Source organism: Lipingzhangella rawalii (genome assembly GCF_031628175.1).
Lineage (GTDB): Bacteria > Actinomycetota > Actinomycetes > Streptosporangiales > Streptosporangiaceae > Lipingzhangella_A > Lipingzhangella_A rawalii.
This window is the reverse complement of sequence record NZ_JAVLVT010000004.1, coordinates 57672-288357: the sequence shown is the minus strand read 5'-3', so window position 1 is coordinate 288357 and position 230686 is coordinate 57672. Positions and strand designations below refer to the sequence as shown.

Here is a 230686-nt window from a genome sequence, read left to right as displayed (position 1 = left end):
GTCGCCCGGGTCGGGATACAGACTCAGCTGGGGAACACAGTCACCCAGGTGCAGGTTCCAGCGGCCCTTCCCGGACTCGCCCCAGCGGTGCCCCAGGGTTCCGTTCGGGGCGACGACGGCGCCGGTGGTCGCGTTCAGCACCACGGGTTTCCACTGCGCGTTCTCCGCACCCGCCGCGGCCTGCTCCTGGGGATCCAGATCGGCCGCAGTGAGGAACTTTCCCGGAACGTATCGTCCGTCCCGTTCCCGCAGGGTGACCAGGAACGGCAGGTCGGTGTAGCGCCGCGTGTAGTCGGTGAACGCCGCTGTGGGCTGCTCCACAAAGCGTTCCCGCAGGACCACGTGTCCCATGGCCATGGCCAACGCCCCGTCCGTGCCCGGGTGCGGGGCGAGCCACTCGTCGGCGAACTTGGTGGCGTCGTTGTAATCCGGGGCGACCACCACCACCTTCTGCCCCCGGTAGCGGGCCTCGGCCATCCAGTGCGCGTCCGGGGTGCGGGTCACGGGCACGTTGGAGCCCCACAGCATCAGGTAGGCCGCGTCCCACCAGTCACCCGACTCGGGAACGTCGGTCTGGTCACCGAACATGTGCGGTGAGGCTACGGGAAGGTCGGCGTACCAGTCGTAGAACGACAGCATGGAGCCGCCCAGCAGATTGACGAACCGGGCGCCCGCACCGTGCGACACCTGCGACATCGCCGGGATCGGGGAGAACCCGGCGATGCGGTCCGGCCCGTGGTCGCGGATTGTGTGCACGTGCGCGGCCGCCGCGATCTCCAGCGCCTCCTCCCAGGTGGTGCGCACCAGCCCGCCCTTGCCGCGGGCGCGCTGGTAGCGGCGCCGGCGCTCCGGATCAGTGGTGATCTCCGCCCACGCCGCCACCGGGTCACCGAGTCGCGCCCGCGCCTCCCGGTACATCTCGGCCAGCACCCCGCGGATATAGGGGTAGCGCACCCGGGTCGGGGAGTAGGTGTACCAGGAGAACGCCGCCCCCCGGGGACATCCGCGCGGTTCGTACTCGGGACGGTCCGGGCCCACCGAGGGGTAGTCGGTTGCCTGCGTCTCCCAGGTAATGATCCCGTCTTTGACGTACACATTCCAGGAACACGAGCCGGTGCAGTTCACGCCATGGGTGGAGCGCACGACTCGGTCATGATTCCACCGGTTTCGGTAAAAAACGTCTCCCTCGCGCCCGCCCGCACGGAAAACGGCGCGATGGTCGGCGGTGACGTCCGCATTCGTCAGGTGAATTCCTGTGCGAAGCAGCAGGTCAGCCGGATCAAATTCCGTTTCAGGTTTTTGCTGGCCATTGTGCACGGGTTACTCCCCGTTTCCCGAATCGAGGGAAGTGAGACTGTGAGTGCTCGGTCGCTCCAGCTCACCATCCGATATCCCATCGAAGGAATACCCCGAAGTCCCAACAATTTATGCCGAAGGTCCCGATCGGATTCCGGAGCGAACGGCTACCGTCCCGGGGAGTCGACATCGAAAGGACATCCGGATGAGCAGCAGCGCTCCCGAGGGTGACGCCACCGCCGAGGCGGCCATCCGGCGTGGCGCCGGGCGTAATCTCGCCCTGGCCACGGCCGCGTTCGCGCTGACGTTCTGGGCGTGGAACCTCATCGCCCCCCTGTCCCAGACCTACAGTGACCGGCTGGACCTGAGCCCCACCCAGACCTCGCTGCTGGTGGCTGTTCCGGTGCTGGTGGGTTCACTCGGCCGGATCCCGGTGGGCGCACTGACCGACCGCTACGGCGGTCGGGTCATGTTCACCGTGATCTGCCTGGTGAGCATCGTGCCGACACTGCTGGTGGGCCTGTCCGGAGATTCCTATGCCCTGCTGGTGCTGTGGGGCTTCTTCCTCGGTGTTGCCGGCACCTCCTTCGCCGTCGGGATTCCGTTTGTGAACGCCTGGCACGCGCCCAGTCGGCGCGGTATGGCCACCGGTGTGTTCGGTGCGGGCATGGGGGGCACGGCGCTGTCGGCGTTCCTGACCCCACGGCTGGTGGAGCAGTTCGGGCTGCTGGGCACGCATTTGGTGATGGCAGCCGTGCTCGCGGCCATGGGGGTGGTGATGTGGCTGGCCAGCCGGGACGCTCCCGCCTGGCGGCCCAGCAGGGAGCCGGCGCTGCCGCGGATGCGTTCGGCTCTCCGGCTTCCGGTGACCTGGCAGATGGTCGCACTGTACGCCCTGGTGTTCGGGGGGTTCGTGGCCTTCTCGACCTATCTGCCCACGCTGTTGCACACCGCCTACGAATTCGCACAGACCGAGGCGGGGCTGCGTACCGCCGGGTTCGCGGTGGCCGCCGTGGTGGCCCGTCCGCTCGGCGGCATCCTGTCCGACCGGATCGGCCCGGTGTGGGTGTGTCTGGTCTCGTTCGTGGGCACGTGCGTGCTGGCTCTGGTGCTGGCTTTCCAGCCGCCGGCGGAGTTGCCCGCGGGGGTGAGCTTCGTGCTGATGGCCCTGTTTCTGGGCTTGGGCACCGGCGGGGTGTTCGCACTGGTCGCGAAGCTTGTGGAGCCTTCCCGGGTGGGCACGGTCACCGGTCTGGTCGGCGCGGCCGGCGGCCTGGGGGGCTACTTCCCACCCCTGGTGATGGGGGTGATCTACCAGGCCACCGGCGCCTATACCTGGGGGTTTGTGCTGTTGGCCGCCACGGCGCTGCTGGTCGCGCTCTACACCGCCCGCGCGTTCCGCCACGTGGAGGCGCCACCCCGGCCCCGGTGACCGTACCCGCCTTCCTGCTCCCCCATCGGCCGGGTGTTGCATTGAGCGGCCGTCCCTGCCCCCGATGGCCTGGAGGGAGCCCCCGAGCCGCGATAGCGTCCCTTTCCCATCCCTCCGGCATGGGAAAGGGCCCGAGCTGGGGAGGGGAGACGCTCGGGCCCAGGGGGAGGAGACGTGGGGTCAGGTCAGAGTGCAGTCCAGGTCGCTGGGCTCGGAGCCGTCCCCGGCGCCGTCGGCGACAAAGCCGAACGTGGTGGACGCTCCGGGGGCGAGCTCTCCGTTGTGGCCGGCGTTGTGCACGGTGACCTGGGCGCCGGACTGCTCGTAGTCGCCGTTCCACAGCTGGCTGATGGTCTGGTCATCCGGGAAGGTCCAGGTGGCGGTCCATGCGGAGGTGGGGCTGTCCCCGGTGTTGGTGATCTCCACCTCGCCCTGGAATCCATGGCCCCAGCTGCCGGTCACGGAGTAGCTGCACTCCGTGGCTCCCGGGTCGTCGCCGTTACCGGGGTCGTCGCCGTTGCCGGGGTCGCCCGCGCCACCGAGGGCCTCGCGCAGGGCGAAGAACGCGGGCTTGCGCTCGTAGTCGTCGGTCTTGATCGTGGCCGCGCCCTCACCCTCGAAGGTGTTGGGGACCCAGGAGTACTGGTCGGTGATGCCCCAGATGGTGAAGGAGGTGCAGCCGGCCACGCCCAGGCAGGCGTCGAGGGCCTGCTCGTAGTAGTCGGCCTGCTGGGCTAGCTGGTCATCCGTGGGTTGGCCGTCGGCGGGCAGCTCCATCCGGACGTCGATCTCGGTGACGGCGGTGGCCAGCCCCAGGTCGTCGAAGCGTTGCAGGTTGTCCTGGAGGTCGCCGGGGAAGCCGTACTCGATGCTCAGATGGGTCTGGGCGCCGAAGCCGTGCACGGGGACACCGTCGGCGAGCAGGTCCTGGGCAAGGTCGTAGTAGGCGTCGCTCTTGGCGTTGATGCCCTCCACGTTGTAGTCGTTCAGGAACAGCTCGGCCGAGGGGTCGGCCTCGTGGGCCCAGTGGAAGGCGTCAGCGATGATGTCCGGACCGAGCTCGCGGATCCAGATGTTGTCCTCGGTGCGGAGCTGGCCATCCTCGTGGAAGATCTCGTTGGCGACGTCCCACTGGTCGATCTGTCCGGCGTAGCGGCCGACCACGGTGTCGATGTGGTCCTGGAGGATGGTGCGTAGTTCCTCGTCGGTGAAGTCGCCGTCCTCCAGCCAGTCCGGGTTCTGGCTGTGCCACAGGAGGGTGTGGCCCCGGAGGTCCTGACCGTTGTCCTCGGCGAAGTCCACGATGGCGTCGGCGTCGTCGAAGTCGTAGGTGTCCTGGCTGGGACGCAGGTGGTCCCACTTCATCTGGTTCTCGGCGGTGACCGAGTTGAACTGCTGGGCCAGGCTGGTGCGGTACTGCTGGTCGTGCGTGAACGGGTCCGGGTAGTCCTCGTCGGTGTGGTGCCCGCCGCCGGCGGCGACGTTTCCGATCACCATGCCGTCCGGGGCGAGTTCCCGGAGGCGTTCGTTGACGGCGTTGGAGTGCGGGGCGGCGCTCTGGCCCTCGGGTGGGTTGGCGGCTGCGGGGGCCGCGAGGGGCACGGTCACGGCCACGGCGGCCAGCGCCGCGGTGGCGAAGCGGAGTGCTTGCATCGGGGGACTCCAGTCTCTCTATGACCAACCAAAGTTTCCGAAATATTCCGGAAATCTTGAGGGACGAGGCTAGGGTGTGTCGCACCTCACGTCAAGACCTGGTAGGCGCTCTGCGGGAGAACGATGCCGTTAGCACCGCTATGAACTCGGCATTCCTGGCTTCTGAGGCCGGATGTCCCGGTCATCTTCTATCGAAAAATTTCGGAAAGATGATGATGGCTGCTGGGGTCATTGGATGACCTGAAGGTGCGGGTCCTAGCCCTAGGCAGCATCAGCGCGTCGTCCAAGCGTCGGGGTGTGGCCCCGGGCGTGCCTGATCAGTGTGCGCCTGCCGCACCCGAGGCCTCCCGGCCCGGCGCGTCCTCGGCGGGCGCGGAGCTGGCTGGCCGGCGGCGGGTGGTGAGGGCGGTCAGGACCGCGAGCACGCCCACCACGCCCGCCGCCATGAACGCCGCACGCAGCCCGGCATCATCGGGCGTGCCGGTATAGGTCACGCTGCCCAGCGCCGAGACACTGACGAACAGCGCGATCCCCAAGGCACCGGCAATCTGCTGGAGAGTGGTGAGGATCGCGCTGCCATGGGAGTAGAGCTGGTCGGGCAGGGCACTCAGCGAGTCCGTCATCAGCGGCGTCATCATGAATCCCAGTCCCGCCATGAGCACGAGGTGAATCGCGATGGCCGCGACCACCGACGAGTCGGACCCAAGGCTGGCGAACAGCCACATGGACGCCGCCAGGGCCACCGCACCGGGAATCACCAGGGGGCGAGCCCCGAACCGGTCATACAGTCGCCCTACCGGGCGTCCCATCAGTCCCAGCAGCAACCCACCGGGCAGCATCGCCAAACCGGCCACAAAGGCGTTGGTTCCCAGAACGATCTGCAAGAACAGCGGGAGGAGGACCGCCCCCGCCCCCAGCAGGCACATGAACAGCAACGCCATCAGGATCACACCCACGACGAAACGGCGCCGGGTAAACGGGCGGAGATCCAACAGTGCCCGATCATCCCGCTGGAGTCGCAGCTGGCGCCACACGAATACCGCGATCCCGGCGAGCCCAACCACCAGCGGCAACCACGGGGGAACCAGGTGCTCCCCGCCTTCGGACTCCCCGATCGTGGACAGGCCGTAGAGCAGCGCCCCGAAGCCGAGCGCCGAGAGCAGCACCGAGCCCACGTCCAGCGGCACTCGACGGGTCACGCGGTCCATGTGCAGCCACACCAGGCCGATCACCAGTGCCGCCAGGGCCAGCGGCAGTACGGTGACGAACATCCAGCGCCAACCCAGCACTGCCAGCAGCCCGCCACCGATCGTGGGGCCGATCGCGGGCGCCACGGCGATGACGATCGTGATCGTCCCCATCGTGGTCCCGCGCCGCTCGGCGGGAACCAGCCGCATCACCGAGGTCATCAGCAGCGGAATCATCACGGCCGTGCCACCCGCCTGGATCACCCGTCCCGCCAGCAGCACCGCGAAACCGGGTGCCAGGGCGCAGACCGTCGTGCCGAGCAGGAACAAGGTCAACGCCGCCAGGAAGAGCTGACGGGGAGTGTAGCGCTCCAGCAGGAACCCGGTGATCGGGATGACCACCGCCATTGTCAGCAGGAAACCACTGGTCAGCCACTGCACTGTCGTGGTGGTGACGTCCAGTTCGACACTGAGGTCGCGCAGGGCGACGCCCAGGATGGTCTCGTTCAGGATCATGACGAACGCCGACACCACCAGCACTCCGATCAGGAGACCGGATTTTGGTTGGGTGACTGGCTCGTCCGATGTCAGGGATCCAGACGCGCTCTCGGGCACGGGCAGTACCTCACACAGGGGACGGTTGGGGAGTCGGGCACAACAACAGTGGCCGTGCGGCCGTGGTCAACGTATCGGTATAAGCGGCGTGACTCATCCGAAATTTCCGGTCCTGGTGTGTCCGCACCGGGCGGCGCGGGGCCGTACCGGAATCCTCTGGTCGGCATGCCCTGCCGTGCTCCGTCCCACCTGGCCCGTGGTGATGCCCGGCGGTCTCGCGACTGCGCTGTAATGCTCGCCTGCGCACAGGCGGGGCGACTCCCACCGGCGGCCCGGATCCTGCCCATCCACCCGTAGCTTCTGCATGATGCTCCGGGCGGTCTGGGCCGTGCGAGGTGGCCGGCCCTACCGCGACACCAGCCATACAGCCGGCCGCGTTTTCAAACGTTTCGGTGCGCCTGTCCGGACACAGTGGAAAGCGACCATCACCGGTGTTGACCGCATGGACGCAACGGCGGAGGATGCGGTGACATGCCAAAACTCGGGAGCGGGGTCACTCGGGTAGAGTTTTGGCGGCCGGAGAGCGTCTGGAGTGCCGGTCACGAATATGGCGGTGGCCGTCCGGGCCGGAATCAGAAGGAGTTGACCAGGCTGCCATGATCCGAGTCATTCTAGCCGAGGATATGCACATGGTACGCGGCGCTCTGGTTTCCCTGCTCAACCTGGAGGAGGACATCGAGGTCGTTGCCGAACTCGTTTCCGGTGACGAGATCCTTCCCTCCGTACTCGAACACCGTCCCGACGTCGCCATCATCGATATCGATCTTCCGGGCAAAGACGGTCTGACCGCCGCTGCTGAGGTACACGATAAGGCGCCGAATACCCGCACTCTCATCCTGACCAGCCTGGGGAAACCAGGCACCCTGCGCAGAGCCTTCGCCGCGCAGGTCGGTGGTTTTCTGATGAAAGATGCTCCTCCCGGCGAGTTGGCTGAGGCGATTCGAGGTGTGCGTGCAGGCAGGCGCGTGGTTGACGGGGAACTTGCGCTTGCCGCGTTCGACAACGAGGAATGTCCGCTGACGGAACGAGAGCTCGATGTGCTGCGTCTGGCCGCGGACGGAGCCGATGTGACCGACATCGCCGCCCGTCTCTATCTCACCACAGGTACGGTACGGAACTACCTGACCGCGGTCACCACCAAACTGAATGCCCGAAACCGCGTGGATGCGGTCCGGATTGCTCAGGAGTCCGGATGGGTGTGAGTGCAGTCGTTCACCCCCCGGCACCGAATTCCCCGATGGCCGTCTCAGCGAGCCCGTCCAGACCGAGAGCCTGAGTCGTGATCTCGGTGTCCCCGCTGGTCAGTACCGATGCGGCCAACTCCAGCTCACGGGCGGCGTTGCGGAGTCGTTCCTGGAGTGCTCCGGTCATCAGCAGGGCTGTGGAATAGGGGCTGTCCTCGAACAGACGTGGCACGTCAGACATCCGGGCGGTAACCGTGAACAGAGCGGCGGGGCGGTGCCCGACCCCGGAAGCGAGCTTGGCGCAGTCCAGGATCTTCGCGATGTCAGATTCATGCGAATTGATCAGAATCAACTCGTTCCGATCCGCGGAGTACCGGTAGATGCCGCGTTCCACATCCAGACTGCGGTCCAGGGTGACGTAGAGGGTGACCCCTGCGCCCGACTCCGGGAAGGAGGAGGGCACCCCTGCTTCTCGTCCGGAACAGGCCAAGGCTCGGGAGAGCAGTTCGCTGAGCTCGGCCGCGGACAGCGGACGGAATCGTACCCGCCCCCGCCGTTCCCGGGACGTATCCAGACCTCCGGGGGGCGGCAGGGCGAGCTGACGGCCGTCCTGCGGCTGCGCCAGGTTGGACGGGGGGCCAAGCGCGGAGCCGTCCAGCAAGCGAGGTCGCCGGTGTGTATGGAAGAGGAGGTCGTGCGGGGACCATGGCTCGAGCCGGGGGTCGGTGTCCTCCGGCAGGAACTGCAACTGCGCCTGGGGATCGTATTCACCAACCACCGCGACTCCCGCTGCAACGAGGTAGGCCACCGTATCGACGACGAGTCGGGGTGGGAGGCTGGTGAGTGCGGCTGCCGTATCGGCCACGGTCGCCTCGCTGGTCAGCCCGTCCACAACCTGGAACACCTCGGGGCGGTGCAGTACGACCCGGTGCATCGCCAGCGGCGATTCCATCAACAAGCGTTCACCCGAAAGGCGGATGACGGTGAACTGGGACAGTCGGGCGGTCCGCTCCTGGAGCCGTTCGGGCAGAGCGAACCGTGCCCGGAAGGCCACCGGTTCCACGGAGAGAAACGGGCCCGTGGTGGAGCCGTCACTGAGTGAGTGGACGACACAGCATTCCAGTTCCCGGAGGACGGAGGAGACCTCCGCCCAGGCCCACTCCCGATGAAGCCCCTGGGCTGGGGAAACGGCATTGTCCGGAACGACCGGTCCCAAGGCCATGCGGGAGATCAGCTCCCGGACGTCGGCCCCCGGAGAGTCCAACCGAAAATCACCCCACCGGGAAGCCACGAGGAGGGAGCTCTCGGAAATGTGTTCGACGAGCGTGCCCTCCAGCAGGGAGAGCAGCCGTAGCGGCCGCAGGTCCCGCTGTCCGGAATCGCCGTTGTGCTGCCGCATCGCTATCGCCTTGGAGATCAGGTCACAGGAACATGGGGAAGGGGTTGAGTTCGTCGTAGGGGGTGGGCGCGGATCTGCGCCCGAGTTCGACCGGGACATCGAACAGCCTGCCGGGTGCGAATCTGGCCCACAAACCCCGCAGCCCCGGGACGACCACTTTGACCACCGGAAGCTCGATGTCCGGACGCGTCTGGTCGAGCACCAGCATCTCCAGGTCCTGTCGGGCGAAGAGGTCCCGCAGCGCGAGCACATCCGCCGTCACGTCGGTGCGTGGTGTGTAGGCGTAGTCGCCGGGCCCGAGCGGACGCTGCTCCGGGGCTGGACGCAGATAATCGGCGCCCACCGCTCCCGGACCTGCCCACCAGCGAGCCGCATCCGGATCCCCCCACCCGTGGACGCCGTCCACGATCACCGGCATGAGCTGGTTCATCTCCGCGACCGCGCGGCGCAGCGCAACCCGTGGGTCGAGATGGCACCCGAACCCGAACATCACGTCTTCGTTTCCCTCGGTGTTTCGGGTTACCGCGGCCATGGCGGGAACACCCAGATCCGAGGTGAGATCCAGTACCCAGAACTCCCGGCCAATTCCGGCATAGACCGTCCGCATGCGCTCCACCCAGGGATCCGCGAACGCGGCCAGATCTACTTCGGGTTGGCGGGTGCGGTTGTACCACCACAGGGCCACGGCGTCCCTCTCGATGAGTTCCAGGGAGCCCTGGAGGATCGCGTCCTCCAGGCTGGATCCGGCCGCGTTCCCGTTGGAGTCGGCCCGTAAGTCCACGCCCCCGGGGCCGCCCGGGGCTCCGAAGTACAGCATTCCCGTGGGCAACAGCCGGTGGCGTTGCTCGGTGAGCGACCACAGGGGTGACCAGTTCAGCTCCGTGTCCGGATCGAACGGGGCACAGAGGTACTGGAAGGCACCGTGCTCGATGTTCCATTGCTCCCGCTCGTTGTACTGGCGCTCGTCGATGAGTAGACAGGTGTCCGGATGTACCGCCTGCTCGGCAAGGGCGGTGTAGCTGCCGCGGATGCGCTCCTCATCGCCGTGGAAGGTGCCACTATGCCGTTCCACGGCTTCACACAGCGCACTCACGCGGGCGTGCAGTGGAGATGTTCCCTTCCCACTGTTTTCGGAACGCAGCGCGGCCCGGAGGCCGGAATAGCCAGTTCCGGTAGCCGCCATGTTGGGTCCGCTACGGAAACACTGGAACTCGGTGGGTCCTCGGAGGTCTTCCGTAAGTTCCTTGACAATCCCGGTTACCGGGCTGACCAGGTGCTCGTAGCGTTCCATCATCTCCTGGGGCGTGTGTGAGCGGTGGCCCGCACCGCCATCGGCGGCCTTGGGCCGGGAGTGGAGCTCCACCGGACGATGGGCTCGGGCACGCATGAACGCGGGATCGCCGCAAGAGGGACATTGGGGGCGGGCGGGAAATTCATGGTGATGGCTTTCCCGGGTACGGCTGTCCAGCGTCCATACGGCGCCCTGCTGCTCGTTGCGGTATCCGGCAATCCATTTGGCAGCTTCCAGCGCGATCATATTCATCGCGGTTCCCGTGAGTGGGGGAATGGTCACGGAGGGGCGTTCCACTGGTTCGGAGCGACCGAGAGCCTGCTGGGCGTGCAGGTCGCCTCTACGGTGGATCCGTAGCCGATGGGCCAGGCAGTGCCAGCACGGTGTCCCCGTGGCCTCGGGCTGGAAGATCGGCCCGAGCCACAGACGGGCGCCTGTGGGACGGGCAAGCAGCCATGGCCGTTCCGCGTCGCGGTGGGCCGCGTCGATCTCGGTGAGTCCCGCGGCGAGATAGTCCGTGCAGAGCACGACCGACAGCTCTGCGGATGTGGAGAGTGGGGGGTGGGTTCCGGGGTGGTGCTGAAGCGGCCGGCCGCTGTTCAGACCGGCGGCAGTCAGGGAGTCGCCCATGGCGGTGGCATCTACCTGGCCTACGGCGATCGGTTGGACCTCGGCGGTGGCGGTCGCCGAGATCGCGGTCTCGGGCGAAATCCCGGCAGCTTCCCAGTAGGCCGCGGCGGGGACCGACGCCGACACCGACACAGCGGGGTGGGGGCCGAGGAGGCCGGCCTCGGTGAGGCCGGCGACCACGGCGGTGACCGCATCGGGGGATAGCCCAGCGGGTGCGCAACGTTGCAGGGAGTCGAGGTTGCGCGTCCCGTTCAGGAAGGGGGCCAGGGCCTCGACATGGGAGCCGCGCAGTGCGGTAACTCCGTCTTCGGAGAACACGTACACGGCTTCACCTGGGACGGTCTCGATGCGTAGGCCGGGTTTGAAGCCGAGCGCAAGCTCGGAATCATGCCGAAGGCTGGTCGGCTCCATTCAGGCCACCGCCCCGACCAGTCCCTGGTTTCGGTGGCCCACGGAGTCTGTGTGTGCCGAGTCGACCGGTGTTGGTTCTGGGGGTGCGGCGCCGCAGATGGTGGTGGGGGCAACCATCGCCTCTGCCGGTGCGGACCAACTGTCGAGGACGTCGATGTGCAGGTCGATGGAGTGGCTGGGAACCTCGTTCGGGGGGATCATGTTGGCTCCTTTTTCGCTCTACTTTCCGAGTAAGCTGGAAGCCATTATTTGCAGAAAGGAGTGAACTTTGTAGTGTGCCCTTCATGGATCCATATGTGAACCTGTCACATTGGTTGCGTGATCGATCCATGTGTCGAGGTGGAACGGAAGGATCACATCAGATAGCCGGGACGATCGACGAGCAGAGTCTTGGTGCTCCGTCGCAATGTCCTGGTTTTCCTGGATTTTCGTTGAACGACTGCTCGTGCCCATGCGCCGAGGAGTTCCCGTGGAGCCTGGTGTCTGGAGTGCGTCCCCGGGCGTGGTGCGGAGATCATCCCGGGCTCTACCAGCGCATCAATGAACGATCTGGGGGTCGAACAGGTTCCCGATCACCACTTCGCAGGAACGTCCCACGATCCGCACGGTGTGCTTCCACATCCTCCAAACCTGGCCTGTGTGCCGCGGGGGCATCAGGGACGTCCCACTCGGCGCGCCGTTTTCCGCTCATGGTGCAATCTCCTCTCCCCACCTGCATTCGTCACGTGTCGAGGTAGAAGATTTCTAGGTTCCGGATGAATTCGAGCGTCCGGAGCTGGTCGGGGTGCGCGACCTGACACATCGATGCTCCTGGCCTCGTGTCGTACCGCGCCCGCTGCGATGCTCACTTTCGACATTCATTACAGCCATGCGGGGCGGGAGGGGAACATCTCCGTTCCTCGAAATCCGAAGGAGGACGGGTGTATTCCGTGGAGCGCAGGCCCGAAGGGGCCCGGTCGTCTACGCCTCTGCCCACCCAGATGGGAGGACACCGCACTATGGGAACGGACCGAAGGACGATCCGCCTCGGACTCCTCGGCTGTGCGGATGTGGCCGTCCGCCGTGTGCTACCGGCGGTTACGCGTCTGCCGGGGATGGAGCTGGCCGTCTCGGCCAGCCGAACTCTCGACAAGGCCGAGAAGGTAGCAGCGGATTTCGGTGGAGAGGCCGTCGAGGGTTACGAGAGGCTCCTGGAGAACCCCCACGTCGATGCGGTCTACATTCCCCTGCCGTCCGGGATGCATGCCCACTGGACGGAGCGGGCCCTCGCTGCGGGGAAGCACGTGCTGGCCGAGAAGCCGTTGACCACCGGAGCGGGTGACACGGAGTCGCTCCACGCACTGGCGGTCGAACGCGGCCTGGTACTGCGGGAGAACTTCATGTTCCTCGGGCACAGGCTGCACGATCGTGTTGCAGCCCTGCTGGAGTCACAGAGCCTGGGCAGGATCCACTCTTTCCACGCGGCCTTCACAATCCCCGCACGACCGGCCCGGGATATTCGCCACTGTCCGGAGTTGGGGGGTGGCGCGCTTCTCGACACCGCCGGCTATCCGGTGCGTGCAGCGATCCGGTTTTTCGGTACTGACATGGAGGTCTCCGGTGCCGTGCTGCGTCACGATCCCGCCCTGGGCGTTGACCTGTCCGGATCCGCTCTCCTGCGCACGTCCGACGGGGTCGCCATCCACTGCACCTTCGGGCTCGACCACCACTACACCTCCACCTACCAGTTCCTCGGTTCGGCGGGTCGCCTCAGTGTTGACCATGTCTTCACAACACCGGCGGACCACCGTCCCATTATTCGGATTGACGATGCGGCGGGCCGGAGTGAAGAGCACGTTCCGGCCGATGACCAGTTCGTCAACAGTCTTTCCTTCTTTGCCGACGACATCAGGAGATCGAACCCGGGAACAGATTCGGCCACTCGGGTACAGGCGAAAGTCATTGACCGGATACGCGAGCTGTCTCGGTAACGGTCCGGACCGCAGATCCGACCACACGTGAGGAGAGGAGGAAGGACGGTTCCGTGTTCCACCTGACCCGGCGGGGCCGCCCATCAACCTATGGGAATCACTAAGGAAAAACTACTCGACTTCGTACGGGAATACCATGCGGAGGACTCATCCCAGCCGTTCGTTTCGCACCAGGACAACGTCATGGCTTCCGGGGCGGTCCTGACCGCGGAAGATCGGGTGGCACTGGTCGAAGCGGCTCTGGAAATGCGCATCGCGGCCGGAACCGACTCCCGGAACTTCGAACGCAAGTTCGCCAAATACTATCGGCTGCGAAAAGCACATCTCACGAACTCCGGTTCCTCGGCAAACCTGCTGGCGCTGAGCGCGCTGACCTCGCCGCGACTGGAGGATCTGCGTCTGCGCCCGGGGGACGAAGTGATCACGGTGGCCGCGGGTTTTCCCACCACGGTGAATCCGATTATTCAGAACGGTATGGTCCCCGTGTTCGTGGACGTGGAGTTGGGTACCTACAACACCACTCCGGACCGGGTGGCCGCAGCGATCGGCCCCCGAACCCGGGCGATCATGATCGCGCACACCCTCGGTAACCCATATCAGGTTCGGGAGATCGCTGAGATCGCCGAGCACAACGGTCTCTATCTGATCGAGGACAACTGCGACGCGGTCGGATCGACCTATGAGGGGAAGTTGACTGGGACGTTCGGTGATCTCGCCACCGTCAGTTTCTACCCTGCCCACCATATCGCCATGGGCGAGGGAGGGTGCGTCCTCACCGACAACCTCATCCTCGCCCGGATCGTGGAATCCATGCGCGACTGGGGCCGGGACTGCTGGTGTGAGCCGGGGGAGGACAACCGCTGTCTCAAGCGCTTTCGACAACAGATGGGAACCCTACCCGAGGGATACGACCACAAGTACATCTTCTCGCACGTCGGATACAACCTGAAGGCCACCGACATGCAGGCCGCATTGGGCCTGTCTCAGTTGGACAAGATCGAGGACTTCATTGCTGCCCGGCGGCGCAACTGGACCCGGCTCCGGGAGGCGCTGGACACCACACCGGGGTTGGTGCTGCCGGAACCCACTCCGGGAAGCGAGCCGAGTTGGTTCGGCTTCGTCATTACCGTCACGCCCGACGCTCCCTTCTCCCGAAGCGCTCTGGTGGAGTTCCTGGAGGCGCACGGGGTACGGACCCGGCGGCTCTTTGCGGGAAACCTGACCCGCCACCCTGCCTATCTGGAACACCCACATCGGATCGTGGGGAGCCTGAAAAACAGTGACATCATCACCGAACACACCTTCTGGGTCGGAGTCTATCCCGGGCTGTCCGACGAGCTGATCGACCAGATCGCTGCGGTTATCCGCGAGTTCGTTGAAAAGTACGGGTAATCCGCCCGATGAGCCGGCGGATCTTCCGTTGGTCGGTTTCCAGTGAATGTGTTCACCTGAAAATATGAGGGGTTAGGATATGGCTGGATCAGAGAATCAGGAGTCCGGAGAAGGGAAGCGGTGCAGGATCTGCGGTGATGTCGTTGAAGAATTCATCGACTTCGGTCGCCAGCCGGTATCCGATTCCTTCGTCATGCCGTATGAGGCTGGACAGGAGTTCTTCTTTCGGCTTTCTGCCGGAATCTGCGTCGCATGCTCGATGGTGCAACTGACCGAGGAGGTCCCCCGGGAACAGATGTTCCACGAGGACTATCCCTACCGTTCTTCGGGATCGACCCGTATGCGTAGCCACTTCCACAGTGTGGCTCAGCGGCTCCTGGAGACTGAACTTACCGGACGGGACCCACTGATCGTGGAGATCGGAAGCAATGACGGGATCATGCTCCGAACCGTGCGGGACGCGGGTGTGCGGCATCTGGGGGTGGACCCCTCGGTGCGGGCCGCCGAGCTCGCGGCATCCGAGGGGATCCGTGTACAGACCGACTTCTTCGAGGAACAGTCGGCCCGGAAGATCGCCGCGTCCGAAGGGCCAGCGAACGTGATCTTCTCCGCCAACACGTTTAGTCACATCGCCTACATCGACTCGATATTTCGAGGAGTAGACACCCTGCTAGCCTCGGACGGTGTCTTCGTGTTCGAGGACCGCTACCTGGGCGACATCATAAGTCGAAACGCGTTTGACCAGATCTACGATGAACATTTCTACCTATTCTCAGTGAGCTCGGTTCAGTCGATCGCGCAAACTTTCGGATTCGTGTTGATCGACGCCGAACACCTGGATATTCACGGCGGATCGATGCGCTACACCGTCGCCCGCCCCGGAGTCCGAATACCCTCGGATTCGGTTGCCCAATTCCTCCGTCAGGAGCAGAAGATGGGGCTTGCTGATCCCGGAACTTACCGACGTTTCGCCGAGGAGACGCGAAATTCCTGTTCCGAGCTGATAAGCCTACTGCGAGATCTGCGGGCAGAAGGAAAGACTGTGGTGGGCTACGGTGCCACTGCGAAAAGTTCCACACTTCTCAATTATTGTAATATCGGCTCGGATCTGGTTTCTTGTATATTCGACAGTACTCCGGAAAAGCAGGGAAGGCTCAGTCCGGGAACGCACATACCGGTTCGCTCCTCGGATGAATTTTCCGCTCCGTATCCTGACTATGCCCTGCTCTTCGCGTGGAACCATTCCGACGAGATTCTTGCCAAGGAGCAGGAGTTCCGGGAGGCCGGAGGTAGGTGGATCCTCTATGTTCCCACGGTGCACCTGATCTGACTGTCGGCACGGGCGGTCTGGGTGTGCGGGCCCAGGGGCGCCCCTGTCCTGGTGTCCACCTCATCTCGTGGTCCGAGGGTCAGGATCTCATGCTCGTCATATGACGGATGCATGCCTGAATCAGGGAGCCGTGCACTATCCCGGGATGCCGGGCGGAACAGAGAATGGTGCACGATTTCGTTCCTGGCGAGCTGAGAAAGATTCACTCTGGACACATCCCTCCGTGTAATGAGCATCCGAAATACAAGGAGAAAACTATGCGCGTCCTGATCACTCTGCCTCCGGACACGTCACATCTGAACCCCGTCCTGCCGCTGGCCTGGGCGTTGCGAGGTGCCGGTCACGAGGTTCGTGTAGCCTCGCATTCTGCGTTGACTGACGAGATTGTGGCCGCTGGACTCAGCGCCGTCTCCCTACGTGGAGCCGAGGCCCTGCCCCCCATCGAGTCCGTGGCCGACTTCATCGCCGGTGACGAGGAGCGTGAAGAACTCACGAACGCGCTGGCGCTCGACCCCGCCGATCGTGCCCCCTGGGACTTCTTCAGCTACTACCTCATCGCGGCGCTGCGCATCTTCCACCCGCCCGACTTCGATCCCGACCATGCTCATCCCATGGCCGACGACCTCATGGAGTTTGTGCAGCACTGGCGTCCCGACGTGGTGGTCTGGGATCCTATCTGGCTCTCCGGTGGCATCGCTGCCCGGGCCTGCGGGGCCGCCAGCGTTCGGCTCATGTGGGGGCCGGACTACTGCGGCTGGACCTATGAGCGCTTCGATGAGCGTAGGGCGGTGCTGCCCCCGGGGGTGACCAACCCGATGGAGGCGTGTGCCCGCCCCCTGGCCGAGCGTTACGGCCTGGAGATGGACGAGACGATGCTGTTGGGCCATGTCACCATCGATCCGATCCCGGCTGAGGTGCGGCTTTCCACCCGGCAACGCACCGTTGCGATGCGCCAGCTACCCAGCACGGGCGGGGGCGGGGTGGTGCCCCCGTGGCTGCGTACGGAACCCGACCGGCCGCGTATCGCCTTCAGCCTCGGAGCTGCCCAGCGCAAGTACGAACAGGACGACGCGAGCATGATCGCCACCATGCTCGATGCGTTCGCGGGGATGGACGTCGAGGTGGTCGCCACGCTCAACGCGGATCAACTTGCTGGACAACAGGTCCCGAAGAACGTCCATACCGTCGACTACATTCCGCTCGATCACCTGCTCCCCACCTGCTCGATGATCATTCACCACGGTGGGGGCGGTACCTACACCGTTGGCGCGGCGCTACAGGTGCCGCAGGTGGTGCTGGCTGTGGATCCCGAGTCCGGACCGTACGCCAGGCGGATCACCGGGGTGGGTGCGGGATTGTACGTCGATCCTGCGGTGCTGTCCGTGGCCGAGATCCGTTCCCGCTTGCAGCAGGTCCTGACCGAGTCGTCGTTCCGGGAGGGTGCCGCGGCCCTCCATGCGGATTGGCAGGCCGAACCCAGCCCGAACGAGGTGGTACGGACTCTGGAGCAACTCGCCGCGAATATCCCCGAACCCAGCGGTGCCGGGCTGCTGGAAGGGGCGACGCGATGAGGATGCTGTTCATTACCGGTGGAAGCATGGGGACCGTATTTCCGCAGGCCCCACTCGCCCGCGCCGCCCGCGCAGCCGGACATGAGGTCCTCATGGCCGGTCCGGACACCGTGACTCGGGTCATCGCTGATGTCGGACTGCCCCCGGTATCCATCTCGCCACAGACGAAACAGAGTCTGTCCACCGATCTTCCGGACGACCCTCGCGAACAGATGCGCTACGTCGGTCGGTGGTATGCGCAGATGACCATGGAGACCCTCGAACCGTTGCGGCAGGTTGCCGAGGACTGGCGCCCCGATCTCGTGGTGGGCGGCGGGATGTTCTACCCGGCAGCCCTGCTGGGTCACCGCCTCGGTGTTCCTACCGTGCGCCAGCCCTGGGGTGTTCTGGACTCCAGTGAGTACGACGTCGGTGCGGGGGAGGAACTGCGACCGCTGCTACGTCAGTTCGAGCTGGAGTCCGTTCCGGTTCCGGACCTCTCGCTGGATGTGACCCCGCCCAGCCTGCGTCGCGGGAATACCCCTCGCGGAAGACCGGTGCGCTGGATTCCCGGGAACCTCTACCGGCCGCTCGAACCCTGGATGTACACCCGCGGTGACCGCCCACGGGTACTGCTCACCTCGGGAAGCCGCGTGACCAGTTCCGGATCGCTGCACACCATAGAGGTCGAGCGCCTGCGCGAGCTCGCCACCCACGTCACTGCCCTGGGGGTGGAGGCGGTGGTTGCGGTTCCCGACGACGCCGCCTCCGCGTTGTGCCCAGGCACCGGTGACGAGTGGCGCGCAGGATGGGTCCCCCTGGACATTGTCGCGCCCACCTGCGACCTGATCGTGCACCACGGTGGCGTCGGCTCCAATATGACGGCCATGAGCGCCGGGGTGCCGCAGCTGATTCTGCGCGAGATTCCCTCGCTGGGCGAGATGCAGGCACAGGTCGAGTTCGGTTCCGTGATCGACCTGCCCAAGGAGAGACACACGACCCCGGTCATCGCCGAAGCCTGCCAGCAGATTCTCGCCGACTCGTCCTATGCCGATCGGGCCAGGACCCTCGCGGCGGAGATCGCCGCGTTGCCTGCACCAGCCCAGGTGGTGGAGGAGCTGGAGAAGCTACCGGTTGGCTGACGGCGAACCTCCTGCGGGGTCGTTCCCCCGGGCCGTGGACGGGGCACGGCACGCGCGAATCATCACAGGAAGAGAAGAGGGAAGATGACATCCGTGCAATCTCAACCCCAGCCGGGGGCGACCTGGCGGGAATGGTTGGGACTCGCTGCGCTCATGCTGCCGGTTTTCATGATCGCCACAGACATGACCGTGCTGTTCCTGGCAATGCCGTCCATCGCAGCGGACTTGCAGCCCAGCGGAACCCAGTCACTGTGGATCCTGCACATCGGTGAGTTCCTGGCGGCGGGATGCGTGATCACCATGGGGCGGCTCACCGACCGGATCGGTCGCCGTCGTCTGCTGATGATCGGCGTGTCCGTCTACGGTGTGGCATCCGTCGCGGCAGCGCTGTCCACCTCTCCGGAGATGTTGATCGCCGCGCGTGCCCTGCTCGGGGTCGCCGCGGCGACGGTCATGCCTTCGGCGATCGGCCTGTTGCGCACCATGTTCGCGGACGCCAAACAGTTCTCCTTCGCCTTCGCGGTGCTGATCTCCGCCTTCTCCGGCGGGATGGCACTTGGGCCGCCCATGGGTGGGATCCTGCTGGAGTACTTCTGGTGGGGGGCCGTGTTCCTGGCCAACGTGCCCGCTGCCGTGCTGCTGATGCTGACGGCGATGTTCCTGCTGCCGGTCTACCGGGATCCCTCTGCCCAACGGTTGGATCTGCTCAGCATCCTGCTGTCGGTGTCGGCGCTGATGGCACTGATTTTCGGCCTTCAGGAGATCGCCGACGAAGGGCTTCGGCCGCTCTACGTGGCAGCGGTTCTGCTCGGGGTGGGACTGGGTGCCGTTTTCGTGTATCGACAGCGACGGCTGAGCGATCCCCTGTTGGACTTGCGTCTGTTCGCGAATCCGGCGGTGTCCGTTTCGATGGTGTCGGTGCTCCTCGTGCTGCTGGCCTTCGGCGGGACCGACATGCTCTTTGCCCAGCACCTCCAGGTGGGTCTGGGGCTCTCCCCCGCACAGTCGGGGGCGGTGCTGGTCGCCCCCGCCGTGGCCGCGATCACGGGAACCATGCTGGCCCCGGTGGCAGTGCGTTTCATGCGTCCGGCCTACGCCATCTCGTGTGGGCTTTCTGTCTCCGTGGTGGGTGCCCTGGGGATGGTTCTTCTCCTGCCCACGGAGCAGGTGCCGCTGCTCATGGCCGCACTGGTGCTGATCGGCTTGGGGATGGCACCAGCGACAACGTTGGGCGGGCAGCTGCTGGTGACCAGCGCCCCGATGGGGCGCACCGGATCGGCGACGGCTGTGCAGGATGTCAGCGGCGGGCTCGGCAACGCCATGGGCCTGGCTTTCCTCGGCAGTCTCGCGATGGTGATCTACCGCCGAGTTTTGGAGGGGTCTGCGCCGGGCGGGCTCTCGGATGCGGACCTGGCGGCGGCTCAGGAAAGCACCGGAGGCGCAATGTCCGTTGCCGAACGCCTCCCGGGTGAGCGGGGAGCCGAACTCATGGATGCGGCCGGATCCGCCTTCGCGGTGGGCACCCAGGTCGCCTATGGGGTGGCGGCGGTCATCGCGGTGACGGTGGTGCTGTTGGTACTCGGACGGCTCCGGCACGTGCGCCTTGAGTCGAGCCCGGACAACGAGCCGGAGGGAGGCCAGGAAGCCGGTCCCGAACCGCAGCCCTCGGGGGCGGGTAGCCGATGAACGGCCATGCCCATTGCCCATGAATGGCGGAACCACGCCGTAGCGAAAAGGAGCGAACCGATGGTGCAACGACGAGCGGAAGCGGTACTGCAACCGCCGCAGACTTTGGACGCCGCCCCGGCCGACGCCCAGTATGTGGAGGGGAGACGGTGGCGATGATCAACGTATTTCAACCAAGTCTCGGGGTCGACGAGGCCGAGGCAGTGGCCAGTGTCTTCACCAGCAACTGGCTGGGGCACGGACAACGAACTCAGGAGTTCGAGTCCGCTTTCGGGGAGCACCTGGGAGTGGGGGCCGAGCATCTGATGTTCATCTCCAGTGCCACCGCCGGACTGTTCCTGGCAGCGCGGTTGCTCGATCTGGGGCCTGGAGACGATGTCGTCATGCCCACGATCAGCTTCGTTTCCGCGGCCAACGCGGTGGCCGACTCGGGGGCCCGGCCGGTGTTCTGTGATGTGGATCCCCACAGCCTCAACCCCCGGGTTGCAGACGTCGAACAGGCGCTCACACCACGGACCAGGGCCGTGTTCCTGCTGCACTATGGCGGCCATCCGGGCGAGGTGGCCGCCATAGCGCAGTTGTGCCGGGATCGGGGGGTGTCGTTGGTGGAGGACGCCGCCTGTGCGGTGGCTTCCCGGTCGGGAGGGCAGGCCTGCGGCACATTCGGCGACATCGCGATGTGGAGCTTCGATTCGATGAAGACCCTGGTCACCGGGGACGGGGGAATGCTCTACGTGCGAGATGCCGCAATGGCGGAGCGGGCACGTTACGTCGCCTACCACGGGCTGCGCCGCGGAAGCGGATTCTCCAGCGCGCGGGTTTCTGGTCGGTGGTGGGAGCTGGACGTTACCGAGTTCGGTTGGCGAGTGCTCGGCAACGACGTCACGGCCGCCATCGGATGTGTGCAGCTGGCCAAGCTACCGAGCAACATTGCCCGGCGTCGGGAGGTGGCACAGGCGTACGACCGGCTGCTCGACGGCATGGCGGGAGTGCGGCTGCCCCCACCGCTGCCGGAGCGGGACGAGAACTCCCACTACTTCTACTGGGTGCAGCTCGACCCTGCCATCCGCGACCAGGTGGCCGCGGACCTGTTGGACAACGACATTTACACCACCTTCCGTTACCCACCCCTGCACAAGGTGCCCGCCTACCAGTCCGGAGGCGAGTTTCCCGACGCCGAGTGGGCGGCCGAAAGCACTCTCTTGCTGCCCATGCACCAGGCATTGACGGACTCCGACGTGCAGCAGGTCTGCACGACGCTCAGCACGTCGGTGACCGGGCGCCAGGCAGGCGATGAGGCTCGAATCTGACCGAACAGTGGGGTCCCTTCCCTGGGGTGCACACGACTCGGAGCTCCCCAAAAATGTGAATGTGATCCCGTGAACGAACGAAAGGAAACCATCATGGTGGAGACTGCCCCCGAACTACCGCCAACGTCCTATAGCCGTGTGCATGCAGAAATATACGACGCGATTCATACGTCCCGGGGACGGGACTGGGCCTACGAAGCTGACGAGATTGCCCGCACCGTTCGCACTATCACTCCGGATGCCGATTCACTCCTTGATGTGGCCTGCGGGACCGGGGCGCACATGGAACGGCTTTCGCAGCACTTCTCCGAAGTGGAAGGGCTGGAGATTTCTCCTGGAATGCGTCGTCTGGCCCAGGAGCGGATTCCGGGGATGCGGGTCCACTCCGGTGACATGAGAAGTTTCGACCTGGGGCGCCGGTACAGTGCTGTCATCTGCATGTGCTACTCGCTGGGATACATGGCCTCGCTGCATGAGCTTGAGTCGGCGGCGGTGTCAATAGGGCGGCATCTGGTTCCCGGTGGTGTTGCCATCCTGGAGCCATGGTGGTTTCCCGAACGCTTTTTGGACGGATACGTCACCGGAGCGACCGTCGAGGAAACCGGTCGTGTCATCAGTCGAACGTCACATTCGGTTCGCGATGGGGAGCACAGTCGAATGACTGTTCGATACACTGTGGCTGACGGGGCTGGGATATCAGAATTTACCGAGTACGAGGTCCACTCGCTGTTTCCTCGTCAGGTCTATGCGGATGCCTTTGCCAAGGCCGGGGTGCACCTGAGTTACAGGGAAGGGGGACCGAACGGGCGGGGCCTGTTCGTCGGAACTCTGGATTGAGATGATTCCGGGAGAATCGGGCCGGCCGGTTCGCGCCTGATCCGCTCTGCGGAGTGGGCGGGAGGACAGGTTCGATTCCCGCATCCGGGCGGGCGGCGAGCATCAGAGTAGGCACGGGAGCCGAGAGTGACGACGAGGGCCGGCCGTTGTCCCGGATTGTGCCGCCCCCGACGTTCCCGAACCGGAGTGCAGATCCCGATCATCCTGCTGGCCGGCGAGTGCGGGACACACCATTCCGACGCCGGCTGGCCGGGCCCCGGCCCGTGGCTATCCCACCGTTCCTGTCCTCCGGTTGGATTGTGTCGACACCGCATCTGCCGCGTCCGAACACCGTGCGGGAGCGGGGCCAAGCCACCGCTGCTGGGCGCGACGGCCCGTGCGCCGGGCCTCGACGTGGACACGGAATAGTAGCCCTGGGTCTACGTATCCGGGACCGCAGGGATCTCCCGGGCGTTCACACTGGCTGCGCGGGGCCGGTCCCAGCGTGCAGAACGACGCCCGCTGCCGCACGCATCGCGGGTTCCCCCGAGCCATAGCGTCTGGGAGGACGGTCCATACTGGCCGATCTGGAGGCACGCTGGCCTGGATCCGATCGTGGTCGTGGCGGGACAGCGGGCGGCCTGCAAACCGACACGGCGACAACGCCACGCCCGCGCTGGCGGGCTGAAGATCAGTGACGGCCAGCAGAGCTGGCTGTGTCGGGGGCGGGTGTCGAACATCGCATCACTGTGGTGTTGTCGGCCCCCAGTGCAGGGCCCGCTCCAGCTCCATCGACCTGTCGTAGTCCGGGAGGGTCCCCGCCGCACGGGCTTCGGCCAGTGTGGGTGCTGCTCGGTCGCGTTGGGAGAGCACGGGCATGATGTCTTCGGGGATTGGCAGTGCAAGGTCAGGGTCGGACGGGGAGATGGCTAGCTCGTTCTCCGCCACGTACTCGGTGGAGAGGATGTAGGACATGACGGTGTCCTCCTCCAGGGCCACGAACAGGTGACCGAGCCCGATCGGGAAGTACACGGCACGCGCTTCGTACTGGTCCAGGACGAGGCTTTCCCAGCGTCCGAATGTGGGGGAGTCAACCCGTAGGTCGACCACGAAGTCCAGGGCTCGGCCCTGCGGGCAGTACACGTACTTCGCGCCTCCAGGCGGGGTAGCGGTGTAGTGCACACCGCGGACCACACCCCGACGGGAGACGCTGTAGCTGGTCTGCGCGACGGCAAACAATCGATGGCCGGTGGCCTCAGTAAACACGCTCTCTTGGAACGGGGAGACGAACATGCCTCGCGTATCGGAAAAGACACGCGAGGTGAAAGCGTACGCCCCGTTAATTCCGAGTTGGTGTGCCTCCATGCCAGGGTTCACCCTTCTCCTGTGTGGATGTCCACGAACAGTCCGGCCTCGGCGGTGTTGACTTGGGCCGCCGCGGAACGACCAATGGCAGGCCCCTGTCCGTGCCGGACTCGTTGCCGGGTGGGGAGGCGGCCGGTGTCGCAGTGGTGCTTGGCGTGTCGGCGTACGGGGACTGCGACGGTTCGGGACTGGGGCCAGAGCGCCGCATTCCGTACCTGACGGCCCGGGGCGAGGAACCAAGTCTGGGCGTATCCACACGTGTGGCGTCGCGCCAGATCGGGTGGTGGCGTACTCGAGGGTCGGATCATCGTGGTCTCCTCCGGTCGGGGCAGCCCGCACCGGTTGGTGCGGGTGCACGGGCGTTGAGGGATGTGTCCGAGCATGTCCGCCACTGGAGCGGGGGGCAACGCCGGAATCGATGGCTTGTCAGGTCGTCTCGGGTGGTCGGTAGCCAACGCTGGCTCCCCGCGGGGCGTTCCTGCTGCGAACGCCCCGACCGGGGAGGGCGGTCACCTGTGCGGCGACCCGACCCAATTGGCGCTCGTCGCCGTGCCGCGGAGCAGGGGCCGGGTGCTTACCGCAGGGTCTCTGGTACGGGAGCGGCGGTGGTCCGGGCGGGCAGGAGTTCCAACAGCATGAAGCGCGCCGTGGTCTGCCCGTCATAGGTGGTGGTCCTGCTCTGAATTTCGCGCAGGTGTAGCCCGGATTCGGCCGCGAGCTCCTGGAGGCGCTCCACGTCGCCATTGGTGTTGAAACCGAGGAACAGGCGCCCGCGTTCGGTCAGATAGCGTGGCCCTTCCTGTAGGTAGCGTCGGTGCGATTCGTAGTCCCGGTCGAAGATGGACCATTCGATGTCCCGGGTGTAGGTGAAGGAGGCGGGGGCGGGGATCGCGCTGGAGTTCCAGAAGATGATGTCGAACCGCTCCTGGGGATCCAGGGCGTCGAACATGTCGCTCTGCCGGGCGTCGACACGGTCGGGGACACCGTGGCGAGCGGCGTTGACCTGGGTGTTTTCCACCGCGGCCGCGCTGACGTCCAGGGCGGTCGTGCGGTGACCATGCGCCAGTGCCGCGTAGACGGCTGTCACTCCCGCGCCGCAGCCCATCTCCAGGAACGAGTCCCCACTGTGGAGGGGGAGCCAGGAGGTGTAGGACTCGGTGGAGCGGGAGTGGAACGGAGCGAAGACCCCGGGAAGCAGTTCCCAGCGCAGCCCGAGTAGCTCGAACTCCTGTGGGCCAGCTGACTCCGTCTCTGCGGCATGGCACTGCGTTTCGCTCAGACCAAGCTCGTAACTGCCGGTGTCTGCCACGGTAGGCTCCTTGCTGTCGCAATCGATTCGAGGTTCTGCTGATCCGGTGTTGCCACCGCGGCGGGACCAGCGTTGCGGAACGGAGGGCTCAGCTCGGCTTCGCGTGCGAAGCCGGAGGCGGCTTCCTCGGCGGTGGCTGCGGCCACGTCCATGACGTACTGTCCGTAGGTGGACTTGGCCTGCTGTTCCCCTAGTCGGTAGCAGCTTTCCGCATCGATGAAGCCCATCCGCAGTGCGACCTCTTCGATGCAGGCAATGCTGACCCCCTGGCGCTGTTCGAGGATCTGCACGAACTCGCTGGCTTGCACCAGGGAATCGTGCGTTCCGGTGTCCAACCAGGCGAAGCCACGGCCGAAGTCCACGAGTCGAGCCTGTTGGCGTTCCAGGTACACGCGGTTCACGTCGGTGATCTCAAGCTCACCACGAGCCGAAGGCCGCAGCCCCTTGGCGATATCCACGACCTCGTTGTCGTAGAAGTAGAGCCCGGTCACGGCGCGATTGGAACGGGGGTTGCGTGGCTTCTCCTCCAGGGAGATCAGCCGGCCGGAGGCGTCGGCCTCACCAACGCCGTAGCGTTCGGGATCGGAGACGGGGTAGCCGAACAGAGTGCAGCCCTGGAGGGTGCGCGCGTGTTGGGTCAGCAGCGAGGACAGGCCCGGACCATGAAAGATGTTGTCCCCCAGAACCAGGGCCACCGAGTCCGCGCCGACGTGATCAGCGCCGATCCGGAAGGCGTCGGCAAGGCCGCGTGGCTCCTCCTGGGTGGCATAGTCGATCTTCAGCCCGATCTGGGATCCGTCTCCGAGGAGGCGCCGAAATCCTGGCAGGTCGTCTGGGGTGGAGATGAGGAGGATGTCCGTGATTCCGCTGAGCATGAGCACGGACAGCGGGTAGTAGATCATCGGTTTGTTGTAGACCGGCAGTAGCTGCTTGGAGACTCCCTTGGTAATCGGGTTGAGTCTCGTTCCGCTTCCACCGGCAAGAATTATTCCTTTCATGGAGTCACCTCCGAAATGTCGCCGGGGCATATTCTGTGTATGGTGCTCTTGTCCTGTAGTGCAGTAGGAGTTTCCGGTGTCCCGGTCGTGCGCGTGGTGACATCGGGCGGGTCTTCGGCCTCTGCGAGTTCGGACTTGACGGACCTGCGCTCCGCACGTGGACGAGGATAGATTCCGGCCTCATGTTCTGGAGCTGTTGGGTGATCAAGCGGAACTGGCTGGAAGTTTTGCATGGAGTTCGGTCGTCGTCAACAGGTGAATCTGAGTTATAGCGGACCTGACACAAAAGATCTCTGTATGTTTTCTGTGTTCGGATGTCGGGTGACAATGGATTTACGTTCTCGGTCGGGGATGCTCGTTGGGTTGGAGCGTTCTCTTCGGGGAAGTCCGATGTTGTCCGAGTTCCATGAGTGCCCCGGGAGAGTTGCCGCTTCCTCTCGGAGAAAGGTTTCGGATTCGGAAACTCGCGGGCGACTGGCCGGAAGAGAGTTTTCGGTTCGGGGGTCGATGGTGCCTGGGCCGCGAGGACGCGTATTCACTCTGGATTCCCGAAGTGCGGGAGTAGAGGAGGTTACACAATGAGGATCTTGGTCACCGGAGGAGCGGGTTTCATCGGATCGCACTATGTGCGGTCTCTCCTCGCCGATGAGTATGTGGGGGTGGAAGGGGCGTACGTCACGGTCCTGGACCGGCTCACCTATGCCGGAAATCGGGCCAACCTGCCGGCAGAAGACACCCGGTTGCAGTTCATCCAGGGTGATGTCTGCGATTCGGGGCTGCTGGCCGAGTTACTCCCCGGCCACGACGCCGTGGTGCATTTCGCTGCGGAGAGTCACGTGGACCGCTCCATCACCGGGGCGGCTGAATTCGTCCGAACCAACGTGCTGGGAACCCAGAACCTGATGGAGGAGGCCCTGCGCAGTGGGGTGGGACGTGTCGTCCACGTCTCCACCGACGAGGTCTATGGCTCGGTGGCGACCGGCGCGTGGGACGAGAACGAGCCCCTGGTGCCCAACTCGCCCTACGCCGCGTCCAAAGCCTCCGCCGATCTCCTCGCACGGGCCTACGCGCGCACGCACGGCCTCGACGTCGTGGTCACCCGCTGTTCCAACAACTATGGCCCCTACCAGCACCCCGAGAAGTTGATTCCCCGCTTCACCACCGATCTGCTCCAGGGGCAGAAGGTGACCCTGTACGGAGACGGCGGCAATGTTCGGGAATGGCTGCACGTCGCCGATCACTGCCGTGCGGTACACCTCGCCCTCACCAAGGGCGTGGCTGGGGAGGTGTACAACGTCGGCGGCGGAAACGAGTTGACCAACATCGAGATCACCGAGCGTCTCCTCGAGCTGTGCGGTGCGGACCGTTCCGCAATCGAGTGGGTAGCCGACCGTCCCGGACACGACCGGCGCTACGCGATCGATGAGAGCAAGATTCGGGCCGAGCTGGGCTACGAGCCGCTCGTCTCCTTCACGGACGGGCTAGCCCAGACCGTCACCTGGTACCGGGACAACCCCGACTGGTGGCGCCCCCTACGTCAGTCGGACCGGTCGTGTGACTGACCGGTAACGGTGGAAAGGAGTGGAGGCTCGATGAGCGTAGGGCACGCACCCGTATCCGGGCACATTCCGGCTACTCGGGAGGTCGTCCCGCGGTGGGAGCGAGAGGGGGCCACGGTAGCGCGACTACAGCGCTCCGTCGACGCGGTGCCCGACCCCGGTGCGGAGGCTGGCGACAGCATCCACACGTGGCTCGCGGAGCGAAGAGAGGCGGGTGGGTTCCGGGTGGAACGGGTACCGTTCCACCAGCTGGAGGGCTGGGGGTTCCATCCGGAGAGCGGGGACCTGGTCCACCGAAGTGGACGATTCTTCAGCGTGCAGGGGCTGCACGTCACCACGGACACGACAGTACCGCCGGAGTGGTCCCAGCCGATCATCAACCAGCCCGAAGTCGGCATCCTGGGGATCCTGGCCAAGGAGTTCGACGGGGTTCTGCACTTCCTCATGCAGGCGAAGATGGAGCCGGGAAACCCCAATCTGGTTCAGTTGTCCCCCACTGTCCAGGCAACGCGAAGCAACTTCACCGGAACGCACGGCGGCCGGGCGGTGCGCTATCTGGACTACTTCGTCGATCCGGGACGCTCCCGGGTCCTGGCCGACGTGTTGCAGTCGGAGCATGGCTCGTGGTTCTACCGCAAGAGCAACCGCAACATGATCGTTGAGGTCGACGCGGACGTCGACGTCCCCGTGTACGAGGATTTCCGCTGGGTCAGCCCGGGGCAACTCGGTGGGCTTCTGCGGCGGGACAATACCGTCAATATGGATGCCCGTACCGTCCTGGCCTGTGCCCCGGCAACCGACCCTGATCCGCGGGCCCTCCACTCTGACGTTGACCTGCTGTCCTGGTTTACCGGGGAACGTTCCCGGCATCAGGTCCACAGCGAGTTGGTCCCCCTCGCGTCCATCCCGGGATGGGTCCGGGAGGAAAATCGGATCCACCATGAGCATGACCGTTATTTCGATGTTGTCGCGGTATCCGTTCTGGCCGGGGCTCGCGAGATCGGCTCCTGGTCCCAGCCGCTGATCCAACCGCGGGGAACGGGTGTCACTGCCTTCCTTACCCGAAAGTTCGACGGGGTGGCCCACCTTCTGGTCCATGCCCGGGTCGAGGGCGGATTCCTCGCCACCGTGGAGCTCGGACCCACCGTGCAGTACACGCCGGACAATTATGCCCACCTGCCCGCGGAGGCTCGGCCTCCCTTCTTGGACCTGGTGCTGTCCGCCGATCCGGCACGCCTCCGCTACCAGGCCGTGCATTCCGAGGAGGGTGGTCGGTTCCTCAACGCCGAGAGTCGCTACCTGGTGATGGATGTGGACGGCACGCAGGTTCCCACCGAGCCGCCGCCGGGATACCGCTGGGTTACACCGGGTCAGCTCAATGCGCTGCTTCGGCACGGCCACTATGTGAATGTTCAGGCGCGGAGCCTCCTGGCGCTGATCAATATGGGGGCCGTGCGGCTGTGACGCGTTATTCCCGGGAGGGGCCGGCGCGGCGTCGACCGGTTGTGGCCGGCCCCGCGGCACGGCATGTGTCGTCCCCGATACCCGGGATCTGTGCCGGCGATGGGCCGCGGCGCTCCGGTTGGTCGATGGCCAGCGTCCCCGTTCCGAAGCTGGGCTGTTGCCCGGGGGATGGTCTGGATGAGTGCTGGGGCCCGGGCCGGCGGCGGTGACATGCCGGCGATGGTGCGGGCACTCTGATGGCACGAGTGGGCCGGTTCGGTCCCGATGCCACCGGTCCGGGAAGCGCCACCGGGCCGGAGATCGAGATTCGTCTGCCCACGCTTCGCCGGGATACGTGGATCGCTCTGTGCGGGGGTACACGACGTCGACAGCAGGCGTCCCACTCGGGATGGTTAGGCTCTGGACGCCACTGGTCTGATTCCCGTGGATGCGGGCGGCAATCGGACCGGCGCGGCCGCTCGACGGTCCGACGTGGATGAGGAGCGGGATCTCGGGGCGGATCGTGAACGTTGCAATGGGGCCTACGGACCGGGCCGATTGCGGGATCAGCGCGGCCAGCAATCCCAGGGACGGGCTGGACATGTCGACGGCGGCAGGAGACGAGCAGGTAAGCCTCCGGTGGTTGCCGGACTTCCCGGTCGAATACCCCTGTACCGGAGGCTTCCTGCGTCCCCGCGGCCTGTCAGAACAGCCCCGCAGTCGGAACTGCACCACCAGCGGGAGAATGGTTCAGCACATCCTTCATCGTGCGGGCGAGGATGGCCGGACCGTTGCAAGTGAGTACCGATTCGGGATGAAACTGAAGAGATGTGAATCTCGGGCCACGTAGCGCGTGCACCTCGCAGGTCTCGGTATCCCGGCTGACCTCGACAGGTCCGGCCTCCGGCCGGAATCCCTCAACTTTGTCCTCGGCGCAGCTGGCGGCGAAGGTGTTGTAGAAGCCGACCCGCTCCGAATGCCCGAACAAGTCGATCTGGTGTTGGACGCCTTGGTTGGGGAGATCTCTGCGGATGAGCTGGAGCGCCAGTTCCCGGCTGAGGATCTGGTGGCTGAGACAGACAGCGAGGAACGGGCGGTCCTCGGCTACCAGGGTCCGTACCGCGGACCGCAGCTTGGCGATCTTGGGGTGGGTGCCGTCCCGGGGGTCACCCGGTCCGGGCCCGAGTAGCACCAGATCACGCCCGGTCAGCAAGCAGGGCTCGTCGAACCGGCGGACCTCCACGGACGGTCCCAGTGATCGGATCTGGTGGGCGAGCATGGCGGTGAAGGTGTCCTCGGCATCGATAACCAGAACGTCCAGACCCTGCAACTCGGGGTCGGCCGGTCCATGTGCGGAGTCCAGCCAGAACCCGGAGATTCGGGAGTTGCGTTCAGTCAGCGCTTCCTGGACCTGGCCGTGCTCGGCAAGACCACGAGGTTGATCGGCCTCCAGCGCGTTGATCAGTCCCGCGGCCTTGGCGTGGGTTTCCGCCACCTCACACTCGGGCTGGGAATGGCGTACCAGAGTGGCTCCGACGCTGATGCGGGTGTGACCCACGGGGTCGATGTCGGCGGTACGGATCAGGATCGCCGAGTCCAGGGTGGGCGTTCCGGAGGGATCCCGACCGATCAGTGTGAGGGCTCCGCTGTAGTGACCCCGCCCCTCGGGCTCATGCCGGGCGATGACCCGGGCGGCGTTTTCCAGGGGGCTTCCGGTCACGGTCGGGGCGAACATGGTCTCCCGCAGGATTTCGCGTGGATCCCGGGAGGTGTCGCCCTCGATGATGTACTCCGTGTGTGCGAGACGGGCCATCTCCTTTAGGCGTGGTCCCACCACGCGCGGCGCCGAATCGCATACCCGGGCCATCATCTTGAGCTCCTCGTCGACGACCATGTAGAGCTCGTCGGCCTCCTTGCCGTCCTGGAGGAAGTCCATGACCTCGTCGAGGTCGGGACCGGAGGGCGGGTAGCGGTAGGTTCCGCTGATGGGGTTCATCACCGCGACCCCATCCCGCAGGCTGACGTGCCGTTCCGGGGTTGCCCCGACGAAGGTGCGTTCGGGGGTGTGCACCACGAATGTCCAATAGGTTCCGGACTCCTGTTCCAGCAGCCGCCGGAACAGAGTGAGGGCGCTCTGCGGTCCGTAGCCATCAATCTGGGCACGGAACGAACGCTTCAACACGAAGTTGGCACCCTCACCCTGGCCGATCTCGGTGCTGATGATCCGGCTCGCGGTGTCGGCATAGGTGGCGTCATCAATGTCGAAACACCCCTGCGAGATCACGATCCCGGTGTCGGGGACCCGGTCCAGCAGGTCCGAACACGGAACCTCCTGCTGTTCCCTGACCTTCAGGGCATACAGCGGAGCTCCGTCGTCCACGTGGGCAAATCCACGCTCTCCGATCTGGCGGTAGGGGACGACCGCAAGGAGGTCGTGCCGTTCCGCTCCTTCGGGGGTATCGGTTTCCGGAAGCGGTAGGTCGGCCAGGCGTTCCGGGGTGCAGACCTCGCCGGAAACGACCTCCACAGCGGTACTGCCCGGCTTGGAGTCCGGCCGATACAGCAGGGCGAAGGAGGGGCTCTCTCCGGACAGCACCCGGTCCAGCAGGTCCGCGGGCCGCAGCGCATGCGTGGGGGTGGTCATACCGTCACCCCCTCGAAAGCGAACGTCGCGGCTTTCCTCCCCCTTTCGAGGGTGGATACCAGATCCTCGGTCAGGGCCACCATCCCGCAGCGCTGCGCCGTATAGTCGAGTGCCAGGCGGTGGTAGCCCGGTGTGAAGTCGGCAATCGCATCAGCGGCGAGAAAAACCTGAATATCGTTGGTGAAGGCTTCCACGGCGGTCATCAGCACCCCCACATGTGCATAGACGCCACAAATGATCATCTGGTCGCGGCCACTGGCGCGCATTCGTTCCAGCAAGTCGGAACGGTGAAAGGCGCTGTAACGCCACTTGGTGAGGATCCAGTCCTGGACGTCCATCCCCAGTTCGTCGATGATTTCTCGGTCTCGAGGATCCACCGTCATGCCCGGGCCCCAGAAGTCCTTCAGTAACCCGCGGTCCTCCGCGGTCATTCCTCCGGGCTGAGCCGTGTACGCGATGGGAACATCGAGCGAGACGCACTGTTCGCGCAGCTGGGCGCAGTGACCCACCAGCGCGTTGCGCAGTTCCGCTGCTTCGCCGAACGGTCGGAGGAAGAAGCGCTGCATGTCGTGGACGAGCAGAACCGCGCGGCCGGGGTCGGGTTGCCAGCCCGCGGTATTGGTGGGAAGGTCGGCCGCTTTCGGCATCGGGTAGGGGGTGATGGGGGGAATACCTGCCATGATGTGTCCTCTGTCGATCCTGATCGGGTGTCCTCTGCTGGCCGTGCGGTGGTATCCAGCGAGAGCCGGACTGCTCCCGGGCCGGTGTCGTTCAGACGCCGAGAGTGGCGCCACCGTCGACGGTGAGGGTGTGCATGGTGATGTGTGCGGCCTCGCTGGAGAGCAGGAAGAGCGCGGCGTCGGCCACATCCTCGGGGCTGCCGAGCCGCCGCAGCGGGATACCGACGCGGTAGGCGTCGGGGTCACCATCGAGGGTGGCCTGCGCCCCCGTGGCCTCGTCCCACATCGAGCGCAGCATCGGGGTGTCGGTGGACCCGGGGGCCACGATGTTGCAGCGAATGCCGTGCGCGGCGAGCTCCAACCCCATGCACTTGGTGAACATCACGGCGGCCGCTTTCGACGCCGAGTAGGCGGCCATGTCCGCACGTGCCGTTCCCGCAGCATTGGAGGCGACGGTGACGATGGATCCCTGGGCGCGGGGCACCATCCGCTGTGCGACTGCCCGGGACATGGTGAAGACCCCGGCCGCGTTGACCGCCATGCTTTCTTCCCACTGCTCGTCAGTGAGCTGCACGGCAGGTGCGAGTCGAAGAACCCCGGCCGCGTTCACCAGGTAGTCCAGCGGTCCCAACTGGTCCTCCGCGCTGGCTACCGCGGTCTGGGCTTCGTTGGCGGATCGAACGTCGGCCTCGATTGGGACAACACGGATCCCCTCGACTGCGAGTTTTGCCGTGGTTCGCTGGAGCGCGGCAGCATCGCGGTCCACGGCGGCCACCGAGGCTCCGCGTTCCCCCAGGGCTCGAGCCACAGCCGCTCCGATTCCACTTGCGGCCCCGGTGACCAGTGCGGTCTTGTCTTCCATGGTGACATCCTCCTTGGACGGTGATCGGCGACGGCGGCTGATAGCAGCCCCGTCAAGCCGTCCACGCGGAGGCCACGGCGGTGGCCTGGTCGGGATTGAGCCTGGGGTCGCAGAAACTCGTGTACTTTCCGGGAACCTCGGAAACGTGGAAGCGGTTCGGTACGCATTCCGTGACCTGGTCCGGTGTGGTCTCCAGATGCAGACCGCCCGCCGCGCCTCCCATTGCCTGAACCGCGGCCTGGAACTCCTGGACCTCGCGGATGATCGTTTCGACATAGCGGGTCTTGAGGCCGGACGGGGTGGACACGGTGTTGCCGTGCATGGGGTCGCTGAGCCACACAACCGGATGGCCTGCGGTGCGGACGCGATCCACCAGCAGGGGAAGGCGATCCTGTGTGGTTCCGGCGCCCATGCGGGCGATCAGAGTGAGCCGTCCCGGTACCCGGTCGGGGTCGAGTCGTTCGCACAGGGTGAGCAGTTCATCCGTGTCGATGGCCGGACCAATCTTGCAGGCCACGGGGTTGGCAATGTCGGCCAGGAGGGCGACATGCGCTCCAGCGGGGTCGCGGGTACGTTCTCCGAGCCAGGGCCAGTGGGTGGAGGCGAGGAATATTCTCCCGTCGGGAGCGTGCCGGAGCATCGGGGTCTCGTAGTCCAGCAGCAGCGCCTCATGGCTAGTCCAGATGGGTGCGCCGTCCCGCGGTCCGGTGGTCTCGTCGCACCATCCCAGATGGCGCATCACCTCTCGTGCCGCGGTGTAACCCGTGAGGATGCGCGCGGGGTCAGGGATGCGCAGCTCCGGGTCGGGCTCGGGACTGTTGACCATGTGACCGCGGTAGGAAGGAAGTTCGCGCCCCTCGACCAGTTCCACGGGACTGGACCGTGGCTTGGCGTACTGACCCGCGATCCGGGCTGCTCGGATTACGGGTTTGCGGGTGGTCATACGGACGCGTCCAGCGAGCATCTCCAGCAGTCCGGATTTCCGTGCCACATCCTCGGAGCCGCATTCGGCCGGATCCTCCGAGCAGTCGCCCGCCATCACGATCCGCGCCTCTCCGGTAGCAACTTGGGCGAGGAGGGCGTGTAACCGGTCGGTTCCGTTGGCCTGCACTAGCCCCGGCCGTCCGGCCAGTTCCCGGTGCACGGTGGGCAGGTACGGATGATCTCGCCATCCGGGTTGCTGTGGGATCGGTCTGGAAGGGGTTTCCAGTGTGTCGGTGTCCACGGGCTCCTCCACGTATCTTCAACCGCGAGAACAGAAAGCGGCGGTCTTCGTCTGCGGGCCCGTCCGGCACCGCGGACGGATGTTCATCGTGGACGTGTGTGTGGACACAGAGCTACGGGGTGTGGAGGACTTCGTCAGGTGCGGAGGTCGGGGGCGCCGGGGTGGCAGGGGGCTTCTCGATATTCTCGGAGAGTTCGGCAATGGCGTGTGCGGCGGATACGAGTGCGACGTGTCGATACCAGCCGTTGCAGGACCGCCCGGAGAAGTCACGGAGTCCCACCCGGTCCCCGATCTCGGACGCGGATCGGTCAACGCGCTCGGCGAGTCCGCTGTAGCGCGATATGCCCGTCACGGCCTGTTCTGGAGACAGGGTGGTCAGCCGGATTCGGTCCGGCCAGTGTCGTCCTTGGGATCCGGACCCCACGAGGACGAACCCCGAACCGCGGCCCGGGCCGGTCCGGAACGATTCTCCGGGTGGACTCACCCGCACCGGGGCCGCCAATTCCACGGTGCGGGAGGAGCGGCTTGGGAGCCTCCGGCCGGTCACCGGTCGCCGAAGGGCCTGTGCGGCTCGCATGATCTGCCTCGCCGGAAGCACCCTGTTCTGGTGCCCGACGAGGGACGTGTCCGCCACCGCCAGTTCCGTCTCGCCACCGATGCGTGCCAAGGAGGGGAGCCCCGCAGCACGTAGGCGGCGCAGCGCGGGTACCGGATCCCAGCCGTCGAGTTCGAGGAGGAGGGGAGCGGGAGGTAGGCCCCACGCCTCCAGCACCTCCAGCAGCGCGTCAGCGGCGCAGTCGGCTGGGGTCGGTCCGGTGGCTCTGTGTGGGCCGGTTTGCGGATCCACGGGCAGGTGCAGGCGCCAGCTCACCGGAAAACACCCACGTGCGGCGACCAGCCACACGCCCACAGCTAGTTGGGCGTTAACGACCCTGCCGTCGGTGCCGCAGAACTGTCCGACTCCCGCCGAGTACTGTCCGGTCTTGGGAATGAGTACGGGCCGTGCCACCCACGCCTGGGGTGGATGCTCCCGTACCAGATAGCCCGCGAGGGCCCGTTGGACAGCACGGGGCTCCCATGTGGAACTACAGATGAAGTGGTGCAGGCTCTGTCCGGTTCCGGTTCCGCCGATGAGGGCCGCCATGTTCCGGATCGACTTTCGTCCGGGAGTGGCAAGTAGTCCCCGGAGGTAGTTCATTCCTTTCCGTCGTTGATCGCTTCGCGGGAGCGATGCGAACAGGTCTCTGGTGACTTCCTGAAACACCTTCTCATTTCCTAGGGATCCAGGAGGTGACGGTGCGGAGTTCGGGAGGCGCACCGAGGATCGCGTCTTCGGCATTGCTCGACGCGGGAAGGGAGATCGGCTCTTCTTGTGCTTGGTGTCTATACTCATGGGGGAGCTCCGTTTCGATATCGCTCCGCAGTACATAATTGAATGGGGCTGGATCCGTTTTTCCAAGATCTCGATGAGAACAATAGGGGGTTTCGGTGGCCCTGATAAATGGCAATATGGGGACAATTCATTGCGAAGTGGGAGGTAGTCATCCTTCGGATGGGCTGTGTGTGGCAGGGACACGCCCAGTGGTTCCGCCCGTGGTGGTATGAAAACGCTGCGTGGTCAAGCTGGGGTGCGAGTAGCCTCAGCTCCCGGTTCGGAACCCCGGGTGGTCGTTTCGGCGCAATCCGGGCTGCGTTGTGGACCGCTGGCTAGCGTCGTTCGCGGAAGCGACTACTGGATGGCGGAGGTGGTGGCGCTGGCGGAGCCAATCTCTTCGTGCCCCTGGCCCTGGCGCACACGCGAAAACCATCCCGCCACGTGGACACGGGACGGGCAGTCGAGTTTGCGCATGACCTTGCGGAGGTGGTTGATGGCGGTCCACTCGGCCACGTTCAGCCGACGGGCGATCTCCCGATTGGTCAGCCCCTCCGCGACCAGCTCTGCCACTTGGAACTCGCGTTCGGTCAGTGGGTTGGGGGGAGCGTGTTCGCGTGGTGTGGCCACGGCCTGGATCGGGGCCAGCGCCTCCGTCACCGCCGCTTCCAGGTCCAGGGCTCGACCGACGGCCCACGACTTCTCGTACTCCTGCTCCCCGAGCCGGGATCGTGCCTGCGCCGAGGCGTCCTCGACGGCGGCAGCGAGCGGTGCCGGCGCCCTGCACCCCGTGTCGATCCGCATCGCCGCGGCTGCGCTCATTACCCGGACCGCGCGGCGCCAGTGCTCGTCCCCCTGTCCCGGGCACCGGGTCCACAGTACGGCGAGGCGTTCGATGGCAACGGCGCTGGCGGCTCGGTCACCGAGTTCGCGTAGGCGGCTGAGGGCACTGCGGTGATGGCTTTGAGCCGTCTCCGCCATGCCCTCCGCGAAGCGGGCATCCGCGAGTACACATTCTGCCAGCGCGGCGTTGCGGGTGTCGCGGAGCCGTTCGGCACTGTGCAGTGCCCTTTTGGCTGCGTCCGCCGCGGAGTGATGGTCCCCGCGTACCAGGCGGCACTCGGCCAGCTCTCGCAGTGTGATCGAGTGCTCTCGTGCTGACTCGGAAACGTCCAGGGCGTTGAGGGCTGATTCGAGGAGGGTTTCCGCTTCTGGGGTGTCGCCCCGGTGGAAGGCGAGGGCCCCCAGCCGTCTGGTGCCGGAGGCCTCCCCCGATGATCCGTCCCCGAGGGTGAGATTCTCCCGGCGTGCGCGGAGCAGCCGCTCTTCGGCCTGCTGATGCTCACCCATCCACATCAACAACTCTCCGAGCGCGGTCTCGCCCTCAACCCCGATCGAACGCGGCAGGTTTCCGACATCGAGAACCTCCGTCAGCAGGTCCACGGCCTTGCGCAGCCCGCCGTATCCCCGCCAGTACAGGCCGAATGCTGAGGCCATACGCACGGCCCCCGTGTGGTCGCCGCTGTCGAGGAGGAAGAACATCGCTGCCTCCACGTCCGAGAACCATCTGCGGAACGGGAATGCGCGGGAGTCCGAATGTGACCCGGATCCGGAGTTGCGCACCTCTTCGGCGCGGGTGAGGAAGTAGTCGGCGTGCGCGTGGAGGATCTGGGTGAGGAGTCCGCTCTGTCTCAGCCACTCCACGATGTACTGTCTCGTGAGCCCGGGAAGGACGAAGATGATCCCACTGTCCGTATCCCGCTCGGTCTGTAGCAGGCTCGTGTCCACGAGTCGTTCCAGCCGGCGCTGCGTCTCGTGTGTGGACATCCCCGTCACTGACTGTGCGGTCGGAGCGTCAACACCGCTGCGGAAGACCGCGATATGGCTGAGTAGTTCCTGTTCTTCGTGTCGCAGTCGAGTGAGCGACCAGGCGATTGCGGCCCGCATGCTGGTGTGCCGGGACAGGGTTTCGCCGCCGTTCCCGGAGAGGATGTCCAGGTCCCCCGCCAGCCCGTCGAGGACGTCCTGAGGAGAGCTGAGTTTCATCCGTGCTGCGGCCAGCTCGATTGCCAACGGTATTCCGTCGGTCCGTGCACACAATCGCGCCACCGCCTCCCTGTTGTCCGCGGTGAGGCCGAACCCGGGGCACACTGCCTGTGCGCGCCGGACAAAGAGCCGAACTGAGGGAAACTCGTGTAGCCGTGCAGTATCGGCCCCGTCCGCACGCTCGGGCACGGGCAGGGGTGCCAAGCGTACGACGTCCTCCCCGTAGATCCCCAGTGGCTCCGGCGCAGCCAGGAGAACGGTGAGCTCGGGGCGGTCCGCGAGGAGCCCGGTCAGTACGGAGGGCAGGACGTCCAGTGCGTCCCCACAACCGTCCAGGACCAAAAGAGATCTGTGCTGGGCACGTTCGGGTGTGGTCGCCGGGGGAAGCGCCCGTTCGAGCTCCGCCCGCAGTTCCGTATCGGTCCGCGGTCCATTCAGCTCGACGGAGCGGCAGTATCCGGTGAGTATGTCGGATACGTCTGGGAAGATCGCCGCCGCGACCCGGCTCTTGCCCACCCCCACCGGTCCGATGACGGTAAGCATGCGCACCGAGGGGTCGAGGATCATCTCCCGGATATGACGAACGTCCTCCTCGCGTCCGATCATGGACGTGGAGAAATGGCTCCACGGGGTCTTGTTATTTTCTGGGTCGGGGGATTCCTTGTCTATTTCTTCTTGAGCATCCAGCTTCATTGGTGTTCCTTTAGGTTGGTAATCGATTGTTGGCGTCCGAATGATTTCGGTCAAAGGAAGGGAGTGTTCGAGGTCTTTCGGGTGGTGAGTGTGGAATCCGAATAGCCTTCCTCTGTTTTGTTTAACAGTAGTAGGGGGCAAGTGTTGGGGCAATGTGACGAGATCATGAACTGGGAATGTGTCCATGAGGCTCTTCGTGTAGGGGATTTCATTCCGTCGTCTGGCACGTCACTGTGTGCGACCTGGGAATCCTGCCGCCTCGAGGGACGGTCCCAGCACGAAGGGGGGAGGTGACAAACCATTGCCATGTCCCTGCTGTCTGCCCGGAGCGGCAATCACAATCTGTTGCTATGCGATCTGCCTACATAGAAGAGCTTGGACCCAGCGACATCATCCGCCACGGCGAACTCCCCGAACCACGACCCGGCCCCACCGACGTCCTGGTCGACGTGGAGATCGCCGCCGTCAACCACGTCGACACCTTCGTGCGTTCCGGTGCCTGGCGCACCCCCGTCCCGTTCCCGTTTGTGGTGGGACGCGACCTGGTGGGAACCGTGGCCGCGACAGGGCCCGGCGTCCCTGATTTCGCCGACGGGGACCGGGTCTGGTGCCTGAGCATGGGCCATGCGGGACGCCAGGGTGTGGCGGCCGAACGCGCGGTCGTTCCCGCTGACCGCCTCTACCATCTGCCGGAGGGTGTGGACGCCGTCGACGCGGCGGCAATGGCTCACCCGGGAGCTACTGCGTATCTGGCGCTGTTCACCCACGGGCGAATGCGCCCGGGAGAGACAGTCGTCGTGATCGGAGCCGCCGGCAATGTGGGAAGTGCCGCGGTAACGCTCGCCGTCAACGCCGGGGCGCGCGTTATCGCCGTGGCAGCGGCCCGCGACACCGAGTACTGCCGGAGCCTCGGGGCGGACGTGGTCATCGACTACCGGACGCCCGACGTTCACCGCCGGATCCGGGACACTGTCCCCGCAGGCGCCGACCTCTATATCGACGCGGCCGGCCGTAACGACCTGGAGGACTCGTTGGAGGTGTTGACCTCCCGCGGCCGTCTCGTCCTTCTGGCCGGGATGAACACCCGAGCGGTCCTCCCGGTGGGGGCGCTCTACCTCGCCGATCGCTCCATCGTCGGGTTTGCGATCTCCAAGGCCACCATCACTGAGCTGGCGGAGGCGGCCGGGCATGTGGGACGTCTCGTTGCAGCCGGAAAACTGCGTCCGCGCCAGCGCGAGCTTCTACCGCTGAGTGCGGCGGCCACCGCACACCGCGACCTGGAGTCCGGAAACGGGGCCGGCCGGCGGTTCCTTCTCCAGGTGCGTCCCGATTGAGCGGTCGAAACCGCCGGGACTTGACCAACCCTTCCCCGAATCGTGGCGGCCATGTTCGCGCCGCTGCCAGGATCACCGCCATGACTACTTCCATCATTGACGAATCGCCCCTGTTCGAGCTCGAAGCCCGAACCCCGGTGGCGGCCTCCCCCACTGATGTCTACGCCGTCGTCAGCGACCTTCCCCGAAGCTCCGAGTGGAGCCCCGAGTGCCGCGGCGGAGTGTGGATTTCCGGAGAGCCGGCTGCCGTGGGCTCGGTGTTCCGCGGGGAGAACCTCCGCTCCGAGGACGTCGTCGGCTGGGCGCCGCTCGTTCGCGGTGTCTGGCACACCGAGGCCCGCGTCACCGTCGCCGATCCGGGACGCAGCTTCCGCTGGATGATGCTGTCGCATGCCGGCGAGGACCAGGAGAGCATCTGGGGCTTTGACATCGAACCCGCTGACCAGGGGTCCATCCTCGTCCACCACTTCCGGATGGGCCGGGCCACCGCAGGGATCCACAAGATCGTGGCGGAGCTGGACGAGACCGACCGCAAACGTTTTATCGCCGACTGGACCGCCAAGCTCGAACAGGATCTCGACGCCACCCTGGCTCGGATCAAGGGTGTGATCGAAGGAGGTTGACGCCTCCGCGGACCGCCGAAGCAGCAGACAAGCAGAGAGATGGTCAATGTTCCTACAGCGAATAGCTAACAAGGGCATCCGGCTGGGCACACTCTTCGATCGGGCCGCAGCCCGCCATCCGGCGAGCCCAGTGATCCTCGACCATGACCTGGACCTTGCTCCGGACCGGGGGCGTCGCCTGAGCCTGACCGAACTCGCCGACGTGGTGGCGGATATCGCCTCCCGGCTGTGGGCACTCCGGATCCGGCCCGGCGACCACGTCGTGGTCCACAAGTCCGACAGCTTCGATATCTCCCTCCTGGCCTGTGCAACGGCACGGATCGGCGCAATCCCGGTGCTGCTGTCGCCCAAACTGGACGGCGCTACCGTTGCCGCACTGCTGCGCCGGGTGAACCAGCCCTACCTGGTTACCGACCAAGCCAAGCTGGAACAGGAGCTGCCGGCCGAGGTGTTCGACCTCAGCGAACGTGTGGTGCTTGCTTCCGGGACGTATCCGGAGGCGACCTCGCTGGCCGCACTCGTCGACGTCCCCCGGGTTCGACCCGTGACCATGCCTCCGGAGCACCCCACCCTGATCACCCACACCTCCGGAACTACCGGCATCCCCAAGCTTGCGGTTCATACCGGGCATACGTTCCAGGCTCGCTATCGTCCCCAGGCGACCCTGGTTGGTGCGGCCGTGAAGCGCAGCGAGGCCGTTGCCATCCACGTCTCGTTCGTACATTCCCGCATGTACACGGCGATGCCGATCTCGATCATGCAGGGGCACCCCCTCATCATCCTGCGTGATGATGACCCGGACCGGGTTGCGGACATCTTCACCCAGGTTCCGCCGGGCTTCATCGAAGCTCACCCCAACACGTTCCTGCGATGGGAGGTGCTGGGCGAGGACCCGCGTGCCCCACTGGCCAACGTCCGGTACTTCAGCAGCACGTTCGACGCCATCCATCCCCGCACCGTGCAGCGCATGCTGGACGCGTCCCAACGCAGACTGCCGCTGTTCGCTCAGGCCTACGGGCAGAGTGAGGTCGGGCCGATCGCCGCGCGTACCTACACCCGCAGCCGCGGCACGGAGGCCGACGGACGGTGTGTGGGCCGCCCCATGCCCGGCATGACGGGTGTGCGGGTGGTGAGTCGGGACGGGAAACCGGTGACGAAGTCCTCCCCCGGCTACATCGAGGTCCGCAGCGACGGCAGAATCGTCACCTATCTGGGTGAGCACCACCGCTGGGAGCAGCAGGCTGACGGGGACTGGTGGCGGATGGGTGATCTCGGATATCTGACCAAGTGGGGATGCCTTCACTTGCTCGATCGGGAAGTGGACGAGATTCCCGGGGTCGAGAGCACCCTGGAGATCGAGGACAAGCTGTTCGCCCGCCTTCCGGAACTCGTCGAGGTCGTCCTTGTTCCCTCCGCCGATGGGGAGCCGGTGCCGGTGGTCTCTACCCGCGATGACAAGCCGCTGGACGAGGAGGCCTGGCGGCGCGCGGTGAGCGACCTACCGTCGCTCGGGGCTCCGGTCCAGTGGCGGTTGCAGGATCTGCCGCAGACAGCCACGACGAAGATCAAGCGGCTTGAGCTGGCGGAACGTCTCCACAACAGTGCCACAGCCGCTTGAGTGCCGCGGAGGCGGTGCGTTGTGAGCCCCTGCTCACCGCGACCGCCTCCCGGCCAGTCGAAAAATCCGTGGGTTCGCCGCGGCCTGAACTCGGGGCACCTCCGTGGCGGCGGCTGGTCACCACCCCCCTGCGTTCGGTCCGGTTCCGCACGGTCGCGGTGTGGTTTCCCCGACGACGAGAGGAGGAGCAATGCCCGGGCGTCCTGATGGACACTGGATCCACCACTGGGATCCGGAGGATCGCGTGTTCTGGGCCCGCTCCGGGCGCCGGATCGCGCGCCGTAACCTGTGGGCCTCAATCTTCGCCGAACACATCGGCTTTTCCGTGTGGAGCCTATGGGCCGTCCTCGTACTGTTCATGACCCCGGAGAACGGATTCCATTTCTCCACCGAGCAGAAGTTCCTGCTGGTGTCAACGGTCAGTTTCGTCGGTGCGGCCCTGCGCGTGCCCTACACCCTCGCGGTGCCGCGGTTCGGCGGGCGCACCTGGACCATCGCCTCGGTCGCGGTGCTCCTGATCCCCACGGTGATGGCCGCCTACCTGATCCAGGCTCCCGAAACCCCCTTCTGGTTGTTCCTGCTGCTGGGAGCAACGGCCGGCCTCGGGGGAGGCAATTTCGCCTCCTCCATGGCCAATATCAGCTTCTTCTTCCCCGAGCGGGAGAAGGGGTGGGCGCTCGGACTCAACGCCGGAGGTGGAAATATCGGGGTCGCCACCGTGCAGCTCGTCGGTCTCGCAGTGATCGCGCTGTTCACCCTGGATGGCGGGCCGCTCGTCCCCCTGGTGTACGTCCCGCTCCTGGTGTCGGCCATATGGGTGTCCTGGCGCTACATGGACAATCTGGGCACCGCCCGGACCGCGCCCACCGCCTACCTTGCCGCCACCCGAGACCGCCACTTCTGGATCATGTCCCTGCTGTACGTAGCGACATTCGGATCCTTTATCGGCTTCGGTTTCGCCTTCGGCCTGCTGTTGCAGAGCCAGTTCGACCGGACTCCGCTCGAAGCAGCCTCGATCACCTTCCTCGGGCCCGCACTCGGCTCACTCCTGCGCCCTGTGGGCGGCGGGCTGGCCGACCGCTTCGGCGGCGCCCGGATCACCGTGGGCACCTTCGGTGCCATGGCGGTAGCCGCCGCGGTGATCCTTGCGGCGATCGAAAACGTGTCCCTTCCCGTGTTCCTCGCGGCGTTCAGCGTGCTCTTCGTACTGACCGGAATCGGCAACGGTTCAACCTACAAGATGATCCCCGCGATCTACGCCGCCAAGGCCGAGAACCTGATGAACCAGGGGATTTCCCGAGAGGAGGCCGTGGCCCGGTGCAACCACCGCGCCGGTTCCGTGCTCGGCCTCATCGGGGCCGTGGGCGCCGTTGGCGGGGTGGGGATCAATCTCGTCTTCCGCGAATCCTTCGCTGCCTCTGGGACAGCCACCCCAGCGTTCGCTGTCTTCCTCGTGGGCTACCTGGTATGCGCGGTAGTGACCTGGGCCGTCTACGTGCGGGCACCCCGGCCACAGCCTTCCGCCCGCCCCGACGAGACACCGGCCCGCACCCCCGCGGAAACGGCGACGCCATGACCACCACCCACTGCCCCTACTGCGCACTCCAGTGCGCCATGCACGTCGACCCCACTCCCGACGGCAGGTGGGCGGTGCGGCCCGCCGAGTTCCCGACCAACAAGGGCGGGCTGTGCCGCAAGGGCTGGACCGCCGGCGAACTGCTTACCTCCCAGGAACGCCTCACGGCTCCGCTGGTTCGGCCCCGCCGCGGTGCACCCCTGGAACCCACCGACTGGGACACCGCCCTAGAAACGGTCGGCACACGCCTGGCCGACCTGCAAGCCCAGTACGGCCCGAATGCTGTCGCGGTCTTCGGTGGCGGTGGACTCACCAACGAGAAGTGCTACCTGCTGGGGAAATTCGCGCGACTTGCCCTCGGCACCTCCCGCATCGACTACAACGGCCGGTTCTGTATGTCCTCCGCGGCGGCGGCCGGGCTGCGCGCCTTCGGGCTGGACCGTGGCCTGCCCTTCCCGGTCACCGACCTGGCTGGGGCACAGACGGTGCTACTCGCCGGAGCTAATCCGGCCGAGACCATGCCGCCGCTGATGCAACACCTGAACCGGTCGCGGCTCATCGTCGTCGATCCGCGTCGTACTCCCACCGCCGAACGCGCCGTGGCCAGTGGAGGGCTTCACCTTGCGCCCCGGCCCGGAACCGACACCGCGCTGGCACTGGGGCTTTTGCACGCCGCACACGCCCAGCGCCTGGTGGACCGGACCTACATCGCCGCGCGCACCACCGGTTTCGAGCAGGCCTGGAGCCATGCCGCGGAGTGGTGGCCAGAGCAGGTCGAGCACGTCACCGGAGTTCCCGCGGACCTCGTCCGCGAAGCGGCCCAGGCGCTCGGCTCGGCTGCCGCCGAGGGCGGAGCCTATGTACTCACGGGTCGGGGTACCGAACAGCACGCCAGCGGCACCGACACCGCCACCGCGTGGATCAACCTAGCCCTGGCCCTGGGGCTACCCGGGCGGGAAGGCAGAGGGTACGGCTGCCTCACCGGTCAGGGCAACGGTCAGGGAGGACGCGAACACGGCCAGAAGGCCGACCAGCTGCCCGGTTACCGTCGCATCGACGACCCCGAATCCCGCCGGATCGTATCCGAGGTGTGGGGAACGGATCCGGATGCGCTGCCACCGGCCGGAGACAGTGCGTACGAGCTCCTTGCCTCGCTGGGGGAGGCCGACGGCCCACGCGCTCTGCTGCTGTTCGGTTCCAATCCGGCGGTCTCCGCCCCCCACGCCTCCCACGTACGAGAGCGGCTGTCGGCCACGGAGCTGCTGGTGGTTGCCGATTGCGTGCTCTCGGAGACCGCAGGGATGGCCGACGTCGTCTTCCCGGTGGCCCAGTGGGCGGAGGAAACAGGCACCATGACCAATCTGGAGGGTCGCGTGCTCCTCCGGAACCAGGTAGCCCCACCCCCGGATGGGGTGCGTACCGATCTGCATGTCCTCGCGGGTCTCGCCCACCACCTGGGCCAACCTACCGAACGGTTCCCCACAGATGCGGACGAGGTGTTGGCTGAGCTGAGGGCCGTAACCGCCGGGGCGCCGGCCGACTACTCGGGGGTGACTCGGGAGCGGCTGGAGGCTGGAGCGTCGTTGCACTGGCCCGCACCAGCGGAAGGAACCTCGCATCCGCGACTGTTCGTGGAGGAGTTCGCCCACCCCGACGGGCGAGCCCGGTTCGTTCCCGTGGCCCACCATCCGCCCTCCGAAACCCCGGATGCGCAGTTCCCCTTGGTCCTGACGACGGGACGTGCCATGGGCCACTACCAGTCCGGTGCCCAAACTCGACGTATCGAGGAACTGTCCCGCGCCGAACCGGACGCCTACGTGGAGGTGCATCCCGACACCGCGGCGACATACGGACTGCTCCAGGATGACTGGGCGCGTCTGGTCTCCCGCCGCGGAGCCATGCTCGCGCGGGTTCGGACACGTACCGCCATCCGCCGGGACACCGTGTTCGTTCCCTTCCACTTCGGCGGTGCCCAGACCGCGAACGACCTCACCAATCCGGCGCTGGACCCCACCAGCCGGATGCCGGAGTTCAAAACCGCAGCCGTGCGACTAGGGCCCGCCTCACCGCCGAACGGTGACAACCCGCGTCCGCGGCAACTGGACTCCGTGGCTGACCCCTCGATCTGTGAGCAGGGACGAAACCACTCGGGTGCTCGAGACGACAGGAGATGACCGCAATGTCAGACGATTGTCGACACGTCGAGTCGCAGGACGGCCACCCCGCCCCCGGCATCCTCCCCCGGCAGGGGGCGGGGCCAGAGCGAACACACGCTCGCCGGATCGTGGTGGTGGGCAACGGCATGACCGGGAACCGCTTCGCGCAGGAAGTGGTCCGACGTGATCCACGGGGGGAACGCGTGCGCGTCGTCTTGGTGGGGGCCGAGCCGGGGCCCGCCTACAATCGCGTGCTGCTCCCCGGACTCCTGGACGGCACCTACACGCCTGGGGACCTAGTCCTACCCGAGCCTGCCGGTGCGGTGGTGGTCCGGCGTGGCGAAACCGCCGTCTCCCTGAATCCGGATGCACGGTTCGTGACCCTCGACACTGGGGAACGGCTGGGCTACGACGAGTTGGTGCTGGCGACCGGAGCCCGAGCCGAGCTGCCCCCGCTGGCGGGGTTGCGCGCCCCCAGTGGTGGCCCTGGGGAGGGGGTGAGCACCCTGCGCGACATGGCTGACTGTCAGCGGTTGCGGACCTGGGTGCACCCCGGGGTCCCCATGGTGGTGCTCGGCGGGGGAGTCCTGGGCTTGGAGACCGCCCGGGCCCTGGCCACGGCGGGAGCGCGGGTTTCGGTCGTGGAGGCCGCCCCCTGGATCATGTGCCGGCAGATCGACTCCCCGGCCGCGGACATCCTCACCCGCCGGTACCTCGACTTGGGGGTGCGAGTGTATGCCGACAGCCCGGCCGCACGCTGGCTCCCCGGGACCGGGTTAGAGCTGGGCGACGGCCGGGTGCTGCCCGGCGACGCCGTGGTGGTCACCGCCGGAGTCCGGCCCGACACGGAACTGGCCCAGAACGCGGGGGTGGCCACCGACGGTGGCGTCCTCGTTGACGACCGGCTGGCCACCTCCAAGGCACGTGTGCACGCTATCGGTGACTGTTCCTGGCCTCCCGGTGGGGGAACCGGCCTGGTCCAGCCCGGATATCGCCAGGCCGAGGTACTGGCCGACCTACTCACCGGCGCTGATCCCGCCGCTCGCTACACCGGAACGCGTCCGGTGACCCGGCTGAAAGCCGCGGGTATCGAGCTCACCGCGATGGGGGAGAACGTCGCGGAGGAGGACACTGGCACCCAGGCCGAACCAACAACGCTGCACGCGGCGCATCCGGGGGACAATCGAGTCGAAACGGTCACTGTGAGTGACGCTGCGCGCGGACGGTATGCCAAGCTCACCGTGTGCGGTGATCGACTCACCGGGGCAGTGCTCCTGGGATTTCCCCGATCCGCACCCGAGGTTGCGCGTCTGTTCGAGGAGGAGGAATCTGTACCGACCGACCGCCTGGCACTCCTCCAGGACCCACCCACCGCCTCGGCTGCGCCCGCACCGGAGCCGTTCGACGCCGTGGTCTGCCGATGCAACGCCGTCACCCGCTCCGACATCGAACAGGCTTGGTTCGACGGGGCTCGAACACACGCCGCAATCGCGGAAACCACCCGCGCCACCACCGGATGTGGCGGCTGCACCCGTGACATCGAGACCCTGCTCCAGGGACTGGCCGGGCAGCATCGTGAACCGGTCTCCTGAGCCGCGAACGTCATCCTGTGCGGCGACCGTCCCGAGGCAGGCAGCACGGGGCGGCCCCCGGGGGCGACGTCGTGGGCTCACCTCTCGCGTGCCCCACCGGGCAGGAATCCCAGCCCAGTCGCCTCCGCCCCGCGCCAGGCCACAACACATGGCGAGACCAGCCGGCCCCTGGGGACAGCTCTCCCGGTGAGATTGTCCTCCGCAGCACCGGCGCTGGGTTCTACTGTCTTCGGGCCGCCGCCGTGCCAGCGGAACTTACCTGTCCCCACGAGCTACCGAGGTCGACGCGGCGGTGGAGGTGCTGGACCGCAGACTCGCGTCCGAGGCGAGTGGCAGCTCCGCGGACAGGCGAAACCATCCGTCGTCCGACACGTCGGTGGCGATCCACCCGCCCAGGGCCGCGGCCCGCTCGGAAAGGTTACCCAGACCGCTGGACGTGTGTTCTTCCGAGGACCCGACCGAGGAACCCTCGGCACCGTCATTCGCGATTGTGACGGTGCGGACGTTCCCGTTGCCGCGGATGGTGATCTCGCAGTTCTCGGCTTTGCTGTGTCGGAGGAGATTCGTGACCCCTTCCCTGAGGACGGTGGCGGCTACGGTGCCGACCTCGACGGGCAGGTCGGTGTCCTCGACCTCCATGTGCAGGTCAACTCCGGCACTTTCCAGAACCGAACGCACCGAACGGCATTCTTCCTCCAGCGATAGGTCGCGGTAGCCGTGGGTGACGGAGCGCACATCGGCCAAGGCCTGTCGACTGCTCTGGAGGAAATCCGCCAGTTCCTGGCGGGCCTGATCCGGCTTGGGGACGATCAGGCGGTCCGCGAGTTCCGCCTTGAGCGCCATTGCGGAAAGGCTGTAGCCGAGAAGGTCATGGAGGTCACGGGCGAGGCGCAATCGCTCGCGGGTCACCGCAGCGTCCACCAGTGCGGTGCGAGCAGCCGCCAGCTCGCCGACCATGTCCCGGAACCGGGAGAGGCCGTACACGATCAATCCGGTGAGTAGGGCCGTCACCGACATGTACACGGCGTCTCCTGGAGCCCCCTGAACTCCATCGTTGAGAAGTATGTGGGTGGCGCCCACACTGGCGATCACGGCACTGAAGCCGAACCAGGCAAGCTTTCCGGGGGCGAGGAGGAGAACACTGCCCGCGAGTAGTCCCGGAACTCCCAGCCAGGTCTCCTGGAAATAGGCCAGAGGCAGATAGATCAGACCTGCCTGCGCTGCCAGGGCCACATAGGCGGCTCGCCGGTGCTCGGGGCGCGATGCCCAGGCACACAGGAGCATTTGCAAGGAGAACAGCGCCACGATCAGGGCAACCGCTATGGCGAGATCGACGACGCCGAACGGAAGCATGAGCATGTGCATGATACGGGCGAGGCAGAAACCCCCGATGACCGCGACGGTCAATGCCGTGGCGATGCGGGGGGCTACGTGCGGGGACGCCGACGATGAGAAATCGGAATCATACGGTCCGGTGGTTGTCACCTGCCACCCCATTTTGGTCCCGAAACGCCCTTGTGGCCGACACCACCCTACCGTGTGGAACTCTGGCTGGTTCTGTCTTTCGTTTCGGGGGCGACCGGCCCGGATGGGACGGCCTTGGCGAACCGAACACGGACGGCCTTTGTGCGGATGGAGCTGGGGAAACTACATGATCACAAAGGTCGCCCGTGTCTGTGTTCGGGGGCACACCGGACCATCCTCCGTCGTGAGAACATGGAGACACTCACCACGCGCCGTCGATGCCGGTCGTTGTCGCACAGCCGGATATCAGGCCGTGTAGGGGCGGCGCGAACGTGCCGCGCGCAGGGCATCAGCCCACCAGGTGAGCTGATCGAGGAAACCTTTGGCGGCGGAGTTGACGCTCTCGGGGTCGGTGGGGTTGCCCTGGTCGTCGAAGCATTCCCAGAAGTTGATGAAGCTCACGGTGTTCCGAATGGTCGTTGCGTGGACCTCGTTGAACACCAGGCGCAACTGTTCCACGGCGTAGCTGCCGCCGCTCATCCCCCCATAGGCGACGAAGCCGACCGGTTTTGCGTTCCATTCCTGGAGATACCAGTCAATGGCGTTCTTGAGGGAGGCGGGGTATCCACGGTTGTAGACCGGGGTGACCACGATGAAGGCGTCCGCGGCGGCGAGGCGCGGAGCCAGGGCCTGAACCGACGCGGGGGCGGGGACGCTCTCGTCATCGCCGGGCATGGTTGTGGGTAGGTCCGCCTCGAGCAGGTCGATGGGGTCGACGTGGAGGTCTCCGCGGCTGCGGGCCTGTTCGGCGATCCAGTGGGCTGGGATGGGGCCGAACCGGTCGGTGCGGGTGCTGCCGGTGATGACGCCTACGCGCAGTCGGTCGTCCTCAGACATTGTCATCCTTTCACGATGGTTCGTGAACGTGCTCTTCGTGGTCCTTCGTCGAGCGGGAGATTTGGGGTTCGGGGGTGTCGGCACATCCTGCTTACGAAGTAGGATCCATTCTTCACGGGAAAGCGGTGAGCTTCCAGTGCGGCCGTCATGACTTCCCATGTGAATCTGTCATGTGAAATGTGCGCGTAGCTGGCCAGGATGGGCCGCCTCGAATGCGGATGTGTGGGGTCGGTCCTCGGAAGTCGCCGTTGGGGGAGTTGGCGGAAGGCGGGCTCAGGTGTTTTCGTGGTCGGTGTTATCGGGCGTCAGGGGCAGGTGCACGGTGAGCCGGAAGCGGCCGCCCGTCAGGGTTTCGGTGGTCACGTTGCCCCCGAGTTGGACAGCCCGGTCTTGGATATCCCGCAGTCCCCCGGCCGAGGGGAGGTCCATGCCGGTCTCGCGCATGTTGGCGCCGTCGTTAACGATCTCGCCCGTGACCTGGTCCTTGTCCTGTCGCACCGTGACTGTGCAGCTCGTGGCGTTGCTGTGCCGCAGTAGGTTGGTGATGCCCTCACGGAGCGTACGTCCCAGTACGGTGGCGACCGGGGTGGGTAGCTCGTCATGGTCCGTTCGCAGATGCAGTTCCACTCCGGCTGCCGCAAGCACGGAGCGCATCGACCGAAGCTCGGACTCCAGGGAGAATTCGCGATAGTTCCGCGCTACGGACCGAACGTCGGCGAGTGCCTGTCTGCTGCTGTGGACCAGCTCTTTGACCTCCTCCGGCGCACGCTCAGAACGCCGCGTGACCAAGCGATAGGCCAGCTCGGCCTTGAGGATCATCGCGGAGAGGCTGTGGCCCAACAGGTCGTTGAGATCGCGGGTGAACCGGAGGCGCTCCCGGGTGACCGCGGCGTCGGCGAGTTCCCCTTGCGCCGACTGGAGTCGCCGGACGATTTCTCTCAGGTAGGAGATGCCGTAGACGGTCAGGGCGAAGACGAGGGTGGCTACCGTCGTGTAGCCGACATCCAGCGGGTTCCCGCTCAGTAGTGCCTGGATGAAGGCCATGCTGGCGAGGACCCCGGTGAAGGAGATCCAGGCGAGTTTCCCGCTTAGGACGAGGAGGACACTTCCACCAAAGAAACTGGGCATGCCGACCCATGCCTGCTGGTAGTACAGCAGTGGTAGGTAGGCAAGACATCCCTGGGCGACCAGAGCGGCCTGGGCGTATCGCTGTCGTTCGGGGTGGCCAACCCAGCGACATTGCAGCATCTGGAGGACGAACAGCGCGAGCATGCAGCCGATGGCCATGGCCATGGCCAGTGGGCCAATCGGCAGCATGCGGACGTTGAGGAAACCGATCAGGCACAGGCATGCGAAAACGACGGTGGTGAGCCCCCAGGCCAGTCGTGGAGCCATGCTCGTGGTGTCGGACGGGGCCGGCTCCGTACGGCTCGCCTCCGCAGTGGCCATGCTTCCTCTCCACACCTCGTGGTCTGCGGTCCGGGGGTCCCGAAAACCGCGGAAGTGGTGCCGCAACGCAGACAGCAGGAGGGCCCACAATCGTGCGCCAATATATACACATTCAGGGCATATTGTCCGCACGTTGTGCTGGCCGCCCGATGATCGTCGAACTGTGATCCAGTAATCACAGAAAATGCTTGCGTATGATGCAGTGAGTTTGTATCATCAATTTTTCTGTATTCGGGGATGATCTTGAAGGGGCGCGATATGATCCCCATGCCGAAAAGCATCGCATCATAGGATGGCGGGTCCAGTGCCGCATAGCACCGGGTGCGCGGGCCGTCGGTGCCCCCCGGGGCGTGATCGCAGCGCGCTGCCTCGCGGATTGGTGGATACCCACAGCAGCGTCTCAACTCTCACCCGGAGCGGCTGGCCATCCTGCCGCCTCCCCGGCTACGCCGGAGGGTCCCCCGACCCAGCCAGGCTGGAGTCCGCCGCGATCCGATCGTAGAGGGGCTGGAGGGCGGCGGGCAGCCAGGCAGCGTCCTCGTCAACGTAGGTGAGCGGATCGATCGATCCGGGCTGGGTGGGAAACGGGGGTGGTTCGGTGTCCGTCCAGAAGGCCGCGACGCATTCCTCAACGGGCGCGATCCGCACACTCAGCCCACGGTCGTCCGCTCGCGCGTCCTCTGCGTCTTCGACATCCTCGGCGCTCCCGGTGTTCTCCGAGCCGGGCTCGGCCGCGGCGGGTGCCGCGGCCGCGTCGGGACTGTGCGCGCGGATCTGTTCCAGCAGCAGGTCGCGGCCCCTCCCGAGCCAGTGCAACAGCAGGAACGGGTCATCGTCGAGGTGGTGGGCGAAGGTGTAGAGCACGGCGGCGATGTGCTTGCACGGCTCCCCCTCGTCCGGGCAGGTGCAGACCGCGTCCAGGTCTTCGTACTCCCGCGGGAACAGCTCCACCCCGGCCGCGGTGAACACCTCTTCGACCTCCGGGGGCAGCTCCCCGGACAGCAGCGCGGCCCGGTAGGCGGCCCTGCCGGCCAGGTCCACACAGATCCGGTCCCACGCCGCCTCGTCCACGGTGCGCATACCGATACTGACCAGGTAGGGAACGAACCCGGAGCCGGCGACTTCGGCGTGCACGGTTCCGGGCTCCACCGTGACGTCGTGGATGGCCTCGCCGCGGGCGTAGCTGCGGCCGCGACTCAACCGGCCCGCATCGGCGGTGTCCTCCATCGGGTCGATGAAGCGGCGGGACCACCAGCTCTGGCCGATGGAGCCGCGGCTGGGCATCGGCGCGGGACTCACCCTTCCACCGCCTCGGGAGCCAGCCGGATGACCTCCCGCAGTTCGGCGCCGGAGAGCTCGCCGAGCCAGTCCTCCCCGGTGCCCACCACGGAGTCGGCCAGAGCGGCCTTGCGTTCCATCATCGCGTCGATGCGTTCCTCCAGGGTGCCGAGGCACACCATCGTTCGAACCTGCACGGTGCGCTGCTGCCCGATCCGAAACGCCCGGTCGGTGGCCTGGTTCTCCACGGCCGGGTTCCACCACCGGTCCACGTGGATGACCTGGTTGGCGGCGGTGAGGTTGAGCCCGGTGCCGCCGGCCCGCAGCGACAGCAGCAGCACCATGGGCGTGTCCTCCTCCTGGAAGGTGCGCACCATCTCCTCGCGGTCTGTGCGGGAGACACTGCCGTGCAGCCACAGCACCCGCACCCCGAGCCGGGCGGCGAGGTAGGGCGCCAGCCGATCCCCGAAGTCGGTGTACTGGGTGAAGCACAGCGCCTTGTCGCCCTCGGCCATCATCTCGGCCAGCAGGTCACACAGCGCCTCCAGTTTGCCGGACCGCCCGTCCAGCCGCGACCCGTCACCGAGCAGGTGTGCCGGATGGTTACACACCTGCTTGAGTTTGGTCATGGTGGCCAGGACCAGCCCGCGCCGTTGGATGCCCTCGGCCTGGTCCACCAGCGCGGTCATCTCGTCCACGGTGGCCTGGTACAGCGACGCCTGCTCCGCGGTGAGGGTGCACCAAGTCTTCATCTCCTGCTTCTCGGGCAGGTCCGACACGATCGCGGAGTCGGTCTTCAGCCGCCGCAGCACGAACGGGCGGGTGACGCGGGCGAGCCGGTGGCGCGCGTTCCGCGCCTGGGGGGTGTCGGCGCCTTCCTGCGCGGCGGTTTCGATGGGGGCGGCGAGGCCGCGCCGGAAAGCCTGCTGGGAGCCGAGTAGCCCGGGGTTCGTGAACTCCATCAGGGACCACAGTTCCCCCAGATGGTTCTCCACCGGGGTTCCGGTGAGTGCGATCCGGCTGGGGGCGGGGATCGCGCGGATAGCACGCGCCTGCCGTGTGCCCGGGTTCTTGATGGCCTGCGCCTCGTCACACACGACCCGCGCCCAGGTCAGCGCGGCCAGCTCGTCCCCGTCCTGCATCGCCAGCCCGTAGGAGGTGAGCACCAGGTCGACCTTGTCGACGGTGGCGGCGAGTTCCTCGTCGTGGGGACGGCTGGGGCCGTGGTGCACGTGGATCGCCAGATTGGGGGTGAAGCGCTGCGCCTCGCGGTGCCAGTTCCCGATCAGCGAGACCGGGCAGATCAGCAGGGTGGGGCCGGGCCGCTGGCCGGTCTCGCGTTCGGCGGCGAGCACGGCAAGTAGCTGCACCGTCTTGCCGAGCCCCATGTCGTCAGCGAGGATCGCCCCCAGCCCGAAGGAGTTCAGGAATGCCAGCCACGCCGCGCCGCGCGCCTGGTAGGGCCGTAGCTGTGCGGTGAACCCCGCGGGCTCGGCCAGCGGGGCGATGCGCTGGGCAGCGGAACCGTCCAGCAGCTCCCCCAGGCGGCCCTCGGCCTGCACGGAGGTGATGGGCACCGGTCCGTCGGGGGTGTCCACATCGGGGCTGATGACCATCTCCATGGCCGCACGCATGTCCACCGAACCGTCGCCCTGCTCGCGCAGGAACCGGGCGGCGGCCCGCAGGGTTTTCGGATCCAGCCGCACCCACTCGCCGCGCAGCCGCACCAGCGGCTGCTTCAGCTGGGCGAGCTGGGTCAGCTCGGCCTCGGTGAGTTCGGTGTCGCCGACGGCTGCCCGGAAGTCGAAGTTGACGATGTCCTCGCCGGTGGCGCCGGAGCCGGCGGCGGACGACGAGCTGGAGCTGGGCGAACTGCGGGCGTGCAGCTTCAGACCGACCTTCTGCTCCCCGGCCCACCGGGGCAGCAGCACCCCGTAGCCGGCGTTGGACAGCCGCATCGCGTAGCTGGACAGAAACTCGTGGGCGCCGTCCAGGTCGAGCACCACCTCGGTGGGGGCGGTGTCGTCCAGGGCGGCGGCCAGCGGAGGATAGATCCGGGCGGCACGCCCGAGGGTGCGCAGCACCGCCTCCTGGGCGCCGGCTGGCAGCCAGTCGGCGGCCGCCCCCTGCCACAGGTGCCCCACCGGCACCATGAGCGACGGCTCGGTCGTGGACTGCACCCACAGTTCCAGCCGCCAGTGCTGGGCGCCGCGCTCGGGCAGGGCACCCAGCTCCTCGACGTCGTCCAGCTCGGGCGGATCCAACAGCCGGAAGGTCAGCCGGATGTCGCTGGCTTCGGCGTGCGTCGTGGTGAACCAGGAGCGCAGCGGGCTCAGCAGCTGGTCGAGCTGGCGTGCGGAGACCGTCGTGGTGGGGACCGTCCCGTGTTCGTTGGTCAGCGCGTGCAGCCACTGGTCCCGCAGCTTCGGGGTGGTGCCGGTGGGCGGGGGCACCGCCCCGGCGAGGGCGGTCCGCACCCTGGCGTCGACGAACGCGCACAGGGCCGTGACCATCTCCCCCATCGCGATGGTGCCGGCCTCGCCGGGGGTGAGCTCCTCGGGATGGTGGGCGCGGGCCACCGGGGGAAGACTGCGCACCAGCGACCGCAGCCACGTGTGGGTGCCGCGGTCCAGCACGGGACGCCAGCGGGCCGCATCCGCCAGCTCCTCACTCACCAGCTGCGGCAGAACCCGACGGGTCGCCACCAGGGTGGCGGCAGCCTCCGCGAGGGCGGCGATGTGGCGCAGCGACGGGCCAAGCAGCAGGTCGCCGCTGCCGCGGCCGAGCCGCTCCAGCGTTGCGAGGGCCTGACCCGCCGTGAGGTAGCACACCGGAACACTCCACGGGCGCAGCGCAACCTGGCCGCTGCGGGGCGCGTCCGCGAACGGCGGCAACTGCGGCGGCGGCAGTGGATGCTTGGCCGTGCGGGACGGCAACCGGAGGATCCGGGTGTCGGCATCGCCCCCGAGCTCGGTCGCCAGAGTCTCGGGATCCACCGCGTAGGGGTGGGGACGATGCCGTTTGCGCGAGGCCGTCACTGCGGGGAGCTGGGAGTCCATCGCCCACACGCACAGCCCGTCGTGGTCCCAGAATCCCTCGTAGATGCGCATCCGGTCCAGTATGCCGCGCGTGCGCCAGCAGTGTGGACGATACCGCGAAGTCGAGGTGGGGCGGTCGGTGCCCCGTGGAAAACCGCCGGCCTTGCGCTGCCCCGGTGATTCTTCTCGGTCAGCACACATGCACACGTGTGGCGGACGTCCGGGGCCGACAGTACCCGCAGCAACCACTGCCACTAATCAGAAATCGAAACCCACGGCCTCCGCGACACCCGGTTGGTCCCACTCGCGGAGGTAGGCGCCCAGCAGCCGCATCAGGCTGCGCTGCACCTGGGGTGTGGTGGCGCCTGGCACGCACAGGACGTCCGGGAACTCGGTGAGCAGCCGCTGCCAGGACGGTCCACCGGCGAAGGTGTGCCGGAGCCGCCCCACCTGCCAGAGCATGGCCGCGGTGTGGTCGCGTTTCGCCTGCGGCGGTTTGCCGAGAGGTGGCGCTTGTACATGTCCGGCCACGGCCATGGCCTGGCGGCGCAGCACGCACGAGCTACACCAGCCGCAGTGTCCGCCCTCGCCGTGGGTGAAGGCGCTGTCGCAGGACACGGAGGTGTGCAGGGCTGGCCACGCGAATTCGGGGACGTTGCAGATCAGCTCTGCCTTGGTGGTGTCCGCGGCGGGGTTGGTGATGTGGAAGCGGCGGGGCGACAAGCTCGGGGCGCCGTGCCGCAGCACGCGGCTCGCGAGTTGACTCATCAGTTTCAGGGTGCGGGGGTGCACGGCCCGGGCTGCCTGCGCACCGACCTGGCCGCGGGACAGTGCCAGGTTCACCGCGCCGGTGCCGTTCTCGTAGACGTCCAGGTTGGTCCCGCCGTGGGCGAGTGCGGTGGTCACGCCCGCGCTGAGGAACAGGAAGCCGCGGGTGCGCGCGGTGCTGTCCGGGGCACGGGAGGGGTCGTCCTTGGCGCCAACCAGGTTCAGACGAAACGGAAACCAGTCCGGATGAGTGCTCCCGTACAGGCTGTTCAGTGCCTGTTTCTGTTGGTTTCGCATGCGGTCGTTGGTGACCACACTGGCCAGCCGCAGCGGGGCACGGCTGTGTTCTGCGTGTAGGCGGGCGAGTCCCGCGGTGGAGTCGAGTCCACCGGAGAACAGCAGTGTGTGTGGTTCATCCTCGGGCGGTGGCCGGATTGCGGTCTGCTGGTAGGAAGGTGCTCCCTGGGTAAACTCCAGACTCCAGTCGTCGTCGGTGAGCCAGGTGAGCAGCCGCTCCAACAGTGCGCGCTGTTCCTGCCAGAATTCGGGTTGGCGCACCGGGATGTGCAGCTGGAGGCGGCGGCTCCACTCCGAGCCGCCCCACCGCCAGTTGCGCGGGTCGGGGCGCGGGACCGCACGGTCCACGGCGAAGCAGGCGCCGGCGATCTCGAACAGGTCGGGCGTGGGATCACCCTCCCGGAGCAGACCCAGGGCCAGGTCGGGCGCCACACCCTGTACGTCGGCGCCCCAGTGCACCGTCCTCTGTGGGCCGTTGTTGGCGCGGTAGCGCACCGTGGCACGCGGTGGCGGCGCCATCAGGCCACCTCCCGTCGCGGTGCGGCCGAACTCGACGATGCCTCGGACAGGAGATCCGACACCAGCGCGCCGACGAGCGGACCGGCGAAGAACATGTCCAACCCGCCCAGCAGGTCACCGGCGAGACCCGGGGCATCCGTGTCGACCTGGGCGGCGATGCGGTCCAGGCCGTAGCGCCGACCCATCCCGTGCAGGAACTCCCGGGCGATCTCCTCGGCGAGTTCCTCCGGGGAGGCGTTGCCGACATGATCCGGGCCGTCGCGTGCCACGGCGACGCGCACCGCCTGCCGTAGCAGCGCCGGCGTGGCCGCCCGCGTTCCGCCCGGACACAGGTCAACTGCGTGCCCCCGGCGCTGCTGCTCGGCGAGTCGGTGCGCCTCGCCGGCGGCGCTCCGAAAGTCCGCGGCGGTGGGGGCTGGGGTGACGGTGTGCAGGGTCTCGCGCAACGCCTTGGCGATCGCCCGGTCGAGCCGCTTGGGGTTCTGTCCATCCGGGGGCGGTGACTCGCCGTCGCGCAGCGCCGGGGTTCGGCGGGTCAGGAAATCCAGTACAGGTTTCCACCCGCGGCCGTGGTCGCGGGACAGCCGGTCATCGTCGGGCATGGGCACCTCCCACAGTGCAACCGTGGCCCGATCGTCACATCGGTCCGTGATTGCCTGGATGGCACAGTTTCGTCACTGATCATGCGCATTGCTCCGACTTGCCGGGGTCGCTGGTTCGCGGGAGGGGCGGGCCGCGTTCCATGCCGTCGGGATTATCTTGTTCCACCACTGCCCGGTGGTCGGAGGGCGGCGCTAGTCTGGGCGGTTCGGGTCCGGTGGTCGAAGCGGAAGGCGGGTTGCGGCGATGCCGGAGGAGGAGCGCTGGCACGAGATCACTCCTTCGGAGTACGAGCATGAGCGGCGGGCGCTGGAGTACCTGCGCAGCCGCATGCCAGACGAGGAGCCCTACCGGGCCTGGTCCAACTTCACCTTCACGGCAGACACGGGCCACATCTACGAGGTCGATCTGCTGATCGCCACCCGGGTAGGGCTGTACCTCGTCGAGATCAAGAGCCTGACCGGCCGGCTCACCAGCAGTGGTGCGGACTGGGTGCAGACCAGGAAGAGCGGCACGATCCGACGGTTCGCCGATCCGGTACACCTGACCGATCTGAAGGCCAAGCGACTGAAAAGCCTGCTGGACCGGGCCGCGTCCAAGCACGGGCTCGGGGAACGGGTGCCGCGGGTCCATGCCGCGGTGTTCCTCTCCGACCCGAACCTGGCCGTGGACCTGGCCGAGCACCATCGGCACCACGTTTACGGCACCGACCGCACCAACCGCCGCAACACCCTGCCCGACGTGTGGCAGGGCCTGCTCGGCGGGACCCCGCACAAACAGTCGCAGGAGGTCAGCCCGCGGGTCTCCCGCGCGCTGCCGAAGCTACTCGAACGCGTCGGCATCCAGCGGAGCGCGACCCACCGCCAGGTTGGACCCTGGCAGCTGGAGACCCCCCCTATCGACGAGGGCCCAACCTGGCAGGACTATCTGGCCACACACGTCAACGCCCCGGCCGAGAAGCGCCGCGTGCGGCTGTACCTGATCGAGCGCGGGCGGGACGAAGAAACCAGGACCAGTATCCACCGGGCCGCGCAACGGGAGATGCAGACCCTGCACGGCATCGATCATTCCGGAATCGTGCGGGCGGATTCCCTGGAGGAGCACGACGCCGGGCCTGCCCTGGTGTTTCGACACCAGCCGGAAGCCATGCGGCTGGACCACTACCTGGCCACCTACGGCGACCAGCTGGACGTGCATGCCCGGCTGGACATGGTGCGCCAGCTCGCCGAGGCGCTGGCCCACGCCCACAGACACCGGCTGTATCACCGGGCACTGTCGGCCTCCAGCGTGCTGGTGACGCCACAGCAGGGCCCGGGCCGCGACACTGAGGCCACGTGGCTGCGGCCACGGCTCCAGGTCAAGGACTGGCAGATCGCCACGCGAGAGATCGAGACGGATGGAGGAGCCTCCACCCGGCAGATGCTGGAGCGGCTCGGTAGCGCAACCCGGCACGTGGAGCGGCACGTCGATCCCAGCACCCAGGTCTACCTGGCGCCCGAGATCAGTGCCGCCAACCCCGACCCGGTGGCACTGGACGTGTTCGGGCTGGGCACGTTGACCTACCTGGTCTTCGGTGGGCAGGCTCCGGCCGAACAGCGGTCTGAGCTGCTCGCCCGGCTGGAACAGGACAACGGGTTGCGGCCCTCCGCCGTCGCCGACGGGGTCAGCGCATGGATCGACGAGCTGACCCAGGCCGCCACCGCTCCCGTGCCGGCGCAGCGGCTGGACAACGCGGCGGACTTCCTGGACATGCTCGTAGAGGCCGAGCTGGAAGCCACGGCGCCCGCGCCCGAACCCGATCAGCCCGAATCCGACCCGCTGTATGCCGCTGCGCAGGATCTGGTTGCCGGCCAGTGGCGCATCACCAAGCGGCTGGGTACCGGATCCACCTGCCGGGCCTTCCTGGCCACGAACGAGGAAACCGGCGAGCTTGAGGTGCTCAAGGTCGCGCTGTCGGACGACAAGGCGGCCCGCCTGGAACACGAGGCCCGGGTTCTCCAGCGTCTGGACCGCGACTCCTCGGTGACCCGGCTGGTGCGGCCCGAACCCCTGGTCATCGGTGGACGGACCGTGCTCGTACTCGACTATGCCGGCGACTCCACCGTGGCGCGGAAACTTCGCGAACACGGCCGACTGAGTGTGGACGAGCTGGAATCCTACAGCCGATATCTGTTCCAAGCCGTGGACTTCCTGGAGGGAGAGGGCGTCACCCACCGCGACCTCAAACCCGACAACATCGCGATCCGTACCCGCCGTAACCGCACCCGCCAGCTGGTCCTGTTTGACTTCAGCCTCGCCGGAATCCCGGCCACGGAGCTGGAGGCCGGAACCCGCGGATACCTGGACCCGTTCCTCGGCAAGGCCGGGCGGGAGACCTACGACGACCATGCCGAGCGCTACGCCCTGGCGGTCACCCTGCACGAGATGGCCTCCGGGGAGCTGCCGGTGTGGGGCGATGGCCGCACCGACCCCCGCTTCACCGATGGCCCGCCCACGCTGGCCGCCGAAGCCTTCGACCCGGCGGTACGTGAAGGGCTGGTGGACTTTTTCCGCCGTGCCCTCCACCGGGACGCGAAGCGACGCTTCTCCTCGCTGAAGGAGATGGAAGCGTCCTGGCGCCGGGTGTTCGAGATCGCCGACGCCACCCCGCCCGTGTCCAGCGACCCGGGCGAAGAGGCCGGGCTTCCCGCGGAAGAGGACACGCCGAAGCAGGCCCGCGATGCGGCCGCCCGCGCCGCCACCCGCGACACCGCGCTGGACGCCTCCGGGCTCAGCACTCGTGCGGTGTCGGCCGCGACGCGACTGGACGCAGCTACGGTCGGGGACCTGCTCACTCTGCCCTCCAAGTCACTGTTCACCCTGCCCGGGCTCGGCGCGAAGACCCGCAAGGAACTCCAGTCCCGGATCCGGGAGTGGCGCGAGCGGCTCGGTACCCCGGACCCCACACCGCAGCAGTCCCAAAGCCTCCCCGAGGTCGGTGGTGACGAACACCGCCGGGCGGGCTTGGAGACGGTGGCCGCGGCCCTGGTACCCAAACGTCGGGGCAAGAAGAACGCCGCTGCGGTGGAGGCCACCCGGCTCCTGCTGGGGCTGCCCGACGACGAGGGCACGATCCCGCCGCCCTGGCCGGTGCAGGCGCGGGTCGCCGAAGCGCTGGACCCGCCGGCGAGCAGCGCCCAGATCAACCAGATCCTGAAGCGCCAACGCAGCCGCTGGCGCGCGGAGCCGCTGGTGCGCAGCGTGCTGGACGACCTGGTGGAACTGCTCACCGAGGCGGGGCGTGTGATGAGCGCCGACGAGCTGGCCGCGGCACTGATCACTCGCCGCGGAGCAGAGGCCACCGGACCACAGCGCCAGGCCCTGGCGATGGCCGCGGTACGGGCGGCCACCGAGGCCGATCCCGAAATCGACCAGACCGAGGCAGAGCAGGCCGCCAGTGACGGAACAGCGCCGCAGCCCACGGGGCAGCGGTTGGCGATTCGTCGCCGGCGGCGCGACGACCGGATCATGGTGGCCTTGGAGGCCCCTGAGGGCGATGCCCGGGACGTCCCGTCCGGTCCGGCGTTGCTTGACTACGCGGATCGGCTGGGTGAGGCCGCGGACCGGCTGGCCGCTGCCGAGATGCTGCCGACACCGGCGGCGGTCCTGCGGGAGCTACGCGCGGTGTCCCCGCCACCGGGGGAGGGCGCTCTGGACGACCGTCGGCTGGTGTTCCTCGCGGCGGCAGCCGCGGAGAATGCCGCGGCCTCACCACGGCTGGAGATCTATCCGCGGGACCTGGATCCGGTGCGGGCACTGCGCCTCACCCAGGCCGGGCTGGTACCCGCGGGTGCGGACCAGGAAGGACATCCCTACGGACTGACTCCCCAGCAGGTCGAGGAACGGGTGACGGCCCGGTTCCCGCTGGTGTCGCAGCTGCCCGAGCATCCAAAGCTGGCGGAGATGCTGCGCGCGGCCGGGTTCGACGACCTGGAGTGGCAGAACGGCCGCTATGTTCCCCGCTCCCGCGACACCGGCTCCTCGGTCGCCGCGGTCCACCGGTTCAGCACCGCAAGCGCGGTCCCGTCGCGGTGGAACGAGGACGACCCAGAGCAGGCCGAGGCGCTCCGGGCAAACGAACGCCTGCGCGCCGCCCGCGGAGATGACACGCACAGCGGAGGGTTCCGCGCGTTGACCGTCCGGCTGGACCACTATGCCCGCGGCCTGGACGAGCTGGTGTCCGCACTCGGAGTGGTGCCAGTGCATGTGGGCGCGGAGTTTCTGCAGGCCCTGCGTAGTCAGGTGGTGCCGGGCCGCAAACCCACCTGGGAGACCGTGGTGCGGGCGGACGCCCCGGGGCGAGACGAGCGCAGCGCGGCGAAGCTCGCCGAGTTCACTGCCCGCGCGTGGGAACTGGCCGCGGCACGGCTGCGGTTGGCGCGGGAGCAGGCCACCGGCCCGCTGCTGCTGCACGACGCCGCGGTGCTGACCCGCTACGACGACGGCGGGGTGCTGGCAGCGCTGGCAGAGGAGGCACGCCGCGGGGGTGCTCCACTGTGGGTGCTCTGTCCGATGACCGACCCCCAGGAGCAGCCGCGCCTGGACGGAACCCTGGTGCCGGCGCGCCTGCCGCACGAGTGGATCCCGATCCCGGACGCGTGGGCCTCCAACCGGTACCGCGGGGCGGCGTGACCGGAGACTGATTCGTCTGCGGTCCGGATGACCCCCGCGCCATGGACCGAACGCTCGACTGAGTTGCCTGTGTCGCGATCGCGCCCACCATCCACGGGTCCGCGACGACCGGCCCTGCCCCCTGGAGCAGGCCGAGCCCGGCGCGAAGATCGCGAACTGTCTCGCCGGCAGGCAGGTGGCGAAGACAGCTCCGCTCCCCGGGACGTGACCGTGTCACCCACCGGCCACACCAGAGTTGATCAGGGCTTCGTGGTGCCGCAGCGCCCGCGTGGGTGGGATCCTGGGCGGGTTCGCCGATGTGTAGCTGTGTCAGGGGAGTCGCTGTGATCGATCCGGGTGCGTTGCGTGAGGATCTGGTGCAGCAGGTCAGGGCGCTGGAGGCCGATCTGCACACTCAGGTCGCGGAGGACACGGAGCTGTACCGGCGGCTGCGCGGCGAGTATGACCGGTTGTTCGAGCGGAAGCGCACCGCCGAGACCTGGACCGTGTGGCTGGCGGGGCGGCTCACCCAGGTGGCGGTGGCCTGGGTCCTGGGGACGCTGTTCGTGCGCTACTGCGAGGACACCGGCCTGGTGGACCGCCCGTTCATCACGGGGCCGGACAGCGACCGGCGGATGCTGGCCGAGGCCGAGCAGGAGGACTTCTTCCACCACACCCCACACGAGACCGACCGCGGCTGGCTGCGCGCCGGCTTCGCCGAGCTGGCCAACACTCAGCCGGGCGCGCTGCTGTTCTCCACGGAGCACAATCCGCTGTACCAGGTGCCGATCTCGCATGACGCGGCCAAGGAGCTGATTGGGTTCTGGCGGCGTCGCGGGGAGCATGGCCAGTTGGTCCATGACTTCTCGGCCCAGACCGGGGACACCCGCTTCCTGGGTGACCTGTACCAGGACCTCTCCGAGACGGCGCGCAAGACCTACGCGCTGTTGCAGACGCCGGAGTTCGTCGAAGAGTTCATCCTGGACCGCACCCTGACGCCGGCCATCGACGAGTTCGGCTACGACCAGGTGCGGATGATCGACCCCACCTGCGGTTCCGGGCACTTCGTCCTCGGGACCTTCCATCGGCTGCTCGCCGAGTGGGAGCACAACTCCCCGATGCTGGATCCCCAGGAGCGGGTGCGCCGTGCCCTCCAGCAGGTGCACGGGGTGGACGTGAACCCCTTCGCGGTGGCCATCGCCCGGTTCCGGCTGTGGGTGGCGGCGCTGCACGCCGCGGGACTTACCACCCTGCACGAGGCGAAGAAGCACGAGCTCCCCATCAATCTGGCCGTGGGCGACTCGCTTCTCCAGGCCCAGCAGGACGTGATCCCCGGCACCGAGACCGAAGAGGAGCAGGCCGCGCTCGCCTACTCGACCGAGGACCTACCTGAGTTTGGCCGGATGCTCGAACACGGCCGGTACCACGTGGTGGTGGGGAACCCGCCGTATGTGACGGTGAAGGACGCGGAACTCTCTAAGCGGTACCGGGAGCAGTACTCCGCCTGCCACCGGCAGTACTCCCTGTCGGTGCCGTTCGCCCAGCGCTTTTTCCAACTGGCCCGGGAACCCGCGACCGATGGCCGCGGCGCGGGCCACGTTGGCCAGATCACCGCGAACTCCTTTATGAAGCGCGAGTTCGGCAAGAAGCTGATCCAGGAGTTCTTCGCCCTGCGGGCGGAACTGACCGAGGTCATCGACACCTCGGGGGCGTTCATTCCGGGCCACGGCACCCCGACGGTGATCCTCATCGGGAGAAACCGCAGCCACGCCCATCCCCGAACGGCGACCGTGCGAACGGTCATGGGAATCCGCGGCGAGCCGGAGGAGCCGGATGTTCCCAGCCAGGGCCACGTGTGGCAGGCGATCGTGAACCAGATAAACCAGCCTGGATCCGAAAGCGCGTGGGTGAGCGTTGCGGACGTGGAGCGGGGGGAGTTCGCACAGTTCCCATGGTCACTGGCGGGGGGTGGGGCGGATGAGGTGCTCCAGGTTGTCGCAGGAGGTTCGGATCGTACTCTCGAGGACCGAGAGGCCAGTATTGGCAGAACCACGGTATTGGGAGAGGACGATGCATGGATTCGTCCTGATGTTTCCACATTGAGACGTCGGGGGGAGTATGCGAACGCCAAGGTATTGGTTATTGGCGAAGCCGTGCGGGATTACGCTATTTCTGGCGCGCCCTATTCGCTAATTCCATATTCTGATGAATTGCAGAGTCAAGCGCTCCCTGATTCTCATTTGCTTCCTTCATTTTTCTTGTGGTTCGTGCGGCGACATCTGAGTAGTCGGATTATCTTTGGAAGGAGACTCCAGGATAAAGGTCATTCTTGGTTTGAGCACTTGGAGAACTACAGGGCGAAACTGGCCACTCCCTTGTCGATCGCCTTTGCCTTCGTGGCCACGCACAACCATTTCGTGCTGGACCGGGGCGGGAAGGTGTTCAACCGTTCCGCCCCGGTGATCAAGCTTCCGGAGGGGACGACGGAGGACGATCACCTTGAGCTGCTGGGAGTGCTGAACAGCTCCACGACGTGCTTCTGGCTCAAGCAGGTGAGTCAGGGAAAAGGGGGAAGCGGACTGGGTAGAGGGCATCAAGACGAGGAGTGGGAGGAACGGTACGAGTTCACCGGTACCAAGCTCCAGGAGTTCCCTCTCCCCGCCAGCTTCCCTCTTGCCCGTGCTCGCCGGCTGGATTCCCTGGCTCAGGACCTCGCTGCTGTCTCTCCTGTCGCGGTTGCCGAGCGCGCTACCCCGACCCGCGATGCCCTCGCTCAGGCCCGCACTGAGTGGCATTCGCTGCGCGCCCGGATGATCGCGGAGCAGGAGGAGCTGGACTGGGAGGTGTACCGGCTTTACGGCCTCCTCGACGAGGAGCTGACTGCCCCGGAGGACGCGGTTCCGGAACTGGCGCTGGGGGAGCGGGCCTTCGAGATTGTGCTGGCGCGGCGGATCGCCGCGGGCGAGGCGGACACCGAGTGGTTCAACCGGCACGGCTCCACCCCGATCACCGAGCTGCCCGCGCACTGGCCCGCCGCGTACCGCGCCGTGGTGGAGCGGCGGATCGAGCTGATCGAGTCCAACCGGCATATCGGTCTGATCGAGCGTCCGGAGTGCAAGCGCCGCTGGTCCACCGAGGGTTTCGACGCCATGCAGGCCGAGGCACTGCGCACCTGGCTGCTGGATCGGATGGAAGCGCGGGAGTTGTGGTTCACCGAGGTGGACGGGGTGGAGCAGCCACAGCTGCGCACCACGGTGCAGCTTGCCGATGCGCTGCGGGACGATCCCGAGGTGCTGGCCGTGGCCGAGTTGTACGCTCCCGGCCGCGAGCTGGAGCACGTCGTGGCTGGGCTGGTCGCCGACGAGCATGTGCCCTACCTGTCCGCGCTGCGGTACAAGGACTCCGGCCTGGCCAAACGTGCGGAATGGGAACACGTCTGGGATCGGCAGCGCCAGGAAGACGCAGCGGAGGACGAGGCCGAGGCGAAGGCTATCCGGGACGCCACCCCGGTCCCGCCGAAGTACGCCTCGGGCGACTTCCGGCAGAACAGCTACTGGCGCAACCGCGGCAAACTGGACGTGCCCAAGGAGCGGTTCATTTCCTACCCGTACGCCGGGCGGGACGGAGCTTCGTCCACCAAGGATGGGGCCTTGCTGCTCGGCTGGGCCGGGTTCGATCACCGCGAGCAGGCGCATGCACTCGCGGTGCTGCTCGGTGAGCGGGAACAGCAGGACGGCTGGGGCGCCGAACAGCTGGCCCCGCTGCTGGCGGGGCTGCGCGAGCTGTTGCCCTGGCTGGGCCAGTGGCACAGCGAGTTCCATCCGGACTACGGCGATAGCCCGGCGGAGTTCTTCCGTGGCTTTCTCAGCAGCAACACCGAGCGCCTCGGCCTCACCGATGATGCCCTGACCGGCTGGCGCCCGCCGCGCCGTGGCCGCGCGAAGAAGTAGGGAGAGCACACCAGCTGGCCCGAGTTCAGAGTGCGGGCTGCCTGCCACCGCGCCGTGCTGCCCGCCGTGCACCCACCCGGTGCCACCCCCATCGGCCGTTCACGTCCCCCATTGGCTTTTCCTGGCGCTCATGGTGTGGGGGCCGGCCCCGAGAGGCTATAGCCGCCTTCCGGCCACCCATGAGTCCGGGATGGTGGGCCGGGGCCTGCCCCTCCCGCAGGTCCCGGCCCGGGTGTGGTGGGGGTCAGCTGGTTGCGAGTTCGGCGGTGATGGTGCGGCCGTTGCTGTTGCCGGTGGTCCACCAGCGGGTGGCGTACAGGGCCACCATGGCCAGGCCGCGGCCGGATTCGGTGAGGGGGTCGGGGAGGTCGTCTGGGGTGGTGATGTGGGGGTGGTGGGGGCCGCCGGCGTCCTCGACCGAGATCACGAGGCGGTCCTGCGTCAAATCAACGCGTACGGTGTAGCTGCCGAACGGTCCGGCGCTGCGGGTGTGGGTGGCGGCGTTGGTGGCCAGCTCGCTGAGGACGAGCGCGGCATCGTCGCCCACCGACCGGGTTACGCCCTGCTTGGCCAGGGTGCGCCCCAGCCAGGCGCGAGCCTGGGGCACGCTGTCCCGGGTGCCGGCGAAGCATCGGGCCACGGTGGCGGGGTAGTCCACGGTGCTCATTCCCACCGCACCCCCATCCCTGCCAGCAGCGGAACCGCAGGCGCGGGAGCGCTTGGCACGGGTGCCCGGTCAGGCAAGGCCCGTAGCCCGTCCAGCACCCGCGCCAGCAGCGCCGCCGTTGGCCGCGCGACCAGCCCGGGAGGGAACGTTGCCCACACGGCCGCGGACACAGGCCCCGGCGGCGGGGACGGCTGGTGCACCGGAAGGTAGGGCCGCACCCGAGCAGCGCGGCGGCGACGGCTAGGCTGAACCATCGTCATCGACTCCAATCCAGTCGGTGGCCATGCCCTGGGCCGTAGGAGCGGCTCCAGGGCTTTTGCGTTCATCCTGCCGTGGTGAAACCACGAGATTCTACGTTTGGAAACTTCCGCACGAGTGTGAGCAGTGCTGTGGAAATCTGAAAGAATCAGTTGCTCAGTTGGTTCATGCGTGGTTGGTTTTTCCCATGAGCGACAATCGAGCTAAACGCCGTTTCGGGAGCGAGCTTGCCCGGATGCGCAAGCGTCAGGGCGTGACCCAGGAGTCGCTTGCGCGGATCCTCGGAGTAAGCGGGTCTCACGTGTCCAACCTGGAGCGTGGACACCGGGAACCCACTTTGGCGTTCCTCCCGAGTCTGGACACCGCGCTTGCGACAGGCGACTTATTCCAGCGACTTTGGGATGAACTAACCGGAAACGGACGCCCAGCCTGGCTCGCTGAGATCGCCACTGCCATCAAGCGTGCGGATGCGGTCTACGAGTTCTCCACGATGGCGTTTCCTAGCTATCTACAGAAGGAGGCGTATGCCTACGCGCTGGTCCGGTACGCTGCTCCGTGGCTGACTCCGGATGAAGTGAACACAAGGGTCGCTGAGCGCGTTGAACGCGCAGACCACATGGAACGGGCGCTTCGACCTAAATTGTGGCTAGTCATCGACGAACCACTCCTTAAGCGGCGCTACGGTGGCGTCGGTGCAGTACGCGAGCAATTGGCCCATATCGCTCGGTTAGCTGAGGAGGAGCGTATAACTCTGCAGGTCATCCCCACCGAAACTGAGAAGCATCCCGGTAACTCTGGGCCCTTTCGGGTGCTGGTCACGCGCAACAGTCCGGACGTGATGTACGCGGAGAGTGCCCGGGCAGGGCACACCATCACCGACCCCACGGAGGTTGCCAACCACCGCATGCTGTTCGCTGACCTTCAAGGGGTGGCAACGAGCCCCAGTGCTGCCCTACAGACGCTCTACGAAGAGATACAAAGGATAGACAATGCGTGACATCTGGTACAAGTCATCCCACAGCGGTGGGAACAACGACTGTGTGGAGTGCCGCACCACTGAGGGTCGAGTTGAGGTACGGGATTCGCGGTACCCAGATCTCGGCCACTTCTCCTTCCCTCCATCAGAGTGGCGCGCCCTGCTTGGTTCGGTGCGGCGCGGGGAAGTATGACCGTAACGGCGGGTGTGTCCCGCCGTGCGGGCATCCCCCGATCCGGGCCCTGGAGGCCACCCATGAACTGGCGCAAGTCCAGCTACAGCGGAAATGTTAACCAGAACTGTGTGGAGATCGTAGAAGCGGCGTGCGGGGTGAACATTCGCGATTCCCAGCATCCCTACCAGGGCCACCTCTCCTTCCCGGTGACCGAGTGGCGTGCCCTGGTCACTGAGGTGAAGACCGGCCGGTGGTAGGACCTCCATCATCGGGCTGAACGCCTTCCACATCCCCTGGTGTGTAGGGCCTGGCTCGTCTCGGTGTGCTGTGCGACACTGGCGGCGACCGGCCGCAGGGCCCGCTGTAAGCCGGATGTGGCGTCACACCGGAGGTTCCACCATGTCCCGCCCGTGGGAAGCCGACACGTCCGCGGAGTTTCGACGGCGCCTGGGTAAGTCGGCGCTGGAACTGGGCGACACCAAAGGCGATCCGACCTGTCCGGATATCTGGGAGATGAGGAACGGGGATATCGCCGTTGTGGGACGGGATGTGACAGAGGCGTACCAGGGACGCTTGCCCAGCGACGTGAGTATCAGCCACGACGAACGGCTGGTGATCATTCCGCGGGATATGCTGCTCTCTGCCAAGCCGGACATTCCGAATGCTTAACTGCGTATCCACGTCCTCGGGGAAGCTCCTGGCGTGGGCAGACTACCTGGCGGACTTTCGTCGGGAGTTCGAGCGGGGCGGGGACGTGTTCGCGAAGTTCGAGCGTCGCCAGACCTTTCGTGAGCCCGGGGACGCCAGTTGGGAAGCCTTTGCTGCCGGGGACTGGCAGACGGCTCTGGAGCGCAACGAAGAGGACCGCCCCGAGGCCGAGGCGATGGTCGCGAGATATACGCACTATGGCTACCAGCCCCAGCGCATCCGGGTCGTCGAGTTCCCCATCAGTCCGTACCTGCAGTGGGAGATGCAGTTCTTCCGACTGCTGGCCGAAGCGGGGCAGGACCTGCGGGTCGTGCGGGCCGAACAGGTGGCCGATCTCGAACAGGTGGCCCCGCTGCCTGAGGTGGTGTTGCTTGGGGATCGGGTGTTGTATGAGGTCAACTACGACGCCACCGGCACCGTCACGGGCGGGCGCCGGATAGAGGATCCCGAGGTGATTGCGGGCTGTCGCACCCAGTTGGCCGAGCTGTTCGAGCAGGGGGAGCCGCTGCCCACGTTCTTCGAGAAGCATGTTGCCCCACTGCCTCCGCCGGCGGTATGAGGAGGCGTCTGGCACACGACCACGGCTGGAGTTACTTTCCGGTTCTCGTGGTACTGCTGACTGTGCTTGTTGTTGCAGTGGTGGGTGTTTCACCGTTCGGGCTGTCGTGGTTTACCGAGCTGCCGCAGGACTGGCAAGAACTGAGTTTGGTGGGCCAGACCTACGGTGCGGCCTCGGCGGTGCTTGCCGGGCTTGCCTTGCTGGGCATTGTCGCAACGCTCGTCCTTCAGGTTCGCGAGATGCGCAACACGCGCGAAGTTGCCCTGCGGCAGTCCAACAGTGAGCTGCTACGCATGGCCATGGATCACCCGGAGTACCTGGAGTGCTGGGGAACGAACTTTCCCGCCGATGCGGGCCGAGCGGATCGGCAACGCATGTACACCAACCTGATCGTCTCCCAGTGGGAGATGGCCTACGAGTCCGGCGCAATGGGTGATGCGATGCTGCGCGCCGTGGCCCGCAAAGTGCTGGCTGGACCGATCGGCTGGGAGTACTGGCGCGACGTGCGCGACATCCGGCTGGACACCGCGGAAACCCGTCGCGCCAAACGGTTTCATCGCCTCCTGGACAAGGAGTTCCACCAGCTCCCTGATCCCCGGGAGCACCCAGCCCAGCGCCGGGACGCGCCAGTCGCACCGAAACGAACTGGACGCTGGATACTGACCGGGGGTGCCCTTGGGGCCGGGTTGGCCGTTGCCGTCGTGGGTTGGCGATTCCGCCGGAAACTATTGGGGATTTAGCTGCCCACAGCAACCGTCGGCACAGTGCGGGTTTCACTTGTCTCACGGACGAGCTGTCTACTCTACAGCGGGGCCGGGCATCCCATAGGCTCGGAAGTCCCGCTGCCCCGACACCCCCGACGGTCATTGCGCAGGAGCCCATGTCCCGTACCCAGCGCCCGCTGCTTCGTGATGTCATCCAGATCCCGGAGCGGCTCACCGACAGTGACTTCGTGCTGGAGCTGGCCGGTGGCGTCACCGATATCCAGACGACGCTGGACAGCTACGTCATCACCAACGAACTACTGGACAACTTCGACTCCGCGCTCGGCCTGATCAAAGCCTCCCTCACCGGGCAACGTTCCAAGGCCGCCTACCTGCATGGTTCCTTCGGCTCCGGGAAGTCGCACTTCATGGCCGTGCTGCACGCGCTGTTGCGGGGTGAGCGCGCCGCACGGGAACGCGATGAGTTCGCCCCGCTGCTCGCCAAGCACGACTGGCTGCACGAGCGCAGCTTCCTGCTGGTGCCCTACCAGATGCTGGACGCCAAGTCCCTGGAACAGCGCATCTTCGGCCACTACATCGAGTACGTGCGACGCCGCCACCCCGACACCATCATGCCCGCCGTGCACCGCACCGACGCGCTGCTGCAGCAGGCCCGGCATCTGCGCGAGCAGATCGGCGACGCACAGTTCCTGGACCGGCTCCCCGGCGGTGCGGACGATGAGTGGGGTGAGGCGTCCTGGACCACCGAGGCCGTGGACGCCGCCATGGCCGCCGACTACGACGCCCCCGAGCGACGGGAACTCGTCACCGCGTTGCTGGACTCCTGGTTCCCGGGCTTCTACAGCAACGCCCTGGAAGACGCCGAAGCGTTCGTCTCCCTGGACGCCGGGCTCAAGCAGATCAGCCGGCACGCCAGTGAGCTGGGCTACGACGGCCTGGTGCTGTTCCTCGACGAGCTCGTGCTGTGGCTGATCAACAACGCCGCGGACACCAAGTTCGTCAACCGCGAGGTCAACAAGATCACCAACCTGGTGGAGTCCGCCGACCCCGACCGCCCCGCCCCCGTCGTCAGCTTCATCGCCCGCCAGCGTGACCTGCGCGAGGTGCTCGGCGAGCAGGTATCGGGTTCCACCGAACTCAGCATGCTCGATGCGCTCGACCTCGCCAGCGGACGCCTGGACACCATCACCCTGGAAGATCGCAACCTGCCCGAGGTCGCCCGGCAGCGGGTGCTGCGCCGCACCGAACCCACCGCCGACGCCGAGTCGGCCATCGAGGGCGCCTTCGAGCAGACCACGAAGCTGCGCCGGCAGGTCATGGACACCCTGCTGGGTTCCACCGGCAGCACCGGGGCCGACCTTGAGTCCTTCCGCAAGACCTACCCGTTCAGCCCGGCGTTCCTGGACACACTCGTGGACCTGTCCGAGGCTCTACAGCGGTCGCGCACCGCGCTGAAGCTCATGAGCCGGCTGCTGGTGCAGCGCCGGGAGGAACTCCGGCTCGGCGAGCTGATCCCGCTCGGCGACCTGTACGACGTGCTGGCCGAAGGCGGCGACGAACCGTTCAGCCAGACCCTCAAGGCCGAGTTCACCGCCGCGCAGCGCCTCTACGACACCAGGCTGCGGCCGTTCCTCCTCGCCGAGCACGGCCTCACCGAGGCCGAGGTCGCCGCTGTCCGTCGCGGTGATGCCAGCGACGCTGCGACACGCGCCGTACGCACCTTCACCGGGGACGACCGGCTCATCAAGACCCTGCTGCTCAGCGCGCTCGCACCGCGCGTGCCCGCGTTGCAGCACCTCACCGCCGGACGACTGGCCGCACTCAACCACGGCAGCGTCACCTCCCCGATCCCCGGGGACGAGGTCCGCCAGGTCGCCGCCAAAGTGGAGACCTGGGCGGGACGCTTCACCGAGATCACCTACACCAAGGCCGACGACCCCCGCGTCGGGCTGGAGCTCGTCGGGGTGGACGTGGACTCGGTGCTGGACAACGCCCGCGCCCGCGCCGACAGCCCCGGTGCCCGCAAGAACCTGGTGCGCCGACTCCTGTACGGCGAACTGGGAATCACCGGAACCGACACCGTCGACGGTGACCGCTTCACCCTTGCGTGGCGGGGCAGCAGCCGCTCCATCGAGGTTGTCTTCGACAACATCCGCGACGAGCAGGACGTGCCCTCCGACCGGCTGCGCCCTTCCCAGGAGGGGACCTGGCGCCTGGTGCTGGACTATCCCTTCGACGAGGGCACCCACACCCCCGGCGACGACCGCAACCGGCTGGACCGCCTCACCAGCGGCGGTTTCGCCGACCGCGCCGTGTGCTGGATCCCCACCCACCTCACCCAGGAACGGCGCACCGACCTCGGTACCCTGGCCGTGATCGAGTTCGTGCTGGACGGGCAGCGGTTCGAGGAGTACGCCGCCCACCTCAACCCCACCGAGCGCCACCGCGCCAAGGAAACCCTCACCCGGCAGGGCAACACCCTGCGCGAGAAGATCACCCAAACCCTCAAACAGGCATACGGCCTGGTCAGCAAGCAGCCCGGCGACGTCGTCACCGGCTACGACGACCACCTGTACTCACTCGGTGGCGGCCTCACCAACCCGAGCCTGCCCATGGGCGCCCCCTTCGGGGAGGCGATGCGGCGCCTCACCGAACAGATGCTCACCGCCCAGTACCCCGCCCATCCCGACTTCGACCCCGACCGCGAGGGCAGCCGCGCCGTCGTCAGACCCGCGGACACCACCACCATCCTCGACTACGTACGCCGCGCCGCCGAACACCCGGACCGGCGCACCGAGGTCGACAAGAAGCACCGGCCGCTGATGAAACGCGTCGCCAACCCGTTGCGGCTCGGGGAGATGCATGAGGTCAACTTCGTGCTCGGCAGCCACTGGACCCAGCATGTCCAGCAGCGTGCCGCCCGCCAGGGCACAGACGAGGACCTGAAGGTTGCGGAGCTGCGGAGGTGGATCGACGAGCCCGAGCCGCACGGCCTGGAAGAGCACCTCGCCAACCTGGTGGTTGCGACGGTTGCCGTGGACACCGACCGCGCGTTCGTGTACCGCGGCCGGATCGAGGACGACGTTCCCGAACCGCGCCGCATCAGCGGGGACATGCTGCTGCGCACCCAGATATTGCCCGATCAGGACACCTGGGACACCGCCCGTCGACGCGCGCAGGACATCCTCGGGCACAATCCGGTCGAGGTGCTGCGGGCCGGACCGGTGCGGCTGTTCGCCCGCAACCTTAGTGAAGACTCCCGCACCTACCGCCAGGCTGCCCACCGACTGGTACAGCTGCTGGAGCGGTACGCTCCCGTGCTGCGGCTGGACCCCACAGCACCCCAGGGCCGGCTGCACACCGCACGCGTGGCCGCGGAACTCCTGGAGGCCATGTCCTCCAGCCACAACCATCTGGACGTGGTGCGTTCCCTGGCCGAAGCCGACCTCGGCACCGCGGATTCCCAGCGGGTCGGCCGCAGCATCAAGAGCGCCGAGAAGGTCGCCGCCGCCCTCGCCGGCGCGCGGTGGGACACCTTCGAGGTCATATCCGGCCTCGGCGCGCCCCACGACTCAGCCGCGGAACAGATCCTGTCCCGGCTCGCCGAGGCCGCCTCGGCTGAGGAGCTCACCGAGCCGCTCGCTCCCGCGTTGGACCGAGCCGCACAGCAGGCCCACGATCTGGTGCGTCGTGCCACGGCCGAACGCGCCTCTGCTGCCCCGGCATCTTCGGCCACCCCCGAGGCTGCGGAGACCACAGCGGCCACACCGCCGACCTCCGCGGCACCTCCACCCGAACGTGGCGGTGCGGAATCAAGGCGGGTGCGCGCCGAACAGCTGCCCGAACTAGCCCAGCGTCTGGCTGACGAGAACCCCGGAGCCACGCTGGACGTCACCTGGTGGGTGGTGGAGGACTGATGACCAGCCCCACCCAGGCTCGGGTGCCGGCCGTGACCACTGCTGCCCTGCACCAGGAGGTGACCCGGCTCCTGGAGCGCTACCGGGAACATCCCGAACGCGTCCTCCTGCTCCGCGCCCACGCCTCGGAAGGGGCCCTCGGGCAGCACACGCTCGCTGGGCAGCCCGTCCACCTTGCGGAGATCGTCTCCGCCCTGCACGCCGTAGACCACGTCACCGCCCAACTCACCGAGGGCTGGGACGGCGTTCTCGTTCTCCTCACCACCGCCTCCGAGAACGAGCTGGGCGACGGCCTGCTCTCCCGCGCGGCCGGTCATCGCATACACCCGGTCGAACCCTGGCGGCTGATCCGCGAAAGCTTCGGGGTGCACCGCGTCGACCCGCGGCTCACCGCACTGGGCTGGGTGGCCGACGCCCTCCTGGACGCGATGCCCCCCGAAGGGTGGCCACGTCAGTCCGGCCCCATCCTTAGCCGGGACGCCGCACTGCGCGCCCTGGCCACGCGCCGCCTGGGTCTGGCGAAGCTGCACATCTCTGCTCGGGACCTGGATGCCTCCTCCCTGCTGCGGTGGAGTCTCGACCACGAGCTGGTACACGGTTTCACCAGCCTCAGCACGAGCGAACGCGCAGGGCTCGAAGAGTGGCTCGGGGAGGTGGCCGGCCCCGTGGCCATCGTCCTGTCCGCCCTCCTGGACTCGGGCGGCGCCGTGGACACCGTTGCGCTGGGTGTGCTGTGCGCCTCCCTGTGGTCCATGCAGGAGCCCGGCGCCGAACGCGCGCAGGGCGCCGTACTGCACCACATCTCCCCGGAGTCCGCGCGGCGCGAGCGGCTCACCGATACCTGCATGCGCGAGTTCGCCCAGGCCGCCGAACAGCTCGTGCGCACCATGCTGGCCAGCACGAACGACGACGAGGCCCGTCGGGCCCGCCAGCTCCTGGACCGCGCCGAACAGCTCGCCGGACACTTCGGAGCCCAGCCGGCGGCCCGCTCCAGTGCACTGCTGCGCTCCGGGCTGGACGCGCGGATCCAGGAGCTGGGCACGGCCCTCGACACGGCGGTGGATGACCCCACAGACTGCGCCCGTCTCACCGCGGCAGTCGACGCGCTGCGCAGTCACGCCCACATCACGACACAGCCGGAGCTGCTGCGCCGCGCGGAGATGGCCCAACGGCTGGTGCAGTGGCTCGCGGTCGACACGGATCCCACCAGTCAGGTGCGCGGCGTCGGCAGCGGCATTGCCTCCCACATCGCCTACTGGGGCTGGGTGGACCGCGCTGTCGAGGCGATCTGGGCAGGGGAGGAGCGCCTCCCCGAACTGCAGCAGCCCTACCAGCGCCTCTACGAGCAGGTACGAACCCGCCGCCGCGCCGTGGACGCCGCCTTCGCCCAGCAGCTCGGCGCTGCCGGTACTGGCTCTGACGAGCTGCTCACCGTGGAGAACGTGCTGCCGCGCATCGTGGCTCCCGCCGTCACCGGTCATCCCCAGCGCTCCCGGAATGTGCTGGTCATTCTCGTGGACGGCATGAGTGCCGCCGTCGCCGCGGCGCTGGGCGAAGAAGTGCGCCAGGACGGCTGGGAGGAGTTCGATCCCTGTGCCGGTACGGCCGCCGGAGAGTCTCCGCGGCGTCGCGCCGTCGCCGCGGCGCTGCCCACCATCACCCGTGTCTCCCGCACGAGCCTGTTCGCCGCCCAGCTCACCAGCGGGACCCAGTCCACCGAGGCAACCGCCTTCGCCCAACACGGCTTCTGGAAGTCCAAGAAAGCCGCGCTGTTCCACAAGAACGCCGTGGTCGGGCGGCCCGGACAGGCCCTCGGCGCGGATCTGGAAGAAACCCTGAGATCCGAAACCCCAGTCGTGGGCGTGGTGCTCAACACCGTGGACGACAGCCTGGACAAGGGCCGCGCCACTACCCCCTGGCGGGTGGACGACGTCGCCCAGCTACGCCAGCTGCTCAACTACGCGCGCTCCCAGGAACGCGCCGTGATCCTCACCAGCGACCATGGCCACATTCCCGAGCACGGCGGGCAGCTGTACCGCGTGGACGGGGCCGAAGGTGCGCGTTATCGCACCGCGTCCTCCCCGCCCGGCGAAGGCGAGGTGGAACTGGCCGGCAGCCGGGTGGTCCACGAGGACGGCCGCGTGGTCGCGCTGTGGGACCCTGACCTGCGTTACACCGCGGCCAAGGCCGGATACCACGGCGGCGCGGCGCTGGCCGAAGTCGCGGTGCCGCTCCTGGCGCTTGTGCCCTTCGGGGTTGACGCCCCAGCCGGCTGGCGTGCCCTGGACGACCAGAGCCCCAGCTGGTGGTCCCTGCAGGCCAGGCGATCCGCACGGCCCACGCCGCAGCCGGAGCCCAAACCACGGCGTCTCTACCGCAGCGAGCCGCACCCACAGCAGGCCGCGCTCGAACTGGACGAGCTGTCCTCCCCGAAACCCCCCGCGTCGCTCGCCGAACAGCTACTCGACACCGACCTGTTCGCCGAGCGGCTGCGCGGCACCCCTCGCCGGGTATCCGTGGACAAGGTCCGCGCCGCCGTCACCGCGCTCGTCGACGCGGGTGGGGTGCTGTCCCTCCCGCGGCTCGCCGAACACGTCGGCGACCGCCAGGTGCGCGCCGCGGGCTTCGCAGCGCTGCTCGCCCAGGTGCTCAACGTCGACAACTACCCTGTGCTGGAGGTCATTGACGGCGGGCGCAACGTGCGCCTCGACGTGGAACTGCTGCGGACCCAGTTCGGACTGAAGGGGTGACATGGGCACAGCGGTGAGTGCCGCCCGCAGGCGGGAGGTGATCGACGCGCTGCGTGCCGGGGCGGTTCCCCAGGCAGGACTGGACCTGCTGGCAACCGGCCTGGACAGGTTCGCTGACTCCGTCGACACCGAACTGGGCACCGCCTCCGCGGGAGGCGCGGTATTCAAGGCCGTGCGTGGTGACTACGGTGCCGGAAAGACCTTCTTCACCCGCTGGCTCGCCGAACGCGCCAAAGCACGCGGCATGGCTGCCGCCGAGGTCCAGATCTCGGAGACCGAGACGCCACTGCACAAGCTGGAGACGGTCTATCGACGCCTCACCGAGCGGCTTACCACTCCTGGCTTTCCGCCCAGTGCCCTGCGCTCGGTGGTGGACGGTTGGTTCTACGTTCTGGAAGAGGATGCCCTGGCCAGCGGCATTGATGAGAACGACCTGGAGAAAGAGGTCGGGGAGCTGCTGACCCGGCGATTGGCGGAGGTGAGCCGGAGCGCCCCGGGCTTCGCCACCGCACTGCGTGGATATCGCGCGGCGTTGGCAAGCGCCGACCCAGCCACCGCGGAGAGCATTCTCGCCTGGTTGGGCGGCCAGCCGCACGTCGCAGCCGCGGCTCGACGCGCTGCCGGGGTCCGCGGCGAGCTGGACCACTTTGGGGCCTTCGGGTTCCTCCAGGGGCTGCTCACCGTGCTGCGCGACTCCGGACATCCCGGGCTGGTGCTCGTTCTCGACGAGGTCGAGACCTTGCAGCGGGTTCGCTCCGACGCCCGGGACAAGGCCCTCAACGCGCTACGCCAGCTCATCGACGAGGTGCATGCAGGACGCTTCCCCGGGCTGTATCTGGTCATCACCGGAACGCCGGCCTTCTACGACGGTCCACAGGGTGTGCAGCGACTCTCTCCGCTGGCCCAGCGACTGGCCACGGACTTCACCACCGACCCGCGGTTCGACAACCCGCGTGCAATACAGCTGCGGCTGCCCGCCTTCACCACTGAGCGGCTCACCGAGCTGGGTACCACGGTCCGGGACGTCTACGTCGACGACGAGTCCGCACACCGCGTCGCCGCCGTCGTGGACGACGCCTACATCGCCGAGCTGGCCGAGGCCGTTGCCGGGGAACTGGGCGGCAAGGTGGGTGTGGCGCCGCGGCTGTACCTGCGCAAGCTGGTGGACGTCCTCGACCGGGTGTACGAGTTTCCGGACTTCGACCCACGCCGCCACTACACGCTGACGGTGCGCAGCACGGAACTCACCGACACCGAACGCAACGCCGCCGCCGGCAGCGCCGACGATGTCGCCCTCGACCTGTGACACCGCAGTGAGCGTGGACGCCCCGCAGGAGCTGCACCCCAGCCTGGTGCATCACATCGTCAACACCCTGGAGTGGCCGTCCCTGCGCCCCCTGCAGCGTGACGCCGTGGCGCCGCTACTGGCGGGCGAGGACGCGGTCCTACTGGCCCCCACCGCCGGCGGCAAGACCGAGGCCGCGGTGTTTCCACTGCTGACCGCGATGGAGCGTGACCGGTGGGAGGGCCTGAGTGTCCTGTACCTGTGCCCGCTCAAGGCGCTGTTGAACAACGTGCTGCCGCGGCTCCAGACCTACACCTCCTGGCTGGGTCGCAGCGCGGCCGTGTGGCACGGGGACGTCACCGAGAGTGCCCGCCGCAGGGTGCGCACCACCCCTCCGGACGTGTTGCTGACCACTCCGGAGTCCCTGGAGGGCATGCTCGTCAGCACCAACACCGACCACCACCGGCTCTTCGCCGGGCTACGAGCCGTCGTGGTCGACGAGGTGCACTCATTCGCCGCGGACGACCGCGGCTGGCACCTGCTGGCCGTCCTGGAGCGCCTGCACCGCCTCGCCGGAGCCCCCCTCCAGCGCGTGGGGCTGTCTGCCACCGTCGGCAATCCCGCGGAGCTGCTGACCTGGCTCCAAGGGTCCGGGCGGGACGCCCGCCCAGGCCGGGTCGTCGCCCCTGACATCGCCCTACCGCGCCCCGTCCCGAACCATGACGAGCCCCCGCCCGGAGACATCGAGCTGGACTACGTGGGCTCAACCCAGAACGCCGCGACCGTCATCGCTGCGCTCCACCGGGGCGAGAAGCGCCTGGTCTTCTGCGACTCCCGCACCGTGGTGGAGGAACTGGGCGCGGCGCTGCGCGCCAAGGGGGTCACCACGTTTCTCTCCCACGCCTCGCTGCCGCTCGACGACCGCCGCCGTGCGGAGGCCGCGTTCGCTGAGGCGCGCGACTGCGTCATCGTCGCCACCAGCACCCTGGAACTGGGGATCGACGTGGGTGACCTGGACCGCGTCATCCAGATCGACGCCCCCGCCAGCGTGGCTTCGTTCCTCCAGCGCCTGGGACGTACCGGCCGACGTGGCGACACCGTGCGCAACTGCCTGTTCCTCACCCGCAGCCACGGGGCGCTGCTCAGTGCCGCGGGGCTGATGCACCTATGGGGACAGCACTTTGTGGAACCCGTACAGCCGCCGCCCGAGCCCCGCCACATCGCCGCCCAGCAGCTACTGGCGCTGAGCCTCCAGGAGAACACGGTCGGAAGGGCGCTGTGGCCCGAGGCGTGGAACGGGCTGGCGCCCTTCGACACCTCCGCCCAGCCGATTCTGCGCCATCTGGAGGATGAGGGCTTCCTCGAACGGGACGGCGAGATGCTGTTCCTCGGCCCGGCTGCCGAGCGGCGCTACGGGCGCCGCAACTTCATGGACCTGACCGCCGTATTCACCGCCCCACCCCAGTTCACCGCCCTGTGGGGACGCACGGAAGTGGGCCGCACGGACCCGCTGCTGCTCATTGAGCAGGTGCAGGGGCCACGAGTGCTGCTACTCGGGGGACGCAGCTGGGAGGTCACCTGGATCGACTGGAGCAGACGCCGCTGCCAGGTGCAGCCCACGGACCTACCGGGAAAGGCCCACTGGCACACCTACAGCCTCGGCGGAGCGTCGTTCGCACTCACCCGGGCCACCCGGGAGATCCTGCTCGGGGCCGAGCCGCCGGTCCGCCTGACCCAACGTGCCACCAGCCATCTGGCCAAGGCCCGGGAAGAGTATGCGACGACCGTGCACTCCGGTGCCAGCGTCATCGCCCGCACTGGCACGGACGTGGTGTGGTGGACCTGGGGTGGCTTCGCAGCCAATGCCACCCTCGCGGCCAGCCTGAGCGCACTCGCTGACGAACGGCAACGCTTCACCGACACCCACCTGCGGCTGCGGGCCGATCTCACTCCCGACATGTGGCGGGCGGGAACTGCCGACGCGGGGGAACGTCTGTGCCTGCCGCAGGTCGACGAACGGGCCGTGTCCGGCCTGAAGTTCAGTGACGCGCTTCCCGTTCGGTTGGCTGAGGCGACGCTGGCGCAACGGCTCGCCAATCTGGACGGTGCGCAGCTCCTACTTCGGGAACCACAGGTGTTCAACATCGAAGCCGGGTAGGTGGGCCTCAGAGCCGTCCGGGAACGAGGTCCGACAGGTACTCCTGGGTCTCTGGGTCGACCGCGTAGATGACGACGCCATGCATGCCACGTGTGAGCAGCACCTTGTAGGCGTTCCGGATGACCTCGTGGACCGTTTCCTGGGGGACCTTCTTCTTGATCTTCCCATCCTTGCTGGCTGTTCGGTCGATATGTAGTGTGCCGTTGCGGTACGTGAGATCCGGACCGATGATCACGCCGATCCAGTCGAACTCCAGCCCCTGGACGGTGTAGACGCAGCCGATCTGGTCGATGCCCCCGGGCTCGACCGCCCACCGAGTACTCGGCGGGATCCTGCCGATGAAGCCAGTGTGTTTGGAGTTCCAGGGCCTGGCCCAGGACCCGATGGTGACATCGTTCGGCAGGGGCGGGGTCTGTGTGGGCGTGGGCTTATTCCACTCCCAGCAGAAGCCGGCGCAGATCCGGGCGGTGTAGCCCTCGTGGTGCTTGTTCTGGATGAACATCTCCAGCTCATCCGGGGTGTCCGCGAGCAGAACCTGGTATCCATCGGCTCCGTCCCACTGCATAGGGGGATCGTTTCCGTCCAGCTGCAGGAATCGGCGTACCCACTCGTCATAGTGGTCGCTGCCACCACACCGGAACTGGGTGTCCAGATGGAGCTCGCGCATGGCGCGCCCGCGAGACTGTGCGTACTCCCGGATCATGTCGATGGTGCCGACCTCGTCCGGACGTACGACCTGGTGGTCGTCCAGCAGGAACACTGGTACCCGGGCGGTGTCCACGAGCTCCTGGATCTGGCTGCGTTGTGTCCATAGCTCCTTCCTGGTTCGGAAGTCATTGGAATGCGGCCGTAAACGATGTGCCTCATCGCACAGCAACGCGTCCAGCGAGTTGCGATCCCGGTCGCGATAGTCCCGGAAGTACGTGATCTGGTCCCCCAGTCCGGCCTTCTTCGCGCCGATCGCTCGTTCCAGAATGTCACGGAAGGCCTTGGCGCCGACCGAGTACTCGCTCGCATACCCTTGCCGGTCCAGCTCTCTCAGCAGCTCAAGTGCCACCGCGGTCTTGCCCGTACCCGGGCCACCCTTGATGATCACGACCTGCTTATCGTCAGAGCGATGTGCCTGCCGGACCATATGCAGCACCGTGTGATAGGCCAGATACTGCTCGTCCAGTAACACGAACTGGCTACGCCGGCGTAGCTGCTCGGCGCGGATTGACAGCAGCTTTCGTGCTGGCTGCACCCGCAGACTGCGCAAACGATCGGCACTTGCGCCCCCACCAGCCGGGGCGAGTCGCCCACGCAGGAATTTCTCCAATTCGCGGCGCTCCTGCCCGCTGAACAATGTCGCGAATGGTTCGTTCTGGTGTGCCCGCAGCGGCTGGATCGCCTGCTCGTTAGCGTTGTGCAGAAAGGCAACCCCGGCCAGTGTGCGCTCTGGGTCACGCAAACCTGGCAGGTTGTGCACCAGCGATTTGCAATACTGCCGGACCTGCAGTGCGGGATGGAGATGCCCCTCAGATCCGAGCCTGGGCACGCGAAAGTGCTGTTCGTCGCCGGGGCCGGGTGCGACCTCGCTCCATTGCTTCAGCTCCACCAGCACGTAGCTGTCGTCCCCTGTGGCCGGATGGCTCCCTGCCAGCACGACGTCGATGCGTTTTGAGCTCCCCGGCACGGGATACTCGATCAGAACCTCAACCTGCTCAAGTCCAGCGTCCATCAGGACCTCTGCCAGCTTGGGTAGGCTGTTCCGCCAGGAACGCACCTCTCCAGGACTGGGGGAGCGTCTCACCTCGTAGATGTAACGTTCCTTCAGCAGCTCAGCTAGCCGGTCCTCCAGAGGGGAGTACTCGGCCAGCCTTCCTGCCGACACCTGGTAGACAACCCCCACAGACGTCCCCACGGCACGAAGAAGTTCGTGCGGGTGGGGGCATGTCCGCGTGGATGCGGAAGCCCGTCGGGCCGCGATCCGGTCGGGAGCAACGCTAGCGGATGCCAGTAGTGCCAGGGAGCCCGGGCCTTCTGCCTCGCATCGAAGCTCTGGACGTCGTCCGGGTCCTCCAGCCCTACCGGTGCCCGCGTACCAGCCGCCTCAGGAACTCCTGGGTCTCCGGGTCCGTGGAGTACAGCATCGTGCCGTGCATGCCGCGGGTCAGCAGCACCTTGTAGATGTTGCGCACCAGGGCATCCGCCTGTTCCTCGGTCTCGGCCTTGCGCATGGCCGGATCGTGGTTCGCGCGCCGGTCCACCACGAGCCGCCCGTCGCGGTAGAGAAGATCGGGACCGAGGATCACTCCGGAGTAGTCGTACTCGAAGCCCTGGGCGGTGTAGACACAACCCACCTGGTCGAACCCGCCCTCTTCGGTCGCCCACAGGTGAGTCGGGGGAGCGTCACCGGCTTTGCGGTCGCTCTTGTTGTTCCACGGATGATGCCAGTCCCCGATCTGAACATCGGGTACCAACGACATGTCCGACTGGACATCGCTCCAGGGCCAGCAGAATCCGGCGGTCATCCGGGAGTTGAGCCCGTGCTCGTCGATGATGGTCCGGAGACGACCCTCCAGATCCCACGGCGAGTCCGCAACCTGTACCTGGAAGCCGGTCTCCTCGTCGCCCTCCCACGGAATCGGCCCGTCACCCTCGAGCCCCAGCAGGTGCCGTACCCACTCCTCGTACCGGCGACTGCCCCCGCACCGGAACTGCCCGTCCAGGGACACCTGCTGCACCTCGAACCCGCGCGTCTCGGCGGCGGCGCGGATCTCTGCCACGGTGCCGATCTCGCCGGGCCGCACCACCTGGTACTCGTCGAGGAGGAACACCGGAACCCGAGCGGCGGACAGTAGCTCGTCCACCTGCGGCCGGCCGGTGCGCTTCTCCCGCGGAGTGAATCGGCTCTCGGAGGTCTCCCGGATGCGGTGGGCCTCGTCGCAGACCAGGACGTCCAGGTCGTTGGGGGTGGCCTGGATGAAGTCGTTGAAGAAGCCAAACAGCTTCTGTACCCGTTTCGACCCGGCCCCCGCCACCTTGCGCATGGTCTTGGTGAAGGCCCGCGACCCGGTCGCGTGCAGCGCCCGCGCGCCGCGACGGTACAGCTCGCCCAGCACCGACAGGGCAATGACGCTCTTGCCGCTGCCCGGACCACCGGTGACGACCACAACAGTCTTCTGGTCGGAGCGCTGAGCCCGTTCGACCGCGTGCAGCACGAGCCGGTAGGCGACATGCTGTTCGTCCAGCAACACGAACTGGGCACGCTCCCGGATCGCGTCCCGGGCCACCTTGATCAGGTTCGGGCTTGGAGCGATCTGGCTGGCCGCCAGGCGGTCCGCCGCGGCCCGGCCGTTGCCGGGTGCGAGACGGCTCGTCAGGAAGTCGAGGAACGCGCCCCGCCGGGACCGGGTGAACAGCTGTCCGTAGTCGTCTCCGGGCAGGTCGTACAGCTCGTGCACGTCGCTGTCCTCGGCGTTGTGCAGGTAGGCCACACCCCGCAGCATGCGGCCAGGGTCGTCCAGGGCCAGGGTGAAGTCCGCGATGAACTCGCAGTAGTCCCGAACCTGGGTGACCGGATGTAGCCGCGGTGGCCCGGGCGCGTCCACCGTGACCAGCTCCGGATCCGCCTCGAAGGGCTTGGCGTGACTCCACGCCTTGAGCTCCACCACGACGTAGGAGTCCTCCCCGGTCTGGGGATGCTTCCCGGCGAGAACGACATCGGCCCGCTTGCTTCCCGGCTGGAGCAGGTACTCCACCAGCACCTCGACCTCGCCCAGACCCGCATCCTGCAAGTCCCGGGCCAGGACTGGGAGGCTTCCGCTCCAGGACTCGACCTCCGACGCGCTGGGCGCATGGCCGATGGCGTGGCGGTACTGCTTGGCCAGCATCTCACCCAGGCGCGGATCTCCCGGTGCGTAGTTGGCAAGACTCGCCGCGGAACAGCGGTGGAGTGGCACAGACGTCCCCACAAGACACGAAGAAGCTCGTGCGGGTGGGGGCCTGTCCGCTGTGTGCGGAAGCCCGTCGGGCCGCAAATCCCGTCAGGGGAGAGCCTATCCATATGCCCGGCAGGCCCAGAGCTACGGGAGTGCGCCTCTCCAAGCGGCTCCGGACCGCCGGATCACCGCTGGCCGCAGGACGCATGCCACGCCGCTACCGCACGCGACGCTGCCGAAAATCGGTGAGGAACACGGGCCGAGAAGCGCCGGCCGCGCTGCAATGGGCCGTCCCCCGCTGGCCGGATGCGGCCACGGGCACTTCTACCAACCGGAGTGTGCCGGATCGGATTCTTCGCGAAACTGGGCGTTTCCGAGCACGAGGGGCGACGGATGACCCTGGACTCGCTGGCGATCGAAGCGGGATCACTGCTGGTACAACACGCGCTGCAGCACTGGACCGACAACCGGCGGCAGGCGGTCAGCCGCGAGGCGCAGCTGGTGGAGCTCCTCCCGGGCACGATCGCTGACCGCCTGCTACGACGTCGGCTGAGCGGACAGTTCAACGGGATCGTCGACAACGTGGCCGAGCGCCTGGTCAACCTGTGCGCCCAGGAGTTCCGCGGGCTGTCCGACGCGGACAAGGCCGGGGCGCTGGCCGCGGTCGTGGACACCTTGGTCGCGGCCGACCTCAGCGACGCCGAGCTGTTTGCCGCCGATCTCGATGCCGAACAGCTCGCCACGCGACTCCACGCACGGATGCCGCAGCGTGGCGCGTCCCACGAGCTGGGCCAGGACGGGGCAGCGTTCTACACGGTGGTATTGGAGGAGTGCTGCGGATGCCTGGTGCGCCTCGTGCAGCAGCGCCCGGAGTTCTTGGTCCGGGCACAGCGGGAGACGCTGCAACGGGTGGGCGGCATGGCCGAAGAGATCTGCGCTCTGGGGCAGCAGGTGACCGCGGTGCTGGATCGCATGCCCGTGCGCACGCTGGACGCTCCGGAAGGCACGAGCGAGGACGCCGAGTTCACTCGCCGCTACGCCGAGCACCTCAGCCAGACGCTGGACTACGTCGAACTGTTCGGGGTCTCCGTACACGATTTCCGCCCACGCACCGCCCTCAGCGTCGCCTACATCAGCCTCCAGGTCTCCACACGGAGTGACCGCGAAGGGACGTGGCCGCGCCTCGTCGACAGGCACGGCATGGGGGCGACGGAGCCGGAGTCACGCCAGCACACCGCCCGCGTTCAGGCGGAGGCCGCACTGGCCCAGCACCGGCTCACCCTGGTTCGGGGCGAGGCCGGATCGGGCAAGAGCACCCTGTTGCGTTGGCTGGCGATCACCGCGGCCCGTGGGGGGTTCACTGGTGAGCTGCAGGGCTGGAACGGCCTCACTCCGTTCCTGGTAAAGCTGCGGAGCCACGCAGAGGGCGAGCTGCCCGCACCAGAGGCCCTCCCACAGACCGCCGCGCGGCCGCTCGCCGGGCATATGCCACGCGGCTGGGCGCATCGCCGGCTGCGTTCTGGCCAGGCGTTGCTCCTGGTGGACGGGGTGGATGAACTGCCACAGCGACGGCGCGAAGGAGTGCGCGGCTGGCTGCGCGAGCTCATTGCCGCTTTTCCGGAGCTGCACGTTGTGGTGACCAGCCGCCCAGCCGCGGCAGCGGAGCAATGGCTCTCCGGAGAGGGCTTCCGCCCCGTGTTCATGGAGCCGTTGAGCCCGCCGGAGACCGAGGAGCTGGTACACCACTGGCACCGTGCTATGCGCGATTCTCCGCATCTGCCCTGTGGCGCGGAGGAGCTGGACAGTCACGCCGCACGGCTGCTCGGTCGTCTATCGGCCGCGCCCCACCTGCGCCATCTGGCCTCCTCTCCGCTGCTTGCCGCGATGTTGTGCGCGTTGAACCTGGACCGGAACCGGCTGCCGCACAACCGGATGGATCTCTACGCCGAGACCCTGGACATGCTGCTGGAGCGGCGGGATACCCGCCGCGGAATCCCCAGCCACGCCGAGGAGGGGCCTGACCGGCGCGAGAAACTACGCCTGTTGCAGGACCTTGCGTTCCGACTGTCCAGCACTGGGCGGGCTGAGCTCTCCCGGGACGCGGCGCGGGCGCGGATCGCCCAACAGTTGCCGAGCATGCCACGGGTCAACGCTGAACCGGAGCAGGTGCTGGTGGGGCTGCTGGAGCGCAGCGGGGTCCTGCGTGCGCCGGCGATGGACCGGGTGGACTTCGTGCACCGCACGGTGCAGGAATACCTGACCGCCCAGCAGATCGTCTACGACGACGACCTGGAATACCTGGTCGACCAGGCACACAAGGACAAGTGGCGGGAGACGGTCATCATGGCGGCCGGGCACGCCAACGGCCCGCAGCTCCGCACCCTGGTGCGTGGACTCCGCAAGCGGATCGCGGCGGGTGGACGGCATACCCGGCAGTTGAAGGTCCTGCTGGCCTGCTGCATGGAGACACTGGACGAGGCCCCGTCCGAGGTCCGCGAGGCCATTGACACCTGCTTGGACCACCTGGTGCCGCCACGGGACCTGCGTGCGGCCCGCAGCCTGGCCACAGTGGGCGAGCCCGTCCTGGACCGGCTGCCCGAGACCTTGGACGGGCTCTCGGAGCCGCGTGCCCGTGCTGCGGTGCGCACAGCTTGGCTGGTGAACGGGCCTCGCGCGATCGAGGCGCTCTCACGGTACGCCACGGATCCGCGCCCAGAGGTGCAGCATGAGCTGCGCGCGGCATGGAGCTACTTTGATGCCGAGGAGTACGCCAGGCGGGTCCTGGCAGATGCTCCGCTGTTGAATGAGGGTTACCTACAGATCGAGAACCCGAGACTGCTTGGGACGTTACGCCACCTGAGACACCTTACTAAGCTGCAATGCACAGGAATGGACATTCCTGATCTCGGGTTTCTGGAGAATGTGGCAGCCCTAAAAATGGTTAGTCTATATAGTTTTCGATCTGGAGACTTGACCCCACTTTCTGTGCATTCAAATTCCCTTGCTTCGATCAATCTTTGTTCAACTTCTTCTTTGAAATCAATGGTTCCGCTGACTGAGTTATCGCGACTTGAAAAACTGATGGTCCAGGCTCCGTCGTTGGGAACTTTGAAATTTCTGCGGGATCTGCCGCACCTTACAGGCGTTTTCCTGTTCGGAGAGAGCCTTGCCGAGGTTGGAGATACTTCTCCTATTGTTGAGCACGATCGCCTGGTTTCTTTCGGTTTAGAATTTAGTTCTAATGTACGGAAGTTCGATCTGGATTTTCTTGGTAGTTTCCCGAATCTTCGTCTTGTCCACCTGCGTGGAGGTGTGTTGGATTCAGATATTCGGATTGTTGCTCTGCGGGCTCCGCATGTGGAGGCCCTGGTCCTTCCAGATGCGAATTTCCTGCGCAACATCGATGATATCGCTAATCTTTCATTGAATCACCTGGTTCTTGGAGGATGTCAAGAGGTCCGTGATTTCTCATGGCTGTCCAGTCTTTCTGGCCTTGAGTCACTCTATATTAGATCCAGTGGGATTGCAGATTTAACACCTATTCGAAACCTTCAAAATCTTGATGTCTTGGCTATAGAGAATTGTGAATATATTCAAGATCTTAGTCCCATTTCCGGCCTTCCGTATCTAAGAACACTTCACCTCTGCGGTGCTCGCCCTGGGCTGGACCTCGCGCCCTTGGCTGGACAGAAGAATCTCCAGATTTTCATTTATCGCGGGCAGGACGTGCGTAATCGCCGTGCTCTGGGTAGAGGAGTGCGTGTGATAGAGGTTGACTCGTGACCAACCGCCGAGTCATCCGTGCGAATCGCAGGGGGTAACGAGCATTTCCACGAGTCGGCCACCCTTGGACCGTGACCAATCGCTCCGTCGGCGCGTGCCACTCAAGTGAGGCTGAGGCCCGGGCTACTCCGGGCCAGTTCCGTGCCCGTCCGCCGCACCCGCCAGCATCGCGCTGATGCGCTGGCGCGCCTGCGTGGCGCGGGGGGTGTTGTCGTCGCCGATCAGGTGGAACGCTCTCGTCCAGCACTGGTGGGACTCATGGGGATCCTGGCCCTGGACAGCGGTGCCGAGGCTCTCCAGCGCCAGTGCCTCCAGCCAAGTCTCGCCGAGCTCCTGGTGGACCGCGGCGGCGCGGCGGTGGAAGCCGGCCGCATCCTGTTCCCGGTGGAGAAGCTGGTAGGTCTGGCCGGTGCCCTGCCAGGCGCGCGCCTCCCGGCTGCGGTCACCCAGCCTGCGGTGCAGGATGGCGGAGCGTTGGTAGGACTCCAGGGCGTCGGTGAGACGATCCAGCGCGCGCTGGGCGTCGCCCAGCGCCAGCAGCCAATAGCCTTCCGCAAGGTGATCCCGGAGCTCGACGGCGAGCTCCACTGCTTCCTCGGCGGCCCGCAGCGCCTGGTGTGGATCGCCCTGCTCGAGCTGGATGGCGCTGAGAATCCGCAGTGTGTTGCCGATGCTGGGCCCGTTGCCCGCGGCGCGGTGGGTCGCAAGGGCCGCGATGATGCCGTCGTGCGCTTCCTCCAGATGCCCCGCGAGGTAGTGCACCTCGGCGAGGTTCGCCCGGGCGACTGCCTGCCAGTGATCTTCCTCGAGGTCGCCGAAGGCGGCGATGGCCTGGCCGAGGTGCTCGGCTGCGCCATCCCGGTCCCCGGTACGCATCTGCACCAGGCCGAGGGCGTTCAGCGAGTCAGCTTCGCCGCGGCGATCACCGAGCCCGCGCCGCAGCGCCAGCGCCCCCTCGTGGTACTCCCGGGCCAGCTCCGTGCGGTGGGCCTGGACCGCATCGAAGCCCATGTTCTCCAGCAGGAGTGCCTGCGCCCACTCGTCACCCAACCGGCGCGCTGAGCGCAGCCCTACCTCCCCGATTGGGAGCCAGAATGCGACCGGAACGGAGGGAGCCTGCGCGTTCCACACCACGGCCGCCAGCTGCCAGGCATGCCGATCCAGACCGGCCTCCGCGGCGGCCCGCACCGCCGGGAGAAACGTGTCCTGTTCCTGGTGTGCCCAGTCCAGCGCCTCCTCCCGGCTGGTGAAATCCAGCGGTTCCACACCGTCATCGAGTGGCATCAGCTCCGGAACATGCTCCTCGTCCGGGCGGATCCAGCGCTGCGCGGCGTCGGCCGTGTGCAGGTACCAGCCAAGTACTCGCCGCAGGGCCGCGGTTCGTTCCTCGGGCAATTCTTCCTGCTGGACCTGGTCGACGGCATAGGCGCGCAGCAGGTCGTGGAGCTCGAAGCGTCGGGGAACGGCCTGCTCCAGCATGGAGGCACCCACGAGAACATCGAGCTGCCGCCGGGCCTGTCGTGTGCATACCCCGGCCAGGGCAGCGGCCGCTCCGAGCCCGAGATCCGGTCCTGGGTGCAGACCGAGCAGCCGGAACATGCGGGCCGCGTCTGCCGGCAGCGCACGGTAGGACCAGGCGAACACCGAATGGACCGCGCCGGCCTCCTCCTCGTCCTCCACACTCAGGGCGTCCCACAGTGCGGATTCGTCGCGCAGGTCGGCGATCAGCTCGTCCAGGTGCATGTGGGGGCGCATCGCGGCGCGTTCCGCGGCGATGCGCAGCGCCAGCGGTAACCGCGCGCACAGCTGCGCGAGTTCGGCCAGTTTCTCCTCGCCATCCTCACGCCGGTAGCCCGCGGTAACAGCCCGCACCAGGGCGGCGGCCTCGGGCTCGGCCAGCGTGCCGAGCGTGAGGCGGTGGGCACCGTCGCGCACAGACAGTCCGGAGAGGCTAGAGCGGCTCGTGACCACGGTGAGGCAGTGCGGGGTTCCCGGCAGCAGCGGGCGCACCTGGGCAACGGTGGCGGCGTTGTCCAGCAGCACCAGAATCCGCCGGTCAGCCAGTAGGGAGCGATACATCGCCGCGGCGGCGTCCAGGTCGGTCGGAATCGCGCCGGACGGTACGCCGAAGGCAGCGAGAAAGCGATGCAGCGCCTCCGCTGCGGGCACCGGTTCGCCCGGGTCGTAGCCGCGGAGGTTCACATGCAGCTGGCCGTCGGGAAACTGCTCCCGCACCCGATGTGCCCAGTGCAGTGCCAGCGAGGTCTTGCCCGCCCCGGCAGTACCGGCGATCACACACAACGACTGACGGTCGGCATCGTCCGCGACGACGAGCGCATCCAGCACGGCCAGCTCGTCCGTCCGGTTCACGAAGCCACGGGGGTCTCCCGGGAGCTGCCGCGGTGGCGCGGCGCCGTGCTCATCCCCAGCAGTGTGGAAATGGATTCCACCGCTGACGTTACCGGCCTGCACCACATCGCGGGCGTCCCCGGTGTGCTCGGAGTGCGACGACATGCCAGAGTCCCCCTGTCCGTTCGTGCCTGTCCGATCCCGCTGCTACCGGCTCTGGGACTGTGGGGGCGGGAGATGAGCCAGATACCGCTCGGCGTAGGCGCGCATGTCCTCACCTGTCGCGTATAGCTCGGCGATGAACCGCTCCCAGTTCCCCACGAGTTCCGGGTGTGTGAACCGGATTCCGCCGTCCAGCGCGCCCGCCTCGGTGTAGCAGACCTGGTACAGCGTCTCCCCGCCCAGAACCACGACCTCGGGTAGCTGCGTGTCACCCTCCAGATGCCGCACGGCCGCGTCGGGCACCACACGAATCCGCTCGCCGCACTCGGCCTGTATCCACAGGGAGTGCAGCTCCCACTGCACGTAGGGCGTGAGGGGCTCCGCCACGATCCGAACCCGGTGGAACCAGTGTGCTCGGGCCGCATCCTCCTGGGCCTCCTGCTCGAATTCCGGACGCTCCTGTTCGAGGAGACGCAGCGCCTCGTCCCAGCGACCCTCGCGGAACGCTTCCCAGCTGGGATCGCCTGGCTGTTTGAAGTGCTGCTGCCGCTCGAACTTCCAGGATGACCGGTTACGGATCCGGCCCTGGCGCTCAGCGAAGTCGCGCCGGTACTCACCGAGTTCAAGCCGGACCCCCTGTTCATCGGGGAGAACCAACATGGCGCGATCAGGCATCCGGAATATCCGGTTTGGCGTGGCTCAACATGTGTCCAGGAATGATCACCAGTCGCTCATCTGCGGCGATGGTGGCATCCGCTGGAAGATGTTCCGCATAGTTGGCGGTGAGGTCGCGACCAATGACCGCAATGTCCCCGTTGTCCAGCTGCCAGATGTCCGGACATCCGTCCTTTCGATCGGTATCTCCCAGCTCCCGCGCCGACTTGCCCAGTCGTCGCGTGAACCGCGCGGACGGATTGGCTTCCCAGGGGCGAGGCATGGCCACCTCCGCATATGTTTTGTGACTCAGGAAATTCTAGCAACCCTACTTATCTCCATCAGGTATGCGTGACCTGCGGAAAGGAGGAATATCCCCTGCCTGCTGAAGCGAGGTCAGCTTCAGTCTCCGTCTATGGCCCGAGATCTCCCAGGGACGCACGCACAACGACAGTCAGGTGGATCTGGTGTGGGCGCCGCCGACATCACTCAACCGCCACACTCATTTCCCCTACTGAGGACACGCGCTCACCGGCCGGTTGCCATCGGGGATGGCCCGCGACATGGCGTCTGTGCGTGCGCCCGGATATGGTCGACGCTGCGATACTCGGCCGCCCCCGGATCCCCTTCGCCGCTGGTGTCCTGGTGGCTTTCCCGGTGCGGCCTGTTGGCCGCGGCAGGGAAAGGGAGAGCATGGACGTTTCGGAGGTTGGTGGCTATCGGCTGGTCCGGGAGCTGGGGCGCGGCGGTTTCGGTGTGGTCTATTTGGGGGAGAGCCCGCACGGGCAGCGTGCGGCCGTGAAACTCCTGCACGTTGGTCCGAGTACGGACGAGCGATTCTCCGAGATGTTCGCCCGCGAGGTGGACGCCGCACGCAGGGTCAGCCCGTTCTGTGTGGCCCAGGTGCTGGATGCCGACCCCTACGCCGCGCAGCCGTGGATCGCCACGGAGTACATCGAGGGTCCCACCCTGGCCCAGGCCATCCGGGAGCATGGCCCCCGCGTGGGCGCTGATCTACACCGGCTTGCGGTATCCACAGCCACGGCCCTGACCGCGATTCACCGGGCCGGCGTGGTGCACCGGGACCTGAAACCGGGAAACATCCTGCTCGCGCCGGACGGGCCGCGGGTGATCGACTTTGGCATCGCGCGGGCGTTCGAGGACTCGGCGTCGTTCACGGCCAGCGCGATTGTGGGCACGCTGACGTATATGGCCCCCGAACAGTTGGAGGAGGGCGTGCGGCTGACCCCGGCGCTGGACATCTACTCCTGGGGCGCGGTGCTGGTGAAGGCGGCCACCGGATCCGATGTGTTCACCGCGGACAGCCAACGCGCGATGATGCGGAAGGTCATGCTGGAGGAGCCGGACTGTTCCGAGGTGGCCGAGCCGCTCCAGTCGCTGCTACGCCGATGCCTGGCCAAAGAGCCCGAGCAGCGGCCCACCGCACCGGAAATACTGAACACGCTCCTCGGCGGGGACGAGGTCGCCGACACCGAAACGGCGCTGCGTCAGGGCTCCGCGGCGGCCGCCCACGCCATATCGTCCGCATCCGAGCGGCCGGACGACTCTGTCCGGGGCGAGGGTGCGCCTCCCCGTGACGACTCGAGCCGTGGCGAGGAGCGCGGTGCCAGAAGCCAACCCGGTCCCACCGCGGCGGACGTCGCGCCGATCGCCTTCGCCGGGCAGAACCATGTGCGCTTGGCGGACCTGGCTGAGCACATGCAGCAGGACTGGGATGCGGCGCGGCGTGCGTTCGTCGACGAGCAGGAGCGTGGCTCCCTCGCGGCTTGGATCATCGAGGACGTCAAGGACACTCGGGTGGAACGCGGACTGCTCCGACGCCCACCGCAGGACCCAGACGTCACCGTGGCGGAGTTCGTCGCCCAGCTCCGCCCGGACCTACCGCCGGTGTACCGCGGACAGTCATTCCGACTGTCCGCGCTGCACGAGCTGGCCCGTGCCGAGAGCCTGCCGGAGTGGAGCTTTTCGCTGGCGACGCTGCGGGCGCTCGCGCGACATTACTGCGCCGAGCCAGATCACTCCTGTCCTCCGGAGACACCCTGCCGCCCGTATCAGCAACTGGTGGAGCACACGGCTATCGCGGCGGAGGCTGCGGCCGACCAGGCCGGCCCCCTGGCATCCTGGTTGGACACGGCCTGGCCGAGGGAGATGGATAGTCCACCCGCGCTTGTTGGCCCCGACGCCGTTGCGACCAGCTGGTTGGTGGCCGCATTGCTGGCCCCCGAGCAGTGGTCGGCCCGATTGGCCCAGCTTCATTCGGGCCTCGAGTTGCCGTGGCGAAAGGCGAGTCCCTCGCCTCCTCCGCTGCGGGAGCCCACTCCTGGGGATGTCGGTGCGGCGGTCGTCCTAGCCTACTTCTACCCGGAGGTCCAGACTTTGGGTACGGCAGAGCAGCGCTTACGGACACGTCGGTCCGAACTTGCCCGGTATCTGGAGATCTTTGAAAAGAGCCCGGGCGCCTCCTGTGCCCTGTGGGGAACGATCGGTGGCATTGGTGCTGTGGTGTCACTTGTGATCGCGCTCTCCGGGTTGTTCGACCTCAACTTTTCCCAGGTCGGATGGGGGCTGGCATTTGCGGTCGGTATCCCCGTCGTCGCGGGACTGACGAGTGCCGGCATGGAGGCCGCCAAGGAGGGGCGGCTTAAGTCGAGCCGTCCGCACTGGCTGCCGCGAGTCGAGGTGGAGGAGGACTCCATCCAGGCCAGGACCAAGGCCGACTACGATCAGGCCCGCGCGGCCGTTCATCAGGTGGCGAAGTCCCTGTACCAGCTCGATAGGGCACGGTCCTCGCTTTCCTCGATGCTGTCCTCGATGCACCGGCGACCGGTGAATTGAGGCCAGAACCGTCCTCGACGCCGGCCGCGTTGTTCCGCTGGCCACCGTGGGGCCGACGCCCGCACAGGTGGGCGTCCTGCGGGGTGGCCCTCGTCCCGCGAATGACGAGCCGCCCTGTACACGAGACGGTGGCCCAGTATGGCGATGTCAGGGCGGGGTCACACGGTGCGGCCGCTGTAGTATCCCACTGCGGGGACAGTCCCGCGGTGGTTACCGGTCCGGACTCATACCCCGAGGGTCGTGATACATGCGTTCGATACGGCTATGATGGGCTGTGATGACACCGTTTCGAGAGTCAGCGCGGGAGAGCAACGGCGGGCGTCAGCGATGAGTGCACTGCGGCAGATGGACGAGCGAACCGCCCTGGTGGCTCTGCTGCTACGCAGCCAGTCGGGATGGCGCGATGTCGTCGCCGAGGTACTGGAGGCGGGAAGCGCCCGGACCGTGCTCAGCGCCCACGACGGTGGGCAGCAGGCGCTGTTTTCGGTCGAGGAATCGCCCGGGGACGAGCTTGTTGAAGCCGAGAAGCTCATCACTGCCTGCGAGAAGGATGGGGTGGGGGTGCACGGTTTTCTGGACAGCTCCTACCCGGCCCAGCTGCGGCAGGTCCACGAGATGCCCCCCGTCGTGTTCACCCGTGGTCAGCGTGCCGCCGACCAGCGCGCTATCGCGGTGGTGGGATCCCGTCGCGCGAGTGACCACGGGCTGTCCACCGCGCGTCGCATCGCCGAATGCCTGGTGGGCCTGGGGGTCACTGTTGTCAGTGGCCTGGCCGAGGGAATCGACACGGCCGCGCACACCGCAGCGCTCGGCGCGGGCGGACGCACCGTCGCTGTGCTCGGCACCGGCATCAATCGGGTCTACCCGACCCGGAACCGCGAGCTGCAAGAGACCATCGCACAGCGCGGTCTGGTCCTCAGCCAGTTCCTGCCGGACGCCCCCCCGAGCAAGCACAGCTTCCCTATGCGCAATGCGGTGATGAGTGGCTACGCCGCCGCCACTGTGATCGTGCAGGCGGGCGAGCGCAGCGGCGCACGCACCCAGGCCCGGTTCGCCCTGCGCCACGGTCGCCCGGTGATCTTCCCCCAGGAGCTGCTGGTCAACCAGTGGGCACAGGAGTTCGCCCAACATCCAGGGGTCCATGTCGTTGCCGGACTCAGCGAACTGGCGACCACGGTGGAGCAGGTGATCCACGAGCCCGTGGCCCCTCAGGAAGGCCAACTCCAGACGGCAGACATTGCCTGGTGATCTCAGCTGGCCGGAAGTTCAGGGACACATCCGGCTGCTGGTCAACTTCGTTCATGCCCCCTTGCCCGCCCGATATCCAGGGACCTGCGCGACCTGTCATGGGGCTGCGCCCGACGCCCAGACAACACGATGTGCCGCCTGTAGCAGGACCATCCGGGCTGCGCCCGGCGCCCTGTCCGATGTCGTGGTGCCGATCTCCTACCGCCTCAAAGATGGCCAGCACGCCCACGACCTGGCGATGTACAAGAAGGCGGACACCCCCGGAACCGAGCCTGCGCGTCGGCGCCTGGCCGCGCTGTTCTGGGACTTCTGCCGGCGACACATCGCATGTGTGAAGAGCGCGGCCGAGATCGCCTCGTTCACGCACGTGTGTTTCGTACCCAGCACGCGGTCCCCGCACGGGGAGCATCCGCTCCAGCGGATGCTTGCGCCCGCGATCCCGTTGCCGCGGGTTCCCCTGCACGTCAATCCCGATGTCTCCCCCGAACGGAGATTCGATGCGTCGTGGTTCGAGGCCCACCCTGAGGACCTCGCTGGGGTCCCTGCCGCCGACGTACTCCTCATTGACGACACCTGGGTCACCGGTTCCCGGATGCAGTCCGCCGCGCACAGCCTGAAGCGGGCCGGGGCGCGCCGCGTCGCCTCGCTGGTCCTCGCGCGACAGCTCAGCCCAGGCTTCGCGCCCGCACGGCAACTGATCGCCGAGGTTCAGCAGACCAGGTTCGACCCGGACACCTGCGTCGTTCACCACCGGTCCCGCTGACCCCGCGCCACCGGGTGTGGATGGCCCCAGCGGGGACGGAAGATCCAGCCCATAGGTTCGGGGGTGCCACCCAGCGCCACCCAGTGCCACCATGCAGGCGGCCACCTCCGCGGCCCAGGTGGTCGTGGCGGTCGCTGCTCCCGGCCCCGGCGACGGTCTGCGGCATCTGGGGCCGCAGCACCACTCCTGCCCTTGGTTTCGCGAATGTCCGGGCATGTGTGGTTCCGGTTACGTATCGTCGGAAACTATGAGCCTCACCCCGGGCCCAGGGTTCCCCCCCAACCATGACCCGCCCGCCGCCACCAGTCCGAGCACCGAAACCGAGGATGCGGCGCTCCCCACGTCGGATCACGACCGGCTGGTCGCCTACCGCTATCTGGTGGAGCCAGCGCGGGCTGACTACATCGCGATCATGCGGGTGTTCACCGCAACCCTGCTGGCCGACATGAGCGCCCACGAGGTTGCCGAACGACTCGCGCACAACCGGGTGGATCTGCCTGTGGAGACCGTGGCCCAACGGCTGGAACAGCTCAAACAGTGGGGCGCGCTGCTGTCCAGCTCTCGCCCGGTCAAAGCCGCCAGTGTGGCCGAGTACCAGCGCAGCCGTGGCCGCTACCGCGGGATGCCGTGCAGCGTCGCGCGCTGTGGGCCGCCGCCGGAGTGTCCACGGACCGGGTGTCCAGCACGGTGCTCACCTACGGGCTACGCCCCGCGGGTGACCATTGGATGGCCCGCCAGCTGCGGGAGCGTGCCGAGCAGCATACCGAGACGCATCTGACCCTGCGAGATCTGCGGCACGTGTGCTGGGATCCGGTTCCGGGCGCGGTGGTGTACGTGTGTGAGAACCCGCGCGTTGTCGAGGCGGCGGCCGATGCGGGCATGGACGCTGGGCTGGTGTGTACCTCGGGCAACGCCACCACGGTTGTGCACACCCTGTTGACGGCGCTGGTCGAGGGGGGAACGCGGCTGTACGTACGCGGGGACTTCGACTGGGCGGGCGTCGCCATGGTGGAGCGGCTGCTCACGCGCTACCCGGCGCAGCCATGGCGGATGAGCGCCGCCGACTACGAACAGCAGGTGGAACGCGCCCGGGACCGCCGCACGCCCCTCCAACCCCTGGAGGGGCGCCCTCAGACTGCCAGCTGGGACCCGGAGCTGGCGCCGAGCATGAACAGCTTCGGCATGGCCGTACACGAGGAATCCGCCCTCGATCTCCTGGTGCAGGACCTACGCCAGCGGCCGTGACTGGAGATCGCAGCGCGGGCGGTGCCCTGGTCGTGACCGAGGACGACGAGTTCAGCGTCGAACGCATCGACGACCCCACAGACACGGAGCCGGTGGCGTCGTTTCCCTACCGCCCCACCACAGCCGTGCCGGCCGGAATCACGGCCGACGACGAGGTGCAGGTCCCGCACCCTCGCCGAGGTGGAGGGAACCAGCGTCGACTCCGAGGCCACGTTCGGGACGAGGGGAGGGGGCCCGCACGGTGGCCGCATCCGGCCAGTGCCCGGGTGCGGGCGCGCCGCCCCGGAAGCCGCGCGCGGGATCCACAGAAGGCGGCAGGGCACGCGGAGACACAGGCCACCGCCCCACCGTGTGGCCGGCGGGACAGCACGCGTGAGCCGCGGCGGCGGGGCCGGGCGGGCCCCGGTTTCGGCTGCCCGAAGCAGCCGATGTTGCGGTAGGTTTCGACAATCCTCTGGTGCGGGCCACCGTGCCCTGGCACGCTCAGGCAGGAGCGTCGACCCCGGCCGCGCGGGCAACAATTCTGGGGTGCCGGCGTGCGCTCGCCGCGTGCGACGCATCCCCCAGGAGGTTAGAAACATGACCGTGTCCCCCCAGCCCTCCGAAACCGATCGGACCATCGATGCGGTCGCTCGACGTGTGGTCCACCGGCACGCCCCTGCGGAACTTCCCCACTACGAGCACATCCGCGACGATTTCCACGCCCGGGGCGGGGTGCCACCGCCGGTCGGGGAGAACCCCTTGGGGTTCGGGTCCGTGGCCGTGGGCCTGGTCAGCGGCGTTGTTCTGGCCGTTCTGACGGATTTGGCCGCGGGCACCCTCGCCGACGTGGTGCGCCCGTGGTGGCAACGTGCCGGACGGTGGCTGCTGCGGCGGGTGGGTTTGGCTCGCCCGGTCACTCCGCCCCCGCAGGCGCCCGCGCCGACGGTGCCACCCGAGCGGGTGGCCGCGGTGACGCGGGCGATCACGGCGTATGCCGTGCAGTCGGGGATCCCCGCGGAGCAGGCGGGTGAACTCGCTGAGGCCGTGGTTTCGGAACTGATGTAGCTGCACATGGCCTCGCCCGTTGATCTGCCCCAGCCCGGCGGCGACACGGCGCGCCAGTTCGCCTTCCAGGTGCCCTCGGCGACGAGCGTGCGGTTCCTGGTTCTGATCACCGCCACGTTGGGGGCCACGCTTCCCCTCGCCCAGCTCCTGGTCGATGCCGCCAGACAGCTGAACCTGCTACCCGCACACGGCCGTGCGGGCTGCGTCGCCGAGGCACAGGCGCAGGTGGGTGTGCTGCCGGACCAGGAGCTGCTGGCCACGTATCTCGCCTGCGCCGAGGCCGCCACCCGCGGTGACGCTGTTCTCCTGCTGGGGGTCGTGCTCCTGCCGCCCCTACTGGGAGTCGCGTTCTACACAGCGCACCCCGTGTTGCTGCGGCGCCGGCTGCGCGCACTGTGCCCGAGCGTCCACGCGGCGCTGTACCGGCAGGTGGTCACGGCGCTGCGGGATGCCGAACTGCCGAATCCACAGCGGGTGCGAGTTCTGGTGACCCCGGGGACCACGGGCGGAGCTCGGGCCTTCGGCGCCTGGGGCCGGTACTGGATCGCGGTGGACCGCTCCCTCCTGGTGCCCGCCCACGACCCCGGACCTCCGTCCCCCACCGCGGACGCGGTGCTCCAGCACGAGGCCGCGCACCTCCGCAACCGCGACATCGACATCACCTACCTAACCATCGGTGTGTGGTGGGGGTTTGCAACCGTGGCGGGCCTCACCCTGGCTCTGCTGCCGTTCGCGGACGAGCCGGCGACGCGGTGGGTGGTGCCACTGCTGCTGGCACTGGCGGTGCTGGGCTACGCCCGGGCGCGGGTGCTGCGGATCCGTGAGTACTACGCCGACGCCCGCGCCGGTCAGCGGGCTGACGTGCGCGCGGCGCTGGTGGTGGTCCTGGAGCGCGCGTTGGCGGTGCGCCAGACCTCCGGAACCGTCCGGTGGTGGGACCGACTGCGGCGTAACCACCCGGTGGCGCGGCGCCGGGTGGCCGCGCTGCGTGACCCGAGGTTGCTGTTGCGTGGGGAGCCGGTGGCTCTGGTCATCGTCGGATGCGCGGTGAGTTTGGGGACTCCGGGGCTGTACATGCTCATCATCGGCTTCACCGTGGACGATCCCGGCTGGATCGCCTCGCATGTGACCGGGGTCGCGGCCGGGGTTCCGCTGGCCGTGGTGCTCACTTTGACCATGTGGCGGGCCACGCTGGGGTTCCTGCTGGGGACGGAGCGCCAGCCCACAGCCTGGCGGGCGGGGGTGAGTCTCACCGCCGGGGTGCTGGTGGGGCAACTGCTCCTGCCGGGACTCCCCGAGACCACGTGGGGTGCACAGCTGTTGGTGGGGCCCGGCGTGTTTCTGGGCCTGGTCCTCGCCCTGGCCCTGCTCGCGGGGTTTGTGCTTATCGCACGTTGGGTGTCCGGAAACGCAGCACTGTGGCTGTCGGTGTGTCGGGGGCGCTGGCCGTTGGGGATGGTCGCGGCGGGGGCTGCCAGTCTGCTGGGGCTCGTCATGACGTCCTGGTTCTCGGTGGTGCAGCTCGTCTCGCTGACGCCGCCACACTGGGAGTCCGTCCTCACCTGGAGCATCGCCACCCTGTTCACGTCCAGTCGGCCCTGGCTGGTGGTCTCCCTGGGGTTCGGCATCCTGGTGCCGGTGATGGCCTGGGTTGCGTGGCAGAGTGCGCGGCAGCCCGATGGTGTCTCCTGGGGTCGACGGGCCGGGCAGCTGCTCTGTCCGAGTTGGCTTCCGGCGTTGGCCGCGCTGCTCACCGCCGGTGTCCTGTCGATCCTTCTCGCCCTGTTGCTGCCGATGTTCCGCATCGCCGGCGGGCTTCTTCTGGGGGCTCCCGCCGCGGCCACCGGGGATGTGGGGCTGGTGCTGGTGCTGCTTCCGATTTTCGGTTTCGCGACACTGCTGGTGGGCATCGGGGGTGTCGTCCTGGGCTGGCAGCTGGGGGGACGCGGCGCCTCCCCGCGGGGGCTGTATGCGGCACTGGCCTACGGGCTCGTCGTCGCGGTGTTGACCACTCCGGCGATCCACCTGGGGGTCGCGGTCGGCGACTGTGGCCGCGCCGGTGGCGTGGACTCGGCCTGCTGGGCGGGACATGTCCCCGAGTCGCTGTACCTCGGTCTGGGGCCGTTCGCGGGGCTCGTCCTGTGCCTATTTTACCTGCCCACGGCGGGGGTGGCCGCGCTCGTGGGCTCGGGTGTACGGCGACTGGCCCGCCGTCCCCCCTGGATCGTGGCTCGACCACGGCGCCGGTGGCCCGGCGTGGTCGGGGTGGCAGCCATAGCCCTGCCCGTGACTATCTTCCTGGTCGACGAGGCCACCACAGCCACCACCGGCGTTCCTGTGCCCCGCGCGACGGAACAGCCTGGGGCCGCGGAGTCGGAGCCCGCACCCGAGGTCGAGTCGGGAGTCAGTAGCCGTGAGGCGTGCGCGGCGATGGACACGCACCTGGCCCAGTTGGCGAATCTGGATTCCCTGCCCCCGGTGATGGGTACCGCCGAGTCGCAGTGGCTCACGCTGCACACGCTGGAACAGTCCGAGGAGCCGGTGCTGCGTGCCTTCGCCTCAGTTCCCCTCGCCCGGGATCGCTGCGCCAGCCCGGTCGCCTGTGTCGATGAGGGAGCCCTCTTCGCCGCCGGCCAGTACTGCGCCGTGGTGCACCCCGGGACCGGGATCGTGCGGTGACCTCCAGGAGGGCTGTTTCGGGTAAGGAGGGCTGATGCGCGACGTCCCCCGGGATGACTCCGAAGGGCATGGCCGGCCCGTCCCGGTAGTGCACCGGGCGGTACGAACATCGCACGAAAGGACAACGTCCATGGTGGTTCTCGCCACCGGGGCGGCGTCGGCTATCGCGCTGTGGTGCACCACCGTGACCGTGTACGGCAACATCGTCGCGCCGGGACACCGGGAAAACCAGCGGGGAGGCGCTCGGCGGCGGCTGGGGCGGCGCCCGGTTCGTCCTCACCCACCACCCGCCGGACGACACTGGGCGTCACGTTCCTGCGGGGTGACATCACCGGCTGGCCGGCGTCCACGATGGCAGACCGGATCTAGGTTCTGGACCACGGCCACGTCATCGAACCCGGCACGCAGGAGGAACTTATGTCTCGGCCTGGGTGCGATAGAGGCGGTAATGGCGCTTCGGGGGCCACCCCCAGACCATGGGGGGCGCGAAAGGCCGATGGGGGATCTTGGGGATCCATGGTTGCTGCTACCGCGCGACGTTTGCCTCCGCTTGCACGACGTCGCGCGGTAGCGCGGGGCCCGCGCCGCGTGCGGGAGAATGGGAACGAGCCCGGGAGACGCCCGGTGTGGCGAGGGGCGGTGTCGGTGAGCGCGCGGATCCAGGAGCTGGACTGGCAGCGGACCGCGATGGGCGAGCTGAGCCTTCGGCGGCGCTGGGACCCGCAGTTTGGCGAGTACGCCTACGAGGTCCGGCTGGGCGAGGAGTTCCTCATGTCCAGCCTGTTTCCGGCGGCCGAGGTCGCGATGACGCACCTCGCGCTCGCGGAGCTGGACGGCACGGACCTCACGGTGGCCGTGGGCGGGCTCGGCCTGGGCTACACGGCCGCGGCGGTGCTGGAGTACGACACCGTGGACTCCCTGCTCGTCGTGGAGGCGCTCGCCCCGGTGGTGGACTGGCACCGGCGTGGGCTCATCCCCTCCGGGGCGGCACTGAACGCGGATGCACGCTGCCGGTTGGTGGAAGGCGACTTCTTCGGGATGGTTGCCGACACCACCGGTCTGGATCCCGAGCATCCCGGGCGCCGCTTCGATGCGATCTTGCTGGACATTGACCATTCGCCGCTCAATCTGCTGCACTCCAGCCACGCCGGGTTCTACACCCCTGAGGGGCTGCGTCGCCTGGCCGGGCACCTGACTCCCGGCGGCGTGTTCGCGCTGTGGTCCGACGACCCGCCGGAGGAGGAGTTCACCGCCGCGCTGCGGGAAGTGTTCCACCAGCCCCGCGCCGAGGTGGTGCCCTTCGTCGACCGCCGGGGTGGCAACGCCGCGAACACCATCTACCTCGCCCGCGCTCCGGGCGCGTGAGCTCGGACCGGCCAGCGGACCGCGGTGAACTCCGACCACGATCATTCGTGGCGGCAGACGGAGTCGTGAAATTCAACGGTTCTGTCCATTGGTATTGATGGCCGCTGGCCGTTCCGGTTAGTAATCTGGCCACGATCTGTTCGCCATGGGGGGTTCTCGGGATCGTGGGAGTGCGTGCGTTCGCCCATGCGGCCGGCGCGGGCAGCTACCATTCCTCCCGGGACGACCAGGGCCGCGAGTGCCCGCGGCCCCTGCCGCAGGGGCGGCACTGCGCCGCGCCCACGCCGGTGGGAACCCTCCGCGCGGAAACCCGCGCGCCGCCGAGAGACGAGGAGACCCGCCGTGCGTGTCGGGATCACCATCCTGCCCGAGTACCGGTGGCGTGACGCCGAACCGAAGTGGCGCGCCGCCGAAACCTACGGCTTCGACCACGCCTGGACCTTCGACCATCTGGGCTGGCGCAGCCTGGTGGACGGCCCCTGGTTCGGCGCTGTCCCCACCCTGACCATGGCCGCAGCGGTGACCTCCCGGATCGAGCTGGGCCCGCTGGTGTCCTCACCGAACTACCGGCATCCCGTGTCTTTCGCCCGCGAGTTGACCGCGTTGGACGACATCTCCGCGGGACGCTTCACCCTCGGCGTGGGCGCGGGCGGCACCGGCAGCGGCAGTGGTGACCTCAGCTACGACCTGCGGGTGTTCGGCCACACCGCGGCGCCGCGCCGCCGCGCCAGCCGGTTCGCCGAGTTCGTGGAGCTGCTGGACGCGCTGCTGACCACGGACGGGCTGGACTGGTCCGGAGAGCACTACACCGCCGTGGGAGCGCGCAACAATCCCGGCTGCGTCCAGCAGCCCCGGATCCCGTTTGTGGTTGCCGCCAATGGCCCGAAGGCCATGCGCGTGGCCGCCCGCTTCGGACAGGGCTGGATCACCACCGGGGAGCCCCAGGAGGACCTGGAGGGCTGGTGGGCCTCGGTGGCCACGGCCGCCGCCCGGTTCGACGAGGCCCTCGCCGCCGAGCAGCGGCCCCGGGGCGAGGTGCGGCGGTTTCTCCAGTCCGACGCCGCGCCGGTCTACTCCCTGTCCAGCGTCGCGCGCTACCGCGAGTTCCTGGACCGCGCCGCGGAACTGGGCTTCACCGACGTGGTCGCGCCCTGGCCCCGGGCGGAGGGTGTGTACGCGGGCAGCGAGGCCGTGCTGGAACAGGTCGCCACCGAGGTGCTGCCCGGTCTGTCCCGCTGAGGTTGGGCGTCCGGCGGGCGCCGACATCGGCCTCGTTGCCGCGCTGGGCGAGATAGTCACCTATGACAGCGGACGCAAGCTGTGCGCTGCCTGTGCTGTGGCCCGCTGGCGTGCCAGGCCGTTGGGAAAGTCCGTACCGACCCACGGGCATCGGGGGTAGCGGGCCACCAAGATTGGTCAGAGTGGCGGCCGTGATTCGAGCCTGTGCCATGTGGAGTGTCCTCATCTCAGATCCGAGCGTTTGCGTTTTGGGGGCTGCGGGCGGTGTTGATGCGGCGGCGGATAGTTTGTGGGCTGGTGGCGTATTCGGCGGCCAGAGTGTTGAGGCTGGTCTGTTCGTGGTGGTGGCGGCGGGCGAGTTCGGCGTCGGTGACGGGTAGCGGGACGCGGCGGGTGCCGGGTCTGCGGGCCGGGGGTGTGGGGTAGGCCGCGCCGTTGGCGTCGCGGTCTCGGCGGGCTTGGTCCAGCCGGTCGGAGATGACGTAGACGCCCACGCCGAGCTGGGTGGAGAGCTGGTGGAGGGTGGTCCCGGCCTCGAAGCGGTGCAGTAGCTCGGCCAGGGAGATCCCGAGGCTTTTGCGGGGTGGGCCGCCGGTGCGGGGCGGTGGGCGGTCGGGGTCGGCTTGGCGTGCGCGGCGGTTGCGGGTGCGCTCGCGCAGCAGGTACATGGCGTTCTGGTGGCGGGTGCCGTCGCGGTCGCAGCCCCAGCGTGCGGGCATGGTTTCGCCTTCGTGCCACAGTTTCCGGAAGAGGCGCCGGGCACGGGTGAGGCGACTGGTGAGGAGCTGGGCCTCGATGCCGAGTTCGGCGGCGGCCTTGGCGATGGTGCCGTGCTCGGCCACAGCGGCGAGGGCCTGGCGGGCCAGTGGGGTGAGCGTGCGCCAGATCTGCTGGAACGCGAGACGGTCCACGACGAGATCCTCGGGGGAGGCACTGGGTGCTGCCACCGTGGTCCAGTAGGCCTGGTGGGCCGCGGCGGGCTCGCCGGCGGTTTTGGAGTTCAATCCGTGGACTTGCCGGTCACGGCGCCACTCGTCCTTCATGGCCTGCCAGCCCGTCCGGATCAGTTCGGCGATTTCGGGGCGACGCTCGGCGGTGTAGAGGTGTTCCAGGATTGCCGCACGTGCCGCCTGGGCTCGGTCGGTCATGTCCATGCCCTCCACCCAGCGGCAGCTCCGAGCGGCGTAGGCGGCGAACCGGTTGACCTGGGTGTGGGTGTAGTCGTGGGCCACCAGGTCATCCAACTCCGGCCAGGGCAGCAGCGGGCCGTCCTCATGATGCGGGGCGGCCGAGGGGGCGGGGGATTCGTGGTGTGCGGCGGCGTGGCTAGGCTGATTCATAGGTCCTCACCTGCTTGCTCAGGTTGGGGGCTCAGGCCCCGGGGCGGTGCAGCCACACCACCCCGGGGCCGCTCATTGCGCGGAGTCCGGAGCGCGCCTGCATCCAGGTTTCACCACGAGCGGACCACAGTCCATGAGTACGACAAGTAAGGGTCTACCTGGCATTCCGTGTGTTGACTTGTGGTATCTGTGTAGTGGAGGCTGCTGATATGGGCGTAAGTGACGGGGAACGACGTCGCCGGATCGGGCGCGAGATACGACGGCGCCGCTCACGATCCGGATTGACGCAATACGACGTGGGTCGGAGCCTCAGCCGAGCTCAGACGACGATCAGTGCTTTCGAAAAGGGAGAGAGGACCCCGAACCGGAACGACCTGGACGCCCTTGACCGGCTGTTCAACACAGATGGAGCATTGCTGGCGCTGTGGGACAGCCTGGGCCAGGCCGACGGCTACGCCCCGTGGTTCCGGGACATCGCGGTCATCGAGGGCGAGGCGAGCGAGATCCGGACCTACCAGCCCTTGGCGATTCCCGGACTGTTCCAGGCGCCAGAATACGTTCGAGCGGTCACAGAGATGGGGAGCCCGTGGCTGCCTGCCGAGAAGATCACTGAAGCGGTCGATGCGCGCGTCCAGCGCCAGGAGATCCTGAGTGCCGAATCAGGGCCGGTCGTCCGGGCGGTGGTCGAGGAACACGTACTGCGTCGTCCCATCGGCGGCCGAGTGGTCCTGAAAGCCCAGCTTGACCAGCTCCTGACGGTTGCCGCGCAGATCCGGGTGACGCTCCAGGTCATTCCGATGACCTCTGAGCAGCACCACGGCATCGACGGTGCATTCTCCTTGTACACCGTGCCGGGCAAGGGGCATCTCGCCTACACCGAGACCCGGGTGACCAGCGACCCCAGAAGCGACCAGGACACTATAGATAGTTACATGGGAGTTTTTGGGGACTTGTGCGCCGATGCGCTGCCTCCGGCAGCGTCGCGTGCGTTCATCGAGCAGATACGGAGCGAGTTCGAATGCTGAACCAAGACTGGACTAAGTCGAGCTACAGCCAGAGGGGGGAGAGCAACTGCGTCGAGTGCCGTACTGATACCGGCCGGGTCTTCTTGCGCGACTCGCAGCACCCGGCCCACGGCAACCTCACCCTGTCGCTCCCGGAGTGGCAGGCGTTCCTGCGTGCCGTGCGGGAAGGAGAGGTGTAGGCAGCGCTCGATTCTTGGCCGCCCGGCTCGGCTTGGGCGGCCAATTGGCGAGGAGGACGTCCATGCACGACCAGACCGACTGGACTAAGTCCAGCTACAGCGATGCCCACGGCGGCAACTGTGTCGAGTGCCGTACCGACACCGCCCGGGTCCTCCTGCGCGACTCGCAGCACCCCGCCCACGGCCACCTCGCCCTGTCGCTACCGGAGTGGCAGGCGTTTCTGCGTGCTGTGTGGGAAGGAGAGGTGTAGGCAGCGCTCGATTCTTGGCCGCCTGGCTCGGCTTGGGCGGCCAATAGGCGAGGAGGACGTGCATGAACGACCAGACCGACTGGATTAAGTCCAGCTACAGCCAGCGCGGTATGGACAACTGCGTCGAGTGCCGCACTGATACCGGCCGGGTTCTCCTGCGCGACTCCCAGCACCCCGCCCACGGCCACCTCACCCTGAGTACGGCCGAGTGGCGGGCCTTCCTGCACGCCGTGCGGGACGGAGAGGTGTAGCTAAGCGGGCACCATCGACCTGTGGCTCGCCGGCTTTGTTGGCCCGCGCATGCCCCCACGAGCCCCAGAACACCGGGTTCCCCACCACTGACCACTCAGCGGACACCCCGCGCCTGTCGGGGCCTCGGGGAACCCCCTGTGCCGCCGGGCAACCCCGAAATGCGGCTCACCACCCTGAACACCTGGCCCAGGTGCTGCGCCGGGCGATCGGCCAGGGGCACCGGAATGCTGCGCGATGACGGCCTCCAAGGCGAACAGGCATGCCCTGTTCGGCACGCCTGCGGCGTGAATCCCGGCGATGAAGGGTTCCGCTCCAGCGGCGCCGTGCTGCACCCGACGCAAACCGAAGCAAAGTCCTACCGGCTGGCGCTGCGTTCTCCCTACTGTGCGTGAGTGCCGTTCCGCAGACCTGCGGTGTGGCGCACTCATTAGCAGCAAGGGAGGTCACATGCCGAAGGCACCCACCGTCAAGATCATCAGCACCACACTTCCCGAAGCCTTCCACCCCGGCTGGAATAAGCTGCCCGGCTTTACCGCAACAGGGCGGAGCATCACCATCCACCCCGCCACGTTTTTCTACAAGTACGACAACCCTGCCCCCGAGTGGCTGATCTGCGACTGGGTCGGCGTCCGCGACCGGCTGTTGCCCGCACGAGAGACCGGCGAGACCACGGTCGAGCAGATGGCCTTGGACTATGTACGAGCCCACGCACGCACCACACACGATGCGGCCGAAGTACTGCGCATCGCGTGGGAGGTTTACTCCTTCTTATTCCGCGAGTCGCACCTGGCCGATCCTGCTCTCCAGCGCATGGGGGTGGAGCCCCGCCACCTTCGGGTGCTACGGGAGATGGCATGCGTGATGGCGCTCAACCGCGTGGAGACCAACGGGGCCATCAGCAACGTGAACCCGAGCTGGCTGTTTGGGATCGCCGCGAAGGTGGTCTATGACCTGTCCGAGGAAGAGGCCACGAGCGTGGACGAGCTGTACCACGGCACATGGTTCAACGAGCCGCGGCGCATCGAACAGGTGCTGGCCCACGCGGCTCTGGGTGGGCGGCTGGTCCACGGGTGCCAGTCCAGCATCTACGTCAACATGGCCGGAGGGGCGATCCTTCCCTTCGGTGCGGACGTCGCGCGGTTCCAGGCCGATCTCGCGCGGTTCAAGGACGACTGGGTGGAGAAGATCGAAGCCTGTGCGAACAAATAGCTCTGACGGGCGGGTGACGCGCGTTGCCCGCCCCACCACCGAAGACCTCGCCGAGCTCGCCGCACGAGCCCGCGTTTCCATCGTTTCCCGCGCGGATATCCGGGTCTGGCCGCAGTCCGGGGTGGAGCGCGTCCACTTCGCCGACGGTCGCACCGCCGTACTGAAATACACGATTCCCGACTTCGCCGAGGATGACGCCCTCGGCCACGCCGCATACCACGGGCTGCCCGTTCCCGCCCTCCTGGCGAAAGGGATGCTGCCGGGCGGCGAAGTCGCTGTTCTCATGGAGGATCTGGGAGCACAGATCCAGGAGCCGACCCTCCGGGAGGCGGCCCGGCTCGCCGTGATGATCCATCGGGTGCCAGGACCACCGGAACGGCCGGTGCTGGACCGGGAAGCCCTGTCCGTGCTCCCGGAGTCGGCGCTGGAATGCCTCAGGCGGCTTCGGCAGATGGGACGGTGGCGCGGCGAGGAGGCCCGTGGCCTGCGCGGAGACCTGGAGCGCATCGCACAGGTCGCGAGGCACCGCGCACGGGGCGCCGAGATTCCGCCGTTCGGTCTGGCCCATTCGGAGTTCCATCCCACCTCGATCCACATCGGTCGCAGGGGATCGAGGGTCCTGGACTGGGCGCGCTGCTACACCGGGAGTGGACTGCTGGACCTGGCCTCCTGGCAGGGAACGCAGCAGCCCTTCGAGCTTGCCCGCGTCGAGGATCTCCTCACCGCCTACCTCGCGGCCGGAGGTCCCCCGTCCGCCGCGGCGGACCGTGGAGGGCTCCCGGCTCACGTGTGGGCGAGCGCCTGGCACAAGGTGTGGATCACCGAATGGTTCGTGGCCGCCCAAGAGCGATTCCTCCCCCTCACCGACCCTGGCCAGGATGTCGCGACCATCCAGTCCATCCGGGTACATCTCGCGGAGGCGGGCTCATGGCTGATGAACTGATTCAGGTGCACGAGAGTCTCCGGGTGAGCGCTCCGGACGGCGCGGTCGTGGAGATCGACGCCGCGATGCTGCCGCTGGTGCGCCGCCTGTGGCACATGGGGCTGCGGACCTCGGGGTGCTGCATAGACCTTGGAGAGTCGATCCTCGGGAACGCCCATCTCGGCGAGGATCCCCGTCACGACCGTCGTCGCCACGGCGCATTCTTCGCGGGACAGTCCTGGCTGAGGATGCCGCATGACGATGCGGCTCGGCTCGTGGCCCTGTTGGGCGATGACCCCGACTTCGGTTGGCGACTGCGGCGCTGGACGCATCCCGAGGCGTGGATGGTCGTCGGTTACCTGTTCCCCGAGACAGAGAAGGGCGCAGCGTGGGCTGACACGGTGCAGGTGCATTTCCCAAAGATCCAGATGCCTGATCTGTTGGTGGCCTTGGAGGACATATGCCCGTGAGCCGCGAGAAAATCCGCGCAAAACGCTTGAGGCGTGGAGCAGGCGGCCGCATGCTCGAAGTGCCCGTAATCGGTGATACGGAGGGATGGGCATGACGCTGCGTTACCTTGGCAAAGATCCGGAGAGCCCGGAAGGGCGTTCGCCGACTCTCTACTACGACGACGAGCGCGACACCTACGTCTTTCAGTCTTGGCGCGTGACCGACGCGGAGCGGTTGGCTGTGTTGGACCTTCCCGAGCACGAGACCGTGATCGAGTTTCCACGGCGCATGATGCGGTTCTTCCCTGAGATCAACAGTGATGCCACAGAGGTCGACGGACCGCGGACCCCCTGATATCGCGACGACCACCGAAGGTGAAGGAATGACCGCAGCACAGAGCCTGGAAGAACTGATCCGTGGGTGTGGACACTCGGCGCTGCACCTAGAGATGCGCGACGGCTATATGCGCAGCGATCCCGGATTCGCGGCGTGGCGGCAGGGATTCCGGCACGACCCCGCCGATCGCGGTTCCTGGTGGAGTGCGTGGGCGCAACTGGTCGCGGATCAAGTCGGGCACGGGGTGCGAATGCGGCGGGCGCGCATCGTCTCTGAGCCGCTCAGTGACTACATGCGCTACGAGTACGACGTGACCTTTACCAACGTCAATGCAGGGGAGGAGGTCCGCTGGCTCCCACGGCGCCAGGCATCCGACCTGGCGCTGCCGGGCAACGACTTCTGGCTGCTCGATGAGTCCACCGTCGTCTTCCTCCACTTCACGGGCGAAGGAGAAGTCCCGGAGCACGACGACATCGAGGTCATCGAGACGCGGGACACGGTGGAACTCTGCCGGGCCGCATTCGAGGCAGTGTGGCAGCGGGCGGTTCCACACGAGAAGTACCACCCTGCCTGATCGCCCGGCGTCACGGCAGACTAGACCTCGTGTCTTCCCCCTGGTCGAGTGCCCAGCAGGCGCTCCAGTCTCTCGGTGTCCGCCTGCGGGAAATCCGGACCGATGCCGGACTCAGCGGGCTCGTCCTGGCAGAGCGCGCAGGCTGGCACTCCTCCAAGGTCAGCAAGATCGAACACGCCAGGCAACGACCCACGCCCGAGGACGTTCGCCGCTGGTGTGAAGTCTGCGATGCCGTGGAAGAGGTCGCCGACCTCGTGCAGACGCTGCGGTCGGTCGAGGAGATGTTCGTCTCGTGGAGGCGGCTCGAGTGCAGCGGGTTCGATGCGATCAACCGTTCCGTGCAGCCTCTGTGGGAACGTACTCGCCGATTCCGGATCTACCAGTCCCAGCTCGTGCCTGGACCCTTGCAGACCAGCTCGTATATTGCGACCGTGCTGTTCGGGGTCAGGAACCTGCGTACGGTCCCGGATGACGTGGCCGCGACCGTACAAACGCGCCTGGACAGGCAACGTGTCGTCCGGGAAGGCGACCACCGGTTCGCGGTGGTGTTGGAAGAGAGCGTCTTGCGTCACCCCGTCGGCGGGACGGAGGCCATGGCGGGGCAGCTCGGACACCTGCTGGAGGCGGCCTCGCTGCCCTCCGTAGCGCTGGGCGTGATACCGCTGGGCGCCGACCGCTCGGCCATGCTGCCGGTCGAAGGCTTCTGGATGTTCGACGACGTCCAGCTGGACGTCGAACTTGTCTCCGGGTTTCTGCGCATCACCCAGCCCGGCGAGATCGCGATGTACGGCCGGACGTTCTCGCTGCTCGCCGAGCAGGCCGTCTACGGGGCGCAGGCGCGAGCACTCATCAACGCGGCGATCGAGGCACTGACCTGACACAACGCTGGACGGCGTGTTCCACCGTTATACACCCCAGGACCAGAGCGAGGTGCGGTACACCGAGACCATGGTGTCCAGCCTGGCGCTGGAGGATCCCCTTCAGGCCAAGGCCCTGTCCCCTTCAGCCTCGGCCGAGATGATCCAACGGGTGCGAGGAGAGCTTCCATGAACAACCAGCTCATCTGGCGCAAGTCCAGCTACAGTGATGGTCACGGCGGCAACTGCGTCGAGTGCCGCACGGATATCGCCCGGGTCCTCCTGCGCGACTCTCAGCACCCCGCCCACGGCCACCTCACCCTGAGCGCCGTCGAGTGGCGGGCCTTCCTCCACGCCGTGCGGGACGGAGAGCTGTAGCTCAGCGGGCATCATCGGCCTGTGGCTGGCGGGCCTTGTTGGCCCGGGCACGCCCCGATACGGATGGGCGCTGGCGCTGCCCGCACCACCCCCCCTGTATCTAGCCGACAATAGGCATGCCCTGTTCGGCTCCTGGAACATGGCAGACCTTCGCAACCACGTCACCGGTATCAACCCGCGGGAGGCAGCCCGGCTGCTGATCTACCGACCGCGATACAGTACAGACACGCTGTTTCGAGGCGTGCACCGGCTCACCGAACGCGCCGTCGCGCACTTCGGGGAGCATCTGTGGATCAGTTACCCCGAACCCGCCATACACAGCACACCTCGGGAGTTGGCGTCGGACGCCGACGTACTGGGCGCCTTCGTCGGGACCATGGACGCCGCGATGGACCGGCGCCCTTGGGCTGACGAAACCACTCTGCTGCATCTGACTGGAGGGTTCGACTCGGGTACCGTGGCCACCCGCGCCGCCGAACGTCACCCCGGCCGATTCTCCACGGCAACACTGCTGATCGGGGGCCGGGCCGCGAGCAGCAGATCAGGCGCCGCGCCGAGATGCGATCCCGGGTGCGGTTTGCCGAAGTCGACATCGTCATCGACGCCATGCAACACGCGCCACTGGGGCCCGGGTGCCGCTGGGTCGGTGGAGACATGATCGCTCCGACCGAAGACCCATTGCACCATCCGTTCACGCAGATGGCGCGCGCGGTCTCGGAAGCTGGCGTCCGCGCCGTCGTGACCGGGCTCGGCGGTGACGAGATGGTGGCACTCACCCAGGACGAAGAACCGCATAGGGGGTTGGGTGAGACCACTGATACCCAGATCCTCCCCTGGGTCGGGCCGAGAGCGTCAAGCGTGCTGGAGTTCGCCGATGACGGGATCGCGCCCCCAGCGTTGGTCAACTCCATGACCTTACTCTCGCTGGAGACCACCGCACCCGTCCTGCTGCGAGAAGGATTGTGGCCGATCCACCCGTTCGCTGATCCGGACATGGTACGACTCGGGGAGCAACTCCCGTTCGTGTGGCGCGAGTTGAAGCAGCTGCAACGCCAGCGCCTGGACGCCCTCGGCATGAGTGAGGACGTCGTGTACCCGGTTGAGCGGGAATCCTTCGCCGAGGTCGTCGAACACACGCTTACGACCCACGCACCGAAGCTGTTCGATCGTATGCTCGTCGAGGGATCGCCGCTGTTCGACGCAGGGCTGGTCGACCCGGACGGGTTGCGTGGCGCGGTCGAGCGACTCACCACCGCCCGCTATAGCGCGGAGTGCGACGCGAAGCTGCTGGAAGTGCTGAGTTTGCACCTGAGCGCGGTTGCGTTCCTATCGTGAGAGGACAACCTGTGTTCACGATGCGTCCATCAACTGCGGATGACGCCGACAGCGTTGCCAGGATGATCGCGGCGCGGTGTACCTGGATGGAACAGCGCGGTATAGAGTCCTGGCGCGACAGCGTCGACGACCTCGCAGCACAGGCCGGAAACGGCTACATGTGGGTGCTCGACCACAGCGGTCACATCGTGGGATGCACCACCGTGACCACGCACGCACCACCCAAGGACTGGACCGCCGCAGAAGCCCAACAGCCAAGCCTCTACCTGTTCACAACCGTCACCGACCCCACCTATCGCGCGTGGAAGCCAGGAACCCTGATCGCCTGGTGGGCAACAAACGAGGCCGCACGCCAGGGACGTACGTGGGTACGGCGCGGCTGTTTCGCTGACCGGCTGGTCACCTACTACCAGACCCAGGGCTTCGCTGTGGTCAAGGAACAGCAACGCCGAGCTGGACACCTCTACCTCCTCGCGCGCCGCGCAGAACGCCTCGATCTCGACATCCTCCACTGAGGGAATCGCCTCCACTAGGCCGGCCAACAAGAGCACCCCGTACCGCTGGTGCGGCGGGGCGGGGTGCTTGGTGTGCGGGCAGGGGTCGCGGCCGTCACCTCCGGCTATCCGGTGTGCGCCGGAGGCGGGCGGGGCTCAACGGTTTGCTTCGGCGCGGTGGAGTTGGGAGGCGGTGTAGCCGGTGACGATTTCGCCCCAGCCAGGCTTGGCCTCGGAGTCAACCGACGCCCGCACCTCCAGTAGCGCCGATGCTGCCTCGTCGCCACCGACTTGGCAGCGGCATCCACGCACATCGAACACCTCGCAGCAGAGAGCGTCGCGTGAACCTCTTCACCGGAATCACTGACTCCAGACGAGGGCGGGAGCTGGAACCGCTACGCCCCCAGCGACCACACACAGTGAGCGACCAGGTCGGAGCGGCGGAGAATACAGATCACTTGATCACCGACTCCTGCCAGTTCCGCCCCCGGGTTCGTAGACGGTGTCGGTGCAGCGGGCGATGCCACGGTCGCTGCGTTGGGGCCTGTGCTGGTGTCGTTGCGGGTACGCCCCATGGCGTCGTGACCGGACGCACACGGATATCCGAACATTTCCTGGCTGGCATGCCCGGACACAGTATGGACAACGATCGGGTCAGTCACCACCGCCGTGGTGCAGGTGGTGGCTAGAGTGCCGCCATGTCTTCGGCAGATGATGTGGTGTACCTGTGGCACGAGGGTGTGTACCCGCCTATGGAGATGCACGTGTCCCAGGTGTATGGATACGTCTTCGACGACCAGGGGCGCGTGACGGTGCTGTGCGACGATTCGATGTGGAACCTGCCGGGTGGCAGACCTGAATCGACCGATGAGAACCAGGTTGCGACGCTGGTGCGCGAGGTTCACGAGGAGGTGCAGATAGAGATCGCTGATCCTGTGTATCTGGGGTTTCAGGAGGTGCGGCGCCGCGGAGCGAACCCGTACGCGCAGCTGCGGATGGCCGCGCGGGCCATCCGGTTCCTGGATCGCAAGCCTGACCCGGATAAGGGGCGGGTCCACGTTCGTCGACGCTGCTCGGTGTCGGAGGCGTTGGCCCTGCTGGACTGGGGGCCGGTGGTGGAGGAGCAGGCCAAGGCTGCGGTTTGCGTCGCGCAGTCCCGTTGGTACCTGCCCATGGACGAGATGGTCTCTGGCTACACGGACTGATGGTCGCTGTTTCCTGGCGCGGGAGTCCCTGAGGCGATTCGGGAACGCGCGGTGAGGACGCTGGGGTCGTAGTCGCACTCTCGCGCGGTGCGCAGGCCGGCCGCACGCATCGCGTTTACCTAGTGGGCTGTGAGGGTGAGGCCGTGTGCGATGGCGGAGGCCAGAGCACCGGGGTGACTGGGTGGGGTCGTGAGTCCGTTGATTCTGTCGGTGGCAGTTTCGCCGAGCCCGCCGGCGGTGGTGGTGATGCCGTCACGTAGCACCAGGTCACGGGGTGCACTGCCCCACGGTCGCACGTTGGTCAGGGGCAGTTCCGATTCGGGGCCTGGGGCGTCAGTCATGGACCCATTGTCGGGGCAGCGTGTCGGGGGGGCGGTGCGGATGGGGGCCGCGCGTGTGCTGTATCCCGGACCCTCCGGGGAACCCTCGACATCGGACCGTGGGCAGCTGTCATACTTGGTGACATGTTTCCGTCCAGCCGCGGTCCCGGGCGCGCACTCGGCGCGGGTGACTCTGCCACCACCGGGGCGCCCCATATGCGATGTTTATACCGTTTGCCGGAATTTCGGGAAGTTGCATATTCACTGCTACTGGCCGGTAATTTTTGCAGGTGAATGAGTCTGCTCCCCGCGCACGCGGGGATGGCCCCGACTACCGCAGCCGCCACAGCGACGAACCGGACTGCTCCCCGCGCACGCGGGGATGGCCCCTCTATGGGTTGATGATTGTGTCGTGTGTAGTGCTGCTCCCCGCGCACGCGGGGATGGCCCCGCTGACCCCCTGCTGTACGGCGGCGAGGGTGTCTGCTCCCCGCGCACGCGGGGATGGCCCCACCTGCCCAGGCCACCTTCTGGTCAGATGTGGCTGCTCCCCGCGCACGCGGGGATGGCCCCGCGCCCTCGGCAGCTCGCCCAGCAGTCCCTGGCTGCTCCCCGCGCACTCGGGGATGGCCCCCACCACCCCCTGGATGACCCCGCGCCCGACCCCTGCTCCCCGCGCACGCGGGGATGGCCCCCACCCCCGCGTGATGAACACGAACCCCCCATTGCTGCTCCCCGCGCACGCGGGGATGGCCCCCGGGTCTCTACTTTGAGGGTGGCAACCCGGACCTGCTCCCCGCGCACGCGGGGATGGCCCCAGGGCTCACTCGGGTCCTGGGTGTCATCCGGGCTGCTCCCCGCGCACGCGGGGATGGCCCTATTCAGCCCCAGCATGAACCCGTCGATGAATGCTGCTCCCCGCGCACGCGGGGATGGCCCCGGGGTGCGCGGGGAGCCGTAGTGCGCTGCGACCTCCCCGATCGGCTACCCACCCGGAACCTCACACACCGTCCGGTAGCGGTATTCCGCCACGCTCTGCTGATCCACGCCCGCCCCCACCCCCCGACACGAGACCCTCCAGGAAGAATCATGCCGTGCAGCAGTCAGGGAGCGTCCGCGGAGCGGGAGACCAGCTCCACCAGTGCACTCATGCGCTGCCGAGGCAGGTCCACCAGGCGCGCCTCCAGCAGCTCGGGCGCGGGGTTCAGCGCCCGGATTCTCGCCCGGGCCTCGTTCTTGGTGAGCCGCCCCAACCCCAGATCCTCGGCGAGTGCGATCAGCGCTTCACGCCACACGGTGGCCACCGTGCCGTGCGGGCGCTCCAGGACCCGCCGCAGCAGGCGCTGGTGCGGGGAGAGCCGGTCGGGATCCGTCCGCCGGGCCCGCAGCAGCGCGTACCCGGAGCCGGCGGCCCGCGGCGAGTCCACTGTGTACAGCGGGGCGAGCAGCGCCGCCACGTCCGGGTGGAGGGAACCACCGGCAAGATCGGGGTGGTCGGCCGGCACCAGCGCAACCAGCCGTTCCACCCGCAGCGCCAGCAGCACCCGCAGTAGCCAGCCCCCGGGGTCGCCGGCCAGGTTGCCGAGCGCCACATCCGCCCGCGCCCCGCGCGGAACCCCGGAGGTCAGCACCGTGTCCAGCCGCACGTGCCGCACCCCCGGCGCAGCGGTGTCCGCGAGGCCCGAGCCGACCACCAGTGTGCTCGCTTCGGCCGCAACGTCCGCGGCCTCCCACACGGCGGTCACGGTTTCCGGGGGTACCGGGTCGCGCTCCCCCTCCAGCGACTGCCGGCCGTGCGTGTAGATGTGGGTTTCGGGCGGGGCTGCGCGGTCTAGTGCCTTCCACGTCTGTGGAGTGGGCTGGCACACGTACAGGTCGCTGGCACTGCCGGTGGCCTGGGCCCCGTGGTAGCGGTTGAACCCGGGCAGGATCGCGGCGAACGCCAGATGCAGCTGCTGCATCGCCCGCTGCCCCTGAAGCCCCAGGCTGGGCTGGTGTTCACCGAACCCGTAGGCCACGACCAGGCGCCCGTGGGTACGGTCCCGCAGCCCCGCCAAGCCGCGGATGCAGAACAGGCGCAGGCCCTCCGGTGTGTACGGCGGATCGGTCACGGCCAGGTCAGCCCAGCCCGTGGCCGCCGGCGGGAGTCCGTGCCGTAGGTCGGCGGCGAGGCACCGGACGCGTGCCCCCCGGGCGTGCGCCTGCTCGGCCACGAACGTCAACAACCGCTCGTCCACATCCACCACCGTGGCCTCGACTTCGGGGCACACCAGCATCAGCGCCAGGGAGGTCAGGTCATGGTCGCCCACCAGCAGGATCCGTCGTCCGGTCAGCTCGTAGCTGGCCGCCAGCCACAGGGCACGCCGCAACACCGTGTGGGCGGTGGCCGGAACATGGTCCAGCGCCGCCACGGGCGGGGGAGCGGCCGACACCAGCGCGTCCATCTGCTCCAGCAGCTGTGGATCCAGCGCGGCGTCCGGGGTGGCCAGCTGTGCGGCGTCCAGCTCGGTGGCGGGAGTGCCGGCCAGGTCCCGGTACTCGGGGGCGACGTCGGGGCGTAGCGCCAGCCCCGACTCCTCCCGCACGAGGTCGGTGCCCAGCACGGCCAGGAATGTCTCCACAGTGCGCCGTGACAGGCCCGAGCTGCGCACCAGTTGGGCCAACGGCAGTGGCTCCGAGGCCTCCGCGAGGTGCCGCACCAGCCGCCGCAGCGGGACCCGCAGCGGACCGGAGGACGCCAGGTGGGTGCGCACCGCGGCCCGTGGATCGGTCCGCGCCGCCTGCTCCTCCGCGCCCATGCCCGCACTCTCCCATTAGACGACGCCGCACCGACCAGCGGAGTTTACTGCATGGCCTCTGTCGGTCACGCAGTAAACCCGGGCTCAGTATTCGGAGTCGAACGGTTACGAACAGTGCTCGCGCCGCCGGCGCGAGCCACCGACCGTTTCACCGAGGTGAACCCATGACGTCCACACCAATGCACACCGGAACCGCAGCAACCACGGGTCGGCGCGTCACCGCAGGGGCGGCGCTCGCGGCCGCCACCGCTGTGGGCCTGTCCACCCTGGCCGCGGGCGCGGCCCACGCCGAGGCCGCAGCACCCCCCACAGCCGGCGAGATCGTCTTTGACGCCCAGCTCGACGGGGACACCGCGCCCAACCTCTACGCCGTCTCCCCGGGAGACGACGCGCCGACCGCCTGGACCGAGGGCGACCATCGGGACGCCCAGCCGGCCTGGCACCCGGACGGTGGACAGATCCTGTTCCAGTCCGACCGTGGCTCCCCGAGCAGCCTGTTCCGTGTCGACGCCGCCGGCAGCGTTACGGAGGTCACCGACCCCGGGACCGGGAAGCGCTACCCGACCTGGTCCCCGGACGGGCGCCAGATCGCCTACGAGGACTACGCGCACCAGAATCCGCCGGCGGAGCACGGGATCTACGTCAGCGATGCCGACGGTGGCGCCGCCACCCAGATCACCGAGCAGGGGTACTACCCGGACTGGGCGCCGGAGAACGACTGGATCGTCTACACGCGGGACGAGGGCCTGCACAACGTGTGGAGTATGCGCCTGGTGCGCCCGGATGGCAGTGAGCACGCCGAACTGTTCTTCACCCAGGACTGGGAGATCACCGGTCCGGAGTGGAACCCACACGGTGACCAGATTGCCTACCGCACGCAGAACATGCACGGCGACACCGTGCGCCTGTGGATCCGGGACCCCGACAGCGGCGAGGCACACGAGGTCCTGCGGGAGCACGGTGGCGTGTGGAACCCAACCTGGTCGCCGGACGGCACCCACCTGGCGGTTGCCGCGCAGCTCGCCGACGGCAACGGGATCTACACGCTCGATGTCAGTGACCCGGCGGATCCCGGAGAGCCGGAGCTGCTGCTGGAGCTGCCCGGGTACGAAACCCCGGACCTGGACTGGACCGCCTGAGCACACAGCAGCGGACCATGGCCGCCGCGCCGGTAACCACAGGGAAACACCAGGGCGCCCTCGCGCGGGTGCCCTGGCCACCGCCGGGTCTGGGCCCGAGCGGACCCATCCGGGAGACAGTGTCCGACCGTGGTCACCCGCAGCGACCATCCCCCGGCGGTGGTCGGAGGCAGCCAGGAGCAGGCCCTCCGACGGGAACCAACTGCAACGAGAACTGCAACTGGAACTGCAACCAGAATTGCAACCAAACATGAACCAGGGCGCCCCCGAATCACGGGAACGCCCTGGTCAGCGGAGAGCCGCCTAGGGGAGTCGAACCCCTGACCTACGCATTACGAGGACCCATCTCGGTATCTTCCGACGAGGGGTTACCCCGTTTGAACAGCGGAAACGGACTCTCTGGAACTCTGGCGAACCCCTGGGAACTGCAACTAGAACTGCAACTATGGAACCCGTCGTCCCCCGGGGGACGACGGGTTCCATCCCCCGGGGGACGACGGTTGATCAACGAAGTCGTTGCTACGCACAGTGATTAACGCGGGTGTCCCAGCGGGGTCTGTCCCAGCCTGGGACATGCCTGGGACAGACCCCCGGTGTCCCAGCTTCTGTCCCAGGGGTGTCCCAGTGTCTGTCCCAGGTTGTGACCTGCGTGTCCCAGGCTGGGACAGCGTGGCTGGCATCCCCTGCGATGGGTGCTTCATTGCCCTGGGACAGCGGGCTGGGGCAGGGAGCGTCACTGTCTGGCGGTGACCAGACGCTCCGTGGTGTTGGTTCAGGGTTGCAGGGGGCCACCGGAACTCTGGGGAGCGAGCCATGGGGCCGCTCAGTGTTGCTCCGACTGGCGCCGGGTGTCTGTGACGCCGGCCGTGGCAGCGGAACCGGTCACTGGACTCCGATTCCACGAAACAGAACTCGTGAGATCGACACAGACGGCCTAATTTTGTCGCCCGCGAGTGAATCCTTTTGGAGGAGGCATATGCCCATATACGTCTTTGAGGTGAACGTGAACGAGTCGTAGCTGGTCACAGCGTCAATGCTGGAGAGGTGTGTACGGGCTGAATCCCGCATGCCTGCATCGATGCTCCACGCTCCACACTCGGTGCGACCCCTCGTTCAGCTTGGTGTCCAAACCCTGTCCAACCCTCAGTCCAGACCGGTGTCCAAACCGGTGTCCAACCTGGGTTGGACACCCGGTGACCTCTACCACCACGCCGGGGCGTCCAACCCGCGTCCACTCGCTGATGGCTCCGCACTCCGGGATCGCGGAGGTCGGGCGAAGCCTCGATTCTCGATACCGTCTCGCCTCAGCGAGACCCCGACCCCCTGGACAGATCGGTCCCGAGCTGCCCCACTCCTCACGCAGAACTCACAGAACTCACACAACCTCGTTTATGCAGGTCAGTGTCGGGGGTGGCGTAGCCCTATGTGGGGGCCGCGGAGCGCCGCCAGCGCATCTACGAGTACGGCGGGGTCCTGCGCAAGCCGTAACGCTGATGCGCGGGGCCATATCCGTTTCGCTGCCGTCGACGGACGGGGTAGCAGCGAAGGGTGAACGGTGCGGCGTCTGTGCTGCCGCGCGCGGTGCTGATAGTCCGATTCGCGACACCTGTGCGGCACCGTGTGTGGATGTGGTGATCGGGAGTGTCCTCGAGCCTGGGGCTCGCCCAGTCCCAGGTTCCCGTCCGCATGTTGGCGGGGCGGTGTGTCCGTTCCCGCTTCGGTGATCATGCGCGCACTTTTCTGCTGTCGGAAGACTGTCGATTATGCTACCGACCAGTCGGTATGCAGAGATGGGGTGCGCAGTCTAGACTTCTGGCGTCCTCGATGTGGCATGCGCCACAGATTCCGCGTGGCCAGCTAGGAGGCCCCATGGCAGTCGATCCCACAGGCGCCGATGTCGACCGGGTGTTGGACGAGGTGCCGGACGGCCCCATCGTCATGCTCAACCTATTGCGTTTCGCTCCGGAGGGGCGGTCGTCGTATGCGGAGTACAGCAGGCACGCCAAACGCTTCGTGGAACGATACGGCGGTGAGGTGCTCTACGCGGGGGAAGGCGGTTCCCCCTTGGTCGCAGAGGAGGGTCAGGCCTGGGATGCGGTGCTGCTGGTGCGCTACCCCAATCGTGAGGCGTTTCGCCGCATGATCGCCGACCCCGAGTACCAGGAGATCACCGAGCTGCGCACCCAGGCCCTGAGCGAGGCCGTGCTCCAGCCGACCGTTCCCTGGAGCTTCGCCCGCTGAACGCCGGTGGTGCCGCGACCTCCCTCCGCGGCGCCACCGGGCCGCCTTCGGTGCGTGGCTGGACCATCGCCGCTCCGGAACGGTTTCGGCAAGCCGGCCGGTGCTCCAGCACCGCCGCGGGAACACGCCGGTCAGAGCACCACGCAGGCATGGTCCGGACGATCGTTACTTCATGGCGGCGAGCTGGATCAGATTGCCACAGGTGTCGTCGAGGACGGCGGTGACCACCGGGCCCAGATCGGTCGCCTCCTGGGTGAATTCGACACCCAGATTCTTGAGACGCTCGACCTCGGCGTGGACGTCGTCGACGGCGAACTGGGTGAACGGAATGCCGTCGGCGACCAGTGCCTGTTTGAACGGAGGCGCGGCCGGATGCCCGTCCGGTTCCAGCAGGAGCTCCACGCCGTCCGGATCGGCGGGGGAGACCACGGTGAGCCAGCGGGCCCCGCCGGCGGGGACGTCGTTCTTCTTCCGAAATCCGAGCTTCTCCGTGTAGAAGGTGAGTGCCTTCTCCTGGTCGTCGACGAGCACGCTGGTGAGGTTGATCCGGATCACGGGTTCGGTTCCTCTCGATCGATGGGCCACCGCTCGACGATGGAGCGCAGCGGGCTCGTGTCGACATGGTGGAGCTTGTACCGGCCCTGGCGTCGGGTGTGGACCAGCCCGGCATCCTCGAGCATCGCAAGGTGCTGCGAGATGGCCTGGCGCGAGGTTTCCAGGCCGTGCTTCATGGCCAGTCGGCCGCAGATCTCGAACAGCGTCTGACCGTCCCGCTCGGTCAGCTCATCCAGGATGGTGCGCCGTGTCGCATCACCGAGTGCCTTGAACAGGTCTGCGTCCACAGCACGATGATATGCAAGTATCCACTTGCATATCAATGGTCAGGAGCCGACAGAGGTCATCATGAAGCGGGATGCCCCGCGCCCCGATTCACCAGGGCGAGACTGCGGTGGCTCTGGCAGCTTGGGATCGTCCCCGACCATGGGGTCGGAAAGGCCGATGCGGGGAGCTCGCCTCGCCGGTGAACCGCACACCGCATCGGCCCGGCGCAGGGTGCCGAGCGTGCCCGGTGACGGTTCAGTGTGAGTCATCTCGTATTTGCCGGCGACCCGAAACATGCGGCCCCGTCGCGCTGTTGGTGAGCAGTCGTGAGGTCGCGGTGTCCCGGACGGGGGCCGTGCAGCCCGCACGAGGGGAGGGAAACTGTGCCACTCGCGCTGTTGGCGCTGGCCGCAGGTGCATTCGGGGTGGGAACCACCGAGTTCGTCGCGATGGGCATCCTGCCGGATGTCGCCGCCGGCTTCGGCGTCTCCATCCCCGCCGCCGGCTACATCATCTCCAGTTACGCCGTCGGTGTGGTCGTGGGCGCCCCCCTGTTGACCGCACTCGGCGCCCGGCTGGACCGCAAGATCCTCCTGCTCGCACTGCTCGCCCTGTTCACCCTCGGAAACCTGGCCACCGCGCTGGCCCCCACCTTCGAGTTCCTCATCGCCGCCCGGGTGATCACCGCACTGCCCCATGGCACCTTCTTCGGAGTGGGTGCTGTGGTGGCCGCAGCGCTCGTTGCCCCCCACCGGCGGGCGCAGGCCGTCTCCTTGGTCATGGCCGGACTGACGGTCGCCAACATTGTCGGGGTTCCAGCGGGAACCTGGGCTGCCCAGGCGTTGGGCTGGCGCACCACCTTCGTGTTCATCGCGCTCATGGGGTTGGTTTCCCTGGCCGTGGTGGCGCTGCTGGTGCCACGCCAGCCCGCACAGCCCGGCGCCTCCGCCGTGCAGGAGCTGGGGGCACTCCGGCGTGGCCAGGTATGGCTGGCCCTGCTGGTGGGGGCGGTTGGTTTCGGCGGCATGTTTGCCAGCTACAGCTACATATCCCCGATGCTGACCGAGATCACCGGACTGGCCGAGGCCGTGGTTCCGGTGGTGCTGGCCATCTACGGGGTCGGAATGACCGTGGGCATGCTGGTGGGTGGTTGGGCCGCCGACCGGGCGCTGCTGCCCACGATCTACGGTGCGCTGACCATGATCGCCGTGGTGCTGCTCGCTCTGGCGGCCCTGCTGACCTATCCGTGGTTTGCCGTGGCATTGGTGTTCCTAACCGGGGTGGCCGGAAGCTCGCTGGTACCCGCACTCCAGATGCGACTGATGAACACCGCCCACGATGCCCCCTCCCTGGCCGCCGCCCTGAACCACTCCGCACTGAACTTCGCCAACGCCCTGGGGGCCTGGCTCGGCGGGGTGGTGATCGCCGCCGGATTCGGGCTGACCGCGCCCAGCCTCCTGGGCGCAGGGCTGGCCGTACTGGGGCTGATCGTGGCCCTGTACTCCGGCCTGGTGGAGCGGCGCGGTGTGCGTCCTGCGCAGACCGCACCTCCCGCGACCTCCCCCGCGCACCTTCCGGCCTGAGCCGTGCGGATCTCTTCGACGGAGAGGTCCGCTGCGATCGCGTGGCCGTGTACCGCCGTTACCGACCATCGTCCGCAAACAGCCCCGGGGTCACGGGGTGCAGAGCCGCCTTCGCGCTGGTCACCGCCGCGCGTAGCTGCGTCAACCGGTCCCAGGTGCAGGCCGTCTCGAAGGTCTCAACCATCATGGAACGGGCAGCCAGCACATCGCACTGGTAGGGCATCCGTCGAAACGTCGAGCGCCAGGTGTCCGCGGCGCTGTGCTCACCCTCGTCGGATGCGCCTCCGGTATAGCGCGGCCCGGTGGGGAGCTGTCCGCCGTGATCGTGACACAGTTCCACGGCGCATCCCATCCACGGCCGCACGGGGCGGTCGGCCGAATCGAAACCGAGCGGCAACACACCGCCCGCGGTCTGTACCCCGGCGTTGATCACGGCTTCCGCTGGGTCCAGCCGCCGGCAGTAGTTCGAGAGATGCAGGCCGTTCTCGGCCAGTGCACGGGTCGCCGCGACCGACGCTGGCTGGACGAGCCGTACCCATCGACCGGTGGAGGGGAAGAGGTACCGCACCGGTGGTGTCAGGGTCGGAGTAGTTCGGAATGCGTGTGGGTGAGCCGGTGACCGTGGGGACCAACGGCCCTACGCTCCCGGACCTTCGGGGGATGGGTGCCGGCTCGCAGAACCAGCACAGTGGTTCCCACAGACCGCCCGGGGGAGGGGAGCATCATGGACAATGCAGCAGGAACACGGGGACGGGGGCGCTATACCGGCGACTTGAGCCGGCGGGTGGCCCACCGTCGGGCCGAGCTCCGACTGTCCGTGGACGACGTCGCACAGCGCGCCGGTATGGCCCCGGAATACGTGAGCTATCTGGAGCACAACCCCCCGAACCTGAGCCAACAGGCGCTGGCCCGGCTCGCCTTGGCGTTGAATACGACCGTTGGGGAATTGCTGGGTACGGAAACGGACCGGCCCCCAGGTCACGCCAGCACCTACCTGAAGGCCCCCGCCGTCGAACTACTGAGTCCGGAGACTTGTATGGACCTGATGCGACCCGGCGGAGTGGGGCGTGTCGCCTTCATGGTGGCGGAGGGCGACTCCCCGGAGGTGCTGCCGGTGAACTACGCCGTGGTGGACAACGAGATTGTGTTCCGTACTGCCGTGGATGGTTTCATCGCCGCGGCGCTGCCCGCCCGGGTCAGTTTCCAGGCCGACCGGTTGCACGGTGTGTTCAGCCAGGGGTGGAGTGTATTGATCAAGGGGGATGCGCGAGTCGTGGGAGATCCGGCCGAGCGGGACGACCTGGCGTCGGTGAACATTCGTCCCTGGGTGGGGGCGGCACCTGGGGCGCACGTGGTCGTGACACCGACCCAGTTGACCGGGCGCCGCATCGTCTCCGGTGAGCCGCAATAGCCGGCAGAGTCGCGGATTGGTGGGTACGGCACATGGTCCTCCGGGGCCAGCGCTGGGCCGGTACGACGCCGAACCTCAGTTCGCGGGCGGGCCCCGGTCGGCGAGGAGCGCGTCCAGTTGGGTAACCGTATCCGCGGCGGCGAAGGCAAACGGGTCCAGCACCAGGTCCGCGTCGGTCCGGCGCAGCTGCTCGGCGTCGCGCACCGTGTGTGCAGTCAGCGCGACGGCGCCCTGATAGTCGTGGTGCCGGAGGGCATGAAGCAGGGTGTTGTTGGTTTCCAGGAACGGAACTGTGCTGATCACGCAGTGTGCCTGGGACAGCGGCAGTGTTTCCAGGAAGTTCTCGTCCTCGGCGCTACCGAACACAGCGGTGACGTTCTCCCGGTCGTTCTCCGCGACACTGTGCGGGTCGAAGTCCACGGCCAGGATTCGATAGCCCGCGGAGCCAAGCCGGTCAACCAGGTGTCCACCGAACCGACCCAGACCGTAGACGATGACATCGACGGGCTGTTCGGGATCTGCCGAGTCCGACTTCAGTGGGCCGGACCGCTCCACGCGGGCGAGCCAGGGCCGGATCCAGGTATAGATCTGGTGGGAGTACAGGATCAGGTAGGTGGAGGTGCCGATGGTGATGAGGCCCACCACAGTGATCAGGCTGACCGTCGCGTTGGTGATATGCCCCAGGCTGAGTCCGAGAGCGGCGAGGATGAGCGAGAACTCCGAGATCTGGGCCACGGTAAGTCCCGCCAGGAAGCCGACGCGCACCGGGTAGCGCATCAGAGCCATGATCACGATGACGATCAGTGGATTCCCGACGAGTACGAACACCGAGAAGATCAGGGCCTCGGTGATCTGCTGGGCGGCGTCGGTGAACTCCAGTTGCGCGCCCAGCTGGAGGAAGAAGAACAGCAGTAGGAAGTCGCGCAGGCTGACCAGGCGTGCCCCGAGAGCGTCCCGGTAGCTGGTGGTGGCCAGTGAGATACCCGCAAGGAAAGCCCCGACCTCGGAACTGAAGCCCATCCAGTCGCTGAACGCGGCCACCGCAACGGCGTAGGCCACCCCGAACAGCACCAACAGCTCTTGGGAACGGGCGATGTGGCGGATGAGCCACGGTAATGCGTAACGCATCAGCAGGCCGATACCGGCGAGCAGCGCCACGCCTTTAGCCAACACCGTCGCGATGTCACGGGGCAGGGCACCCTCGGTGGGCTGTCCGAAAGCCGTCAGGCCGATCATGACGAGCACCACGACGATGTCCTGAACGATGAGGAATCCCACCGCGATACGTCCGTGGAGCTGTTCCAGCTCCCGCTTATCGGACAACAGCTTCACGATAATGATCGTGGACGAGAACGTGAGCGCGACCGCAACGTAGATCGCGGTGACGGTGTCCATCCCCAGGGCGATGGCGATCAGGTACCCGATCGCCGAGGTGAACAGGACCTGGCCCAGGCCCGTGGCCAACGCGACCGGCCCCGTGCTGCGAATCAGATGGACATCCAGCCGAAGGCCCACCAGAAATAGCAGGATCGCGATACCGAATTCGGCGAGGAGCTCGATAACGCCGCCGGCCTCAACCCAGCCGGCTCCCACGGGCCCGGCCACGATGCCCACGCCGATAAACGCGACGATCAGTGGCTGACGGAGCCAGGTCGCCACCATTCCCACGCCCGCCGCGATGGCGAGCACGGTGGCGATGGCCGGCAGTTCGTGTGCGTCCATACTTCCCCGCGCTTCGGGTGCTGGCCGAGATCTTCACGGTAACCGGGATGACCACTCCGGGGCAGGATGCCTCGCCGCCGGTCGTCGCGCGGCATGGTCGCACTGCCACCGTGCCGACAGTGGTGGAGCAGCGCTGCGGCCGCCGCGGCCGTGGTGTTCGTCACCAGTTTCGGGAAGCGAGGTTCGGTTCGGCAGGGGAGCGTGCCAGGGTCCCGTCCGGGGCACAGGGATGCCGTGCTTTGGCCCGCTGACCACGCGTAGCCCCGTGGCCACCGGCCCGGAGCACGTGGGGTGGGGGTGTGCCCGCCCCGGTGGAACCGTGGCCAGACGCTCCCGGGAGCATAAAAAACCTGATGCGGCCACATCAGATATTGATAAGGAAAGTGTGAAGAGTTTGTGTGGTGACACGGCTTCGGGTGGTGATTGCGTTGACAGCGTTCGTTGGCGTGCTACGCTGGCAAGCAGTTGCAGTTGTGGTTCCCAAAGACTTCAGGTGCTCTCACTGAAGAGCGCTTTGTGTATTTCGGTTCTTCCGGACGGGGTAATCATTACGGCAGCTCCGGAGTTCGCGCAGTGTGTTCTCCGGGTACCGTCCTGAAGGAGATAGTGTTTTGGCTGCTGGCACCGTGAAATGGTTCAACTCGGACAAGGGATTCGGCTTCATCGAGCAGGAGGACGGCGGAGCTGACGTCTTCGCTCACTTCTCGAACATCAATGCTACCGGGTTCCGTGAGCTGTTCGAAGGCCAGAAGGTGCACTTTGATGTGACGCAGGGCCAGAAGGGCCTGCAAGCTGAGAACATCGTCACTGTCTGACACTGACGATTCTGACAAGCTGTGGCCCGCACCTGTGGGTGCGGGCCACAGCTTGTTCGCTGTTTAGGGTATTTCCGTAGAACTCGGCACGTGACTCGTGCGCGGTATTCGCACCGCTGTCCGGAATGATCTGGATCTGGCGTCGAAGAAGAGTGTCGGGGCGCTTGCCCCGCGGCCGGGATGTCTTTGGTAGTCGGAACGTACCCACCCGCGCTTTTGTGCTGACTCCCCCTGTTTGGTGAATTTTTTGGGTGGGTCGTGTCCGTAAGTTTCAAAGAAAGGCCGTTCGTGAATCGAGCCGCTAGTAATCGTAATCGTTCCAGCTCTGCTCGTTCCGCGGGCCCCGGATCCAGGTCTCGTTCGCGGACCCCGGGGGCGACCTCCGGCGCCCGGTCCGACCGTGGCCGGACCTCCGCGCGACCGAGCACCGAATTCGCGCTTCCGGTAACCGAGACCCCGCCACTACCGGCTGTCGAGAGTTTCGCCGACATGGAGCTCCCGGCCGCGCTGCGGAAGCAACTGGTCAGCCTCGGAATGGAAACGCCGTTCCCGATCCAGGCCGCGACGCTTCCCAACGCGCTGGCGGGACGGGATGTCCTGGGCCGGGGCCGCACCGGATCCGGAAAGACCCTCGCGTTCGGGCTGGCCATGCTCAGCCGTCTCGTGGGCCGAACTGCGGCCGCACGGGAGCCGCTGTCCATCGTCCTGGTCCCCACCCGGGAGCTGGCGCAGCAGGTCACCGAGGCTCTCACGCCCTACGCCCGGGCGGTACAGCTGCGGATGGCCACCGTAGTTGGCGGCATGTCGATCGGCCGCCAGGCCAGCGCGGTACGTCGGGGCGCCGAAGTCGTCGTCGCAACGCCCGGACGTCTCACCGACCTCCTGGAGCGGGGCGACTGCCACCTGGACCAGGTGGAGATCGCGGTCCTGGACGAGGCCGACCAGATGACCGACATGGGTTTCATGCCGCAGGTCACCCATCTGCTCGACCAGACCCAGCCCGACGGGCAGCGTATGCTGTTCTCGGCCACTCTGGACCGCAACGTCGACCGCCTGGTGCGACGCTACCTCCGTGACCCGGTGGTCCATTCCGTGGACCCCTCGGCCGGTTCGGTCACGGCGATGGAGCATCATCTCGTGCACGTGCGTGCGGACGACAAGCGCACCACAACCACGGAGATCGCGGCCCGCGACGGCCGAGTGATCATGTTCCTGGACACCAAGCACGCGGTCGACAACCTGACCCGGCACCTCTTGCAGAGCGGAGTTCGGGCGGCGGCCCTGCACGGTGGAAAGACCCAGCCGCAGCGCACACGCACATTGGACCAGTTCAAGAGTGGACACGTGAACACCCTGGTGGCCACCAACGTCGCGGCGCGTGGCATCGACATCGCCAATCTGGATCTCGTGGTCAACGTCGACCCACCCCAGGATCACAAGGACTACCTACACCGGGGCGGACGCACCGCACGGGCCGGGGCCTCCGGGCGGGTGGTCACCCTGGTCCAGCCCAATCAGAGCCGGCAGATGGGCCGCCTCCTGGACACCGCCGGGGTTACCCCAGAGGTGAGTCACGTCGGAGCCGACCGGACCGAGCTGAACCGGATCACCGGTGCGCAGGAGCCATCGGGTACGCCGGTCACCATCGCCTCCGTCAGCGAGCAGCGTTCCACCCGCAGCGGCAACGGCAACTCCCGCCCACGGCGCGGCCGGTCGGGACGTTCGCGGCGCAACCCGATGGGAAGCACCGCATAGCACCCGCAGTGCACCAGCGTGGGCGGGTTGGGGCTCTCCCGCACGGTCCACGCTTTCGCCGGGGTGCCGGATCACAGTCGGCAGCCCGGCGGGGCGGCCCCTCCGAGACAGACCCAAGGCTCACCTTCGTGAGACCGTGCCTCGGCGCAGGTCGGATGCGTGGAGCGCGGGCAGGCCACTGACCGGTTCGCCAGATCGATGGCCGCGCCTCGCGGTTCGGGGGAGGCGATCGCAGGTGGCGGGGTGTCCGGCATTGCCCAGGGGTGAGCCGGGGGGTGTAGCCGGCTACTCGGCGTCGCGCTCCCCGCGGAGTTCCTCATTGATGCGCTGGGCTTCGTCCAGCTGGTCTTCGAGGACAATGATGCGGCAGGCAGCTTCCAGAGGGGTCCCGGAGTCGACGAGTTCCCGCACCCGCGCGGCGATGCGGAGTTGATAGCGGGAGTAGCGGCGGTGTCCACCCGCTGACCGCAGGGGAACGATCAGCTCCGCCTTGTCCAGACTCCGAAGAAAATTCGGGGTCGTGCCGAGCATTTCTGCCGCACGACCCATGCTGTAGGCCGGATAGTCCTCGTCCTCGAACTTGCTGTCAATGCTCTGTGGTTCTGAGTCCACTACACCTTCCACGGATCGAGGACCCCGGCGGGGCCGCCGAGGTCCTGGAATTGGGCTGACTTCGTATCTGTCTACCGGTGTGTCACCGGTCCACTGCGTCTACAAGCACCCCTGACGAGGTGTGGATGCATGGTTCAGCGAATGCGTAACCGAAGACCACCTCCTTCGTAGTGGCAGCGTGCTGCCCGTGGGGCTCCGCGCACTTCCGTGGCCGACGGGCACTCCGATGAGGTCTGGCCCAACTCCTTTCACTCGCGCCACTGTCTGCCTCGTGGCCACCGCTGTTCCGAACCTCGACCCGAGGGTCGGCTCCTGGGTAGCCACGCTCTGCACGTGACCGGTTCACCACCAGCCCCGCGCAGCGTTTGCTGGCCCGGACGACACGGCCCGCCGCACTGTGCATGTGGGCCGCTGAGCTGCGCTCTCATCCGGCTACGTTTTGAATGCTAGTGGGTTCAGGGCCCAATGTCTATGCTCGCCAGCAAAGAATTTCTCTCAGAGGCATGAGAGAAGTGAACAGGGGTGTAGGCGTGGCGGCGACGTCGCGGGGTGCGGCGGCGTCCGTGTTGCACGCATCCCGCACGCACGGACATCGTCCGTCGTGGGCCGGGGTCGGACGGCTGTCGTCTCGGCGGCATCGATTCGGGCTGACCGGCATGTCGATGTCTTCCCGGGTGCCCCACTGGACGATCCGGCGGCAGGTGAGCATCGCGTACAGGTAGACGGAACGCAGCGCGAGCAGCACCGCAGGGCAGCGAGTCTCCGATGGCCAGGTCATCGAGGTGGCAGCACCCGTGCGCCATGTGGGCAGGCGTCGGTGTCGGTGGTGCTCCGGGGTGGGAGGGTAAAACCTGCCCAGAGATGGAACGGAGGGACCGGATCCTCCGTTCGGCCGCAGGTTGCATCAGAGGGGCTACGGGATAACCACCCCCGCCGCGAGAATGCCCATGCCCGGCCACACCGCACGCGGTTCCGGGAGCGGGCCGAATCGCGGTATGGCCCGCTCACCGGGCGTTCCGGGATTGCTTGTGTTGGTCCCGAGTGCCTCGGGCGTCCCTGTTCGTATTTCTGGCGAGAATTTGGGATATACGCGCTACAGTGGGCGCCTGCCCAGCCTGTGCATCCCGGCGACACCGTGCTGGCGCCTGAGTGAATGGTGGTGGTGACCGTTTCCAGCGAGAATCCATTTCCGAAAGTGGAGGTTGTCCCGTCCGGTAGATCATCGTCCTCCGATGCGGGACTGAAGGAGCTTTTCACTCGAGGTGACCTGTGGATCGGCACAGGCGGAGCGTTCACGGTCGCCTTCGCGGTCGAGGCGGTGCAGTCGTTCGTCACGGGCGATCCGTTGTGGGGGTGGTGGTCCCTGGCCCTGCTCGCCGCTGGGATCGGTGTGGGGCTGTGGGGTTGGTGGCTGCGGGGGCGTTTCCGGAGCAGCCAGCCCGTGGGGGTCGTGATGCAGGTTGCAAATCCATGGCGAGACAGCGGCGAGGGCGACCAGCGGGAATCCAACGCGAGAGAATTCGGGCGCAAAAAATGTGTGTTGGTCGCGGTGACAAAAATCGTGTTCCCGGAGGATCGGCGCACAGCACTATTGCTGGTCGATCAGCTGGTCAGCCATACACGCGCCCTGAAACAGGTTATGGAGAACCTGAGTCCGGGAGCCAGTCGAGTCGAGCTGATGCCGATCATGCCGCTGCACGCCGGGTTCCGGGCCGGAGCACGGCTGGGATATACCCATAGTCGCGAGGTGATGGTGCACTCCGTTAAAGCGAGCGATCACCAGAACCCCGTCTTCCCCGCGGTCCCCCTGCGTGTGCCGCAGCACGGGGCTGCCGCGCCTTCGGATCTGCCGTTGGAGGCGGACAAGCAGCCGCGCACGATCGACGGCGCCGATCCGCGGCGGGTGGCCCTCGCCTTGGATCTCCAGAACCGGGGTGAAGAGTTCGTTGAGCCAGTCATGGAGGCCTGCCGGCAGTACGATTTCGGATCGTTGGTGCTGGTCCGAACGACGACGGGGTGGTTACCCGAGAACCAGGAGACCTTCTCCGGCATCGTGGACACGATCTGCGATGCCTGGCGGCAGGCCAGCCTGCCGGAGGGAGCCCACACCGAACAGCGCGCGATCTTCCTGAGCGGGCCTGTCGCGATCGCGGTGGCGCTCGGGGCACGCCTGGCCACAGCGAATCACAACAGCTGGACCGCCTTCACCTTCGACTCGGATAACGGATCCTACGAGCCTTTTCCCAGCACTCCTCGCGTCCGGAAATAACGACCCCCCAGCGGACGGCCCAGCCTTGATGGACTAGAGCCCGTGGCCTCCCCTCGGCCCCAATGTCCTGTGGGAGCCGGCAACGCGCTCAGCCGCACCGCACGACCACCCCTCCCGGGAGCTGCGCACGTGAGTACCCCCACCGACAACCCGGACACCACCCCCCACGACCCGCAGGTCGGCCCTGGCCCGCCGTCGTCGGGCGTGGTCGACCGCATCGGTCCCATCTTCATCTCCTACCGGCATTCCGACGGCAGGAGTGTGGCCGAAGAGATCACCTGGCTGCTGCGCAGTGCCGGGCTCCTGGCGTGGCTGGACACGGTCAACCTGCCGCCGGGACCGTTCACGACACATCTGGAGCAGGCCCTGACCAACGGCTTGTCCGGTGCCGTACTCATCGTTACCGCCGACATCGAGCACAGTACGACGGTCCGGGAGCAGGAGCTTCCGCGACTTCGGCAGCTGGCCGGTAACCCCAACTTCGGCTTCGCCGTCGCCAACGCTGTGGCCCCGGACGGGGAAGCGATGGACCTCGCCGCGCCGGACCGCCTGCTGGGCCTGGAGCAGGGCGTGTTGCGGAACTACATGCAGTACAACGCGTGGTCCGGCGACCAACAGCTGACGATGGTGGACCAACTCCTCAAGCACCGCATCCGGCAGCTGGAGCCCCCAGTGCCGGAGTCCGAAGGCTCCAATGAACGGCTGTTCACCATCGCCGTGCAGACCCGGGAAGAACAGGTGCTGGCGGAAGCCTATAGGCAGGATCTGCACATCCACCTTCAGCCACCGGAATCGCAACGGAAAGTCCCGCCACGGGCCGCACTGGAGCGCCTCCAGCGGACCCTGCCACGCACGAGTGCTGCCGTGGCGCGGACGGGTGCGACCACTGTGCGCCTGAGCGGCGGCATACACCTGTCGGTGTCCCTTGCCATCGGGGCGGCGCTACCGGAAACGCTGATCGGGCGGATGGAGCTCGTAGGGCCGCGCCAACACATCTGGAGTTCCGAGGCGGCAGTGGATGACCCGCATGACCACGACATTGTGTGTGCGGAGGTTCCGGAAACGGTCGACAGCAGGGCAGGCTCCCGGGCGCGGATGGCCGTCTTCGTGACCATGGCGCCGAACCCGGACCAGTCCCCGTTCCCGCCCCTGCTCCGCGAGGCCGATCCGCCTTTCACCCACGCGGTACGGATCTCGTTGGACCCCCTGGAACAATTCGATCCACGCGAGGCGGGCCGCCTGAGCTGGACGGTGGCGAATCGACTGAAGGCGATCGCTACCCAGCACGGGGACGAGAACGGGCCGGCGGAGGTTCACCTCGCCTATCACGGGCCGACCGCGTTGGCCGCGCTGATCGGCCGGTACCTGAACACGCTGCGCACCGTTGTCTACGAGTATCGGCCCGCAGAGTATGTGCCGATGATGACCCTCGACCCTGGGGTCACGGACGGCCCCATCGTCCAGGTGCACCCGGCGGGCTGACGCACGGGAGAAACGTCGGTCACCAGGTGTCCACCCCGGCGCCCCGCCGGGAGTTCACCCAGCCCGCCCGTGGTGGCCCGCCCGGGCCCAGCAATGCGGCGGTGATCGCTCCGCGGGTTTGTTCCGGGTCGATGACCTCGTCAATCTCCAGGTGCGCCGCGGTGTTCACCGCGCTGCCCTGCTCGTAGGCGTGGGCGACCATGGTGTCGAACGCCTGACGGCGTTCCTCCGGGTCCTCGATCCGTGCCAGCTCGTCCCGGAAGGCGAGGCGCACTGCCCCCTCCAGGCCCATGCCCCCGAATTCTCCGGTGGGCCAGGCGAGGGTGAGCACCGTGTTGTGGAAGCCGCCGCAGGCCATGGCCATGGCTCCCAGACCGTAGGCCTTGCGCAGCACAACCGTGACCATGGGAACGCTCAGGTGGCCGCCGCGCACGAACAACCGCGAGAAGTGGCGCACCGTGGCCGTCTCCTCCACCTCGGGGCCGACCATGAAGCCCGGTGTGTCACACAGGGACACCACCGGCAGGGCGAAGGTGTCGCACAGCTGGAGGAACCGTGCCATCTTGTCCGCGCCGTCGGCGTCGATCGCCCCACCCAGGACCGCCGGATCGTTGGCGATCACCCCGACCGGGTTGCCTTCGATACGTGCCAGGGCCGTGCGTACACATCGGCCGAACCCCGCCCGCAGTTCCAGGACCGAGTCGGTGTCGAACAGAACCTCCAGGACGGTGTCGATGGCGTAGCTGCGTTTACGGTTCTCCGGGACCACGTGCCGCAACCGTCGCTGGTCCGGTGTCTCGTATTCGGTCAGCGGACCCTGGAAGTAGGCCAGGTACGTCTTCGCGGTCGCCACCGCTTCGGCCTCGTCGGTGACCGCCACATCGACCACTCCGTTGCGGGTCTGGGTGTCGATCGGGCCGATGTGGTCGGCGGTGAACGTGCCGAGCCCGCCGGCCTCGATCATCGCCGGCCCCGCCATCCCGATGGTGGCGTCCTGGGTGGCGATCACGACGTCGCAGGTTCCCAGGAGTGCGGCGTTTCCGGCGAAGCAGCGTCCGGCCGCGATCCCGACGGTCGGCACCACTCCACTCAGCGCGCCCATCCGGGTGAAGGTGGCGTAGTTCAGTCCGCCCACCAGGGGGGCGTCGGTATCGCCCGGGCGTCCACCCCCACCTTCGGCGAACAGCACCACCGGATGGCGGCGGTCCCGGGCCACGCCCAGGATTCGATCGGTCTTGGCATGGCTGTAGTAGCCCTGGGTGCCCGCCAGGACGGTGTAGTCGTAGGCGAGGATCGCGCAGGTGGCCCGCTCCGGAGGGAACTGTGCCCCGTTGACGCGCCCCAGGCCGGTGACGATGCCGTCCGCCGGGGTGCGTTCCTCCAGGTCGGCGGGCTCGCGGCGCGTACGCTGCGCCGCTACCGCAAGCCCGCCATACTCGACCATCAATCCGCCGTCGGTCAGGTCGGCGATGTTCTCCCGCGCGGTACGCATCCCACGGGTGTGGCGTTTGGCCACGGCCTCGGGGCGGGAGTCGTCGTGGATCTTGGCCTTACGTTCGCGCAGGTTCGCCAGGTCTGTGCGAACGTGGTCGGGGTCGACGTCGTCGGCTGTGGCGTCGTCGATGTCCTCGTTGTTGCTGTGTCCATCGAGTACGACCACAGGGGTTCCCTGGTCCACCACGGCGCCCTGGTGGACCAGGATCTCCGCGACCCGGCCCGCGCAGGTAGCCGGGAGTGGGTGCTGCATCTTCATGGCCTCCACGAGAGCCAGGACCGTGCCCGTGGCGACCGTCTGCCCGGGGGAAACTTCGATGGAGGCGACCGCGCCGGCGGTGGGGGCGCGCTGAAACTGCCGTTCGCCGTCCTGGTCTTGCGGGGCGCTCGTGGCGCTGCTGGGCTCGGTGCGGTGCGGCCCGGGGGATGCGGGCGAACTTGGTTCTGCCGAGCCATTGGGGTGTTCGAGGCCGCGCCGTTGGATGGTCCCGGCGTGTTCCCACAGCTGTGTGCTGTTCCGGTCCACCCAGGAGGTGTCGCAGGCACCGAGTTCGACGCTGTCGAGGACCACGGACTGGAAGGCCAGATTGGTGTCGACACCGTCGATGTGGGTTTCGGCCAGGGCCTGGCGTGCGAGCCGATGTGCGTTGGTGTGGCCGTGGCGGTCATGCACGACGATTTTTGCCAGCAGGGAGTCGAAGCGCGGGTTGAGTCGCATGCCGGTGTGTGCGGCGGCGTCGACGCGGATGCCCGCGCCTGTGGCCGGTTCGAAGCGGGTCAGCGTTCCGGAGGCTGGGTGGATGGTGCCGGTTGCGTCGGCGCTTTCGGCGTTGACTCGGATCTGGATCGCGCATCCGGCCGGTTCACCGATCTGCTGCTGGGACAGCCCCACCTCGGCCAGGCCCGCACCCGCGGCGAGCTGGAGTTGGGCGCTGACCAGGTCCAGTCCCAGGATCTGCTCCGTCACGGTGTGCTCGACCTGGAGCCGGGGGTTGACCTCCAGGAAGTGGAAACTGCCGTCGGGCAGGGCCAGGAATTCCACGGTTGCCACGCCGCACAGCCGCACGCCTGAGGCGAGGCGGACCGCCGCCGTCAGCATCCGGGTGCGGGCCGGTGCGGGTAGGACGGTGCTTGGCGCCACCTCGATGAGTTTTTGGCTGCGGCGCTGCACGCTACAGTCCCGGTCCCAGAGGTGGCTTGCCGCGCCCGTGCCGTCCCCCACAACCTGCACCTCGACATGTCGGGCACGGGGCAGCACCTGTTCCACATACAGTTCATCGGTGCCGAACGCGGCCTCGGCCTCTGCTCGGGCTTCGTCGACGGCGTGGGCGAGGCGCTCGGGGGTGGTCACTACCCGGACGCCCCGGCCCCCACCACCGGTCAGGGCCTTGATCGCCACAGCTGGGGGAGGACAGCCGGGGTGCGTCTGCGCGTCGACGAACGCACGTATCTGTTCCAGCGTGGTGGGGCCCTCGGTTCCGGGAAGAACGGGGATCCCGTACTCGCGCGCCAGCGCCCGGGCCTGCGCCTTGTTCCCGAATCGACGTAGGGTCTCGCTGTCGGGACCGATGAAGGTGAGGCCAGCCTCCCGGCAGGACTCGGCCAGTTCGGGGCTTTCGGACAGGAAACCGTAGCCGGGGTGGACGGCGTGCGCGCCGGTGTCGTGTGCGGCCCGCACGATGGCGGTGGGATCCAGGTATGCGGAGGGGCCGGTCCCCGAAAGGGGGACGAGCTGATCGCAGCGGCGGGTGTGTGGGGCGTGGACATCGTCCTGGGAGTGAACCCCGACCGTGGTCATACCGAGGGTCTGTGCCGCACGGAACACCCGGAGCGCGATCTCGCCCCGGTTGGCGACCAGGACCGTGCGAGGGGTGTCCGACATGGCGGTCCTCCGTTCCATCGGGCAGCCGCGGCCGCCACGGATTTCGGGGATCGTATCGCCGGATCCCGCGGGCTGGGACGGCCGGGGTCCGGCCGGAAGCACCGACGTGTGTGGGGTTTCGCGACGTGGTGGTGTGCCGTTGGACGTGGGACGAACCACGCGCATTGATTCATCCATTATTTTGACTTACTCAAGAAAATGAGTCAGTCTGGAGACATGCCAACGTCCTCGGACTACGAGCGCATGCTTCGCGAGGCCGAGCTGCGGGTGACCAGCCCACGGATCGCGGTGCTGTCCGCCGTGCACGACCATCCGCACGCCGACACGGAGTCCATCTTCGGGGTCGTGCGGGAGAGTCTCGGCGCGGTGTCCCACCAGGCCGTCTACGACGTGCTGAAGGCACTCACCAATGCGGGGCTGGTGCGGCGCATCCAACCGCAGGGATCCGTCGCCCGCTACGAGACGCGAGTCGGAGACAACCATCATCACGTCGTGTGTCGATCGTGCGAAGCCATCGCCGACATCGACTGCGCCGTGGGGCATGCCCCGTGTCTGACCGCGTCCGATGATCACGGCTTCACGATCGACGAGGCCGAGGTCGTCTACTGGGGCCTGTGCCCCGACTGTTCCACCGCACAACGTAACTGATTCGCACGTTCTCCCTGTTCGAAAAGGATGTCCATGTCTGACAGTCACGAGGCCGCCACGGCGGAGAACTCGGGCGGCTGCCCCGTCGTCCACGGCGAGCAGCTCCCACACCCCACCCAGGGCGAGGCCAACCGTTACTGGTGGCCGCACCGTCTCAACCTCAAGATTCTGGCCAAGAACCCCTCCGAGTCCGATCCGATGGGCGAGGACTTCAACTACGCCGAGGAGTTCCAGAAGCTCGACCTCGCCGCCGTCAAGCAGGACATCGCCGAGGTGCTGACCACCTCCCAGGACTGGTGGCCGGCCGACTTCGGACACTACGGTCCGCTGATCATCCGGATGGCCTGGCACAGTGCCGGCACCTACCGCGTCAGCGACGGCCGCGGTGGCGGCAGCGCCGGCCAGCAGCGCTTCGCCCCCCTCAACAGCTGGCCCGACAACGTCAACCTCGACAAGGCCCGCCGACTGCTGTGGCCCGTCAAGCAGAAGTACGGCCGCAAGCTGTCCTGGGCCGACCTGATGATCCTCGCCGGAAACGTGGCCCTGGAGACGATGGGCTTCAAGACCTTCGGCTTCGCCGGCGGCCGCGAGGACGTCTGGGAGCCCGAGGACGACGTGTACTGGGGCTCGGAAACCACCTGGCTCGGCAGTGATAAGCGCATCCTCAACGAGGACCGGGAGATGGAGAGCTCCCTGGGCGCGACCCACATGGGCCTCATCTACGTGAACCCCGAGGGCCCGGAGGGGCGGCCGGACCCCGCTGCCGCCGCCCACGACATCCGCATGACCTTCGGTCGGATGGCGATGAACGACGAGGAGACCGTCGCGCTGATCGCCGGTGGGCACACCTTCGGCAAGACCCACGGCGCGGCGCCCGACTCCTACCTGAAGGCCGACCCGGAGGCCGCCCCGCTGGAGGAGCAGGGGCTGGGCTGGACCAACACCTACGGCACCGGTAAGGGCGCCGACACCATCACCAGCGGGCTGGAGGTCACCTGGACCTCTACCCCGACTCGGTGGAGCAACGGCTTCTTCGAGAACCTCTTCGGCTACGAGTGGGAGCTGTACCAGGGACCCGGCGGCGGCTGGCAGTGGAAGCCGAAGGACGGTGCAGGTGAGGGCACCGTGCCTGACGCGCACGACCCGTCGAAGAAGCACGCTCCGACGATGCTCACCACCGACCTGTCGCTCAAGGTCGACCCGATCTACGAGCCGATCGCACGCCGGTTCAAGGACAACCCGGAGGAGTTCGCCGACGCCTTCGCCCGTGCGTGGTTCAAGCTGACCCACCGCGACATGGGCCCGACCGTGCGCTACCTCGGCCCGGAGGTTCCTTCCGAGGAGCTGCTGTGGCAGGACCCGATCCCCGCCCCGGAGCACGACATCGTCGGCGCCGCGGAGATCGCGGACCTGAAGTCGCGGATCCGCGAGTCCGGACTGACCGTCGCACAGCTGGTCTCCACCGCGTGGGCAGCCGCCTCCACCTTCCGCGGCAGTGACAAGCGCGGTGGTGCCAACGGTGGCCGGATCCGCCTGGAGCCACAGGCCAGCTGGGAGGTCAACGAACCCGAGAAGCTCGCCGTCGTGCTGCGCACCCTGGAGGGGATCCAGGAGTCCTTCAACGCAGCCCAGACCGGCAACGTCCGGGTGTCCTTCGCCGACCTCGTGGTACTGGCCGGCTGCGTGGGAGTCGAGGAGGCCGCCAAGGCCGCCGGACACGACATCGAGGTTCCGTTCACTCCCGGCCGTGGCGACACCACGCAGGAGCTGACCGACGTCGAGTCCTTCTCGCACCTGGAGCCGGTCGCGGACGGCTTCCGGAACTACCGCGGCAAGAACAGCCACCTTCCGGCCGAGTACCATCTCATCGACCGGGCGAACCTGCTCACGCTAACCGCCCCGGAGATGACGGTCCTCATCGGCGGGCTGCGCGTCCTGGGGGCGAATTTCCAGGACTCGGCGATGGGCGTGTTGACCAACCGTCCGGGCACGCTCACCAACGACTTCTTCGTGAACCTGCTCGACCTGGACAGCACGTGGAAGCCAGCCGACAACACCTCCGAGACCTTCGAATGCCGCAGTGAGGCAACCGGTGAGCTGCTGTGGACCGGCAGCCGCGCCGACCTGGTCTTCGGCTCCAACTCCGAGCTGCGCGCGGTCGCGGAGGTCTACGCGGCCGACGACGCCAAGGAGAAGTTCGTGCGGGACTTCGTCGCCGCGTGGGACAAGGTGATGAACCTGGACCGGTTCGACCTCACCTGAGCCACGCCACCCGGCGTCCGGGAAGCAACCTGCGGGGCCGGCCCGACCATCCCGGTCGGGGTCGGCCCCGGCATGGGCGTCGCGGGGGCTGGCCGCCCGGATACGGGTGCTGTGTGCGACGCCCCGGGGCGGTTGCCTGCCCGGCCCGCCGGATCGAGCCTAACCGCGCAGCCGGTGGCGCAGCTGCTCCATATCTGCGAGGAACCACATCTGGCCGCCCGCGTTGCACTCGGCAACGAAGTCTCGCAACGCCGAGATGTGCCCCCTATATCGGGAGATGTCGCCCAGAACGACGAGCTCAACGCGGTAGTTGACGAACTTCTGCACAATGTCCCCCGCCACCCGGGTGCTCAGCTGGAATAACGCCTCATCGAACCGTTCGGCGGGAATCACCACCCATTCGGTGCCCAGATAACCGGCGTTGCCAATGAGATCCAGCACGGTGCCCTCGTCGCCCACCGGTGGCCCCTCGCCCGAGCGCATCAGGCTACCCTGGCGTGCGCCCACGCCGCCAGCGCGGACAGTACTGTTGTGAAGTGGCACGTATCCACGAACCTTCTCCCCTCGGTTGTACGGGGCCGAGGCCCTTCCCCGGCATACGGGAAAGCGCGATACGAGAAGGTTTGGAGTTGTACCGGGCACACCCACGCCGATCGGCATGCCGCCGTCCTCAGGTGGCGCGCGTGGCCGACACCGCTAGGCAAACCCGGGCATGCTCGACAACCGGGATTCAGCGGTCGTCGGCTAGGCCTGTCGCCGGTAGTGGCGACCAGGTCGGACAGGTGGCAGGTGAGCTCGCGGTTGGTCGGGGCCGCGGGTGGGTAGACGCGCCGGGACCGGCGGCTCGGCCGGTGGAGCACCTGGCGGATAACGCTGCGCATGATCCGACCTCCCCCTCAACAGCCTTCCCCGACCCCTCTCGGACGCGGCAGGGTGTGAGAGAACGGTGCGCAGCTCGTGACCGGTGCTCCCGAGAGGATGGACGACGTGGCCCTGGTGAACCTGACCCCCCACCCGGTGACCGTGTACGCCGACGACGGTCACGTGGTGCTGCGCTGCCCGCCCGCGGAGCTACCGGTGCGCCTGCCCGTGCGCCGTGACGACGAGGGGGAGGTGGCGGGCGTGCCCGTGGTGGTGGAGCACCGTGGCCGCGTCGAGCTGCCCGCCCCGGCACCCGGGGTGAGCTTCATCGTGTCCTACGCCGTCGCCGTAGCACATCCGGAGCGCGGCGATCTGCTGGTACCCACCGACCTGGTGCGGTCGGAGGAGGGCACGGTGGTGGGGTGCCGGGCATTCAGCCGGATCGCGGCAGACGGCGGCACGATTTCCTGAAACCCCCTACATCGGGCGGCTTCGACACGATAGAAATGAACCCTCCAGCGGTCTTCGCACCGTCGAAAGGCATCCATGTCCGAGGTCTCCACCCCCACCGTCCCCGAGACCCTACTGGCGCTGGTCGGTACCAGTCCGCTGCCGCCGCTGCACGCCGCACTGGAGTTCCGGCCGCGGAAGCTGGTGCTTGCGCACAGCTCCGACACCCGGTGGCGGGCCGTACGCATCAGGGCTGCCGCCCGGGAGCACGGCGGCATCTCGGACGTGGAGCTGCGCGACCTGGGCGCGCAGGTCTCCGACTTCCAAGCCGTCGGTGCTGGCATTCGGCGCTTTCAGCAGGAGACGCGGGGCCAGCCTGGCGGCTGTGCTTCACCGGCGGCACCAAGGTGATGGCCATTGAGGCCGCACTGGCGCACTGCGAGGAGTTCCCCGACCGTCACGACTGGCGCAGCTACCTGGACGTCTCCACCGACACGCTGTGGTACACCGACGGGGACCGCCGGGACGCGGTCGGCGGTGGGCTGGAGCTGGCGGCGACCGCCGCACTGCACGGCGTGACGATCACCCACGAGGAAGGCCGCACGCCCGCCAACCCGGCGGAGGGCAGGTGCCAACAGTGGCTGGCCGGGCTGGTCGCCGGGCAGGGGTGGGAGTTCCACCGCAATGTGAAGGTGAAAGACCCGTTCCCCGACCCTGACACTGGACAGCTGCGGTTCACCGGCGAGTTCGACGCCGTGCTACGACGCGGGCACCGGGTGGTGTGTGTGGAGCACAAGACGTCGAATGGCCCCCAGGTCAGGCCGGTGGCCAAGAGCCTGCTGCAGGACGCCGGGTGGACGCTGGCGTTGGCCCAGCGCGTGTTCGGTGCCGCGACCGGAGTGTTGTTGGTCCACGACGGGGATCCGGACCCGACGCTGGTCACACAGCTGCGTGAGATCAATCCGTACCTGAACGGCGGCAGGGTCTTCGGCTGCGCCGCGGAGGAACTGCACGCGCACTTCCCCGATGCCGCGACACTGAGCGCCACCTTCTTCGGCGGCGAAGCGAAGGGGATCCCCGACGGTTCCGCCTTCCCTCAGCCCAGCCCGCCGGCCGAACAGCACCCGCGGACCGGCGCACCGGTACTCATGGCCCTCGGCGGTAGCCGCCTCGGGGTGCTGGCCTCCACCGCCGCCCATCAGCCCGACCCCATGCGGCTGCTGTACAGCAGGGAGAGCGAACAGGAGCTGCGGGGCATCAAGGATGCGGTTCGGTGCGCACTGTTCGCGTTGGAACACCCGAGTACCGCCATGGACCGCACCGTGATCCGGGATGGCCGGCTGCGTCGCCAGTACGAACGTGGCTACGAGGCGCGCGTCAAGTGCGCGCCGCGGGCGGTGTCCACCGGGCATGTGGCCGATGCGGTGGAGGTGGGCGCACGGGCGTTGGACGAGCTTCCGCCGGACAGCCCGCCCCCGGTGGTCGACATCACCACGGGAACCAAGGCGATGAACCTGGGCTTGGCCCTGGCCGGGCGGGCCCGCGGTGGCTGCGTCACCTACATCTCCGCCCACACCCGCACCATCCACTGCCGGGAACACGGCGAGGTCGGCCGGGTTCCGGAGGTCCATATGGACTGGGGTCGGGTCATCCGGGCCCAGCGTGGCTACCGACGGGCGACCCTGGAACAGGTCCAGGCCGCGAACGCGCACGCGGCCACGTGGTTGGACCTGGAGCTGCTCGCCACCGCCGCCGAGGCCGCGCAGCGGCAGCTGCGGCGGTGGGGGCGCGACGGCGATCTCTGGGTGGACACCGCCATGCTGCCCGACGCCCCGGAGGACCTGCGCCGGCTGAGCATCGCCCAGCGGCCCAGCGTGGTGCTCACCGCGGCGGACCGGGCACTGGGACTCACCGCCCCCAAGCAGCGCACCAACACCAGCACGGCGCGCAAGAGGTGGGCTCACGCCACGTTCGCTGCCACGAAGGTCGTGCAGCAGATGTGCGGCCCGGCCGGACGCACCCTGGCCCTGCTGCGCCCCGACGCCGGCGCCCCCACCCGCGCCGATGAGCTGCGCCGGTGGATGGCCTGGTACGGCGGCTCCGAACCGGAGGAGATCGCCGCCGACGAGGCGCCGGAGGAGCTGACCGCCCACGAGGAGATGTACCGACCGGAGCTGTGTACCGCGAATCCCGGCAGTCCCGAGCTGTCCGACGAGGTCGGTAGCGCGCTGGCGACGCTGTTCCCGCGGTGATCCGGGCGATCCATCTCGGGTGTATCTGCGTGTCCGAGAGGACGGGGCGGCGTGTCCGAGAGAACTCGGTAAGAACCGACGGCGAGCGAGAAGGAGTGTGCGTGCCATGCCCGAACCCCCCGGGCCCACCGACGCCGAGCGCGGCGTGCTAGTGGGCCTGGACCTGCGCGGCATCCAGGACTTCGTCTACGAGGGCCGCCGCCTGCTGGACGCGATCGGCCGGTCGGCGCTGGTGGGTGACCTGGTGCGGACCGTGCCCGTGCGAGGTGAGCCCGATATCGCCGACCTGCTGCGGGGCATCGATTGCACGACGATCCGCGACACTGGCGGCGCACTGTGGGTGGCGTTCCACGGCGAGCAGGCTGCCCGGGACGCCCGCGGGTTCACCGCGGAGTACACCCGCAGGCTGCGTGAGACCTCGGTCCGCATCCAACCGGTCGTCAAGCACCTTCGGTACGGCGCAGACGACACCGAGGCGAAGACCCTCGCCGACGCGGTGCGGGACATTGGTCGACTGCTGGCCGCAGAGAGCCGGGACCACAGCCACACCCCCGTGCTGGGCTACGGGGTCACCGCGATCTGCGAGGTGACCGGCCGACCCGCCGAGACCGTGGACCCCGACCGCGGCCGGGAAACTCCGGACCGGCCCGACGAGGCCGCCCCCGAGCGGGTCGCCCGAGACGTGCGGCACGCCCGGGCACGCGGCCGAACCTGGCACCAGCAGAAGAACGAGGATTGGCTGGCGGAACTGCCGCCGTTCCGTGGCATACCCCTGGACCTGCCCATGGACGTGGAGCAACTCGGCCGAGAAATGGGCGAAGTGAGCCGCCAGGCCGTGATCCACCTCGACTTCAACGACCTCGGCAAGACCCTGCACGCCCACGCCGATGCCCAGCATGGCACAACCGACTTCACCACGCGCATGCGTGAACTCTCCGGCCAGGTCCGCACGCTGACCGAAGGCCTGGCGCGGGCGATGACCCGCGCGGTGACCAACGCCCTGCAAGAGGAGAGCGATGCCGAGCCGTGGCCGGTGCTGCGCGGTACCTTGCCGAACCAACTGCTGCGCGTGGCGACACACAGGGACCGCTCCGGCATGGACTTCGTCAAGGTGCCACTGCGCCCCATCGTGGCCGGGGGCGATGACCTCACGATCATCTGCGACGGCCGGCTCGCCTGGAGCCTCACCCGCTTCGCGCTGGACTGGCTGGACCGGGTGGAGGTTGCCGAAGGCGATCCGCGGCACCCCTTCACCGAGTTGGGGCCAAACCCGGACTGGGACATCGAGCGGGAGGTGGGCGACCAAGGTGCCGTCACCGGCGTGCCCACCATGAAGGTCGGTATCGCGGTACAGCCGGTCGGCGCGCCGCTGATCGCCGGTTACCAGATCAGCGAAGCACTCGCCAAACGGGCCAAGGATCACCGCAGGGACATGCGCACAACCGGCGATGACGACGACCACGCGGTGGTCTGGTCCCTGGACTTCGACACTCCCGAGCGGGTGATGGACCGGCTCCAGCACCGCGCCACGGGCACCGGCGATCCGCTCACCGCCCAGCCGATGCTCGGCTCGGAGTTCCGGGACTTCCTCACCACCTACTTCGCCGTGGCGGGCGACCGTCCCCACTCGCTGCGCGGCCCCACCTGGCGGGAGAACCGCTCTTGGCTGATCGGCGACCTCATGAAGCTGTTGGAACAGGGCCACGACCTAGCCGCCGAGCTGCAGCGCCGCAAGAGCCTGGAACTGCCCCACCAGCTGCCCGAACATGCCGACCGCAGGGACGACACAGACGCGCGAGCGCGGCTGTACGAGGCCCTGCAACTGATCGATCTGCACCTGGACGTGAACCTGGAGGAGGTGCCGTGAGTCGCCAGCCGACCCACCTGCGTCTGCAGCTGGCCTCCCCGGCCCAGTTCACCGGGGCAAGCGCCGGCGGAACCGATGCCGACACCGACGTCGTCACCGACGAGCACGGCCTGCCCTACTACCCCCGACACCGGCTGGCCGCGCGGCTACGCGAGGGCGCGGTGACCGCGATCCGTGCCCACGGGGACCGCAACCTGCTGCGCACCGCCGAGGAACTGCTGGGAACCACCCGCGGCGGGCACGAGGCCACCCGCGCACTGCGTATCGGCCACGCCCACCCCGCCCTCGCCGTGCGCGCCGCGGTGGCCGCAGCCCAGCAGCGCCGCGAGGAGGAGCATCCGAGCGACAGCAAGGGGGAACTGCGCCAAAGGGAAGCCGCCCGCACCCACCTCGCCACCGCGGTTACCGCCGCCTACGCCGAGGAGGAGAGCGGCACCCAGGTGGACGAGCTCGGCACCCCGATCAGCGGGCGGCTGCGCACCCACCGCGCGCTGCGCCCCGGCCTGGTGCTGTGGGCCGAGCTGAGCTGGGGGGTGGAGTACCGGGAGGAGTACGGCCGCCTGCTCGCCCTCGCCGCGCTGGGCACCACCGCCGCCGGCATGCGCATCACCCGCGGCCGGGGCCGGATCGACGTGCGCGTCGCCGCCCCGGAGGAGGCCGAGGGCACCGGCGCCGACGCAGCGCACCACTACACCCTGCGCCTGGCCGGGATCGCGGCCACGACGGAAGGAGCGTGGTCATGACCGCGACCGGCTACCTGGCACTGCGGATGCTGCTCACCGAGACTGCGGTGCTGCGCAACCGCTTCACCCCGCTACATGTGGCGAGCGAGCAGGTGATCCCCGGGCGGGTGCAGCGCGGCATGCTCGCCGCCGCACTGCACCGTGCCGACCAGGCGCACCTGATCCACGACTGGGTGGCGAAGGGCGAGGCGATCCGCTTCGGCCCGGCGCTGCCCTTCGTGGAGTCCTCGCCCGGTCACGGCAGCATCGCCGTGCCCACCCCGGCCGCCCTGCACTACCGCACCGTTGCGGACATCCCGAACCAGGAGGTCTATGAGCTGGTGGACATGCTGAGCCTGCGGCGCGGGCATGCGGGAGGCATCACCCCGGAGAACACTGACCCCGGAAAGCGGCTGCGCGGTTACATCCTGCCCCGCGACCTTCGGGCACCGGTGTCGGTGACCACGCACACCGAGCGGTACCTGGGCACCGGACGCGGCGGCGAACCCCTACAGGGCGTGCCGTTCCTGACCACCATGCTGGACGCCGGACAGGTCTTCGAGGCCCGCTGGCGGCTGTGCGCCGAGACCGAGCAGGCGCTCCAGGACCGCGCTGGGAAGGTGCTGGCAGTACTGGAGCGGTCGGCCGGGTCGCTGGTTCTGGGCACCGGCTCCACCCGGGCACACGGCGGACGGCCCCAGATCATGCCGGTCGCGGATGGCCCGCTGGTGCGGGACCGCATCGAGGCCGCCGAAAACTGGCCGGCCGGGGAGGCGCGGGACCTAGTGCTGCTGTCCCCGGCGTTGGTGGCGGACCACAATGGCGAGCCGCGCCCCGGCTGCCTTGCAGGGGCCGTGGCGACGCTGTGCAAACAGGTGCTGGGCGACGCGGGCGCGGTCAAGCAGGTGGGCGAGGTGGTGGAGTCCGAACCGGTGGAGGTCTACCACCGGATGTACCGCAGCGCCATGGCCTGCCGCTGGGCCGCCGCCGCGGGATCGGTGGTGCGGTTGGAAGCCCGGCGGCACATCCCCGCCGCACAGGTGCGCGAGCTGGAGAGCCAGCCCGTGGGACAGCGGCGGGTGGACGGTCACGGATGCTTCGTGCTGCTCAAGTCGGCCTCACGGGTACACGGCACGGATCTGTGGCAGCAGAAGTCGACCCGCCCCGCGGCTCGGCTGCGGCTCCCCGACGGCACCGAGCCCCCCGGTGACGTGTCGGACCCGGGCGATGAGGTGGCCGCGTTGCGACACCGAATGCTGTCGCACGCCGTGGCCGAGCCGCTGCGCGCCCGCGCCCGAGAACTCGCCGCCCACGCCACGCAGCTGCCCTCGCCGAGCCTGCTGGGCCGCCTGCGGGAGGTGGTGGCGCAGGCGGCGCCCGGCGGGGACGGTCAGCAGCCGCACTGGGGGGTGCTGCGGAGGCTGGCGGCTGTGGCTGCCGGGGAGCAGGCCGCGGCGGCCCCCCACAAAGCGTTTACCGACAAGGCCAAGGGGGAGACCGGCAAGGCGACGATCACGGCCGACAACAGCGTCCAGCACCGTCTGACCGAATGGCTCGGCCAGGCCGCCGACCCCGAGGAGCAGGAACGCTGGTGGCGGGATTTCGTATCGCAGCGGGCCATCGTCGACGCTGTCGCCGCCGTGGACCTGGACCGCCCGGCAGACAACATGCGCATCAGCCCCACCGCACAACAGTGGCTCGCCGACCACCGCCTTTGGATGATCCGCCTGCTGCTGGGCACCTGGCTCGCCGAGGCCGCGCGGCGTCGCCGGTTGCAGGACGACCGGAAGGAGCAGCCGCAATGACCGCCGAGATTGACAACGCGATCCGGCGGGAGTTCGTCGCCGGCCCGATCCGCCAGCCCGACACGGTGTGGGAGGTCGGGCTGCGGCTCACGCTGCGCTCCGACACCCATATCGGCGCCGCCTCCCCGGCCACGCCCCACGCCGCGGCGGGTGACGTGGACCAACTAGTGGACCGCGACCCGCAGACCGGCGCGCCGCGGCTGCGTGCCACCACCCTGACCGGGCTGTTGCGCCACCACCTGGCAGACAAACTGGGGCGGGAGAACGGCGAGGACCCGCAGGGGGTGAACCGGCTGTTCGGCCGGATCGAGCGGCGCGAGACCCCGGGGCGCGCCGAGGACCGGCCCGTGATGAGTGTGCTGGACGTGGACGATGCTGGGGGCACGCTGCCACCTGCCGGGGACGCGGACGGCGCCCGAACCTCGGAGGGGCCCGCCGTGCGCACCGCAAACCGGGTCGACCCGCGCAGTGGTGCGGTGGAGGCCGGCAAGCTGTGGCAGATGGAGGTGCTGCCCGCGGGCACATCCTTCGTGGTCACTCTCCGACTCCAGTTGTGTGGTGACCACGACGAGGTCGAACTCCTTGCGTTGCTTACCCGCGCGGTTGAGGGCCTGGTGGAGGAGGGGCCGGGTGTCAGGCTGGGTGCCCGCGCCGCGCGCGGGCTAGGGGCGGTGCGCGCCGAGGCGTTCTCCGCGCGCCGCCACGACCTGCGCACCCCACAGGGCTGGGCCGACTACTACGCCCGCACCTGGCACGAGCGGTGGGAGGAGGCGAAGGGCTCGCTCGCCGGGTACAGCGACGGCCTCCAGGGGGCCATCACGGCTGCGCTCGCCGAAGAGGGGCGTGCGGGCTACGAGGCCAGGCTCGCCGAGCTTCCCGCCGACCAGCGCCGCCGCGCCGAGCTGCACCTTACCCTCGAGGTGGGGGAGCGGCCCACCGAGGCCTTCCTGGGCAACGGTTCTGGCGCGGGGGAGGACGGACCCCCGCGCCCCGGCGTGATCCTGCTGGGCGACCTGCCCCGCGGTGCGGCCCGGGACACCGATGCGGACCGTGCCCACCGGATGCGCCCCGTCGTCGCCGAGGACGGCGCGGTTCGGGACGCGCCGATGTTCGGCGACACCGCGCTGTTCGCACTGGTCAAGCGGATCGGTCGGCGCCTGGCGCAGGACCTGCGCGGAGACGACCTCCCCCGTCATCATCCGTGGTTGGCCGGCTGGTTCGGTAGCGAACCCGAAACCGAGACCCCGGACCGTGCCCCGGTGACCTCCCGGGTGACGCTGCGCCAGGCCCCGCGCATCGAGGGTGGGTCGGCGCTATCCACTACCCGCACCACCATCGACGCGCTGTTCGCCGACACCGTGGACGGCCGACTGTTCACCGACCGGGCGTGGGCGGGCGGCACGTCCACCTTCGTGTTGGACGTGCGCGAACCCGACGACGCGGTGTGCGCGCTGCTGGCGCTCATCGTGCGGGAGCTGCACACCGTGCCGTTCGACGCCATCGGCGGTGGCACCGGAGTGGGCCACGGCCGGGTAACGGCCACGGATGCTCAGCTGGTGCGGTTCGGACCGGACCGCGCGGAGCCGGACACGCTGGACCTGCTAGCCGTGCTGCGCGACCCGGGCCACGAGCGGCGCGCGGAGGTCGAGGGGTGGCTGGCGGAGCTGGAGCACGCGGTGCAGCGGGACAACGACACCACGGAGGCGGTGGCATGACAGACATGACCCGACCGCAGGGGGTGGAGGTGCACCCCCTTGACGGCGAGGACATCACCCGGGCACTGGACGAGGTGCTCGGCGAGCGGCGCCGCTGCACCGCGTTGCAGGAGTTGGACCCGGGGACGACCCAGTGGGTGCTCGCCGAGTTTGGCGACGGGAGGCTCACCGGTGTCTGTCGGAAAGGCGAGGAACGGTGGGAGTGGGAGTTCGTCGGCGGCCGCCCACCCAAAGGTGCCGGCGAGCCCACCGGGGTTGACGACGCCTGGCGGCTACTGGAGATGACCGTGTTCACCTGGAATGCTCAGGTTCGCGTCGGGGAGGGCGCCGAGTACGCGCACAGCGCCCGGGACACTGCAAAGCCAGCGAAGGAATACCTCCATCCCAGCGACCGCCACCTGCTTCTGCTGGGCTGGCGCAGGGACCAAGACGAGAAGTCCGCCGCGGAAGGGCGCCGCCGGGAGTACATCCTCCCGGCCGGCCCGAACCAGGGCCTGGTGCGCGCCAAGGAGTTGTCCGGCTCCGAGGCGGTGCACCCGCTGCGCTGGGACGAGTGGACGGACTTCAAGGCCGAGCGAACCCCGAACACCAAGCCGCCCCGCCACACAATCCACGGCAGCTGGCTGCGCGTCCGAGAGTACTGGGCGCAGGACCCCACAACCGGCGCCGTGCACGTGGCCTTCCACCGCCTGGCGGGCTACGGCAGCGGCCCCATCCCAGAACAGGAGGAGTCACGGTGACCGAGTTCCGCGCCACCGCCCCCTACGGACTTGTCCCGTTGCCCCAACAGCCGATGCCTGCCGCACGGCTGTGGCCCGAGGGGGCGAACCGAGCGAGCATGTTGCAGGCGCACCACACCACCGTGCGCGGCACCCGCTCCGGCTGGATCGACCTGGAGATCCGCACGCTGACCCCGCTGTACATCGGCGGCACCCAGCAGGAGGGTCACGTGAACCTGCCACTGCGGCTGGACGGGCACCCGGTGATCCCCGGCTCGTCGCTGCGCGGCATGCTGCGCCACTACCTCCGCATGCTGACCGGCGGAGAGGTGGGACCGGTGAACCGGCCGCAGTTGTTCTTCCGGGCTCCGGTGAAGCTCAATCCAGAGGACGCGGAGGATGACAAGGACGAACGCTGGCGTCACGTGCTCACCGCCATGAACCAGCGGTACAACGAGGCACGAGGACGCAAGCCTCGGCAGGTGGGAGAGCGGCGAGCCGGGTGGCTGTACAAACATGAGGACGAGGTGTGGCGACTCTGCCCGTTGTCGACGACCGCACCTCTGAAGGTGAAGTTTCGTCTCCTGAAGGAAGCCTGCAGGAAGTTCGGGTGGGGACGATTCGACGATCCACCGACCGACAATACCTACGTTCCCGCTGTGCACCACGAGGCGTTCCAGTATAAGACCGTGTGGGCTTCCATCGACGGTGACCAAGCCCGTGATCTGGGGCGAAGCCCTCATGAGGCCCGAGGAAATAGGAAGGAGCGCCCGGTACGGCGGTGTGTGCTGGTGCTGACCGGAGTTGCAGGCAGGGAGCGGAACAGCGCCTATCTCTTTCCCTATCCGAGCGGCAATGATTCGGAATACTCGGTCGATGCGAAGCTGATCAAGAGCTTCGAGTCTTCCAGCCAGATCACCTTTTGGCAGGAACGGAACTTCGATGAGAAACACGTGGTGTTCGCCGAGACCGACGCGCTTCCGGACGGCCTCCCCCGCGGTACCGACGCAAGGCGCCCGAAGCCGGGCGCCTTGGTGCGCGGTGCCGCGGAGCCGGTGTGGTTCGATCTGGACGATGACGGCGAGGTGGTGGCCTTCGGGCGCTCGGGAGGATTCCGGGTGGCCGTGGGCGGCGATGACCCGATCGGCATGGTCGTGCCGGATGCGCTCCTCACCCCGGACGATCCGGAACAGGCGCGGCGGCGGGAACCGGATGTGCCGCGCGCACTGTTCGGGGACATCGACCTGGTGGATGATTCGAGGGTCGCCGCGGCCCGTGGGCGGGTCAGTGTCGGTTCGGCGATCTGCCCCAACGCCGGGGCTCACGAGGACCCGGCGGTGCGCGTCGAGCTGTTGGGGCCGAAACGTTCCGCGTTCGCCAACTACCTGAAGCAGAACTCCTCGACGGCGACCGCGCTGGACCCGGATCTGGTCACCTGGAGCGAGGTGGAGCACGCCCAGCTCGGGGGGTACAAGATCTACCTGTACCGCTGGGATTCTGACATCCCGCAGCCGGGCCCGCCTTCCGGTGACATCGGCAAGACCGAGCGCGATGTGCGCCCCTGGCCGACCGGCCTGACGTTCCAGGGCCGCATCACCTTCCGCAACCTCACCGAGTCTGAGGTCGGGGCGCTCATGAACGCGCTGCTGCTACTCAACCCCGCCGACGGCGGTGACCCCGCGAACCCGAAGTATGCGCACAAGATCGGCCTGGGAAAGCCCTATGGCTGGGGCAGTGTTCATATCCGACCCCGGTTGTACTTCACCGACTCCAGCGAACGTGCGGCCTCCCTGGATCTGGACGCTGGACTCCGTGAGGCCGACCCGACCGAGGCGATCACACAGTTCCGGGACGCGCTGGTGGAGTGGGCCTCGGAAGGCTCGCCCCGACCGCCGCAGACGTGGACGGAGGTGAAACGGATCAAGTCGCTGCTGATGGCCTCACTTTGGAGCGCCCGGCTGGACCCGTGCCTGACCGAGACGATGGACAATGACCAGTTCGGCCTGTACCCGATGCTGCCGAGTATCGAGGAGCGCTTCCGGCTGGCCAGGGAGGGATGAGCATGACGCACCCGCCGGGGCGGTTCCCGCACACCCAACTTCGTGCGTGCGGTGCGTCGGCGCGGTCCTCTGCGCCTCTCAGTGCGTCGAGCGCCTGGGCTGGAACTGCACCCGCACCATGAGCGTCAGCCAGTTCTCCCGGTACCCGCGCTCCCACCGCTTGATGAACGCTTCCACCACTGCCGTCCCATCCGGTGAGGGCGACGGTGCCGAGATACCAACTGACGCACGAGTTATCGCTGGTACATCTCTGCAGCGGAGAAGCATGGGAGCACGGTGACGTGACCCCTGAGGGGCGTGGCGAATCTCGTGCGAGAAGGGAAGTCGATGGTGGGGCGTCAAGACGATGCGGATTGGGTCCAGAGATGGTCGGCGGCCGTGCGCAGCCGGGCCGGCGCCGTGAGGGCCGCGGTCACGTCCCGCTGGTGGGCACTGCCGCTGACCACCGGATCGCTTGCCCTGATGCTGGGCGCCGTGCTCGGGTTCCAACTACGCGGGTCTCCGACGGCCTCGGTGGAGTACCAGGTCCTCTCCGAGGAGGCCCGCACGCTCCAGCACCAGGTGGACAATCAGGCCGACACCATATCCGACCTGCGCGACGAGCGTGACGACCTCCGGGCAGCGGTTGATGATCTCGATGACCGTGAAGACGCGCTCGACAGCCGCGAAGAGGAGCTGGACGAGCGGGAGGACGAGGTGGCCGCACGGGAGGACGCGGTTACGGAGGCCGAAAACCAGGCCGCCGAGAACACCTTCTCCGGCAGCGGAACCTACACGGTGGGCGAGGACATCGAGCCCGGCACCTACCGCAGTGAGGGCTCGGACTGCTACTGGGCGCGTTTGTCCTCCACCACCGGTCACTATGATTCCATCATTGCGAACAGCTTCAGCTCTGGTCCGCAGGTGGTCACTATCGAGCCCGGCGACGCCGCATTCGAGACCTCCGGCTGCGGCGAATGGAGTAAGGATGGTTGAGCGGCACTCGACACCGTGGAGGACGTTATGTCGAACGACAGTGAGCAGGCGCCGGAGGATCGCCCCGATGAAACCTGGCGTGCACGCTTGGCGCACAGGATCGGCCGACGAGATCTCATCGCCGCCGGGGCGGGGTTCGTCCTGGGTGCTGTTGTCGTCCTTGCTGGTGTCGGCCTGGTGTCTGTGATCACCAGTGGAAGTGGATCCTTTGAGGCGGCACTGGAGGAGTGTGGTTTGGAGCAAGGCGACAGCGTCCGAGTTCTGGACGGCGGGGATGGACTGAACCTGCAGACCGCCCGGACGGTGAACATTGACGGATTTCGACTGGAGAACTCTGATGGCGTCCCCGTGGAGGACGCCGAATGTGTACTGAGGGCCTTGGATGTTCCCGATGTAGTGCTCTCCGAGATAGAGAGCACCCGCGCCTTGGACGGCCGAATGTCCGCCGAGCGGGACGATGTCTCGGCGACCTGGTCCTTCCATCCGGACGACGGCCTGGACCTCGCGTTGACCCGCGAGTGATTTCGCCGCACGCGCCGATGATCGGCGCGGACCGGCTTTGCGGCCGCCACCCGCGCCCGCTGCGATAGGTCCCAATCCCCCCGAAATTCACCCCGCCCAGGCATTCTGCGCGCGGCGCCAGAGAACTCGGCAAAGCCTCACAGGGCGGTCAGCAGCGGAGGATGTGGTCGAGTTGTCGCCGGTTCACGCCGCGTGCTCCGTTCGCCAGTGGGCGCGAAGGACGCCAGTGCGGTCTCGCGCTCTTCCGGTGCGAGGACCCCGGCGAACGGGCTGTTCCGCCGCAGTTCGACCGCCCAGGGTGCGCGCGAGGTCAGGGCGTCGAAGACCGTGTCGAGCCCGGAATTCAGAACCTCCTGCCACCTGGCGAGCCAGCTGGCGGCCATGCCGCTCGGGTGGGTGTCCTGCAGGCGTCTCAGGTTGGCGGCGGCCTTGGCCAGCACCTCCTCGGGTGCAAGGGCCATGTGCCCGGCGACCACGCGATGCAACCACAGCGAGCGCTCTTGGTCCCGGGCCAAGCCACCGCCTGCGAGCGCCGACGCGACCTGCCGCGGAATGGTCTCCGTGCCCGGCCGCAGGTCGGCCGCGGTCTCGAATTGGAGCAGCAGGCCCTGGGCGGGGACGCGGTAGCCCTCGGGCAGGAGCGGGTGGGTGTGGTCAAGGAGAGCGGGTTCGGAGCCCGCGCTGTGCTCAGCCTCCGGCCTCGACCCACTGCACCAGCGCCTGCTGGGCCGCCTCGTCGTTGACCACGCCGAAGTGCGACACGCCTTCCAGCAGTCGCACCTCGGCCGTGGGGTGGGGGGCGAAGACCTCCGGGTAGCGGTCGGCGTGGAACGTTTCGTCCTCGGTTCCGGCCAGGACCAGCGGGTCCGGGGGCAGGGCGGCGATGTCGGCGGCATAGTCGCCGCGGGGATGCATCGAGATCTGCAAGTCGTAGCTGTACTGGAGGGTCTCGGTGCCGTCGCGCCGCCGCTCGGGCATGTTGAACGAGATGACCGGACCGGCGTTGAACGCGGTCACCCCCACCGCGTTGAGCATCGACAGGCCGGCCATCCGCGGGGTGTTCACCGTCGCCCAGGTGCCTTCGCGGTAGGTCGGCGCAGTGTGGTGGATGTAGGGCGCCAGCAGTGCGTAGCCGTCGAACCGCCCGGAGCTGCTCTGACCGCCGGCGAAGCGCAGCGCGGTCCCACCCCCGCTGGAATGCCCGGCGAGCAGCAGCCGCGCGTGGTTCCTCTCCGCGTCCAGGAACTCCGCGAAGTCGGCGAGGTCCTCCTCCAGCTGCCCGATGTGGTCCACGTCCCCGCGGTCCTCGGTCTCTGGGCCGTGTCCCCTGAGGTCGGGGGTGTAGACCTCGGCGGCCCCTTGGTCGGCCAGGGCGTGGGCGAGCGGCGCGAGATAGCCGCTGTGATACGCCGAGCCGTGCAGCAGGACCACCGCCGTGTCGGCCTCCGTAGCGTCGGCCTGAGCGGGGTAGTGCCGATAACTCAGCTCGGTGCCGTCGCGCGCGGTGTAGCTCCGCGTCTCCGGGGGCGGGGCGCTGTCGGTGGCAAGTTCGGTGAAATCGAGGTTGTCCAGGTCGCCGCGCGGCTCCTGGGCGGGTACCAGGGTGGCGAGCACGAGGGCCGCGCCGCACAGCACGACGAGGGAGACGAGTAGCGCCACGATGAGGGGCTTTATCGCCTTCTTGGGAGAGAACCGCACACGGCCGGACGCTAGCAGACCGGTTCCGCCGAAGGACATGCTCCGTGGCCGGGGCGGGTGCGGCCTCCGAGCCGGTAGTGCGCCCGCGCTGCGTCTTGGCAAGACCGCTCAGCAGCCGCAGGCCGCCGAGCATCTCCGTGACCCGGTAGCCGAGCCGGGCTGGGGCGAACGCGGCGCGCCCGGGATACCGAACCTGCCCGGCCGGGGGCGGTCACGCGACCCTACGCATAGGATGCGGCGCGCAGCGCGGTGATCACCGCGGCGGTCTTGGTCTCCCCTACGAGCTGGCCGACTTCTGCGGCGAGTTCGTCGGCCTCGGTGTTCTTGATATTCAGGCTCACCGCCACCCTCCCTTCTACCCGATCTGTACTGAGAATTCGACTCAAGGAGGGGTGAGGCCTCCGCGAGCTGTGCCGCCTGGGCGGAGCCCAGGCAAAGTTCCGCCTCCCCGCCCTCGATCCAGGGATCCTCCCGCTGTTCCAGACAACGGCTGCCGAGTGGCGACAGTTGGGTAGGGCGCCAACGCGTTCCACAGCGCATCGCGGCGCCCTTCGGGGGTGTCGTTGGTGACCAGCACCACCCCGTCGCGTTCCGGGAACCACCGTCCCGCGGGCAGCGGGGCGCCGTTGTCTAGCGGAGGGGACCACTGATCACCCACAGGTGCCCGAACGGGTCCCGGACCCTGCCCTGGCGTTTGCCGTACGGACGGTTCTCGACCGGGATCACCAGTTCGGCCCCTCGGTGCACCATGCGTTCCGCCGTCGCGTCGGGATCGGACACGTTGGCCGTGATGAGCACGGGCGTTCCGCCCACCGAGCCGGGGGTGTTCCAGCCCCACTCCGGAACGCTCTGTGCCAGAGCGAGGATCGCCGACCCCAGGATGATCTCCGCATGGTGCACCACCCGGTGGTCGTCCGCGACGCGGAGATCCAGGGTCGCGTCGAGGGTCGTGGTGTAGAAGTCGATCGCCGCATCGGCGTCGGACACGAACAGCTTGGGATGAAGTTCGCTGGTCATAGTCTGATGATCACGGGGCCGGCTGGCGCCAGCCTTGAAGATTTCGGCTTTCCTCCGCCAGCCACCCGGATGGGGTGGTCCGCATGAGCTCGGTGAATTCACGGACGAGGTGACTCTGATCGCTGTAGCCACTATCGGCGGCCACCTGAGCCCAGGAATCGGCGCCTTCGCTGGCCCGACGGACCGCGGTGCCCAGACGCGCGACGCGCGCGGCGAACTTCGGCCCGATCCCGAGCTCGTGGCGCATCACGTGTCGCAGGTGGCGCGGGCTCAGATGCGCATGGCGTGCCAACTCCGTAACCGAGACCCGCCCGCCACTCGACGCGATGAACCGCAGCGACGCGAGGGCGTCGTGGGAGGCCGCGATCCGGTTCGCACGCTCCAGCTGTTCCAGGAGACGAACACGCATGAGCCACGCGCGTTGCTGGACCGGGTGTGTGGCCAGCTCTGCGCGCGCCCACCCCACCCACGGCAGCAGGACGTCAGCGTCGATTCCCCCGGCGTCCACCGCACTGGGGGGCACACCGGTGAGGCGGTGCAGGGTCAGCGGGGACAGTTCCACATACACCGTCGGCTGGTTCGACCGAAGGGTCAGGGTCGGGGTGGCGATCCCCGGTCGCATCAGCCCGGCAACGACCGCCGGCATGTGATGGACGTGCCCGTCGTACCGCACCTCGATGGGGGCGCCCAGACTGATGACGAGCCGCGCGTACAGCGCCGGTACGGCCCGGTGCAGCCGAGGTGGCCCGACGTGGTCGCTGGTGACAACCACACCGATACCGGCCGCGCGGCACGCCTCCCGCAGTTCCACCCCTCCATTCTTCCACCGCGGGGAGAAGCCTGGGGGAGGGCTGTACTGATACCCGGTTTCGGAGCGTGCGCTTCGGATCGCTGCTTGAGCGGGAGCGGTCCCCGGATTCCCCCAGGGAGCGCGAACTCGCCACCACCTGTCGATGGTTACGTCGCCGCGTTGGCATGGTGTACGTCCAATCCGCCGTGGCCGGGTATGACCCGCCCGGCGGTGGGTCACCATGCCCCTCGCCGGTTGGTGGAGTCACGAGAAGTCGAACCTGCGGTCCAGGAAGTGCACGATCATTCGATGGGTACCGGAGCCTCGCCGAAGGGTCCGGCATCCAGGGTGACCTCGCTCGTGTCCGGCGCAGGGGCGGGAAAGACCACGGCCAACCGATGAGACTCCCCGGGATCGAAGTCCCGGGGAGTCTCGGCGAAGAGCTCCTCCTGCCCGTCTGCAGTGCGCATCACCAGCGGATACCGCATCAGATCCGACTCCTGCTCGTGCAGCCGGAAGGCGTCCAGCTGCTCCCCAGAGCCGCCAGCGCCCGTACGGGAACTCTCGAGCTCGGGCTGGGCGACACCTTCCGTCGTGTTCGTCATCTCCACCTCGGCGAGCACATGCGCGCCGTCGCGGAGCAGCGGATAGACATCGAGCTGGAACCCCTCATGCTGTAGCGTCTCCACGGACTCCCCCAGATCGGCCCGGTAGGAGGCCGGATCTGCCACATGCCGCTCGGCCGCGGCGATCCCGGAGTCCTGCGCGGTGTCGGACGACGAGACGGCCGTAGCAGCGTAGGTGAGCTCGACACGGCGATTGCGTTCCCGCGCCTCTTCGTCGTCCTCACCCTCCTCCTCGACGAGGGGGTCTGAGCTACCCAGGCCTTCAACATGCACGTCGAGGTCCGCGGAGAGCAGCGACTCCAGCTCATCGGCCACCGCTTCGGCACGTTCCTCGGAGAGCGTGTCGTTGTAGTCGTCGTCGCCCACGCCGTCGGTGTGACCGGTCACCATGAGAGTCCCTGCCTCAGTAGAGTGCTGGTCGATCGACTCGGCGGTATCGGAAATCAGATCGGCAGCCTCATCGGTGAGGTCGGCGTCGTCGAAGTCGAAAAGGACGTCCGCACTGAGCGCGATGGTTTCTTCGTCCCCGTCGCGAGTGAGTGAGGCGCCCTCGCCCTCCACGAATCCTTCCGTGTCGAAGATCCGGTGTTCGGCATCGTGGTCGAGTTCAGGGGCCGGCCAAACCAGCGTCTCTCCCGGATCGGGATTGCGATCGGCGGCTTCATCACCTTCGATCCCGGGCTCCGGTTCCGGACGGCGCTCCTGCACCCGTTCGACCGGGATCCCGGACATCGCTCCCACCCCGATTCCGAAGAATGTCACGTACTCCACATCCTGGGGTAGCGGCGGGTAATAGAACCGCAAGACATTGGTGACGTCCGCAAAGAAGTCCACGTTGCTGGTGTTGACGTCCGCACTTCCGGCATCTTCGTTGCCGAGATACCCTCTGCCGGAAATCGGGTCGAATAGGAACGGTTGGGTGAGATCAACGTTCATATCGGAGCTGGAGCGGGTCTGTTCGGGGTTGGTCAGGGAGAGGTAGAGCGCGGTGGACTCGTAGGTGGCCTCCACCGCCTCGACCGCCACCTCGGCAGGAACGTTGTCAGCGGAGTGGAAAAGATTCACCTCCCGCACAAACTCCTCGGAGCTCCCGAACTGTACGTCGTCCGGCTCCGGGGGAGGACCCTCGATATCGTCATCACCGGAGAACAGGCCACAGCCCGCAGTGGCGATCACGAGCCCACCGGCCACAATCGGAGGCAGGGGCAGAGACAGGGGAGGCATATTCGATTACCGATCCTCATCTTCGCAGGTCATGGCCCTGCTTCGTTCGTCGGAGGCGGGGCTTGGACCAGGCGCACGGGCCTTTCGTTCTGCTCCCTACTCACTTCGGGGCAGAGCACCTTAGGTCTTCGACGGTCGTGCAGGCTGGATTAGTTCCAGGCGTATTTTCCCTGGATCCAATGCCCCAGGGAGTCGCCCCGGGAGATTCCGGTTCCGCTCCCACCGCAGAAGCGCCTCGAATCTGCGCACACCGACGCACCCTGCGCCCAATGAGCCCGTGACCGCGCGGTGGACATCTAGTCCGACCCGTAGAGACACACGTAGGGTAACGGCGTTGCTTACATTCAGTGGAAAAGCAGCAGCCAGAACGTAGTCGACGCTCAGCTGTCACAGGTGGACGTCCTCCTGCCTGACGGCAGTCAGTTCTGCCCGCACGTAGTCCGCATGCCCGCTGCCGCGGTGATGCTGGTACTCAACCTCGCAGCGCTGCTCAGGAACAGCACGCCGAATATCCAGATGCCGGATGACGTCGGTGTTCCAGTGCGGCATTGGCTCGATCTGCCGCCTCGGGTCACCGCGGAGCGGATACCGTCGAACACGACCATCCCTGAGTTGCCGCGATCCTCCAGGCCTCGGAGCAGTTCGCACCACTCGTCCTCAGTATCCTGTGACTACTGCGGCCATACGGGCTGCGCCGCGCGCGTGCGGGGCCCGCGACCGGTGCGTCATGCTCGATACGACGAAGGGGGACGGGCGGTGGTGTGGAATCGACCGTGAACTCGGCCTCGAAGGAATCGCCCACAGCCCCCAACACCACCTGGTGGCCCGCTGGGATGTGGGCGAAGCGTTGAGCCGCGCTACCGGTCACGACATGCTGGTTCGATGGGACATCGACCGCGAACACCCGACCCCCGTGGGCACGCACCGGGTGACGCCTCCGGGGGCCCACGGACCTTTCGGTGCCGCCACAGCCACCATGACGGCAGGGCTGGTGTGGCTACGACCCGCGCCGCGTCAGTTGGATCGTCGGATGTGGGTGCTGGTGAGCGACTGGGCCACCCCCGACAGGGCTGTCCCGCTGCCCGAGGACCTCTACGATCCGCGCAGAGTGAACCATGCGACGGTCTCTCCCGACGGCCGACTGCTCGCGCTAGCGGGTAGCGAAACGTTGCGGATCATCGACACGGCCGCACACACGCTGGTGCTGTCCGAGGAGACCCTCGACCACATCGGCGAAGCCGACGACGGTGTCCTGGGCGACTGGGCGGTCTGCCCCACCTTCGCACCCGGCCGACGGCGGCTCGCCGTCGGTAACACCATGCAGGGCTCCTGGTGGACCTTCACGGTGGATCTGCCGCCAACCGGTGGGATCCAACTTCTGTGGCACCGGGAAGGGTCCTTCACCGGCCCCGCGCACCTCGACACCGGCGCAGGCTACCCGGAGCTGGCGGGAATGGGCCCGACCCTGGTGACAGGCACCCACTACAGCCCCAGCGGCGGCTTGCTCGTGCTGCGGCTCCGCCCCGACGACAGGCCACACGCCCCCGGTTCCCTCGCCATCCTCGACGCCGAGGACGGGAGGCTGTTGCGCCACCAGCCCTTCGCTGCCCCGCTAGCGAGTCGAACCGCCCAGGCTCCCCTCGCATTCGGGATCGGTCGTGGCGAACTCGCCGTGGGATTCGACGATGGCGTGCACATCCTGGACCTCGCCGATGCCAACACGCACATCGGCCCGCTGGACAAGGGCCCCGTACACGGGCTGGTCGCGGATCCCCATCGGGGCGGCTACATCATCGCCTGCGACACCGGACTCGTCCGGCTACGCCCCTGACCACGGGAGCCAGAGCAAGTGCCGACAGCGACCGCGCTGTGTCCGACAGACAAACCGGCTCAACGAGGTTGCCGGCCAACAGCGACGCCGGGCGCCGCAACGCTTCCCGTGGGTCCAAGCCGGCGGGACAGGCAGGCCCCGCAGGACCGCCTTCGGACCGGGCTATGCGGCGCAGGTGAGCTACCGCGGTATATCCTGCAGGCCTGTGAAGGAGTGCATTGCCCCCAGCCCGTCGGTCTGGATCAGCGAGACGGCCGGGCACGCGTTGGACACCGAAAGCCCAGCCCACTCACAAGGCAGAGAGCGGCCACAGCGTTGCTGGAACGTCTCATCGTCGAAGGCGTAGACCAGGCAGGCCTCGGCCGAGATCCTCACCGGTTGGGCTCAGTCCCACCCGGACTCCTGCCCCGATCCGTACTGACCGGACGTGAGATGGCACCGGGGCCGAAATGCGCACGCCTGAGCGCATCCGGACTGGCTGCTGGTCGGCACCCAATGGCCGCTTCAACCTGGCGAACTCGTGGCACTGGGGCCACACTCGCCCCTCGGCCTCGATGCCAGCTCGAGACGGCGGCACAGCGCCAAAACCCCGGGTCCCTTTCCGAGGGGCTCCACCGGGTAATCGCGGCCATCTGGGCGGGAGCGGTGTGGATCCAGATGTTCAACGTGGTGGGGTGTGTGGAGCATCGTCTCAGCGATCAACTGCCCTCTGACCACAGTGGGGCCGCGGGCGGGGTCACTCGCTGCGCTCGCTCCAACCATGGCCAACGCGCGGGCCTGGGTGGCCGAGATCCCCACGCCGCGGATCGACGACCGTGCGGCGAACCACGAAGCACACGTGCAGCCACTGACCCCGCGGAGGTCCCGAGGTACTCCGCGTCAGCCCCGTGACCTTCATCTTCACTTGTGGCCCCAGGAGGATTCGAACCTCCGCACCCGGTTCCGGAGACCGGTGCTCTATCCCCTGAGCTATGGGGCCGCTGCGCGGGAACCACTCTAACAGGGGTTGAGGACTCCTTCGGACTTGTCCAACCGGCAGCGCGAGGTGGCGGCGGGGCGTTAGTCTCGCCGCGTGGCTGAAGCGCTGGGACGGGTACTCGTCGTGGACGACGACGCGGTGATCAGGCAGCTCATTGCCGTGAACCTTCAGATGGAGGGCTTTGACGTGCACACCGCCGCCGACGGGCAGGACTGCCTGGCCAAGGCGGAGGAGCTCGCACCGGACGTCATCACGCTGGATGTGATGATGCCCCGTATCGACGGCTGGATCGCCGCGCGCCAGCTGCGGGAGTCACCAGCCGCGCGACACTCGAAAGTGGTGCTCATCACGGCCCGGGCGCAGGAGGCTGACGTGCGTCGCGGCCAAGAGCTGGGGGTGGATGCGTTCCTCGCCAAGCCCTTCGAACCCTCTGAGCTGATTCGGGTTGTGCGGGAACTCGCCGACCCTGCCGTACCCCGTCCGGACGAGACGTGAGAGAGCCCTGGCCCGCGTGGGCCTCGACTGGTGCCACCCCCCGGGCTGTAGCCGGGCTACTTCGGGATACGGCCGCGCAGCGCCTCGGAATCGAACCCGCGGCTGTGCCGGACCCGCAGCCCCGCTGGGCCGATTCCGGGGACCCCGGGATCGACTGCGTCAGCGCGCTGCCGCAGCGTTTGGCTGCGAAGTACGGATCGTTCGGGACCCGGGGCGAGCAGCCACAGCAGCTCGCCCGTGTCCTTGCCGACGGCCTGAATGCGGTTCCGGGAATCGCCGAGGCGCGGGTCGTGCGTGGTTCCCTGCTCGCGCTGCGGATGTCCGCGCCGGTGCGGGGGTCCCTGGTATACGGGGTGGCCGAGGGGTGGAATTTTCTTGCGGAGTGGCCCCCGCCAGCCGAACCGGGGGCAGCATCCGCCGTGTCCACGCCCCGGGCCGGACGGGACGGCCCCCCTGTGGACGACCACGGGTGGCCTTGCTCGCCGCTGTACGAGGCCGACGATCTCGCCACGGCCACGCGGTGGGCGCGCGCGGACACCCGCGAGCGGATCGCCCACTTCCGTGCCACCGCACCCAAGACGCCACCGGGGCAGCGCCGTGTGGACACCTGGCGCGATCCCTGCCGCGACGCGTCGCCCCACAGCCAGAGCAGTGTCGAGCTCGGGGTTCGTGGCGAGGTCCCCCGCCTGCTGGCCACCGTGGGGGAGGCCAACGCCCGGTTCGCGCTGTGTCGGGGGTCCAGCGACCGTCCCCAGCCGGCGACCCAGACCGGACCGGGCCTGCCCGCAGTCCCCACCGCCGAGCATCCGGGCGTCTGGTCCCGCCACACCTTCGCCAACCCGGCTTTTTCCGTGCGCTACGCCCACGCCCACGCTTGGACGACCGTGCACCGCTGGGCCCGCGACGCAGGTCACGCGCCGCTGACCATCGACCAGTGGCAGGCTAGCCCCGCCGTGGCTGAGTTGGGGTCTGTGCAGGTGGCGCCACTGCTTGGCTGCCTGTTCGACGGGCCCGGAACTCTGGCTACGGCACACCGACGCGCGCGCCCACATACCCTTGTTCGGTATCTGGAGAGGCTCTGTGCCAACTACCATGAATGGCGGGACCCCTGTCCGGTGATTCCCGCGACCGATGACACCGACAGCCTGGCCATCGCCGCGCGGCTGACCGTCTGCGCCGCTGTGGCCGGGGTCCTTGCTACGGGGGTGTTCCTGCTCGGTGTGTCCGCACCTACCCGGTTGTGACGCGCCTCAGGCCTCGCGGCCTATCCGAGTGCCGCCACCTCCTGCTAGCCCGTGACAGCCACCGTCGACAGGACAGGCAGACCCATGAGTCGCTACGCGCACCCGGCTGGACCGCGTCATGCGGACGTCCTGCCCGAGGACCACCCGCCGCACCCGCCGGTCGATCTCGCCGAACTTGACCCCCGGGTATGGCCCAGCACCGTAACGCGTGTCGACGGTGCGATGACCATCGGGGCGATGGACGTGCGCGAGTTGGCAGCACAATTTGGTACCCCGCTGTTCGTGCTGGACGAGGACGATTTCCGGAAGCGGGCACGGGAGTTCCGCGCTGCCTTCGCCGACGCCGACGTGTACTACGCCGGCAAGGCACTGCTGACCAAGACTGTGGCCCGGTGGGTGGCCGAGGAGGGCCTCAAACTGGACGTGTGCAGTGCCGGGGAGTTGGCGGTGGCGCTCGCCGCGGACTTTCCCCCGGAGCGGCTGGGCATGCACGGCAACAACAAGTCCCCGGAGGAGCTGCGACGCGCCGTCGAAGCCGGGGTGGGGCGCATCATTGTCGACTCCCTGGAAGAGATCGAGCGCCTGGACCGTGTGGCTGCGGAGTACGACCGGGCCGTTGAGGTGCTGGTGCGCGTGACGACCGGAGTGGAAGCCCACACCCACGAGTTCGTGGCCACCGCGCATGACGACCAGAAGTTCGGGCTCGCCCTCAGCAGCGGTGCCGCGGCCGCCGCGGTGCGGCAGGTGTTGGGGAGTTCCCGACTGCGCCTGGTGGGGCTGCACTCCCACATCGGTTCCCAGATTTTCGACACCGCCGGGTTCGAGGTGGCCGCGCGTCGCCTGGCCGAGTTCCTCACCTGGATCCACCGTGAGCACGAGGTGGTGCTGCCCGAGCTGGACCTGGGCGGGGGACTGGGCATCGCCTACGTCACCGAGGACACGCCGCTGGAACCCAAGCGTATCGCCGCCAGCCTCACCGAGATCGTGGCCCGCGAGTGTGCGGCCCACGATCTGCCCATGCCCCGTCTTGCGGTGGAGCCGGGGCGGGCCATCTCCGGGCCCGCTGGAATCACCCTGTACACCGTGGGCACGGTCAAGGACGTGGAGGGATTGCGTAGCTACGTCAGTGTCGACGGCGGTATGAGCGACAACATTCGCACGGCCCTATACGGAGCCGACTACACCGCCACTCTGGCCTCCCGTGCCGGTGCGGCGGAGGGCGCCCTGTCCCGGCTGGTGGGCAAGCACTGCGAGAGCGGGGACGTGGTGGTTCGGGACCTGTACCTGCCCGCGGACGTGCAGCCTGGCGACCTGGTTGCGGTGGCCGCCACGGGCGCCTACTGCTACTCCATGGCCAGCAACTACAATCACCTGCCCCGTCCGGCGATGGTGGCCGTGCGGGGTGGGCAGGCGCGGCTGGTGCTCCGGCGGGAATCAGAAGACGACCTGTTGCGGCTAGACGTAGGCTGAGCGGTGGCCGACGTCGGCCAAAGACGGTCGACCGGACTGCTCCATTCAAGAGTCAGGAAGCTGGATACGAATGGCAATGAAGGTGGCGCTGCTGGGCTGCGGCGCGGTGGGATCGGAAGTCGTCCGTCTGGTGGACGAACAGCGTTCCGAGCTTGCCACGCGGGCCGGGACGGCGCTGGAGATCGCGGGGGTGGCGGTGCGCCGCCCGGAGCGGGCCCGGGGACTGCCGATCGACCCGGCTCTGTTCACCACCGACGCCATGGAGCTCGCCACGCGCCCCGATGTGGACATCGTGGTGGAGGTGATCGGCGGTATCGAGCCGGCCCGATCCCTCACCCTGGCCGCGATCAAGGCGGGCAAGTCCGTGGTGACCGCCAACAAGGCACTGTTGGCCGAGGACGGAGAGGCGATCCACTCGGCGGCCCGGGCTGCCGGAGTTGACGTCTACTACGAGGCAAGCGTGGCCGGGGCGATTCCACTGCTGCGTCCCTTGCGGGACTCGTTGGCCGGTGATCGCGTGCAGGCAGTGCTGGGTATCGTCAACGGAACCACGAACTACATCCTGGACCGGATGGACAGCCTCGGTGCGGGATTCGCCGAGTCGCTGGAGGAAGCTCAGTCGCTCGGTTACGCCGAGGCGGATCCGACCGCGGACGTGGAAGGGTTCGACGCCGCGGCCAAGGCCGCGATCCTGGCCCGGCTGGCGTTCCACACCGAAGTCTCTGCCGCCGACGTGCATCGGGAGGGCATCACCGAGGTCACGGCCGGGGACATCGCCAGCGCCCGGGACATGGGGTGTGTGGTGAAGCTGTTGGCGATCTGCCAACGGTCCGCGGACGGATCGGTGGGGGTACGCGTGCATCCGGCGATGTTGCCCCGCGAACATCCGCTGGCGAACGTCAACGGGGCCTACAACGCGGTGTTTGTCGAGGCCGAGTCGGCGGGGCGCCTCATGTTCTACGGTGCGGGGGCCGGGGGGACCCCCACCGCCAGTGCCGTGCTGGGGGACATCGTCGCAGTGTCCCGCAACCGGCTTGCCGAGGCCCAGGTGGTGGACAGCGGCGGCAACGGTGAGACACGGCGGGTGCATCCCATGGGTGAGACCGTCACGCGGTACCACGTGGCCTTGGATGTGGCCGACCGGCCCGGCGTGCTGGCGCGGGTGGCCGACGTGTTTGCCGGCAACGAGGTCTCCATCCAGAACGTGCGTCAGGTGGGACACGGCGAGGACGCGCAGCTGGTCATCGTTACCCACATGGCACCGGACGCGGCACTGGGGCGCACCGTGGAGCAGCTGCGGGCGCTCGACATGGTGCGTTCGGTGGCCAGCGTGATGCGAGTCGAGGCTTTCAACGACCAGTAGCATCTCCCGACGGCGGCCCGCACCTGGATCCGGTCGGTGCCGGGCTGGGCCACCCGGTGTGGCGGTGGTGCCCGCATACCGGGTGGCGCGGGGAGCGTGTCGATTGGGTCGGGGCCCGGTCGGTTCCGCAGGCGCGTTGCTTCGGGGCCGCCCGTTCCGGGGCGTCGCCACACCGCTACGGGAATATCGACGGCACACGTTCCGTGGGGACGGGTGGGCCGGCCACAGGCCCTAGACTTGAACGGCCACGTGTTCACGTGGTGTCTCCAGGAAGGACGCGGCCGGCTGCGCGGGTGATGTGCCGTGCGGTCGATGCGTCGTGCTCCCACACCCATCCAGACTGGCGTAGCAGAGAGGCCTGTCGTGACGAATACACGGGCGTGGGCAGGAGTTGTCCAGGAGTACCGGGACCACCTGCCCGTCACGGACACCACCCCGGTGGTCACCCTGCACGAGGGAAACACGCCGCTGCTCCCGGCGTACCACGTCTCCGAAGTGACCGGGTGCGAGGTCTACCTGAAGGTGGAGGGGCTCAATCCCACGGGGTCGTTCAAGGACCGTGGGATGACGGTCGCGATCTCCAAAGCGGTCGAAGAGGGAGCCCAGGCGGTGATCTGCGCCTCCACGGGTAACACCAGTGCCAGTGCCGCGGCCTATGCCGTACGGGGCGGCCTCACCTGCGCCGTCCTCGTGCCCCAGGGCAAGATCGCGATGGGGAAGTTGGCGCAGGCGCTGGTACACGGATCCCAGCTGCTCCAGGTGGACGGGAGTTTCGACGACTGCCTGGAGCTGGCGCAGAAGCTGTCGGTGGACTATCCGGTCGCGTTGATGAACTCGGTGAATCCGCACCGGATCCAGGGACAGAAGACCGCGGCGTTCGAGGTGGTGGACACCCTGGGCGACGCGCCCGACATCCACTGCCTACCGGTTGGCAATGCGGGCAACATCACCGCCTACTGGATGGGTTACCGGGAGTACAACGAGGCGGGGGTGTCCGGCCACACTCCCCGGATGATGGGGTTTCAGGCGTCGGGGGCGGCACCGATCGTGCGGCGGCAGCCCGTGGCCCCGCCCCGGACCATCGCCACGGCGATCCGGATCGGTAATCCCGCCTCGTGGAGTCAGGCCGAACGGGCCCGGGACGAGTCGGGTGGCCGCATCGACTCGGTGACCGATCGCCAGATCCTGGTCACCTACCGCATGTTGGCCGCCAAGGAGGGAGTGTTTGTGGAGCTTGCTTCTGCGGCGAGCGTGGCCGGACTGGTCCAGGCCGTGGAGGAGGGCCACGTACCGAAGGGGAGTCGCGTGGTGTGCACGGTGACCGGAAACGGCCTCAAGGATCCGGACTGGGCGCTGGCGGGCGCCCCCAAGGCGACCACGGTTCCGGTGGACGCGCGTTCGGCCGCCTCGGCGTTGGGGCTGGTGTGACGGTGGTGCAGCGGCAGTCGCAGCGGGAACCGACTCCGGAACGGATTCGGGTTCCGGCCACCAGCGCGAACCTGGGGCCCGGCTTCGACACGATGGGGCTGGCACTTCAGCTCTACGACGAGGTCGAGGTGCGTCCCGCCGAATCTGGGCAGCTCACGGTGAGTGTGGAGGGATACGGCGCGGGAGAGGTGCCGCTGGACGAGCGCCATCTGGTGCTGCGTTCGCTGCGTGCCGCCGCCCGCGCGCTGGGGGAGGATGTTCCCGCGGCGCATCTGCACTGTGTGAACCGGATTCCGCACGGTCGGGGGCTGGGCTCTTCCGCCGCGGCGATCGTGGCGGGGGTCAGTGCTGCGCAGCTGCTGCTGGGCCGGACCACGGGCGGGAAGGTCGATCGGGATCGGGTGTTCGCCGTCGCGGCGGAACTTGAGGGCCACCCGGACAACGTGGCGCCGTGCGTCTACGGCGGGTTCACCCTGGCCTGGGCGGATGCGCACGGGTGGCGGTGTCGGCGGCAGGATCCGGCCGCGGGTGTGTCACCGGTGGCCTGTGTGCCCACCGAGCAGCTGTCGACCGAGCAGGCCCGGGGACTGCTTCCCGAGACCGTGCCCCATGCCGATGCGGCACGCACCGCGGGGCGTGCCGCCCTGTTGTCCCTGGCGCTGACCCAGGCCCCGGAGCTGTTGCTGGAGGCGACGGAGGACTGGCTGCACCAGCCCTACCGCGGTGCCGCGATGCCGAAGAGTGTGCGTCTCCTGCGCACGCTGCGGGAGGAAGCGCGTCTGCCCGCGGTGATCTCCGGAGCGGGGCCCACTGTTCTGGTGTTGGGGGCCCCGAGCCCGACCGACGGTGCAGATCCAGCCCAGCGTGGGGATCTCGGTGATTGGATCGGGGGTTGGGCGGGTACGAACTGGCACATATGCCCCGTGCCGGTGGACACGGCCGGGGTGGCGACCAGTGTTCATACGTCAGCAGCCCCGTTCGGCATGCCCGTGGAACTGCCGTGACGGGGAATCGTCCCTCCAGCCCAGGCGTTACAATGACTAACCGAGTCGTCACGGGACTCCCGGTGTCGGGCCTTCGCCCGGGACGTTCCATTCTGGCCGTTCACCACCGGCGATGCGGTGGAATATCGTCGGAGTACGGTGATGTTAGGCTGGATACAGCACCGGATGCCCCACTACGGGGTACGTGCTCATCCATTTCGGCGTCTTCCGCGCATGCAGACCACGCTTATGCCGTGCTGCGCACGGTCGCCGCTGTGCCTCGACCACGGTTCTACTGTGGCCTGCCCCGACTCAGTGTGCCGTCTCGTGCCGTTCCGGTGCGGTGAGGGTGAGGTGCAGGCATCGCGGGACCCGTCGCCCCGGATTCTGGGACTCCCCAGAGCCCAGCGCGGGCGGACTTGGTTGAGTAAACGTCTCCGTGACACATGGAGCACAAGCCCGACCCGGCCTCGCCGGCTCGCACCACCGGGCTGGCCCTTGCCGCGAAGAAGCGGCCCAGCCCTCCTCGGGAAGGACCCTTAGTGAGCGACACGACCGAACTCCACACGGATGCGGCGAACAGCGACGTCGCGACGTCACGTGCGGACACCGGCGGCGAGGCCGCGACCAGTCCACGCTCGCGCGCCGGCGGAACGGGCCTGTCCGCGTTGAAGCTCACCGAGCTCCAGCGGCTGGCCTCGAGCCTCGGAATCACAGGCACGGGCCGGATGCGTAAGAACGACATCATTGCCGCCATCGAGGCCCAGCAGGGGGGACCGCCGCAGGCCGCCTCGGCGGGTTCTCCGAAGGGGAGCGAGAAGACCGCCACAGACGATAGGGTCGAGCCGCGTGGCGGTGGCGGCGCGGAGGCCGCGGCCTCCTCCGGGGACGCACCGTCCGGTGCGGCGGAGACCACAAGCTCCGCCGGATCCGAAGCGGAGTCCTCGGAGCGTGCCGAGCAGTCAACCCGCTCCCGCCGGTCCTCCCGCAGGCGCGGCGAGGGCAGCAGTGACCAGCAGGTCTCGGATTCCGAGGCCGATCCCTCAACTTCCGCGAGCAGCGTGTCCACTACATCGAACAAGGCAACCTCGGCGACCGACGGGGAATCGACGCAGGGCTCCGGGCGGGAGCGCCAGCGCAACCGTAAGAACCGTCAGGGACGCGAGGACAACAAGAACAACACTGGCAACGACCAGCAGGGCAACCAGGGCCAGCAGAGCCAGGGGGGGAACCAGGGCCAGCAGGGCCAGGGGAACCAGAACCAGCAGGGTGGCGGCCAGGGCGGCCAGGACGACGGTGATGGCGGGGGCGGTGGTGGTCGCCGGCGGGGACGTCGCTTCCGCAACCGGGACCGTCAACGCAACCGGGACCGGTCGGACTCCGAGCCCTCGGTCAACGACGACGACGTCCTCATCCCCGTTGCCGGAATCGTGGACATCCTGGACAACTACGCGTTCGTGCGCACGACCGGGTACCTGCCCGGCCCCAGCGATGTGTACGTCTCGCTGTCGCAGGTGCGCAAGAACGGGCTGCGCAAGGGTGACCACATCACGGGTGCGGTACGCCAGCCCCGCGAGGGGGAGCGTCGGGAGAAGTTCAACGCGCTGGTGCGTCTGGACACGATCAACGGTCACCCGGTGGACCAGACCCGCGGGCGTCAGGAATTCTCCAAGCTCGTTCCACTGTATCCGCAGGAGCGGCTGCGTCTGGAGACCGAGCCCAGTGACCTCAGCACCCGCATCATCGACCTGGTCTCGCCGATTGGTAAGGGCCAGCGTGGGTTGATCGTATCCCCGCCGAAGGCCGGGAAGACCATGGTGCTCCAGGCGATCGCGAACGCGATCACCGCGAACAACCCCGAATGCCACCTCATGGTTGTTCTGGTCGACGAACGGCCGGAAGAGGTTACCGATATGCAGCGCACGGTCAAGGGTGAGGTCATCAACTCCACCTTTGACCGTCCGGCCGAGGATCACACCACCGTGGCGGAGCTCGCTATCGAGCGGGCCAAACGCCTGGTGGAGACGGGCCGCGACGTGGTGGTACTGCTGGACTCGATCACCCGGCTGGGGCGGGCCTACAACCTGGCCGCTCCCGCCAGCGGTCGGATTCTTTCCGGCGGTGTTGACTCGACGGCCCTGTACCCGCCCAAGCGATTCTTCGGTGCGGCCCGGAACATCGAGAACGGGGGTTCGCTCACCATCCTGGCCACGGCCTTGGTGGAGACGGGCTCGCGGATGGACGAGGTCATCTTCGAGGAGTTCAAGGGCACCGGGAACATGGAGCTGAAGCTCAACCGGGGCCTCGCCGACAAGCGGATCTTCCCGGCGGTGGATGTCGTCTCCTCCAGTACCCGCAAGGAGGAGCTGCTCGTCTCCAGCGAGGAGCTGAATATCATCTGGCAGCTACGCCGGGTGCTGCACGCCCTCGATACCCAGCAGGCACTCGAACTGCTGCTGGAGAAGATGAAGGACACGAAGAGCAACGCCGAGTTCCTGCTTCAGGTGCAGAAGACGACGGTGGGCAACAAGTCCTAGCGCGCGATCCGAACATACGGCGGCTTCTCCCGGGTGGGGCGGGCCGCCGTATGCGTGCGTGCGGGGTGACACAGGTTCTGGCCGAACCCGTGCGCGACATTCGCGGTCCCGTGAAGGGTGGTTCGCTTCCCTCTGGGGCTGCCGAGAGTGCCACGGTCGCCCTACCCGACCTCACCCGCCCGCGTCCGGGTGCTTCGAGGTGGGGACGCACACGCCCGGGGTGGGTTGTGCTCGTGTTTGTCAGACAGCCGACCACCCGTTGTCCACCGGCAGAATCGTGCCGTTGATGTTGCTGGCGGCGTCGGAGGCGAGGAACACGATGGCGGCGGCTAGTTCGGAGGCCTCCGCGATACGGCCGATGTTTCCGGAGTAGGCGCCGAGCACAGCCGGGCCGGTCGAGGCCATGTTGGGATCGACCGAGATCGAGGTCGCTGTTCCTCCGGGGGCCACCGCATTGGTGCGGATTCCCTGCTCCCGATACATCACGGCAGTGGAGGTGACCAGCCCGACGATGCCGTGCTTGGCGACGGTGTAGGCCGTTCCGGCGGCACTGCCGCGCAGCGAGGCTTCGGACGCGGTAAAGACGATCGAGCCCGCCCCCTGTTCGGTCATGGTGGGCAGCACGGCGCGGGTGAGGAGAAACGGTGCCGTCAGGTTGATCCGCAGCACGCGCTCCCATTCGGCGTCGCTGAGGTCGGCGGTTGCCGACAGATCGTCCATGACTCCCGCGTTGTTCACGAGAATATCGATGCCACCGAGGCGGCTGGTGGCGGTGGTGACCACGTGCTCGACCGTGTCCGGCCGGCTGAGGTCACCAACCACGATCTCGGCGGTGCCGCCGTCGGAGGTGATCTCCGCCGCGGTGTCCTCGGCGGCTTGCTGGTTCAGGTCGGCGATCAGGACCTGAGCTCCTGCGGCCGCGAGGCCTAGGGCGGTGGCGCGGCCGATGCCCGCGGCACCGCCGGTGACAATGGCTTTCCTGCCGGCCAGTCCGGATTCGAACATGGTGCGTCCCTGTGGGTGAGAGTGCGGCTATGGGGGTTGGATCCCGGCGCCACGGTCGGGACCGTCTCGGCTCATCGTAGGGCTCGGTGTCTGTGGATGACATCGCACAGGGCCAGACCGGGGGGGACAGGGCGGGATCGGTCTCCGGCGAGCCTCGGGGCCGGCGTGTGTGCCATGCGGTAGCGGCGCGAACCCCGAGGCGTCGCTGCGGCAACTCAGCTGGACGACCCGCCCGGGGTGGCAACCAGGTCGCGGGCCAGGAGACTGCCACCCGCGGCGGCCGCGGGAAACACCACGATCGCCAGGAACGGTACCGCCAGCAGCGCAAAGGCCGGCACTGCGAATCCCAGCACCCGCGCGCGATCGCGCCGCATCAACCCGATCCGGTCGGCGAGTTGGAGCCGACCCCGGCGATCACAGGCGGGGCCAAGCAGTTCCACCGCCAGGACCCAGCCCCCCAACAGTGCGGACAACACCGGGGCCGCCGCGGTCCCCACCAGCGGGACGAATCCAATCAGGAGCACCGCCACCGTGATCAGCAGGGAGACGAGCACAGTCGCCAACGACTGGCGCACCCCGCGTACGACCGAACGTAGTCTGCCCTCGTGGTTCGCCTCGGGAACATCACCGTGCTCGGCGTCGACCTCCTCGGCGATGCGGTCGTAGATGGGGGAACCCAGCGCGAGGGTGACCGCGGTGAAAGCCACCACGAGCAGCAGCACCGCTCCCCCCACCATCGCCACGGCGAGCGCGATGCGCGTCACCAGCTGCCAGGTTTCGCCCCAGTTATCGGCGAAGGGCGTCACCGCCACCACGAGCGAATCCAAGGTGACCAGTAGCGTCACCAGGGCCGCCAGGAACAGAGCCGTGGTGATCAGCGGCGGAACCGCGCCGAGCAGAAACAGGCGTGGGCGGCGAACCAGGACACCCGCGCCGCGGAACAGTAGTGTGGCTCCACCGAGGGCGGAACCAAGGGCAGCAAACACACCGGGAGGCTATCCGCTCCGACCGACCCGAGGGCAAACCGGAACCAGCCAGGGCCGGGATCCGTCCCAGGGAACGACCGCATGTAGGCGAGGATGGGGAACGGATGCCACGAGCAGTGTGGATGCCAGGGGTCCTCGCGACCGGCGTCACCCTTGCGGTGGCAGGGTGCGCGGCTGACGGTGCGACCACGACGGCGGCGGACCCGGGCCGGGACGCGGAGGCGGTGACGTGCTCCATGCAGTACCGCCCCGATGCGGAGAGCGCCGCGGGCCAACGCAGCGAGAGCGTCACGGTTCCGGCGGAGTCCGGTGTCGTGGGAGACGAGCCGGGGGCACGGCTGGAGTTCCCGGATCTGGTGTTCGAAGTCACCTACGTGGCCGGGGCACCGGACGGCAACGGGGTCACCACCGTGGTCCGTGCGACCGACGACGACAGCGAGCGACACCGGGTGCTGCACCAGCTGCCTGCCGAGCCCGGGCTGGTGGACATCGTCTTCGCGGGCGGCCACGGTTTCACCGGGTTGCACTACGCCAACCATGAGGACGCCCAGCTCCAGTACTGGTGCACGGCTGAGTAGCCCTCGAGTAGCCCTCGCGTAGCCCTATGGGTCTCCGGGCGTTGACTGTGGCGGCGCAACGGCCGCGAGGTGGTGGGCCGCGCGGTACCACCCCGTGCGTTTTACCAGTTCGGCGTGGGTGCCGCGTTGTACGATCCGGCCCGCGTCCAGGACGTAGATCTCGTCCATGCCCTCCAGCCCGGCAAGGTCGTGGGTGATCAGCAGGGTGGAGTGTCCTTCGGCGGCGGCCAGCAGGTCCGCCAGGACCGTGTCGCGGGTTCCCGGGTCGAGGTGAGCCGTCGGCTCGTCCAGCACCAGCACCCGTGGTTGGGTGAGCAGGGCCCGCGCCAGGGCCAGCCGCTGGCGCATGCCACCACTCAACCCCAGGCCGTGCGTGCCCAGTGGGGTGTCCAGGCCGCGGGGAAGTGCCGAGATGTCGGCGGCGAGCCGCACCCGTTCCAGCGTCTGCCACAGCTGGGTGTCCGTAGCCTCGGGCTGGGCCAGCCGCAGGTTCTCCCGGATCGTGTTTGCGAACAGGTGCGGATCTTGGGGAACCCCGGTGATGGCCGCACGAGCGGTGTCGGGCCTCGCGGTGGTCAGTTCCACGTCGCCGAGCTGCACCGTGCCACAGGTGGGGTCCTGGAACCGGAACAGGATCGCGGCAAGACTGCTCTTGCCAGCGCCGCTGGGGCCGAGCACGGCCACGCGGTGCCCCGCCGGAAGGTCGAGGTCGAGGCCGTCCAGTGCCCAGGGTTCGGTGGGTCCATAGCGCAGGCGCAGGCCGCGCAGCCGTAGCGTGCCCTCCCGGATCGGCGGGTCCTGCCCCGTGGCGCTTCCGGCGGGGTGGGCGAGGGCCGGTTCGGCGTCCAGCACGTCGAACAGGCGGGCGCTGCTCGCCCGGATCCCGGCCAGCCGGGTTGCCACGGCGGGCAGGGGAGCAACGACCTCGAAGGCCGCCAGCGCGGCGAGTACCAGCACCGCCAGGGTGATGGCGCTGATCTCGCCGTCGGACACGGCCAGTACCCCGAGTACCAGCACCCCGGCCACGGTGAGCCCGGTGACCAGGGTGAGGATGCCCGCGCCGCAGCCGAGGGTGCGGGCGTCGCGCTGCTCCAGGCGGGTCAGTTCCGCATCGGCGTCCAACACCCGGCGGGTGGCCGCGTCCATGGCGCCGTAGGCCACCAGGTCGGGTGCGCCGTGCAGCGTGTCCACCAGGGCCGTGGCCAGTTCCCCCCGGGCCGCGGCCTGCCGCTGGCCGGCCGCCCGGCTCGTCAGCGCGCTCACCAACGGCACGACGAGCCCGGCGAGGAGCAGCCCCAGAGCGAGGAGGAGCCCGCCCGGAACCAGTAGTGCGGTACACACCGCCACGGTGGCCGCTCCGGTGAGCAGCGCCACCAGGGGTGGGGTGAGTCCGCGCACCAGCAGGTCCTGGGTAGCGTCGGTGTCGTTGACCAGCCGGGATACCAGGTCGGAGGAGCGGAACCGGCGCACCGGTTCGCTGTGGGCCAGTCGTGCATACACGCGGGCGCGGACCTCGGCGAGGGTGCGCAGGGCAGCGTCGTGGGTGACGAGCCGTTCCAGGTAGCGGGCGACGCCGCGAGTGATCCCCAGTGCCCGGGTGGCGACCACGGCGGTCATCAGTGCGGTGATGGGTGGATGTTCGGCGGCACGGGCCAGCAGCCATCCGGATACGCCCAGCAGGGCGATCGCCGATCCGGCGGCCACGGCGCCCAGCAGCACGCCCCACACGAAGCGGAAACTGCGGGGGCGCGCCAGGGCGATCATGCGCGTCAGTGGGTCGTGGCGCACGCGGTACCTCCGATCCGGCCGGCCTCCAGATGCACCACCCGGTCCACGAGCTCGGTGCTGGTCCAGGCGGGATCGTGCGCGACGATGATCGCGCCCCGGCCAGCCAGCAGGCGTGCGATGACCCGGCGCAGGGCCGCGGCGGTGGGGGGGTCGAGGTGGGCGGTGGGCTCGTCGAGCAGGACCAGGGGCGCGTCCCGGAGGAACGCCCGTGCCACGGCGATGCGCTGTCGCTGTCCCGCGGACAGGCGGGTGCCGCGCTCTCCGATCCGGGTGGCGTAGCCCTGCGGCAGCTCGCTGATGAAGGTGTGTGCCTCGGCGTGGCGCGCGGCCTCCTCCACGGCGGTCTGGCTAGCGTCGGGGGCGCCGAGGCGGATGTTATCGGCGACACTGGCGTCCAGCAGGTAGGGGTGCTGCGGCACCCAGGCCAGCGAGCGGCGCCAGGACTCGGCCGGGATCGCGGTGAGGTCGTGGCGCTGGGACTCCCGGGGGTTCGGCCCGGGGGTCTCCGCTACGGTGATCTGGCCCGAATCGGGGTGGACGAAGCGCAGCAGCAGCGCGAGCAGGGTGCTCTTCCCGGAGCCGCTGGGGCCGGTCACCAGGAGCCGTTCACCCGCGGCCACGGTGAGGGACAGCTGATTCACCGCGGGGATGTTCCGTCCCGGATAGGTCAGCTGTACGTCCCGAAGTTCGATCCGCGGTGGGGTGCGAATGGGGGAAGCGTGTGCGTGGGTACTGGTGGTGTTGGTGACGGGTGTGTTGGTGCGCTCCTCGAGGGTGGCGAACACCTGCTCGGCCGCGGCAACGCCGGCCATGCTGGCGTGGAACCGGGCCCCGACCTCGCGTAGTGGTAGATAGGCCTCCGGGGCCAGCAGTAGCACCAGCAGCGCGGTCTGGTAGTCGAGATGCCCGTACATCAGCCGCAGTCCGACCTCGACCGCCACCAGCGCCACGGCGATGGTCGCCAACAATTCCAGGGCGAAGGCGGAGAGGAAGGCCACCCGCAGCGTGCGCATGGTGGTGCGGCGGTGTTCGTCGGTGACGCGGCGAATCGTCGCGGCCTGCGCTTGGGCCCGACGGAAGATCGCGAGGGTGGGCAACCCCTCCACCACGTCCAGGAAATGGCCGCCAAGCCGGCTCAACAGCCGCCACTGTCGGCGGTTCCGGGACTCCGTGTGCCAGCCGATCAGGGCCATGAACAGGGGGATCAGTGGGAGTGTCACCGCGATGACGATGGCGGAGATCCAGTCGGCGCTGGCCACGACGACCAGTACCGCGATCGGAACCAGCACCGCCAACACGAGCTGGGGTAGGTAGCGGGCGAAGTAGTCGTCCAGCGCGTCCAGCCCGCGGGTGGTGAGCGTGACCAGCTCCCCGGCGCGTGCGGCGGCGCCACTGTCGTCCTGGGTGGCCGGCGCCGCGGCCATGGTGGCGCCCAGCGGCTGTGGCCCCTCGGTCACGTGGGCGATGAGGCGCCGCCGTAGCTGCGACTTGGCTCGGGCGGCCGAGTGCAGTGCCGCGGACTCCGCGCCGTAGGACAGGAGCGCCCGTGCCAGTACCACCCCGCCCAGGACCAGCAGTGCGGTGCTGAGCTCGGTAATGCCCTGGCCGGCGAAGCTGCCGGCCAGTACCCGGGCCAGCAGCCACGCCTGAGCGAGGATGAGTAGGGTCAGCGCCAGCGCGCAGCCGGTGGTGACGAGGAGATGCAGTCGCACTGCGCTCGCCGTCCGCACCAGCCGCGGGTCGAGCGGCTTCACTGTGTCCCCGGTGCGGTGTCGGTGGATCCCGCCCGATGGGCCGGGTCGGTGGCCGCGGCTGTACTGCCGCTATCGCTATCGCTGTCGCTGGCGGTCGGGTCGACGTGTCGGCGGGTGACCCGCTGCCGGAACACCCAGTAGCTCCAGGACTGGTACAGCAGCACCAGCGGCAGGAACACCACGGCGATCCAGGACATCACGGTCAGGGTGTACTCCGCGGACGCGGCGTTGGTGATGGTGAGGCTGTGCGCGGGGTCGGTGCTGGAGGGAAGAACGTCGGGGAACAGGGAGGCGAACAGTAGGGCGCTCAGGCTCAGCACACTGGTGGCCGTCGCCGTGAACGACCATCCCTCCCGACCGCGCAGACTCAGCACCACTCCTATTGCCAATGCACCGGCCGCGACCACGGCGAGCGGTCCGGTGGTGTCCGAGCCGTGCGCCATGTGGGTCCAGGCAACGAAGCCGACGAGTGCGGGGGCGGCGACGGCCGCGCTGGCCACCGCGGCGCGGCGGGCCCGGTACCGCACGGCGCCATCTGTTTTGAGGCTGAGGAACACTGCGCCGTGCAGCGTGAACAGAGTGAACGTGGCGACACCCCCGAGGAGCGCGTACGGATTCAGCAGGTCACTCAGGTGTGCGGTGACGACGTGGTCGGCGTCCATGGGAAGCCCGCGCAGCATGTTGGCGAAGATCAGCCCCCACAGGAACGCCGGGATCGCGCTCCCGGCGATGATGGTGGCGTCCCAGCCGCGGCGCCAGGCGTCGGTGTCGCCCTTGTGCCGGTACTCGAACGCCACTCCGCGCCCGATGAGTGCCAGCAGAATCAGCAGCATGGGTAGGTAGAAACCGCTGAGCATGGAGCCGTACCAGGCGGGAAAGGCGGCGAAGGTGGCGCCGACCGCCGTGATCAGCCACACTTCGTTGCCGTCCCACACCGGTCCGATGGTGTTGATCAGGACGCGGCGGTCAGTGTTGTTGTTGCGGCCCACAACCGGCAGCAGGATGCCCACGCCGAAGTCGAAGCCCTCCAGGACGAAGTAGCCGGTCCACAGGATGGCGATGGCCAGGAACCAGATGGTGGTGAGTTCCATGGAGAGCTCCTAGTAGGCGAAGTGGGGAACGTCGGAGGTGCCGGCATCGGTGCGGTCCCCGGCGCTGGTCTCGTCCTCGTCGTGCTTGTCTGGGACGACGTGGCTCGGGCCCTTCTTGACGTAGCGCCACAGCAATCCGGCCTCGATGACGGCCAGTAGCGCGTAGATGAGGGTGAACGCGGTGAGGCTGATGGCCACGGAGGTGAGGCTCACTCCGGGGGAGACGCTCTGGGCGGTGAGCAGCTGCCCGTGTACGGTCCAGGGCTGGCGTCCCATCTCGGTGAGGATCCAGCCGAAGATGTTGGCGGCCAGGGCGGCGGGCAGGGCGGCGATCGCGGCGTAGTAGAACCAGCGCTGTTGGGGTAGCCGGCCCCGCGCGGTGAGCAGTAGTCCCAGGGCCGCCACACCGATCCCGAACAGGCCTAGGCCCATCATCAGGCGGAACGACCAGTACACGACGAAGACGTTGGGGATGTAGTCGCCGGGGCCGTAGAGCTCCTCGTAGGCCTCCTGGAGGTTGGTCATGCCGTGTACCTCGCCGTCGAAGGTGCCGGTGGCGAGGAAGCTCAGGACCTCGGGGATGGTGATATCGATGGGGTTGTACTGCTCCTCGACGTCGCCGACCGCGAATGCCGAGAAGTCGGCGCCTTCCTCGGTCTCCCACAGCGCCTCGGCGGCGGCGAGCTTCATCGGTTCGTACTCGGCGGCGAGCTTGGCCTGGTGGTCGCCGGACACGACCACGAGCGCTCCGGCGAGCAGGGTGACGACGAGTCCGAGGCGCAGTGTGCCCCGGAACAGGGGACGGTCCCGCTCGGGTGGGGTCACGCCGGGAGTGCCGGTGTCATTGTGCCGGAGGTTGCGCCACAGCTTGAACGCGCTGACCGCGACCACGAACAGGCCAGCGGTGACGAAGGCGGCGGAGACGGTGTGCAGGTAGGTGGACCATGCCTGGTCGTTGCTCAGGATGGCCCAGATACTGGTCAGTTCCGCGCGGCCGGTGTCCGGGTTGACCTCGAAACCGACCGGGTGCCGCATCCAGGCGTTGGCGGCGAGGATGAAGTAGGCGCTCAGGTTGGTGCCGATGGCAACGATCCAGATGCAGCCGAGGTGCACCAGCCGGGGGAGCCGGTGCCAGCCGAAGATCCACAGGCCGATGAAGGTGGACTCGAAGAAGAACGCAATGAGTGCTTCCATCGCCAGGGGGGCGCCGAACACGTCCCCAACGAAGGTGGAGTACTCGCTCCAGTTCATGCCGAACTGGAACTCCTGCACGATGCCGGTGACCACGCCCATGGCGAAGTTGATGAGGAAGAGCTTGCCGAAGAACTGGGTGGCCTGGAGGTATTCGTGCTTGCCGGTGCGGTACCACATGGTCTGGAGCACGGCCACGATCAACGACAACCCGATCGTCAGGGGGACGAACAGGAAGTGGTAGATCGTGGTGATCCCGAACTGCCAGCGCGCGAGTTCCAGTGCCTCCATGCCCGCCCCTCGCTAGTGACGACGATCGATAGTACGACACACTGTAGTTCTACAGGATGTAGTAAAAGAACGCAGGGGTCGGGATTACCCAGATGGTGTGCTGTGACGGTGACCACATCAGTCGTCAATTCCGGCGCACCGAGCCCATGTCGTCTCCATCGACCTGCTGGGGTGTATGGACTGGGGTGGCCCCTGAGGTGCAATAGGCGCCGCACGTCTCACTCGGGTTCGGGATGCGGCCACTTATGTTGCTTTTGTGGCTTGTTTGCCCCGGAATGTCCGTGGTGCGGGCCACAGGGCGATGTACTACGTTCTGCGGCAGAACGTCGCGTACCGAAGCGCGGTATGTATGTGCCCGCGCCGCGTCCAGCCAGGCAGAAGGGTAGCCCCGTGTCCGCTACTGGTGACGAGTTCGGATCGTTCCCGCCGGAGGTTCCCACCGACCGGCCGACCTCGGCCCGGGTCTATGCCTGGGCGCTGGGTGGCAAGGACACCTTCGCGGTGGATCGGGAGTGGAGTCTCAAGGCCAACGAGGTCTTCCCCGAAGGCGTCGACATGGCGCGCAACAACCGGCAGTTTCTGTACCGCGCGGTGCGGTTCCTGGCCCGCGACGCCGGCATTGAGCAGTTCCTTGACCTCGGCAGTGGTCTGCCCACGGAGAACAATGTGCACCAGGTGGCTCAGCAGTTTCAGCCCGGGGCGCGGGTGGTCTATGTGGACAACGACCCGATCGTCTCGGTGCACGGCCGCGCCCTGCTCGCCGAGGACAACTCCACCACGGTGATCGACGCCGACATGACCAGCCCGGACGAAATCTTCGCCCACCCCGAGACCCGGCGGTTGATCGATCTCACCCAGCCGGTGGGCATCCTCATGTTCTCGATCCCGCACTGTATTCCCGACGACGCGGCGGCCCGGCGCGCCATCCAGGGGCCCGTAGAGCGGGCGGCCTCGGGTAGTTATCTGGCGATCACGCACGTCGCCGCGAACGACCCGGCAACTGCGCAGCGCTCCAGCCAGACCCTGACCGACTTCGGGATGCCGTGGAAGACGCGCACCCCCACTGATATCGACCCCTGGCTGGCCGGCCTCGATCCCGTGGCCCCCGGGTTGGGCGATATCACCGACTGGCGCCCCGATCCTGACCAGCCAGAGCTGAGCCCGCTGCCCCCGGAACTCCAGCCTTTCCTCGGTGCGTCCCAGCGCCGCAAGGAGCTCTACGAGTACGGCGGCGTCCTCCGCAAACCGTGAGCTCCGGGCCAGGGCCTCGCTGGCCCCGGCCACCTCGCCGATGCCGCTGCTCGCTAGCACCCCATCGGCCGTGTGCTGCCCTCATCGGCTCCCTGGGACTCCCATCGTCTGGGGGTGGCGCCGAGGCGCCATAGACGCCCCGGCGCCACCCGGGTGGACAGCTCCGTGCCGCGTTCCGCGCGCCCACCATTCCGGAGCGCCCTGCCCGGGAGGTGCTTCACCTACCGTCCCACCAGTTCCGGGGCGGGGGCCTGTTCCGAGCTTCCGTCCAGGTCAGGAACCATGTCCGGGGTTACCCCGCTGGAGCAGGGGCCGCCTGGCTCCGGAACGGAAGGGTGTTCCTGGTACTCGCTGAGGAACGCGTCGATGGTACCGGCGTCCGCCTCGTCGAGCCCCAGCTGCGCACCCCAGGCCGTGAGCGCGATCGGCTGGTTCGGCTCGCCCGCCAGCCCGTTGTCGTGTTCGGTAAAGGGGCTCACGATGAGGTAGTCGCCCGGCGTGTAATGCGAGGTCAGCTCCTCGACCTCGGCTGATCCCACCGATGGCTCGTAGGTGATCCACACGGCGCCGTGCTCCAGGGAGTGCACTGCGAACTCGGTGGGCACTTCGCTGGTATACACCCCACAGTCCAGCCAGAGCGCATTGTGTGGGCCGCCGGGTGGCGGCAGCACCTCGGGGTAGTCGATCGTTCCGCTGTAGTGCTGGCGGTCGATGTCGGTGTACTCGCGTACGTCGGCCAGCGGGTCGTTGCCCAACCCGACATCCGGACCGGGGGCGGGCTCCGGGTCGTCTCGCAGCAGGAAGAACGCCACCGCGCCACCGCCGCCGAGCAGGATCAGCAGCGCGACGACCACAATCAGGATCGGGATGAGCGTGGATCCGCCCGTTCTCGACGGGGGTGGGCCGTACCCGGGTGGTGGGCCGCCCGCGGCCGGTGGTCCCGGCATTCCCGGAGGTGGGGGTCCCGGCGGCGGTCCCGGGGCGCCGTGCGGGCCCTGCCCACCGGAGGGCGGCCCCGCCGGTGGTGGACCGTTCGGCGGAGAGCCATGCGGAGCGGAAGGTCCCGCAGGGCCGTACGGAGGTGATCCTGGCGGGGGCTGGCCCGGGGGCGGTGTCCCCGGAGGCGGCCCGTCGGGGGAACTCATATCCGGTGATCCTAACCGACGGTGTCCCGCGGCCTGATACGCCGCTGCCGGGGGCACCATGGTGAGCACGCGAACGATGGGTAGGCGGCGCCTCCAGCACGGCGCCGGCCCTCCCGTTCAATCCACCCGCAAACTCACCTTCGGTAGCCCGTCCGGTCCCGGCGCGACATCGGCCTTCACCTCGTACACACGGTTGAGGGTATCCGCGGTGACCACCTCGTGCGGGGTTCCGTGTAGGGCCACCTCGCCCCGGTGGAGCACCACCAGGTGGTCACAGGCCGCGGCGGCGAATTGGAGATCGTGTAGCGCCACGATGACGGTGGCCCCGCACCGCAATCCGATGTGCACCAGCTCGACCTGGTGTCGCAGGTCCAGGTGGTTCGTGGGTTCGTCCAGTACGAGCACGCGCGGCTGTTGCACCAGGGCGCGGGCCAGCTGCACGCGTTGACGTTCCCCACCGGAGAGGGTGGAGGCGGGCCGGTCCAGCAGCGCTTCGATCCCGCAGGCGTGCACCGCCGCAGCGATGATGTCCTCGTCCGTGGCGGACAGCCGCCCCAGCGGCCCCAGGTGGGGGATCCGCCCCATCGCCACCAGCTGCACCGCGGTGTGTTCCATGTCGGCCGGGGCGTCCTGGGTGACCACGGCCACGGCGCGGGCCACGTCGGGCGCGCGGCTGGCCCATACGTCGGCTCCGTCCACCAGCACCCGCCCCGCGTGCGGGCGGTGTCTCCGGTACACACAGCGCAGCAGGCTGGACTTGCCGCTGCCGTTCGGCCCCAGCAGCCCCACGACCTGCCCGGGCTCCACTCGCAGGTCTACGTCGCTGAGGACCTGCGCGCCACCGGGGTGCCAGGTCAGGCCCTGGATGTCGACCGCCGCAGGGTCGGGAAGTCCTGGAATCACTGGCCCACCCCCCGTTGGGATCGCAGCAGCAGATAGATGAAGAACGGTGCCCCCAACACCGCGGTGATGATGCCCACGGGAATCTCCTCCGGCTGGTTCACCATGCGTGCCCCCACATCCACCCACAGCATCAGCAGTGCGCCCACACAGGCGCTCAGCGGCAGCACTCGTCGGTTGTCGCCGCCGGCCACCATCCGCACGGCATGCGGAACCATGAGCGCCACGAAGCCGATCCCGCCACTGACTGCCACGCACGAGCCCACCACCAGTGCGCAGGCCACCATGAGCCGCATCCGGATCCGGTCCACCTCCACGCCGAGGCTGGTGGCACCCTCGTCCCCGAGAGCCAGTGCGTTGAGCCGGGTGCTGTGGGCCAGAAAGAACACCAGCGCCACCGCAACCACCACCGCGGTGACGCTGAGCGTGCGCCACTGGGCGCTGGTGAACCCGCCCAGCATCCAAAACATTGCCGAACGTACTTCGTTGTCCTGGGAGGACAGCACGATGTAGCTGGTGAGTGCCTCCGTGAGGGCGGCGATCGCCACCCCGGCGAGGATGAGGCGTGTCGGAGCCAGCTGGCCCGACCGGTTGGCAATCATGATGACCACCAGGAAGGCAACCATGGCCCCGAGGAACGCCGAGAGCGGTAGGGACAGCAACCCGAACGGGGTGATGCCGGCAATGATCACCAGGACCGCGCCCAGCGAGGCCCCACCCGTCGCCCCGATCAGGTACGGGTCGGCGAGTGGGTTCCGCAGGATCGCCTGCAACACGGCGCCGGTGATCGCCAGTCCGGCCCCCACGACCGCCCCGAGGACCACCCGCGGCAACCGGATCTCGTTGATGATTGCGGCACGCGGTCCCGACGGTGGATCGCCCAGCCCGGGCAGGTACTGCCCCACGATGAGGTGTAGGACCTGCCCGGGCGGAATCGTCACCGGACCGAGTGCCACCCCGGCTCCGAGGCTCAGAACCAGCGCTGGAACCACCAGCAGTAGCCACCGATGCAGGGGCTGGCCGTGTACCAGGGCTTGGACCCGATCCGGTGCGCTCACTGCTCCAGTCCCGCAGCGATCTCCGCGTAGGTGTCGGCCATCCGCGTTCCGGGCTGCACGTCGTTCACTCCCACCACCACGAAGTGCTCCTCCGCCACCGCAGTGACGTCGCTGAGCGCGTCGCTGCTGGTCATGTAGTCGATCGCGTCATCCGCCGGCTCGAACATCTGGTCCTCGATGAGGATCACGTCGGGGTTGCGGTCCACGACCTCCTCCCAGCTGACCTCGGAGTAGGAAGTGACCTCCGGGAAGATGTTCGTCCCGCCCGCCTCGGTCACCAGCGCGTCCACGAGGTTGTGCGCACTGACGGTAGCGGGCTGGTCTGTGCCCCCACCGAGAATGAACACGTCGGGGTCACCCTCGGCGGGCTCCACTGCCGCGATCTGGTCCTGCATCTCTTCGGTGAGCTCCGCGGCGCGGTCCGAGACCTCGAAGATCTCACCGAGATTCTCCAGGTCGGTGTAGGTGTCCGCCATCGTGGCCTCGTGGCCGTCCCCGCAGTTGCCGGCGAACAGGTAGGAGTTCACTCCGTCCTCGGCAAGCTCGCCCCGGTCGCCAAGGGCGTCCTCGCCGTACTCGTCCGGATAGGTACTCAGAACCATGTCGGGATCGGCCTCGTAGACCACCTCCCGAGACGGCGGCGGGAAGCTGTCTTCCGCGATCACGTGTAGCTCTTCGAACTCCTCGGCGTACTCCTCGTCGATTTCGGTGGCACCCACCGTTCCGGCTATGTGGTCCTCCAACCCGAGCGCCAGCATCATCTCGGCGGCCATGACCCCTGTGGTGACCACACGCTGTGGAGTCTCGGTGTAGGTGTAGGTCTCGCCGCAGTTCTCGATCTCCAGCTGCTCGCCGCCGCCGGCGGTGTCTTCTTCGGTGTCGCCGGTAGCGTCGGCACCGCCACAGCCGACCACGGCGGCCAGGGCCAGCGCGGTGCCGGCCGCGGTCAGGGTGGAACGCCGGCCGCGGCGAGGGTCGGGGGTGCGGGGGTTCGGCATCGGGTTCTCCTCGTTGTTGCCTATCGGGTCACAGCTGGTTGGCGTGCCGGCGCACGGCGCGGCGCAACGCCGCCACCCCGGAGAATCCGAGCTGGCTCGCCAACTGTGTACGGTCGGTGTCCGCCGGCAGGCCCGCCCGGTGGGCGCAGCGGGCGATCAGCTTGTCCTCGGCCCGGGCGTCGAGTCGCTCGGGTTCGGCTTCCGCGCTCGCCTTGACCTCCTCCAGCAGGTCCGCGAGCTGTCCGCGGAGGCGAAGGGTGTCCGCGGCGGCCGTGGCTACCTCCGTAGGCAGCCGTTGGCACATCTGCACGAGCGCGGCTTGATCTGCGGCGAATTCGGTGAGTGTCTCGGAATCCAGGTCCGCCAGGTCCCGCTCCGGAACGTGCGCGCGGATCTGGTCCACCCAGGCCGCGGCTCCCTCCCCGGTGGGACGCTGGCCCAGTTCCCGCTGTGCCTGCACAGCCAGCAGCCGCAGGGTGGCCGCGCGTTCCAGCTCCGGCCAGCCACCGCGGAGCCGCACCAGATCCAGGGCCTCGTGCAGCCTGCTACCGCCACTGGTGGGTGGCCGGGCGGTACGCCACTGTTCGGTTCGGGACAGCCGCCAGGACCACTGCGGTTCCTCCGATGGTGGCAGTGTTCCCTCAGCGGCGTGGCGGAGCAGTAGTTCGGCATCCTCGGCTTTACGGCTGACCGTATGCCGGCGCAGCCACCGGGCCACGGCCGCACCGCCGGTCGGGGCCGCCCCGGTGCCCGCAGCGGCGAGCAGCTGTGGCCAGGTGCGTTCGGGATAGTGCAGCCGGGCCGCCACATCGGACAGGGACCGTGCCTGCTCCGGCGAGACCATCCCTGCCTCGGCGGCATGGTCGAGGGTGGCCCGGATGTCGACCAACGCCACTGAGACCGGGCGATACCCCTCCTCGGACCCCAGATGGGCCACGGCGACCTCGTCGTCGGCCCGCAGCTGGCCACGGCGCAGTTGCTCGTAGACCACCCCCACCCCGCGCATTCCGTACGGCGCAAGCTCGGCTGCGCGCAACGCACCCATGCTGGCGGCGCCCACCACCGAAACGCCCTCATCCAGCGCCCACAGGATCTCCTTGTGCCATACCGCCGGGACCCGCTCGTACACCCCGTCGACAATGCCGATCCAGCCCGGACGCCGGCGGCGGGGGCGTGCCAGCAGCTCGGCAAGGTCCCCCTGGGCTACGGGCCCTCGCAGCTCGACATCGGCGCCGGCCAGAACCTCGTCAGCATGTTCCCGGGACAGACTCGGGCCCAGGAACACCACGGCGGTGGACATCACGCCTCCTCCGTATCGGTCGGGTTCGGGCCGTCCAGCCCCGCCGTGGCGCTGGCCTCGCTGTGGTGGGCCGGGGCGAGCGCCCGTGCACGGGGACCGGGTTCGGTCTCGGCGCCGGTGACGGAACCGGGCCCCTCCAGGTCAGGGACGACCACCGCCACCACCGGAATCTGGGTGTCGGGGCGGGTGAGGTCGACAGCCACCGGCTCGGCCAGGCCGGCCCGACGCAGTCCCGCCAGCAGCCAGTCCAGGTCGGCGGCGAGGTTGTCATTGCGTTGGCCGCACTGCGGGTTCCATGGCCGGGCGTGGGCGGCGGTGGCCCGCAGTGCGTCCCGGAGCTCCACGGCCGCCCCCACGTCGAGGCTCGCGGCGAACTCGGCGCGGGTGAGGTCGTCGCGTGCCCCCGAGATCGCGATCAATCGGCTCTGGGCCGCCTCCGTCATTGCCCGCTGGAGCGCCACTTCGGCTACGGGGTGGGCCCCCATTCCCGCGGCGGGTGGTAGTGGGCGGATCGGGTCCGGTTCGGCGTCCACCGTGTGGCACAACACGGTGGGTAGGCCGATATCGGAGGTGATGTCGAAGAGGGCGACCTCCACCCCGGCCGTGGCGAACGCGGAAAGCATCCACTGTGCCTGCGCGTCGGTGACCGTGGCGGCGTCGATGCGGGTCGCGGCCTGTTTGGAGCTGCACCGCAGGTCCCACAGTGCGGCGGCATCGCGTTCCACCAGCTCGCACAGGGCGTGCAGTACCGCCTCCAGGTGGGTGTTCCCCCCGGCGAGTCCGTTGGAGTCCCGGTGGATTCCCCCTGCGAGGAACGACCGCGGCAGGGTGAGGTCCAGACTCACCGCCTCGAACGGAACGGACACCGGGGCGCCGTCGGCGACGCGCGCGCCCGGGACCCACAGCAGCGGCTGTTCGGGGTCGATGCTGTGGCCGGGTGGCCGGGGTAGCCGCCACGGCTCGACCACCCGGTCCAGGTCGACGGTGCATTCCAAGTGCAGCGGTAGCCGCGGGCGTTCAGCGTGGTCATGCTCGATCGCCTCCATCGCCGCCGAGGCCCAGCTGGCCTCCCAGCTCAGCCCCTTGCCCTGGCTGACGGACAGGCTGCGGGAATTGGGCCGTACCGCGGTGGCCACCGGGATCCCGAGCAGGTCCAGCCCGGTGATATCGGCGATGCGGGTGACGCCGTGCCGGTGCAGCATTGGGGCGAGCCGGCGGTGGGTCTCCTCCAGGCTGGTGGCGCGGTGGGTGCCGTGGTGCAGGTGCTTCGGGCCGGGCCGGTCGTCCAGCCACGGCGCCCGGGTGGGGGTGGTGGTCTCAAGCAAGGGGGATCACTGTGGCCTCGATCGTGGCGGGTAGCGGGTCAATACCATCCATGAGTTGGGGGAAAGCCCCGGGCGTGGTGGAACGGAGCCCGGGGACAAGCACGCGAAGTACACGCATGTCGAGTGTGGAGACATCGCTGGTGGTGACGTCGACGGTGATCGGGGTGAGGCCATCGGCGCGCAGGACACGCTCCAGGTCCTGGCGCTGTGGGGACCAGCCATGGCCGGTGGGCGCGCCAGTGCTGGGCCCCGACGTCAGACGGCGGGTGACTCGGGCCGCGTAGGCGGGGTCGGCCAGCAGCTGGAGATGGCAGGTCAGGTCGGTGATGTCGTGGCCGTCCGCGGCGTAGGCAGCGGTGTATTCCCGGTCCGGCCGGTGGGGCCGCAGTGGCCCCACCGGCTGTTCCCACTGGGGGACGCCGGCTGTGACCAGCCGGACTGTGTGCAGGGCCTGCACCGCTTCGGCCGCGGAGGCGGCTGCCGCGGTGGCCACCGGATCCGCGGCAGCCGGTTTCAGGGCGCAACCCACGCCGAGGGTTCCGTCGTCCCCGTGCGCGCTGCACAGCACCACCGGGGCCCGCCACCGGTTGGGCACCTGGTGCCAGGCCAGCCGCACCCCCGGAACCGGGCCGGGACCGAGCTCCGGCCCGGACAGGGGCGGAAACGAGGAACCGGCCAGCCAGGCCGTGGCCAGCGCGTGGCGTTCCACAAGCTCAGCCAGGGCCGCCGTGCGAGTGGGGTCCCCCGAATCTCCCGGAGCCCGCTCCGGGCGTTGCCCGGCGGTGGTGGCCGCGCTGGCCGGGTCGGGGCCGGCGGCGAGTCCGGCGGCGATCGGAAGATTGGTCGGCCGCCCCGCCAACTCGGCGTGCGGTCCGGGACTCAGCCACACCAGGCCAGCGGGTACGAGCACTCCGCGTCCCTGCGGGTCACTGCCGCGGGTCCAGGCGTGCTCGGCGTCGCGGTGCAGCCCGGTGAACGGGAATCCGGGGCGGTTTCGCTGCGTGGCGGAGTAGAGCACCTGCATGTTCGGGTCCACGGCCCCCGTCAGCTCCGTCCACCGGCCCCACACCAGCCGGTCGGTGGGGATCTGGGTGGCGCAGTACCGCTCGAGAGCTTCCCCCACGGCCCTGCGTTGCGCCTGGTCGGGATCGTGCCAGTCGGCGCCGGCCACGGTGGGGTTGCCGGCCGCAATCCCGAAGGGGTCGGCGTCGGCCAGGTCGGCGAAGCAGGAGTACAGCCGGCCGTGTAGCCGCTGCATGCGTACCTCACGGACGAGCCCGCAGCGATCGTCGACCGCACTCACACGTGCGGTAGGGGCACCGTGCACAGCTCCTCCTCCCGGCTGGGTCGCGTGCGTAGCCCCAGCGTCACGGGGTCGTGGTACAGGCGGTCACCGCCGCACAGAGGGAAAGCCGCCGGTGGGTTCGAGTACGCCCCGGGAGCGACAACCCGCTCCACCCGGAATCCGGCCGCGGCGACGTCGGCGGTTGTGAGATCCACCCCGTAGGCGCGAATTCCCTGCCGGCGCAGCTGGCGCAGGTAGGTCTGTCGGGGGTCGCCGTGGTGGTGCGGAAGCTCAGTCAGATGCACCAACTCGTTACTCGCGGTGGCCGGACCCAGGTGGCGGCGCATGCGCGGATCCAGCCACAGTTGGCCGTGACAGGCCAGGTCCACCACATCCCGGTAGTCATCCCGGTAGCTGTCGGCGTAGCGCCGGTCCTCCCGCAGCGGGTGGAACACCGCCCCGTTGATCTGTCCGCCACCGGCGAGCCGCCAGATATCGCCGTCGGGGTCGAGAAGGCCCAGCTGGTAGCGACGCAGGGTCACTGCTTCCGCCAGGGCCTTGCCCACCGCCTGCGCCGGATCGGGACGAGCCGCGAATCCGATCATGGTGATGTCGTGACGCGGGTCGTCCACCAGCACGCCCAGCACCGCCACATCGAACACGGTGGGTAGTGCGATGACCCGGTAGGCACATTCGCCGGTGGCGCCCCGCGCGCGGTACCAGCCCGGGCCGCGAGCGGTGTCGGGGCACAGTACGGCCTCGGCGCTGGTGCCAGTGATGTCCACGGGCCGAGCCGGCAGCGCATTGGCCCACCAGATCACCGTCGCATCGCGTTCGATGATCTCCTCCAACGCCGCGGCTTGGGCGTGGTTCCGACCAGAGCCGGCGGCGATCCCGGCCAGCATCGGATAGTTGGTCAGCGGCTCGTGCTGGCGCGGTGGGGTGGCGAAGTCGGGATACACCAACGCGGCGGGAACCCACACGCTGGCGGTGGCCTCGCCGGCACCGGGGCCACCCGTCCCGTCCCGATCGGAGGATGGGTCGGGTCGGGTCGCAACCTGCGGATGCAGCTCTCGACCCGCGGTCCAAAGCACGCGCGTTCCGGCTTCCACGGCCACGAACGGAAAACCTGGGGTGGCGTACTGACGTGCCGAGTACAGGGCCAGGTCGTGCGGGTTCACAGCGCGCTGTCCTGCGGCCAGGAGCTCGCGGTAGCTGGCGCGGCGCAGCGTGTCGGGAACGAAATTGCCGCTGTAGCGCTCGATGGCTTCTCCGATGGCGCTAATGCGGGCCTGCCGCGGGTCGTCGAAGGCGGTGCCGGTGGCTACCAGGTCTGCCGGCCAGGGCAGATGGTCCCCGATCGCCGCCACCGACGCCGTGTAGACATGCAGCCCCGACGGCCACCACTCTTCGGGGGTGATCCGATCCACCGACCGCAGCACGCCAGTGCGCGCGTCGACCATCAGATCGTGCCGCGCGGTTTCGGCGTCGCCCCGGTCCACAGCGGTTGCCGCCGACTCGGGTGGTGCGGGCAGGGGTGGTACGTCCAGCCGCGGGGATGCGCATGCCGGTTCCAGTGTCAGTACCGTCGGCTGGTCACCACCCCAGTAATGCGGGTACCGGCCCACGGTCACCTCCACCTCCAGCCGCTGGCCCGCAGGCACGGCCACAGCCACGGGGGAGAGGCGGAACTCGGCGCGGTGGGTCCCGGCAGTCAGGGGAGTGGTGGCGTCTGCCAGTACGGTGCGGCGCCCGTCGGCGTGCCGCTGCACCAGTGTGGCGACGACCTCCACGGAGCAATCCGTGCCCAGCCCCACGGTCAGCGTGGCCGCCCCGATCCAGGGAGGAGCGTCGGGTACCTCCAGGCGCAGCACGTCCACACGGTGGTCCAGCGTGCTGAGGTCCGCAGAGTGCGGCAGTGCGGGATAGGGGTCTGTTGGGTCGTGGCAGACGCGGGTGGGAGCCCCCGGGAAGGGGGCCAGGTGCGCGATGCTGCGGGCCTGGCGCAACAACACCGGGTCGGTGTCGACCCACCGGTTCACTCCGAGTACCAGACAGCGGCGGGACTCCCGCCAGGGCCGGCCGGCGCGGCGTGCCTCCAGCCAGGAGCACAGCACCAGGTTCGGGTCCGGCATTGCGGGAACGTCCAGGGCACAGTCCTCCTGGAGCCGGTGCGTGACCGGATCCGCCCAGGCGCCCATCACCGTGTCCGTGGTGATCGCCTCGCCTGGGGCGGCACCGGTGCCGCGTGGCCACTCCGGGGGTGGGGATGCGGTTTCGGTTCTGGAAGCGTCGGCGGTGTGTCCCTGCGCCGGGCTTGGTGATTCCTCTCGGCCGTGTCGGGCCAGTGCGGCCAGGCGTAGGGTTGTTCCGGCGGTGCGGCACAGCCAGCTGCCCAGGTGCAGACTGGGTAGGCGGGAGTGGCGCACCCGGCGGGCCAACAATCGTGCGGCGGCGTGCTGACTACTGGGCCGCGGTGGCCAGGAGGGAAGGGGGTACGGCCAGTGCTCGGGCAGGTCCCGTGCGTGGTGCCACGTGTACAGTTGTGGCTGCTCGGCGAGAGTCCGCTCGTACGTTCCGAGCGCACAGCGTCCGTGCGCACCGGCGGGTCCGAGTATGTCCGTGTACCACCATAGTTGCTCATCCAGCCGGGGCGGCCCGAGGGCTGGCCACGGTTGGCGACTGGCAATGCCGGCCACCGCGGAGTGTTCGGCCGCACACCAGGCGGCGAACGCGGCGTAGCCGGTGCCCGCGAGAAACACCGTCCCGTCGCACCAGGACTGTGCCTGCACCCAGTCCAGGGTGTCCACCCCGTCGTTCCGTTCATCCGCGCCCAGGCGAAACCAGCCCCCAGAGTCGCCGCGGCCACGCAGGTCCTGCACGACGACAGCGAACCCGGCCGCGACCAACACGGCCGTCTCCGCGGCAGCGGAGGAACATCCGTATGGGGTACGGATCACCACCGCCGCGGCGGGACACCGGGCCGGCATCACAACCTGGGTGTACAGCGCAACACCGTCCCGCATGGTCACGGTTGTCGCGATCCGGTGGCTGTCGGCAAGATCCGCCAGTGACCGCACACTGTCCGGTACTGCTGCCAGGGTCTCGGTCACGGTGCCTCCCGCATCAGGTCGGCCGGTATGGGCAGGACCGGATGCCGACGCACCTCTCCGTCCTCGGTGTCCACCCCGAACTGGACATTCCGGCCGGGGGGAGTCCGCCCCTCGCGCCACGCCCGGATGTCGGCCACCAGGAGCGCGGCGGCGAGTGTGGCCCCGGCCGGGTCGTGGTGGGGAGTGGGCTCATTACCCGCGTCCAGCCAGGCCCACAGGGCGTGCAGCTCCTCGGGATTCTGGCTGGCGGCCAGGCGCCGCAGCCGTAGGTCGCCATAACGAGCCGTGGTCGGGCCGTCGGTGAGGGGCCCTACGAAGTAGCGCCGCCCTTCGCCGTGTGCGCGGTGCCAGGGCAGCCCGAGCTCGGCACAGCGTTCGTCCAGCTCGCACCAGAGTCGGTCCGGCAGCTGCTCGGCACAGGCCACCAGCAGATCGACCTCCCGCAGCTGTCGCGTCTGGGTGTCGGCCAGCGGGACCACCTGTGCCCCATCGTCGGCCAGCAGCCGCGCCACGGCCGCGCGTAGCGGCCCCTGCCCGGTGAGACCCACCCGTGCCTGGCGGGGCGGGGTGGCAGCACGCACCAGCCCGTGCTCGCCCAAGGCCGCCAACAGCTCGCGCGTCTCTGCGTCGGCCTCCGCGTTGGTGGGGGGATCGGTGAGCAGCCGACGCAGTACGTGTTCCCGCCCCGGCTCGGGCTCCAGCTCCAGGAATTCTCCGTCGGGGGTGTGCACCAGCCAGCCGTCACCGTGCGGGATGCGGGACGTTCCCGGACTCCAGCACAGCCCGTAGTCGCCACTCATGGCACCGTCACTTTCACGTAACAATGGACACCAGCCGGGTTCGGGCGCGACAGGACCGCGCCCGAACCCGGTGCGGGGTGTGCCTACTTCCAGGCCACCCGCGCGTAGGTCACCGCGTGGTTCGCGGAGTGCAGCGCGCTGTTGCTGGCGCTGACCTTCAGGGACTTGATCTTCATGGGATTCACCTCCTGTGTTCTCTCGTTACCGACCGGACCGACTCCCGGCCCGGGGCCTGTAGTTCGACGGCCTCGACCTGGGCATCGACGAGACGTGCGTAGGCCGAGCACCGGCGATACAGCTCGGAGTGTGCAGCGCAGTCCACCAGCCGCCCGTGTTCCAGCACCGCGACCCGGTCTGCGCTACACAGGGTGGACAGGCGGTGCGCGACCAGGAGGGTGGTGCGCTGCGCGCGCACCGAGGCCAGTGCCGCGGCCAGCTCTCGTTCACTGAGGACGTCGAGCTGACTCGCGGACTCGTCCAGAACCAGCACCGGTGCGTCTTGCAGCAGCGCACGGGCGATGGCGACGCGCTGGCGCTGCCCACCGGACAGTGCGGCGCCGCGTTCGCCCACCACGGTGTCCAGCCCGTTGGGAAGCTGCTCCAGGAACGGGGTCACGCGGGCGCGATCACAGGCCTCGCGGAGCTGCTGTTCGCTGGCCTCGGGCGCGGCCAGGCGCAGGTTCTCCGCGAGGGTGTCGTGGAACAGGAATACGTCCTGGTCCACGTGGGCGACGAGGCGGGGTACTTCGCGACGGGGCAGTTCGCGTAGGTCGACGCCATTGAGGTGGATGCTGCCCACATCCGGATCCATGTGGCGTAGCAGCAGGTGCGCCAGCGTGGACTTGCCCGCCCCGCTGTGCCCGGCGATGGCCAGGGTCGTACCCGCCGCAACGTGGAGGTCGATCTCGCTCACGGCTGGATGGCGTGCGCCGGGATAGGCGAAGGTCACGTCCCGCATCCGCACGTGCACCGCAGAGCGCTCCTCCAGGGTGCGTGTTCCCGTGTCGGCGACGGGGGCCGGCTGTTCCAGCAGGTCAAACACACGACCGGCAGCCGAGGCGGTGACTCCCCACACCCGGGTCACCCGCAGCAGTGTGTGCACCGGGCCGAATGCGGCCGTGGCGAGTGCCGTTAGCGGCACGAGCCACAACGCTGGCAGCTGCTGCGGCTGCTGGCCGCTCTGCCACAGCCCCACCGCCAGGACACTGGCCGCTCCCGCGCCGGTGAGGAGGCCCAGCACGGCCTGTTCGGAGCCACCCCGTAGCGACTGGGCACGTTCGGCGGCCGCCAGTTCGGCGGTGGCGGTGTCCACGCGCTGGCGTGCCCGTTCCAGCCCGCCGAACAGGGACAGCTCGCGCAGGCCTGCGACCAGGTCAGCCAGTTCCGTGTGGAGCTCGGCACTGCGCTGGCGTAGCCGCTGACCGTGCCGGTGGGCGGCGTGGCGTAGCCACAGGGGCACGCTCAGCGCTGCGATCAGCCACACCAGCAGGACCGCGGCGAGCGTGGGCGCGAAGGCCGCCATGGTCCCGACCGCTGCCAGCGGCACCACGGCGGCCACCGCAATGTAGATAGAGGTGTGTGCGTAGAAGATCTCCAGACTTTCGGCGTCATTCAGCGCCGTGTCGGCCAGATCCCCGCTACGGCGATGGCTGAGCCCCACTGGTGCGATCCGCTCCAGCGCATCGTAGATCCACATCCGGACCTCGGCGAGGATCGCGAAGCTCAGCTCGTGCGAGATCCACGTCTCCAGCCAGTTCGCGAGGCTGCTGAGTAGGACCAGGCCGGTGACCAGTACCGTCAGCCGCAGCAGTTGGGAGAGTGGCGCTCCGGCGAGGGCGTGGGTCACCAGGACTGCGGCCAGGGTGGTGGCGGCGATGCCGCCACCCTGGTTCACCACGCCGCACAGCACGGCCAGCGTGAAGGCACGGCGGTGTCCGGACAGGGTGCGCAGTAGCCCGACCAGGATGCGTCGATCAGTGCGCGGTGTTGGAGCGTGCGCCGGAGTGGTGGGCGACATCAGTGGCTCCCCGCCGGGGCGTGGTGGCTCTCCCGGTGGGCGGCCCGGAGACGGGACCAGTACCCATCCCGGTCGGCCAGTTCGGCCGGGGTTCCGTTTTCCACCACCTGACCCTCGTCCAGGACCGCGATCTGGTCGGCGGAGACAACCGTGGACAGGCGGTGGGCGATGACCACAGTGGTGCGGCCCTGGCGAAGCTCCGCCAACGCCTCGTTCAGCAGTGCCTCTGTGGCCCCGTCCACACTGGCAGTGGCCTCGTCCAGGATCAGGACCGGAGCGTCCTTGAGCAGGGCGCGCGCGATGGCGATTCGTTGACGTTGACCACCGGAGAGATCGGCGGCGCGTTCGGTGAGTACCGTGTCGTAGCCCTGGGGCAGCGAGCGCACGAACTCGTGGATTCGGGCCCGCCGGGCCGCGCTGTACAGTTCCTCGTCGCTGGCCGAAGGATGGGCGATGCGAAGATTCTCGGCGACGGTGCCGTGAAAGAGGTAGGTGTCCTGGCTGACCACCGTGGTCAGTCCACGTGCGTCGGCCGGGTCCAGGCTCCGCAGATCGATTCCGGCGATGCACACCTGCCCCTGGTCTGGGTCGAATACGCGGGTGAGTAGGTGCACCAGGGTGGACTTTCCGGCTCCCGACCGGCCCACGATCGCCTGGGTGGAACCGGCCGGTACATGCAGCCACACGCGGTGTACTGCTGGTCGGATCGCCTCCGGATAGGTAAAGGTGACGTCCGTCAGACTCAGTTCGACGCCGGTGGCGACCTGCCGCGCGTTCGGTGGTTGTGCCGGAGTGCGGGGAGTGGACACCACTGGCTCGGTGTCCAGTAGTTCCACGATTCGTTGGCCCGAGGACAGGCCAGTGAATCCTTCGTGCCAGTAGTTCTGCAACTCGTGCAGCGGGCGGAAGCACTCGATACTGCACCACAGGACGAGCAGCAGTGCCAGGGCGTCCAGGTGGCCCTGTGCGGTGCGCACCGCCGCGAGCGCCACCGCCACCGAGGTGCCCGCGGTGAAGAAGAATCCGGTCGCAATGTAGACCGAGCTGGACGCTGCCAGGTTTCCCATGGTGGCGCGGTAGAGGTCCTCGGCGTCCCGGCGCAGCCGCTGGCCGTAGTGGGGACCGGCTCCCAGGGACGTGAGGGTGGTCATGCCCTGAAGAGCGTCCATGATGCGGGCGGCGAAGTTCTCATAGGCCATCCAGTGGCGACGTCCGCGTTCCCCGAGGATGCGGCCCCACAGGCGTCGGGACAGGGGAGCGGCCAGGAGGCACAGACCCACGGCGAATCCCACCGCCGGATCGATCCACATGAGCAGGGCGACGCCGGCCGCGGGTACGAGCAGGCTCACCACCAGCTGGGGAACGTAGAAACCCACATAGCCCTGGAGGGCGGTGACCCCGTCCCCGAGGGTGGTCTGCGTGCTGCCTGCCGGATGGGTCACGGTGTGGGCGGGGCCGAGCTCGGCGAGCTTGGCGGTGAGCCGGGAGCGCACCCGGCGTTTAACGTTCTCGGCGGTGCTGCGAGCTGCCAGGTCCCGCCCCCACAGCAGTCCCGAGCGCACCAGTACGAGCAGCGCGAACACCGCGAGCGCCCGCACGGCATCGCCCGAGCCGGTGATTGCGGCGTGCAGCGCCGCGGCCACCGCGAACGCCTGGCCGAAGGCGCAGGCGGCGGCCGCGAGTGCGAGCACGACGGTGAGGAGGACGCTGGGGGCGCTCTGCCGGACGAAGCGCAGCAACCTGCGGCGTACCAGCATCGCGGCTCCTCCCCTCGTGATCCGTCCTGACCGCCAAGCAATGTAGTGATAATGATTTTCATTGTCAATATGAGGTGGTTCGTTCCGGAATCGGGGGAGTGCTCGTCGACGAGCAGTCGCGTGGAAGTGGCGGCAGGAGGGGGTCAGGGGTGGGCGTGTGGAGTCGTTCGCAGGGGGAATGGGGGGCGCGGGGCACGGGGATCGCGTGGGCTTCGCCCTCAGGAACGAAAATGATAATCATTAGCTAGTATGGCGAGGCATGACCGCCGAACCCGCGCCCCCACCCACGGCCCAGACCCTGCCCCAGCTCCTGGCCCGCAACCGCGACTTCCGGCTGTTGTGGCTGGGCAATCTCGTCAGTGTCAGCGGCAGCTGGTTCACTGCCGTCGCCGCGTTCGCAATGATCTATCACCACAGCGGCTCCGGACTGGCCGCTGGAACCATGCTCGCCTTGCGCTACCTGCCCGGACTGTTCGGCAGTGCCTATGGTGGTGTCCTCGCCGACCGGTTCGACCGACGCACCATTATGATCGTCGCGGACCTGGTCCTGGCCCTGCTCGCGCTCGGCTACCTCCTGGCGGACTCCCAGGCAACGCTCTGGCTCGTCTACCCCCTGGCCTTCGCTTCGGCCGCCACCGGCTTCGTCTTCCAGGCCGCCCGCAACGCCTGGATGCCCACCCTCGTACAGCCCCGCGAGTACGTGCTGTACTCCGCGGCCGTACAGATCAACGGGCTACTTCTCCAGGCCCTGGGCGGAATGGCCGGCGCCGCCGCAGTAGGGCTACTCGGCTGGCGGTGGGCCTTCGTGCTGAACGCCGTGTCCTTCGCGGCGTCGGTGTACTTCACCGTCCGCGTTACCGCCGGTAGTCGCAGTGGGGGCGGGACCGAACACACGGGAGCCCTGCGGTCCCTGGCCGATGGCCTCCGCGTCGCCTACGCCAGCCGGGTGATCCGCGCCCTACTGGCCATGGAGTTCGTGTTCTGTCTGGGGCTGGGGGGGCTCATCACCGCGATGACCTACCTCGCCCTCCAGGTCTTCAACCTCGGTGACGGCGGAACCGGCTGGTTCTACGGCGTGCAGGGCGTCGTGGGCGCCACCACCCTGCTGCTGGCCGCACCGTGGCTGCAACGGCTCACCCCGCGCCACCAGATGACGGTACTCGGCCTTTCCTGCATCACCGAGGGCATTACCGCTGCGGCACTGGGCCTACCCAGTCTGGCCTGGGTGGCACTCGCACTGTGGGGGACGGCCGCCCTGGCCGAGGTGGTCTACAACCCCCTGGCCACCGCCACTCTGGTCGCACACTCCGGCAACGCCCACCGCGGACGAGTGATGTCCCTGTGGATGGCCACCGCCACCACCGCACTGGGTCTGTCCGCATTCGCTTCCGGTTACATCCTGGACACCTACGGCCACGAAATCCTGTTCCTGGCTCTGGGGGTCCTCATGGCCCTGCCGGGCGTTGCCTGGCTCCTGGCGCTGCACCGGGGAGCCCTCACCCCCGCCTCCGATGGACAATCTCACCCCCAGCAGTGAGCCCGCAGGGAGCGCTCTCCGCCCCGCCCGGCTATCCGCACCCGCGCTCGCACGCGAGCATCCACTCCCGTGCGGGCGCGGGCGGGGTTGGCTCACTCCGAGGAGTCCTGTTCCTGCTGGCGCTCCAGCCGCTGGCTGATCACGTGCGAGATCCCGTCCTGCTGCATGGTCACGCCGTAGAGTACGTCCGCGGCCTCCATCGTGCGTTTCTGGTGGGTAATGACGATGAGCTGGGAGCCCGCCCGTAGCTCATCGAAGATCACCAGCAGCCGCTGGAGGTTCGTATCGTCCAACGCGGCCTCGACCTCGTCCAGGACATAGAACGGGGAGGGGCGGGCCTTGAAGATCGCGGCCAGAAACGCCACCGCCGTCAACGACCGCTCTCCGCCCGACAACAACGACAACCGCTTGACCTTCTTCCCGGGCGGGCGGGCCTCCACCTCCACCCCGGTGTTGAGCATGTCCTCGGGCTCGGTCAGTACCAGACGTCCCTCGCCTCCGGGAAACAGGCGGGAGAACATGGTGGTGAACTCCCGGGACACGTCCGCGTAGGCATCGGAAAACACCTGCTGCACCCGGTCGTCCACATCCTTGACCACCGTCTGGAGGTCCCGCCGGGTCTGTTTGAGATCCTCCAACTGGGTGGACAGGTAGGCGTGCCGCTCCTCCATCGCGGCGTACTCTTCCAACGCCAGCGGGTTCACCTTGCCGAGCTGCTTGAGCTTGCGCTCCGCGTCCTTGGCTCGGCGCTCCTGCACCTCACGCACGTACGGGATGGGCACCGGCGGCTCGCCGTCCGCGCCCTCCTCGGCGTCGGGCTCGGGAGGAATCGGCACCGAGGGACCGTACTCCGCCAGCAGGGGCTCCACCTCGATCCCGAGCTCCTCCACGGCCTTGGTTTCCAACGCCTCCAGACGGGAACGGCGCTCGGCCCGCGCCATCTCACTACCGTGCGCCGAATTGACCAGCTTTTCCAACTCCACCGACAGGTCCCGCACCCGCGTACGGGCAGTGGACAGCTCGGCGTTGCGCGCAGCCCCGGCCTGCTCGGCGGCCTGGTGTTCCTGCTCTGCATGTTCCAGGGACCGCTGGATCGCCTCGATCGCGATCCGGGCCGCCTCGGCCACGTCCCGGGCCTGGCGTTCCTGTTCCGCACGCCGACGCCGCCGTTGCGCACTGCGCTCCTGCTCCCGACGCTCCTCCTGTGCGGCCTGTTCCAAGGAGTCGGCCCGACCGGCGATGGCCCGCTGCCGCTCCTCAGCGGTGCGCACCATCAGCCGTGCCTCGGTCTCGCGCGCCCGCGCGGCCGCCGCCTGCTCGGCCAGCTCCTCGCCGAGCTGGCTCGCCTCCTCGGCGGCCTCGTCCCCCTGCGGCGCATCCTCAGCCTGTGCCAGTCGCTCCTCCAGCTCCGCGAGCTTGGCCGCATCGGCGTCGCGGGACTGCTCGGCCCGCGCCATCGCTGCGGTGTAGCGTTCGGCCTCCGCCGCTGCCGCCTTCGCCTGGCTTTCCAGCGTGCCCAGCTGACGGGCCACGGCCCCCGATCGGTCCTGGATCTCCTTGCGCTGGGCAGCGAGTTCCCGCACCCGCGCCGCCGCGGTCTCCCGATGCTGGCGGGCCTGTTCCAGTGCCTCGGCCGCGCGGTGCGCGGCCCGTTCGGCCTCGGCCAGCTGCTCGGCTGCCTCGTCCACGGCGGCCTGCGTCTCCAGCAGGCTGGGTGCCGAGGCGGCCCCGCCAATGGCCCAGGTCCTGGAGACCACGTCGCCGTCCGGGGTGACGGCGTGCAGGTCGGGATATGCACGCAGCAGCCGCAGCGCCTGTGCGGTATCGGAGACGAGCACCATCCGGTCCAGCAGAACCGTGAGGGCGGCCCGCAACTTGTCCGGGGGAGTGGTGGCCTCCACGGCGTAGCGCAGCCCCTCCGGCAACGTGGGCCACGTGGAACGATCCACCTCCGGCAGTGTCTCGTCGGCGATCACCAGGCCGGCGCGTCCCGCCTCCCGGGAACGCAGCCAGTCCAGGGCGGACACGGCAGCGTCCGGCCCCGACATCGCCAGGGCGTCGGCGGCTGTGCCCAGGGCTGCCGCGACCGCGGTCTGAGCTCCCGACTCGACCTGGACCAGCGCGGCGACCGGCCCCAGCAGCTCCGGGAAACGCTGCTCGGCCTCCCGTAGCGCTGCCGCCCCGTCCCGATGATCCAGTCCGAGTTCCAGGGCCTCCTTGCGGGCCGCGAGCGCCGCGCGTTCGCGTTCGGCAGCCCGTTCAGCCTCCCGGGCCTCGCCCAGCGCGGTCTCGGCCTCGGCGAGTACCTGCTGGGCATCCTCGTGTGCGGCGTCGAGTTCGGCAGTATCGGCCGCACTCGCCTCCGATCCCGCTGCGGCCTCCGCGTACTCCTGCTGGGCGGTCTCCGCGCGTTCCCGTGCCTCCGTGGCCGCACTCGCCAGGCGTTCCATCTCTGCGTCACCGGACGAGACCCGACTTCGCGCCGACTCCACCGCCGCCTGGAGTCGGACCAGCTCTTCCCGTTGTTCGGCCTGAGCCCGCGCCGCCTCCGAGATCCGCCGCTGTTCGGCCTGGTGGGCGCTTTCAGCCGCGGCGCGTTCCTGGCTGGCGGTGTCCAGCTCCTCTCGCGCCGCGGTGAGCTGCTCGGTAAGCTCCTGTTCCTGCTCGCGGGCCTCGGCCGCTTCGCGCTCCAACTGGTCCGGATCACGCCCGGTGCCGCCCTCCGGCTCGGCCCGTGCCATTTCCCGCAGGCCACGCTGGCGTTCCTCAGCCAGGTTGGCTACGGAGGTGAGCCGTTCGGACAGCCGGGACAGGTGGTGGTAGGTCTGCTGAGCCTGGCGCAGGTGCGGCTCCGCCTCGGTGACCTGCTGTTCCAGCACCGACTCCCGCTGCTTGGCCTCGTTGAGTTCCCGCTCGGTGGTGTCTCGACGTTCCCGTAGGGCGGCCTCGTCAGCCTCTTCCTGGGCGAGTCGTTCCCGCAGGGTGGTGATGTCGTCGGCCAACAGCCGAAGTCGTGCATCCCGCAGGTCGGCCTGAATCGTGGCCGCCTTCCGGGCGATCTCAGCCTGCTTGCCCAGGGGTTTCAGCTGGCGTCGCAGCTCACTGGTGAGGTCGGTGAGACGATCGAGGTTGCCCTGCATCGCCTCGATCTTGCGTAGCGCCTTCTCCTTGCGCTTGCGATGTTTGAGGATTCCGGCGGACTCCTCGATCAACGAGCGCCGCGCCTCCGCGCCCTGGTGTAGGACCGCATCCAACTGCCCCTGTCCAACCACGACGTGCATCTCACGTCCGATACCGGAGTCGCTGAGCAGCTCCTGCACGTCCAGCAGGCGACACGTGTCCCCGTTGATGGCGTACTCCGAACCACCGTTTCGAAACAGGGTTCGTCGGATGGTGACCTCGGAGTAGTCGATCGGCAGGGCGCCATCGGAGTTGTCGATCGTGAGACTGACCTCGGCGCGGCCGAGCGCGGGGCGGGAGGACGTGCCCGCGAAGATCACGTCCTCCATCTTGCCGCCACGCAGGGACTTCGCGCCCTGTTCACCCATCACCCAGGCCAGTGCGTCCACGACGTTGGACTTTCCCGAGCCGTTCGGTCCCACGACGCAGGTGATCCCGGGCTCCAAGCGCAGATTCGTCGCCGAGGCGAACGACTTGAATCCACGCAGGGTGAGGTTCTTCAGATACATGACGCCCCCTCGTCCCCGGAACCTGATGCCGGGTCAAGGGTGCCACGAACCGCGCCTGTGCGGTGCGAGATCATGGCACAGCGCCATGATTCCCACCATTTCGGTAGGAAATTTGTGCCGCCGTCAACGCCTCATCGATCACAGACCCCGACGATCCGGCGGACAATCGGTAGGTGCGTCCCTATTCAGTTGTGGCCGGGAGCGTCAGGCCAGGGCTGGCTCACGCTCGGACGAACTGACAGCAACGTCGGTGATGGTAGCGGCAAGCGCGTCGTTGCGTGCCTGAAGTCGACCCACTTCGTCTTCGAGGTCACGTACTCGCTTCTGTAGCCGACGCATTTCCTGGACCATCTGAGGGTCCGGACCGCCGACGTGGCCAAACAGAGCCTTCGCCATGATGCGAGTCCTCCACAGTGAGAGACCGGAGCCTGGTTCGCCTATAAGCGCCGCCGGTACCCGCACGCGGTGCGCGTGCGTCATGCGGCGACGAGCAAACATGCGCACGGTGTACCATCAGCGTCTCATTGCGCCCGCAACCGGTCAAGATACATGGGCAGTACAGCAGTAACTGTCTGTAATTGAACAGGGCGGGAACGTGCGGTGATCCGCGACCGAATGGCCGCCGAGCCGCGCGCTCCCTGGCGCACACGGGCGTGGCGCATCTGCGGCCGGATCGGTAGCGCCCGGTCCGCAAACCACACCCACCCCTAGCATACAGTTCCGCTCAACGTTCCACGAACCCGGTGTGGCTACCCGTGGGGGAAGACCATCGTTCCTGAACCGTGTCCACACGACCAGGGGAGGATCCATCCCGCACCAGCTCCAGCAGCCGTTCACACGGCTCCCGGCCTCCTTCGGCGACGATTTCGACCCGCCCGTCCGTCAGGTTGGTCGCCGCTCCCCGAAGCCCCAGCTCCAGGGCTCGGGAGCGGACCCACCAGCGAAATCCCACACCCTGGACCCGTCCACGGACCCAGGCAGTCAGCCGTACCTCATCCATCAACGATCAGAATAGCGTCGGTGCCATCCCGAGTACCGGCTCCGGCGGGGTTTCGCTCTGCTGTGCCTCCCGGCTCAGTGCGGGCCGGTGGATTCTCGCCGTGGAGGTTCTGGGACCGCCCCCTGCGCACGCTGCCGGACCACCTGTGCCCTGCGGGGGTGGAGGTGAGGTGGTGGTGACTGGGGGAACCCCCAATACTCCGCGGGGTGTGGAAGGCCGATGGAGCATTACGCGAGGGTAGGAGGAGGCCCGAGCCCGCTGATGTGGCGCGTACAGCCCCGGAACACACCTCCGGGGGCTCCGCGCGCTGCGCGGGACCGCAGCCGCCACCCCAGCGCCGAGCTAGCAGGCCCCGACGGGCTGGCAGGCCGGACACCAGAACGAGGAACGGTTCATGAACGCTGCCCGTTGCACCGGTGTGGCACATCTCGCACATGGCTCGCCCGCACGGCCGTAAACGTGCAGGCTCCGGGAGAAGTATCCGCTCTGACCGTTCACGTCGACATAGAGGCTGTCGAACGACGTCCCCCCGGCCCGCAACGCCGCCGACATCACACCACGCACCGCTTCCACCAGCTCCCCCACCCGTGCACGGGTCAGGGTGTTACACGGATGTTCCCCGTGCAGCGAGCACAGCCACAGAGCCTCGTCGGCGTAGATATTGCCGACCCCGCTCACCAGGGACTGGTCCAGCAGCGCCCGCTTGATGCCGCTGCCGCGGCGCGCCAGCCGCGCCGCGAAGACGTCCGTGTCGAACGCTGGTTCCAGCGGATCCGGGGCGATATGCGCGATACTCGCCGGGACCTCCGGTGTGTTCGCCGCTTCCACGTCGGGGTGGGGGGAGGCGACAGTCACCGGATCATCGATCCGGAGGTGTCCGAAGGTGCGTTGGTCCACGAACCGAAGTTCCCGCTCGCCCGGCCCCAGATCGAACCGCGCACGCAGATGGCGCTCCGCGGGTTCGTCCGGGGCGCGAAAGAGGAGCTGTCCACTCATCCCCAGGTGAACGAGTAGGAGCGCAGCGGAGTCCAGCCGCAGCCACAGATACTTGCCCCGACGCTGCGCAGCCAGCACACGGACCCCGCACAGCTGACGTTCGAAGTCCCGCGCCCCAGCCGAGTGGCGCCGCACCGCCCGCGGATGCAGAACTCGTACGGAATCCAACCTGTGGCCCACCAGCCACCGGTCCACACCCCGCCGGACAACCTCCACTTCCGGAAGCTCCGGCATGCTAGGCCCCGGAGGCGGCGCCGTCAGCCGAACTGACGGACTCGGTGGAGTCCTGAGCACGGATGGTCCGCCACGCGGTTTCGGCGGCCTGCTGCTCGGCTTCCTTCTTGCTCCGGCCCTCACCGGAACCGTAACTGTGTTCGGCCACCACCACGGTCGCCTGGAACCGCTTCTGGTGATCCGGCCCACTCTCCGTGACCTGGTACTCGGGCACACCCAGCTCCCGGGCCGCGGTGAGCTCCTGAAGCGAGGTCTTCCAATCCAGACCTGCCCCCATTCCGGAGGCGCGCGCGATCAGCGGATCGAACAGCCGGTGTACCAGCTCTGCGGCCTCGTCCAACCCCTTGTCGAGATACACCGCGCCGATGAGGGCCTCCAGCGTGTCGGCGAGGATCGAGGACTTGTCTCGGCCTCCGGTTCCCTCTTCGCCGCGACCAAGGCGAATGTAGGGCCCCACCCCGATCCCACGGGCAACATCGGCCAGTGCCCGCATATTGACCACCGCCGCACGCAGCTTGGCAAGCTGGCCCTCGGGCAGGTCGGGATGTTCCCGGAACAGGGTGTCGGTGACAACCAGCCCCAACACGGAGTCGCCCAGAAACTCCAGGCGCTCATTGGTGGGCAGCCCACCCTTCTCATAGGCGTAGGAGCGATGGGTGAGTGCACGAGCCAGCACCTCGGAGTCGATATCCACCCCGATCGCCTTGCGGAATTCCCTGGCTTCTTCGGCCGACAGTTGGGTAGCCACGGGCTGTGCGTGTCCCTCTCTTGTGACTGTGCGCTGATGAACATCAGGGCGCGCCACGGAGCGGTGCCGCGAAGGCGAGGTGAGCGCCGGTGTTGGTGAGGGGACCGGCAATCACCACGACCCCGGGACGTAGCTCTGGGGCGCGCCGTCGGGAACGGGTGACATCAGCCGCGGGCTCCGCGCCACCGGCACGGAGCCCGTCGCGGCTGTCAGGCTTCGACCCGACGATTGTTGTAGGTGCCGCAGTTCTGGCAGGCCACGTGCTGGAGCTTGGGCTCCCGGCAGCGCTGGCACGTGGTCAGGTTCGGGCGCGACGCCTTCCACTGGCCCCGCCGCATACGGGTGTTGGCGCGCGACATCTTCCGCTTCGGGACGGCCACGTCAATCCTCTCCTCAGACCAGCCCCGCCCCGGGCGGGGGCTCTATCGTCGTCTATCCCCGCACGGCGCGGGGTAGCCACTTCTTGGGATCAGTACCACCGGCGGGGGCGGCTACTCACCCGCCCGAGGTTGGATGGACCGCAGTGCTTCCCACCGCGGATCGATCCGCTCCTCGTGTCCGTGCTCGGGCCCGGCATCGGCCAGCCGTACCCCACACTCGACACACAGTCCCGGGCAGTCGGACCGGCACAGGGGCGACAACGGCAGCATCAGCACGATCGCGTCCCGGACCACCGGCTCGAGGTCGATCCAGTCGTCCTCAAGATAGTAGTCCTCTTCGTCGTCCTCACCAAGACCGGTGTCGTCCTCGGCCCCGGAACCACCCTTCGCCCCCACAACACCACCCTCGGACGGGTAGTGGAACAGTTCCTGGAAGTTCGCGTTCGCCGTGTCCTCGACAGCGGCCAGGCAGCGCGCACACTCGCCGTGGAGCGGGGCGGTCACCGTTCCGGTGACCAGCACCCCCTCCATAACCGCTTCGAGGCGCAGCTCCACACTCATCGCCGTCCCGGTGGGAACTCCGATCACCGGACTGGACAGGTGCTCGGGGGCGTCGGCGTTCAGGGTGAGCTGACGCATGGAGCCGGGTTGCCGGCCCAGCAGCCGGGTGTCAACCTTGAGCTGGGTTTCGGAACCGGGATGGGACGACGGACTCGGAGACAGGGTGATCGCGCTTTCCAGGATGACCCCGCAGTACGGGGCCGGTGGACGGTTGTCGGTTGGCCGCACCGCAACGTGGACACAGCCAACACACGAGTTTAGCCAGCTACCACGGGGTTGAGCCAAATCCCGGCGGATCGTCCCGGCCGTGCGTAGCGACTACCCGTAGCGTTCGCGGAGGCGTTCTTCCACGAACGGTGTGACCAGGGCACTCACATCCCCATGGTACTGGGCGATCTCCTTGACGAGACTCGAGCTCAGGAAGGAGTACTCCGGGTTCGCCGTCATGAACAATGTCTCCACACCGGAGAGGCGGTAGTTCATCTGAGCGATCTGTAGCTCGTAGTCGAAGTCACTGACCGAGCGCAGACTCCGAATGATCGCCGGGATGTCATGCTCCCGGCAGAAGTCCACGAGGAGTCCGTCGAACTTCTCCACACGCACATTGCCCAGGTGCTTGGTGGATTCGGTGAGCATGTCCAGACGCTCGATCACCCCGAACAGGTTGCGCTTGGACACGTTGTTCAGCACCGCGGCCACGACCTCGTCGTACTGCGCCGAGGCCCGGGTGATGATGTCCATATGGCCCCTGGTGACCGGGTCGAAGGATCCGGGGCAGACCACACGTCGCACCTTGGGGACTCCCTTCCCAGGGGCTGGGTGATTCACACTGCGGCGCGACCGTACCAAAGCATCGTGTCGCCGTACCGACGGGCCCGCACCGAGTGGAAACCCGCGGGCCAGGGCACCGCTCCAGCGCGGCTCGATCGTTCCACCACGAGGAGGGCGTTGGGCAGGAGCCACTCCGTCGCCAGGTTCAGGACAGATTCGATCTCCGAATCGGCTCGGGAGTAGGGCGGGTCCGCGAGCAGCACGTCGTACCGGCCGCCCCGGGGCTGACGTACCAGCACCGCCTCAACCCGGCTCTGCACCAGTTCCGCTCCTGCCAGGCCCAGGGTGTCGATGTTCCGTCGGATGGTTGCCGCGGCGTTCCGGTCGGACTCCACCAGCAGGGCGCGGGCCGCACCCCGGGACAGCGCCTCCAGGCCCAAGGCTCCGGACCCCGCGTACAGGTCCAGTATCCCTAGCCCCTCCAACGAGCCGAGCTCGGCGATTATCGAGGAGAACAGCGCTTCCCGGACACGGTCACTGGTGGGACGGGTTCCGTCCCCGCGGGGAACGGCGATCCGGCGACCGCCCGCGGTTCCGGCGATGATCCGGGTCACGTCTTCTCCAAATACTCCGGGTCCGCCTGGATCGCGGTGACGGCCGCGGCCAGGGACGGATATGTCTCCAGGTGGGGATCGGCCGTAACGATCCGGTCCGCGACCTGACGCGCGGTCGTGATCAGGTCCTCATCCTCCACCAGGGTCAACAACCGTAGCGAGGATCGCCGCCCGGACTGGGCCGCCCCCAGGACGTCGCCCTCACGGCGTTGCAGGAGGTCGACCCGCGACAGCTGGAAACCGTTCGTGGTGCGGGCGACCGCGTCGAGGCGATCCCGGGCCGGTGTTCCCGTGGCAGCCGCGGTGACCAGCAGGCACAGTCCCGGAAGCGTGGACCGGCCCACGCGGCCGCGCAGCTGGTGGAGCTGGGATACCCCGAACCGGTCCGCGTCCATGATCGCCATAACGGAGGCGGTGGGCACATCGACCCCCACTTCGATCACGGTCGTCGCCACCAGGACGTCGATCTCACCCGCGGCGAACCGGCGCATGGTCGCGTCCTTCTCCTCGGCGGGAAGCCGACCGTGCAGAACCGCCAGTCGCAGGCCGGACAGGGGCCCCTCAGCGAGTTCGTCGGCCAGGTCCACCACACCCTGTGGGGTGGCGCGGTGCGGTTCCTGGCCTGCGGAGTTCTGGCTCGGGTCGCCGTCGGTGTCAGCGGCAGATCCGGTGGATCCGTCTGCGGGGGCCGCCTCGGCGGGGGTCTCGTCTCCGCCGATCCGGGGGCAGACGATGTAGACCTGGCGCTGTTGGGCCACCTCCTCACGCATGCGCGCATAGGTCCGCTCCAGGAAGTGTGGCTTCTCCAGGGTCGGCACCACGTGTGTGGCCACGGGCGCGCGGCCTTCCGGAACGTCGTCGAGGGTCACCGTGTCCAGGTCCCCGTAGACCGTCATCGCCACCGTGCGTGGAATCGGGGTCGCGGTCATCACCAGCATGTGCGGGCGGTTGTCCCCCGCTTTGGTGCGTAGGGCAGCGCGTTGCTCGACCCCGAAGCGGTGCTGCTCGTCGACCACGACCAAGCCGAGGTCGGCGAAGGTGACCTCGTCCTCCAACAGCGCGTGCGTACCCACCACGATCCCGGACTCTCCCGAGGCCGCCGCCACCATCTCCCGCCGTCGTTCGGCGGCGCTCTGGGACCCGGTAAGCAGCCCAAGCCTGGTCGCACGGTCCGCAGCGTCCAGCTGTCCGGCCCGCGCCAGCGGACCCAGAAGCTGAGTCAGGGCCCGGTGATGCTGCTGCGCCAGAACCTCGGTGGGAGCCAGGAGTACGGCCTGTCCACCCGCATCCACGACCTGGAGCATGGCCCGCAGAGCCACCACCGTCTTGCCCGAGCCCACGTCCCCCTGAAGGAGGCGATGCATGGGGACGGTAGCGCTGAGGTCGGTGGCGATAGTGTCGCCCGCCCGATGCTGGGCCGCGGTCAGCGTGAACGGTAGGGCCTGGTCGAAGCGGGCCAACAGCCCGTCGGGCACGGTAGCCCGCGCGTGGGCGGTGACGGTCGCGGCCTGGAGCCGGCGCTGGGCCAGCGCGACCTGAAGCACCAGGGCTTCCTCCCATTTGAGTCGCTGGCGGGCCGTGGCCACATCCGCCTGCTCCGCAGGCCGGTGGATCTGATACAACGCATCCCGCAGGCCCGGTAGCCCCTCGGACGCGCGCACGTGCTCCGGCAGGGGATCGGGGATGTCGTCGAGTTGCCGGAGCACGATCTCCACACACTGTGCGATACGCCAGGAGGCCAACTTGGCGGTGGCCGGATAGACCGGGATGAGTTCCGTGGCGAAGCTACGGGCCTGTTCCGTTGGCGAGTCGGTGGTGCCGTCTCCGTTCCCGGAGCCCAAGAGCAGGTAGTCCGGATGTGCGAGCTGACGGCGGTTACGGTACGTGGACACCCGGCCCGCGAACAGCCCCCGCTGTCCGGAGCGAAGCTGGCGCGCGTGGTATCCGACCCGTGTTCCGAAGAAGGTGAGGTCGATCCGGTCGGTGCCATCGGTCACGGTCACCTCCAGCACCGACCCGCGGCGGCCCCGCAGTGGCCGGGTCCGGGTGCTGGCAACCTCGGCAACGATGGTGACCTGTTCGCCCTCGACCAGGCTGTCGAGGTCGGTGAGTTCCCCCCGGGTGGCGTATCGCCGAGGGTAGTGCCGAAGGAGATCACCCACCGTGTGCAGGTCCAACGCGTCGGCGAGGACCGTGGCGGTCCGGTCGCCGAGAACGGCACGCAGCGGATCATCCAGGGTGGTCACGTTCGCATCCTAGGGTGTTGTGGGCAGGTACTCACGCTGTGGTGCCACACAGGGGGCGGCAGGTGGGCATACGGTCGCCATGCGCTGTCGCAGACCGCGGTGGGCCCGACGGCGGGTCCTCGCGCGGATTCCGGGGCCCGACGCCGGCCCGGGTGTGCCGTGGTACCTGGGCTCGATCGGGGTGTGACCGGTCCGTCCGGTGCGGTTCACCCCACCGGAGCGCTATACTGGTCGAACGAATCCCGCGCGACCATACGATAGGCTGCCCTGGTCGGCCCGTTGGCGCCGGTATTTTTGCTGAGCAGAACTTTCCCGTGGGTGTCGGGTCGCCTGGCCGATCCCGCCCCGTGCCTGAATGGAGTAACCGTGGCTTCCGTCTGCGACGTTTGCGGCAAGGGACCAGGGTTCGGCAACAGTGTTTCCCACTCGCACCGTCGCACCCGCCGCCGCTGGAACCCGAACATCCAGACCGTGCGCACCAAGCAGGGCGGCACCGCGCGCCGCCTGAAGGTGTGCACCACGTGCATCAAGAGTGGGCGGGTGACCCGGTAAGTCCCTGGGCCGTGTCCGGCACGTCCGACGCGCCTGCGGCGCGGATTCGCGTGCCCCATCCGGCTTCGGCGTCGCACGAGGAGTGCGGCGCCGTTTTCGTGCCCGGAATACGGTTCGTGTTCAGTGGTACTGCGCTGTGTACACTGCGCGGCACTGTGCACACTGCCTGGGCTGGCGGCCGATGACCGTGGGTGGGGCAGCGCCCCGGGCGTGCAACAACGCCCACGGCGCGGCTGGAGCGGCACGCCCGCGTGCGACTCGCCGGGGAACGTGCGGGTGACGGTGCTTGGTTAGGGGCGCGCACCGTGTCGGCCGCCGGCGGCGTCGCGCCCTGGTGGTGGCCGGTGGTGTCCTGTTCCCGGGACGCTCCCCCGCACGACGGCCAGCGGTGGAGGTGGGTTGCGGTGACCGTGGGGCGCATTCCGCTGTGCGGGGGAACACGCTCCCCCGCACGACAGCCGGCGGGATCGGGGACGGGGGGGATATCGCCGGGCCAGGCCCAACCTCGCTCCCAAGCCCAAGAAGCAGACCCTAGAGCTGGCAGGATTCCCCGTTGATCGTGCACTCCGGGGTCTGTGGCCGTCCCTCGGCGCTGAACTGAACCCGGGTGGACTCGCCCGGGGCCAGCTCCTCCTGCCAGTGGGGCGGTTGGAATCGGGCTCCGGAACTGGTCGGTTCCCAGTCGGCTTCCCACGCGGCGACCAGCTGCGCGTCGGTGAAGGACACCTCGATCTCCCAGTTCGAGATGGCCGAGGACCCTCCGTTGGTGATGATCAGGTGACCGCCGAAGCTGTCCTCGCCCCATTCGGTCATGCCGTAGTCCACACTGAGGGTCGGTGTCGCATGGGTTTCGGATTCTGTCTGGTTCGGCGAATCCGTTTCGTTCTGCTCTTCGTCCGCAGGGGTTGGAGTGGGGCTGCTCGGGGCGGGTTCCAGGGTGTCTCGGGCCTGGGCTGATGGCAGTTGGGACGGTGACGAGCCGCCCTCGCCGGGAGAGGGTTGACCCGCGGGTAGCTGTGAGTTGGGCGAGCCTTCGGGACTGTCATCGACGGGGGGTTCCGTGAACCGAAGATTCACCAGGGTTGTGCTGTAGCCCAGCAGCAGCAGGCTCAACACCAGGCCGGATACCACGAACACGCGCAGTGGCCGGGGGGGACGAACCCGCCTGGGGGTGGTGCTACTCACAACGTTGGTCAGATTGGCCAGCGGCCCGCTGCCGGTCGGCCCCGCACGATGGGCTCCTCGGCTGACCTGGCCACCGTCCGCCGCGCTGTGCCGAGCCATCGTCTCGCCCTTCCACCCGTTCCGGACATCCGTCACAGCTTTCGCTTGGGTGAGCCTAACGGTTTCTGCCTCGCATGCGGCGGTCCCGAGCGCCCAGATGGTCCCAACCGTAGATGTCGGCCGCCCGTCCGTCCACCGTGACGCGTGTGCCGTGTGTGTGCTCCGTGGCGGACTGGGGCGGGAGCTCTGTCACGTGGCCGATGGGAATCCAGTCGGAGCCCAGATCCGTGTCCCTGGGAAATGTGGCCACCAGGGCATGGTCTTCGCCACCGCCAAGAACGAATTCCACCTCGTTCGCAGGCCCCGCTCCGAGCTGGTGGAGACGGGCGAGGGCCGTTACCACCTCCGGATCTCGAGGCAGGAGCGCGTCTCGAAGATCGATCGCGACATTGCTCGCGACCGCGATATGCCCGAGATCCTGAAGGAGACCGTCGCTGATGTCGAGCATTGCCGTGGCATTACGTCGCGCGGCGTCGAGGCCCGCATCCAGGGGAGGATCCGGACGTAGATGGGCCCGGATACACGCGGCGGGCTCGTCCAGCCCCCGCTGTACCAGTGCCAGTCCGGCCGCCGACAGGCCGAGCCGGCCACACACCGCGACAACATTCCCGGGACGGGCCCCGCTGCGGCGGAGCGGTTCCTGTCCGGGGGCCAGGTTTCCGAATGCGGTCACGGAGATCGTTAGCGTGTCCGAGCCCACCACATCGCCCCCGGCGACCGTGACACCAGCATGGCGGCACCCCGCGGCCAGGCCGTCCGTCAGCTCGTCCACCCAGGCGAGTGGTAGGTCGCGCGGTAGAGCCAGCCCCAGGAGCATACTGGTGGGGCGAGCGGCCATGGCCGCCACGTCGGCCAGATTCTGGCTCACCGCCTTGTGCCCCACGTCCCGGCCCGTGGACCACTCCCGGGTGAAGTGTCGTCCCTCCACGAGAAGGTCGGTGCTGGCCACGACCCGGCCGTCGGGCACCCGCAGGATGGCGGCGTCGTCACCGGGGCCGAGGATTACGTCCTCGGTGTTCGGGAATCTGGCAGTTACCCGGTCGATCAGCGCGAATTCGCCAAGGTCACCAATAGTGCTCGTCACAATGCTCAGGATACGGTGGCGGCTCGACAGTCAATGGTCTAGACCCCGGGAGTGAACGTATCGTGCAGGCGTACATCCTCATCCAGACGACGATGGACCGTGCCGCCGACGTGGCGCGGGAGATCGCGGGCCTCGACGGCGTGACCCAGGCCGAGGACGTCACCGGCCCCTACGATGTGATCGTGCGCGCCGAGGCTGCCGACATCGACGAGCTGGCACGTATGGTCGTCGCCCGGGTCCAGAAGTTGGACGGCATCGCGCGGACACTGACCTGCCCGATCGTGCAACTGTAGAGTGGAGTCGTTGGCATGCGACGCGTGCTGGCGCCCCTGACCGGGGCCACTGCCCTTCTCCTGGCCGCATGTGGCGCACCGGCCGGGACTGGCCCGCCGCCGGAGCTGGACGACGCCGCGGCGGAGCTGTGCCGTGATGTCGTCGACGCGGTTCCGGACACCCTCTACGGTGAGGACCGGGTTCCCACCGAGCCAGAGTCGGACTTCACCACGGCCTGGGGCGACCCCCCGATCACGCTTCGCTGTGGGGTGGACCGACCCGACGCCTACGCCCCGGACTCCGAACTCCAGGTGGTCAACGACGTGGCCTGGCTCCCCGAACCCGAGGGCAGCGCGGAGCCGCACCTGTTCACCGCGCTCGGCCACGAGGTCTACGTCGAGCTCGCGATCCCGGCCGTCTACGGGGTTCCGGCGCAGGGACTGGTCGCGGTCAGCGACGTTATCGGTGAGATCGTTCCCGAACGCACCGACGGGGATCTCTAGACCTCGGCGGTTGTTGGGCCGCGCTAGTCGTCCTCGTCCTCGCCCTCGTCGTCTTCGTCATCGGCGCTGTCGGCGTCCGCATCGTCGCCGTCCAGGGCGTACTCGCCGAGGTCCACGCCGGTGTCCTGCCCCTGGGCCTCCAGCTGCGGGGCGGTTTCGTCGATCATTCCGGAGCAGGGCGCCCCCGGCTCCGGAACGTCGTTGCTCTGCTCGAACCGCCGGAGGAACTTCTCGATCCGCTCGTCCTCGGGGTCGTCCACGGCGACCTGGGCTCCCCAGGCGCTGAGTACGATGTCGGAGTCGTCGGGCATGTCTCCGGTGTAGGGGCTGATCAGGATGTAGTCGCCGGGAGTGTAGTAGGTGTGCAGCGTCTGGACCTCCTCCCGAGGCAGATCGGGGGAGTGGGTGATCCACACTGCACCGTGCTCCAGGGAGTGCACCGCGTGCATATCGGTGATGGGCTGGGTGTAGACGCCACAGTTCTGCCACTGCTCATGATGCTGGCCCCCGGCCGGCGGGGACATCTGGTAGTCGGGTGGTTCCGGAACGTGGGTGCGATCCAGCCCGCTGTAGGTCTCCAAACCAGAGATGGTGCGCTGGTCATAAGCCATGTATCCGGCGAAACCGAGGAATCCCGCAGCCAACACGCCCACGGCCGTGAGCCCGCCGGTACGGATGGCCTTCCGGCGTTGGGCCTCGCGGATTCGTCGCTGCTTCATCTCCGCGGACTTCTGCCGACGTCGCTGCGCTGCGCTCTGCCCCATCTACCTCTCCCGGTCGGACGGACGTTGTCCCCCGCTGCGTATGCTGCGTATGAGCGTATGTGGTCCCAAGGGCGAAAGACCCCAATGGTTTCAGATCAACACGAAGTGGACCCAGCTGAGGGTCCGGACAACACCGATGCGCCAACATCGGGCACGAGCCCGACACCGGCCCAGTCGACCCCCACGCGGGGGCGGCGCACCCTGCCACTGTTCACGTCTATCGTCCTGATCGCACTCGCGCTGGTGGTGGGATACCTCCTGGGGCGCCCCAGTCACCCCATCGACTCCTCTGCGGATGCGGGGTTCCTGCGGGACATGAGTGTCCACCATACCCAGGCGGTCGACATGTCCCTACTCATCCTCGAGAAGACCGAGGACGAACAGTTGCGGGCGGTGGCCACGGATATCGCCCGAACCCAGCAGTCCCAGGTCGGGCGCATGCACGGCTGGCTGGTGCAGTGGGATCTGCCAATCCGGGGATCCCAGCCACAGATGGCCTGGATGGAGGGTCACGGGCACGGCGTGGACTCCGGGGAGCCGGCCCCCGAGGAGATGCCCGGTTACATCGACGCTGACCAGATGGACGAGCTGGCCGAGGCCACCGGCGTCGAAGCCGAGATCCTGTACCTGGAGCTGATGATCGAACATCACGAGGGCGGGGTGGAGATGGCCGAGGTCGCCCGGGTTCTTGCCGACGAGCCCTATGTTGTCGACCTGGCCCACGGCATGGAGGTGGCCCAGGAGGCCGAGATCGAGCTACTGGAGTCCATGGTGGACGACCGGACCGATTAGTGCGGCGCTGGAGTGGGTGTGGTGCTCCGGTCCGCACGCCCGGCCCCTTTCGCTCCCATCGGGCTGATCGGCCGCTTCCGACCCACATGCACTGGGGCCACCCGCCGATGCCACGTGGGAGTGTTTTCGACCGCTTTCGGGGCAGGGAGCGTCGCTCGGGCCCCGCTGGAGCATCCTGGCGAAGCCGCCCCAGTAGGCGCGGAGACGCGAGCCCGATACGGCTCAAAACACAGGCCCTCGTGCCATCCACAAACCCGGCCGGTCAGCGTCGATGCCCGCGAAGCTGGGCGTGTCTGAAACACTGGACCCGTTATGGACTACACGATCGTCGCCGTCGTCATTCTGATCCTCGCGCTCCTCGTTGCGGGGGGCGTCTTCCTGGTGTTCGCCCGGCCCGGACGTGGCTCCCCACCGGCGCCGCCCCCCGGCGAAACTGACGCTTCGCCGGGCACCACTGCCACGAGCGGCACCGACACGACCGTGGACGCAGGTGCTGGTGCTGGTGCTGATGCTGATGCTGACACTGACACTGACACTGCCACCGGCACCGGCTCGAGCGCAGCCACTGTGCCTACCCCTGAGGCCGCCGCCCCGGAGGCGGTGGTCGAGACACCGCCCCCCGGCGCGGGGCGACTCGTGCGGCTGCGTGCCCGCCTGGCGCGGTCCAACAGCACTCTGGGGCAGGGGCTGTTGAGTCTCCTGTCGGCTCGGGACCTCGACGACGAGGCATGGGAGGAGATCGAGGACACGCTCATCACCGCCGACGTGGGTGTGACCTCGGCGACACAAATCGTGGAGAACCTTCGGACGAAGGTCAAGGTGCTGGGCACCCGATCGGTGGACGAGGTGCGGGAGCTGCTGCGATCAGAGCTGTTGGGGCAGCTCAACCCGGACCTGCCGCGAACCGTGCGGACCGAACCGCACGGTAACCGTCCCGCCGTCCTGCTCGTGGTGGGAGTGAACGGGACCGGCAAGACGACGACCTGCGGCAAGTTGGCCCGGGTGCTGGTCGGAGACGGACGTCGTGTGGTTCTGGGCGCTGCCGACACGTTCCGGGCGGCTGCCGCCGACCAGCTGGAGACCTGGGGCAGCCGGGTTGGAGCTCCGGTGGTCCGGCGGGACGAGGGGGCCGATCCGGCCAGTGTCGCCTACGACGCGGTGGCGCGAGGGATGAGTGACGGGGTGGACACGGTCGTGGTGGACACGGCCGGTCGACTGCACACCAAGACCGGCCTGATGGATGAGCTGGGCAAGGTCAAGCGGGTGGTGGAGAAACAGAGCCAGGTGGACGAGGTGCTCCTGGTTTTGGACGCCACCACCGGGCAGAACGGTCTACGCCAGGCGCGGGTGTTCGCCGAGGCCGTCGACATCACCGGGATCGCCCTGACGAAGCTGGACGGCACCGCCAAGGGCGGCATCGTGATCCAGGTTCAGCGCGAACTCGGAGTGCCGGTGAAACTGGTCGGGTTGGGGGAAGGACCGGACGATCTGGCCCCGTTCGACCCCGAGGAGTTCGTGGACGCACTCCTGACGCAGAACTGAGCCAGCCGCGCCCCACAACGGTGGGGTGCGGCCGTAGTCCTGCATCCGTCCCACCGGGACGCGCCGACGGCGAGGCCCACGCCGTCACGCACCCGTAACGCGACGACCTTCACCTTTTACTGCCAGGCAACACGTCGAGCCATGTGCCGTAACAGCGCGCCGTCAGGCTGGTGATCATGCTCGCCACCGAGCCCAGCGTCGTGCCCCGGGCGAGCCGATCGTGTCGAGACACGTTCCCCTCTGCCAGGCCCCTGCACATGGAGGCGACGTAATGGATATCGATACCGGGACCACCGCGTGGCTGCTGGTCTGCGCCGCGTTGGTGATGCTCATGACTCCCGGACTGGCGTTCTTCTACGGCGGCATGTCCCGAGCGAAGAGCGTGCTGAACATGATGCTGATGAGTTTTGCGAGCATCGCGATCGTCAGCATCGCCTGGATTGCGGTCGGCTGGTCCCTGACCTACACCGACGGTGGAGCATTCAACAGCTTCATCGGCGGACTGAGTGAGGCCGGCACCGGATCGGTGATTAACGAGGTCGACGTTCTTGACGCGGACGCCGGAATCGCGATTCCGGTCATGGTGGACGTCGGATTTCAGATGATGTTCGCCGTCATCACCGTGGCCCTGATCAGCGGTGCCATCGCCGACCGTGCCAAGTTCGGTGCCTGGTTGGTGTTCGTCCCCATCTGGTCGCTGCTGGTCTACTTCCCCGTGGCCCACTGGGTGTGGGGCGGCGGCTGGGTCGAGGAGCTCACCATCGGCGGTGAGGCCGTGATCGACTTTGCCGGCGGTACGGCCGTACACATCAACGCCGGAGCCGCGGCTCTGGCACTCGCCCTGGTTCTTGGGCGACGCAAAGGATTCGGCACCGAGGATCCCAAGCCACACAACCTGCCGTTCGTGCTGCTCGGGGCGGCTCTGCTGTGGTTCGGCTGGTTCGGCTTCAATGCCGGATCCGCCTACGGCGCTGACGAGGTGGCCTCGTTGGCACTCGTCAACACGCAGGTGGCGGTGGCCGGAGCCACGGTCGCGTGGTTGCTCGTGGAAAAGCTCCGCTACGGAAGGATGACCGCACTCGGATTCGCATCAGGTGTCATCGCCGGTCTGGTCGGTATCACTCCGGCCGCGAGCACAGTGACACCGATCGGCGCGATTCTGGTGGGGGCCCTGTCCGGTGCCGTGTGTGCCTACGCGATCAGTCTGAAGTACAAGCTGGGCTACGACGATGCCCTTGATGTGGTCGGGCTGCACATGGTGGCCGGGATCATCGGATCCGTCGCGATCGGTCTGCTGTCGGCGTCCGTCGCCGGAGAGGGCGTCGACGGGATCTTCTACGGCGGCAGCGTCGCCCTCCTGGTCGTCCAGATCGTCGCCGTTCTGGGGGTGCTGGCCTACTCCTTCGTCGTGACCTACGTCATCGCCAAGGTCATCGACGTGGTCGCCGGATTCCGGCTGCCTGTGGAGGTCGAGACCAACGGCGTGGACAGTGAGCTGCACGCCGAGGAGGCCTACAGCTTCACGGATACCGCGGGCCAGCCACAGTCCTCCTCGCCGATGCCTCCGGGTGAGGAGAGGTCCGCCGTGGAGACGAAGGGATAGCGCTGCTCAGCGTGGAGTAACGCCTCCGTCCGTCATCGCGCCACGGCGGACCACCATTCGGGCCGGTGCGGGGAATGCTCCCGCACCGGCCCGAGTACGTCTCGAGGCCATATCTGATCAGATACCGTCTGAACGACGCGTCCAGTTTGCTCCCGGGGATGGAACAGACCAACCCGGAGGTGCCTCGGGCCGGGCGCGGGTCGGCATTCACTCCCGGGATTGTTGGCGGGGGCCAGGAGGGCGAGATGACGAGCAGAACACGATCCGCAGCAGTCCGTCCGGTCACCGGGCTCCGTGGCCCAGCCGTGGCAGCCGGGCTCGGTGCTGTGGTCCTGCTCGCTGGCGGCTGTTCCATCGATCTCAGCCACCTGCGGCCGGGAGCCGGAGACGATGCCGAGGACAACCAGGAGGAATTTCAGGACGCCGCGCCCGTCTTGGCGGCGGCCCTGGACGAGCTCGCCACATGGCCGGCAGTGCAGGTGGATGGGCGGGCCGCCCAGGGCGAGGATGCTCCCTGGGAGGCGGGTCTCGTCCTCGCTGACACCGGAACGCTGCACGGCACGCTCGACGGTGAGGACACCCAGGTCGAGGTGATGGAAGCGGACGAGCATCTTTTCCTGTCCGCCGAGACCCCGTTCTGGCTGAGTGAGAACGCCTACGCGGTCGACGCGGACGCCTACCCCGACAGCTGGGTGCAGGTCGATCGAGAGTTTCTCGGTGCGAATCTGGCGGATGTGTTCCATCCCGCCCACCTCGCCGAGGAGCTTCGGGAGCGTGGGCCGGACGAGGGGAGTGCGGAGGCGGTCGAGGATCCGGACGCGGTGGAGGGCACCGACGCCTACCGGATTCCGGTGGACGGCGGCGACGTCTGGGTATCCCAGGAGGAGCCGCACCAACTGTTGCGGTTGCAGATCGCCGACCTCGCGGTTCCCGACACCGCTGCGGACGACGACTCCGCCGGCGGAGAAGCGCAACCGGACGATGACGACGAAGCCGGGCAGGACCCTCCCGACTCCGAGGACAACGGTACGGAGGAGGACGCCGGGGAGCAGGCCCCCGCGGGGGATCCCTGGCGGGCTGATGTGACCGTGGAGCAGCCCAGCACGGACACCGTGGAGGAGATGTACGACACGCTTCTGACCGAGAGTGAGGAGCTCACCGGCGCACGGGACAACCGCTCGGACATCGGGTGGACGGATTCCGATCTTGGTATGGACTGTTCCGTGGGTGGGGCCTGCACCGTCACCGGCGAGGTAGAGAATCAGGGGTCCGACCAGGGGGTGGAGAGCGCAGTCCGCGCCCGGATGGACGTCACGGTGAGTAACCCCGATCTCGGGGACGAGACGTGCAATGACAGCCAGGGTGTCGAGCCGGGGGAATCGGTCGAACTGTCCTGTGGGGTGGACTTCGCTCTCGAACCCGCCTCCGCCCCCGAGTCCTACGAGGTGGAGGCGGACGCCGAGCTCTCCACCCGGGCGATGACGGGGAACGCCGTTGACGATCTCGTCGAGCTGTTGGAGGAGCAGCGCGAGACCATCCTCGACCAGCTCGGCAACGGCGGAGCGGATGAGGACGACGACACTGCTACCGACGCAGCCGAGAACGACAGTGACGAGGACGCCGACGACGAAAACGACACCGACGACGAAGACACCGGCGGGGACGACGACACCTAGTCCCGGCCGGTAGGCTAGGAAGCCATTCCCGAGACGAAGGACTGCCCAGACTCGTGTTCGAGACGCTCTCCGACCGGCTTTCATCGGTCTTCACGTCGTTGCGCGGCAAGGGCCGCCTGTCCGAGGAGGACATCAACACCACGGCGCGGGAGATTCGGCTCGCCTTGCTCGAAGCCGATGTCGCGCTCCCTGTTGTTCGTACCTTCATCGCACGGATCAAGGAGCGGGCCCGCGGCACCGAGGTGTCCAAAGCGCTGAATCCGGCGCAGCAGGTCATCAAGATCGTCAACGAGGAGCTCGTCGAGATCCTCGGAGGACAGACTCGCGACATCCGCTACGCCAAGACCCCGCCGACGGTCATCATGCTGGCCGGGCTCCAGGGGTCGGGCAAAACCACGCTGGCCGGCAAGCTCGCCCGATGGTTGGTGGCCGAGCGGAACACACCGCTGCTGGTGGCCGCCGACCTGCAACGACCCAACGCGGTGACACAGCTCCAGGTGCTCGGGGAACGTGCCGAGGTCCCGGTGTTCTCTCCGGAGCCCGGTAACGGTGTCGGGGACCCGGTGGCCGTAGCGCGCGAGTCTGTCGAGTACGCGCGGCGGCAGAACCACAACGTCGTCATCATCGACACGGCAGGGCGTCTCGGTGTCGACGAGGAAATGATGCGTCAGGCCGCCGACATCCGGGACGCGGTTTCTCCGGACGAGATCCTCTTCGTCGTGGACGCGATGATCGGTCAGGACGCGGTCACCACCGCGGAGGCGTTCCGGGACGGGGTCGGCTACGACGCCGTGGCCCTGACCAAGCTGGACGGAGACGCCCGGGGCGGCGCGGCACTGTCGGTGCGGCACGTCACCGACCGGCCGATCATGTTCGCCTCCACCGGCGAGAAACTCGACGACTTCGACCTGTTCCATCCCGACCGGATGGCGTCGCGCATCCTCGACATGGGGGACATGCTCACCCTTATCGAGCAGGCGCAGCGCACCTTCGACGAGTCCGAAGCCGAGGACATGGCCAAGAAGCTGGCCTCGGGGGACGACTTCACACTCGAGGACTTCCTCGAGCAGATGCAGATGGTCCGTAAGCTCGGCCCGATCGGGAACCTGCTGGGCATGATGCCGGGCATGGGGCAGATGCGGGACCAGATCTCCAATGTGGACGAGAAGGACCTGGACCGCATCACCGCGATCATCCGTTCGATGACGCCCGCCGAGCGCGCCAATCCGAAGATGATCAACGGTTCACGTCGCCTGCGGATCGCCAACGGGTCGGGAACCCAGGTCAGTGACGTCAACGGGCTGATCACCCGGTTCTTCGACGCGCAGAAGATGCTGCGCCAGATGAAGGGCGGCGGTGGCTCGGGGATGCCGGGCATGCCGGGTATGGGTGGTGGCGGCGGTCGAGGCGCGCGCAAGGCGCAGCAGGCTGCGGCCAAGAAGCGGGCGAACAAGAAGGGGAAACAGCGGAGCGGCAACCCCCAGAAGGCGCGCCAGCAGGAGGCCGAGAAGGCCGCGGAACGGGAGCGTCGCCGTGAGGAAGGGGGAGGCGAGCAGTCTCCCCAACTGCCGCCGGGCCTGGGTGGAGCTCCGGGAGGATCCCAGTTGCCACCGGGACTCGGGGGTGGCAAGGACGGAATGCCCGACCTGTCCAACCTGCGGCTGCCCAAGGAATAGTCGGATGCGGCACACCGGGGCGACGGTGTTCGATCCGGGGTGTGCATCTGGCACAATTGAGTGTTGACTAACGGTGTTCTGGGCCGGCCCTCTAACTTGCCCGGACACCCACGTCGGCCGCTCGTCTGGCGCCGTAACCCCACGCGGCTGGCACAGACGGGCTCTCGCATCAGTTACGTCCTGGAGTGACCACACCCGTGGCTGTCAAGATCAAGCTCAAGCGTATGGGGAAGATCCGTACGCCGCAGTACCGTATTGTTATCGCCGATGCCCGGACCAAGCGCGATGGCAAGGCCATCGAAGAGATCGGGAAGTACCACCCGCAGGAGGAGCCCAGTTACATCGAGGTGAACTCCGAGCGGGCGCAGTACTGGCTGTCCGTGGGGGCCCAGCCCACCGATCCGGTGCGGCACATCCTCAAGCTGACCGGGGACTGGCAGCAGTTCAAGGGTCTCCCGGCGCCGCCGCCGATGAAGGTCGCGGAGCCGAAGCCGGACCGTGAGGCCGAGTTCCAGGCGGTCCTCAAGGAGCTGGTGCTGCCGGACAACGAGGACAAGTCCAAGAAGTCGAACAAGAAGGCGGACCAGGGCGACGCGTCCGAGTCGGCGTCGACCACGTCGGGCAGTGACGACGCGAGTTCCGCGAAGTCAGCTGAGGGCGAGGCCTGACGTGCTCGAGGAGGCATTGGAGCACCTAGTCAAGGGCATCGTTGCGAATCCCGACGATGTTCAGGTGCATGCCCGTCGCCTCCGCAAGGGCAAGGTACTCGAGGTTCGGGTCCACCCGGATGACCTGGGGAAGGTGATCGGGCGGAACGGTCGGATCGCGGGCGCGTTGCGTACCGTGATCGGTGCGCTGGCCGGCGGTCGGCATGTCCGAGTTCACCTGTTGGGACTGAACGAGACACGGTGAGTGTGTCGGGTGGGGAACGTTCTGGTTCCCCACCCGACCCTCCGCAGGGGGAGCCCAGGCGAGCAATGTGGCTGGTTGTCGGCCGGATCGGTCGGGCGCACGGTATTCGGGGTGAGGTTGCGGTGGAGGTCCGCACCGACGACCCCGGCTCCAGGTTTTCCCGAGGGAGCCGCCTCGGTACGGACCCGGCAGAGTGGGGGCCACTCACGGTGGCTACGGCCCGTCGGCACTCCGGCCGCCTGGTGGTGCGCTTCGAGGGGATCTCGGACCGGGACCAGGCCGAGCGGCTGCGTGGTGTGACGCTCGGGGTGGATTCGGCGGAACTTCCGGAATCGACCGACCCGGATGAGTTTCACGACCACGAACTGTTGGGGCTTACGGTCACGACGACCGATGGTCACCTCGTGGGAACCGTGACGGACATCCTGCACCACGCCCAGGACGTGCTCGTGGTGACGACCGAGGCCCCGCACAGGGCGGAGCGCATGGTTCCCTTCGTGCGGGCGCTCGTCCCGCATGTGGACGTGGCTTCCGGAACCCTGGTGATCGATCCACCGCCAGGTCTGCTGGAGCTGGAGTAAGAGGGCCCATGCGCATTGACATCGTCACGATCTTTCCAGAGTACTTCGCTCCGTTGGACCTGTCCCTGTTGGGGAAGGCCCGTGCATCCGGAATGGTCGACATCCGGGTCCATGACCTTCGATCGTGGACCTACGATCGGCACAACACCGTCGATGACACTCCCTACGGGGGCGGACCGGGCATGGTGATGAAACCGGAACCGTGGGGGCAGGCCCTGGACACCGTGCTCGCCGACCGGCAGGGCGAATCCGTGCCGCGTCTGGTGATTCCGACCCCCAGCGGGGCTCCGTTCACCCAGCGGGATGCCGAGCGGCTCACCGAAGAGCCGTGGCTGGTGTTCGCCTGTGGCCGGTACGAGGGGATCGACGCACGGGTGGCCGCCGAGGCGGCCGAGTCCATGCCGGTGGAGGAACTCAGCGTGGGAGATTACGTCCTCGCCGGTGGGGAAGCTCCCACACTGGTTATGGTGGAGGCGGTGACCCGGCTGCTTCCGGGACTACTCGGAAACGCCGACTCCGCGGTGCAGGATTCCTTTGCTCGCGGCGAGATGTCGGCACTGCTGGAGGGTCCCGTGTACACGAAGCCCTCCGTCTGGCGGGAGCGGGAGGTCCCCGAGGTCCTGTTGTCGGGGAACCACGCCGCGGTCGACCGCTGGCGACGTGACGAGGCCCTGCGGCGTACCGCGCAGAATCGTCCCGAGCTGCTGGCCCATGTCACCGGGCTTGACCAGCGTGATCGCGAGGTCCTGGCCGAGGTCGGCGTCCGGATCACAGACGCGAATATGGCAGACTAGACGAGTTGTCTTTGGTCGTTGCTGTGCAGAGGCGACCTTCAAGACAGTCGATGACCCCAGTACTCCCGCCCGGGTGTGGCGCCGTGGCGGGCAACCGAAGAGGAACCGCTTCGCGATGCATACGGCAATTCAGGAGCTGGAGAAAGCTCAACTACGCTCCGACATCCCCGAGTTCCGCCCGGGAGACACCCTGGACGTGGACGTGCAGGTGACCGAGGGGAACCGGTCTCGAATCCAGACCTTCCGCGGTGTGGTTATCCGGCGCCGCGGCGGTGGTGTCCGGGAGACCTTCACCGTCCGCAAGATCAGTGACGGTGTGGGTGTGGAGCGCACCTTCCCGCTGCACTCCCCGGTGATCGACAAGATGAAGGTCGTGCGCCGTGGCCGGGTTCGCCGGGCCAAGCTCTACTACCTGCGTTACCTCAGCGGTAAGGCGGCTCGGATTCCCGAGCGCCGCTAGATCGGCAGAGCCGTGGCGGGGACCGCTGCGCGGCGCCCGGGGCCGTTTTCGGGCTGGTGGCGGGCCGTGCGGCGTAACCTCCCAGCAAAACCCGCCTGTCTCGGCTAGGCTTCGTTGCCGATGAGCAATGAGGAACAGGACTCGCGTGCCGCCGCGGACACCGAGGCAGACGAAACCCACGGCAACGAGAGTTTCGGCTCCTCCGCGCAGGCGCGCGGGGGAGCCGCCTGCGCTTCCGAGGAGGAGGACACGGGGGCGGCGAGTGCAGGGGAGGCTCCGGGCAGCGCTATGGGTGCGAGTGGGAACAAGAAGCGCGCAGAGAAGTCCGGTTCCTTCTGGAAGGAACTTCCGGTCCTGGTTGCAATCGCGCTGGTCCTGGCGTTCGTCATCAAGACCTGGGTGGTCCAGCCGTTCTATATCCCGTCCCAGTCCATGGAGGACACTCTCCAAGTGGATGATCGGGTGCTCGTGAACAAGCTGGTCTACCAGGTTCGCGACATTGACCGCGGAGAGCTGGTCGTGTTCAACGGCAGCGACTCCTGGGACGAAGACACCGTGGTCGAGCAGCCCGAGGCGTCCAACCCGGTGCAGGGATTCTTCGGCTGGCTGAGCCAGTCGTTGGGGCTGGCCCCCAGCGGCAAGGACTACATCAAGCGAGTGATCGGACTGCCCGGGGACACGGTCGAGTGCTGTGACGAGCAGGGTCGGCTGGTCATCAACGATGAGCCCCTGGATGAGCCCTACCTGTATCCGGACAGTCTGGAAACGCATCAGGAGTTCGGACCGGTCACGATCGACGAGGGTCGACTGTGGGTGATGGGCGACCACCGCGCGGTGTCCTATGACTCGCGCACGCACCAGAGTGACCCGGGGGGTGGGACGATCTCGGAGGAGTCGGTGGTGGGCCGGGCCTTCGTGACGGTGTGGCCCCTGGACCGGATCACCACGCATCCGATCCCGGATTCCATCGAGTAGCCGGGATTCGGCCATGTTTCGAGGAGGGGTCGTGTGCCCGCGCGGCTGGAGTTGAGGCTGCGCATTGTTGTTGGTTGACACGTAGCGCATGATGGGTGATGAGCTACGAGGGAAGGGTCCTTCCTCGGCGGCTACGGCGGAGCCGAGGTGCCCTGGCTGGAGTGGGACGAAAGCGAGCGGCGATATGAGTTCTGAGGACCTGGAGAAGTACGAGGCCGAGATGGAGCTCCAGCTCTATCGGGAGTACCGGGACGTTGTCGGCCTGTTCAGCTATGTGGTGGAGACCGAACGTCGCTTCTACCTCACCAACCATGTGGACATGAAGCCCTGTACGACCGACTCGGGCGAGATGTACTTCGAGGTCACCATGGCCGATGCCTGGGTGTGGGACATGTACCGTCCCGCGCGCTTCGTGAAGAACGTGCGTGTTGTGACCTTCAAGGACGTCAATGTCGAAGAGGTCACCAAGAGCGACCTTGAAGTCCCCGCGCCGGAGGGGCCACAGGACTAGCCCCACCAGGCGTTCCCCGCGCCGGCCTCCAGTGGTCCGCGTACTGGACCTCGCCTCCACGCGCGGCCGGCCGTGCCGCCCGCGTCGGAGGATGCGCCCCTCGTCGCGCAGGCACGCGCACATGTGTGCTCCCAACCGTCCACAGCCTCCGGGATCCGGGTTGTTGCGAGCCCCGCACCCCACGCAGCTTTGACTGTGTCGGTTGTGTCGCTCGTTTCGACGTCGGAGGTGAGGCGGGGTGCACCGCATCGTTCCGTCCGATCCCGCAACGCTTGGTCGTTGCGGTGAGGAGCTCGCGGCCCGGTACCTGCGTCGCCAGGGGATGTGGCTACTGGAACGGAACTGGTCCTGTGCGTGGGGCGAATTGGACCTACTGGCCCGATGGGGTGCCGTCCTCGTCGCGGTCGAGGTCAAGACCCGCACCGGCGTCCGGTTCGGGAATCCGGAAACCGCCGTGGACGCGGCGAAACTTCAGCGGATCCGTGCGGCCGCGGGCCGCTGGATGGAGATGCAGGGACGTCCGTTCGCGCGGCTGCGTGTGGACGTGTTGGCCGTGGTCGTGCAGCCGGACGGGCGGTGGTGGCTGCGGCACCACCGGGCCGTGGGGTGACTGTGGGTATCGCACGAACCGGAGCGGTGGCCCTGTTGGGGGTCGAGGGCCACCGGGTCGAGGTCGAGGCCCACGTGCGCGGGGGGCGTGGCAGCCTGAACCTGGTCGGGTTGCCGGACCCGGCACTGCGGGAGGCTCGGGACCGGATTCGCGCCGCGATCATCAACAGTGGGGAGTACTTCCCGGACGGGCACATCACGGTGAGCCTCTCCCCGGCGAGCCTGCCCAAGCGCGGCAGCGGATTCGACCTGGGGATCGCCACCGCCGTGCTGGCCGCCAACGGTCAGGTTCCGCTGGACGATATCCGTGGGGCGGTCCTGATCGCGGAGCTGGGGCTGGACGGGAGCGCACGTGCGGTTCCGGGTGTCCTGCCCGCGGTGTTGGCCTGCCGTGCGGCGGGAGTCGCCACGGTGGTGGTGGCCCGGGGGAACGCCACGGAGGCCCAACAGGTGCCGGGTATGCGTGTGGTCGCGGTTTCCACTCTCGCGGACCTGATCGCACGGCTGCGTGGTGAGATTCGGGAGGACACCGCGAGCACGGGCACCACGGACAGTATCGGTTGTGGTGCGGAAGGGCGCGCGGGCTGCGCCCCGGCCCCACCGGCACCGTCCGCCTCCGCGTCCGCGGCGACCCGGGTGGACCTGGCCGACGTGCTGGGCCAGGAGCTGGCTCGGAACGCGATGGAGATCGCTGCTGCGGGTGGGCACAACGTTTTTCTGCTCGGCTCTCCCGGGGCCGGTAAGAGCCTGTTGGCGGAACGGTTGCCGACCATCCTGCCGTCACTGACCACGGCGGAGTCGCTCGAGGTCAGCGCCATTCATTCGGTGGCGGGGGCGCTGGCTCCGGAGCGGCCCCTGGTGACCGAGCCACCGTTTCGCGCCCCGCATCACAGCGCCACCCGGGCCGCCGTGGTGGGGGGTGGCACGACCGTGCTCCAACCGGGGGCCGCGTCCCTCGCGCATCGTGGCGTTCTCCTCATGGACGAAGCCCCCGAATTCGACAGCGGGATCTTGGACGCACTGCGCCAGCCGTTGGAAACCGGTGAGATCGTGGTGTCCCGTGCCGCTGCCACGGCCCGGTTTCCCGCCCGGTTCCAGTTGGTCCTGGCGGCCAATCCCTGCCCCTGCTCCCAGCCCGGACACCTGTGCACCTGTCCGGCCACAGTCCGGCGCCGCTATCTGGCTCGCCTGTCCGGACCGCTGCTGGACCGCGTGGATATGAAGATCGAGGTGGTTCCGGCCACGCGTGCGGAGCTCCTGGGATCACCGGCCGCGGCAGAGTCCTCGGCCACGGTCGCCGACCGGGTGGCTCAGGCGCGGGAGCGGGCAGCCGAACGCCTACGGGACACGCCCTGGTGCGTGAACGCGGCCGTGCCCGGATCGGAGCTGCGGCGGCGCTTTCCGCTGCCCGGGCAGGCTACGGGCGTGCTCAGCCGAGCCCTGGAACGGGGAACGATCAGTGCCCGCGGGGTGGATCGGATCACCCGGGTGGCCTGGACGGTCGCGGATCTGGCACGGCGTCCACACCCGACGGCCGAGGAGGTTGGCTTCGCCCTGGCACTCTGGTCGGGGACGGCGCGATGAGGGATGGTCGGGGGTGGTCCGAGGAGCCGGACACCCGTGCCCGCATTGGGCTGGCGGCGGTGGCGGAGCCGGGAGACCCGGTGGTGGCGGCCCTCGCGCTACGCTACGGCTGGCAGCAGCTGTGGGAACGGCTCATCGCCGACGATGGTGCGGTTCCCGAGCCCCCCACGGGGGTGTCGGTCGATGCGGTCACCTCCCGGATGCACCGGTGGCGCCGGCGAGCACGGGGCGTCTCCGTCTCGGCGATCCTGGATCATACCGAGGCGGTCGGTGCGCGGCTCGTGGTTCCGGGAGAGGGGGACTGGCCCACCCAGCTCGATGACCTCGAGGGGTGTCGCCCCTACCTTCTCTGGCTGCGGAGTGCCCGCGACCTGCGGTACTCCGCCCTCCGCTCGGTGGCGGTGGTGGGATCACGGGCAGCCAGTGACTATGGTCGCCACGTTGCCAGCGAGCTGGCCTACGGCCTGGGTGAGCGCGGCTGGAGCATCCTCTCGGGTGGGGCCTTCGGCATTGATGGGGCTGCGCACCATGCCGCCTTGGTGTCTGCGGCCGCAGCGCCGGTGGCGTCGCGGTCCGGAGGAACGATCGCTGTGTTGCCCTGTGGCATCGACCGGAGCTACCCCCGGGCGCACGAGCGGCTGTTCGGCCGGATCGCGGCTGCGGGAACCCTGCTGACCGAACTTCCCCCCGGGGCCGCCCCCAGTCGGCACGGCTTTCTGGTTCGAAACCGCCTGATCGCCGCGCTCACCCCCGGCGTGGTCGTGGTCGAGGCCGGGCGGCGCAGCGGCGCTCTGAGTACCGTCCAGCACGCTCTCCGTCTGAATCGTCTGGTGATGGCTGTTCCCGGCCCGGTGACTTCGGCCCTGTCTGTGGGGTGTCACAACTTGCTGCGTGAGGGCCAGGCGGTCTGTGTTACCGATGCCGCCCAGGTCGCCGAGGAAGTGGGGCCGGTGTTGGGCCAGGCCTGCCCCGAGGCAGGATCGCGTGTTGTGTCCGAGGAGGAGCTCGGCCCGCTGGCACGGCGGGTGCTATCCGGGGTTCCGCGGCGGGACCGGGCGGTGGGGCCCGCAACGATCGCCATGGCGGCGGGATGTGACCTGGCTACGGTGCTGCGGCAGCTGGGACTCTTGGCTGCGGCCGGATATGTGGAGCGGGCGGCGGGAGGGTGGCGGCGTAGCCGAGACACTGCCGGTTAGCTACCGTGTCGGTGATCAACCGCGGATCGGGGCCCGGCCCGGGTGTGCCCTACCACTGAGCCTGTCGCTGTGCGGGATAGGCTCGTGACTCCTATTGTGCGGAGTCGAGCCCCGGCACAGCAGGGGCGGGCGGAACCGTGTCCGCGGAGCAAAGGAGTCTCGACAGCCGGCCCGAGGTGCGGCGTCGGGGCCGACGACAGGCCCGGCAGTGCCGGCAGCGGAGGTCTGGTCATGGCCACGGATCACTATGCCGGGGATCCGGATGTCCTCGCGGCGTTCACCGCGTATCTGCACGACGAGTTGGACTACTCGGCGCACACTGTGCGTGCCTATCGCGGCGACGTGGGGCGTCTGCTCGATCACGCCGCCAGGGTCGGGGCGACGGGGGTCGGGGAGCTGACCCTGGATATCCTGCGTAGCTGGTTGGCCGAACTACACGCTGGGGGAGCGAGTGCCGCCACCCTGGCTCGCAGGGGTGCCGCCGCACGCACCTTCACCGCATTTCTTCGCCGCATCGGTGCAATCGCCCACGACCCGGGGCCGCTGCTGGCCACACCCACCCCGCGCCGGCCACTGCCCAATGTGGTGGCGGCTCAGCGCCTCACCGACGCCCTGACCGAGGCTCCGCGGTGCGACGATCCGGTCTCGCTGCGTCGGCATGCCGTGGTGGAGCTGCTGTACGCAACCGGCGTGCGGGTGGGGGAGTTGTGCGCTGCGGATGTCGACGATATGGACATGTCCCAGCTGCGGCTCCGGGTCCTGGGTAAGGGAAATCGCGAGCGGGTGGTGCCGGTGGCCCAGCCCGCCGCGGCCGCGGCGGCGCGGTGGCTGGAGGTGGGGCGTGGCCAGCTGTGTCAGCCGCGCAGCGGAGGCGCCCTGTTCCTCGGGGTTCGGGGTGGGCGGCTGGCGACGTCCACCGCACGGCGGGATGTGCATGCCTGGTTGGATGCGGCTGGAGCCACAGTGGCTCCACACGACCTTCGGCACAGCGCGGCGACCCACCTGCTGGACGGCGGCGCCGATCTGCGCAGTGTGCAAGAGTTCCTCGGTCACGCCTCACTGTCCAGCACCCAGGTTTACACCCAGGTCTCCATCGACCGGCTCACCCGCGCCTATCAGCAGGCCCACCCGCGGGCGTGACGGCGTCGGCGGCCGGCCGGGTCCCGGCCCCGGCGATGCCCCGCGCCTGCTGTGCAGGTATCCGGAGATCCGCCCCGGGGTGGCAGTGGGGTCGATCCCGTTCCGTACGGCGAGGCGACGTACCGGGGGTTCGACGAGTCGCACCATCGTGTCTCGTAATCCAGCCGCGGGGTGTAGCACGGCGCGTGGGCACCACACGTTCCGGTGGCGGTGATAGGAGACCGTACCGTTCGAGGCGTTCGCGCAGTCCGGGCACGGACGCTGGTGCACGCCCGAAGTGC

At 68.0% G+C, this 230686-nt stretch carries 182 protein-coding genes, 1 tRNA gene, 3 pseudogenes and 1 CRISPR repeat array (1 of these 187 running past the window's edge); of the genes and pseudogenes, 107 read left to right on the top strand and 79 right to left on the bottom strand.

Annotation, left to right across the window (positions count from 1 at the left end):
* A protein-coding gene (locus tag RIF23_RS10855) for a nitrate reductase subunit alpha (protein WP_310912351.1) crosses the window boundary here: on the bottom strand, nucleotides 1-1317 show its start. 2427 nt of this gene lie to the left of the window's left edge; 1317 of the gene's 3744 nt are visible here — the first part of the coding sequence; its start codon is at nucleotides 1315-1317; its stop codon lies beyond the left edge, outside the window.
* A gap of 184 nt (nucleotides 1318-1501) precedes the next feature.
* Between RIF23_RS10855 and RIF23_RS10850 the strand changes: the two genes are divergently transcribed.
* Nucleotides 1502-2728 (top strand): MFS transporter, encoded by a 1227-nt coding sequence (locus tag RIF23_RS10850; RefSeq protein WP_310912350.1) that lies wholly within the window; start codon nucleotides 1502-1504, stop codon nucleotides 2726-2728.
* A 180-nt stretch (nucleotides 2729-2908) separates the two neighbouring features.
* On the opposite strand, the pseudogene RIF23_RS10845 reads toward RIF23_RS10850, so the two are convergent.
* The 3 genes and pseudogenes from RIF23_RS10845 to RIF23_RS10835 all read right to left on the bottom strand — a co-directional run.
* Nucleotides 2909-3193, bottom strand: a pseudogene (locus RIF23_RS10845) (cellulose binding domain-containing protein); the annotation flags it as partial.
* A 30-nt stretch (nucleotides 3194-3223) separates the two neighbouring features.
* Nucleotides 3224-4381, bottom strand: a pseudogene (locus RIF23_RS10840) (endo-1,4-beta-xylanase); the annotation flags it as partial.
* Between the two features lie 317 nt (nucleotides 4382-4698).
* Nucleotides 4699-6183, bottom strand: a complete 1485-nt coding sequence (locus RIF23_RS10835) for a DHA2 family efflux MFS transporter permease subunit (protein WP_310912349.1) — start codon at nucleotides 6181-6183, stop codon at nucleotides 4699-4701.
* 596 nt (nucleotides 6184-6779) lie between these two features.
* Between RIF23_RS10835 and RIF23_RS10830 the strand changes: the two genes are divergently transcribed.
* Nucleotides 6780-7385, top strand: coding sequence for a response regulator transcription factor (locus tag RIF23_RS10830; protein ID WP_310912348.1), 606 nt, complete (start codon nucleotides 6780-6782; stop codon nucleotides 7383-7385).
* A gap of 10 nt (nucleotides 7386-7395) precedes the next feature.
* Here RIF23_RS10830 and RIF23_RS10825 read toward each other — a convergent pair whose 3' ends face one another.
* The 3 genes from RIF23_RS10825 to RIF23_RS10815 are packed head-to-tail and all read right to left on the bottom strand — an operon-like array spanning nucleotide 7396 to nucleotide 11299.
* The gene (locus RIF23_RS10825; RefSeq protein ID WP_310912347.1) at nucleotides 7396-8766 is read right to left on the bottom strand and encodes a nitroreductase family protein; all 1371 of its coding nucleotides are present in this window, start codon (nucleotides 8764-8766) and stop codon (nucleotides 7396-7398) included.
* Nucleotides 8767-8788: 22 nt separating this feature from the next.
* On the bottom strand, nucleotides 8789-11098 hold the full coding sequence (locus tag RIF23_RS10820; RefSeq protein ID WP_310912346.1) for a TOMM precursor leader peptide-binding protein: 2310 nt from the start codon (nucleotides 11096-11098) through the stop codon (nucleotides 8789-8791).
* Nucleotides 11099-11299 carry a hypothetical protein gene (locus RIF23_RS10815; RefSeq protein ID WP_310912345.1) on the bottom strand — a complete coding sequence of 67 codons (201 nt, stop codon included), beginning with the start codon at nucleotides 11297-11299 and terminating at the stop codon, nucleotides 11099-11101.
* Nucleotides 11300-12096: 797 nt separating this feature from the next.
* Between RIF23_RS10815 and RIF23_RS10810 the strand changes: the two genes are divergently transcribed.
* From RIF23_RS10810 to RIF23_RS10775, 8 genes are all read left to right on the top strand, one after another.
* Nucleotides 12097-13068: a Gfo/Idh/MocA family protein gene (locus RIF23_RS10810; RefSeq protein WP_310912344.1), complete on the top strand. Its 972-nt coding sequence runs from the start codon at nucleotides 12097-12099 to the stop codon at nucleotides 13066-13068.
* Between the two features lie 90 nt (nucleotides 13069-13158).
* Entirely contained in the window at nucleotides 13159-14460 is a 1302-nt protein-coding gene (rfbH, locus tag RIF23_RS10805) for a lipopolysaccharide biosynthesis protein RfbH (protein WP_310912343.1), read from the top strand.
* A 79-nt stretch (nucleotides 14461-14539) separates the two neighbouring features.
* Complete coding sequence (locus RIF23_RS10800) at nucleotides 14540-15790, top strand: class I SAM-dependent methyltransferase (RefSeq protein WP_310912342.1); 1251 nt, start codon at nucleotides 14540-14542, stop codon at nucleotides 15788-15790.
* Between the two features lie 257 nt (nucleotides 15791-16047).
* Complete coding sequence (locus RIF23_RS10795) at nucleotides 16048-17361, top strand: nucleotide disphospho-sugar-binding domain-containing protein (protein ID WP_310912341.1); 1314 nt, start codon at nucleotides 16048-16050, stop codon at nucleotides 17359-17361.
* Nucleotides 17358-18482 (top strand): nucleotide disphospho-sugar-binding domain-containing protein, encoded by a 1125-nt coding sequence (locus RIF23_RS10790; protein WP_310912340.1) that lies wholly within the window; start codon nucleotides 17358-17360, stop codon nucleotides 18480-18482. Before RIF23_RS10795 ends, RIF23_RS10790 begins: the two co-directional genes overlap by 4 nt.
* A gap of 84 nt (nucleotides 18483-18566) precedes the next feature.
* Nucleotides 18567-20168 carry an MFS transporter gene (locus tag RIF23_RS10785; protein ID WP_310912339.1) on the top strand — a complete coding sequence of 534 codons (1602 nt, stop codon included), beginning with the start codon at nucleotides 18567-18569 and terminating at the stop codon, nucleotides 20166-20168.
* Nucleotides 20169-20323: 155 nt separating this feature from the next.
* Complete coding sequence (locus RIF23_RS10780) at nucleotides 20324-21478, top strand: DegT/DnrJ/EryC1/StrS family aminotransferase (protein ID WP_310912338.1); 1155 nt, start codon at nucleotides 20324-20326, stop codon at nucleotides 21476-21478.
* 69 nt (nucleotides 21479-21547) lie between these two features.
* Entirely contained in the window at nucleotides 21548-22315 is a 768-nt protein-coding gene (locus tag RIF23_RS10775) for a class I SAM-dependent DNA methyltransferase (protein ID WP_310912337.1), read from the top strand.
* Nucleotides 22316-23038: 723 nt separating this feature from the next.
* Here RIF23_RS10775 and RIF23_RS10770 read toward each other — a convergent pair.
* The 4 genes from RIF23_RS10770 to rfbA form a co-directional block, all read right to left on the bottom strand.
* Nucleotides 23039-23659 (bottom strand): dTDP-4-dehydrorhamnose 3,5-epimerase family protein, encoded by a 621-nt coding sequence (locus RIF23_RS10770; RefSeq protein WP_310912336.1) that lies wholly within the window; start codon nucleotides 23657-23659, stop codon nucleotides 23039-23041.
* An 8-nt stretch (nucleotides 23660-23667) separates the two neighbouring features.
* Entirely contained in the window at nucleotides 23668-23967 is a 300-nt protein-coding gene (locus tag RIF23_RS10765; RefSeq protein ID WP_310912335.1) for a hypothetical protein, read from the bottom strand.
* Nucleotides 23968-24233: 266 nt separating this feature from the next.
* The gene (locus RIF23_RS10760; protein ID WP_310912334.1) at nucleotides 24234-24968 is read right to left on the bottom strand and encodes a methyltransferase domain-containing protein; all 735 of its coding nucleotides are present in this window, start codon (nucleotides 24966-24968) and stop codon (nucleotides 24234-24236) included.
* The gene (rfbA, locus tag RIF23_RS10755) at nucleotides 24935-25966 is read right to left on the bottom strand and encodes a glucose-1-phosphate thymidylyltransferase RfbA (RefSeq protein WP_310912333.1); all 1032 of its coding nucleotides are present in this window, start codon (nucleotides 25964-25966) and stop codon (nucleotides 24935-24937) included. Before rfbA ends, RIF23_RS10760 begins: the two co-directional genes overlap by 34 nt.
* A gap of 578 nt (nucleotides 25967-26544) precedes the next feature.
* Here rfbA and rfbB point away from each other — a divergent pair.
* The gene (rfbB, locus tag RIF23_RS10750) at nucleotides 26545-27528 is read left to right on the top strand and encodes a dTDP-glucose 4,6-dehydratase (RefSeq protein WP_310912332.1); all 984 of its coding nucleotides are present in this window, start codon (nucleotides 26545-26547) and stop codon (nucleotides 27526-27528) included.
* Between the two features lie 30 nt (nucleotides 27529-27558).
* Entirely contained in the window at nucleotides 27559-28989 is a 1431-nt protein-coding gene (locus RIF23_RS10745) for an NDP-hexose 2,3-dehydratase family protein (RefSeq protein WP_310912331.1), read from the top strand.
* Nucleotides 28990-29671: 682 nt separating this feature from the next.
* Here RIF23_RS10745 and RIF23_RS10740 read toward each other — a convergent pair.
* The 6 genes from RIF23_RS10740 to RIF23_RS10715 all read right to left on the bottom strand — a co-directional run bounded on the left by RIF23_RS10740 (nucleotide 29672) and on the right by RIF23_RS10715 (nucleotide 38490).
* On the bottom strand, nucleotides 29672-31612 hold the full coding sequence (locus tag RIF23_RS10740; protein WP_310912330.1) for an anthranilate synthase family protein: 1941 nt from the start codon (nucleotides 31610-31612) through the stop codon (nucleotides 29672-29674).
* Nucleotides 31609-32292, bottom strand: a complete 684-nt coding sequence (locus RIF23_RS10735; RefSeq protein WP_310912329.1) for an isochorismatase family protein — start codon at nucleotides 32290-32292, stop codon at nucleotides 31609-31611. The genes RIF23_RS10740 and RIF23_RS10735 overlap by 4 nt, the downstream gene beginning before the upstream one ends.
* A gap of 91 nt (nucleotides 32293-32383) precedes the next feature.
* Nucleotides 32384-33154, bottom strand: coding sequence for a 2,3-dihydro-2,3-dihydroxybenzoate dehydrogenase (locus RIF23_RS10730; protein WP_310912328.1), 771 nt, complete (start codon nucleotides 33152-33154; stop codon nucleotides 32384-32386).
* A 52-nt stretch (nucleotides 33155-33206) separates the two neighbouring features.
* The gene (locus RIF23_RS10725) at nucleotides 33207-34379 is read right to left on the bottom strand and encodes a 3-deoxy-7-phosphoheptulonate synthase (protein ID WP_310912327.1); all 1173 of its coding nucleotides are present in this window, start codon (nucleotides 34377-34379) and stop codon (nucleotides 33207-33209) included.
* Nucleotides 34380-34491: 112 nt separating this feature from the next.
* Nucleotides 34492-35718, bottom strand: a complete 1227-nt coding sequence (locus tag RIF23_RS10720; RefSeq protein WP_310912397.1) for an IS701 family transposase — start codon at nucleotides 35716-35718, stop codon at nucleotides 34492-34494.
* 390 nt (nucleotides 35719-36108) lie between these two features.
* Entirely contained in the window at nucleotides 36109-38490 is a 2382-nt protein-coding gene (locus RIF23_RS10715; RefSeq protein ID WP_310912326.1) for an ATP-binding protein, read from the bottom strand.
* A 350-nt stretch (nucleotides 38491-38840) separates the two neighbouring features.
* On the opposite strand from RIF23_RS10715, the gene RIF23_RS10710 reads away from it, so the two are divergent.
* The 6 genes from RIF23_RS10710 to RIF23_RS10685 all read left to right on the top strand — a co-directional run bounded on the left by RIF23_RS10710 (nucleotide 38841) and on the right by RIF23_RS10685 (nucleotide 47389).
* Nucleotides 38841-39824 (top strand): NADPH:quinone reductase, encoded by a 984-nt coding sequence (locus RIF23_RS10710; RefSeq protein WP_310912325.1) that lies wholly within the window; start codon nucleotides 38841-38843, stop codon nucleotides 39822-39824.
* A gap of 80 nt (nucleotides 39825-39904) precedes the next feature.
* Nucleotides 39905-40447 (top strand): SRPBCC family protein, encoded by a 543-nt coding sequence (locus tag RIF23_RS10705; protein ID WP_310912324.1) that lies wholly within the window; start codon nucleotides 39905-39907, stop codon nucleotides 40445-40447.
* A 46-nt stretch (nucleotides 40448-40493) separates the two neighbouring features.
* On the top strand, nucleotides 40494-42065 hold the full coding sequence (locus RIF23_RS10700) for a class I adenylate-forming enzyme family protein (protein ID WP_310912323.1): 1572 nt from the start codon (nucleotides 40494-40496) through the stop codon (nucleotides 42063-42065).
* A 190-nt stretch (nucleotides 42066-42255) separates the two neighbouring features.
* Nucleotides 42256-43641 (top strand): nitrate/nitrite transporter, encoded by a 1386-nt coding sequence (locus tag RIF23_RS10695; RefSeq protein ID WP_310912322.1) that lies wholly within the window; start codon nucleotides 42256-42258, stop codon nucleotides 43639-43641.
* Nucleotides 43638-45815: a molybdopterin oxidoreductase family protein gene (locus RIF23_RS10690; protein ID WP_310912321.1), complete on the top strand. Its 2178-nt coding sequence runs from the start codon at nucleotides 43638-43640 to the stop codon at nucleotides 45813-45815. Before RIF23_RS10695 ends, RIF23_RS10690 begins: the two co-directional genes overlap by 4 nt.
* A 5-nt stretch (nucleotides 45816-45820) precedes the next feature.
* The gene (locus RIF23_RS10685) at nucleotides 45821-47389 is read left to right on the top strand and encodes an FAD-dependent oxidoreductase (protein WP_310912320.1); all 1569 of its coding nucleotides are present in this window, start codon (nucleotides 45821-45823) and stop codon (nucleotides 47387-47389) included.
* A gap of 255 nt (nucleotides 47390-47644) precedes the next feature.
* Here RIF23_RS10685 and RIF23_RS10680 read toward each other — a convergent pair whose 3' ends face one another.
* The 7 genes from RIF23_RS10680 to RIF23_RS10650 form a co-directional block, all read right to left on the bottom strand.
* A complete protein-coding gene (locus RIF23_RS10680; protein ID WP_310912319.1) occupies nucleotides 47645-48874 on the bottom strand; it encodes a sensor histidine kinase in 1230 nt (409 codons plus the stop codon).
* A 285-nt stretch (nucleotides 48875-49159) separates the two neighbouring features.
* Entirely contained in the window at nucleotides 49160-49750 is a 591-nt protein-coding gene (locus RIF23_RS10675) for an NADPH-dependent FMN reductase (RefSeq protein ID WP_310912318.1), read from the bottom strand.
* A 273-nt stretch (nucleotides 49751-50023) separates the two neighbouring features.
* Nucleotides 50024-51199, bottom strand: a complete 1176-nt coding sequence (locus RIF23_RS10670) for a sensor histidine kinase (RefSeq protein WP_310912317.1) — start codon at nucleotides 51197-51199, stop codon at nucleotides 50024-50026.
* Nucleotides 51200-51643: 444 nt separating this feature from the next.
* Nucleotides 51644-52498, bottom strand: coding sequence for an SWIM zinc finger family protein (locus tag RIF23_RS10665; protein ID WP_310912316.1), 855 nt, complete (start codon nucleotides 52496-52498; stop codon nucleotides 51644-51646).
* Complete coding sequence (locus RIF23_RS10660; RefSeq protein ID WP_310912315.1) at nucleotides 52495-55587, bottom strand: DEAD/DEAH box helicase; 3093 nt, start codon at nucleotides 55585-55587, stop codon at nucleotides 52495-52497. The genes RIF23_RS10665 and RIF23_RS10660 overlap by 4 nt, the downstream gene beginning before the upstream one ends.
* Nucleotides 55588-55773: 186 nt before the next feature.
* On the bottom strand, nucleotides 55774-57099 hold the full coding sequence (locus tag RIF23_RS10655; RefSeq protein ID WP_310912314.1) for a 7-cyano-7-deazaguanine synthase: 1326 nt from the start codon (nucleotides 57097-57099) through the stop codon (nucleotides 55774-55776).
* Complete coding sequence (locus RIF23_RS10650) at nucleotides 57099-57701, bottom strand: hypothetical protein (protein ID WP_310912313.1); 603 nt, start codon at nucleotides 57699-57701, stop codon at nucleotides 57099-57101. Before RIF23_RS10650 ends, RIF23_RS10655 begins: the two co-directional genes overlap by 1 nt.
* Before the next feature lie 244 nt (nucleotides 57702-57945).
* Between RIF23_RS10650 and pglW the strand changes: the two genes are divergently transcribed.
* On the top strand, nucleotides 57946-62370 hold the full coding sequence (pglW, locus tag RIF23_RS10645; protein WP_310912312.1) for a BREX system serine/threonine kinase PglW: 4425 nt from the start codon (nucleotides 57946-57948) through the stop codon (nucleotides 62368-62370).
* A gap of 323 nt (nucleotides 62371-62693) precedes the next feature.
* Complete coding sequence (gene pglX, locus RIF23_RS10640) at nucleotides 62694-66299, top strand: BREX-2 system adenine-specific DNA-methyltransferase PglX (protein ID WP_310912311.1); 3606 nt, start codon at nucleotides 62694-62696, stop codon at nucleotides 66297-66299.
* A gap of 244 nt (nucleotides 66300-66543) precedes the next feature.
* Here the strand turns inward: pglX and RIF23_RS10635 are convergent, their stop codons facing one another.
* A complete protein-coding gene (locus RIF23_RS10635; protein WP_310912310.1) occupies nucleotides 66544-66966 on the bottom strand; it encodes an ATP-binding protein in 423 nt (140 codons plus the stop codon).
* Between the two features lie 445 nt (nucleotides 66967-67411).
* Between RIF23_RS10635 and RIF23_RS10630 the strand changes: the two genes are divergently transcribed.
* From RIF23_RS10630 to RIF23_RS10585, 10 genes are all read left to right on the top strand, one after another.
* Nucleotides 67412-68221, top strand: coding sequence for a helix-turn-helix domain-containing protein (locus RIF23_RS10630; RefSeq protein WP_310912309.1), 810 nt, complete (start codon nucleotides 67412-67414; stop codon nucleotides 68219-68221).
* Nucleotides 68214-68393 carry a DUF397 domain-containing protein gene (locus RIF23_RS10625; RefSeq protein ID WP_310912308.1) on the top strand — a complete coding sequence of 60 codons (180 nt, stop codon included), beginning with the start codon at nucleotides 68214-68216 and terminating at the stop codon, nucleotides 68391-68393. The genes RIF23_RS10630 and RIF23_RS10625 overlap by 8 nt, the downstream gene beginning before the upstream one ends.
* Before the next feature lie 62 nt (nucleotides 68394-68455).
* Complete coding sequence (locus RIF23_RS10620) at nucleotides 68456-68632, top strand: DUF397 domain-containing protein (protein WP_310912307.1); 177 nt, start codon at nucleotides 68456-68458, stop codon at nucleotides 68630-68632.
* 142 nt (nucleotides 68633-68774) lie between these two features.
* Nucleotides 68775-69044 carry a hypothetical protein gene (locus tag RIF23_RS10615; protein ID WP_310912306.1) on the top strand — a complete coding sequence of 90 codons (270 nt, stop codon included), beginning with the start codon at nucleotides 68775-68777 and terminating at the stop codon, nucleotides 69042-69044.
* On the top strand, nucleotides 69037-69642 hold the full coding sequence (locus RIF23_RS10610; RefSeq protein WP_310912305.1) for a DUF6879 family protein: 606 nt from the start codon (nucleotides 69037-69039) through the stop codon (nucleotides 69640-69642). The genes RIF23_RS10615 and RIF23_RS10610 overlap by 8 nt, the downstream gene beginning before the upstream one ends.
* The gene (locus tag RIF23_RS10605; RefSeq protein WP_310912304.1) at nucleotides 69639-70382 is read left to right on the top strand and encodes a DUF6082 family protein; all 744 of its coding nucleotides are present in this window, start codon (nucleotides 69639-69641) and stop codon (nucleotides 70380-70382) included. The genes RIF23_RS10610 and RIF23_RS10605 overlap by 4 nt, the downstream gene beginning before the upstream one ends.
* A gap of 140 nt (nucleotides 70383-70522) precedes the next feature.
* Nucleotides 70523-74284: a hypothetical protein gene (locus RIF23_RS10600; protein WP_310912303.1), complete on the top strand. Its 3762-nt coding sequence runs from the start codon at nucleotides 70523-70525 to the stop codon at nucleotides 74282-74284.
* Nucleotides 74284-77034, top strand: coding sequence for a BREX-2 system phosphatase PglZ (gene pglZ / locus RIF23_RS10595; RefSeq protein WP_310912302.1), 2751 nt, complete (start codon nucleotides 74284-74286; stop codon nucleotides 77032-77034). The genes RIF23_RS10600 and pglZ overlap by 1 nt, the downstream gene beginning before the upstream one ends.
* A gap of 1 nt (nucleotide 77035) precedes the next feature.
* On the top strand, nucleotides 77036-78340 hold the full coding sequence (gene brxD, locus RIF23_RS10590; protein ID WP_310912301.1) for a BREX system ATP-binding protein BrxD: 1305 nt from the start codon (nucleotides 77036-77038) through the stop codon (nucleotides 78338-78340).
* The gene (locus RIF23_RS10585; RefSeq protein WP_310912300.1) at nucleotides 78321-80477 is read left to right on the top strand and encodes a DEAD/DEAH box helicase; all 2157 of its coding nucleotides are present in this window, start codon (nucleotides 78321-78323) and stop codon (nucleotides 80475-80477) included. Before brxD ends, RIF23_RS10585 begins: the two co-directional genes overlap by 20 nt.
* Before the next feature lie 7 nt (nucleotides 80478-80484).
* Here the strand turns inward: RIF23_RS10585 and RIF23_RS10580 are convergent, their stop codons facing one another.
* Together RIF23_RS10580 and RIF23_RS10575 are read right to left on the bottom strand one after the other, a co-directional pair.
* Complete coding sequence (locus tag RIF23_RS10580) at nucleotides 80485-82350, bottom strand: DUF2075 domain-containing protein (RefSeq protein ID WP_310912299.1); 1866 nt, start codon at nucleotides 82348-82350, stop codon at nucleotides 80485-80487.
* A 193-nt stretch (nucleotides 82351-82543) separates the two neighbouring features.
* Nucleotides 82544-84421: a DUF2075 domain-containing protein gene (locus RIF23_RS10575; RefSeq protein WP_310912298.1), complete on the bottom strand. Its 1878-nt coding sequence runs from the start codon at nucleotides 84419-84421 to the stop codon at nucleotides 82544-82546.
* Nucleotides 84422-84793: 372 nt separating this feature from the next.
* Here RIF23_RS10575 and RIF23_RS10570 point away from each other — a divergent pair, with 372 nt between their 5' ends.
* The gene (locus RIF23_RS10570; RefSeq protein ID WP_310912297.1) at nucleotides 84794-88183 is read left to right on the top strand and encodes an NACHT domain-containing protein; all 3390 of its coding nucleotides are present in this window, start codon (nucleotides 84794-84796) and stop codon (nucleotides 88181-88183) included.
* Nucleotides 88184-88306: 123 nt separating this feature from the next.
* Here RIF23_RS10570 and RIF23_RS10565 read toward each other — a convergent pair whose 3' ends face one another.
* Genes RIF23_RS10565 through RIF23_RS10555 form a run of 3 tightly spaced genes read right to left on the bottom strand, consistent with a single transcriptional unit; the run spans nucleotide 88307 to nucleotide 91631 of the window.
* Entirely contained in the window at nucleotides 88307-90697 is a 2391-nt protein-coding gene (locus RIF23_RS10565) for an ATP-binding protein (protein ID WP_310912296.1), read from the bottom strand.
* Between the two features lie 42 nt (nucleotides 90698-90739).
* Nucleotides 90740-91369: a DUF6879 family protein gene (locus RIF23_RS10560; RefSeq protein WP_310912295.1), complete on the bottom strand. Its 630-nt coding sequence runs from the start codon at nucleotides 91367-91369 to the stop codon at nucleotides 90740-90742.
* Nucleotides 91362-91631 (bottom strand): hypothetical protein, encoded by a 270-nt coding sequence (locus RIF23_RS10555; protein WP_310912294.1) that lies wholly within the window; start codon nucleotides 91629-91631, stop codon nucleotides 91362-91364. The genes RIF23_RS10560 and RIF23_RS10555 overlap by 8 nt, the downstream gene beginning before the upstream one ends.
* A 410-nt stretch (nucleotides 91632-92041) precedes the next feature.
* On the opposite strand from RIF23_RS10555, the gene RIF23_RS10550 reads away from it, so the two are divergent.
* From RIF23_RS10550 to RIF23_RS10505, 10 genes and pseudogenes are all read left to right on the top strand, one after another.
* On the top strand, nucleotides 92042-94204 hold the full coding sequence (locus RIF23_RS10550) for a serine/threonine-protein kinase (RefSeq protein ID WP_310912293.1): 2163 nt from the start codon (nucleotides 92042-92044) through the stop codon (nucleotides 94202-94204).
* A 327-nt stretch (nucleotides 94205-94531) separates the two neighbouring features.
* Entirely contained in the window at nucleotides 94532-95452 is a 921-nt protein-coding gene (locus RIF23_RS10545) for a DNA-processing protein DprA (RefSeq protein WP_310912292.1), read from the top strand.
* Between the two features lie 187 nt (nucleotides 95453-95639).
* The gene (locus RIF23_RS10540) at nucleotides 95640-96215 is read left to right on the top strand and encodes a phosphoribosyltransferase (protein WP_310912291.1); all 576 of its coding nucleotides are present in this window, start codon (nucleotides 95640-95642) and stop codon (nucleotides 96213-96215) included.
* Between the two features lie 91 nt (nucleotides 96216-96306).
* Nucleotides 96307-96822: pseudogene (locus RIF23_RS10535) on the top strand (DUF2397 family protein); the annotation flags it as partial.
* A 119-nt stretch (nucleotides 96823-96941) separates the two neighbouring features.
* A complete protein-coding gene (locus tag RIF23_RS10530) occupies nucleotides 96942-97460 on the top strand; it encodes a DUF2399 domain-containing protein (RefSeq protein WP_310912289.1) in 519 nt (172 codons plus the stop codon).
* Nucleotides 97457-97900 carry a hypothetical protein gene (locus RIF23_RS10525; RefSeq protein WP_310912288.1) on the top strand — a complete coding sequence of 148 codons (444 nt, stop codon included), beginning with the start codon at nucleotides 97457-97459 and terminating at the stop codon, nucleotides 97898-97900. Before RIF23_RS10530 ends, RIF23_RS10525 begins: the two co-directional genes overlap by 4 nt.
* 139 nt (nucleotides 97901-98039) lie before the next feature.
* Complete coding sequence (locus RIF23_RS10520; RefSeq protein WP_310912287.1) at nucleotides 98040-98507, top strand: hypothetical protein; 468 nt, start codon at nucleotides 98040-98042, stop codon at nucleotides 98505-98507.
* A gap of 6 nt (nucleotides 98508-98513) precedes the next feature.
* Nucleotides 98514-101186 (top strand): M48 family metalloprotease, encoded by a 2673-nt coding sequence (locus RIF23_RS10515; RefSeq protein ID WP_310912286.1) that lies wholly within the window; start codon nucleotides 98514-98516, stop codon nucleotides 101184-101186.
* Between the two features lie 645 nt (nucleotides 101187-101831).
* Nucleotides 101832-102551, top strand: coding sequence for a spermidine synthase (locus RIF23_RS10510; RefSeq protein WP_310912285.1), 720 nt, complete (start codon nucleotides 101832-101834; stop codon nucleotides 102549-102551).
* A gap of 342 nt (nucleotides 102552-102893) precedes the next feature.
* On the top strand, nucleotides 102894-103790 hold the full coding sequence (locus RIF23_RS10505; protein ID WP_310912284.1) for an LLM class flavin-dependent oxidoreductase: 897 nt from the start codon (nucleotides 102894-102896) through the stop codon (nucleotides 103788-103790).
* 227 nt (nucleotides 103791-104017) lie between these two features.
* Here the strand turns inward: RIF23_RS10505 and RIF23_RS10500 are convergent, their stop codons facing one another.
* Nucleotides 104018-105130 carry a hypothetical protein gene (locus tag RIF23_RS10500; RefSeq protein WP_310912283.1) on the bottom strand — a complete coding sequence of 371 codons (1113 nt, stop codon included), beginning with the start codon at nucleotides 105128-105130 and terminating at the stop codon, nucleotides 104018-104020.
* Nucleotides 105131-105339: 209 nt separating this feature from the next.
* Here RIF23_RS10500 and RIF23_RS10495 point away from each other — a divergent pair, with 209 nt between their 5' ends.
* From RIF23_RS10495 to RIF23_RS10430, 14 genes are all read left to right on the top strand, one after another.
* A complete protein-coding gene (locus RIF23_RS10495; protein ID WP_310912282.1) occupies nucleotides 105340-106155 on the top strand; it encodes a helix-turn-helix domain-containing protein in 816 nt (271 codons plus the stop codon).
* A complete protein-coding gene (locus RIF23_RS10490) occupies nucleotides 106149-106334 on the top strand; it encodes a DUF397 domain-containing protein (protein WP_310912281.1) in 186 nt (61 codons plus the stop codon). The genes RIF23_RS10495 and RIF23_RS10490 overlap by 7 nt, the downstream gene beginning before the upstream one ends.
* Before the next feature lie 62 nt (nucleotides 106335-106396).
* Entirely contained in the window at nucleotides 106397-106585 is a 189-nt protein-coding gene (locus RIF23_RS10485; RefSeq protein WP_310912280.1) for a DUF397 domain-containing protein, read from the top strand.
* Nucleotides 106586-106647: 62 nt separating this feature from the next.
* Nucleotides 106648-106836: a DUF397 domain-containing protein gene (locus RIF23_RS10480; protein WP_310912279.1), complete on the top strand. Its 189-nt coding sequence runs from the start codon at nucleotides 106648-106650 to the stop codon at nucleotides 106834-106836.
* A 448-nt stretch (nucleotides 106837-107284) separates the two neighbouring features.
* Nucleotides 107285-108046, top strand: a complete 762-nt coding sequence (locus tag RIF23_RS10475) for a hypothetical protein (protein ID WP_310912278.1) — start codon at nucleotides 107285-107287, stop codon at nucleotides 108044-108046.
* Complete coding sequence (locus RIF23_RS10470) at nucleotides 108033-108989, top strand: phosphotransferase family protein (protein WP_310912277.1); 957 nt, start codon at nucleotides 108033-108035, stop codon at nucleotides 108987-108989. The genes RIF23_RS10475 and RIF23_RS10470 overlap by 14 nt, the downstream gene beginning before the upstream one ends.
* Nucleotides 108974-109438, top strand: coding sequence for a hypothetical protein (locus RIF23_RS10465; RefSeq protein WP_310912276.1), 465 nt, complete (start codon nucleotides 108974-108976; stop codon nucleotides 109436-109438). Before RIF23_RS10470 ends, RIF23_RS10465 begins: the two co-directional genes overlap by 16 nt.
* 91 nt (nucleotides 109439-109529) lie before the next feature.
* A complete protein-coding gene (locus RIF23_RS10460) occupies nucleotides 109530-109772 on the top strand; it encodes a hypothetical protein (protein ID WP_310912275.1) in 243 nt (80 codons plus the stop codon).
* 28 nt (nucleotides 109773-109800) lie between these two features.
* Nucleotides 109801-110328, top strand: coding sequence for a DUF6879 family protein (locus RIF23_RS10455; RefSeq protein ID WP_310912274.1), 528 nt, complete (start codon nucleotides 109801-109803; stop codon nucleotides 110326-110328).
* Nucleotides 110329-110357: 29 nt separating this feature from the next.
* Nucleotides 110358-111206, top strand: coding sequence for a helix-turn-helix domain-containing protein (locus RIF23_RS10450; protein ID WP_310912273.1), 849 nt, complete (start codon nucleotides 110358-110360; stop codon nucleotides 111204-111206).
* A gap of 16 nt (nucleotides 111207-111222) precedes the next feature.
* On the top strand, nucleotides 111223-111378 hold the full coding sequence (locus tag RIF23_RS10445) for a hypothetical protein (RefSeq protein WP_310912272.1): 156 nt from the start codon (nucleotides 111223-111225) through the stop codon (nucleotides 111376-111378).
* Nucleotides 111375-111563: a DUF397 domain-containing protein gene (locus RIF23_RS10440; protein ID WP_310912271.1), complete on the top strand. Its 189-nt coding sequence runs from the start codon at nucleotides 111375-111377 to the stop codon at nucleotides 111561-111563. Before RIF23_RS10445 ends, RIF23_RS10440 begins: the two co-directional genes overlap by 4 nt.
* 558 nt (nucleotides 111564-112121) lie before the next feature.
* Nucleotides 112122-112898 carry a hypothetical protein gene (locus RIF23_RS10435; protein WP_310912270.1) on the top strand — a complete coding sequence of 259 codons (777 nt, stop codon included), beginning with the start codon at nucleotides 112122-112124 and terminating at the stop codon, nucleotides 112896-112898.
* An 11-nt stretch (nucleotides 112899-112909) separates the two neighbouring features.
* Complete coding sequence (locus RIF23_RS10430; RefSeq protein WP_310912269.1) at nucleotides 112910-113413, top strand: GNAT family N-acetyltransferase; 504 nt, start codon at nucleotides 112910-112912, stop codon at nucleotides 113411-113413.
* Nucleotides 113414-113548: 135 nt separating this feature from the next.
* Here the strand turns inward: RIF23_RS10430 and RIF23_RS10425 are convergent, their stop codons facing one another.
* The gene (locus tag RIF23_RS10425) at nucleotides 113549-113704 is read right to left on the bottom strand and encodes a hypothetical protein (protein WP_310912268.1); all 156 of its coding nucleotides are present in this window, start codon (nucleotides 113702-113704) and stop codon (nucleotides 113549-113551) included.
* Between the two features lie 446 nt (nucleotides 113705-114150).
* Between RIF23_RS10425 and RIF23_RS10420 the strand changes: the two genes are divergently transcribed.
* On the top strand, nucleotides 114151-114597 hold the full coding sequence (locus tag RIF23_RS10420; RefSeq protein ID WP_310912396.1) for an NUDIX hydrolase: 447 nt from the start codon (nucleotides 114151-114153) through the stop codon (nucleotides 114595-114597).
* Nucleotides 114598-114716: 119 nt separating this feature from the next.
* Here RIF23_RS10420 and RIF23_RS10415 read toward each other — a convergent pair whose 3' ends face one another.
* Complete coding sequence (locus tag RIF23_RS10415) at nucleotides 114717-114938, bottom strand: hypothetical protein (protein ID WP_310912267.1); 222 nt, start codon at nucleotides 114936-114938, stop codon at nucleotides 114717-114719.
* Between the two features lie 279 nt (nucleotides 114939-115217).
* A CRISPR array of direct repeats spans nucleotides 115218-115857; the repeat unit is 29 nt; unit sequence CTGCTCCCCGCGCACGCGGGGATGGCCCC.
* Between the two features lie 163 nt (nucleotides 115858-116020).
* Complete coding sequence (locus RIF23_RS10410) at nucleotides 116021-117715, bottom strand: bis-aminopropyl spermidine synthase family protein (protein WP_310912266.1); 1695 nt, start codon at nucleotides 117713-117715, stop codon at nucleotides 116021-116023.
* Between the two features lie 164 nt (nucleotides 117716-117879).
* On the opposite strand from RIF23_RS10410, the gene RIF23_RS10405 reads away from it, so the two are divergent.
* Nucleotides 117880-118854, top strand: coding sequence for a TolB family protein (locus RIF23_RS10405; protein ID WP_310912265.1), 975 nt, complete (start codon nucleotides 117880-117882; stop codon nucleotides 118852-118854).
* 1869 nt (nucleotides 118855-120723) lie between these two features.
* Nucleotides 120724-121095: a DUF1330 domain-containing protein gene (locus RIF23_RS10400; protein WP_310912264.1), complete on the top strand. Its 372-nt coding sequence runs from the start codon at nucleotides 120724-120726 to the stop codon at nucleotides 121093-121095.
* Nucleotides 121096-121260: 165 nt separating this feature from the next.
* Here the strand turns inward: RIF23_RS10400 and RIF23_RS10395 are convergent, their stop codons facing one another.
* Together RIF23_RS10395 and RIF23_RS10390 are read right to left on the bottom strand one after the other, a co-directional pair.
* Complete coding sequence (locus RIF23_RS10395; protein ID WP_310912395.1) at nucleotides 121261-121647, bottom strand: VOC family protein; 387 nt, start codon at nucleotides 121645-121647, stop codon at nucleotides 121261-121263.
* Nucleotides 121647-121937 carry an ArsR/SmtB family transcription factor gene (locus RIF23_RS10390; protein WP_310912263.1) on the bottom strand — a complete coding sequence of 97 codons (291 nt, stop codon included), beginning with the start codon at nucleotides 121935-121937 and terminating at the stop codon, nucleotides 121647-121649. Before RIF23_RS10390 ends, RIF23_RS10395 begins: the two co-directional genes overlap by 1 nt.
* Before the next feature lie 363 nt (nucleotides 121938-122300).
* Between RIF23_RS10390 and RIF23_RS10385 the strand changes: the two genes are divergently transcribed.
* On the top strand, nucleotides 122301-123500 hold the full coding sequence (locus tag RIF23_RS10385) for an MFS transporter (protein ID WP_310912262.1): 1200 nt from the start codon (nucleotides 122301-122303) through the stop codon (nucleotides 123498-123500).
* A gap of 58 nt (nucleotides 123501-123558) precedes the next feature.
* Here RIF23_RS10385 and RIF23_RS10380 read toward each other — a convergent pair whose 3' ends face one another.
* The gene (locus RIF23_RS10380; RefSeq protein WP_310912261.1) at nucleotides 123559-124068 is read right to left on the bottom strand and encodes a hypothetical protein; all 510 of its coding nucleotides are present in this window, start codon (nucleotides 124066-124068) and stop codon (nucleotides 123559-123561) included.
* 156 nt (nucleotides 124069-124224) lie between these two features.
* Between RIF23_RS10380 and RIF23_RS10375 the strand changes: the two genes are divergently transcribed.
* Nucleotides 124225-124911, top strand: coding sequence for a helix-turn-helix domain-containing protein (locus RIF23_RS10375; RefSeq protein ID WP_310912260.1), 687 nt, complete (start codon nucleotides 124225-124227; stop codon nucleotides 124909-124911).
* A 75-nt stretch (nucleotides 124912-124986) separates the two neighbouring features.
* On the opposite strand, the gene RIF23_RS10370 is transcribed toward RIF23_RS10375, so the two are convergent.
* Entirely contained in the window at nucleotides 124987-126633 is a 1647-nt protein-coding gene (locus tag RIF23_RS10370; RefSeq protein WP_310912259.1) for a cation:proton antiporter, read from the bottom strand.
* Nucleotides 126634-127244: 611 nt separating this feature from the next.
* Here RIF23_RS10370 and RIF23_RS10365 point away from each other — a divergent pair.
* Entirely contained in the window at nucleotides 127245-127448 is a 204-nt protein-coding gene (locus RIF23_RS10365; protein WP_310912258.1) for a cold-shock protein, read from the top strand.
* A gap of 489 nt (nucleotides 127449-127937) precedes the next feature.
* Entirely contained in the window at nucleotides 127938-129203 is a 1266-nt protein-coding gene (locus RIF23_RS10360; protein WP_407659448.1) for a DEAD/DEAH box helicase, read from the top strand.
* 285 nt (nucleotides 129204-129488) lie between these two features.
* On the opposite strand, the gene RIF23_RS10355 is transcribed toward RIF23_RS10360, so the two are convergent.
* Nucleotides 129489-129752, bottom strand: coding sequence for a MerR family transcriptional regulator (locus RIF23_RS10355; protein ID WP_310912394.1), 264 nt, complete (start codon nucleotides 129750-129752; stop codon nucleotides 129489-129491).
* 1225 nt (nucleotides 129753-130977) lie between these two features.
* Between RIF23_RS10355 and RIF23_RS10350 the strand changes: the two genes are divergently transcribed.
* Together RIF23_RS10350 and RIF23_RS10345 are read left to right on the top strand one after the other, a co-directional pair.
* On the top strand, nucleotides 130978-132084 hold the full coding sequence (locus tag RIF23_RS10350; RefSeq protein WP_310912256.1) for an SAVED domain-containing protein: 1107 nt from the start codon (nucleotides 130978-130980) through the stop codon (nucleotides 132082-132084).
* Nucleotides 132085-132213: 129 nt separating this feature from the next.
* Nucleotides 132214-133566, top strand: coding sequence for an SAVED domain-containing protein (locus RIF23_RS10345; protein WP_310912255.1), 1353 nt, complete (start codon nucleotides 132214-132216; stop codon nucleotides 133564-133566).
* Between the two features lie 19 nt (nucleotides 133567-133585).
* Here RIF23_RS10345 and RIF23_RS10340 read toward each other — a convergent pair whose 3' ends face one another.
* On the bottom strand, nucleotides 133586-136942 hold the full coding sequence (locus RIF23_RS10340; RefSeq protein ID WP_310912254.1) for an acetyl-CoA carboxylase family protein: 3357 nt from the start codon (nucleotides 136940-136942) through the stop codon (nucleotides 133586-133588).
* 216 nt (nucleotides 136943-137158) lie between these two features.
* Here RIF23_RS10340 and RIF23_RS10335 point away from each other — a divergent pair, with 216 nt between their 5' ends.
* Complete coding sequence (locus tag RIF23_RS10335; protein ID WP_310912253.1) at nucleotides 137159-137590, top strand: Fur family transcriptional regulator; 432 nt, start codon at nucleotides 137159-137161, stop codon at nucleotides 137588-137590.
* A 33-nt stretch (nucleotides 137591-137623) separates the two neighbouring features.
* Nucleotides 137624-139852, top strand: a complete 2229-nt coding sequence (gene katG / locus RIF23_RS10330) for a catalase/peroxidase HPI (protein WP_310912252.1) — start codon at nucleotides 137624-137626, stop codon at nucleotides 139850-139852.
* Nucleotides 139853-140011: 159 nt separating this feature from the next.
* On the opposite strand, the gene RIF23_RS10325 is transcribed toward katG, so the two are convergent.
* Entirely contained in the window at nucleotides 140012-140395 is a 384-nt protein-coding gene (locus RIF23_RS10325) for a DUF4180 domain-containing protein (protein ID WP_310912251.1), read from the bottom strand.
* Between the two features lie 414 nt (nucleotides 140396-140809).
* Between RIF23_RS10325 and RIF23_RS10320 the strand changes: the two genes are divergently transcribed.
* From RIF23_RS10320 to RIF23_RS10270, 11 genes are all read left to right on the top strand, one after another.
* Nucleotides 140810-141184: a hypothetical protein gene (locus RIF23_RS10320; protein ID WP_310912250.1), complete on the top strand. Its 375-nt coding sequence runs from the start codon at nucleotides 140810-140812 to the stop codon at nucleotides 141182-141184.
* A 75-nt stretch (nucleotides 141185-141259) separates the two neighbouring features.
* Entirely contained in the window at nucleotides 141260-141574 is a 315-nt protein-coding gene (locus RIF23_RS10315; RefSeq protein ID WP_310912249.1) for a hypothetical protein, read from the top strand.
* Complete coding sequence (locus RIF23_RS10310; protein ID WP_310912247.1) at nucleotides 141574-143415, top strand: hypothetical protein; 1842 nt, start codon at nucleotides 141574-141576, stop codon at nucleotides 143413-143415. The genes RIF23_RS10315 and RIF23_RS10310 overlap by 1 nt, the downstream gene beginning before the upstream one ends.
* Nucleotides 143416-143521: 106 nt before the next feature.
* The gene (locus RIF23_RS10305) at nucleotides 143522-145282 is read left to right on the top strand and encodes a hypothetical protein (protein WP_310912246.1); all 1761 of its coding nucleotides are present in this window, start codon (nucleotides 143522-143524) and stop codon (nucleotides 145280-145282) included.
* Nucleotides 145279-146025, top strand: a complete 747-nt coding sequence (locus RIF23_RS10300; protein WP_310912245.1) for a hypothetical protein — start codon at nucleotides 145279-145281, stop codon at nucleotides 146023-146025. Before RIF23_RS10305 ends, RIF23_RS10300 begins: the two co-directional genes overlap by 4 nt.
* Nucleotides 146022-147809 carry a hypothetical protein gene (locus tag RIF23_RS10295; RefSeq protein WP_310912244.1) on the top strand — a complete coding sequence of 596 codons (1788 nt, stop codon included), beginning with the start codon at nucleotides 146022-146024 and terminating at the stop codon, nucleotides 147807-147809. Before RIF23_RS10300 ends, RIF23_RS10295 begins: the two co-directional genes overlap by 4 nt.
* On the top strand, nucleotides 147806-149524 hold the full coding sequence (locus RIF23_RS10290) for an RAMP superfamily CRISPR-associated protein (protein ID WP_310912243.1): 1719 nt from the start codon (nucleotides 147806-147808) through the stop codon (nucleotides 149522-149524). The genes RIF23_RS10295 and RIF23_RS10290 overlap by 4 nt, the downstream gene beginning before the upstream one ends.
* On the top strand, nucleotides 149521-150264 hold the full coding sequence (locus RIF23_RS10285) for a hypothetical protein (RefSeq protein WP_310912242.1): 744 nt from the start codon (nucleotides 149521-149523) through the stop codon (nucleotides 150262-150264). Before RIF23_RS10290 ends, RIF23_RS10285 begins: the two co-directional genes overlap by 4 nt.
* On the top strand, nucleotides 150261-152303 hold the full coding sequence (locus RIF23_RS10280; protein WP_310912241.1) for a TIGR03986 family type III CRISPR-associated RAMP protein: 2043 nt from the start codon (nucleotides 150261-150263) through the stop codon (nucleotides 152301-152303). Before RIF23_RS10285 ends, RIF23_RS10280 begins: the two co-directional genes overlap by 4 nt.
* Nucleotides 152304-152681: 378 nt before the next feature.
* Nucleotides 152682-153278 (top strand): hypothetical protein, encoded by a 597-nt coding sequence (locus RIF23_RS10275; RefSeq protein WP_310912240.1) that lies wholly within the window; start codon nucleotides 152682-152684, stop codon nucleotides 153276-153278.
* Between the two features lie 27 nt (nucleotides 153279-153305).
* The gene (locus RIF23_RS10270; protein WP_310912239.1) at nucleotides 153306-153800 is read left to right on the top strand and encodes a hypothetical protein; all 495 of its coding nucleotides are present in this window, start codon (nucleotides 153306-153308) and stop codon (nucleotides 153798-153800) included.
* A gap of 137 nt (nucleotides 153801-153937) precedes the next feature.
* On the opposite strand, the gene RIF23_RS10265 is transcribed toward RIF23_RS10270, so the two are convergent.
* The 7 genes from RIF23_RS10265 to RIF23_RS10235 form a co-directional block, all read right to left on the bottom strand.
* The gene (locus RIF23_RS10265) at nucleotides 153938-154261 is read right to left on the bottom strand and encodes a hypothetical protein (protein ID WP_310912238.1); all 324 of its coding nucleotides are present in this window, start codon (nucleotides 154259-154261) and stop codon (nucleotides 153938-153940) included.
* A gap of 226 nt (nucleotides 154262-154487) precedes the next feature.
* Nucleotides 154488-155498, bottom strand: a complete 1011-nt coding sequence (locus RIF23_RS10260) for an alpha/beta hydrolase (RefSeq protein ID WP_310912237.1) — start codon at nucleotides 155496-155498, stop codon at nucleotides 154488-154490.
* Between the two features lie 221 nt (nucleotides 155499-155719).
* Nucleotides 155720-155839, bottom strand: a complete 120-nt coding sequence (locus RIF23_RS10255; protein ID WP_310912236.1) for a type II toxin-antitoxin system VapB family antitoxin — start codon at nucleotides 155837-155839, stop codon at nucleotides 155720-155722.
* A gap of 289 nt (nucleotides 155840-156128) precedes the next feature.
* Nucleotides 156129-156515 carry a VOC family protein gene (locus RIF23_RS10250; protein WP_310912235.1) on the bottom strand — a complete coding sequence of 129 codons (387 nt, stop codon included), beginning with the start codon at nucleotides 156513-156515 and terminating at the stop codon, nucleotides 156129-156131.
* A 10-nt stretch (nucleotides 156516-156525) separates the two neighbouring features.
* A complete protein-coding gene (locus tag RIF23_RS10245) occupies nucleotides 156526-157326 on the bottom strand; it encodes a helix-turn-helix domain-containing protein (protein ID WP_310912234.1) in 801 nt (266 codons plus the stop codon).
* A gap of 281 nt (nucleotides 157327-157607) precedes the next feature.
* On the bottom strand, nucleotides 157608-159155 hold the full coding sequence (locus RIF23_RS10240) for an OmpA family protein (protein WP_310912233.1): 1548 nt from the start codon (nucleotides 159153-159155) through the stop codon (nucleotides 157608-157610).
* Between the two features lie 387 nt (nucleotides 159156-159542).
* Nucleotides 159543-159704 carry a hypothetical protein gene (locus RIF23_RS10235; RefSeq protein ID WP_310912232.1) on the bottom strand — a complete coding sequence of 54 codons (162 nt, stop codon included), beginning with the start codon at nucleotides 159702-159704 and terminating at the stop codon, nucleotides 159543-159545.
* Nucleotides 159705-159882: 178 nt separating this feature from the next.
* Here RIF23_RS10235 and RIF23_RS10230 point away from each other — a divergent pair, with 178 nt between their 5' ends.
* Complete coding sequence (locus RIF23_RS10230) at nucleotides 159883-160986, top strand: hypothetical protein (RefSeq protein WP_310912231.1); 1104 nt, start codon at nucleotides 159883-159885, stop codon at nucleotides 160984-160986.
* 907 nt (nucleotides 160987-161893) lie between these two features.
* Here RIF23_RS10230 and RIF23_RS10225 read toward each other — a convergent pair.
* Nucleotides 161894-161965, bottom strand: a tRNA-Arg gene (locus RIF23_RS10225).
* Between the two features lie 93 nt (nucleotides 161966-162058).
* Here RIF23_RS10225 and RIF23_RS10220 point away from each other — a divergent pair.
* The 7 genes from RIF23_RS10220 (at nucleotide 162059) to rho (ending at nucleotide 171485) form a co-directional block, all read left to right on the top strand.
* Nucleotides 162059-162460 carry a response regulator transcription factor gene (locus tag RIF23_RS10220; protein ID WP_310912230.1) on the top strand — a complete coding sequence of 134 codons (402 nt, stop codon included), beginning with the start codon at nucleotides 162059-162061 and terminating at the stop codon, nucleotides 162458-162460.
* Nucleotides 162457-163704 (top strand): DALR anticodon-binding domain-containing protein, encoded by a 1248-nt coding sequence (locus RIF23_RS10215; RefSeq protein WP_310912229.1) that lies wholly within the window; start codon nucleotides 162457-162459, stop codon nucleotides 163702-163704. The genes RIF23_RS10220 and RIF23_RS10215 overlap by 4 nt, the downstream gene beginning before the upstream one ends.
* Nucleotides 163705-163788: 84 nt before the next feature.
* On the top strand, nucleotides 163789-165174 hold the full coding sequence (lysA, locus tag RIF23_RS10210; RefSeq protein ID WP_310912228.1) for a diaminopimelate decarboxylase: 1386 nt from the start codon (nucleotides 163789-163791) through the stop codon (nucleotides 165172-165174).
* 70 nt (nucleotides 165175-165244) lie between these two features.
* Nucleotides 165245-166537 carry a homoserine dehydrogenase gene (locus RIF23_RS10205; RefSeq protein WP_310912227.1) on the top strand — a complete coding sequence of 431 codons (1293 nt, stop codon included), beginning with the start codon at nucleotides 165245-165247 and terminating at the stop codon, nucleotides 166535-166537.
* A 363-nt stretch (nucleotides 166538-166900) separates the two neighbouring features.
* Complete coding sequence (gene thrC / locus RIF23_RS10200) at nucleotides 166901-167965, top strand: threonine synthase (RefSeq protein WP_310912226.1); 1065 nt, start codon at nucleotides 166901-166903, stop codon at nucleotides 167963-167965.
* 2 nt (nucleotides 167966-167967) lie between these two features.
* Nucleotides 167968-168969 carry a homoserine kinase gene (gene thrB / locus RIF23_RS10195; RefSeq protein WP_310912225.1) on the top strand — a complete coding sequence of 334 codons (1002 nt, stop codon included), beginning with the start codon at nucleotides 167968-167970 and terminating at the stop codon, nucleotides 168967-168969.
* A gap of 521 nt (nucleotides 168970-169490) precedes the next feature.
* Nucleotides 169491-171485, top strand: coding sequence for a transcription termination factor Rho (gene rho, locus RIF23_RS10190; RefSeq protein WP_310912224.1), 1995 nt, complete (start codon nucleotides 169491-169493; stop codon nucleotides 171483-171485).
* A 240-nt stretch (nucleotides 171486-171725) separates the two neighbouring features.
* On the opposite strand, the gene RIF23_RS10185 is transcribed toward rho, so the two are convergent.
* Nucleotides 171726-172490 (bottom strand): SDR family NAD(P)-dependent oxidoreductase, encoded by a 765-nt coding sequence (locus RIF23_RS10185; RefSeq protein ID WP_310912223.1) that lies wholly within the window; start codon nucleotides 172488-172490, stop codon nucleotides 171726-171728.
* A 215-nt stretch (nucleotides 172491-172705) separates the two neighbouring features.
* Nucleotides 172706-173476, bottom strand: coding sequence for an EI24 domain-containing protein (locus RIF23_RS10180; RefSeq protein ID WP_310912222.1), 771 nt, complete (start codon nucleotides 173474-173476; stop codon nucleotides 172706-172708).
* 104 nt (nucleotides 173477-173580) lie between these two features.
* Between RIF23_RS10180 and RIF23_RS10175 the strand changes: the two genes are divergently transcribed.
* Nucleotides 173581-174054: a hypothetical protein gene (locus RIF23_RS10175; protein WP_310912221.1), complete on the top strand. Its 474-nt coding sequence runs from the start codon at nucleotides 173581-173583 to the stop codon at nucleotides 174052-174054.
* A gap of 24 nt (nucleotides 174055-174078) precedes the next feature.
* Here RIF23_RS10175 and cydC (RIF23_RS10170) read toward each other — a convergent pair whose 3' ends face one another.
* The 4 genes from cydC (RIF23_RS10170) to RIF23_RS10155 are packed head-to-tail and all read right to left on the bottom strand — an operon-like array spanning nucleotide 174079 to nucleotide 180169.
* Entirely contained in the window at nucleotides 174079-175818 is a 1740-nt protein-coding gene (cydC, locus tag RIF23_RS10170) for a thiol reductant ABC exporter subunit CydC (RefSeq protein WP_310912393.1), read from the bottom strand.
* Between the two features lie 5 nt (nucleotides 175819-175823).
* On the bottom strand, nucleotides 175824-177596 hold the full coding sequence (gene cydD, locus RIF23_RS10165) for a thiol reductant ABC exporter subunit CydD (protein ID WP_310912220.1): 1773 nt from the start codon (nucleotides 177594-177596) through the stop codon (nucleotides 175824-175826).
* A complete protein-coding gene (gene cydB, locus RIF23_RS10160) occupies nucleotides 177593-178687 on the bottom strand; it encodes a cytochrome d ubiquinol oxidase subunit II (RefSeq protein WP_310912219.1) in 1095 nt (364 codons plus the stop codon). The genes cydD and cydB overlap by 4 nt, the downstream gene beginning before the upstream one ends.
* Before the next feature lie 9 nt (nucleotides 178688-178696).
* Nucleotides 178697-180169, bottom strand: a complete 1473-nt coding sequence (locus RIF23_RS10155) for a cytochrome ubiquinol oxidase subunit I (RefSeq protein WP_310912218.1) — start codon at nucleotides 180167-180169, stop codon at nucleotides 178697-178699.
* Between the two features lie 390 nt (nucleotides 180170-180559).
* Between RIF23_RS10155 and RIF23_RS10150 the strand changes: the two genes are divergently transcribed.
* Entirely contained in the window at nucleotides 180560-181420 is an 861-nt protein-coding gene (locus RIF23_RS10150; RefSeq protein WP_310912217.1) for an SAM-dependent methyltransferase, read from the top strand.
* A 221-nt stretch (nucleotides 181421-181641) separates the two neighbouring features.
* Here RIF23_RS10150 and RIF23_RS10145 read toward each other — a convergent pair whose 3' ends face one another.
* The 11 genes from RIF23_RS10145 to RIF23_RS10095 form a co-directional block, all read right to left on the bottom strand.
* On the bottom strand, nucleotides 181642-182274 hold the full coding sequence (locus RIF23_RS10145; protein ID WP_310912216.1) for a DUF3105 domain-containing protein: 633 nt from the start codon (nucleotides 182272-182274) through the stop codon (nucleotides 181642-181644).
* A gap of 408 nt (nucleotides 182275-182682) precedes the next feature.
* Nucleotides 182683-183468, bottom strand: coding sequence for an ABC transporter ATP-binding protein (locus RIF23_RS10140; RefSeq protein ID WP_310912215.1), 786 nt, complete (start codon nucleotides 183466-183468; stop codon nucleotides 182683-182685).
* Nucleotides 183465-184523 carry a FecCD family ABC transporter permease gene (locus tag RIF23_RS10135; protein ID WP_310912214.1) on the bottom strand — a complete coding sequence of 353 codons (1059 nt, stop codon included), beginning with the start codon at nucleotides 184521-184523 and terminating at the stop codon, nucleotides 183465-183467. The genes RIF23_RS10140 and RIF23_RS10135 overlap by 4 nt, the downstream gene beginning before the upstream one ends.
* Nucleotides 184520-185521: an ABC transporter substrate-binding protein gene (locus tag RIF23_RS10130; protein WP_310912213.1), complete on the bottom strand. Its 1002-nt coding sequence runs from the start codon at nucleotides 185519-185521 to the stop codon at nucleotides 184520-184522. The genes RIF23_RS10135 and RIF23_RS10130 overlap by 4 nt, the downstream gene beginning before the upstream one ends.
* Before the next feature lie 28 nt (nucleotides 185522-185549).
* Nucleotides 185550-186821 carry a TfuA-like protein gene (locus RIF23_RS10125; RefSeq protein WP_310912212.1) on the bottom strand — a complete coding sequence of 424 codons (1272 nt, stop codon included), beginning with the start codon at nucleotides 186819-186821 and terminating at the stop codon, nucleotides 185550-185552.
* The gene (locus tag RIF23_RS10120; RefSeq protein ID WP_310912211.1) at nucleotides 186821-188146 is read right to left on the bottom strand and encodes a YcaO-like family protein; all 1326 of its coding nucleotides are present in this window, start codon (nucleotides 188144-188146) and stop codon (nucleotides 186821-186823) included. The genes RIF23_RS10125 and RIF23_RS10120 overlap by 1 nt, the downstream gene beginning before the upstream one ends.
* Nucleotides 188139-189473, bottom strand: a complete 1335-nt coding sequence (locus RIF23_RS10115) for a YcaO-like family protein (protein ID WP_310912210.1) — start codon at nucleotides 189471-189473, stop codon at nucleotides 188139-188141. Before RIF23_RS10115 ends, RIF23_RS10120 begins: the two co-directional genes overlap by 8 nt.
* On the bottom strand, nucleotides 189446-192544 hold the full coding sequence (locus RIF23_RS10110; RefSeq protein WP_310912209.1) for a CocE/NonD family hydrolase: 3099 nt from the start codon (nucleotides 192542-192544) through the stop codon (nucleotides 189446-189448). The genes RIF23_RS10115 and RIF23_RS10110 overlap by 28 nt, the downstream gene beginning before the upstream one ends.
* A complete protein-coding gene (locus tag RIF23_RS10105; protein ID WP_310912208.1) occupies nucleotides 192541-193344 on the bottom strand; it encodes a hypothetical protein in 804 nt (267 codons plus the stop codon). The genes RIF23_RS10110 and RIF23_RS10105 overlap by 4 nt, the downstream gene beginning before the upstream one ends.
* Before the next feature lie 181 nt (nucleotides 193345-193525).
* Complete coding sequence (gene cydC / locus RIF23_RS10100; protein WP_310912207.1) at nucleotides 193526-195361, bottom strand: thiol reductant ABC exporter subunit CydC; 1836 nt, start codon at nucleotides 195359-195361, stop codon at nucleotides 193526-193528.
* A complete protein-coding gene (locus RIF23_RS10095) occupies nucleotides 195361-197118 on the bottom strand; it encodes an ABC transporter ATP-binding protein/permease (RefSeq protein ID WP_310912206.1) in 1758 nt (585 codons plus the stop codon). The genes cydC (RIF23_RS10100) and RIF23_RS10095 overlap by 1 nt, the downstream gene beginning before the upstream one ends.
* Before the next feature lie 259 nt (nucleotides 197119-197377).
* On the opposite strand from RIF23_RS10095, the gene RIF23_RS10090 reads away from it, so the two are divergent.
* Complete coding sequence (locus RIF23_RS10090; protein WP_310912205.1) at nucleotides 197378-198655, top strand: MFS transporter; 1278 nt, start codon at nucleotides 197378-197380, stop codon at nucleotides 198653-198655.
* Between the two features lie 92 nt (nucleotides 198656-198747).
* Here the strand turns inward: RIF23_RS10090 and smc are convergent, their stop codons facing one another.
* The 10 genes from smc to recG form a co-directional block, all read right to left on the bottom strand.
* Nucleotides 198748-202344, bottom strand: a complete 3597-nt coding sequence (gene smc / locus RIF23_RS10085) for a chromosome segregation protein SMC (RefSeq protein ID WP_310912204.1) — start codon at nucleotides 202342-202344, stop codon at nucleotides 198748-198750.
* Between the two features lie 204 nt (nucleotides 202345-202548).
* On the bottom strand, nucleotides 202549-202740 hold the full coding sequence (locus RIF23_RS10080) for a hypothetical protein (RefSeq protein WP_310912203.1): 192 nt from the start codon (nucleotides 202738-202740) through the stop codon (nucleotides 202549-202551).
* Nucleotides 202741-203068: 328 nt separating this feature from the next.
* Nucleotides 203069-203344 carry an acylphosphatase gene (locus RIF23_RS10075; RefSeq protein WP_310912202.1) on the bottom strand — a complete coding sequence of 92 codons (276 nt, stop codon included), beginning with the start codon at nucleotides 203342-203344 and terminating at the stop codon, nucleotides 203069-203071.
* Nucleotides 203345-203686: 342 nt separating this feature from the next.
* On the bottom strand, nucleotides 203687-204574 hold the full coding sequence (gene mutM, locus RIF23_RS10070) for a bifunctional DNA-formamidopyrimidine glycosylase/DNA-(apurinic or apyrimidinic site) lyase (RefSeq protein ID WP_310912201.1): 888 nt from the start codon (nucleotides 204572-204574) through the stop codon (nucleotides 203687-203689).
* Between the two features lies 1 nt (nucleotide 204575).
* Nucleotides 204576-205322 carry a ribonuclease III gene (gene rnc, locus RIF23_RS10065; protein ID WP_310912200.1) on the bottom strand — a complete coding sequence of 249 codons (747 nt, stop codon included), beginning with the start codon at nucleotides 205320-205322 and terminating at the stop codon, nucleotides 204576-204578.
* A gap of 209 nt (nucleotides 205323-205531) precedes the next feature.
* On the bottom strand, nucleotides 205532-205702 hold the full coding sequence (gene rpmF / locus RIF23_RS10060; RefSeq protein ID WP_310912199.1) for a 50S ribosomal protein L32: 171 nt from the start codon (nucleotides 205700-205702) through the stop codon (nucleotides 205532-205534).
* 111 nt (nucleotides 205703-205813) lie between these two features.
* Nucleotides 205814-206341 (bottom strand): YceD family protein, encoded by a 528-nt coding sequence (locus tag RIF23_RS10055; RefSeq protein WP_310912392.1) that lies wholly within the window; start codon nucleotides 206339-206341, stop codon nucleotides 205814-205816.
* A 240-nt stretch (nucleotides 206342-206581) separates the two neighbouring features.
* Nucleotides 206582-207055: a pantetheine-phosphate adenylyltransferase gene (gene coaD / locus RIF23_RS10050; protein ID WP_310912198.1), complete on the bottom strand. Its 474-nt coding sequence runs from the start codon at nucleotides 207053-207055 to the stop codon at nucleotides 206582-206584.
* Between the two features lie 32 nt (nucleotides 207056-207087).
* Nucleotides 207088-207648 (bottom strand): 16S rRNA (guanine(966)-N(2))-methyltransferase RsmD, encoded by a 561-nt coding sequence (rsmD, locus tag RIF23_RS10045; RefSeq protein ID WP_310912197.1) that lies wholly within the window; start codon nucleotides 207646-207648, stop codon nucleotides 207088-207090.
* The gene (gene recG / locus RIF23_RS10040; RefSeq protein WP_310912196.1) at nucleotides 207645-209894 is read right to left on the bottom strand and encodes an ATP-dependent DNA helicase RecG; all 2250 of its coding nucleotides are present in this window, start codon (nucleotides 209892-209894) and stop codon (nucleotides 207645-207647) included. Before recG ends, rsmD begins: the two co-directional genes overlap by 4 nt.
* A gap of 366 nt (nucleotides 209895-210260) precedes the next feature.
* Between recG and rpmB the strand changes: the two genes are divergently transcribed.
* On the top strand, nucleotides 210261-210446 hold the full coding sequence (rpmB, locus tag RIF23_RS10035; protein WP_310912195.1) for a 50S ribosomal protein L28: 186 nt from the start codon (nucleotides 210261-210263) through the stop codon (nucleotides 210444-210446).
* 531 nt (nucleotides 210447-210977) lie between these two features.
* On the opposite strand, the gene RIF23_RS10030 is transcribed toward rpmB, so the two are convergent.
* Together RIF23_RS10030 and RIF23_RS10025 are read right to left on the bottom strand one after the other, a co-directional pair.
* Nucleotides 210978-211730, bottom strand: coding sequence for a cellulose binding domain-containing protein (locus RIF23_RS10030; protein ID WP_310912194.1), 753 nt, complete (start codon nucleotides 211728-211730; stop codon nucleotides 210978-210980).
* A 55-nt stretch (nucleotides 211731-211785) separates the two neighbouring features.
* On the bottom strand, nucleotides 211786-212814 hold the full coding sequence (locus RIF23_RS10025; RefSeq protein WP_310912193.1) for a thiamine-phosphate kinase: 1029 nt from the start codon (nucleotides 212812-212814) through the stop codon (nucleotides 211786-211788).
* 59 nt (nucleotides 212815-212873) lie between these two features.
* Here RIF23_RS10025 and RIF23_RS10020 point away from each other — a divergent pair, with 59 nt between their 5' ends.
* Nucleotides 212874-213107, top strand: a complete 234-nt coding sequence (locus RIF23_RS10020; RefSeq protein ID WP_310912391.1) for an Lrp/AsnC family transcriptional regulator — start codon at nucleotides 212874-212876, stop codon at nucleotides 213105-213107.
* Nucleotides 213108-213122: 15 nt separating this feature from the next.
* The gene (locus RIF23_RS10015; protein ID WP_310912192.1) at nucleotides 213123-213590 is read left to right on the top strand and encodes a DUF3515 domain-containing protein; all 468 of its coding nucleotides are present in this window, start codon (nucleotides 213123-213125) and stop codon (nucleotides 213588-213590) included.
* Nucleotides 213591-213613: 23 nt separating this feature from the next.
* Here RIF23_RS10015 and RIF23_RS10010 read toward each other — a convergent pair whose 3' ends face one another.
* Nucleotides 213614-214354: a DUF3105 domain-containing protein gene (locus RIF23_RS10010; RefSeq protein WP_310912191.1), complete on the bottom strand. Its 741-nt coding sequence runs from the start codon at nucleotides 214352-214354 to the stop codon at nucleotides 213614-213616.
* An 84-nt stretch (nucleotides 214355-214438) separates the two neighbouring features.
* On the opposite strand from RIF23_RS10010, the gene RIF23_RS10005 reads away from it, so the two are divergent.
* The 16 genes from RIF23_RS10005 to RIF23_RS09930 all read left to right on the top strand — a co-directional run bounded on the left by RIF23_RS10005 (nucleotide 214439) and on the right by RIF23_RS09930 (nucleotide 230405).
* Entirely contained in the window at nucleotides 214439-215146 is a 708-nt protein-coding gene (locus RIF23_RS10005) for a DUF305 domain-containing protein (protein WP_310912190.1), read from the top strand.
* Nucleotides 215147-215458: 312 nt separating this feature from the next.
* The gene (gene ftsY, locus RIF23_RS10000; RefSeq protein ID WP_310912189.1) at nucleotides 215459-216688 is read left to right on the top strand and encodes a signal recognition particle-docking protein FtsY; all 1230 of its coding nucleotides are present in this window, start codon (nucleotides 215459-215461) and stop codon (nucleotides 216686-216688) included.
* 271 nt (nucleotides 216689-216959) lie between these two features.
* A complete protein-coding gene (locus RIF23_RS09995) occupies nucleotides 216960-218291 on the top strand; it encodes an ammonium transporter (RefSeq protein ID WP_310912188.1) in 1332 nt (443 codons plus the stop codon).
* Between the two features lie 245 nt (nucleotides 218292-218536).
* Nucleotides 218537-219967, top strand: coding sequence for a hypothetical protein (locus tag RIF23_RS09990; protein WP_310912187.1), 1431 nt, complete (start codon nucleotides 218537-218539; stop codon nucleotides 219965-219967).
* A 53-nt stretch (nucleotides 219968-220020) separates the two neighbouring features.
* Nucleotides 220021-221643 (top strand): signal recognition particle protein, encoded by a 1623-nt coding sequence (ffh, locus tag RIF23_RS09985; RefSeq protein ID WP_310912186.1) that lies wholly within the window; start codon nucleotides 220021-220023, stop codon nucleotides 221641-221643.
* A 197-nt stretch (nucleotides 221644-221840) separates the two neighbouring features.
* Nucleotides 221841-222311, top strand: a complete 471-nt coding sequence (rpsP, locus tag RIF23_RS09980) for a 30S ribosomal protein S16 (RefSeq protein WP_310912185.1) — start codon at nucleotides 221841-221843, stop codon at nucleotides 222309-222311.
* A 1-nt stretch (nucleotide 222312) separates the two neighbouring features.
* Nucleotides 222313-222555: an RNA-binding protein gene (locus RIF23_RS09975; protein WP_310912184.1), complete on the top strand. Its 243-nt coding sequence runs from the start codon at nucleotides 222313-222315 to the stop codon at nucleotides 222553-222555.
* A 65-nt stretch (nucleotides 222556-222620) separates the two neighbouring features.
* The gene (rimM, locus tag RIF23_RS09970; protein WP_310912390.1) at nucleotides 222621-223136 is read left to right on the top strand and encodes a ribosome maturation factor RimM; all 516 of its coding nucleotides are present in this window, start codon (nucleotides 222621-222623) and stop codon (nucleotides 223134-223136) included.
* Between the two features lie 8 nt (nucleotides 223137-223144).
* The gene (gene trmD, locus RIF23_RS09965) at nucleotides 223145-223930 is read left to right on the top strand and encodes a tRNA (guanosine(37)-N1)-methyltransferase TrmD (RefSeq protein WP_310912183.1); all 786 of its coding nucleotides are present in this window, start codon (nucleotides 223145-223147) and stop codon (nucleotides 223928-223930) included.
* Between the two features lie 115 nt (nucleotides 223931-224045).
* Nucleotides 224046-224390: a 50S ribosomal protein L19 gene (gene rplS / locus RIF23_RS09960; protein ID WP_310912182.1), complete on the top strand. Its 345-nt coding sequence runs from the start codon at nucleotides 224046-224048 to the stop codon at nucleotides 224388-224390.
* 120 nt (nucleotides 224391-224510) lie between these two features.
* Nucleotides 224511-225365, top strand: coding sequence for a signal peptidase I (gene lepB / locus RIF23_RS09955; RefSeq protein WP_310912181.1), 855 nt, complete (start codon nucleotides 224511-224513; stop codon nucleotides 225363-225365).
* A 184-nt stretch (nucleotides 225366-225549) separates the two neighbouring features.
* The gene (locus RIF23_RS09950) at nucleotides 225550-225876 is read left to right on the top strand and encodes a DUF2469 domain-containing protein (RefSeq protein WP_310912180.1); all 327 of its coding nucleotides are present in this window, start codon (nucleotides 225550-225552) and stop codon (nucleotides 225874-225876) included.
* Between the two features lie 238 nt (nucleotides 225877-226114).
* Nucleotides 226115-226486 (top strand): YraN family protein, encoded by a 372-nt coding sequence (locus RIF23_RS09945; RefSeq protein ID WP_310912179.1) that lies wholly within the window; start codon nucleotides 226115-226117, stop codon nucleotides 226484-226486.
* A gap of 2 nt (nucleotides 226487-226488) precedes the next feature.
* Nucleotides 226489-228069, top strand: a complete 1581-nt coding sequence (locus tag RIF23_RS09940) for a YifB family Mg chelatase-like AAA ATPase (protein ID WP_310912178.1) — start codon at nucleotides 226489-226491, stop codon at nucleotides 228067-228069.
* A complete protein-coding gene (gene dprA, locus RIF23_RS09935) occupies nucleotides 228066-229265 on the top strand; it encodes a DNA-processing protein DprA (RefSeq protein WP_310912177.1) in 1200 nt (399 codons plus the stop codon). The genes RIF23_RS09940 and dprA overlap by 4 nt, the downstream gene beginning before the upstream one ends.
* A gap of 231 nt (nucleotides 229266-229496) precedes the next feature.
* Complete coding sequence (locus RIF23_RS09930; RefSeq protein ID WP_310912176.1) at nucleotides 229497-230405, top strand: tyrosine-type recombinase/integrase; 909 nt, start codon at nucleotides 229497-229499, stop codon at nucleotides 230403-230405.
* The last annotated feature ends 281 nt before the right edge of the window (nucleotides 230406-230686 follow it).

Excerpts from the sequence above, each read along its gene's own strand:
- cydB (WP_310912219.1), bottom strand. The coding sequence starts at position 178,687 with ATGGAACTCACCACCATCTGGTTCCTGGCCATCGCCATCCTGTGGACC.
- RIF23_RS10355 (WP_310912394.1), bottom strand. The coding sequence starts at position 129,752 with ATGGGTCGTGCGGCAGAAATGCTCGGCACGACCCCGAATTTTCTTCGG.
- RIF23_RS10455 (WP_310912274.1), top strand. The coding sequence starts at position 109,801 with ATGACCGCAGCACAGAGCCTGGAAGAACTGATCCGTGGGTGTGGACAC.
- RIF23_RS10375 (WP_310912260.1), top strand. The coding sequence starts at position 124,225 with ATGGACAATGCAGCAGGAACACGGGGACGGGGGCGCTATACCGGCGAC.
- katG (WP_310912252.1), top strand. The coding sequence starts at position 137,624 with ATGTCTGACAGTCACGAGGCCGCCACGGCGGAGAACTCGGGCGGCTGC.
- RIF23_RS10620 (WP_310912307.1), top strand. The coding sequence starts at position 68,456 with ATGAACTGGCGCAAGTCCAGCTACAGCGGAAATGTTAACCAGAACTGT.
- RIF23_RS10250 (WP_310912235.1), bottom strand. The coding sequence starts at position 156,515 with ATGACCAGCGAACTTCATCCCAAGCTGTTCGTGTCCGACGCCGATGCG.
- RIF23_RS10500 (WP_310912283.1), bottom strand. The coding sequence starts at position 105,130 with ATGAATCAGCCTAGCCACGCCGCCGCACACCACGAATCCCCCGCCCCC.
- RIF23_RS10715 (WP_310912326.1), bottom strand. The coding sequence starts at position 38,490 with ATGAAGCTGGATGCTCAAGAAGAAATAGACAAGGAATCCCCCGACCCA.
- RIF23_RS10155 (WP_310912218.1), bottom strand. The coding sequence starts at position 180,169 with ATGGAGGCACTGGAACTCGCGCGCTGGCAGTTCGGGATCACCACGATC.
- RIF23_RS10670 (WP_310912317.1), bottom strand. The coding sequence starts at position 51,199 with ATGGCCACTGCGGAGGCGAGCCGTACGGAGCCGGCCCCGTCCGACACC.
- RIF23_RS10465 (WP_310912276.1), top strand. The coding sequence starts at position 108,974 with ATGGCTGATGAACTGATTCAGGTGCACGAGAGTCTCCGGGTGAGCGCT.
- RIF23_RS10745 (WP_310912331.1), top strand. The coding sequence starts at position 27,559 with ATGAGCGTAGGGCACGCACCCGTATCCGGGCACATTCCGGCTACTCGG.
- RIF23_RS10315 (WP_310912249.1), top strand. The coding sequence starts at position 141,260 with ATGTCCGAGGTCTCCACCCCCACCGTCCCCGAGACCCTACTGGCGCTG.
- RIF23_RS10075 (WP_310912202.1), bottom strand. The coding sequence starts at position 203,344 with ATGGATGAGGTACGGCTGACTGCCTGGGTCCGTGGACGGGTCCAGGGT.
- RIF23_RS10655 (WP_310912314.1), bottom strand. The coding sequence starts at position 57,099 with ATGGCGCCGCCACCGCGTGCCACGGTGCGCTACCGCGCCAACAACGGC.
- RIF23_RS10030 (WP_310912194.1), bottom strand. The coding sequence starts at position 211,730 with ATGGCTCGGCACAGCGCGGCGGACGGTGGCCAGGTCAGCCGAGGAGCC.
- RIF23_RS09950 (WP_310912180.1), top strand. The coding sequence starts at position 225,550 with ATGAGTTCTGAGGACCTGGAGAAGTACGAGGCCGAGATGGAGCTCCAG.
- lysA (WP_310912228.1), top strand. The coding sequence starts at position 163,789 with ATGAGTCGCTACGCGCACCCGGCTGGACCGCGTCATGCGGACGTCCTG.
- RIF23_RS10685 (WP_310912320.1), top strand. The coding sequence starts at position 45,821 with ATGTCAGACGATTGTCGACACGTCGAGTCGCAGGACGGCCACCCCGCC.
- RIF23_RS10235 (WP_310912232.1), bottom strand. The coding sequence starts at position 159,704 with ATGCCGCACTGGAACACCGACGTCATCCGGCATCTGGATATTCGGCGT.
- RIF23_RS10125 (WP_310912212.1), bottom strand. The coding sequence starts at position 186,821 with ATGTCCACCGCCGTGGTGTTCCTGGGCCCGAGTCTGTCCCGGGAACAT.
- RIF23_RS10490 (WP_310912281.1), top strand. The coding sequence starts at position 106,149 with ATGCTGAACCAAGACTGGACTAAGTCGAGCTACAGCCAGAGGGGGGAG.
- RIF23_RS10515 (WP_310912286.1), top strand. The coding sequence starts at position 98,514 with ATGGCCTCGCCCGTTGATCTGCCCCAGCCCGGCGGCGACACGGCGCGC.
- RIF23_RS10335 (WP_310912253.1), top strand. The coding sequence starts at position 137,159 with ATGCCAACGTCCTCGGACTACGAGCGCATGCTTCGCGAGGCCGAGCTG.
- RIF23_RS10265 (WP_310912238.1), bottom strand. The coding sequence starts at position 154,261 with ATGGCCCTTGCACCCGAGGAGGTGCTGGCCAAGGCCGCCGCCAACCTG.
- RIF23_RS09990 (WP_310912187.1), top strand. The coding sequence starts at position 218,537 with ATGACGAGCAGAACACGATCCGCAGCAGTCCGTCCGGTCACCGGGCTC.
- RIF23_RS09930 (WP_310912176.1), top strand. The coding sequence starts at position 229,497 with ATGGCCACGGATCACTATGCCGGGGATCCGGATGTCCTCGCGGCGTTC.
- rfbH (WP_310912343.1), top strand. The coding sequence starts at position 13,159 with ATGGGAATCACTAAGGAAAAACTACTCGACTTCGTACGGGAATACCAT.
- RIF23_RS10530 (WP_310912289.1), top strand. The coding sequence starts at position 96,942 with ATGGCCCGCCAGCTGCGGGAGCGTGCCGAGCAGCATACCGAGACGCAT.
- cydC (WP_310912207.1), bottom strand. The coding sequence starts at position 195,361 with ATGTCGCCCACCACTCCGGCGCACGCTCCAACACCGCGCACTGATCGA.
- RIF23_RS10565 (WP_310912296.1), bottom strand. The coding sequence starts at position 90,697 with ATGTCGTCGCACTCCGAGCACACCGGGGACGCCCGCGATGTGGTGCAG.
- RIF23_RS10130 (WP_310912213.1), bottom strand. The coding sequence starts at position 185,521 with ATGCCGAACCCCCGCACCCCCGACCCTCGCCGCGGCCGGCGTTCCACC.
- RIF23_RS10475 (WP_310912278.1), top strand. The coding sequence starts at position 107,285 with ATGCCGAAGGCACCCACCGTCAAGATCATCAGCACCACACTTCCCGAA.
- RIF23_RS10435 (WP_310912270.1), top strand. The coding sequence starts at position 112,122 with ATGCGATCCCGGGTGCGGTTTGCCGAAGTCGACATCGTCATCGACGCC.
- RIF23_RS10695 (WP_310912322.1), top strand. The coding sequence starts at position 42,256 with ATGCCCGGGCGTCCTGATGGACACTGGATCCACCACTGGGATCCGGAG.
- RIF23_RS10675 (WP_310912318.1), bottom strand. The coding sequence starts at position 49,750 with ATGTCTGAGGACGACCGACTGCGCGTAGGCGTCATCACCGGCAGCACC.
- RIF23_RS10400 (WP_310912264.1), top strand. The coding sequence starts at position 120,724 with ATGGCAGTCGATCCCACAGGCGCCGATGTCGACCGGGTGTTGGACGAG.
- RIF23_RS10295 (WP_310912244.1), top strand. The coding sequence starts at position 146,022 with ATGACCGCGACCGGCTACCTGGCACTGCGGATGCTGCTCACCGAGACT.
- trmD (WP_310912183.1), top strand. The coding sequence starts at position 223,145 with ATGCGCATTGACATCGTCACGATCTTTCCAGAGTACTTCGCTCCGTTG.
- RIF23_RS10650 (WP_310912313.1), bottom strand. The coding sequence starts at position 57,701 with ATGCCCGACGATGACCGGCTGTCCCGCGACCACGGCCGCGGGTGGAAA.
- RIF23_RS10820 (WP_310912346.1), bottom strand. The coding sequence starts at position 11,098 with ATGGAGCCGACCAGCCTTCGGCATGATTCCGAGCTTGCGCTCGGCTTC.
- RIF23_RS10605 (WP_310912304.1), top strand. The coding sequence starts at position 69,639 with ATGAGGAGGCGTCTGGCACACGACCACGGCTGGAGTTACTTTCCGGTT.
- RIF23_RS10615 (WP_310912306.1), top strand. The coding sequence starts at position 68,775 with ATGTCCCGCCCGTGGGAAGCCGACACGTCCGCGGAGTTTCGACGGCGC.
- RIF23_RS09995 (WP_310912188.1), top strand. The coding sequence starts at position 216,960 with ATGGATATCGATACCGGGACCACCGCGTGGCTGCTGGTCTGCGCCGCG.
- smc (WP_310912204.1), bottom strand. The coding sequence starts at position 202,344 with ATGTATCTGAAGAACCTCACCCTGCGTGGATTCAAGTCGTTCGCCTCG.
- RIF23_RS10010 (WP_310912191.1), bottom strand. The coding sequence starts at position 214,354 with ATGGGGCAGAGCGCAGCGCAGCGACGTCGGCAGAAGTCCGCGGAGATG.
- RIF23_RS10105 (WP_310912208.1), bottom strand. The coding sequence starts at position 193,344 with ATGAGTGGCGACTACGGGCTGTGCTGGAGTCCGGGAACGTCCCGCATC.
- RIF23_RS10690 (WP_310912321.1), top strand. The coding sequence starts at position 43,638 with ATGACCACCACCCACTGCCCCTACTGCGCACTCCAGTGCGCCATGCAC.
- RIF23_RS10600 (WP_310912303.1), top strand. The coding sequence starts at position 70,523 with ATGTCCCGTACCCAGCGCCCGCTGCTTCGTGATGTCATCCAGATCCCG.
- rfbB (WP_310912332.1), top strand. The coding sequence starts at position 26,545 with ATGAGGATCTTGGTCACCGGAGGAGCGGGTTTCATCGGATCGCACTAT.
- RIF23_RS10080 (WP_310912203.1), bottom strand. The coding sequence starts at position 202,740 with ATGGCGAAGGCTCTGTTTGGCCACGTCGGCGGTCCGGACCCTCAGATG.
- RIF23_RS10785 (WP_310912339.1), top strand. The coding sequence starts at position 18,567 with ATGACATCCGTGCAATCTCAACCCCAGCCGGGGGCGACCTGGCGGGAA.
- rfbA (WP_310912333.1), bottom strand. The coding sequence starts at position 25,966 with ATGAAAGGAATAATTCTTGCCGGTGGAAGCGGAACGAGACTCAACCCG.
- dprA (WP_310912177.1), top strand. The coding sequence starts at position 228,066 with ATGAGGGATGGTCGGGGGTGGTCCGAGGAGCCGGACACCCGTGCCCGC.
- RIF23_RS10015 (WP_310912192.1), top strand. The coding sequence starts at position 213,123 with ATGCGACGCGTGCTGGCGCCCCTGACCGGGGCCACTGCCCTTCTCCTG.
- RIF23_RS10825 (WP_310912347.1), bottom strand. The coding sequence starts at position 8,766 with ATGCGGCAGCACAACGGCGATTCCGGACAGCGGGACCTGCGGCCGCTA.
- RIF23_RS10485 (WP_310912280.1), top strand. The coding sequence starts at position 106,397 with ATGCACGACCAGACCGACTGGACTAAGTCCAGCTACAGCGATGCCCAC.
- RIF23_RS10730 (WP_310912328.1), bottom strand. The coding sequence starts at position 33,154 with ATGGAAGACAAGACCGCACTGGTCACCGGGGCCGCAAGTGGAATCGGA.
- brxD (WP_310912301.1), top strand. The coding sequence starts at position 77,036 with ATGGGCACAGCGGTGAGTGCCGCCCGCAGGCGGGAGGTGATCGACGCG.
- RIF23_RS10095 (WP_310912206.1), bottom strand. The coding sequence starts at position 197,118 with ATGCTGGTACGCCGCAGGTTGCTGCGCTTCGTCCGGCAGAGCGCCCCC.
- RIF23_RS10585 (WP_310912300.1), top strand. The coding sequence starts at position 78,321 with ATGTCGCCCTCGACCTGTGACACCGCAGTGAGCGTGGACGCCCCGCAG.
- RIF23_RS10570 (WP_310912297.1), top strand. The coding sequence starts at position 84,794 with ATGACCCTGGACTCGCTGGCGATCGAAGCGGGATCACTGCTGGTACAA.
- RIF23_RS10800 (WP_310912342.1), top strand. The coding sequence starts at position 14,540 with ATGGCTGGATCAGAGAATCAGGAGTCCGGAGAAGGGAAGCGGTGCAGG.
- mutM (WP_310912201.1), bottom strand. The coding sequence starts at position 204,574 with ATGCCGGAGCTTCCGGAAGTGGAGGTTGTCCGGCGGGGTGTGGACCGG.
- RIF23_RS10635 (WP_310912310.1), bottom strand. The coding sequence starts at position 66,966 with ATGAGCACCGTGGACTACCCCGCCACCGTGGCCCGATGCTTCGCCGGC.
- RIF23_RS10765 (WP_310912335.1), bottom strand. The coding sequence starts at position 23,967 with ATGATCCGACCCTCGAGTACGCCACCACCCGATCTGGCGCGACGCCAC.
- RIF23_RS10790 (WP_310912340.1), top strand. The coding sequence starts at position 17,358 with ATGAGGATGCTGTTCATTACCGGTGGAAGCATGGGGACCGTATTTCCG.
- ftsY (WP_310912189.1), top strand. The coding sequence starts at position 215,459 with ATGGACTACACGATCGTCGCCGTCGTCATTCTGATCCTCGCGCTCCTC.
- RIF23_RS10440 (WP_310912271.1), top strand. The coding sequence starts at position 111,375 with ATGAACAACCAGCTCATCTGGCGCAAGTCCAGCTACAGTGATGGTCAC.
- RIF23_RS10815 (WP_310912345.1), bottom strand. The coding sequence starts at position 11,299 with ATGATCCCCCCGAACGAGGTTCCCAGCCACTCCATCGACCTGCACATC.
- RIF23_RS10720 (WP_310912397.1), bottom strand. The coding sequence starts at position 35,718 with ATGCCGAAGACGCGATCCTCGGTGCGCCTCCCGAACTCCGCACCGTCA.
- RIF23_RS10420 (WP_310912396.1), top strand. The coding sequence starts at position 114,151 with ATGCACGTGTCCCAGGTGTATGGATACGTCTTCGACGACCAGGGGCGC.
- RIF23_RS10770 (WP_310912336.1), bottom strand. The coding sequence starts at position 23,659 with ATGGAGGCACACCAACTCGGAATTAACGGGGCGTACGCTTTCACCTCG.
- RIF23_RS10810 (WP_310912344.1), top strand. The coding sequence starts at position 12,097 with ATGGGAACGGACCGAAGGACGATCCGCCTCGGACTCCTCGGCTGTGCG.
- pglZ (WP_310912302.1), top strand. The coding sequence starts at position 74,284 with ATGACCAGCCCCACCCAGGCTCGGGTGCCGGCCGTGACCACTGCTGCC.
- RIF23_RS10850 (WP_310912350.1), top strand. The coding sequence starts at position 1,502 with ATGAGCAGCAGCGCTCCCGAGGGTGACGCCACCGCCGAGGCGGCCATC.
- RIF23_RS10055 (WP_310912392.1), bottom strand. The coding sequence starts at position 206,341 with ATGCGTCAGCTCACCCTGAACGCCGACGCCCCCGAGCACCTGTCCAGT.
- RIF23_RS10240 (WP_310912233.1), bottom strand. The coding sequence starts at position 159,155 with ATGCCTCCCCTGTCTCTGCCCCTGCCTCCGATTGTGGCCGGTGGGCTC.
- cydC (WP_310912393.1), bottom strand. The coding sequence starts at position 175,818 with ATGATCGCCCTGGCGCGCCCCCGCAGTTTCCGCTTCGTGTGGGGCGTG.
- RIF23_RS10185 (WP_310912223.1), bottom strand. The coding sequence starts at position 172,490 with ATGTTCGAATCCGGACTGGCCGGCAGGAAAGCCATTGTCACCGGCGGT.
- RIF23_RS10290 (WP_310912243.1), top strand. The coding sequence starts at position 147,806 with ATGACCGCCGAGATTGACAACGCGATCCGGCGGGAGTTCGTCGCCGGC.
- rimM (WP_310912390.1), top strand. The coding sequence starts at position 222,621 with ATGTGGCTGGTTGTCGGCCGGATCGGTCGGGCGCACGGTATTCGGGGT.
- RIF23_RS10780 (WP_310912338.1), top strand. The coding sequence starts at position 20,324 with ATGATCAACGTATTTCAACCAAGTCTCGGGGTCGACGAGGCCGAGGCA.
- RIF23_RS10710 (WP_310912325.1), top strand. The coding sequence starts at position 38,841 with ATGCGATCTGCCTACATAGAAGAGCTTGGACCCAGCGACATCATCCGC.
- RIF23_RS10370 (WP_310912259.1), bottom strand. The coding sequence starts at position 126,633 with ATGGACGCACACGAACTGCCGGCCATCGCCACCGTGCTCGCCATCGCG.
- RIF23_RS10700 (WP_310912323.1), top strand. The coding sequence starts at position 40,494 with ATGTTCCTACAGCGAATAGCTAACAAGGGCATCCGGCTGGGCACACTC.
- RIF23_RS10495 (WP_310912282.1), top strand. The coding sequence starts at position 105,340 with ATGGGCGTAAGTGACGGGGAACGACGTCGCCGGATCGGGCGCGAGATA.
- RIF23_RS10285 (WP_310912242.1), top strand. The coding sequence starts at position 149,521 with ATGACAGACATGACCCGACCGCAGGGGGTGGAGGTGCACCCCCTTGAC.
- RIF23_RS10205 (WP_310912227.1), top strand. The coding sequence starts at position 165,245 with ATGGCAATGAAGGTGGCGCTGCTGGGCTGCGGCGCGGTGGGATCGGAA.
- RIF23_RS10305 (WP_310912246.1), top strand. The coding sequence starts at position 143,522 with ATGCCCGAACCCCCCGGGCCCACCGACGCCGAGCGCGGCGTGCTAGTG.
- RIF23_RS10310 (WP_310912247.1), top strand. The coding sequence starts at position 141,574 with ATGGCCATTGAGGCCGCACTGGCGCACTGCGAGGAGTTCCCCGACCGT.
- RIF23_RS10230 (WP_310912231.1), top strand. The coding sequence starts at position 159,883 with ATGCTCGATACGACGAAGGGGGACGGGCGGTGGTGTGGAATCGACCGT.
- RIF23_RS10520 (WP_310912287.1), top strand. The coding sequence starts at position 98,040 with ATGACCGTGTCCCCCCAGCCCTCCGAAACCGATCGGACCATCGATGCG.
- lepB (WP_310912181.1), top strand. The coding sequence starts at position 224,511 with ATGAGCAATGAGGAACAGGACTCGCGTGCCGCCGCGGACACCGAGGCA.
- RIF23_RS10830 (WP_310912348.1), top strand. The coding sequence starts at position 6,780 with ATGATCCGAGTCATTCTAGCCGAGGATATGCACATGGTACGCGGCGCT.
- RIF23_RS10705 (WP_310912324.1), top strand. The coding sequence starts at position 39,905 with ATGACTACTTCCATCATTGACGAATCGCCCCTGTTCGAGCTCGAAGCC.
- RIF23_RS10460 (WP_310912275.1), top strand. The coding sequence starts at position 109,530 with ATGACGCTGCGTTACCTTGGCAAAGATCCGGAGAGCCCGGAAGGGCGT.
- RIF23_RS10175 (WP_310912221.1), top strand. The coding sequence starts at position 173,581 with ATGCCACGAGCAGTGTGGATGCCAGGGGTCCTCGCGACCGGCGTCACC.
- RIF23_RS10735 (WP_310912329.1), bottom strand. The coding sequence starts at position 32,292 with ATGGCAGGTATTCCCCCCATCACCCCCTACCCGATGCCGAAAGCGGCC.
- RIF23_RS10405 (WP_310912265.1), top strand. The coding sequence starts at position 117,880 with ATGACGTCCACACCAATGCACACCGGAACCGCAGCAACCACGGGTCGG.
- RIF23_RS10555 (WP_310912294.1), bottom strand. The coding sequence starts at position 91,631 with ATGCCTCGCCCCTGGGAAGCCAATCCGTCCGCGCGGTTCACGCGACGA.
- RIF23_RS10090 (WP_310912205.1), top strand. The coding sequence starts at position 197,378 with ATGACCGCCGAACCCGCGCCCCCACCCACGGCCCAGACCCTGCCCCAG.
- RIF23_RS10480 (WP_310912279.1), top strand. The coding sequence starts at position 106,648 with ATGAACGACCAGACCGACTGGATTAAGTCCAGCTACAGCCAGCGCGGT.
- RIF23_RS10630 (WP_310912309.1), top strand. The coding sequence starts at position 67,412 with ATGAGCGACAATCGAGCTAAACGCCGTTTCGGGAGCGAGCTTGCCCGG.
- RIF23_RS10360 (WP_407659448.1), top strand. The coding sequence starts at position 127,938 with ATGGAGCTCCCGGCCGCGCTGCGGAAGCAACTGGTCAGCCTCGGAATG.
- RIF23_RS10340 (WP_310912254.1), bottom strand. The coding sequence starts at position 136,942 with ATGTCGGACACCCCTCGCACGGTCCTGGTCGCCAACCGGGGCGAGATC.
- RIF23_RS10610 (WP_310912305.1), top strand. The coding sequence starts at position 69,037 with ATGCTTAACTGCGTATCCACGTCCTCGGGGAAGCTCCTGGCGTGGGCA.
- RIF23_RS10625 (WP_310912308.1), top strand. The coding sequence starts at position 68,214 with ATGCGTGACATCTGGTACAAGTCATCCCACAGCGGTGGGAACAACGAC.
- RIF23_RS10550 (WP_310912293.1), top strand. The coding sequence starts at position 92,042 with ATGGACGTTTCGGAGGTTGGTGGCTATCGGCTGGTCCGGGAGCTGGGG.
- RIF23_RS10005 (WP_310912190.1), top strand. The coding sequence starts at position 214,439 with ATGGTTTCAGATCAACACGAAGTGGACCCAGCTGAGGGTCCGGACAAC.
- pglW (WP_310912312.1), top strand. The coding sequence starts at position 57,946 with ATGCCGGAGGAGGAGCGCTGGCACGAGATCACTCCTTCGGAGTACGAG.
- RIF23_RS10410 (WP_310912266.1), bottom strand. The coding sequence starts at position 117,715 with ATGGGCGCGGAGGAGCAGGCGGCGCGGACCGATCCACGGGCCGCGGTG.
- RIF23_RS10270 (WP_310912239.1), top strand. The coding sequence starts at position 153,306 with ATGTCGAACGACAGTGAGCAGGCGCCGGAGGATCGCCCCGATGAAACC.
- RIF23_RS10415 (WP_310912267.1), bottom strand. The coding sequence starts at position 114,938 with ATGACTGACGCCCCAGGCCCCGAATCGGAACTGCCCCTGACCAACGTG.
- rplS (WP_310912182.1), top strand. The coding sequence starts at position 224,046 with ATGCATACGGCAATTCAGGAGCTGGAGAAAGCTCAACTACGCTCCGAC.
- RIF23_RS10740 (WP_310912330.1), bottom strand. The coding sequence starts at position 31,612 with ATGACCACCCCCACGCATGCGCTGCGGCCCGCGGACCTGCTGGACCGG.
- RIF23_RS10545 (WP_310912292.1), top strand. The coding sequence starts at position 94,532 with ATGAGTGCACTGCGGCAGATGGACGAGCGAACCGCCCTGGTGGCTCTG.
- RIF23_RS10560 (WP_310912295.1), bottom strand. The coding sequence starts at position 91,369 with ATGCCTGATCGCGCCATGTTGGTTCTCCCCGATGAACAGGGGGTCCGG.
- RIF23_RS10660 (WP_310912315.1), bottom strand. The coding sequence starts at position 55,587 with ATGCGCATCTACGAGGGATTCTGGGACCACGACGGGCTGTGCGTGTGG.
- RIF23_RS10795 (WP_310912341.1), top strand. The coding sequence starts at position 16,048 with ATGCGCGTCCTGATCACTCTGCCTCCGGACACGTCACATCTGAACCCC.